The following is a 224034-nucleotide window of genomic DNA, read 5'->3' as shown; positions in this document are numbered from 1 at the left end:
GCGGAATTCCCGGATATGCACATCTCTATAAATGGTGGCATTGCTGATCTGGAACAGGCGCGCGGGCATCTGGATGCAGGGCTGGATGGTGTCATGATCGGGCGGGCTGCGTATCATCAGCCGTCAGATGTTCTGTCCACAGCGGATCCTGTGATTTTTGGGGTCGGTCAGACCGCCGACCCGTTTGCTGTTGCCCGGAAAATGGTGCCTTATATCGAATGCCATCTTGCTGGCGGAGGGCGCTTGCACCAGATTACGCGACATATGCTTGGCCTGTTCGCAGGACGGCCGGGTGCGCGGGCTTGGCGACGGACCCTGTCTGAAGGTGCGGTGCATGACGGGGCGGGCCCCGAGGTTATGTTGCAGGCACTGGATCATGTCGCGCCTCTGACCGAGGCCTGAATGGTGGCAATACGGCAAAAGGTCGGTTGGGGGGAATGATGCCCGAAGTAATGTTGCTTGCTCAGATGCTGGTTCTTCTGCTGGTGATCGGAGCGCTGGCAGGCGTTTTGGCGGGTCTGTTGGGTGTCGGTGGAGGCATCGTGCTGGTCCCTGCTTTTTTCTATGCGTTTCAGACCCTTGGGTATGGCGGCCCGCAGTTGATGCAGCTGTGCCTCGCCACCTCACTGGCAACGATTATCGTAACCTCACTGCGGTCGGTTCTGGCACATAACAAAAAGGGTGCCGTTGATTGGGATATCCTGCGCAGTTGGGGTCCGGGCATCGCCATCGGTGCGGTGTTGGGCGTGATGGTGGCATCCGCTCTTCGGACCGAGGCATTGCAAGCCCTGTTCGGTGTATTGGGTATGGTGATTGGTGCCTATCTTGGTCTGGGTAAATCCGAATGGCGACTTGGAGACGCCATGCCCAAGGGCCTGAAACGCGCGCTTCTGTCGCCCTCGGTCGGGTTCCTGTCGGTGCTTATGGGCATTGGCGGCGGCAGCTTTGGCGTACCGTTAATGAGCTTGTTCAACACGCCAATTCACCGGGCTGTGGCCACGGCTGCCGGGTTTGGCGTGATCATCGCTGTGCCCTCGGTCATGGGGTTCCTGTTTCTCGAAATTGCCCCTGAACACCGCCCGCCCTTTACCATCGGCGCCGTCAATCTGATTGCCTTTGGGATTGTGGTCGCCATGACCATGATCACTGCGCCTTGGGGCGTAAAGTTGGCCCATGCGATGGATCCAAAGCCGCTCAAGCGGATATTCGCGGTCTTCCTGACTCTGGTCGCCCTGAATATGTTACGCAAGGCGTTGGGTTTTTGAGTTCTTTCGAGGAAAAGGGCTGGGTGAAATTTCCCCACGACCGGGCTATTCTGGACTGGGTATCTTATGCGCTGCCCGCAGCACGCGCTGCTGCGACGGATCCGGAATTCGCGCATTGGCTGGACTGTGAAGGGACTTGGTTCATTGGGGTCGACGCGCTGAACAACGACACCGAGGGCAGGGTCCAGGGTTCCCCGGTTCTGACCGGGGCCGTCATGGATTTCATAGTGTCGCGTTATGGGTCGTTGCCATTGCACAAAGCCCAGGTCTCGGTCATTTTCCCCGGCTACCCGTTGCCCCGGCGCGGAGAGGGCGAGGCTGCTGCCCAGTATCGAGCAAAGCGGGATGCGGCCCATGTGGATGGTTTACGCCCGTCCGGCCCGGACAGGCGCCGAAGGGTCGAGGAACCGCATGCGTGGATACTGGGCATTCCATTGACTGATGCCAGCGAGAATGCGTCCCCGATGGTTCTTTGGGAAGGTAGCCACAAGATCATGCAGGCTGCATTTGCGGATGCACTTGAAGACAAACGCCCGGAAACTCTGGATCAGGTGGACATAACAGATGTTTATCAGGCTGCCCGTCGTGAGGTCTTTGATACTTGCCGTCGCATCGTACTGCCCGCACGTCCGGGCGAGGCCTATCTGCTGCACCGCCACTGCCTGCACGGGGTAGCGCCATGGGGCAGCGGGGCTGAGGCTGGGTCGGATGGCCGGATGATCGCCTATTTTCGGCCTGAATGCGCTGGCGGTGTGGCCGAATGGATCAAATCCTCCTAACGTTCTGTCATTATACAGATTTGGAGGATTTTTTGATGATTGCTGTCCACAAAAACTCTGACGGAGCATTGATTGAAATCGAGCTTTCCGGCGAAGTGACAGGTACGGACTATTCCACAACATTGATCCCGGCGATTGAGGCCGCACTGGCCGAACACGACACGGTGCGGTTGTTGGCGATCGTGCAGCCAGAGTTCAAAGGGTACGATCTGAATGCGGTTTGGTCGGATACAAAATTGGGCCTCAGCCACTGGCGCGGCTTTGACCGAATTGGAGTGGTGGCGGATCAGGGTTGGGTTCAGACCAGTATCCGGCTTGCGGCTCCACTTTTCCCTTGCCCTGTGCAGGTATTCGATCACGCGAATATTGAAGAAGCGCGCCGATGGTTGCGCGAATCTCTGGGCTCTATTCACGTTATGGATCTGGGCGGCCCCTGCGTGCAGGTCAGCCTGATGGGAAAACTCGACCCTGACGAATTCAAAAAGGCCGAAACCGATCTGGACTACATTTTGCGGGAGAAACAGGGGTTTCGCCTGCTGATTGATCTGTCCAAGTTTGACGGATGGCAAGGCCTTACGGCGCTTGCCTCGCATTTTCGGCTGGCCCGGGGGCATATTGGTAATCTGGATCGGGCAGCGGTTGTTGGCGACAAAGCCTGGCAACATCTGGCCCAACGGGTGGCCAGCCACATCCTTGGCACACGCACTCAGTTCTTTCCCGCCGAGGAAATTCAGAACGCCAAAACATGGCTTGCGTCTGGGTAGAAACGCAGCGGCTTGAGCCTGCTGTGACATTTACGTCAGGGCACAGAAATATCAGCGAGGATTTTTCTTGATCGATTGGTCAAAAAAGACGTACACAGATCGAACTCCTCTGCCGAGCCACTGCAGAGGATCGATTGTTGAAACGCGCCGCTGTGGGTTGCCACTCACTCACCAGCTGTCAACGAACTTGACCCCCTCGTAGTTCAGACCAGCCCGCAGCGGTGCAGATTCAGCAATCACATCCTTTTGTGGAAATCTCAGGCCTTGTTGAGCCGCCCCGCCCGGCCGCCGCGCCGTTTGGCAAGCAGCGGTTTGCGAGACGGTAGGTCTGCCATGATATCGGCGCGCTCAGAGCTGTCCATTTTCGACCAGCGAGAGATTTCGTCGATCGTGCGGTAGCAACCGGTACAAATACGCTCGGTCGGGTGCACAACGCAGATCTGGATGCACGGGCTTTCGACCTCGTTCCTTTTCCAAACCATGTTCGACATCAGCGTTTTCCGATCCTTAGAGAAAGCGCATTCTGTCCAGCGCGCCTTGCAGAATATAGCCTGCCGCGACGTGGTCGATAACCTGTCCGCGACGCTTTCGTGTCGTATCCGCCTCAAGCAGTGCCTTTTCTGCCGCAACCGTGCTGAGCCGTTCGTCCCAGAACCCGATCGGAACTTCGGTCAAACGGGACAGGTTTCGGGCAAAAGCACGGGTGGACTGGCAGCGCGGCCCTTCGCTGCCATCCATGTTTTTCGGCAGACCCAGTAGGATGCCCCCGATCTCACGGTCGGCTATGATTTCCAGCAGACGGGCAGAATCCAGAGTGAATTTCTTGCGCCTTACGGTCTCCAACGGGCTAGCAACACCGCGCATCCGGTCCGAGACTGCAACCCCGATAGTCTTTTCTCCCAGATCGAGACCGATCAACGCGCTCATAGGCGCAAGCGCGCCTGCAAATTCCTCAAAAATGTCATGGATCATTGGGTCACCCCAGCCTGAGCTGCTGCCGCACCAAGGATATCCAGTGCGTTGTCATTGTCCGAGAATACGGATTGGGCTTCGGCGTAGATCGCGGTGGCCCGGTCGATGTCGCCAACCACCCCAAGGGCACCGATCAGCCGGGCCCATTCTTCGGGGGAACCGCCTTCGGTTGCAAGCCTGTCTGACAGTTGCTCGACCATGCCAAGGATCATCTCTTGGCGCTCCTCAGCGGTCAGAGATGCAGCGGCCTCGATGTCATCCTCACCGGGGCCTGGGTTCCCTGCTGGTATAGGGGCGGCATTGAACACACCCGCACGAAAGGCCAGATCGTCCATCTGTGCGCGAATGGCCGTTGCCCAGGGGGCATTTGTCGGCGCGCTTCCAAGTGCATCCACCCAGATCCTGTAACCGATATCAGGTCGTCCGACCTGTACCATCATCTGTCCCAGGTAATACAAGGCCGGACCATGGCGTGGATCACGCTGCAATGACTGTTTCAATGCGTCTTCAGCTTCGGGCGAGATATATCCGTTGGTAGCAAGGATCATCATCTCGGCAAGATGCGAATAGACATCTGCGGGTGCAGTATTCCCGGACAGTTCGATCACACGTTGCTGCGCTTTGTAGGCGGCATGGAAGTTACCTGCGTTCGCCTCGTGCTGGGCAAGAAGGATATGTCCTTGTAGGTCATCAGGACGACCGGAAACGGTTTCGCGTAGTTGCCCGAGAAGAGAGGCATAGCTTTCGTCAAGCTGTGGCAGTGGTGCGGGTGGCGTGGCGGCTTCTGCCTCGGCCTGACTGGGGCGCTCTGTGCGCAGAGCATCGGCCATTTCTAGCCGCAATGACAGGGGCTGATCGGGGAGCCCGGCTGCACCAAGCTTCAGATACATCCAGGATCCTCCGCCTACCAGGATGACCGCGACAAATATGGATGCCGTAACCGAGATCCATTTGGAAGGCCCTTGCGGTTCAGACAAAGATTGCATCTGCGCATCAGCCGCAAGAATGCGGCGTGAAATTTCCGTGCGAACTCGCTCGGCATCTGCGTCAGCGATGACACCACGGGCCAAGTCTCGATCTACGCTGGCCAACTGTTCACGATAGACCTGCAAGTCATACGCAGTGGATGGTTCGCGCGTATCTCGCCTACGCAGTATCGAAATCCCAAGAAAAACCGCTATCAGGACGGCGGTGGCTATGATGAGGGCCCAGAAGGTCATGATAACTCCAAGATGGCTGTCCTGACTTAGACCTGTGGCGGGGCGGAAAAAAGGGACAAATGGCCGCGAGGGGGCTTCATGTCGCAATAATAAGGGCGATGTCGCAATAGTGCGATATTATGGCGTTGCACGGCAGGGGCCAAAGGCGGTTACACGGCATACCTGCGCCAATCACCGAACCGGATGGATTCGCTTATGAAACACTATTCAGCCTTTGCTGTGGCGCGCGAAGCGCTGCGCTATCATACCGGATGGGAACGCGCCTGGCGTTCGCCCGAGCCCAAGAAACGCTATGACGCCGTCATTGTGGGGGCGGGTGGCCATGGTCTGGCAACCGCCTATTACCTGGGTAAGAACTATGGCATCCAGAATGTCGCTGTGATCGAAAAAGGCTGGTTGGGCGGTGGTAATACCGGTCGGAACACAACCATCATCCGCTCGAACTATCTGCAGGATCCGTCTGCCGCGATCTATGAAAAGGCGCGCAGCCTTTATGAGGATCTGAGTCAGGACCTGAACTATAACGTCATGTTCAGCCCGCGCGGCGTGATGATGCTGGCGCAGACCCAGCATGAAATCCGCGGCTATCAGCGCACGGCTCATGCGAATGCGCTGCAGGGTGTAAAGACTGAATGGATCACACCTGAACGGGTCAAGGAACTGGTACCAATCATCAATCTCGAAGGCCCGCGCTATCCGGTTCTGGGTGCGCTGTGGCAGGAACGCGGTGGCACCGCCCGTCACGATGCGGTGGCTTGGGGCTATGCGCGCGCTTGTTCCGCCATGGGCATGGATATAATCCAGCAATGCGAAGTGACCGGGGTTCGGTCACAGGATGGTCGTGTTGTCGGTGTCGACACCACCAAAGGTGCGATCGACTGTGACAAGCTGGGCATCGTGGTTGCGGGCCATTCCGGTCAACTGGCCGAAATGGCGGGCTTCCGTCTGCCGCTGGAGGCGATTGCTCTGCAGGCGCTGGTGTCTGAGCCGATCAAACCCTGCATGGACGTGGTCGTGATGGCCAACACGGTGCATGGCTACATGTCGCAATCCGACAAGGGAGAGATGGTGATCGGTGGCGGCACCGACGGGTTCAACAACTACACCCAACGCGGCAGCTTCCACCATATCGAAGAAACTGTGCGCGCGCTGGTCGAGACCTTCCCGATGATCTCACGCCTGAAAATGCTGCGGCAATGGGGCGGGATCGTGGATATGACCGGCGACCGCTCGCCCATCCTGTCAAAAACACCGCTTGGGAACTGTTTCATCAACGGTGGCTGGGGCACCGGTGGCTTCAAGGCCATTCCAGGGTCCGGCTGGGGCATGGCACAGCTGATGGCCACGGGCCATTCACCGCTGACCGAGGCGTTCTCGTTGGATCGTTTCAAAGAAGGCCGCTTCATCGACGAAAGCGTCGCGGCCGGGGTGGCGCACTGATGCAGATTTTCCGGCGAAAAATCTCGCGCGCCCGTTACTCAGATTTCGCATGCAGCATGGTCTCGCCTGCTGCCGAGAGGATGAACATATGCTGATCCTGAATTGCCCCTATTGCGGCGTCGATGCCGAAGAAACCGAATTGGCCGCCGGTGGCGAGGCGCATCTGAAGCGTTTCGGTCCGGGCTCGTCGGATGGTGACTTCCACGATTACCTGTTCATGCGTGAAAACCCTAAAGGCGTTCATTTCGAACGCTGGCGCCATGCGAATGGATGCGGCAAGTGGTTCCACGCGGCGCGCTGCACGCAAACGCTCGAAGTTTTCGGCACCTACTCTGCCCAGGTGTTTGAGCCGCCCAAAGAAATTCGCGAGGCGATCACCGCCAAGCGCCCTGGCTGGACGTGGAGAGAATACAAATGATCCGCGCCACCACCCGTAATTCCGCCTGCGAAAGGTCCGCATCATGAGCACCCGTCTCGCAAATCAAGGCCGGCTGATTGACCGGTCGAAACAGGTCACATTCTCCTTCAACGGCACTTCGATGCAGGGCTACGAAGGCGACACGCTTGCCTCGGCCTTGCTGGCTAATGATCAGATGATGATGGGCCGGTCGTTCAAGTATCACCGCCCGCGTGGTGTTGTCGCCAGTGGTGCGGAAGAACCCAACGCTCTGGTCGGTCTGGGGCAGGGCAATCGGTTCGAGCCGAACCAGCGCGCCACCACGACCGAGCTGTTCAACGGTCTGACCTCGATTTCTCAGAACCACTGGCCGAACCTGGAATTTGATATCGGTGCGATCAATACGCACCTGTCGCGGTTCCTGCCGGCTGGCTTCTATTACAAGATGTTCATTCATCCCAAGCCGTTCTGGAAACACGTCTACGAGCCGTTCATCCGCCAATCTGCCGGTCTGGGCAAAGCCCCCGACAAGGACAGCCGTGATGCGGATACCTATGAGCATTTCTACAACTTCGTCGATGTGTTGGTGATCGGTGGCGGTGTGGCCGGTTTACAGGCTGCCAAAGTGGCTGCTCAGACCGGTGCAAAGGTCATGTTGATTGAGCAGACCGCGCATTGGGGTGGCCGTGCCCCAGTTGATGGCGGCACAATCAATGATGAGCCTGTGGATAAGTTCGTGGAACAAACTGTTTCCGAACTAGAAACAATGAACAACGTCATCTTGCGCAATCGCTGCATGGGTGCTGGGGTCTATGACCATGGCTATGTGCTGGGCTATGAACGCCTGACGGACCATAAGCCTGGCGCACAAGGCCCGCGCCATCGCCTGTGGCGTATTAGGGCGAAACAGGTCGTGACTGCTACCGGAGCGATTGAGCGTCCGTTGTCTTTTGCGGGTAATGATGTGCCGGGTGTCATGCTGGCCTCGGCCATGCGGGACTATGTCGTGAACTGGGGTGTGACACCCGGTGAAAAGGTGATTGTGGCCACCAATAATGACGACGCCTACCGGACTGCGATAACCTTGAAACAGGCCGGTGTGGATATCTTGCGTGTGGTTGACGCAAGGGCTACCTCGGGCCCTCTGGCTGAAGAGGCGCGCCAACTGGGTATCCGCGTCGATGTGGGCAAGGCTATTGCCAAAGTCAAAGGCGGCAAACGCGTCAAGAAAGTTGCCATTTGCAATCAGGACGGCATCGGTGGCGCCCGTGAAGAGGTCGAATGCGACGCTGTTGCGATGTCAGGCGGTTGGTCTCCGGTCGTGCATATGTGGTCGCATTGCGGCGGCAAGCTGATCTGGGACGATGCCAATGCGCATTTCCGGCCGGATCCTGCACGACCCCCGCTTGGGGCCGATGGCGAAGGGTTCGTCGTAGCCGCCGGGGCATCGAATGGCCCGATGGCGCTGGGCGATGTGCTGGCCGATGCCGATGCAGCTGGTAAGGCCGCAGCCAAAGCGGCTGGATTCAAAACCAAACGCACCAAAGCGCCTGTCGGGGAAACTACGTCCGAGGCACCTATGGCTGCGGTCTGGTTGATGCCTGCGAACGCGGATATTCAACTGCGGATGAAGTCCTGGCTGGACTTCCAAAACGACGTCAAAGTATCGGACGTGCAACTTGCCGCGCGTGAGGGGTATGAGAGCGTTGAACATACCAAGCGTTACACCACTCTGGGCATGGCAACGGATCAGGGTAAACTGAGTAACATCAACGGATTGGCGATCCTAGCCGATGCGTTGGACTCCGAAATCCCGAAGGTTGGAACAACAACGTTCCGCCCGCCTTACACCCCAATTTCAATGGCATCTATCGGCGGTGAGGCACGTGGTGAGGTGTTCCAGCCAATCCGCCAGACTCCGATGCATAACTGGCACGACAAGAACGGCGCCGATTGGGAGCCGGTCGGCCATTGGCGCCGGACCTATGCCTATGTTCGCCCGGGTGAATCCGTGCATGACGCCGTGAACCGTGAGGTGAAAAACACCCGCGAGAACCTCGGCTTGCTGGACGCCTCGACCCTGGGTAAGTTGATCGTCAAAGGGCCGGACGCAGGCAAGTTCCTGGACATGATGTACACCAACATGATGTCTACGCTGAAGATCGGCAAATGCCGCTATGGCCTGATGTGTTCCGAAAATGGCTTTCTGATCGACGACGGTGTTGTTGCCAGGATCGACGAAGACACATGGTTGTGCCACACCACCACCGGCGGGGCCGAACGTATCCACGGTCACATGGAAGAATGGCTGCAAACCGAATGGTGGGACTGGAAAGTCTATGTTGCCAACGTGACCGAGCAATATGCGCAGGTCGCCGTTGTTGGCCCCAACGCCCGGAAGGTGCTTGAAAAGCTCGGTGGCATGGATGTGTCGAAAGAGGCGCTGCCCTTCATGGAGTGGCGCGATGGCAAGATCGGCGACTTTGATTGCCGGGCCTATCGCATCTCGTTCTCGGGTGAGCTGTCGTACGAGATCGCCGTTCCTGCATCCCAAGGGCAGGCTTTCTGGGATGCGCTGACAGAGGCAGGCAAGGAATTCGGCGTGATGCCCTATGGCACTGAATGTCTGCACATCCTTCGGGCCGAGAAAGGCTTTATCATGATCGGCGACGAGACCGACGGCACCGTGATCCCGCAGGATCTGGGGCTGCATTGGGCGCTGTCGAAAAAGAAAGAGGATTACCTCGGCAAGCGCGCTCATTCCCGCAGCCATATGGCCGATCCCGAGCGTTGGAAACTGGTGGGTCTTGAGACTGTGGATGGTTCTGTCATCCCGGATGGGGCTTACGCAGTGGGCGAGGGTGTCAACGCCAACGGTCAGCGCAACATGATCGGTCGTGTGACCTCAACCTATTATTCGGCCAATCTGGGCAAAGGCATCGCCATGGGCTTGATCAAGCATGGTCCTGACCGCATGGGCGAGATTGTCGAGTTCCCCGGCACCGATGGCAAATCCTACAAAGCAAAGATCGTGGATCCGATCTTCTTCGACAAGGACGGGGAGAAGCAGAATGTCTGAACCCATCAGCGCACTGAACCACGCCAGCTATGAGGGCATCGCCAAGGTTGAAGAATGCGGCCTGCAGGGCATGATCACCCTGCGCGGCGACCTGTCCGACAAGGTTCTGGCCAAGGCCGTCAAAGACGCCACCGGTCAGAAAGTACCCGGCCAGCGCGAGGCATTTGTCGACGGAGACTGCGGTGTTTGCTGGATGTCCACCGACGAATTGCTTGTGCTTGTCCCATATGCCGAGGTCGAGGCCAAACTGGCCGCGATGACCAACGCGCTGAGCGGTGTGCATGCCCTGGCGGTCAACGTCTCGGATGCCCGCGCGGTGTTCAGCATCTCGGGCGCGAACGCTCGCGAAGTTCTGGGCAAACTGGCCCCGGTAGATCTGTCGGCTGACGCCTTCCAACCCGGCCAAATCCGCCGTTCGCGCTTGGCGCAGGTTGCCGGTGCGTTCTGGCTGGATGACGCCGAAACTCTCCGCGTCGTCTGCTTCCGGTCAACCGCAGACTACGTGTTCAAACTGTTGAAGGTCGCAGCGCAGCCGGGCAGTGAGGTCGGGGTTTATTAGGTTCCGAAGCTAGGAAAAAAAGCCCCGGATTTTCCGGGGCTTTTGCGGTTTAACCGAAGCTTAACCATCGATCACTTTGCATTTGCCTTGCCCTGAAGGCTTGTTGACAAAGTTGGCATTCACCCAGTTGCCTCTCAGTTTCACGGTGTTGTCAGAAGGGTCAATGCGGGCCGTGTAATTTACCCGGACTTTTTGGCCGCCAAACTCTGTCAACTCAACGCGCCAATCCAGCTTGTAACGCTTCTTTCTATCAATTTTCAGCTTAGCGGACTGCATTTCGTTGTGCCCGCTGGCTGTTTGCGCACTAACGCCGTCCTTATCAATAACAAAGATATAGCGGGGCGCGACCCACCCGGTTCCGTCGCGGTCGCGAACGGCACAATCGTAAGTAATTGTTTCAGCCGCCGCTGCCTGTGCAAAAACGGTAAAAATGGATGCTAAGAAAAGATATTTCATGGTTCCTCGTTTACTCGGTCTATCCAGAAGGGAAGACACCAAACAACGCGAGAGTTTCAAGCGCATATGCAACTAATGCACGAAAAAAATACTGCACCTTCTATTCATGCAACACAACGGCGCGATACCGCTTCAACTCTTGAGGTTGCAGCAATTCTTCGACCTTTAGCGGGTGCCCGTTTTCGTCTTGAATTTCGGTGTAGAATGAAAGGCTTTCAAGGAGTTGAGATGTCCGTGTAAGCCGGTCTTCCTCGGCCAGAAGGGGCGAGTGGAGCGAAAGATAGAGGGCCGGGCGATGCTTTTTCAGAAAGGGCAGAAGGCTCGGCAGAACCGCAAATTCTGCCCCTTCGATATCCATCTTGACCAAGGAGACACGGGACAGGTCATTTACGGCCTCGAACTGATCCCACTCGATGGTCAATGCATCTGTCCCATGCACCCCGTCATGCAACAGTGAACTGGTGGAATCCCCGGGTTCACCGCGAACGGATGCCATACGGGCCACGCCGAATTGATCCGACAATGCGACGCCAAATGCCGAAACATTGCGAATGTCGTTCAGGTCCAGATTCCACGCCAGATGCCGAAACGCGGTGGGGTCTGGTTCGAAACACCAGACGTGGCGGGCTTTGCGGGCACCGTACAACACCGTTGGGCCGATCCATGCCCCGATGTCCAGATAGTCGCTGTCCGGCGTTAGATATCTATCCAGCACGGCAAAAGTCTCGGGCTCCCACGCGCCGGCCGAGGCCTTGCGCCAGAACTTTGAGTGGTAGGGATCCAGCCGGAAAGGCTCGCCATTCAGGCTGCCCGCATAGTATCCGCGGGCGCGGTAAAACATCTTGCGCGCCTGAGTTAGCATCGCGGACCTCCGGGTTTTATGATCTCTGCCCTTGACCTGCGGCACTTGCCAAAGCATTTAACCTTTGGAAACCGCAACATTCATTTTCAACAGGGGGCCGAGATGGCTTTTGAACTTCCTGATCTTCCTTATGCACACGACGCGCTGGCAGCCAAGGGCATGTCCGCCGAAACATTGGAGTTTCACCACGACCTGCACCACAAGGCCTATGTCGACAACGGCAACAAGTTGATCGCCGGTACCGAGTGGGACGGCAAGTCGCTGGAAGAGATCATCACCGGCACCTACGACGCAAATGCCGTGGCGCAAAACGGCATCTTCAACAACATCAGTCAGCTTTGGAACCACAACCAGTTCTGGGAGATGATGGGCCCCGGCGACAACGCCATGCCTGGCGAGCTGGAAAAGGCGCTGGTCGAATGCTTTGGCTCGGTTGACGAGTTCAAGTCGCAGTTCAGCGCAGCTGGTGCCGGTCAGTTCGGCTCGGGCTGGGCGTGGCTGGTCAAGAATGCGGACGGTTCGTTGGCAGTGACCAAGACCGAAAACGGCGTGAACCCGCTGTGCTTTGGTCAGACTGCTCTGTTGGGTTGCGACGTGTGGGAGCATTCCTATTACATCGACTTCCGCAACAAGCGTCCGGTGTACCTGTCGAACTTCCTCGACAATCTGGTGAACTGGGAAAACGTCGCTTCGCGGATGTGATCCAGTGACCCGTAGAGGGTTCATAAAGGGCCTGCTGGCAGTGATGCTGGCAGGCCTTTTTGCTGCCACGTATGGTTTCTTCATCGAACCCGCGCTGCGCCTCCGTGTTCGTAAGTGGCGGATCCGGCGCGCGGACTGGACCGCACCGCCGCTGCGGATCGCGGTTCTTGCTGATCTGCATGTGGGTGAGCCCTATGTGGGGCTGAAAAGAATCCAGCAGATCGTCCGGCGCACCAATGCCTTGTCTCCCGATCTTATCCTGTTGTTGGGTGACTACGCCGCCGGGCATAGGATAAATCTAAAACCTGTGAAAATTGCCGATCTGGCGCCAGTGTTGTCCGGATTGCAGGCAAAGCATGGTGTCTATGCGGTTCTGGGAAATCACGACTGGTGGGATGACCGGTCAGCCCAAAAGCGCAGGGGCGGGCCGAATCTGTACGGCGATGCGCTGAGGCGGAATGGTATCCGGGTGCTTTCAAACGAGGCCTTCAAACTGGATGGTGCCGGGATTTGGCTTGCAGGCCTCGAAGATCAGTTGGCGATTTATACGGGCAATGGTCGATACCAAGGGCTGGATGACCTGCCTACGACGCTTAGGCAGATCACGGATGATGCCCCGGTGGTGATGATGGCGCATGAACCGGATATCTTCCCCAAAATTCCTGATCGCGTGGCCCTGACCCTGTCAGGTCATACTCATGGAGGGCAGGTACGGCTGTTTGGCTGGTCGCCGGTGGTGCCCTCGAAATTCGGCAATCGCTATGCCTATGGTCACGTGCGCGAAGGCAATCGCGATCTGGTCGTGTCCGGGGGTATCGGATGTTCGATCCTGCCCGTGCGTTTTGGTGTAACGCCCGAAATTACGGTCATCGAACTGTCCTCCTAACCGGTGAAAACTCGCCTATAACCGCAGTTTCGCGGTCCGGCCGGATTGTAAGACGGCGCGCAGTGCTTACTTTAAGTGTGGCGGAGGAGAGAGCCGCAAATCACTTTAAAAAAATTCCAGGCGGCGCGGCGAAAAACAAAGCTGCGTAAACGGTTAGCCGTGCCTGAAACCCGAGGGATGGTCTCAGAAAAACCAAAACAGGAGATCACAATGGTCGCACTATCGCAGGGAACATGGATTGTCATTGCCGACGGGGAAAAGGCGCTGTTCATGGAGAATATCACGGATGCCGAAGACCCCAATCTGGTGGTTGTCTCGGTCGAAGAAAGCGACGGCTCAGGCGTCAGGCCTTCGGATCGGGCAGGGCGACGCTCTGACAACGGGCCCAATCAGAAATCAGCCGTTGAGGAACCCAAGTGGAAATCGCAGGCCAAGTCTCTGTTCGTGCAGGATGTGGCAAATCTGTTGAATCGCAAAGGCCTGAAGGGGGCATATAAGCGCCTGGTACTGGTCGCCAGCCCTCATGTTCTGGGGCTTCTGCGCCGCCGCCTGCACAGCGAAGTCCTAAGGAAAGTGGTGGCCGAGGTTGATAAGACCCTGACCAACCACCCGCTGAACAAAGTGGAACAGGTTCTGATCAGCCGTCTAAAACCCGCCACCTAGGTCTGCGGCAATCTGCGGGCGGGTCACACCGCCCGACTAGCCCTTATGCGGGACCAACATCGCTCTCAGGGTCGACATCGCCGTTTCCGGGCTGTCGACCCACGCTATGAAATCGGCCAGAGATGTGTCCGCAAATCCCTGGCCGATGACCTGCTGCACAAGATCATGGAGGGCATCCCAATATCCATCAACATTCATGACCAGAATGGGCTTGTCGTGCAGACCCAACTGTCGCCATGTCAGGGCTTCGAACAATTCGTCCAGTGAACCCGGACCACCCGGCAGGACAACCACCGCATCGGCATTCATGATCATGACCTTTTTGCGTTCGTGCATCGTTTCGGTGATCACGAACCGGGTCAAGTCTGTCTTGCCAACCTCGCGCTTTAGCAGGTGAACGGGAATCACGCCGAACGTGTCCCCTCCGGCGGCTTGGGCCGCACGCGCGACCTCGCCCATCAGACCCACATCGCCCGCGCCATAGACCAGTCGCCAGCCCTCCTGCGCCAGAAGCTGACCAAAGGAGCGGGCTGCGTCGGAATAGCTGGTTTGGGCGCCATTGCGTGACCCGCAATACACACAGACGGATTTCTGAGACATCGAGAGGCTTCTCCGGGGTTGTATCTGGGGTTTTGACCCGTGATAGCGGTATTGATAGATTGGCTCAACCGTCAGGCAGAATGCGTTGTAGATAAGGCATTTGCGCTGCGGAGTGAAAGGAAGAGTATGGATTCCAATTCGGGAAGCGAGAGCCCCAGATCTTTCACCTGGGGGGTGATCGCCGGTTTGCTGGTTCTGTTGGGCGTCGGCGGTGCATATTTTTCCGGCGCGTTTAACGGCACGTCTCTCGACCCAACAGCGCAGGAAGATGTGGCTGAGGATGCGTCTGAGAACGCGTCCGTTGCCTCGGACACAGAAGAAACCCCGCAGGCCGATGCGACGACTGATACGGATACGGCAGCAGCCGAGGCTCCGACCGAAGAGGCTGACGAGACCGCTGAATCGGCTGAGGAGGTTGCTGAACCGGCTGAGGAAGTTGCCGAAGTTACGCCTCCGGCCTTGGATCAGATCTTTGTTGAGCCTGACGGGAATGCTGTTCTGTCCGGAAATGCAGAACCCGGCGCCAAGGTGCGGGTATTGCTGGACGGTGAGGCAGTTCACAGCTTTACCGTTGATGACAGCGGGCAGTTTGCCGAATTCGTGTCGATCCCGTTTTCCACGGCCGCACGCGGTCTGACACTGGAAACCGATGGGGTCGATCAACCGGTCCGCTCTGATGACTATCTGATTGCGGCTTTGCCCGAACCCGAACCAGAGGTCGCATCGGTTGATACGGCGGAAACCACCCTCGCCGACGAATCCGCAGGCGGCGATGAAACCGAGGCGGGGCAGGTCGCTCAAACCGGCGACACATCTTCTGAAGAAACGGCAGATTCCACGCAAGGACAACAGGTTGCGATCCTGCGATCGGGGGAAGACGGGGTCGAGCTTGTCCAACCTGCGACGCCTCAGAGCACCGAACCTGATCAGGTCGCGTTGGATACGATCGGGTATTCAGACACGGGTGAGGTCGAGCTGACCGGCCGCGTGGCTGATGGTTCCGCGGTACGCGTGTACCTGGACAACCAACTGGTCGCTGATATGCAGCCCACGGATGATGGAAAATGGCGCAGCGAGATCGAAGGCATTGATCCCGGTGTGTATACGCTGCGTGTGGATGAGGTTGCCTCGGACGGCACGGTTAAAAGCCGTCTGGAAACCCCGTTCAAGCGTGAGCCTCTAGAAGTTCTGAGCGTGGCCGAAGTGGACGATGGGCCTGCACCCTCTCAGGAAACACCGGCCATCCGTTCGGTTACAGTACAAAAGGGTGATACGCTTTGGGCTATCTCTCGGGAACGATTTGGCGATGGTGTCTTGTATGTCAAACTGTTCGAGGCCAACCGAGGCGCGATCCGCGACCCGGATCTGATCTATCCGGGGCAGGTATTCACCATTCCGGAATAATCCTGTACCTCTGACCTTCCGGGGTCAGGGGCACTCTCTGACCGCAGTTCCGGTACGTGAAGAGACGAGTAGCCCCGATGAATTCCGACAATATCCCAAAATTGGACGCGCGCAGCTCTGGCTGGCGTACAATCCGGAAAGTTGCGCCTTATCTCTGGCCCGAGGATGAACCCTGGGTTAAGCGCCGCGTTCTGATTGCAATGGGCATGTTGGTTCTGGCCAAGTTGATCGCGGTCTACACCCCGATTTTGTACAAAGGCGCGGTTGATAGCCTGGCGGGCGAGGGCGTTCCCCCCGTAGCGCTGGGTGCTGTTGGGTTGACGGTGGCATATGGTGTCGCGCGCATGATGACTGTTGGTTTGCAGCAGTTGCGGGATGCGGCCTTTGCTCCTGTCGGGCAGCGAGCATTGCGCGCACTGGCATTGGAGACTTTCCAGCATATCCACCAGTTGTCGATGCGCTATCACGTGACGCGGCGCACGGGCGGTCTGAGCCGTATTATCGAGCGCGGCGTAAAGGGGGTCGAATTCCTCTTGCGTTTCCTCCTGTTTTCCATCGGGCCTTTGATCCTTGAACTGCTGCTTGTTGCGATCATTCTGATGTGGCTGTTTGATGTCTGGTATCTGGTGGTCGTCGCGGCAACGATCGCACTGTATATCTGGTTCACATTTGCAGTGACCGAGTGGCGCGTGAAACTGCGCCGCGAGATGAATGATCAGGATACCGAGGCGAACCAGCGTGCCATCGACAGCCTGCTGAATTTTGAAACCGTCAAGTATTTCAATGCCGAAACGCGTGAAGCTGAACGGTATGATGTGTCAATGAAAGCCTACGCGGGGGCGGCTCTCAAGACTGCGTATTCTCTGGCGTTTCTAAATTTTGGGCAGTCCTTTCTGATCACCTGCGGATTGATCGGTGTGATGGTCTTGGCAGCCATTGGGGTACAGGCCGGGACGCTGACCGTGGGCGATTTCGTTATGGTCAACGCCTATATGATACAGATTACCGTACCGCTGAATTTTTTGGGTACGGTGTATCGGGAAATCCGCCAATCTCTGGTCGATATGGGCCAGATGTTTGACCTGTTGGAACAACCCTCCGAAGTGGTCGACAAGACCGATGCACCGGATCTGGATGTAACAGGGGGTGAGGTTACCTTGCATGATGTACAATTCGGATATGATGCTGAGCGGGAAATTCTCAAAGGTGTTTCCCTTACCATTCCTGCGGGCCAAACCGTAGCGATTGTGGGTGCGACGGGGTCGGGTAAATCCACCATCGGTCGGTTGCTGTTCCGGTTCTACGATGTCACCGGGGGCGCGCTGAAAATTGATGGGCAGGATGTGCGCGACGTCACGCAGACCAGCCTGCACGCGGCAATCGGAGTGGTGCCACAGGATACCGTGCTGTTTAACGATACCATTCGCTATAACATTGCCTATGGACGCGACGGAGCCACGCAGGAAGATGTCGAAGCCGCCGCCCGGGCTGCCCAGATCCACGATTTCATAGTTACGTTGCCCGAAGGCTATGACACGACAGTCGGTGAGCGCGGGCTAAAGCTGTCGGGTGGGGAAAAGCAGCGGGTCGGTATTGCCAGAACGCTGCTGAAAAACCCGCCAATCCTTTTGCTGGACGAGGCGACATCGGCGCTGGACACAGATACAGAACAAGACATCAAGGATGCTTTGGCCCATGCGGGCGAGGGGCGTACGGTTCTGACGATTGCCCATCGCCTGAGCACAATCGCCGAGGCAGACAGTATTGTAGTGCTAGAGCGTGGCAAAATCCTGGAGCAAGGCACGCATGATGAATTGCTGAAACGTGAGGGGCGTTATGCCCAGCTTTGGAATCGCCAGCAATCGGATATGCAGGCGGCCTGATAGGCGGCCCAAACTATGTTACACTACAGATCACTCATCTGAGGTTTTGTTATGCATAAATATTTCCGCAAGTTCATTGTGCCAGCCATAGCGGCAGTTGCCACACTTACACCGGTCTATGCGCTTGGAGACCCCATCATCGGAATTTGGAAGACCGAGCCGGATCGGAAGAACCTCGTCTCTGACATCAAAATTACAGCCTGCGGTGACAAGTTCTGTGGTCAGATTTTATCTGCATATGACGCCAGCGGAAAAGCAGTACAGACGCCGAATATCGGAAAGAAACTGTTTTGGGATGTCGGCAGCCAAGGCGGTGGTAAATATGGCGGGGGTGAATTCTGGGTGCCGTTAGTGAATGTTGATGCAGTTCCGCAAATGACGCTGAAGGGTGACACTCTGATGGTCAAAGGGTGTGAACACCACATTTGTGCGCATCAAACCTGGACGCGCGAGTAAAACAGGGCTGGATTGCCCAGCCCTGTTGCTTTTTATTCGGCTGCTTTCAGCGGTGAACCGGTCGGTTCTTTCCCAGAACTGTCAGCGCTCGGATCGTCGGCACGCAGCTCATCATCCCAGACCATTTCGGTTGCCTGAGCATTCATCGCGGCTTTACCGATAGCCATATCCAGCGCCACCTGGCTGGATTTTCCCGCTGTAGCACGGGCCAAAATCTTACCCAACCAGATGGCATAGGTTGTCACCCAGACCCGCATAGCCAAAAGCGAAGGCGTCACGATCAGCGTCAGTACCGTCGCGATACCAAGGCCAAAGACAACTGCGGTTGCCAGCTGTTTCCACCAGAGCGCTGTGGGGCTGTTGATCGAATACCCGCCGTTGATAAAGTCCAGCGACAGCCCGAACATCATCGGGGTAAGGCCAGCCATCGTGGTGAGTGTGGTCAACAGAACCGGACGAATGCGTGCCTCGGCGGTGCGTATGATCGCCTCGATCCTTGGCATGTACTGGCTATATTCCTGATAGGTGTCGATCAGAACAATGTTGTTGTTCACCACGATCCCCGCCAGAGCCACAATACCCGTCCCTGTCATGATGATCGAGAAGGGCTGTTGCATCACCATCATACCGATCAGAACACCTGTTGTGGACAGTACCACGGCCAGCAGAACCAGGATCGAATTGTAGAACGAGTTGAACTGCGCGAGCAGAATAACGAACATCAGCCCCAAGGCGCCCATAAAGGCATTCACAAGAAACGCCCCGGATTCGGCCTGATCCTCCTGATCACCTGTCCATGTCCAGCTGACGGAACTGCCAAAAGGATCGGTTTCCAGCCATTCAGTCAACACAACAATCCGTTCGTTCGGGTTAATCAGACTGGTGCGCGCGTCACCGGATTCGATCAGCGTGCGCAAAGCATCGGTGCTTTCTGCCTCGGTCAGCATGATCAGTTCGAACTGAGTGCCATCGGGAAAAGCCAATGCGCTAGCTGTGGGGCTTTCATCCTCTGCGAGTTCACGCACCACTGCCAATCTTTGATCGGCCCCATCCGGTCCTGTGACCACAACATTGCTCAGGCCGGGCTCAACATCCGCCTTCACGTCAAAATAACGTTCCTGATCGACACGGTTGATTTCGGCCAGTTTGGCGACTGGTTTGCGCGAGACAAAGTTGGACAGTGGCACCAAACCATCGACCGTGCGGACCTTGAGCGTGTCAAGCGTTGACAAGACTCGATCCTGATCAGGCAGGCGAACACGGATTTCGATTTCATCATCCACGTTGTCCGGGCGCATTTCGCCCAGCAAAAGGCCACGCGTAACAAGCTGTACCATCGCACCGACGGTGGCTACGTCTGCGCCAAACCGGCCTGCTTTGGCGACATCAACGTCAATCTGCCAATCGATACCGGGCAGGGGCAGCGTGTCCTCGATCTTAATAAGGCCCGGGGTGGCGTCGAATGCCTCACGTGCGGCCAAAGTGGCTGATGTCAGCTCTTGCCAGCCATCGGCCTTGATCCGCAGATGGACGGGTTTGGAAGAGCCCGGCCCTTGCTCAAGCGGCAAGGTCTCAACGATGATCCCCGGTAGCTGCGCAAGCTCCCTGTTCAACTCTTCCAGAACATAATCGCCGTCATAGTCTGGCGCCACTGTGTGCCGGTCCAACAATCCTCCGAAAATCGGTTCCGAGACGTTCGGTCTGTCTTCCCAAGGGATGATTTCGAACTGAACCTGACCAACTGTATCCGCCGGGGATTGGCCACCGGGTCCACCGGTGTCCAAACCACCTTCACCAGCGAATGCAAAGACGTTGATAACAGCCGGGTGCGCACTGATAATCTCTTCTGCGGCGAGTACCATCTGGTCCTTTTCGGCCAAAGAGATATTGCCGCGTGCACGGACATAGGCCGTGGCCTGCTCTGGTTCGCTTTCAACGAAGAATTCAACTCCGCGGTTGTTTTCCCCGAATGCCGTCATGACCAGATACACGGCGAAGCCAATCACAAGGATTGACACAAGCGGCATGACCGGGTTGCCCACAAGGAACTTTACCACATGCCCAAAGCGTGTGTGTTCGCGGCTGGTCTGCACATGCTCAACCGGGGCGCGTTCGATTTTTGCCGCGCTCAGGGTGACCGACCCGGCAAACGCACCTAGCATGAACAGGATCATTCCAAGAACTGAACTACCTGAATCGACCAGGTAATTCGGGTTCAGTGTCTGCATCGCCCCCAGGAAGATCAGGTATAACGACGGGGGAACCATCGCTGCCCGAACCCACCAGGCTGTTCGCGCCCTCAGCCAGTTCGACGACCGGTCAAACACGCGGCTGAGGCGGCCGGAAACGCCGCCCATCACGGGCAGGTAGATCAGTGCAACGATTAACGACGCCGACAGAACAAATATCAGCGTAACTGGCAGCATCCCCATGAATTCGCCCGGAACGCCGGGCCAAAAGAGCATAGGCAAGAAGGCGCATAATGTCGTAGCTGTCGAGGATACGATCGGCCAGAACATCCGTTGTGCGGCTTCGACATAGGCATGCATGGGACCCACGCCCTCGTTGATCCGCTTGTCGGCATATTCAACCACCACGATGGCCCCGTCGACCAGCATTCCGACCGCAAGAATCAAACCGAACATGACGATGTTCGAAATGCTGACCCCCATCACCGCAAGGAATGCAAAGCACAGCAGGAATGAGGTTGGAATCGCAAAACCCACCAGCAGGGCGGCACGGGTCCCAAGCGAGGCCAGAATGACAATCATAACCAGCGCAATAGCGGTAAGAACCGAACCCTCAAGCTGGCTGACCATCGACCCTACGATCCGGCTCTGGTCGTTCGAGGTGCCCAGTTTGATCGCCGCCTGCATCTCGGCTGGCCATTTGGATTGGGCCGCTGCGATAGAGGCTTTGACCTCGTCGACCGTGTCGATCAGGTTATAGCCTTTGCGTTTGACGACCTGCAGTGCCACGGTGGCCTCGCCGTTGAAGCGGGCGGTGCCTTCGCGATCTTCGAAAGTATAGTTGATTTGCGCCAGCTCGCCCATGGTCACGACGCGGTCGCCATTGACCTTGACGGGTAGGTCATACACGTCCTGGGCGGTCTTGAAAGACGAAGGGATCTTGACCGAGAAGGTGCCTTGATCGGTTTCCACCTCACCAGCGGCGATCAGCTGGTTGTTGTTCTGAACAACATTGATCAGCTCGGCGGCGGTAACGTTATACGCTTCCAGCCGCAGCGGGTCGATGATCACTTCTAGCAATTCGTCTCGATTGCCGGCTATCCCAGCCTCAAGCACGGAATCCAATGCTTCCAGATCATCCTGCAAATCTTTGGCGACACGGGCCATTGTTCTTTCAGGAACAGCTCCGGTCAGATTGACAATCACAATCGGGAATTCAGAAAAGTTGATCTCGGTCAGGGTATATTGCTCAGCCCCTTCAGGAAAATCGGCCTGGGCGCTGTTCATGGCGTCGCGGACATCGGCCATGATCGCCGTCTTGTCCCATCCAAAATCGAATTCCAGCGCGACACCGGCATAGCCTTCGGCAGCCGTCGACGTCATTTCTTTGAGACCGTCCAGATCAGCCAGCTCGGTTTCCATCGGCTTGACCAGCAGGTTTTCCGAGTCTTCAGCGGAAATGCCGGGGAACTGAACCGAGACGAAAAGCGCAGGGATTTCGATATCCGGCTCACCTTCTTTCGGCAGGCCAACATAGGCGTATCCACCTACGATCAAGGAAATCGCGATAAATGCCAGAACCATTCGGGCTCGGCCAGCGGCCCAGCTTACTATTCCGGTCATTGCGCTGCATCCCGATAAGTTGGCTCAACCATCACGCCGCGAGTCACGAATTCTTGCCCGACGATGATGATGTCCGCCGTTTCCGGCAACCCGTCGACCCAGACACCTTCGGAAGTGTCGCGCAACAAAGTGACCGGCAGGAAATCCACAATGTTCCCATTTCCAACGGTCCGTACACCAACTTTGCCATCGTTATTCAGCGTCAGTGCGGACTGAGGCAACAGATGTGCCTTGGTCCCTTCAGCCGAGATTCGGATGTCCGCAGTCTGACCGTCCCGAATTGTCAGGTCGGGGTTAGGAACGGTAATCTCGACCTCAAAGGTCCGGGTGGTCTCATCGGCCGACCGGCTAAGGAAGGTGACCCGCCCAGAGACCTGAAGCCCCGAGATCAGCTGGGCCGAAGCCTCGGACCCTACGATGATCCGGTTCACATCTGCCTCGGGAACAAACCCGACCAACTTGATTGGGTCCAACTGGATCACAGTCGCACACAGCGACCCTGGTTGCATAAGACTTCCAAGCTCAGCTGTGTCACTTTCTAACAGACCCTTGAATGGAGCTTCGATCGTCTGGCGTTCGATTTCACGTTCGGCGGCCTCGACTTCGGCTGATGCCGCTTCGATACCGGCGCGTGTTGCTTCCAGCCCGGCTTCGGCGCTTTTGATACCAGCCTGGGCTGTACTCATTTCTGCCTCGCTGGAAATCCTGCGGGTTTCCGACCCAAAACCGGTCTCTGATAGCTTTCGTGCGGCTTTCAAGTTGATTTCGGCTTCGGCTACGCGTGCATGTGCCTCCAGCAGACGCGCTTCGGCTTCGGGCACCCGGCTTTTGGCTTCAAGCTTGGCGGCTGCTGCTTCGGCCAGGCTTGCCGGACGGGTGCCTGGATCCAGCTCACATAACAAATCACCGGCTTCGACAAAACTGCCCTTGCGCTTGGGTTCTGATACGACAGTTGACGTCGTTTCGGCCAGAACTTCGACCTCGCGGTTTGCTCTGGTTTGTCCACGCAGAGTCACTGCGCTGTCTACTTCGCGGGCGACAGAGCGCTGTGCAACTACACGGATTACGTGCCGATCCTCTGCGGGAATTTCAGAAGATTCTGCCTCGGACGTAGTGCCCGGGTTTGAATCATCGCGGCCGGCGAATGCTAATAATGCATCCCTTTCGAATACCAAATAGAATAAGGCAACAATCACCAAAAAGGCGTTTACGAATGAAATCAAACGCATACAGGGTCTCTCCCAGAATTCTTTGCCGACTGTCCCTCGGCGCGCATGCTTAGAAATGGGGGCGGGGCCTCATCTTTTCCACACTAAACTGAATAGTTCGGTTCACTTTTTTCTGCAAGGGTATCCGCAGGTGGGGGAATTGTATGAAATCGGACCCTTGGCTTGGCAATGGCAGCGGGGTATGACATTGCCCAATATCAAAGAACACAAGCCCGGGGAGCAGGGATGAGCGACGTCGACAGTTTCATTGATGAGGTGACCGAAGAGGTGCGCCGCGACCGTCTGTTCTTGCTTTTGCGCCGTTGGGGTTGGGTTGGCGTAGTGGCGGTTGTTCTGATCGTTGGTGGTGCCGCGTTCAACGAACTGCGCAAAGCGCGCGCAACCAGTCAGGCACAGGATCTGGGAGATGCGATTCTGGCCGCTATGGCACAGAATGAGTCCGCCGATCGTGCCGATGATCTTGCCTTGGTACCTGCACCAACACCCGGTGGAGATGCGATTGTAAAGATGCTGCTTTCTGCCTCGCAGACCGAAATCGAGTCCGGGCAGGGCGCTGTTGAGAGTCTGAACGCCATTGCGGTTCAGGGTGATCTGCCTGAAATTTACCGGGCCATCGCGACCTTCAAGGCTTTGCTGCTGCAAAGCGAGACAATGCCGGTAGCAGACCGGCGTCAGCAATTCGAAGCGCTGGCCGTGCCGGGAGCCCCATTGCGGTTGCTGGCAGAGGAGCAACTGGCACTGATCGAAGTGTCCGAAGGTCAAGTCGATGCCGCCATTTCCCGTTTGCAGGCAATGCGGCAGGACGCTGAAATCGGCGTAGATCTGCAGCAACGCGCAACACAGTTGATTGTTGCGCTGGGTGGTGAACCGGAACCGCTGGTCGCACGGCAAAGCTGAACCGGTAGAAAATAAATGACAGGCAAGTTCGGAGTATCATGGTGATTAGTCTCTTCCCCCGTATTGGGTTGCCGGTCGCGGTTGTTTCCCTGACATTGCTGGCGGCTTGTCAGGAACCCGAGGTCATCCTGCCCGGAGCTCGTGAGGACATCCGACCCACATCCGACAATGAAACGGTTGAGACCCAGGGGGCCAAGCCGATCAGCCTTCCTGCCCAGACGGCCAATGCCAACTGGTCACAAAGCCCGGGAACCGCGGCGTATCGGACGACAAATGCCTCTTTGCGTAATACTCCACAGAAACTGTGGTCAACGTCGATCGGTGATGGAGATTCGCGCAAACAGCGCATCACGGCCGAGCCGGTCGTTGCAGGTGGTTTGGTCTACACGCTGGATTCCGGAGCGACCGTTTCAGCGGTCTCACCGCAGGGGCAGGTTGCCTGGAGTACAGATCTAATCCCTGGCACCGACGGGGATTCAGATGCAACTGGCGGTGGATTGGCCTATGCCAATGGCGTTCTTTATGTGTCTTCTGGTTTTGGTCGCCTGACCGCTCTGGATGGCAAAACCGGTGCCATTCGTTGGCAAAAGCGCCTGAATGCTACGGGCAGCGGCTCACCTCTGATCAATGATGGCCTGCTGTATCTTGTCGCCGGAGATGAAATCGGATGGACGATTGATACAAAAGATGGGCGCATCCTCTGGCAGGTTCAGGGCACCCCAAGCGTTGGCAATGTGTTGGGCGCGCCTGCGCCGGTGATTGCCTCGGATTTCTCGGTGTTTGCATTTGGCTCGGGCGATATAGCTGCAACGTTCCGCAGAGGTGGTATTCGCCGCTGGAACGCGTCGGTTGCTGGTGGGCGTCGCGGGCGCGCCGCAGCGCAGATCGTCGACGTAACAGGCGGCCCGATGGTGGTCGGCGATACCATCTATATCGGCAACCATTCGGGCCGCACCGTGGCATTCGATTCCACTTCGGGTGAGCGGAGATGGACCGCGGATGAAGGTGCCGTTGATACGGTTTGGCCGGCTGGAAACAGCATCTTCCTGATTAGTGATCGCAGTCAGTTGGTGCGTTTGGATGCCTCGGATGGCTCGATTGTGTGGGCGCAGGACTTGCCTGGATTCGTCAAGGACAAGCCTGGTCGGCGTGGCGCAATCTATGCGCATTACGGGCCGATCATGGCCGGTGGGCGTATCGTTGTTGCATCGAACGATGGTTATCTAAGGTTCTATAACCCGCTCGACGGCACGCTGGTTCACCGCGTCGAGGTTCCCGGCGGTGCCACTACGGCGCCAGTTGTTGCCGGGCAAACCTTGTACGTCGTTTCGACCAAAGGTGAACTGCACGCTTTCCGTTGACGACAAGATGCGCTAAAGGGCGCGTCTGAGTCTTGAAAGTTGAGTAACATGTCCCTGACCCTCGCTATCGTGGGGCGCCCCAATGTGGGCAAATCCACTTTGTTCAACCGCCTCGTCGGCAAACGACTGGCATTGGTCGACGACCAGCCAGGTGTTACGCGCGATTTGCGCGAAGGCGAAGCGCGTCTGGGCGATCTGCGCTTTACCGTTATTGATACGGCGGGTCTTGAGGATGCGACAGACGACAGCCTTGAAGGCCGGATGCGACGCCTGACCGAGCGCGCCGTGGACATGGCTGATGTGTGCCTGTTCATGATCGACGCGCGTGTGGGGTTGACGCCCACAGATGAGATGTTTGCCGAGATTCTGCGCAAACGATCGAAACACGTGATCCTTGCGGCCAACAAAGCCGAAGGTTCGGCGGCTGATGCCGGTGTGCTCGAAGCTTATAATCTGGGTTTGGGCGAGCCGGTCCGCCTGTCGGGTGAACATGGCGAGGGGATGACCGATCTTTACGCACATCTGATGCCTCTGGCGGATGCTGCTGCAGAAAAAGCGATCGAAGAAGCGCCCGTAACTGATATCGAGCTTGATGAAGACGGCGAAGCCGTAACCCCGTTGATCACCGACGCCAAGCCGTTGCAAGTTGCCGTTGTTGGTCGCCCGAATGCCGGAAAATCCACCCTGATCAACAAGATCGTTGGCGAAGATCGCTTGTTGACCGGACCCGAGGCCGGGATCACACGCGATGCAATCAGCCTGCGGATCGACTGGGCCGACCCCGAGGGTGAAAGCACGCCGATGCGGATCTTCGATACTGCGGGGATGCGCAAAAAAGCCAAGGTACAGGAAAAACTTGAGAAGCTTTCTGTTTCGGATGGTTTGCGTGCAGTAAAATTTGCCGAGGTTGTGGTGGTGTTGCTGGATGCGGCGATTCCGTTTGAACAGCAGGATCTGCGCATCGCGGATTTGGCCGAACGCGAGGGCCGAGCCGTCGTTGTTGCCATTAACAAATGGGATATCGAAGAGGACAAGCAGGAAAAACTGCGCGATCTGAAAGAATCGTTCGAACGTCTTCTGCCGCAGTTGCGCGGCGCGCCACTGGTCACGGTTTCCGCCAAAACAGGGCGGGGGCTTGAGCGCCTGCGAGCTGCTATCCTACGCGCCCATGATATCTGGAACCGCCGTGTGCCGACTGCTGCTTTGAACCGTTGGTTGATCGCAATGCTGGAACAGCACCCGCCGCCAGCGCCGCAGGGTCGCCGGATCAAGCTGCGGTATATGACTCAGGCCAAAACCCGCCCCCCTGGATTCGTGGTTATGTGTTCGCACCCCGACAAGATGCCTGAAAGCTATAACCGTTATCTGGTCAACGGCCTGCGTGAGAGTTTCGATATGCCCGGGACCCCCATCCGACTGACCTTGCGCGGACAGGGAGACAAGAACCCTTATAAGGGACGGCGTAAGAAAAACGCAGGTGCCTTGGCCAAACATTTGAAGGGACGCGCGTAACTGCGCCAATCTGTTGCATTTTTCATCTCGGGGCGTGACAGCCCTTTGATGGCGCGCTAGCATTCGTTGGCGCGCTTTTGTTTCCAAGCGTGTTGCTTGTTTGCGGGAAGACCGCACCCATTTTTAGAATCACATTGCAACGGGCCATTGTGGGGAGCCGACGGAATGGATTTGAGAGAATACACACGTCAATACGCGGTTCAGGATAATGGATTGGCCGCGATCAGCTACTTTGGGACTTTCGCGGTTTATTTCTCATCGTTGGCATTAGCCATCATCTATGTGGACCGCTGGTACGTCATGATGCCTGCCGGGGTGGTTTTCGCGTTTTCCGCTGTTCGCCTTTACGTGCTGCAGCACGATTGCGGGCATCATTCGCTATTTGAAACGCGTGCACAGAATGAATGGGCAGGGCATGGGCTTTCCCCGTTCACTTTCGCTCCATTCGAAGTGATGAAGCAAAACCACAACCTGCATCATTCCGGCATCGGCAATCTGGAACATCGTGAGACCGGCGAAATTCATACTATGACCGTGCGGGAATGGAATGTGGCGAACTGGTGGTCGCGGCTGTATTATCGCCTATACCGCAACCCGTTTGTGCTGGTACCGGTCGGAGCACTGTTTACTTATTTCATTCGCTACCGCTGGCCCAAGAATACGGTGCGGTTCGGCGTCAAAGGCGTGCTGCTGCACAACCTGTCGATCCTGATTTTCCTGGGCCTGCTGTATCTGATCGCCGGTGCGACCGGTATATTGGTTTGGGTGGCCTTTTCCTTCCTTGGCGGGATGCTGGGAGTTTTCCTAGTCTATCTTCAGCATAATTTCGAAGACACATACTGGGACCGTCGCCCAGATCTGGATCCGAAATTGGCCGCGCTGCAGGGGTCGTCGGCGCTGGATTTCGGCTGGTGGTTTGATAATGCGGTGGCCTGCATCACATTGCACGACATACACCACTTCAACGCGCGCATCCCGTCTTACCGGCTGCGGGAATGCCACTATAACCTGCCGTCCGAGTATACGCCGCGTCGGATCAAATTCCCCGAGGCGGTAGCGGCTTTGAATCTGAAACTTTGGGATGAGGACACTAAACGGCTTGTGCCTTTCCCGCCCAAAGATCAATCCCGGGGGCTGGCCCATAGCAGCTAGCCGATACCCGCACTGATGTGAGAAGGAAGGGAACTTTGATGACTGCAGTGACCGATGTTAAGGGGGTAGGCGAGGTGCTTGGGCAAGCGTTGATTGCCAATGGCTTCAAGACCGCAGAAGACCTTGCGAGCGCGAAACCCGCAGAGCTCGTCAAAGTTCCCCGCATTGGTGTGGCACGGGCACCGGTTCTTATAGCGGCGGCGAAAGCAGCTGTTTCAGCCAAAACCACGACTGCGCGCGCGGCAACCAAGCGCCCAGCTGCTCGGAAGGGCGTTACTGCCGCCGCCCGGAAGCGGGCTGAGGAAACCGCCCAGAAGGCTGCTGAAGAGAAAGCCGCTGCTGAAGCCAAAGCGCGAAAAAAGGCCAAGGCAAAAGCCAAGGCTGAGAAAGCTGCCAAAAAGCTTCTGGAAATGGAGGCCGCATTCTCAAAGGCAAAGGACAAGGTGAAAGCCAAAGCCAAAAAGGATAAAAAGTCCAAAAAGGACGACAAGAAAAAAGATCAAAAGAAACAGGACGCCAAAGAGAAAGTCGGCAAGAAGAAGAGTAAGAAAAAAGATAAGAAAAAGGCGAAGAAATAGACCTCCTCCACCTTTTGATTTTCTCAGGACCGGCGCAGTTGGTTCGCGCCGGTTTTCTTATGCCAGCGTGCCGTCCCGCTGTAAGGTCAGTTTGCCGCCAAGATAGGGGGACAGAACCTTGGGCAAGGTCACGGTGCCATCGCGGTTCTGACCATTTTCCAGTACGGTGATCAGACAACGACCGACAGCCAGGCCGGAGCCGTTCAGTGTATGGACGTATTCCGGTTTGCCACCCGCTTCGGGGCGGAACCGCGCGTTCATGCGGCGGGCCTGAAAATCACCACAAGTCGAGACCGAGCTGATCTCGCGATAGGTATCCTGTCCGGGCAACCATGCCTCGATGTCATAGGTACGGCGCGCGCCAAAGCCCATGTCGCCCGTACACAGGATCACGGTGCGATAGGGTATGCCCAATTTTTCTAGAATACCTTCGGCGCAGCGTAACATGCGCTTTTGTTCCTTATCCGATTTGTCCGGATGGGTGATTGAGACCATCTCGACCTTTTCGAACTGGTGCTGGCGCAGCATCCCACGGGTGTCTCTACCAGCGCTGCCAGCCTCGGACCGGAAGCACAGGGAATGCGCGGTATAGCGGCGAGGCAGATAGCTTTCGTCGATCAGCGTTTCATTGACGATATTGGTCAGCGACACTTCGGAGGTCGGGATCAGCCACCAGCCTTCACGGGTCTGATAGCTGTCCTCGCCAAACTTCGGCAGTTGCCCGGTGCCCTGCATCATTTCGGACAGAACCAGAACCGGGCCGTTGACCTCGGTTAGTTCGTTTTCGTTGATATGTGTGTCCAGCATGAACTGCGCCAATGCGCGGTGAATGCGGGCTACGCCACCGGACAGCAGCACAAAACGCGAGCCGGACAGTTTCGCGGCAGTCTCAAAATCCATACCGGTCTGGACGGCTTCGATCTCAAAATGCTCTTTGGGCGCAAAATCCAGCGTGGGCGGAGTGCCCCAGCGGTTGACTTCGACATTGTCGTTTTCATCCGCGCCTTCGGGCACATCTTCGGCGGGCAGGTTGGCGATGCGGATCAGTTGATCGGTCAGAAGGGCGTCCAGATCCTTGGCCTCGGTCTGCATCTGGGCAATCTCGGCCTTTTTCTCGGCGACCAGCGCGCGCAGGCGCTCGAACTCGACCTCATCGCCGCGCCCCTTGGCCGCGCCCACCTCTTTGGAGGCTTTGTTCTGCTCGGCCTGAGCGGTTTCGGCGGCCAGAATCTTGGCACGGCGGCTTTCGTCCAGGCGCAACAGGTCCGACGACACCGGCGCGTCCCCACGGCGCGCAAGGGCGGCGTCGAAAGCGGCTGGGTTTTCGCGTATGGCGCGGATGTCGTGCATGGTTCAGGTCCTTAAATGCGTGAATCACTGAACCTGCTTATGCACCATATGAAAGGCAGGGTGTAGCACCGGTTACGACTTATCCGTTCCCTCGTGTGCTTCATGTGCCAGATGGCCATCCCAGCCTTCAGAGGGGATTTTCGGCTCGGGTGGATCGGCGATGTAAGACGGGGTCATAATCTGCACATTGTTCTCATTGAACACAGCCACAATATTGCGATGCAGGTCTGACCGAATTTTCGGGATGATGCTGCCCCGCGTAGTATAGCCGTTGATCTGATAATTGATCGCATAGTCGGCCAGAGCGGTCCACAAAACGAATGGTTCTGGCTTTGCCTTGATTGCCTTTGTCCGGCGCGCGGCTTCGATCAGCATCGCTTCGACCTTCTCCGTAGGCTCCTCATAGCCGATACCAACAGTCGTATGCAGCAACAGCCCGCTACCATCTGTTTTCTTTGAAAAATTGATCACATCCGAATTCATCAACTGCGCATTTGGGATCGAGATCAACTCGTTCTTGATAGACTTCAGGTGGGTCTCCATCAGCTTGATCCGTACAACGTCGCCGATGTGGTCGCCAATCTGGATGCGATCGCCGATCGAGGTTGAGCGGCGGTAGATCACAAACAGCCCAGCCAGCATGTTGGAGACCACCGAATTCGCGCCAAGCGATAGCATCGCACCCACCAGAATAGTCAGCCCCTGAAACGCTGCGGAATCCGAGCCTGGGATATAGGGTACTGCAAACACCAATGCGATCAGGATGACCAAAACGCGGGCAATGTTGAATGTCGGGTTTACCCAATGGCTTTCAAAATCGCCCAGTTCGAATGTGCCGGCCTCGACCGCGTCAAAGAACACGCGCATCCCTTTGATGATATACATCGCCAACCAGGCGATCAGCGCCAGCATGATAAGGTTGGGGATATAGCTGACCACTCCTTTGAAGATCAGCAGAACCGGTTCGGTCAGATAGGTCAGCAACAGCTGAGCGAAATACCGGGTTTCGGCAAAGGAAAGCAGAACAAAAGACAGGTAGTAGTAAAAGCCCAGAAAGAAGACGACCAGCAATATGAAGTTCAGACCGTAACTGACGAGGGCTGCAATGGCTTCGGCTTGAACGCTTTTGGCTGTTGCCGTTTCCACGTCCTTCAGATGGCGCGATACGAATTTCAGGGTACGACGTCTGATGCGCCGGTGCAGCCACAGAATAATGGCGATGAATACGGCAAACCCCAGCGTCCAGCCCAAAGCCTCAAGCGCGCCGGATACACGCGCCTGTTCGGTTCGGTTTGCGCGGTAAGCGACAATCGCATCATGGATGGCCGAGCCATGGAGATAGGTGATGACGTCCAGCTCCATCTGGTCCATTTCGGCATCGGCGACGGTGACCGTCGATACCGGCACGCCATCAACCAGAATACGCGTGCCCAGTTCCGTATCCTCATAAGTGACAGTAACTTCGGGATTTTCCGAGGACAGGGCCACTTGGATAATGTTGTTCTGAACGGTCTCGGCCCGTTCGGGCGCGGGCAGGGCGCTGGATCCGCGCAGGAAAAACAGGCTTTCGCCGTCGATGATGACCGGCGCTTTGAAATTCTCTGATTGTTCAGAGGTTTCAGGCGTTTCGATTGGCGCATCCTGTGCTAGCGCCATCGCTGTGCTGAACATAATCCAGACAAGCGTGAACCAGATGCGCGAAAGCGTGCCAAGCGTTTGGATTAATTGAATCATCGGTCCTCCTGCCGGCCAACTATATCCCAGCCGAGCCCGGATCAAAGGACCGATCTGCGACCCCGGTGTATTTCTTTGATCATTATGAGCCAATCATTGTAAAAACCTGTGCTGCCATTCCTTGCAAACAGGTGGTTCAGAGAATAGGTTCTCGCAAAATTTGCGGAGCATTTTCGCAGTACCAAACCAAAAGGAAAATCCCATGGAAGCTGGCGCGCTTGCCCAGAACATTCTCCCGCTGATCCTGATTTTTGCGATCATGTATTTCCTGCTGATCCGTCCTCAGCAGAAGAAAATGAAGGAACATCAAGCCATGGTCGAGGCCGTGCGCCGGGGCGATCAGGTCGTTACCCAGGGTGGGCTGATTGGTAAAGTGGCCAAGGTCAAGGAAGGCGACAACGAGATCGAAGTCGAAATCGCCGAGGGTGTCAAAGTCCGCGTGGTTAAATCGACCATTGCGCAGGTTCTGAACAAGACTGAACCGGCGAAGTAACTTCGCGATACAATCCCTTGAAAAGGCAGGGTAATGCTGCAAATTGATACCTGGAAGCGGGTTCTGATCTGGCTGGTCTGTGTGACCGGCCTGCTGATGGCCCTGCCGAATGCGTTTTATACGCGCGTTGAACAATCCAATGACGCCAAAACTGCCATCGTGCTTGGCGTCGACACCCCCGAAATGCAGGCCGAGGCGGCGCAATGGCCGAACTGGCTGCCGTCGTCGCTGGTCAATCTAGGGCTGGATCTGCGTGGTGGCGCGCATCTTTTGGCCGAAGTTCGGGTTGGTGACGTCTACGAATCCCGCATGGATGCGATGTGGCCGGAAATCCGGGATGCGCTGCGGGATGAACGTGCCACTGTGGGCACCATCCGTCGCCAGGACGCGGCGCCTGATGAGATTCGCCTTCGCATCAGTCAGCCCGAGGGCATGTCCCGCGCGCTGGAGGTTGTCCGCGGTCTGGCCCGTCAGGTGCAGACCCTCAGCGGTGTAGGGGCCACGGATATCGAGGCTCGCGCCGAAGGTGATACGATCATTGTGCAACTTTCTGAGGCCGAGAAGCTGGCCTCAGACGACCGCACCGTGCGTCAATCGCTGGAAATCATTCGCCGCCGGATTGACGAGGTGGGCACCCGCGAGCCGACCATCCAAAGGCAAGGCACCGACCGTATCCTGATCCAGGTGCCAGGTATCGGCAGCGCAGGAGAGTTGAAAGAGATCATCGGCACGACTGCGCAACTAACCTTTAACCCCGTCGTTGGGCGCGGAACCGACCCCGATGCGATAGCGGGCGTTGGCGAAGAGGTGGTGCCGTCGATTGACGAAAATGGCGTCTATTACACGTTGGATGCCGCGCCTGTTGTAACGGGCGAGGAACTGGTCGATGCGCAGCCCGCGTTTGACCAGAATGGCCGCCCGGCGGTGAGTTTCCGATTTAACACCTCAGGCGCGCGCAAATTTGGTGATTACACGCTGGAAAACATCGGGGCACCCTTTGCCATCGTTCTGGATGACGAAGTGATCTCAGCCCCGGTGATCCAAAGTCATATCCCCGGTGGGTCTGGTATCATCACCGGTAATTTCACCGTTGAGGAAAGTACAAATCTGGCTGTCCTGTTGCGCGCAGGGGCACTGCCCGCCGGGCTGGAGTTTCTGGAAGAAAGAACCATCGGTCCCGAGCTGGGCCAGGACAGTATCGACGCGGGTAAGGTGGCAACCATCGTGGCCTTTGTCGCGGTGCTGACATTCATGGCGCTCAGCTATGGCCTGTTTGGTATCTTCGCCAATATTGCGCTGATCATCAACGTTGGCCTGTTGTTCGGTCTGCTTTCCCTGATTGGGGCGACGTTGACCCTGCCTGGGATCGCGGGGATTGTTCTGACGGTAGGTATGGCGGTGGATGCCAACGTACTGATCTTCGAGCGTATCCGAGAGGAACTGAAATCTGCCAAAGGTCCTGCCCGCGCGATTGAGCTGGGTTATGAAAAAGCGCTGTCGGCCATTCTGGACGCCAACGTGACCACCTTCATTACCGCTGTAATCCTGTTTGCTATGGGCAGCGGGCCAGTGCGCGGGTTCGCAATCACTTTGGGTCTGGGTATTCTGACCTCGGTCTTCACCGCGATCTTCGTGACGCGCCTGATGATCGTGATTTGGTTCGAACGCCGCCGTCCGAAAACGATCGAGGTTTGACATGAGACTGAAACTCGTACCCCAGAATACCTCGTTCGATTTCTTCAGTCGCTGGAAGATCTGGCTGGGTATCTCGGCCTTGATGATGATTGTCGCGTTTACGTCCTTCATGCTGCAGGGCCTGAACTTCGGCATTGATTTCCGTGGAGGGACCACCATTCGGACCCAAAGCGCGCAGGAAATCGATGTCGGCACATATCGTGACGCTATTGCGCCGCTTGGACTTGGCGACGTGACGATCACCGAGATTTTCGATCCGAGCTTCGGGCCAGATCAACATGTCGCGATGATCCGCATTCAGGCGCAGGATGATGCTGAGGCTGTCAATGCGGCCACGATTAAACAAATTGGTGAAGCTCTTGCCGCAGCGGACCCTGGGTTGAAACTGCCCTTCGAAAGCGTCGAATCTGTTGGACCCAAAGTCTCGGGAGAGCTTATCCAGACCGCCGTGATCGCGGTGGTGCTCGCCATTGGGGCGGTGCTTATCTACATCTGGCTGCGGTTTGAATGGCAGTTTGCGCTGGGGGCTGTCGCTGCGCTGGTGCATGACGTCATCCTGACTATCGGCATCTTTTCCGAACTGCAGATCCGCTTTGATTTGGCGATCATCGCTGCGCTGCTGACCATCGTGGGCTATTCGTTGAATGATACGGTGGTCGTGTTCGACCGGGTGCGCGAGAACTTGCGGAAATACAAGAAAAAGGACCTGAAAGAGGTTCTGAACCTTTCGATCAACGAAACGCTCAGCCGGACAGTCATGACCTCTGTCACCACCTTGCTGGCGTTGATTTCGCTCTATGTTCTGGGCGGGGATGTGATCCGCGGGTTTGTCTTTGCTATGATCTGGGGTGTGATCGTAGGTACCTATTCGTCCGTCTTTGTGGCCTCAACCATCCTTTTGTGGCTGGGCGTCAAGCGCGACTGGTCCAAGCCATCAAACACCTCTGGCAACCAGTTTGCCAACATCGATGCCTGAGTATTTTGGCCAGTCCCCCACAGGGCTGGCCATCATAGTATTTGCTGCCTTTCTTGGCGGTGTTGTGCGCGGCTTTTCCGGATTTGGGACCGCCCTGATTTTCCTGCCTATCGCAACCCCATTCCTTGATCCTTTCAAGGCGCTGACCTGCCTGACAATCATGGATATTCTGGGCCCGCTGCCCAACCTTCGCCGGGCCTGGCGCGAGGTCGACAGGGGTGATCTGGTCCGTCTGGTGGGAGGGTGCGCACTCGCTCTGCCATTGGGGCTGTGGTTGCTGACCACGGTCGATCCACATGTATTTCGCTATACCGTTAGCCTGTTGGCGTTTCTTATGCTGGCTATTCTGGTGTTCGGTCTGCGCTATCACGGTCATGTCAGCCGCAAAATGGTTTTGGGAATAGGAGGCGCTGGTGGGTTTTTGGGCGGTGTCGCGGGCCTGCCGGGACCGGCCGTTATCTTGTTCTATATGTCTCGACCTCTGCCCGTGGCCGTGATCCGTGCGACGATTCTGTTATACCTTTTCGCCTTTGATTTTCTGCTGCTCGGTTACCTGACTGGCATGGACCGTATCACGCTGCCTGCTGTGATATTGGGTCTGGCTCTGGCGGTCCCCAATCTGGCTGGTAATTGGCTGGGTGGTTGGATGTTCCGGCCCGAGCGGGAAAAGCTGTATCGTGCCGCTGCGTATCTGGCGATAGCGCTTGCAGCCTTGTCGGGCCTACCGCTTTGGGGCTAGATGCCTCCTATGCGTATGAATGAAATCTCTTATGACAATGCGGCCCCTGTTGACGGATATGGTCCTGGGTTTTTCCGCATCGGTGGTCAGGTCTATGACGGGTCGGTGCTGACCGGCCCTGCAGGATCAGCGAAATGGGGCGGGTACGACGACAGGGATGGTCTGTTGAAATTGGCGGGTCAGGTCGATGTGCTGTTTATCGGAACCGGCGCTGAGCTGGCCCATATTCCTTCTGATCTGCGCGCCGCCTTGGAAGATTCGGGGATCGGGGTTGAGATCATGAACTCTCCGTCCGCGTGCCGCACATACAATATCCTGTTATCCGAAGGGCGCCGTATTGCGCTGGCGCTGCTACCGGTCTGATCGGATTCTTTTCCTCTGGCCTTGCGCTAAGATGCCACCCAAATACGTTGCTGTGGGTATGCTGCGGCAAATCCCGCCTTTTGCCTCTGACGGCAATAGGATAAGCGGGATTCATGACATTGACCGTGACCGACCTGTCGATCGCCCGAGGGGGCGTACCTGTGCTGGAAAATCTCAGCTTTTCGCTGGAGCCCGGAAAGGCGCTTATCCTGCGCGGGCCGAACGGGATCGGTAAAACAACGCTGCTGCGAACGCTGGCAGGCCTGCAGCCTCCGCTTGAGGGGCAGATCGACGGGGCTGAGGACCGGATCGCCTATGCCTCACATTCCGACGGACTCAAGCCGACTCTGACCGTGGTGGAAAACCTGTCGTTCTGGGCGCAGGTCTTCGGCAGTCACAGCATTCAACCGGCCCTGGACGCGTTTGCTTTGACTGAGCTGTCGGATCGCCATGCAGGCAATCTGTCGGCAGGCCAGAAACGTCGATTGGGGTTGGCGCGGATGTTGGTCACCGAACGACCGATCTGGATGTTGGATGAACCCACTGTGTCGCTGGATAAGAATGCAGTGCAGATGTTTGCTGACGCGGTGCGCGCGCATCTGGGGCAGGGTGGGTCTGCCCTGATTGCCACCCATATCGACCTTGGTCTGGACGGAGAGGTCCTGGATGTGGGGCCCTACAAGGCTAAACCGAAACCTGTCGATGATCTCGACGGAGGTTTCCTGTGATCGCCCTGCTTTTACGTGATTTGAAACTGGCCTTCCGTGCGGGCGGTGGGTTTGGCCTTGGCCTGGCGTTTTTTCTTATCGTCACCGTGCTGGTGCCTTTTTCAGTTGGCCCGCAATCCGCGTTGTTGTCCACGATTGCACCTGGCGTGCTGTGGCTGGGGGCGCTTTTGGCCTGCCTTCTGTCACTTGACCGGCTGCTTGCGCTGGATTGGGAGGACGGCTCGCTCGACCTATTGGCGACGGCGCCCCTGCCGTTAGAAGCGGTCGTAACGATCAAGTCTTTGGCGCATTGGCTGACCACGGGCTTACCACTGGTTCTGGCCGCGCCCTTCCTGGGCGTTCTGCTTAATTTGCCTTTGCCCGGCTTTTTCTGGCTTGTCGTCTCACTTTTGATTGGCACGCCCGCGATGAGCGTCATCGGAACCTTTGGTGCCGCTCTTACGGTCGGCTTGAAACGCGGCGGATTGCTGCTGTCGCTTCTTGTGCTGCCTCTTTATGTACCGACATTGATCTTCGGGGCCGAGGTCGCGCGCCGCGGCGCAACAGGAATGGAAACGCAGACACCCTTGTTGATGCTGGCTGGGATCACTGCGGCGACGATTGCCCTGTTACCTTTTGCCAGCGCCGCCGTGTTGCGCATTAACCTACGGTGACACAGTGTAACTTTGACGGATGTCAATTGAGAATGAACCCGACTCGGACTAGATAAGGCCCATGTCTATCGCAGCCAAAGCCAATACCCTCTGGGAATATGCCAATCCGCGCAAGTTTCTTGCCACCAGTGAACGGGTGATGCCGTTCTTCTGGGGCGCGGCTTTGGTTTGCATCGTCATTGGTCTGGTGTGGGGATTTTTCTTCACACCCGATGATTACAAGCAGGGATCGACCGTCAAGATCATTTACCTGCATGTGCCCGCCGCGCTGATGGCGATTAACTGCTGGCTTATGATGCTGGCGACCTCTCTGGTTTGGCTGGTTCGCCGTCATCATGTCAGTGCGCTGGCTGCGCGCGCGGCCGCACCTGTGGGCATCGTGATGACATTGATTGCGTTGGCAACCGGGGCGATTTGGGGGCAGCCCATGTGGGGCACCTGGTGGGCCTGGGATCCACGTCTGACCTCATTCCTGATCCTGTTCCTCTTCTATTTGGGCTATGTCGCCTTGTGGGAGGCGATCGAAGACCCTGATACGGCTGCCGATCTGACCTCGATCCTGTGTCTGGTGGGGTCGGTCTTTGCTATCCTCAGCCGTTATGCGGTGAATTTCTGGAATCAGGGGCTGCATCAGGGCGCTTCTGTCCTGCGGGCTGGTGCTGTGACTGGAGCGGATACTGAAGAGAAGGTCAGCAATATCTATTTCTATCCTCTGCTGCTTTGCATTGTCGGGTTCGTGTTGTTGTTCATCGCCTTGGTACTTTACCGCACGGGTACTGAAATTCGCACGCGTCGGACCAAGACTCTGCTGGCGCGGGAAAGGGCAAACGGATGATCCCTGATCTTGGAAAATATGCCGATACGGTGCTCTGGTCCTATGTGGTTTCCATCGGGCTTTTGCTGGCGCTGGTTCTGGTCAGCGTGATGCGGGGCCGCAAGAGCCAGGCTGAACTGGAAAAAGTTGAACAGAGGATAAAGCGCAATGGCTAAGATCTCGCCCCTGATGATTGCGCCTCCGTTGATATTTGGTGCCTTTGCTGTACTTGCTGGTATTGGCATGTTCCGTGATGACCCAAACGCTTTGCCCTCGGCCCGTGAGGGCCAAACCGCGCCACCGGTTGTATTAACAGATTTTGCAGGCAAGCCACAATTTGACGACGCAACGCTGCGCGATGGACAGATCAAGCTTGTGAATTACTGGGCCAGTTGGTGCGCGCCCTGCCGGGTAGAGCACCCGAACCTGCAGGCCCTGTCGGATGAAGGCATTCCTGTCTACGGTATCAATTATAAGGACAAGCTGGAAAATGCCGAGGCATTCCTGAACGAACTTGGTGATCCCTATACGGGTATCGGCCGGGATGAACAGGGACGCATGGCGCTGGACTGGGGCGTTTACGGCGTACCGGAAACCTATGTGGTCGACGGCGACGGAACCATTATCCTGCGCTTTGCTGGGCCGATTACCCAGCGCGTCATCGAAGGAACTATTCGGCCCGCTTTGGAAAAGGCTAAGGCCGATTAACGCGGCAGGGTGAGGGAAGAAACACCAGTCTTCTGAATGATCTGGTCACAATCATCCATCTTGGTGCTGTCACCGTAGCCCCTCTGGTTGGGCAGAACCAAGTGGGAGGTCGGTGAAAAAGCCAGGCACAGCATCCTGGCGCAAATGGAACGTAAAAAGGGCGCCCGACCGGGCGCCCTTTTTAGTTTGCTCAGAGATCTTAGTCGGCCTTGGCCAGGTTCCGCAGCACGTAATGCAGCACGCCACCGTTTTCGATATATTCGATTTCGGGCGCGGTATCGATGCGGCACTTAAGGGTTATGGTTTTCTCAGAACCGTCACCGTAGGTGATGGTGCAGGGCACCTCTTGCAGCGGCTGGATCGTATCCAGACCGTGGATCGAGACGGTTTCATCACCCTTCAAGCCCAGCGTTTTGCGCGAGTCGCCACCGGTGAATTCGAACGGTACAACGCCCATGCCAACCAGGTTCGAGCGGTGGATACGCTCAAAGCTTTCGGCGATCACCGCTTTGACACCCAGCAGAGCCGTGCCTTTGGCCGCCCAGTCGCGCGACGATCCGGCGCCGTATTGCTCGCCACCGAATACAACCAGCGGCGTGCCCTGTTCCTGATAGGCCATCGACGCGTCATAGATTGAAGTCTGCTCGCCATCGGGGCCTTTGGTGTAACCACCTTCGACGCTGTCCAGCATCTCGTTCTTGATGCGGATATTGGCAAAGGTGCCGCGCATCATGACCTCGTGGTTGCCACGGCGCGACCCGTAAGAGTTGAACTCGCGCGGTTGCACCTGACGGTCGGTCAGATACTTGCCAGCCGGTGTTGTCGTGGCAAACGAGCCTGCAGGCGAGATGTGGTCAGTGGTGACCATATCGCCCAGAATGGCCAGAACCTTGGCGTCTTCGATGTTCGAAATTGTGCCCGGCTCGGTCCCCATGCCCTGGAAGTAGGGCGGGTTCTGGATATAGGTCGAGGTCGGTGGCCAGTCATAGGTTTCGGCATCGGTGGTATCGACCGCTTGCCATTTCTCGTCGCCTTTGAAGACGTCTGCATATTTCGACAGGAACGCCTCACGGGTGACCGTCTGTTCGACCAATTCCGCCACTTCTTGCTGGGTCGGCCAGATGTCTTTCATGAAGACATCATTGCCGTCCTTGTCCTGACCGATCGGTTCTGAGGTCAGGTCGATATCCATCGTACCGGCCAGCGCATAGACCACGACCAGCGGCGGTGAGGCCAGATAGTTGGCGCGGACGTCCGGGCTGATACGGCCTTCGAAGTTGCGGTTGCCCGACAGGACAGACGTGGCGACCAGATCGCCTTCGGCAATCGCCTCAGACAGCTCTTTCTGGATCGGACCCGAGTTGCCGATACAGGTCGTGCAGCCATACCCAACAAGGTTAAACCCGATCTTATCCAGATCTTCCTGCAGGCCCGCGGCCTCAAGATAGGCAGATACAACCTGCGATCCCGGTGCCAGCGAGGTCTTGACCCAGGGCTGACGGTTCAGGCCCAAGGCCGCGGCTTTGCGGGCCACCAGACCAGCGCCGATCATCACATATGGGTTCGAGGTGTTGGTGCAGGAGGTGATCGATGCGATCACAACTTTACCGGATTCTAGGGTATAGTCTTCGCCTTTGACGGCGACTTCCTTGCCCATGGGTCGCTTGAACGTCTCGGCCATTTCCCTGGTGAACGCCGCCTTGGCACCGGTCAGAGCAACATAATCCTGGGGGCGCTTCGGGCCCGAGATCGCGGGAACGATGGTGCGCATGTCCAGCGACAGGGTGTCGGTGTAGATCGGCGCGTAATCTGCGTCGCGCCAGAAGCCGTTTTCCTTGGCATAGGCTTCGACCAGCGCGATGCGATCTTCGTCACGGCCGGTGTTACGCAGATAGCGCAGCGTTTCACCGTCAATCGGGAAGAAACCACATGTCGCGCCATATTCCGGGGCCATGTTGGCGATGGTTGCCCGGTCGGCCAGCGGCAGACGGTCCAGACCTTCGCCGAAAAATTCGACGAATTTGCCCACAACACCCTTTGCGCGCAGCATTTCGACGACCTTCAGAACCAGATCGGTGCCGGTGGTGCCTTCAACCAGATCTCCGGTCAGCTCAAAGCCGACAACCTCGGGGATCAGCATCGAGATCGGCTGACCCAGCATAGCGGCTTCGGCCTCGATCCCGCCGACGCCCCAGCCCAGAACGGCCATACCGTTGACCATGGTGGTGTGACTGTCGGTGCCGACCAGCGTGTCGGGATAGGCAACCTCGTTGCCATCCTGATCCGTGTCGGTCCAAACGGTCTGCGCCAGATATTCCAGGTTCACCTGGTGACAGATCCCGGTTCCGGGGGGCACAACGCGGAAGTTGTTGAAGGCACCCTGACCCCATTTCAGGAACTGATACCGTTCCATGTTGCGTTCGTATTCGCGGTCAACGTTCATCTGGAACGCGCGCGGGTTGCCGAATTCGTCAATCATGACCGAGTGGTCGATGACCAGATCAACGGGGTTCAACGGGTTGATCTTCTGCGCGTCGCCGCCCAGAGCCTTGATACCATCGCGCATGGCGGCCAGATCGACCACTGCCGGAACGCCGGTGAAATCCTGCATCAACACGCGGGCAGGGCGATAGGCGATCTCGCGGGGGTTCTTGCCACCTTTGGCGCCCCATTCGGCAAACGCCTTGATGTCGTCGACCGAGACGGAAAATCCGTCATCTTCGAACCGCAACATGTTTTCCAACACCACCTTCAGGGCGGCGGGCAGTTTCGAGAAATCACCCAGGCCGGCCTCTTGCGCGGCGGGGATCGAGTAATACGAGATGGACTTGCCATTCACGCTCAGGCTGCGGCGTGTCTTGGCGGTATCCTGTCCGACTTTGATGGGCATCTGTGGCCTCCCTCTCAAATGACGTGGAATATGGGATTCGCTGAGGGCTATCTGCATCACCCAAGCGCGCGGTTCAAGGTCCAACAGACCAGGTGCGGCAATTTTTGTATACCATTGCACACATTTTTGCGAAAACCTTGTGTCACCGGTCTCAAGAAACCTTGATTGGTGCTTGATCAGCGTTCCGTCTAAACCAGTAATGCACCCCATGAAACCCGAGAGCAAACATGTTCAAATCTGCAACCGCAACCGCGTTGGCGTCCCTGTTCCTGGCTACTTCGGCCATTGCAGAAAGCGGACCCGTAGTGGTGGAGCTGTTCACCTCGCAAGGATGTTCGTCCTGCCCCCCGGCTGACCGGATCATGCACGATCTGGCCAATCGGGATGACGTCATCGGGTTGGCGCTGCATGTGGATTATTGGGACTATATCGGATGGGAGGATGAATATGCCGACCCCACCCATACTGAGCGTCAGCGCAGCTATGCCGGAAATTCCGGGCGTACGGTGATCTATACGCCTCAGATGGTAGTGAATGGTCAGCAGGATATTGTAGGGGCAGATACGGCAAAGCTGGATTACCTGATAGGCGACCATTCCAAGGCCGCTCCGCTGGCGTCGGTTTCGGCCTCACGTACAGGAGATAACGTAACTGTCGACGTTTCCTCGATCAGTTTGCCACCGGATCAGGTCTATGACATCCGGGTGGTGCAATACACGCCAATGCGCCATGCTTCGATCCGGCGCGGAGAGTTGGCCGGACAAGAACTGGATTATGCCAATGTGGTCGAGGCCTGGACAGTAGCCGGGCAATGGGACGGGACAGCGCCTAAGACCTATAAGGTATCTTTGACGTCAGGTTTACCGGCCGTTGTGTTGGTGCAAGGGGTTGGCCATGGGCCGATTATTGCGGCAGCACGCGTTCGCTGATCAAGGCATGTCTTTGGCTTGGACGCCTAGCCCGTTCCAGGTTTTCCAGCGACGATGAATCCAGAACCACTGACCCATATGCTGTCGGACAACTGCCTCGAGGTCATCATTGGTGAACTGGGTCATCGTCTTTGGATCCGTATGTGGGACCGGTTCGTGCAGGATGATTTCGAAATCAACCCCATTGGGCTGACGCACTGCATAGCACGGAATCAGGACGGCTTTGTATTTCATGGCCAGTTCCGCATTCAAAACCGACGTCACAGCCGGTTTGCCGAAAAAAGTCAGCTCTTCCCCGCCATGTGCGTGCAGGTCTGACACAATAGCGATGATCCCGCCTTTTTTGAGTGTCCGCACCATTTCGACCATCCCGCGACGGCCTTGTTCGAACATCGGGGCGCCGGTTTTGTAGAACGCATCGACATACATGTCGTTGAAGTAGGGGTTCGCCATTCGACGGTAGAGGCAGCCAATAGGCTGACCGCTGCGTTCTTGAAGGGCGATACGCGCGGCCAGGTAATGGCCGAAATGCGCAGTGATCATCATCACAGGGCGCCCCTCTGCCAAGGCGAAATCAAAGGCGGCAAGACCCGTACCCGTGACTTTGGCAAAGCGTTGGCGTTCTGTGAAATCCTCGGGCGAGAAGTGTTCCATGATCGCGCGCCCGGCGTTGTCAGGAACGGCCTTGCAGATGCGTTTCACTTCGGATTCAGTCAGGTCCGGGCAGGTGAGTTTCAGATTGCTGCGTACTCTTTTCGAGAACCCGACCAACGGCGCAAGGTTTCTCGCTATGGCGCCCATTGTGGCAATGCGTGTCTCATAGGGCAGCAACCGTAACGCCTTGATAACGCCTTTCAGGAACATGCCGGATACATAGTATTTGCCAAGCTCGGACCTGCTTAGTTCAGACTTTTCAACGGGCATTAGAAGGTCTCGGCGTCTGTTGTGAATTGCCGGGTCAGACATACAAGCCGATCGCGGTAACCACAAGCTTTCTGCTCGGCCAGAGATTTAGGCGCGCTTACTCTCTTTATTCGTCGCCGTCATCATCCCGGAGCGTGATGGTTCCCTCATCGACAAGTATCCGGATGGCGCCAATGATCTGGGTCATCGCCTCCTCTGCATCGGGTTGTTTGATTTTTCCGACCTCATCCATTTCTTCGCGCAGGTTTTCCGCCATACGCGACGACATGTTGGACAACAGGTAGTCAACCGATGCCCTGTCTCCTTCCGTTTCTGCACCGGCGAGCGCTGTAACCAGGACGGGTTGTTCCACACCGCGTAGAATGGTCGGTACATCGCGGGGCAGAATGCGAGAAGGAATATGGGCGAAGGTAAAAATGGATTGGCGAACTATGGTGGCAAAATCGGCGTCTTCTTCTTCTAATGCGCTCAGCAGGCCGTCCCGGGTCGAGGCAGCGGACTGATTCAGTATCGCGCCAACGCGGGCACCCGGTCCGTCGGCAAACGCTGTGGCAGGGCGCTGATCCATCTGAGCCGCCAGCGACCATCCGATCCGCTCGACGGCCTCTGGGCTGACATTTGCTGTTTTCGAAACCGCATAGGTAATACGCCGAGCAACTGGGCCGGGAAGGTGCCCTAGCAGTTGCGCAGCTTTGGCGGTTTCAAGTTTCGATAGCATCACGGCCGCAATCTCAGTGCTTTCGGCCTGCGCCATTTCGGCCAGATCTTCTGTAGGGATCTCTCGCAATCGCTGCCAAGGATCGCCGATCTGGCGTATGCCGGCCACTTTACGCAAACGCGCCGCAGTTGCCGGGGCGATTTTGCCGTTCACCACATCCAAAGCGCCCGCCAGACCATGTGGAAAGGACAGGCCAACACTGTCCAGCGCATCTGCAAATTCACCGGCAACTGCGTCCAAGGTAACCCGGTCGACAAGGCTCATTTTGCCCAGTTGGTGGGTTAGCTTTTCCTGTAAATCGTCGGGAAGCTCTTCCAGCGGAATGTCCGCCCCATCATTCAGCAAGAGACGCACAACTACCGCCGCCTTTTGTCGGCTGCTGAGGTTGCGGGCCACCAAGCGAAGGTCGTCATCGTTTTCTTTGGCCAGCTGGGCAGAAGCCCCCGGGGCCACCTGTACCAATGTGTTTGTGTTCTGCATCTGCCTGCGGTGCCAAAGTTCCTGTTCCACAGGCAGATTACAGAGAGTCGGGTAAAGAAAGGCTGAAGCTTAGTAGTTGTAGGTCAGTCCGGTGCGGATCGCCTCGCGCAGGGAAACCTCTGCCCAGGTTCCTTCGCCGCCGCGCGCCTTGATTTCACGCCACTGGGCAATCGCCAGATCGGTTTTGCCCTCGGCAACAAAGCCTTGCGCCATATAGGAACGTGCCAGGATATTGTCGGGATTTGCGTTAATTGCACCTTCATAGAACAGGTTCGCCAGTTCCAGCTTGCCCATCTTCCGATAGGTAAAGCCCCAATAGGTCATGACGCGATCGTCATTTTGGTCCATCACGCGCAGCACGCCTTGGGCGTTTTTGAACTGCCCGTCATAGGCCAGTTCACGCACGGCGTGGTACAGCTGATCCTGAGTGAAATTGGTGTTGCTGGGCTTTACGCATTTGCCCGCGGCCTCATCATAGACCCGTCCGAACAGACATTTCTTGGTGGTGTTTGTTGTTTTTGGCGGCGTCGATCCCCCGCCGCCACCTGCGGCATGAACCATGGGGGCAAATGTAAGGGCCTGAATTGCAATAACCGAAGCTAGGATGAGGCGCATAATTGGTCTCCGTTCGTAGGGCTGCTCAGAATGAGCATAGCGCGTTCTATACAAAAGCTAACAACTGATCGCGCGAATTTATTCACAAGTTAGAAAGCTCGACCAATCTTGACGTAACCAGACAAAGAAAAACCCGCACAAGATCATTGTGCGGGTCTGTATTGCGTGAGCTTGACGAAATTTTACTCGCCAAACACCCGGGCAAAGATCGTATCGACATGTTTGGTGTGATAGCCGAGATCGAATTTCTCTTCGATCTCCTCCTTGCTCAACGCGGCGGTCACGTCAGTATCCGCCAGAAGTTCTTCTTTGAAGTCTGTGCGGTGTTCCCAGACCTTCAACGCGTTGCGTTGAACCATAGCATAAGCCTCTTCCCGGCTGACCCCTGCCTGCGTCAGCGCCAGCAGAACCCGCTGGCTCATCACTAGACCGGGGAACTTGTTCATGTTCTCCATCATGTTCTCGGGGAAGATCAGCATTTTGTCGATCACGCCCGTCAGTCGAGCCAGAGCAAAATCCAGTGTGATCGTGGCGTCCGGCCCAATCATGCGTTCCACCGAGGAGTGTGAGATGTCGCGTTCGTGCCAGAGCGCCACATTCTCCATCGCCGGGATCACCGCCGCGCGCACCATGCGCGCCAGCCCGGTCAGGTTCTCGGTCAGTACAGGGTTCTTCTTGTGCGGCATCGCCGACGACCCTTTCTGCCCCATCGAGAAGAACTCGGCCCCCTCAAGAACCTCGGTCCGCTGCATGTGACGGATTTCAATGGCAACGTTTTCGATGCTGCTGGCGATCACGCCCAACGTGGCAAAGAACGCGGCATGGCGGTCGCGGGGGATGACCTGCGTGCTGATCGGTTCGGGCACCAGTCCCAGCTTGTCGCAGACATGCTCTTCGACCTGAGGGTCGATATTGGCAAAGGTGCCGACCGCGCCGCTGATTGCACCTGTTGCAATCTCGGCCCGTGCGTCGCGCATGCGGGATAGGTTGCGATCCATCTCGGCATAGAAGCGCGCGAATGTCAGGCCCATTGTGGTGGGCTCGGCGTGGATGCCGTGGCTGCGGCCGATGCGGACAGTGTCCTTATGTTCGATCGCGCGGCGTTTCAGAGCGGCCAGCAAACTTTCGAGGTCGGCGATCAGGATGTCGGCAGCGCGGGTCAGCTGAACGTTGAAACAGGTATCCAGCACGTCCGAGCTGGTCATGCCCTGATGCACGAAACGCGCCTCATCACTTCCGACATGCTCGGCCAAGTGGGTCAGAAAAGCTATGACATCGTGTTTGGTGACGGCCTCAATCTCATCAATGCGGGCCACATCGAATTCCACATCCTTGGCCTTCCACACGGCCTCGGCGTTTTCACGCGGGATTACGCCCAGATCTGCCATGGCGTCACAGGCATGGGCCTCGATCTCGTACCAGATGCGGAACTTCGTCTCGGGCGACCAGATGGCGACCATGTCGGGGCGGGAATAACGTGGAATCATTGGCAGCGGCACCTTTTTATGATTTGGCAGAGGTCGTTGCGGCGCGGTTTAAACCCAGCCGCCCTACGGAACAAGGCGCGAGTGCGGTGATGAGACGGTTTGCCCTGATTTTATCCCTTTGGCCTGGTGTTGCGGCAGCGACAGAGTTCTGGCCGCTGACGGGTGATGAAATTGCCGAAGCCTTGTCGGGCAAAAAGCTAACTTATGGCGACGGCATCTGGCAAACATTCGACCAAAGCGGGGTGACCCATTATTTTTCGGGTCGTTCCAGCACCGGAAAGTGGGCCGTGCAGGGCGATCAGTATTGCTCGGTTTGGCCGCCTTCGGATATCTGGGCGTGTTATGATGTTCTGCAAAGCGGTGTCATCATTCGATTTATTGACGACGCAGGCGAGATCACAGACGGGTATTATCCCGAATGACCTTTCCAAACGAACTGACCGACTTCGAAGGAGGCTGGAGTCTGTCACGCACCATTCGGGATGCGCGGGCCGGGCAGGTGGTTTTGGCCGATGGCTCTGCGCAATTCACCAGGTCCAAAGACGGTCTGATCTATGACGAGACGGTAACTCTGCGCATTCCGGGCCAGCCCGAGATGATGGGAACGCGCCGATACCTGTGGCACGACAAGGGCGAAAGCGTTGCGGTGCATTTTGATGACGGGCGTTATTTCCACGCTCTCAAGCTGGGCCAGGCGCAGGCTGCGGATCACCATAATTGCCCGCCGGACAGCTATGACGCAGTCTATGATTTCTCGGGCTGGCCCTGCTGGAGGGTCCGTTGGACCGTGTCCGGCCCCCGGAAATCATACGAAATGAATACGGAATACATGCTGCGGTAGCGTAATCATCTTGCAGATGCGGCGCTGACAGGGCATTCCTGTTGCAGAATCTCGGTCCGTTTAGGGAGAAACAACATGAATGCGAACGTATTGGCCAATGCATTTGGCCCACGTGAAGGGACGGCGCTGCGCGTCAAACAGGTGGTTTTGGTTGCTTTGGGCATCGTTGCCTTGGCAGTCGCCGCCAAGATTAAAGTGCCGATGTGGCCAGTTCCAATCACCATGGGTACATTTGCGGTTCTGACCATCGGCACCGCCTATGGCGCAAGGCTGGGTCTGGTAACCATGATGGGCTATCTGCTGATCGGCGCGCTGGGCTTTGACGTGTTCGCGGGCTCTTCAGCTGAAAAATTCGGCCTGACTTACATGATGGGTGGCACTGGCGGCTATCTGGTCGGATATGTGCTGGCTACCCTGATGCTGGGTACGCTGGCCGCGCGCGGCTGGGACCGTTCGGTCGTGAAAATGGCGCTGGCGCTGGTACTGGCCAACGTTCTGATCTACGTCCCCGGCCTGCTGTGGCTGGGCCAGCTCTATGGCTGGGACCAGCCGATCCTGGCATGGGGCCTGACACCATTCCTGGTGGGTGATGCGATCAAGCTCGCGCTGGCCGCGCTGCTGATCCCCGGCCTGTGGAAGCTGGTGGGCGACGCCCGCACCTAAACCACAGTCAACCTGGTTGACATGAACCGCGCCCGGAGCGATCCCGGCGCGGTTTTTTGTTGCGCCAACAAGAGGCTGGACAAAACCGGCCGACACAGTTCAAGCTGTAGCAATAGAAACAACAGGTTATTCAGATATGCCTAATCTATTGAGGGCTGTAACCCTTTCCTGCGCGGTTGTTTGCGCCGGGGCAGGGAGTGCAAAAGCCGAAACACCGATCACCTATACTGATGAAGGGCGCGCCTTGTTCAGCTTTGCGGTACCAGATTTTTGGTCGCTTCGTACTGGCGGCCCGCGTGAGGTCGATGACACCGAGCTGAACGATCCCCGCGCGGTTGCCCGAGTCATGGGGATCAAACCGGTAACGGATGACAACGTATGGATTGGATTTGTCTCGCCATCTGGTGTGTCATCCATCGACGGTGGCCTGCGATACCTTCAGGATATCGACAAGTTTCTAGTCAAAGATCCGATCGTTTCGGAAACAGTCGCAACCCGGATCGGAGGTCTGCCGGCGCGGGTTATCCGCGGTACCGGCACCCGTGATCGGCGGGGGATAAATTTCACGGCCACAGTGATTGACTTGCCGCGTGATCGCGTGGCTGTCGCAGTGGCCGTATTAAGAGACGGCGCCGATCCTGGCTATGTGGACGACCTGAATGCCGTATTCGCGTCATTCCGGTCGCTTCAGTGAGGAGGTTTGGATGACTCGTAAGCTGATGAAACGGTCGATCGCCGCGCTGGTATTCGGTTTGACCAGTATCACCTTGTCTGCCTGCGACGGCGTGACGGTTGGTGTGGGATACGGATATGATCCGTTCTATGACTCGATGCTTTGGAACGACTACTATCACGACGTTGATGTGGACATTGATGTAAATCGTCCACCGCAGGGTAAGCCTCCGGTCAAACCCAAACCTCCGGTCACCAAGCCCCCGGCGCGCCCACGCCCCCCTGTCGCCAAGCCCCCGGCACGTCCACCGGTTGCCCGGCCACCAGTTGCCCGGCCGCCTATTCACCGCCCGTCACCGCGGCGGCGCTGATGCGGATCACGACAGCAATTCCGTCGTGATTTTCGCTGTTCCTTCAAGTGTCCTGTGAACAGGGCACTTGTCGGCGATTTCAAGCAGACGTGCGCGCTGATCCTGATCCAAGGGGCCCTCGAGCCGAATTTTGCGGCGGAACAGATCGACCTTGTTGTCAGTGATCAGACCCGCATCCTGTGCGTGGACCTTGTTATGGCAAACATCGACAGTGATGCCTGTTAGTGGCCAGCCCTTGCGCCGCGCATACATCCGGATTGTCATCGAAGTACAGGCTCCCAGACCCGATGACACAAAGCCATAGGGCGACATACCGCGGTCGGTGCCTCCATATGAGGCCGGTTCGTCTGCTACAACATGATGCTTGGGGCCGGACTGAATGTCTTGCTGGAATCCGTTGGGATCGGCCTCAGTCACCCGCACTACGCCTTCGGGCGCACCCGGTGGTGGGGCAGGCGGGCGCAGCACCACATAGCGCGTAACCCAAGCCGCTATTACATCTGCAGCATATTCCGCATCCGCCGCGCGTGTAATCAGGTGATCAGCGTCGTCCAGCGTCACGAAGCTTTTGGGATGTTTGGCTGCCAGAAAGATCGCGCTTGCATTGTCGATACTAACCGTTTCGTCGCGTGGCGCATGAAGTATCAGCAGCGCGGCCTTCAAATCCGCAATCGCAGGGGTTAGCGCGGATTGGGCGATATCTTCGACGAACGCTTTGCCAATACGGAACGGGCGACCACCCAAAGTTACCTCGGCCGATCCCTCTTGTTGGATTTCCGACAGTGCGGCGTCGAAATGGTGCGAGACATGCCCTGGATCGGCAGGCGCGCCCAGCGTCACAACGGCCTTAACACTCGAAATACCAGCTCGGGCGCGCAGAACCGCTGCCCCTCCGAGAGAATGCCCGATCAGCAGAGACGGGGACATGTTCCGTCCAGCCAGATACCGTGAGGCGGCGATCAGATCCTCAACATTCGAGGTGAAGGTGGTGTTTGCAAATTCGCCGTCTGAATGACCCAAGCCTGTGAAATCAAACCGTAACACCGCGATACCCATCGCTGCCAGACGGGCTGCGATCCTGCGCGCGGCCGGGATATCTTTTGAACAGGTAAAGCAATGGGCAAACAATGCCGTAGCAAGGACAGGCCCGTCTGGCAGGTCGAGGCGCGCAGCCAGTTGGTGGCCGTCGTGACCGGCAAAGGTGATGCGTTCGGTGGGCATGGCAGTTCCTTACGTCATGAGGTGCCTCAATATTGTGGCCGCCAGCGAGGGGTCTCAACCCCTATGTAAGAAGCGTCACGGGAAGGTGAGACTGGGTCAGGGGCCGGCGGAGTTCTGGTGCGATAGATTGCATCAACTTTTGTGATGCATTCCCAATCAAACATTCACTTTAATAAAGCGAACGCCACCCTCATCTTGAGCCTGTCGAACACAACCAGCCACGGAGGCAACAATGGTACATCTCACTTCTCAGCCACATGGCACAAATCTTCGAGTAGATTTACTGATCGCTATCGCCGTAACTGCGGTCGTCAGTTTTGCCGCGGGTCAGAACTGGACACAGCCGACATCTTTTGCCAGCACCGAAATCGAGGACTGGCATGGGAACGTCAAACGGTCAAACTGGCCGAACTGAGGGGTCAGGCCAGCCCCATAAGCTGTGGGTCAAAGGGATAGGTGGACAGGTTTTCATACCCATCCTCAGTGATCAGAACCTGATCTTCGAGTTTGATTGAGAAATCTGCACCTATCTCGCCAACCGCGGCTTCGACGCACAGAACCATGCCCGGTTCCAGTTGGTAATCGTAGGCACCTGCAACGGCCTTGTCCGGATAGGCGACCAGAGGCCACTCGTCACACAGGCCAACGCCGTGCATCAGGCAGCCGTATTTCTGGTCCTGAAACTTGCTATCCAACCTATGGCTGTTGGCGGTCAGTTCAGGGATCATAACGCCAGGTTTCAGCATCTCCATATTTGTCATGATATGCTCATGTGCGTGCTGCATGGCATAGATCATATCCGGGCGGGGTTTTTCGTCCCCGATCCACCAGGTGCGCGAGATATCGATGCAGATGCCGTAAGACCCGATCAGATCGGTATCGAAGGCGATGATTTCATTCTTTTGCGTGATCCGGGGACCGCATTCCTGAAACCAAGGGTTGGTGCGCGGGCCTGAGGCCAGCAGGCGGGTTTCGATCCATTCCCCGCCGCGCCGGATGTTTTCGGCATGCAGAATGGCCCAGATGTCGTCTTCCGAGGTTCTTCCGTCTCCGACATTAGCGCGGGCAAATGCCTCCATCTCGGCCACCGCGGTCTCGCAGGCGTGGTTGGCACATCGCATCGCCAGAATTTCGTCCGGGCCTTTCACGGCGCGGGACTTTTCAGTGACTTCCTCGCCTTCCATGATCTCGAACCCCTGGGCCTCAAGGGCGCGCAAACCGTGCAGCATGATCTTGTCCACAGCCAGCCGCTTGTTACCGCCGCCATGCGCATCAATCAGCGCCCGCACTTCGTTCGAGAGTACATCCGCGGCAACATCGACCTTGTCGCCGCGATCGAAATAGAACAGGTCGGCGCCCGACCGCTGTTCCTTCACTAATGGGTTGAATTGGCTTAGAAAAGGTGAGTTTTTATAGTCCCAGATCACCATATACCCGTCGGCACATAACAGCACTGCGCGGAAGGGGTTATGCGTGTTCCAGAGCTGCATGTTGGTGCTGTCTGTGGCGTATCGAATGTTCAGAGGATCAAACATCAACAAGCCACCATAGCCACGATCAACGATGGCCTTGGTCAGACGTTTCCACCTATACTCACGCATCCTCTCAAGGTTCGGCAAGGACAGGCCGGCGGCTTCCCATTCGGCGAAGGCCAGCTGTGTGGGGCCGATCTCGATCCGGTCCAAATCATTGGGAGTGCCGTCCCCAAGCGCTGTGCCTTTGGTGGGGTCGATCTTGCGGATATCTCTATGGTGACGGTTCATAGTAGCCCTCCCTGCCTGTCTATCGAGCGTGAAGAAGCATTCTTTCAGCGTCTTGATAATTTGCGACCGCCATCCGTCGCTTTTTGACCGACAAGTCGAAGTGCCGATGTTAGGTCGGGCTCATGACGACCATTTTGCAGACCTCTACTCCCTATGATCCTTTGAAACCCCGCCCGCTGCCGGGTATTCAGCCCGCCAGTATGGAAACTTGGTTGCATCAGGACGAAGCGTTCGCGGCCCAGATGCAATATCGGGAAGCGTTGCTGAAAGAGCGTCACGCTGATGTTCTTGCGCTGGCGCCCGAAGCCGAACCAGCCGCACAAGAAGTCTTGGACCTGGTGTTGCAATATGCGTACCCCGGATGCTCAGACCTCGTCACGAGAGCCGATGGGCAGAAGGTCCAGATTGATCGGCAGGCCCCAATGGAAACCCTTTGCAGACTGGTGCAGGAGGATATCTGTATCTTGCAAAAGCAAGGGGACGAACATGTTTTGACTGGCGCGGTTTTGTGTTTTCCAGCCAGTTGGCGACTGTCAGAAAAATTCATGCGTCCCCTGATCGACATCCATGTACCGGTCAACAGCTACGACGAAAGCATCGCGCGCCGTGTCCAGCGGTTGTTTGATGGAATTCAGCCCGATAAGCCGCTCTGGCGGTTTAATGCGCTGTGGTATGAGGATGCCGATCTGCATCAGCCTCGAAGCGCAACAGAACCGCGCCAGGTCAGTTCACCCGGAGCCGCACGCTATTTACGCAGCGAGAGGCAAACATTGTTGCGGCTGCCGAAAACGCGGGCTGTGGTTTTTTCGATCCACACCTATGTTCTTGAGGCTGGAAGCCTTCGCCAAAAAGAAAACCCCACCTGACGGCGGGGCTTCTTAGGAGGGTCTTATTGGAATTAGTCTACATGCCTAAAGCAGTTGCCACACCGGCAAAGGCACCGCTGGTGCTGAGCGCTGATATTGCAACCGAATAGGCAAGTACCTGAGTATTCAGGCGGAAATCTTCACCTCGGATCAGGTTGACGGCAGCCATCGAGGCCGCGATCGGGACCGACACGCTGGCCACGGCACCCGTAAGTCCCCAACTGGTAAGTCGCAGGATATCATTGGGTTTCTCGTGGTCGAGGGGGGGAGTGTCGGTCCGATCATCCGGTTTCTGCTCGATCGGTTCTGTCCGAAAAGCAATGCTAAGCAACTGCTCGTCTGACAGCTGGATTGGCCGCGCATGTGAGGTCTGCGTTTTGTTTCTTGGCTCATCCAGATCTTCTGTCTCCGTTAATTCAAGACCTGCAAACGGCCCGGAAACGGATTCGAAAATTTGTTTTCTGTCCCGCTGTTTAACGGGCGCCAGAGTGTCAAAAGCACTCATGAATTGTTCCATGGTCAGGACCGTATTCGGAGACAGCCATTCCACGCGCTGAGTCGCACAGATATCGACCATGCGATACAGGATCACAACAAGCATAAGCTCCGAGATCTCGCTGTCGTCCAGCAAGGCGGAAACAGGGGTAATTGTGACCGTCAACCGGTTTTCGGGCAGGGTCACCCGGGGTTTCGAGACGGTCCTCAGACCGGCCGCACGGTCCCGCCGTTCAAACCGGTCTTCTGTTTCAGCCAGTTGGGTATCCAGCGTAAGGCGCACAAGGTACTGACTTGAGACGATGCTCGCCTCGGTCGTGTTCAAGATCGTTTTGCGCTCAACAAGATGGCCGTAATCTTCCAGGGTCGCCGCCACGATGGCACCAAACCGCTCGATCGCGCCATTGGTCTTGCCTGTGAACTGCAGGCCGCCGTGATAGCTGTGCTTCGGAGTCACTGCGCATTCCTTTGTGCATTCCGTCAGATGACTCAAATTATCAACAGATAAGGGAAAGAATTGGGCGGAAATGGAAAAAAATGAGAAATCGGCAAGATTGATTACGCATTGGAAACCTAGGCATTTTAAGGGCTATTTAGCGTCTGTGGCGACAATGTGTCTGAATTGCGGTCGCCCTACATGACTGACCGACACAATCATCCGTCGATTCGAGCAGCCATGATTGCGATGGATTCTTGGTACACCGTCGCGGCATTCCACTGTTGAATGACCGCAAAATTCGGTTGGCCCGGTTGATATCCGCGTCCGGGCTTCCAGCCCTTTTTACGCAGGAAATTAGCGGTCGAGGCCAGCGCATCGGTCATGTTGTAGAAATCGACCTGACCGTCACCAGTGGCATCAACACCGTATTCCAAGGCATTGCCCGGCAGAAACTGTGTATGTCCCAGTTCACCGTGTTTGGCACCAACGGTGTTGGTCGTAATGCTGCCTTGATCAACCAGTTTCAGTGCTCCAATGGCGTGAGGGACAAAGAACTCGGATCGGCGACAATCATAGGCCAAAGTGGTTATTGCTGACACAACCTGGCTGTCACCCATGAAATTTCCAAATCCTGTTTCCATTCCGTGAATAGCGATCAGAACGCCCGCTGGCACCCCATACTGGCGCTCGAGCGTTGCATAGAACTGAGGGTTCCTGGCTTTGCGCTTACGGCCCTGCGCTACGATGGTATCCGCGCCGCGGATCTGCATGAATTTGTCCAGCGAGTATTTAAAACTCTTCTGGTTTCGGTCCGCGGCAATGGTTCGGGTGGCGTATTGGCTTTGGCTCAGCGCCTGCAATCCCTTCTTTTTTACTCCCGCGCGCTGGGCCTGCTTCGCGAAATCCCGCTTCCAGGTCTCAAATCCATTTCCGGTGTTGCCACAGGGGGCCGCTGCCGCAAAGCCAGGTAGAGAAATTGCCAAAATAAGAGCAAGCCGAAGCATCTTGTAATCCGATCCAATGAAATGACAGGGGCAGCCTAGGCAGGGAAGCCGCACACGAAAAGGGGTTAATAAAGGTCGAGTTCCCCGGTGCCCTTCAGGCTATCAAACCATTCATCCGGCGTTTTGTCGATTTTGGCGTGCTTGACCATCATGACGTTCATATTGGGAAGCCCTGATGAATCTGGCCAGTTTTCAGGTTGCCACAGATCCGACCGGATGACGCATTTAGGGCAATGTGCAAAAGCGGTCTCGATATGAATCATAAGGGCTAGCTTAGGCGCGCGATTATTCACTGCCATACTGTTCAGCAAGTCCGGGTCAATACATATGCGCGCGGTTCCTCGGATGCGCAAAGTCTCCAGCTTGCCAGGCACTAGGAAGATCACACTGACACGCGGGTCCTGTATTATATTGTGAAACGTGTCAGTCCGCTTGTTGCCTGGGCGGTCGGGAATGGCGATCAGAGTGTCTGAGATCAGCCGAACAAACCCTTCGGGATCCCCACGAGGAGAAATATCCAGATAACCACCCGGATTGGCCGAAGCGATCAGGCAGAAGGTCGACTTGGCGATAAAGTCGCGGCACATGCCGTCCAGCGCGGCTTGTTCCTTGGCGATGATCTGGGGAAGGGGCGCGCCGGTGATGCGCTCCAGTCCCTCTTTCGAAGTGACGAAATCCGAGAACGGGGCGAATGCGGTTTCGGCTGACATGCGATCTCTCCTAACCGGGGTAATGGCAAGTGTGAAAGATCGGGCCAAACGAAACAAGGGGCGCCCGATGGACGCCCCTATAGAGTTATCGTCGAAAATGCTGGATTAGCAGCTGTAATACATGCCGTATTCAACCGGATGCGGCGTGTGTTCGTAGGTTTCGACTTCGTCCATCTTCAGTGCGATGTAGCCGTCGATCTGGTCTTTAGTGAACACGTCGCCCTGCAGCAGGAAGTCGTGATCCGATGCCAGGGCTTCCAGAGCTTCACGCAGTGAACCGCAAACCGTCGGGATGTCGGCCAGCTCTTCGGCCGGCAGATCGTACAGGTTCTTGTCCATGGCTTCGCCCGGATCGATCTTGTTCTTGATGCCGTCCAGACCAGCCATCAGCAGCGCGGCAAACGCCAGGTAGGGGTTTGCGGCCGGATCAGGGAAGCGGGCTTCGACGCGCTTGGCTTTCGGGCTTTCGGTCCATGGAATACGGACACAACCCGAACGGTTACGAGCCGAGTAAGCACGCAGGACGGGGGCTTCAAATCCGGGGATCAGACGCTTGTAGCTGTTGGTCGCCGGGTTGGTGAAGGCATTCAGTGTCTTGGCGTGCTTCAGGATACCACCGATGAAGAACAGTGCCTCGTCCGACAGATCAGCATACTTGTCGCCAGCAAACAGAGGCTTGCCGTCCTTCCAGATCGACATGTTCACATGCATGCCGGTACCGTTGTCGCCTGCGATTGGCTTCGGCATGAAGGTCGCCGATTTGCCGTATGCATGCGCCACGTTGTGGATGATGTATTTGAACTTCTGCAGCTCATCTGCCTGTTTGGTCAGGCTGTCAAAGATCAGGCCAAGCTCGTGCTGGCACGACGCAACCTCGTGGTGATGCTTGTCGACCTTCATGCCCAGACGCTTCATGGTCGACAGCATTTCCGAACGCAGATCCTGGGCTTCGTCGATCGGGTTGACCGGGAAGTAACCGCCCTTAACCCCCGGGCGGTGGCCCATGTTGCCCATTTCGTATTCGGTGTCGGTGTTCCAGGATGCATCAGTTGCATCAACTTCGTAGGATACTTTGTTGATGCTGTTGGAAAAACGAACGTCGTCGAACAAGAAGAACTCGGCTTCAGGACCCATATAGGCCACGTCGCCGATACCGGTTGCCTTCAAGTAGGCTTCGGCTTTCTGGGCGGTGCCGCGCGGGTCACGCTCATAAGCTTCACCGGTGTCGGGCTCGACAACTGAGCAATGCACGCAGATGGTTTTCTCTGCGTAGAACGGATCGACATAGGCGCTGTTGGTATCGACCATCAGTTTCATGTCCGAGGCTTCGATGGACTTCCAGCCAGCGATGGAAGAGCCATCGAACATGAAGCCTTCTTCAAGGAAGTCTTCATCTACCTGATCGGCCACCAGGGTGACGTGCTGCAGTTTGCCGCGCGGGTCAGTGAAGCGGACGTCGACATATTCGGCACCTTCGTCCTTGATTAGCTGAAGAACTGCGTCCTTGCTCATTCTCTTGATTCCTCTGAATTGAAGATTTGGTCTTGTTACAGTGCGTCCGAACCGGTTTCGCCGGTACGGATGCGAATTGCTTGTTCGACGGGTGAGACAAAGATCTTGCCGTCGCCGATCTTGTCGGTTTTGGCGGCGGAAACGATGGCTTCGATGGCGGCATCGACCAGATCGTCGTCCAGCACAACCTCGACCTTCACCTTGGGCAGAAAGTCGACCACATATTCCGCGCCGCGGTAAAGTTCAGTGTGACCTTTCTGACGGCCAAACCCCTTGACCTCGATCACGCTGAGGCCCTGGACTCCGACGTCCTGCAGCGCCTCTTTCACTTCGTCCAGTTTGAACGGCTTGATGATCGCTTCGATCTTCTTCATACCGGGCTCCCTTTAACTCTTGTCAGGATGGCACTGACCACGTCTAAGATCGGGCGGCAATGTGAATGAGAAAATGGCGATGCCGGGTTGCATGGAAATTGGATGGCCGGTGAAATTTTGAACAGTTTGCACAAAAAATAGTCGAAATTGAATCGCGCGAGGGTTCAGCATGACAGACTTACTGACTGCAGCACAGATGCGGGCGATCGAACAAGCGGCCATTGAGTCCGGTGAGGTGACCGGTCTTGAGCTGATGGAACGGGCTGGGCAGGGTGTTGTCGAGGCGATTTTCGAGGAGTGGCCAGAGTTGGACAAGCGAGGGGCCAGCCCCTCGCGTTCCCTGACGTATCCGCGGCCAGATGAAGAGGATCCGTTGCGGGCAGTTGTCTTGTGTGGGCCAGGAAACAACGGTGGGGACGGGTTCGTCGTGGCCAGGCTTTTGCGGGAGCAAGGGTGGGAGGTCGCGGTGTTTCTGTATGGTGACCTAGAGAAGCTGCCGCCGGATGCGCGGGTGAATTATGAGCGGTGGCTGGAGCTGGGTGAAGTTTCTAAGCTTACCCTGCCGACACCAACCAAACGTGAAGTTACCAAGTTGGAGAAACACGCAGCCCGACCGTCAAGTTCGCAGGGCTCTGATTTGATATTGGATGCTTTGTTTGGAACAGGGCTAAAACGTCCGATTGGTGGATTGAAACCTGCTCTTGCCAAGCTTCAGATAGGTTCAGAGGCGGATGCCGATCCGTGGTGGCCGCGCGTCGTTTCGGTCGACATTCCGTCTGGTCTTTGCGCTGATAGCGGTAGGATTCTGGGGGACGAAGGTGTAATTGTTGGCGCCCACCTAACAGTGACGTTTCATGGCAAAAAGCGTGGACATCTTCTGGACGTAGGGGCCCAGTTCTGTGGAAAGACCGTCATAGTTGACATTGGGCTGTCTTCACCAAGCGATCTCGGTTCGATCTCGCGCATGTCTTTGGCTGATCTGCATAGCGAGCGACGTTTGAGGAGAGTGCTGTCTCGATTGGTAGATGAAAGTGGATTGCCACAGAATCTCAGCAAGGCTTCGTTTGAGCACAAATACTCGCACGGCCACGCCTTGATCATGACCGGAGGCCCCGGCAAAACCGGTGCTGCGAGGCTGGCAGCGCGGGGGGCGCTGCGGATTGGGGCGGGGCTGGTGACTCTGGGCGTGCCTCCTGCGGCTCAGATGGAGGTTTCGGCGCAAGTGATTGCGGTCATGTTGCAGCGGGTCGAGAGCGTGGATGGTCTGTCGAAAATCCTAGAGGATGAGCGGCTGAATGCTCTGTGTCTCGGCCCCGGTCTAGGGCTGGACCGTGCGCGCGATCTGGTGCCGGTTGCGTTGGCTGCGGAGCGCGCAACGGTTCTGGATGCTGACGCACTGTCGGCTTTCGCGGATGATCCTGCAGCCCTGTTTGGGATGCTGCATGAAAACTGTGTTCTCACCCCGCATGGCGGCGAGTTCGCGCGGCTGTTCCCGGATATCTCGGAAAAACTGAAAGCGGTTCCCATCAAGGGTCCGGCCTATTCCAAAGTGGACGCCACCCGAGAGGCTGCCAGGCGGGCAGGGTGCGTGGTTTTGTTCAAGGGACCCGATACCGTGATTGCGGAGCCGAACGGGCAATGCTCAGTGAATTCGGCCGTTTATGAACGTGCGGCGCCCTGGTTGGCGACAGCCGGGGCCGGGGACGTGTTGGCGGGGTTTATCACCGGGTTGCTGGCGCGGCGGTTCTCGTCCTTGCAGGCCGCGGAAACTGCGGCATGGCTGCATGTGGAATGTGCGCGATCCTTCGGGCCGGGGTTGATCGCCGAAGATTTGCCCGAACAGTTGCCACGGGTTTTGCGGGAAGCGGGTTCTTAATCGCCTCGGCGAAAATCCGCCGCTGCAGTATTCGATGTCCCAAAATGAGCGTATGATGAAATTCAGGTCAGGCGTTAGTATTGCGGCAAGCGGTCTGGGTGACTTGGATGACATATATTCTATCGTTTTGAAGTAGATCAAATTAACACCCTTCAGCTGCGGTTATATTCGCACAAGATGCGTGAGCTGAATGGGCCCGAGACAGGGGATCATAGAGAAATCGCGCACAAGCGAGCAGTGCCCGTAAATGGATCCATTATGGTGAATGACTATGACCCAGAAAGTATCGATAAGCACGATTGCGACTTGTCTGACCGCTGCATCGGCCATCCCAGCAGCGGCGGAGCTTAGATATAACAACAACAGCGGCGGTTATGTTGAGCTGTATGGCCAGTTTAACCCCGTAATTGTCTCAGTTGACGACGGGGATGAGACGGAAACCCGTTTGCTGGACAATGATCTGTCCAACAGCCGGGTAGGGCTGTTTTTGATGCAACCCTACGGTAGCAATGAGTTTACCTTCCGTTTCGAATCCGGTCTGGGCCTGCCGAGCACGGGGAGCGCCAACCAGGATGGGACAAATGCCGATGGTTGGAACCGTGAAGATATTCGGCACGTCGATTTTGCGTTGAAGGGCGGCTATGGTAAGTTTTCTGCCGGGCAGGGCAGCATGGCCTCGGATGGAGCGGCCGAATCCGATCTATCCTATGTTGGCACGGCGCTCTATTCGTTCACCAATGATGAGAATGGCGCCTTCTTTTATCGTGAGTCTGATGGAATGCTAAGCGGCATTACCGTTGGTGACACATCTGATAACTTCGATGGTTCAAGGCGCGGGCGCATTCGCTATGACACGCCAGATTTCAACGGGTTTTCGGCAGCGATAGCCTATGGTCAGAACATCCTGTCCAGCAGCGATGACGATGATTACTACGATGTGTCGGTGTCCTATGGAAATACCATATCCAACGGGGTGGAGATTGCTGCATCCCTCGCCTACGCCGTGCGCGATTACGATAGCGGATCCGGGGAGAGAAAAGACACAATCGGGTCCGCCTCGGTTCTGCTGCCCAGTGGTTTCAGCGTAACCGCAGCTTTGGGTACAAGAGATGACACTTCCAGCGGTGCCAGTGACCCGAATTATTGGTATGCGAAGCTTGCGTATGAAGACGATTGGGTGTCATGGGGTAAGACTGGTATCGGCATAGACTATTTCGACGGATCTGATTTCTCGATCGACGGCTCAAGTACGAAGGCCTGGGGTATTGCTGTCGTACAACGCATCGACAGTATCAATACCGATGCCTACTTGAAATACCGTAACCATGATTTCGATGACACCACGAGTTTCGATGATAACGAGGCCTGGGTGCTGGGTGCGCGCTGGAAGTTCTGACACGACGATCAATTCCTCAAGAACGCTCCGGCCAGGTCCGGGGCGTTTTTTTGGTCAAATCGGCGGCAAAACAAGGCTGATCCGGGCTTTGCCCCTTGCACGCGGGCGGCTGGGCAAATAGAAGGCCTCAAATTTGCCCGGCGCGCCGTTTTGCGCGCCCCGAATCCTATGGGGACTACCATAATGCAGGTTACCGAGACGCTGAACGAAGGTCTGAAACGCGGCTATAACATTGTCGTATCCGCAGCTGAGCTGGACGACAAAGTTAACGAGAAACTGGTCGAAGCACAGCCTGAAGTCGAGATGAAGGGCTTCCGCAAAGGCAAGGTACCGATGGCACTTTTGAAAAAGCAGTTCGGTCAGCGTCTGCTTGGCGAGGCGATGCAAGAAAGCATCGACGGTGCAATGAACCAGCATTTCGAAGACAGCGGTGAGCGTCCGGCACTTCAGCCTCAGGTGAAGATGACCAATGAGGATTGGAAAGAAGGCGACGACGTACATGTCGAGATGTCTTATGAGGCCCTGCCTGCCATCCCTGAGGTCGACCTGAAATCGGTTGAATTGGAAAAGCTGGTTGTCAAAGCCGATGACGCGGCCGTTGAAGAAGCGCTGGGCAACCTGGCCGAAACTGCGCAGGATTTCAAATCCCGCCGCAAAGGCTCGAAAGCCAAGGACGGCGACCAGATTGTGTTTGATTTTGTTGGCAAGGTTGATGGCGAAGAGTTCGAGGGCGGATCCGCTGAAGACTATCCGTTGGTTCTGGGTTCCAACAGCTTCATCCCCGGTTTCGAAGAGCAGCTGGTTGGCGTAAAGGCCGAGGAAGAAAAAGACGTGAACGTCACCTTCCCCGAAGAGTACGGTGCCGAGCATCTGGCCGGCAAAGACGCTGTGTTTACCTGCACCGTCAAGGATGTGAAAGAACCCGTCGCCGCCGAGATCAACGACGAGCTGGCCACCAAATTTGGTGCAGAAGACTTGGAAGCGCTGAAAGGCCAGATTTCAGAACGTCTGGAAGCGGAATATAGCGGTGCTTCGCGGGCGGTGATGAAGCGTGCTCTGTTGGACGCATTGGACGTGAAGGTTTCGTTTGATCTGCCACCGTCGCTGGTAGATGCCGAGGCCAAGCAGATCGCACACCAGCTGTGGCACGAAGAAAACCCGGAAGTGGAAGGCCACGACCACGATGAGATCGAGCCGACCGACGAGCACAACAAGCTGGCCGAACGCCGCGTGCGTCTTGGCCTGTTGCTGGCCGAGCTGGGCCAGAAGGCCGAAGTTGAAGTCACCGATGCCGAGATGACCCAAGCGATCATGAACCAGGCGCGCCAATACCCTGGTCAGGAACGCCAGTTCTTTGAGTTCGTGCAGCAGAACGCTCAGATGCAGCAGCAACTGCGCGCGCCGATCTTCGAAGACAAAGTCATCGACTATATCGTCGAGCTGGCCCAGGTTGCGGATAAAGAAGTCAGCAAAGACGACCTGCAGAAAGCCGTAGAGGCATTGGAAGAGGAGTAATCCTCTTCTGCCCATAGAATTCTTATGGGCACAAAAAACGGAGCCGTCTGAAAAAGACGGCTCCGTGTGGGTGGCTTTATGCTTATGAGGTGAGGGGGTCAGGCCTCATGAGCAAAAGCACGGGGGGTCCTTAGCAGAGCAGTTTTCTGCTCTGGGGTGAACCGATCCGAAACTGCTTCGATCAGGTTCAATACAGCTTCGACTTCGGCTTTTGTGGTTGCCGAATTCATCTGTTCGACAAAGTATTTTTCCATCTGGCTTAGTGGTTGGTGGTCGTAATTCGCCACACCTGTATCTGCCGGTGTTTTGTTTCTGGTATACAGATCTATTGCCTGCTCGTCCGTCAGGAATACATCGTGAGCGATGTTCGCATATTCCCGAATTCCGGAAATTCTCTCATCTGAGCAGTCCATCAAAGCGGCCATGGCTACGACTTTACCCATGGGCTTAGCACTGCCGAGGTAGTCATAAGGCGCGTTACCGGACCTTTGCAGAACGCGGTTCATAACTGGATCAATCACCGCGATCGAGTCAAGAACGCCAGCCGCTTTGGCATATTCGAAAGAGCCAATCATAACTTCGCTGGTCACATAGGATACAGAATTTTCACCGCGCCCTCGGCCCAGTTTTTTAGTATCGACACAGAACCGGGTGGCTTCCCAGACTTGCGCGCTCCGAATTGGAGGTTCTCCATCCAGGATCGAATGGAAAACATCGGACAGCATATGCGGTCCTTTGGTTTGCAGTAGTCTCATGCACCCGACAACGTCCCCCTCGTCGTCGATGCTGACTACATGTGCTGGATGCAGATCATCGAAGTGGTCGCGCTCGCGCCCATCCTCAATATTGACCTCCCAACCAAGGCGATCGCCGAAAACACGAGCGCGCAGTTTGAACATGTCATCCAAGACATCTTTGAACTTATGTTGATTAATACCATCAATAACGATGATCATTTCCATCCCCCTACAGTCTGGTTACCGTAGGGTTTAGGTTAACCAAGAAATAAGCGCAGACTATTAGGGATTTCCCGTAGAAGTGCTTTTTTTTTGATTAACCAGGGGCAATTAGGCCCAGGCCGATCGCACGACCAATAGCCTGTGAGGTGGTCAGCGCGCCCAACTTTTCACGCCCGGACCGCATATGAACTTCGACGGTACGGTGTGAAATAGACAAAATATCACCGATATCTTGTTGCGACTTTCCGTCAGCTACCCATTGGAGGATTTCCTGTTCGCGTGTGGACAGCGTGGGCAGGTAAAGAGCTTTGGCCAGCAAGCCGGATTGCATAACAGTATCGTGGGCTTGAACGGCAGCAAGTTGCAGATCACCCATGACATGTTTCTTTAGCTTATCCCATTCGGAATCCGAACAGTCCCGGGTAACGTTTAACAGTCCGCATTCACCATAAGGTCCACGAACAGGAACTGTTAACCCCCTGGAACTAATGCCAAAATCATGGGCGTCACGGAATACCGCGTTGAACTTCTCGTCCTGATCAAAGCGTCCCCAATCAACGGGTGCAATGCTTAGGACAGATTGATAAAGTGTCGGATCGAAGTGATGAAAGCCCTGGCTGCCATAGTGGATTTTCCACTCATCTGGATAGTTTGCATAGCCCTGCACATCACCTTTCACAGGGTTAAAGGTGGCATAAGACGCATAGTCGAAGCCAAGCTCTTCGCAGACGGCGTTTATAACGTCAGCGGCCGACTTCTCTGTGTGGTCGACCGCGGCCAAATCTATAAGTTTCACCTGTCCAACCCTTGTGGCGGCATATCTCTCCCCCAAGACATGCCAGACTTGTCCTTAGGGGTATACGTTGCGTCAACCACAGGGCATTGTGCAAGCAAATTGTTCGCCTTGTGTAGTCATATTGCGATGTAATGGCAACAGAATGGTCCGAAACAGCATGTCTCAGATGATTCGTTTTGGGGTAAATCCGGTTATTCCGGACGTAGCCCTGTTTCGACCAGCATCCCACGTGCCTTTGCTTCGGGATAGAACCCTTTTGCGTAAAGGAAAATGGCGCGTTGCTGGTCGCCGTCGGACAATAGCCAAGCGCCTCGCAGATATTTCCCGGCAAATTCGAGATTTGTGTCTGCATCCAAAAGGCCTTTGGCGTTTCCAGTATATCCCATTGAACGAGCTGTGGCCGGCAGGATTTGCAGCAAGCCATAATAGGGCCGATTCACAGCCCAAGGTCGGTGGGTGCTTTCGCGAATTGCTAGCTTGTGCACCAATTCGCGCGGCACTTCGTAGTGGTCGGCCCATTTGTTTATGGAGGCCCGCAGTTCCGGTGTTTCGTTGGGATAGAGCGGAGGATCAAACGTGTTCTGGGTTGGGGTATCGGGCCCTCCGCACGCCGCAAAGGGTGCAATTATCAATAATGCCAATACACTGCGGCGCAGAAGAAATGTCATTGATCGTCTCCGAATAGTTATTATGCGATGATAGGAAACCTATTGATGACCGCAAGCAAAGGCCGGGGCCCAAGCTGGATTTCGCCGGGAGGAGGCATAAAAAAGGCCGCACAGATCGTGCGGCCTTTCTTGTTCAATTCGAAACCCGAGGATCAGGCTTTGGCTTCGTCTTCTCCGGCCGAAGCATCCTGAGCAACCAGATCGTCGTCGTCGGAAGCGGCGGAACCGATATCGTCGAACAGCTCGGCGATTTCGAATTCTGCGGCGGCTTCTTCTTCGGCGGCCAGTTCCTGAATCGATTTGCCCGATGCCTGTAGTTCGGCTTCTTCTTGCGAACGGGCAACGTTCATTTCGATTTTCACTTCAACCTCGGGGTGCAGTTTAACTGCGACTGTGTGCAGACCCAGGTCCTTGATCGGTGCAATCAAGGCAATCTGCTTCTTGTCGACAGTGAAACCTGCTTCGGTAGCGGCGTCTGCGGCGTCACGCGGGGTGACCGATCCGTACAGTGCGCCGGCATCCGAGGCCGAGCGAATCACGATGAATTGCTGTCCGTCCAGCTTTTCAGCCAGCGCTTCAGATTCTTTCTTGGATTCCAGGTTGCGGGCTTCAAGCTGCGCTTTCTGGGCTTCGAACGACGCGATGTTGGCGTCCGATGCGCTCAGCGCTTTGCCCTGAGGCAACAGGAAGTTGCGGGCATACCCGGACTTGACGTCAACGACGTCGCCCATCTGACCCAGTTTCGCAACGCGTTCCAGCAGGATAACTTGCATGTCAGTATCTCCTTACTTAACGGCGTAGGGCAGCAGGGCGAGGAAGCGGGCGCGCTTGATAGCACGGGCCAGTTCACGCTGCTTTTTCGCCGAAACGGCGGTGATGCGCGAAGGTACAATCTTGCCACGCTCAGAGATGTAACGCTGCAGCAGACGAGTGTCTTTATAGTCGATCTTCGGCGCGTTCTCACCCGAGAACGGGCAGACCTTGCGGCGGCGGAAAAATGGTTTTGCGGCCATGGTTTAGTGTCCTTTCTTCAGGCGTTAATCAACGGCGCTCGCGGCGGCCTTCGCGCTCGTCGCGCTTCTGCATCTGGACCGAAGGGCCCTCGTTGTGCTCGTCGACCTTGATGGTCAGAACGCGCATAACGTCGTCATGCAGGCGCATCAGGCGTTCCATTTCCTGAACGGCGCCAGCGGGAGCGTCGGTCTTGAGGAAGGAATAGTGACCCTTGCGGTTCTTGTTGATCTTGTAGGCCATCGTTTTGACACCCCAGTACTCGCTGTCGATGACGTTGCCGCCATTGTCAGCCAGAACGGTGCCGAAATGTTCGACGAGGCTTTCTGCCTGCGCGTTGGACAAATCCTGACGCGCGATCATTACATGCTCATATAGTGGCATGTGCACTCCTGTTTCTATCAAGGCGCATTTCATAGGCGGGGCCGTTTCGTCCTTCGCGACCCTGCCACGAGAGGCTGCGCGATTCATGTCGTTTGCGAAGGATGGCCCGATATACACGTTTGTACGCTGGGGGCAAGGCCTGCCACAGATGCCTTTGTGAAGTCGCGCTATTTCCTCTGCGCTGCCCAATTCCTGACGCTTTTCGGCTCAAAGTTGTTTTGTATACCGGAAATTAACCGGACTGACAAAAGTTGGAACGGCAACCTGAGAAACAGGGTACTGAAAATGACCGCGATTAACACAAATACCTTCGAGAAATCCGCCACAGGCGTAAGTTTTGAAAAGTCAGTGCCGGTGCTCATTAGCTTTGCACCAAATTGGAAAGCTCGGATGGTTCTGGCCCGTCTGGCCGGTGCGCTACTGATAGTTTCTGCCTTTTCCATGTGGTTGATGCCCAGCACGGCAATGGCCGCCGAAGTCTGGCCGATCAAATTGGCGGCCTCTCTGATGTTCCTTCTGGTAGGTGTCAGCCTTCTGACCATCGAAGTTCTGGACGCGCGTCCTGATGCGTATTTTGACCCGATCCGCCGCGAGGTCCGGGTATTGCAAAAGAATGAAAATGGCCGCCCGCAGACAGTTTTGCGCCGGAGCTATGACAGCCTGGGTGGTGCCCGTTTCATTGAAGACCAGATCGAGTTGTTCGATGTGGACGGCAGCTTGTTGATGAAATTGCCGCTTGAATCGGCGGATGTCAGCCGAGCGCTCAAAGGTCAACTTAGCGGAAGTGTAACAATTTTCGCCTGAGTTTTATTCTGTTCAATTAAGAACAGATATTGTGAAATAATATTACTTGTGTGCTGCCCTAGGGCAGCACATTTTCGTTGTCGAGCAACCCAAGAGGTTTGCATCTACAAAATTGCGGAGATTATCATGAAATCCACCCTTCTTGCAGCAGCGCTCGCGGTTTCGGCCACAACGGCATTTGCCGGCGCCGAAAAATACGTTCTGGACTCCAGCCACAGCCAGGTTCTTTTCAGCTATAACCACCTTGGCTTCTCGACCACCCATGGCATGTTCTCGGGGTTTGAAGGCGAGATCATGTTCGATCAGGAAAACCCGGCTGCATCCAGTGTTACAGTTTCCATGCCAGTGGTCGAGATGATTACCGGTTGGAAGCCACGTGAAGACCACTTTATGTCCGAGGATTTCTTTGGTGTGACCGAAGGAGAAATGGTGACCTTTACCTCTACTGGTATCGAAGTCACGGGCGAAAACACTGCCAACATCACTGGCGATCTGACTATGAACGGTGTGACCAAATCGGTTGTTCTGGATGCCAAGCTGAACCAGGTGGGTGAACATCCTATGGCAGGAAAGCCCTGGGCCGGTTTCGACGCAACCACCACTTTGGTGCGTAGTGAGTTCGACCTTGGTCAGTTTGCGCCATTCGTAAGCGACGAAGTTGAACTTCAGATTTCAGTCGAAGCCCAGAAGGCCGACTAATACCATTACAACGAGTTGAAACGAGGCCGCCGGAGTAACCCTTCGGCGGCCCATTTTCTTAGTTGCCACGTTTTGCTGTAAGATCAACTGATACTATAACAGCAAAACCCAGCGAATCCTCGGTCGACTGCGAAGTGCCGATGTCGAAATCCAGCCGGTTCAGTTCAAGCTGTCCTGAAATAGCTGCGCTGTCACCCTGAAGGTCGAGGGTAAAAGGCAACACTACGTCCACACTCTTTTCGCGAATGGTCAACGCGCCGCGCGCTTCGTACCCGTCCTCAGTTTTGAAGAGATCAGCTTTGAATTGAGCGGTTGGAAATTGCGCACTGTCGAAGAAATCAGCACCCATTGCCTGATCTGTGACTGTCCCGAGTTTGAGCGACGTTATCGCGATTGTGACATCTGCTGATCCTGCTAGGCCCGGCCTGGGCGGATCTTCGAAAGCGATTGCAGCGGTCCAATCGGAAAAGCTGCCGGTTACCGGGCTGCCCAACTGGGTGATGGTAATGCTTAGATTGCCTTCCTGGACGTTCCAGTCGGACTGTACCTGGGTCAGTTCTGCGACCTCTGTGCCAGCTGTAGATTGGTGGTCAAACGCGCCGATTGACCATCCTCCGACCAGAACGGCACCCCAAATGGCCAAAGAGGCCAATGCGGGGGTCATTGAATGGCTTTGCTCTGGCGGTTCCGGTGCATCCGAGGCGCCCGGCATCATTCGGCGCAGCGTGCTGTCTTTATCGATAATGTGGTGTTTTAGCGCCCCGGCGACGTGCAGCGCGACTGAACCGGCCAGTGTCCAGACGAACAGCCAATGCAGGCTTCCGGTCAGCTCTGCCAGATACTCGGATTTTGGTACAAGGGGTAGGCCCTGTCCGAAGGGCCACAAAATCGGAGCGAAACCTTCGGCGGCAGCGTGATGGGTCCACCCAGTCAATGGGGCCAGAACCAAAGATGCATAAAGCAGCCAATGCACGGTTTCGGCTGCAAAGGCCTCGGGCTTGTTCTCGGCGTTCAATAGGCCGGGTTTGGTCTGCGTTATCGCCCACAAGATACGCGCGAGCGCGACGAAGAAAACAGTGACCCCGACGGTTTTATGGAGAGAAAAGAGGCTGGCGGCGCGTGCAATGTCATCTTCGGTTGTGGCTATAGCAGGATCATAAATCGCATGAGCCAATCCGTTGGCGACCCACCCCAGAGGGAATGCGGTGAAGATAAGTAACGCGGTCAGCCAGTGAAAAGTCTTGGTTACGCTTCCATAGCTTGAGAAGGTGTTTGACGAAGGCATCTGAGGCTCCGGAAGGTGGATCGTATGCAACAACCTACCGCTACAAGCCTAGGACACAATAGCAAGGGATGCACAGAGCCGGTGCCAAAGTGCAGAGATCAGGCAAAGCTTGTGCCGCGCGGTCTGTCGGTTTACACCCCGCGGCAACCTAACGTCATCCAAGAGGTTGCAATGACACGCGCATTTGTTTTCCCGGGGCAAGGTGCCCAGACTATCGGTATGGGCAAGGCTCTGGCCGAGGCCTATCCGGCTGCACAGGCTGTATTCGACGAGGTGGACGAGGCGCTCGGGGAAAAGCTGAGCGATCTGATCTGGGAAGGTGATATTGCGGACCTGACCCTGACCCAGAACGCGCAGCCAGCACTAATGGCGACCTCGATGGCTGCGATGCGGGCCCTGGAGGCCAATGGGATTTCGATTGCGGATGCTGGTTTTGTCGCTGGGCATTCGTTGGGGGAATACTCCGCGCTCGCTGCGGCAGGGGCATTGTCGGTCGCTGATACGGCGCGCCTTTTGCGCACCCGCGGGCAAGCGATGCAGAGTGCGGTTCCCGTTGGAGAGGGCGCAATGGCCGCTATTCTTGGATTGGATCTTGATGCTGTGCGCGCTGTTGCAGACCAAGCTGCGCAGGGTCAAGTTTGTCAGGCTGCCAATGACAATGATCCCACACAAGTCGTGGTATCAGGCGCAAAGGCTGCCGTGGAACGCGCCGCCGAAATCGCCAAAGAAAAAGGCGCCAAGCGCGCGGTCATGTTGCCCGTCAGCGCACCTTTCCACTGTGCATTGATGCAACCTGCCGCTGATGTCATGGCCGAAGCCCTGGCAAATGTCGAAATCAAAGCTCCTGCCGTGCCATTGATTGCCAATGTGCGGGCCGAGGCTGTCACAGATCCCGATCTGATCCGTGGGTTGCTGATCGAGCAGGTCACAGGTTCGGTTCGCTGGCGCGAAAGCGTATTGTACATGGTTGCGCAAGGCGTGAGTGAAACTTGGGAAATCGGGGCGGGCAAAGCTCTGTCCGGTATGATTCGCAAAATTGACCGTGCGATTGTTGGTAAAGCTGTCGGTACGCCTGATGACGTGCAGAATGTGACACAGGCCGAATCGTAAGACACCGAGCATCAAGAGGAAAACCGAATGTTTGATTTGACAGGTAAGAATGCACTGATCACCGGTGCATCGGGCGGGATCGGTGGCAAAATTGCGCGAAGTTTGCATGCGGCCGGTGCAACTGTGGCTTTGTCTGGAACGCGAGTTGAGCCGCTACAGGCTCTGGCCGACGAATTGGGTGAACGCGCCCATGTTCTGCCCTGCAACCTGAGTGATGCCGAGGCGGTGACAGCCCTTCCGAAGCAGGCTGCTGAGGCAATGGGATCGGTTGATATTCTGGTGAATAATGCAGGGATCACGCGAGACAATCTGTTCATGCGCATGTCCGATGAAGAATGGCAGAGCGTGATCGACGTCAACCTGACATCTACTGCCCGTCTGTGCAAAGGCGTTTTGAGGGGCATGATGAAAGCGCGCTGGGGCCGGATCATTAATATCTCATCGGTGGTGGGTGCGACAGGGAACCCGGGACAGGCCAACTATGCTGCATCCAAAGCAGGCATGGTGGGCATGACCAAATCGTTGGCCTATGAGGTTGCCAGCCGTGGAATCACCGCCAATGCGGTGGCACCCGGTTTCATTACGACTGCGATGACCGACAAACTGACCGAGGATCAGAAATCTGGGATTTTGACGCAGGTTCCTGCCGGTCGTATGGGTGACCCCTCGGAAATTGCTGCGGCTGTGCTGTATCTTGCAAGTGCCGAAGCCGGATATGTTACCGGAACCACCTTGCATGTGAACGGCGGTATGGCCATGTTGTGAGCGCGGATCGAGGTGGGCGCGAAAGCGTTTGCCTCGGGCGTTGTCTGTGTTATAGGCGGCGCACATATGCAGGGGCTGGCCGGATGGTCAACCTTCTACTTACCCGGTAATCGGGGACCTAAACCGCCCAGAACGGGCACATCAAGGCCAGCCTGAGCGGGCAAGGGCAGAACCGGGCACTATGCCCTGAAATGAAATGAGGAATAGACATGAGCGACGTCGCAGATCGCGTTAAAAAGATCGTTGTTGAGCACTTGGGTGTTGAAGAAGATAAAGTGACCGAAAACGCGTCCTTCATCGACGATCTGGGTGCAGACAGCCTGGACACTGTTGAGCTGGTTATGGCCTTCGAAGAAGAGTTCGGCATCGAGATTCCTGATGACGCAGCCGAAACCATCCAAACTTTTGGCGACGCCGTCAAATTCATCTCTGAAGCGTCTTAAGACCTTCTTTATCCGCTAAAACGGCGCTTCCGGGCAACGGAGGCGCCGTTTTTTTTGCCCAGCCGGAATTCGCGCTTGCCAGATAGCTATTGACCCGCAACCATTTACGCGAGGCAGGAAATTCTGAGCGGGCAGGGCATGCTACGATCCACCCCGATGATAAATACGGCACGTCTGATGCTTTGCGCTATGCGTCCCGACGACTTTAGTCGTTACGCTGAGATTTGGCGGAACCCTTGTGTTGTGCGCCATCTTGGCCGGGAACCGCTATCGCGGGGCGAAGCGTGGGAATCCTTTCTGAGGAATGCCGGCCACTGGCAGATGGCCGGTTTTGGCCAATGGGCCGTCTTTCGACAGTCGAATCGTCAGATGATAGGTCAAGCTGGCTTTTTCTATCGTAACCGAGGGTTAGGCGACGACTTCGACAGCTTTCCCGAGGCCGGATGGCTATTGGCACCAGAAGCCCAGGGGCAGGGATTTGGTTTTGAAGCGGCACAGGCCGCACATGACTGGTTTGACAGAATAATGCCTGGACCACTGGTTTCCCTGATTGATGCTGAAAACCACGCGTCGCAGAATCTGGCGGCAAAGCTGGGTTATGAGCTCATGGCCGAGCGCGACTATATGGGAAGTCAGGTGAACCTGCTGAAAAGAAACGGGCCGCCCAAACTGGCTTAACCTTTCTCTTTGATCGTGCCGCAAATTGCCTTTGGTTTGCCGAAACTGGAAATTCTCACCGATAGGGTTGAGGGTATGGTATCCTCTATTGACGTTGCGATTGAGCGGAGGAGCAAGCTCATGAGGATTTACCCTACGATGGAACTGCAGAACGGCCGCTGTGTCACACTGGACAAGGGTCGTCTGGATGAGGCCATGATTTGGCACGTGAATCCCGCAGAAACGGCACGCAGTTGGGCCGATGCTGGAGCCGAGTGGATGCACTTGACCGATTTTGACGCGATTGAAGGGCGCGATACCAATTCGGAGATGGTTGAAGAGATCATCCGTTCTGCCGAAATCCCTGTGCAGTTGGCAGGTGGTATGAGAACGCGCGAGCAAGTCGAGCACTGGATCGACAAGGGCGCAGGCCGGATTGTTATCGGCACTATGGCTGCGTGGGATCCAAATCTTGTGAAAGAATTGGCCAAACTCTATCCGGACCAAATCGTTCTGGCCGTAGACGTTTGGCAAGGCTTAGTGATGACCGACGGTTGGCGTAGTCAAAGTGCGTTTACACCAGAGGCCTTTATCGAAGCGTTTTCAGAGACGCCGTTTGCGGCAATTCTGGTCACTGATATCGATAGCGACATGGAAGACGTTGAGGCACAGCTGGGCCTGATCTCGGGGCTGGCAGAGACATCTCGCACACCGATCATCGCAAGCGGTGTGGTCCGCACGACAGATGATATCTCGCGGTTGGCTTATATCCCGAATATTTCGGGCGCCTTGGTTGGCCGCGCGCTGTTCAGAAAGACGCTCGAGCTTTCAGATGCGCTGAATGTTGCCAGCACAGCGCACGAACCGGTTGCGGCGTTTCAGTAAGATTTCTTCCAAAACAACAGGTTCCGCCCTTTCATGTCCAGTGAAAGGGCGGGCTTTCATCTGGCCAGGAGCCGCATTGCAAGAGTGTATACTGTAGGTGTTCCGCTCAATCTGCTTGTGTGATGATTGCGCCTTGCTCTTGCCCCCGCACCCCGGCCCGGGGTAAGAGCGTTTCTCAAACAGGAAGCAGGCAAGAGGCATTTTATGCGCAGAGTCGTTGTAACCGGTCTTGGGTTGGTCACTCCATTGGCCAGCGGGGTCGAGGAAACATGGTCGCGGTTGCTGGATGGGGAATCCGGTGCAGGCCCGATCACGCAATTTGATGCTGAGGCAAGTGGGGTCACCACAACGTATGCCTGCGAAGTTCCGCGAGGCGACGGCACCGACGGGACATTCAATCCTGACGACTGGATGCCGCCGAAAGAGCAGCGCAAGATCGAAGACTTCATTCTGTACTCGATTGCAGCTGCTGAAATGGCCTGCAAGGATTCCGACTGGCTGCCCGAGGATGAAGAGGCGCGCTTGCGCACTGGCGTTCTTATCGGTTCAGGTATCGGTGGGCTGGGTTCCATCGCGGCAACGGCTAACCTGATCCGCGACAAGGGCCCTCGACGGGTGTCGCCTTTCTTTATTCCAGGCGCGCTGATTAACCTGGCCTCGGGTCAGGTGTCGATCCGCCATGGATTCAAAGGCCCGAACCATTCGGTTGTGACTGCATGTTCGACCGGTGCTCACGCTATTGGTGACGCAAGCCGCATTATCCGTGCCGGTGACGCTGACGTAATGGTTGCCGGTGGTGGCGAAGGGTGCATTTGCGAAATCGGTATCGCTGGATTCAACGCTTGCAAGGCGCTGTCGACCAAATACGCGGATAACCCCAAAGCAGCCAGCCGCCCCTATGACGTCGACCGAGACGGTTTTGTCATGGGTGAAGGTTCGGGCATCGTTGTTCTGGAAGAGTACGAGCACGCAAAGGCGCGTGGTGCGAAAATCTATGCCGAAGTTCTGGGCTATGGCATGTCCGGTGATGCCTATCATATCACCGCACCCAGTGAGGACGGCGATGGCGCTGAGCGTTCTATGAACGCAGCGCTACGCAGCGCGGGGCTGGAGCCGAAAGACCTAGATTATATCAACGCGCATGGCACATCGACCATGGCCGATACCATTGAATTGGGTGCGGTCGAGCGTCTCCTGGGCGAGCATTCGGCGAATGTAACGATGAGTTCGACCAAATCGGCCACGGGCCACCTTTTGGGCGCAGCAGGCGCGATCGAAGCCATTTTCTCGATCCTCGCAATCCGCGATCAGGTTGCGCCACCGACGATCAATTTGGACAACCCAGCGGTCGAGACGCAGATTGATCTGGCTCCGAATGCTAAGCGTGAGCGCAAGATTGATGTGGCGCTGTCAAACTCGTTTGGATTTGGCGGCACCAATGCAAGTGTGATCTTCGGAAAGGCCAGCTAAATGTGGCGCGCTTTGGCCTCCAACATGCTGACCATCCTGGTGGTCGGCCTGTTTCTTGCCGGTGGACTGATTTTATGGGGGCAGGCGCGATACAAGAATGCGGGCCCTCTGGAAACTGCGATGTGTTTGCAGGTCGAACGTGGCTCAAACATGACGCAGGTCAGCCGACAGCTGGAGGATCAGGGCGCGATCAGCAGCGCTACTATATTCCGTATGGCGGCGGATTATACCGACAAGGCACCTCAGCTGAAGGCAGGCAGCTTTCTGGTCCGCGAGGGTGCTTCGATGGAGCAGATCATTGATGAGATTACGCGGAGCGGGGCCAGTACCTGCGGATCCGAGATTGAGTACCGGATCGGTGTAACCCGCATACAAACCCGTGTACGCGAATTGAACCCCGCAACATTGGACTTCGATGAAATCGCATCGTTCGATGTGACGGAAGAAGAAGTGCCCGCGGCTTATACCCAAAAGCGCGAAGACTCGGACACACGGTACCGGGTCTCGATTGCTGAGGGTGTTACATCCTGGCAGGTGGTTGAGGGTCTTAAGCAGATCGACGCGTTGACGGGAGATATCCCTGAAATACCGGCCGAAGGGGCGCTGGCACCGGACAGCTATGACATTGTGCGAGGTGCCGATCGGGCGGCAATCCTGCAGTCGATGCAGGATAAGCAGCAACTGCGCATTAACGCCGCCTGGGAAGGGCGGCAGGATGATTTGCCAATCAAAACCCCCGAAGAGATGCTGATTTTGGCGTCAATCATCGAAAAGGAAACTGGTGTTCCGCATGAGCGTGGACAGGTTGCTAGCGTATTTGTAAACCGGCTTGAGCGAGGCATGAAGCTGCAGACGGACCCGACTGTAATCTATGGTGTCACCAAGGGGCAGGGCACGTTGGGCCGAGGCCTGCGCCGCAGCGAACTGCGCCGTGCAACGCCTTGGAACACTTATGTGATTGATGGGCTCCCGCCAACACCTATCGCAAATCCTGGTCTTGCAAGTCTTGAAGCCGCAGTTTCGCCCGAAGCGACTGATTTTGTTTTCTTTGTTGCAGATGGCACCGGCGGACATGCTTTTGCCGAGACACTGGATGAGCATAATCGAAACGTCGCCAAATGGCGTGAGATTGAGGCCGAGCGCCAAAGCACCGGAAACTAAAAAAGGCGCCGCGAATAGCGGCGCCTTTTAGATTTAGGCGGCGGAGGATCGACGCGGTCGCCGACGTTTTGGGCCTCCGGGATTGCCCGACTTGTTAGCTGCTTGCGGCTTTGGACCACGGCGACGGAACCCTCCGCCTTTCCGCGATTTTGCGGGTTCGGCGAACTCGGGCATTGTGCCGCTGGCGACCGGAATCTCAATTTTCATCAGTTTCTGAATCTGCTTCAGTTGATCCAGTTCATCCGGTGCACAGAAAGCGATCGCCTCGCCTTCGCGGCCGGCACGGGCGGTTCGGCCAATGCGGTGGACGTAGTTATCCGGCACTTCGGGTAGGTCGTAGTTGATGACATAGGCAACGCCCGGGATGTCGATGCCACGAGCGGCCACGTCTGTTGCCACCAAGACATTTATTTCGCCTGCGCGGAAAGCTTTGATCGCCCGGTCACGCTGTCCCTGGCTTTTGTTGCCGTGGATCGAGGCGGCGTTGAAGCCGTCGGCCACGAGGCCCTTCATCAGCTTCTCGGCACCGTGCTTTGTGCGCGAGAACACCAGCGTCAGAGCTTCTTTGTCCGCTGACAGAATCTCGCGCAGTTTACCCGGTTTTTCCGGGCGGCTCAGGAAATGGACCGATTGGGTGATCTTGTCTGCGGCTTTGCCCGGAGGGGACACCTGAATGCGTTGCGGGTTGGTCAGGTAGGCTTGGCTGAGTTCTTCCATCTGCTTGGGCATGGTGGCCGAAAACAGCATGGTCTGACGCGGCGTGCCCAACTGCGGTGCAATCCGGCGCAGAGCATGAATAAAGCCCATGTCCAGCATCTGATCGGCTTCGTCCAGTACCAGATGACGTACCGAGCCGAGGTCGACCGCTCTGCGTTCCATCAGGTCGATCAAACGACCAGGGGTGGCAACCAGAATGTCTGTGCCGCGTGCCAGAAACGAAATCTGCCTACTGATGGACTGACCGCCAACAACTGTCGCCACACGCAGCTTCGTATTCGTGGTCAAATTGCGCAGGCTATCTGCGATTTGGTTGACCAGTTCACGGGTCGGGGCAAGGATCAGAGCCTTGGCGGTTTTCGGCGCAGGCTTGCCGGTCTGAGCCAGCAGGTGGTCGATCAGAGGTAGGCCAAAAGCCAGCGTCTTGCCGGTGCCGGTCTGGGCAAGGCCCAGAATATCGTGCCCCTGCAATGCCATGGGGATTGCCTGGTTCTGAATCGGAGTGGGTTGTGAAAAATTGGCGCGTTTCAAAGCGTCGTTCAGGGCCGGGGCAAGACCCAGCATATCAAAGTCGAACAAATATCATTCCTTTTTTGCCCCTGGTGACTGGATCACCACGGACGACATAAATCAGCAGCGCAATATGCGATGCCAACAGGGTTACGCTAAGACTCTGGATGCACAGGCGTTTCCTGCGGCATCCGGCCGTCGCATTCAGAACCCTGCGTGAAGGGGAACTATGGGGTGAATCGAGCGCTGTGGAGCAGGTCGGACCTGCCAATGCTCACGCGTCAGCGCTTTGTTAAGGCGCTCATGCAGGTTGCGGGGCGGAATGTCAAGCTGTGCGTTATAGATCACATCCGGCGAAAAGGATCGTTGTGGGCTGTCTGCAACCTTTAAGCAGTGAGATTGACCGCTTGGTTGATCGCAAAACCTGTTCTTACAGCTCGATATGTAGGGAAGGGCATCCGCGCGGCAGTTTCAATGTCCCGCCGGATCCAGTCGAGCGCCTCTAGCTGTTGAAGGGACGACGACAGCGCCCGATCCGTGATCGATACCAAATTCGATTTGATGGCGGAAAAGCGGTGCGGAGTGCCGGTGAGTGCCAGGATCGGGACGGTCCAGGATTTACGGACGAGCTTGAACTTGGTGTCATCCGGAACGGCGTTTACGATTGCGCTGGCCATACTGGCGGTTTCGATCCCCGGCAGGGTTAATCGGAATTCAGGGCGCAATGGGTGCCCGTGGCCCGGATTCCTTTCGATCAGGTCAAGGCGTATGAGATGGTCCAGGCTTGCCGCGAAGGCAGTTCTTCCTGCGCTGGTGGCAGCAAGCAGAGCGGCCTGCCTGCCAGGAGTGCCGGAATGCATGAGTGCCAGAATATTCAGCGACCAAGCTCGGGAGGTCAGCTTGACAAGCAAATTAATGTCCATAAAGTATAGTTAATATAATTTAGCTCAAAAGGAAAGATTGATGCCCCTTGTTTCTTTGAAAAACACGATCACGCTTGCGATTTCAGTTCGGGACCGCCATGCAAGCGCCGAATGGTTCAGCGACAAATTGGGGTTTGAAATTGCCCATCACATAGATGAAGCGGGTTGGAGTGAGATGCGCACCAATGTGGACGGTGTCACATTGGGGTTAGGAGAGCAGGCCAAGCCTTCGCCGGGGAATTGCGTTCCAGTGTTTGAGGTCGCCGATATCACCACCGCCCGCAGCGCGTTAGAGGCTGCAGGGGTGGCCTTCGATGGTGCGACGGAAACGATCGAAGGGATGGTCAGCACGGCCACGTTTTATGATCCGGATATGAATGCGCTGATGCTGGCGCAGGATTTGACTGGCAGCGGCTAAAGACTCCGGCAGGGAAGAAAATATTAACCTGCACCGCACGTTCCCTGTTGCGTGGGTGTTGCGCAAGTCATTGACTTTTCGGACTTAATTTGGTACGAACTGTGTCATGCTAGAAGAAGTGGGCAACGGCCCCGGGGTAACACCCGGCGGCCGTTTTTCGTTTCTCTCGTGCGGAGAAAACTCACGCATGAGGTCAATACGCAAACATGACTTTAATTACCCCGGAAGAGCGGATTTCCCAGACGGCTGACTTGTTGCAGTCACTTGAGACATCCATTCGCGATCTGCGCAAAGCAGCGGAAGAACTGCGCAGGCAGATCGGTGCCGGGGAGGATGCAGATCTTGCTGGTGCAGGCAAGCAACTGGGACAGCTTGAGGGGCTGATCCGAAGTTGCCAAAAAGTGGAGACAAGCTTTGTCGAACAACATCACAGACAAGCCGGAATTGCCCAAGGGGGCTACGCGCTCGACCTTGATCGGGCACGATCTGAGATCGGGTGCAGGCTGGCTCGCCTCCGCGCCTGCTGCGGTGCAGGACAGATTTCTGAGTGAGATCGGGGAGGGGGGGCTGTGTGCCCTCCCTTTCCTGTTTGAGTTCTGGGCTCTGCCGCATCAGTTGCCGCCCGAGGGCGATTGGCGGTCATGGGTGATCATTGGGGGGCGTGGCGCTGGTAAGACGCGGGCCGGGGCCGAGTGGGTTCGGTCGATGGTTGAGGGGTCTTTGCCGTTGGACACGGGCAAGGCGCGCCGGGTGGCTCTGCTTGGCGAGACGTTTGATCAGGTGCGCGACGTGATGATCTTTGGCGATAGTGGGATATTGCAGTGCTCACCACCGGATCGTCGACCTATTTGGAAGGCGTCAGAGCGAAAACTAGTCTGGCCAAATGGGGCCGAGGCGCAGGCGTTTTCGGCGCACGACCCTGAGGGGTTGCGCGGCCCTCAGTTCGATGCGGCCTGGGTGGATGAGCTGGCTAAGTGGAAAAAGGCGGGCGAGACCTGGGACATGTTGCAATTTGCGCTGCGGCTGGGGGATCAGCCTCGGGTCTGCGTGACGACCACCCCGCGCAATGTGAAAGTGCTAAAGGATTTGCTGGCGTCGCCCTCCACCGTGCAGACCCATGCGCCTACCGAGGCGAACCGGGCCAATCTGGCGGGGTCGTTTTTGGAGGAAGTGCGCGCGCGTTATGCGGGCACACGGTTGGGGCGGCAGGAGTTGGACGGTGTGCTACTGTCGGATGCTGAAGGGGCGCTGTGGACCGGATCGATGCTGGAGGCGGCGCGCTGTGCACAGGTGGCCGAGCTGGACCGCATCGTGGTGGCGCTGGACCCGGCGGTGACGGCGGGGGCGGATGCGGATGCTTGCGGGATCGTCATCGTTGGAGCGTGTTTGCAAGGGCCGCCCGAAGAGTGGCGCGCCTTTGTGCTGGCCGACCGGACGGTGCAGGGCGTCGGCCCGGCGGGCTGGGCGCAGGCGGCGATTGATGCGATGGATGAATTTGGGGCCGAACGGCTGGTGGCTGAGGTCAATCAGGGTGGCCAGCTGGTGGAAGAGGTCGTGCGGCAGGTGGACCCTCTGGTCCCGTACCGCGCGGTGCGGGCGTCACGCGGTAAGGTCGCGCGGGCCGAGCCTGTGGCGGCTTTGTACGAACAGGGGCGGGTGGCCCATGTGGCCGGGTTGGACGCGCTGGAGGAGCAGATGTGCCAGATGACCGCGCGGGGGTTCGAGGGTCAGGGCTCACCCGACCGGGTCGACGCACTGGTCTGGGCGTTGCATGAGTTGGTTGTGGGGCCTGCGGGGGCGTATCGGCGGCCGAGGGTGCGGGCGTTGTGAGAGTAAGGGCATGAAATCCACACTTTTGAGGTGGCTTGAGGACTGTTAGGCTACCTTCATCTACAAGGTGTTTGTTTCGACACGTAAACAGATTTTGATTTAACTGGGTTTGGCAATCTTGAGTTTTGATCTTAAAAATCAAATTGAAACAAGATCTTATAGTTCCTTCTCGTAAGTCCACTGAGGCGTCCATGAAGAAAAAATTGTATTTGTTGGCAATTAGTGCGGGCATACTTTTCTTTTTTCTCGCCCTCTATTTCCTCGGCCACGCGATGTGGGACTACCACGATGACGTCAATAATTCTGGTCTAGCCTACAAGTTCTTCGCGGCAAAAGTTTGCGCATTTATTGCCTTGTTGCTCATGACATCAGCCTTGTTCAGCTTTACTGAAAAGATTGTTTTTGCACCGCTTATAATCTTAATAGTCGGGGCAATGGTGCTGCTAGTCGGCTATCATGTGGTCAAAGACGAACCTTGGCGGTTCCAGCATATTGGCAGCGAAGGATACAGAGTCCCTCGGGCATATGCCGCCGGCTTGGACTATGGGCCGCCGGGGGGTGGGTTGCAGGCAGTATATTGCGCCAATACCTTTAGCGGGGCCCGGAGACCGGGTGGCAAAAGATGCGAGCGTCAGTTTTTTCATGTCGCGCATGCGAGTTCTCCCTTTTATCGAGAGCTCAGCCAGCAACGTGAAGTTTCGTGTACAACATACAGCGATGGGGAAAGGTGTCGCGTCAGAACCGACACCGAGCTTGGCCAGCTCAACTACGCAATCAAATCCCAATTTATCACCCTCGAGGACGCCGAAGAACTTGAACGCCGTTTGCTAAATCTATTGCGCGACTGGCGGATCGAAGGTGAAGTTAGCAATACACAAAATTGATGCTCGCGATCCGTTGCCCAACCCCCGTACGCCCCATTCCCAAGGCTTAAACTTCTTTCCGTCATAACTCTTTTCAACAAGCCGGGCAGAGCGGCGGCAGAAAGGAGCACAGATGGTATTCGATTTCTTGCGTCGTGGATCGGCTGATGAGGCGCCCGAGGCGAAGGCGAGCGCGGCGGGGCCTGTGGTGGCGTGGCAGACGGGTGGGCGCGTGGCGTGGAGCCCGCGGGATGCGGTGTCACTGACGCGGACGGGGTTTTCGGGGAACCCGGTGGGGTTTCGCTCGGTCAAACTGATTGCCGAGGCGGCGGCGGCGTTGCCGTTGGTGCTGCAGGATCAGGCGCAGCGCTTTGATGTGCATCCGATCCTGTCGTTGATGCGGCGTCCGAATGCAGCGCAGGGGCGGGCAGAGTTGATGGAGGCCTTGTTCGGGCAGTTGTTGCTGTCGGGCAATGCCTATGTCGAGGCGGTGCAGGCCGAAGATGGTTTGCCGGTTGAACTGCACGTCTTGCGCTCGGATCGGATGAGCGTTGTGCCGGGGGCGGATGGGTGGCCCAAGGCGTATGATTATGCGGTCGGTGGCAAGAAGCACCGGTTTGCGGCGGAAAATATATGTCATATCAAATCGTTCCATCCGCAAGATGATCACTACGGGTTCTCGCCGATGCAGGCTGCGGCGATGGCGATTGATGTGCACAACAGCGCGTCTCGGTGGTCAAAATCGCTGCTCGACAATGCAGCGCGACCTTCGGGGGCGCTGGTTTGGAAGGGCGGTGATGGCCAAGGGGTGATGGCCGAGGATCAGTTCCGGCGTCTTTCCGATGAGATCGAGCAGAACTATCGCGGGGCGCGCAATGCTGGTCGTCCGATGGTTCTGGAGGGGGGCCTGGATTGGAAGCCGATGGGCTTTTCGCCCTCGGACATGGAGTTTCAGAAAACTAAAGAAGCCGCCGCCCGCGAGATCGCGCTGGCCTTTGGGGTCCCGCCGATGTTGCTGGGGATCCAGGGCGATGCGACCTATTCGAACTATCAGGAGGCCAACCGGGCGTTTTACCGCCTGACCGTGCTGCCCCTGGTGACGCGGGTGGCGGCGGCGGTGTCGGCGTGGTTGGCCGGCTTTACCGGCGAAGAGCTTATGCTGAAGCCCGATCTGGATCAGGTTCCAGCGTTGTCCGCCGAGCGGGATGCGCTTTGGTCGCGGGTCAATGGGGCTGAGTTCCTGACTGACGCAGAAAAGCGTGCTTTGCTGGGGCTGCCGGAGCGTGCGGATGGCTGAAGGATATCCGCCATTCGATTGCGCGCCAGGCTTGCGGCTGGCCGCGCATGAGCGGGTGGCCGAGATTCAGCATGCGCATTTGTGCCAGCGGCTGGATCAGATCGAAGAGATGATGGAGCGGCTGGAGAGGCGGTTGTGGTTGACGGTGTATGGCGTGGCAACGGTGATCCTAGCGCAGGCGTTTCAGTCATTCCTTTCAGTAACGCCATGAATTCAGCAAGTTACATGGAGAAGTTTATGGAATTGGAGCATAAGTTCGCACGGTTCGGAGAGGGTCTTTCGGTGACCGAGGACGCGGTGATCGAAGGTTATGCCAGCCTGTTTGGCCAGATAGATCAGGGCAGTGACGTGGTGCAGAAAGGTGCGTATCGCGGTTCCCTTGAGGGGCTGGCTACAGCGGGCCAAAGGGTCAAGATGCTGTGGCAGCACGATCCGGCGCAACCCATCGGGGTTTGGGACGAGGTGCGCGAGGACGACCGGGGCCTGTGGGTCAAGGGACGTCTGCTGGAAAGCACTCAGAAAGGTCGCGAGGCGGCCGAGTTGATCCGGGCGGGCGCAATGGATGGCCTGTCGATTGGCTATCGTACCAAGCGCGCCGTGAAGAATGACAAGGGCCAGCGGGTCCTGACCGAACTGGAGCTGTGGGAGGTGTCGCTGGTGACGTTCCCGATGCTGCCCAGTGCGCGGGTGGCGGCAAAGGGGGTGGACCCCGAGGCCGAGAACACCTGGCGCAGTATTGCCGAGGTGTTTGATCACGCCCGGCAGGAGCTGGCGCGAACCTAGCGCGCCGAAACCTCACCCCCAAAAAGGAAGTGCTGATGAGCAAGACCGAAACCCCGGCCTTGACCGGAGAGGGTGTGCCCCTGGTTCAGGAGGTGAAGCAGGCGATGACTGGCTTCGTGAACGAATTCAAGGGCCTGAAGGCTGAAGTTAAAACCAAATTGCAACAGACAGAAGAGCGACTGACCATGCTGGATCGTAAATCAACCATCGCGGCACGCCCGCATCTTGCGGCCTCAATCGAGGACGGCGCACCGCATCAGAAGGCCTTTGATGCCTATGTGCGCTCGGGTGAGGATGACGGCCTGCGTGGGCTTGAGATGGAGGTGAAATCGCTCTCGAGCGCTGTGAACAGTGACGGTGGGTACCTGATTGACCCGCAAACCGCCGAGATCATCAAATCGGTGCTGAAATCTACGGCCTCTATCCGCTCGATTGCTTCGATCGTAAATGTCGAGGCGAACTCGTTCGATGTTTTGATCGACCACACGGATGTCGGTGCGGGCTGGGCGGATGAAAATGCTGCGGCGAGCGAAACCAGCACCCCGTCGATTGACCGGATCTCGATCCCGCTGCACGAGCTGAGCGCACTGCCCAAAGCCTCGCAGCGACTGCTGGATGACAGCGCGTTCGATGTCGAGGGTTGGCTGGCCGGTCGTATCGCGGACAAGTTTGCACGCGCTGAGGCCTCGGCCTTTATCAACGGCGACGGTGCGGACAAACCCAAGGGTATTCTGAACCACGCCAAGGTCGACAACGATGTCTGGGATTGGGGTAACATTGGTTATATCCCCACCGGCATCGATGGCGGTGTCGAGGCGGATGCCATTGTGGACGTGGTTTATGCGCTGGGTGCGCAGTACCGGGTCAACGGGACCTTCGTGATGAACTCGAAAACTGCTGGTCTGATCCGCAAGCTGAAAGACAGCGATGGCCGCTTCTTGTGGTCGGACGGTCTGGCTGCTGGTGAACCGGCGCGGCTGATGGGGTATCCGGTGCTGATCGCCGAAGATATGCCGGATGCGGGAACCGACAGCTTTTCGATTGCTTTCGGTGACTTCCAGGCGGGCTATACCATCGCCGAGCGTCCGGACCTGCGCGTATTGCGCGATCCCTTCAGCGCCAAACCGCATGTTCTGTTCTATGCGACCAAGCGCGTCGGCGGCGATGTCAGCGACTTTGCTGCGATCAAACTCGTGAAATTCGGCACCGCCTAAAGCGGGCTGAATCCCGGGGGGCCTTCGCCCCTCGGGGCGGCGGGCGCGGGTCGGGGCGAGACCCCTGCGTTGTCTAGCTGCTCCCCTCCGTCCGAGCAACGTGGGGCGGCGCGTGCCCGTCAATTCCTGAAGTTACGGCCCCGGAGGGGTCCGAGATTGCGGAGTGAATGGATGATGTTGATCGAAGAAACCGCCATCGCGGATGCGGCGCTGCCGGTGGATCAGTTCAAGGCGCATTTGAGGCTGGGAACAGGCTTTACTGGTGCCAGCGTGCAGGATGAAGTGCTCAAGGGCTTCTTAAGGGCGGCGATTGCTGCGATTGAGGCGCGTACCGGGAAGGTACTTATCAGGCGTGAGTTTTCCTGGAGCCTTAACAGTTGGCGTGACCCTGCGGGCGAAGTGCTGCCTGTGACGCCGATCTCGACCATCAATACGGTCAGTTTGACGGATGCAGCGGGTACTGAAACCGCCGTTTCGTCTGACAGATACAGATTGGATCGCGATAGCCAGCGCCCGCGGATACGCCCTGCCGGGGCTGTCTTGCCCGCTATTTCGACCGGCGGATCCGTGAAGATCGCGTTTATCGCCGGTATTGCCGGGGAATGGCCAAGCTTGCCAGCAGATCTTGGGCAAGCGGTTCTGCTGTTGGCCGCGCATTACTATGAATACCGGGATGAGAACACGTTGGGTGCCGGCTGTATGCCCTTTGGCGTGACCAGCCTGATCCAACGCTATCGTGTGGTTCGTTTTGGTGCAGGGGTGGCCCAATGAAGGCGCCCCGGTTGAACAGAAAACTGGTGCTTGAAGCCTCTATGCGCACCGCTGATGGCGCGGGTGGGTACCTAGAGACATGGGTCGCTTTGGGCTCGGTTTGGGCCGAAGTCACCGCACGCAGCGGGTCAGAGCGCAGTGTTGCAGGTTTGCCGGTTTCGCGTGTTGGCTACCGGATTGTGGTTCGTGGCGCGCCCGAAGGGTCGACCATGCGCCCCTCGCCGGATCAGCGGTTTGCGGAAGGCACACGCCGTTTCGTTATCCGCGCCGTCGCCGAGCGGGACCTGCGCGGCCAGTACTTGATCTGCTTTGCGGATGAGGAGGTGGCGGTATGAGCTATGGCGTTTCAGCCGCGTTGCAGGCGGCAATTTACCAGAAATTGTCGGAAGACACACAGATCAGCACTCTTTCAGGTGGAGCGATCTATGACGCCGTTCCAGCGGGTTCAGTTCCGCAAACCTATGTGACGCTGGGCCCGGAAGAGGTGCGCGATGCCTCGGACCGATCGGGGACCGGTGCCGTCCATCGTTTCACGGTGTCCGTCGTGTCCGAAGCTGCCGGGTTCGGTGCAGCAAAAACGCTGGCGGGGGCAGTTTGTGACGCCCTGGACAGAGCGGGGCTGACCCTGGATCGAGGCCGATTGGTCGGGCTGTGGTTCGAACGTGCCTCGGCCCGTCGGACCGGAACGGGCGGCGCGATCCGCCAGATCGACCTGAAATTCCGCGCCCGCGTGGAAGACGATTAAGTAATCAACGGAGAGAGCAAATGGCTGCCCAGAACGGAAAAGACCTGTTGGTCAAAGTAGATATGAACGGCTCAGGCCTGTTCGAGACCATTGCGGGGCTGCGTGCCACGCGGGTCAGTTTCAACGCGGAAAGTGTCGATGTGACCAGCCTGGAAAGCCAGGGTGGTTGGCGCGAGCTTTTGTCGGGCGCGGGGGTCAAGTCGGCCTCGATCTCGGGCTCGGGCGTATTCAAGGACGCGGGAACGGATGAGCGCGCGCGCCAGCTGTTCTTTGACGGTGAGACGCCTGGTTTTCAGATCATCATCCCGGATTTCGGGATTGTTGCGGGTGCGTTCCAGGTGACCGGCATCGAATATGCGGGCTCTCACAATGGTGAAGCGACCTATGAAATGAGCATGGCAAGCGCCGGTGCTCTGACCTTTACGGTGCTGTAACGATGGCCAATCCGTGGACGGGAGAGGTGGCACTGACCATCGATGGAGAGCAACGGGTGCTGAAGCTGACTTTGGGTGCTTTGGCGGAACTGGAACAGGAACTGGGCACCGGGACATTGGTTGAACTGGTGCAACGGTTCGAAGGTGGCGCCTATTCCAGCGGTGATGTTCTGGCGCTTATCGTCGCCGGGCTGCGGGGGGGCGGGGCCAATGTCACCCGCGCCGACCTGCTGAGTGCCGAGATCGAGGGCGGGCCAATGCACGGTGCTCGTGCCGCGGCCGAACTGTTGGCAAGGGCCTTCATGGTGCCGGGGCAGGCATGAGCGGGTTCGACTGGCCCGCATTGATGCGGGCCGGGTTCCTTAGCCTGCGCCTGACACCGGACCAATTCTGGAGCCTGACCCCGGCCGAGTTGCGGCTGATGCTGGGGCAGGGCGCGGGCATGCCTTCGATGAACAGGATGGGTTTGGATGCGTTGCTGGCGGCCTATCCGGACAAGACAAAAGGAGAGCGTGATGACGGATCGTAACGGGTTGGAAGACCTGCAGGAGCGGGGCGAGGCGCTTGGCGACTCGTTGGGTGATGCGGCATCGATGGCTGCGGCATTTGATGGGCAGATGAAGCGCATCAAAGCAGCCTTTGAGGAAACGGGCAAGGATGTTGCAACGCTGGAGCGTGGCATGTCCGGTGGCCTGCGACGGGCGTTCGATGGCGTCGTGATGGACGGAATGAACCTGTCCGATGCGCTGGACGTGTTGAAGAACTCGATGATCCGCACCGCTTATTCTGCTGCGATCAAACCGGTCACGGATCATTTCGGCGGCCTTCTAGCCAATGGGATCGGAGGTTTTGTGAAGGGCATTCTTCCTTTTGCTGACGGCGGCAGCTTCAGCCAAGGACGGGTGATGCCCTTTGCCAACGGTGGAGTGATCAGCGGTCCAACCACGTTTCCAATGCGTGGCGGCACCGGGGTGATGGGCGAGGCTGGCCCCGAGGCCATTATGCCGCTGGCCCGCAGTACCGATGGGAAGTTGGGCGTGCGCATGTCTGGCGGCGGCTCTGCGGTGAACGTGGTGATGAACATCACGACCCCGGACGTGCAGGGTTTCCGTCGAAGCCAAAGCCAGATCGCGGCCCAGATGAGCCGCGCGCTGGGTCGTGGCAATCGCAATAGGTAGATCAGGGAGCAGACCATGAATTTCCACGAGGTGAGATTTCCGGCCAGCCTGAGTTTTGGTTCGGTCGGTGGGCCCGAGAGGCGCACGGATATTGTGACGCTGGCGAACGGGTTCGAAGAGCGCAATACCCCCTGGGCGCATTCGCGGCGTCGCTATGATGCCGGTCTGGGTATGCGATCCTTGGATGACATCGAAACGTTGATCTCGTTCTTCGAGGCGAGGCAGGGGCAGATGTTTGGATTTCGCTGGAAAGACTGGTCCGATTTCAAATCTGGTGCGGCTACGGGCGAAGTTGCCCAAGGCGACCAGATCATTGCGCAAGGTGATGGCGTAGCGACAGAATTCCAGCTGGTAAAGACCTATTCCTCGGGTGGATTCACTTATGTAAGGCCGGTCGTCAAACCCGTATTGGGAACCGTCCGCGTGGGCGTCGAGCAGGATGAGATGCGTGAAGGTGTCGACTTCGAGGTGGATCTGAACTCGGGGTTGGTCACGTTCTATTCGCCTCCGCCTGAACGGGTTGATATCACCGCCGGTTTTGAATTCGATGTGCCAGTGAGGTTTGACACCGACAAGATCCAGACAAGTGTCGCGAGTTTTCAGGCAGGGGACGTTCCGAACGTGCCAGTGGTCGAGGTGCGTGTCTGATGGCGGGTGACAAACAGGCACTGCAGGCCCATCTGCAGAGTGGTCTGACAACGACCTGTCGGTGTTGGGCGATTACGCGCACAGACGGTGTTCAGTTTGGCTTTACCGACCATGACCTGAAGCTGAGCTTTGAAGGCCTGGACTTCAATGCAAGTTCGGGTCTGACGGCGGCCGCGATCGAGCAGGCAACGGGGCTGTCCATTGATAACTCGGAAGCAATGGGGGCGTTATCGGATGTCGCGGTAACCGAAGAGGATATCGAATCCGGTCGTTTCGACGGGGCCGAGGTGCGGGCATGGCTTGTGAACTGGGCCGATCCATCGCAGCGAATGTTGCAGTTCCGCGGATCAATTGGTGAATTGCGACGGGTAGGTGGGGCTTTTCACGCCGAACTGCGGGGTCTGACAGATAAGTTGAACCGACCTTTGGGCCGGATTTACCAAAAGCCCTGCACAGCCGTGCTGGGCGACAAGGCGTGCGGGTTCAACACCGATACCCCGGGATATTCTGACGAAGCCGAAATCGTCGGTTTGACGGGTGGCAGTATTTTGCAGCTGCGAGGGGCGGAAACTCACCTTGAGACATGGTTCGAACGTGGTCGGCTTGATGTGCTGACAGGCCGTGCGGCTGGGCTGTGGGGGGCGGTCAAGAAGGACCAAAAGACCGACACAGGTCGATCGGTCGTTCTGTGGTCTGCAATCAGCGGAGGATTGGCCGAGGGCGACAGGGTGAGGCTGACCGCAGGTTGCGACAAGCGCATGACGACTTGCCGCTTGAAGTTCAATAATATCACGAATTTTCAGGGCTTTCCTGACCCGCCTTCCGAAGATTGGGTGATGGCGGTTCCCAAGAAAAACGGGGCAAACAGGGGGGGCAGCAGACGATGATCCCGACAAAGCAAAGCATTGTTGATGAGGCCAGAAGCTGGCTAGGCACCCCCTATGTCCATCAGGCGTCTGTAAGAGGCACCGGAACGGACTGTCTGGGACTACTGCGTGGCGTATGGCGCGCTGTGCTCGGGCACGAACCTGAGGCCGTCCCAATCTATAGCATGGATTGGTCTGAACCACAGGGCGAAGAGCGTATGTGGGCCGCAGCACGCCGCCATCTCATCGAGAAAGATCCGGCATGGTTTTCGGTCGGAGACGTGTTGCTGTTTCGTATGCGGGAAAGTGGCGTTGCCAAGCATTTGGGAATTGTCAGCACCTGTCGAGACATCCCTCGGTTCATTCACGCTTATTCCGGACATGGCGTTGTAGAAAGCGCCCTAAGCGACCCGTGGCGACGGCGGGTTGTTTCTTGTTTTGAGTTCCCCACGGAGGATATCTAGATGGCGACGATATTACTGTCTGCGGCGGGTGCCGCTGTTGGCGGGGCCATTGGCGGGACGGTTGCGGGGCTGTCCACGGCAGTTATCGGCCGTGCCATTGGTGCCACTCTTGGGCGTGTCATCGACCAGCGTTTGATGAGCCAGTCGGTCATGGGCAGCGGCAGCGAAGTTGTAGAAACGGGCCGATTGGACCGTTTTCGCCTTACTCAGACGGGCGAGGGCGCCGCTGTCGCCAACATCTTTGGTCGGATGCGTGTCGGGGGGCAGGTTATCTGGGCTTCGGATTTTCTGGAAACCCGCAGCACCAGCTCTACCACGCAATCGGTTGGGGGTGGCAAGGGATCCCCCAAGCAGCCCGAGGTTACAACGACCACCAACAGCTACAGCTATTCAGTTTCATTAGCGGTCGCGTTGGGCGCGGGGCAAATATCTGACGTGCCGCGTGTCTGGGCGGATGGCGAAGAGATTGAGCGCAGCAGTTTGAATATGCGCGTCTATCCTGGCACCGACGATCAGCTGCCCGATCCGTTGATCGAAGCAATCGAAGGTACTGGAAATGTCCCGGCCTATCGTGGCACCGCCTATATTGTGATCGAAGATTTGAAGCTGGGCGCTTTTGGAAACCGCGTCCCGCAGTTCTCGTTCGAGGTCGTGCGGCAAGAGCAGCCTGGTTTGCCTGATACCGAAAATTCCCTGTCACGTATTGTACGAGGCGTGGCGCTAATGCCTGGGACCGGTGAATATGCATTGGCGTCCCAGCAGGTGAATTACACAAAAGGCCGCGGCCGCAGTTGGGCGGCCAATGTGAATTCGACCTCTGGTTTGCCTGATCTCGTGACGTCCACACAAGCCTTGAAAAGTGAACTTCCGGGCTGTGAAGCCGCCTCTTTGGTTGTGTCCTGGTTCGGAAGTGATCTGCGATGCGGTCAATGCAAGATACAACCAAAGGTTCTGCAAAATGGTATCGAGGGCAAAAATATGCCCTGGGGTGTCGCGGGGCTGACAAGGGCAACCGCCCAGATCGTTCGTCAGGAAAATAACGAGCCCGTCTATGGCGCGACACCAGCGGACGCGTCGGTCATTCAAGCGATCCAACACCTTAAGCAAGAGGGGAAGCGGGTCATGTTCTACCCGTTTATCCTGATGGATCAGATCGGTGGAAACGGATTGCCCGACCCGTGGTCTGATGCCAGCGATCAGCCGCACCTTCCCTGGCGCGGTCGCATCACTCTGAGTGTTGCGCCTGGGCGGGACGGGTCTCCGGACCAGATGGCTGAGGCCAATGTTCAGGTGTCCGATTTCTTTGGTCAGGCGCGAGCGGATGATTTTGTCATCGGAAACGGCACGGTTTCCTATTCTGGCCCGCAGGAATGGGGGTTGTGCCGATTTATTCTTCACTACGCTGCCTTGTGTAAGGCGGCAGGTGGGGTGGACTCCTTCTGTATCAGTTCGGAAATGCGTGGTCTTACCCAGATTCGTGGCCTAAACGGATTTCCGGCCGTTGAGCAGCTGCGCGTTTTGGCAGGGCAAGTGCGTAGTATTCTGGGGCCAGACACAAAGATCGGTTATGCGGCGGATTGGAGCGAGTATTTCGGCTACCAGCCAAATGATGGCAGTGGGGATCGCTACTTCCACCTCGATCCGCTTTGGGCGGATGACAACATAGATTTCGTCGGTATCGACAATTACATGCCTCTGTCCGACTGGCGGGACGGTGAAGATCACGTGGATGCGGATGCCGGCGCAAAATCCATCTACGATCTTTCCTATCTGCGTGGGAACATCGAAGGTGGCGAAGGCTATGACTGGTATTATGCCTCGCCCGAAGAAGAGGCGGCACAAATCCGTACGCCGATCGAAGATGGTTCACATAACGAGCCGTGGATCTGGCGATATAAGGACGTTCGCAACTGGTGGTCACAACCGCATCACGAGCGAATCAATGGTGTGCGTAGCGACAACCCGACTGACTGGTTGCCAGAGTCCAAGCCCATCTGGTTCACTGAGCTCGGTTGTGCGGCAGTAGACAAAGGCACCAACCAGCCCAACAAGTTTCTAGACCCTAAATCTTCAGAATCCGGGTTGCCGAAATATTCAAACGGGCTTCGGGACGACTTTCTGCAGACGCAATACCTCAGGGCGGTTCTTGGCTATTGGTCGGACGCAGATATCAATCCAGTTTCATCCAGCTATGGCGGCCCGATGGTGGACGTGTCCAATGCCTATGTCTGGGCGTGGGATGCGCGGCCCTATCCGACCTTTCCAAACCTGCGCAGCCAGTGGAGCGATGGGGCCAACTATGCCCGCGGCCATTGGCTTAATGGGCGTTCCGGCTCACGAACGCTGGCCTCTGTTGTAACCGAGCTTTGCCATGCTGCCGGTGTTACCGAGATTGATGTCTCGGGCCTTTACGGTTCCGTTCAGGGCTATGCGGTTGAACAGGTTTCGGATGCCCGTTCGGCATTGCAACCGCTCATGCTGCGGTATGGTTTCGATGCGCTTGAACGCGAAGGAAAGCTGATCTTTCAGATGCGGGATGGCGCACGTGCCCTGACCCTGAATGAAGAGCAGTTGGCCATCACTTCGGACATTGACGGACACGTGGAATATCGTCGCGAGGCTGAGGCGGAAATCTCTGGCCGTGTCAGGCTGCGCTTTGTTCAGTCTGATGCTGACCATGAAATAGTCTCGGAAGAGGCTGTGTTGCCTGATGATGAAACCCATTCGGTATCGGTAAATGAGATGCCGTTGTCCATGACGCGGGCCGAGGGGCGTCAAACGGTGGAACGTTGGCTGAGTGAGGCGCGTGTCTCGCGTGAAACGGCTAGGTTTGCATTACCGCCTTCGCTTTTGAATGTCGGGGCAGGGGATGTTGTGCGGCTTGTCAGTGGTGGGCAGGAAGCGCGCTATCGCATTGACAGGCTTGAACAGGCCGAAATGCAACTGGCCGAGGCTGTCAGGATCGAGCCCGGCGTTTACACACCGCCAGATGCCCCCGCTGATGAAGTTACAGCGAAGCCATTTGTCGCTCCGGTGCCGGTGCTGCCGGTATTCTTGGACCTGCCTCTGATCACCGGTTCCGAAGTGCCGCATGCGCCATATCTTGCGGCTGCAGCAGACCCTTGGCCAGGAAGCGTTGCGGTGTATGCCGCATTAAGCGATGAGGATTACGCGTTGCAACAGGTGATAACAGGGCAGGCCATAATAGGCTTCACCGCAAGCCCGATGCGAAGGGCCAGTACCGGACTTTGGGATGAAGGCGATGCCTTACGTGTCAATCTTGTAGATGGCGTCCTGGAGTCCCGTCCACGGTCTGCCTTGTTAAACGGCGCAAATCTTGCAGCGATTGGCGACGGAACGCCCGGCAATTGGGAGGTGTTCCAGTTCGCGGATGCTGCTCTGCAAGAGGAAGGTGTCTATACCCTATCTGGCCGGTTGCGCGGCCAGCTGGGGACAGATGCAATCATGCCCGATCTCTGGCCCGAAGGATCAATGTTCGTGTTGTTGGACGAACGTGTCTTCCAGACAGGGTTGTTGCGGTCGGAACGTGGCCTGACCAAACATTACCGTATCGGCCCTGCAACCAGAGGGTACGAAGATCCCTCTTACGAGCATCTGGTCGAGGCCTTTGAAGGCAATGGTTTGCGGCCCTATGCCCCTTCTCATCTTCGCGTGCAGCAATCCAGCTCGAGGGACGTGTTCTCATGGGTGCGGCGGACACGTCTGGATGGCGATGACTGGTCCGGGCTGGATGTGCCGTTGAATGAAGAAACCGAAGCCTACCTTGTTCAGGTCCGGCAGAACGGTAGCCTGATTCGGGAACAGGTCGTTGCCCAGCCGGATTGGAATTACACGTCGTCCATGAAGGCCGGTGACGCTGCAACTGGGTCTTATGAGGTGTCGGTTTCGCAGATATCTGCGGCTTACGGACCTGGATTGCCTGTCAGGCTGCAGGTCGGATAGGCGCGGTGCGGCCCGTATTGCACGGAGATGTCAGCACGGCGGCGCGTGTTTTGTTGAACGCGCCGCCCGATCAGCGTGACCGTTTATGCCGACGTATGATTGCCGAAGCTGAAACGGCTGATGGCCATGTAAGTAAAACAGGGCGGCTACACCCGTTGTTCGGCAACGGTTCGTTAATGGCTGCGGCCCGAAACCGGCGCCTTGCCGCCGAACCCTCATTCGATGATCTGCAGTATTGCCGGTGTTTTGAGACGGTGCTGCGTCATTTGATCCGGTTCCGCATCAACCAGAAGCACAGCTGACACATCTGGTTGCGGCGAGGTCCAATTCCAGTCGGCCATTTGGAATCGGCTCGCCGCAATCTTCGCAGAATCCGTATTCTCGACTTTCAATCCGCTTCAGCGCGGCCAAAAGGCGTCGGTATTCCAGGTCCCGATTGACTTGGTGCGCCTTGGCCATGGCCTGGTTCTGTAGCGCATCCATCCGGCTCAGACGACCGATAGATTGTTGATCCAGTTCAACAACAGATTGCGCATCTTTCCCGGCCTGCGACTGGCGCGCCAATTCGTCCAGCCTGACAAGGATTTTCTCGTTGATTTGCTTCAGGTCAGCCTCATTCATTTTCGTTGCTTTGCCGATCACGGGTTTGCGTTTGGCGTTTTAGCCACTAAATGGCATTCTAGGCGCAGCAAAGGATCAAAAGCCATGTTGGAAAAGCGCAGTCATGTCACACCTGTAGATCCCGTTTGGGATCGCATCACGACCGAGGCTCAGGCCGCGGTCGAGAATGAACCACTGATGGGTGGATTGGTGCACGCCTGTATTCTGCATCATCGCAGCCTGACCAGAGCATTGTCCTATCGCGTTTCCGCAAAACTATGTTCGAACGAAATGTCGATGATGGTTCTGCGCGAGATCGTGGACGAAGCTTATGCTGACGATCCCCATTTGATTGAGGCCGCCCGCGCAGATCTGATGGCGGTCTACGAGAGGGACCCGGCCTGCCACCGTCTTCTGCAACCGATTCTGTATTTCAAGGGTTATCAAGCGATGCAGGCCTACCGCGTCGCCCATTGGCTATGGCTCAAAGGGCGATATGATCTGGCCTATTTCTTCCAGATGCGGTCCTCCGAAATCTTCGGTATCGACATTCACCCGGCTGCCAAAATCGGCAAGGGGATCATGATCGACCATGCTCATTCCATTGTGATCGGTGAAACGGCCATCGTTGGCGACAATGTTTCGATGTTGCATTCGGTCACGCTGGGCGGGACCGGAAAAGAAGAGGAGCAACGTCACCCCAAGATTGGTGATGGCGTTTTGATCGGCGCCGGCGCCAAAGTCTTGGGCAATATCGAAGTGGGCCATTGTAGCCGGATTGCCGCCGGTTCGGTGGTGCTGCAAGAGGTGCCACCTTGCAAAACCGTTGCCGGTATTCCGGCCAAGATTGTCGGTGAAGCAGGATGTGACCAGCCCTCGATCTCGATGGATCATATGCTGGGCAAAGATCACTAGATCTGAAGGTTCTTAAAGAAAAAGGCCGCCCAGAAGAGGGCGGCCATTTTTTAGTCAGATATCAGGCCAGCATGACCATCGGGTTTTCCAGATTGTCGACGATCGCCTGCAGCAGCTGCGCACCGAGGGCACCGTCGATGACCCGGTGATCGACCGACATCGTAACCGACATGACCGTTGCAACCGTCAGTTCGCCATCGTCACCAACAACAGGTTTCTTTGCGCCAGTGCCGACGGCCAGAATGCCCGCATGCGGTGGGTTCACGATAGCGTCGAAATTGTCGATGCCGAACATGCCCAGGTTCGAGACCGCAAATGTGCCGCCCTGATACTCATGCGGGGCCAGCTTGCGTTCGCGGGCACGGGCAGCCAGGTCCTTCATCTCGGTTGAAAGCGCTGATAGCGACTTGGTGTCGGCGTCTTGCAGGACCGGCGTGAACAGGCCACCTTCGATCGCGACGGCAACGGCCACGTCCGAGGGTTTCAGCTGCAGAACCCGATCTCCCGCCCAGACGGCGTTGCATTCGGGCACCTGTTGCAGCGCATTGGCCAGGGCCTTGATGATGAAGTCATTGACGCTGAGTTTGACGCCACGGGCCTCAAGTTGCTTATTCAACTGACCGCGGAATTTCAGCAGTGCATCCAGCTTGATATCCCGGCGTAGATAGAAATGCGGGATGGTTTGTTTGGCCTCTGTCAAGCGCGCGGCGATGGTTTTGCGCATCCCGTCCAGCTTAACCTCTTCATAATCGCGGGATTCGTACATCCGCATGACCATATCCGTCGAGGGGCCGGTTGGCGCGGCTGTGGAGGCTGGTGCTGATGCGGCCTGTACAGGGGCAGCCGCCACAGCAGGGGCTGCGGTTGCGCTTTCGACATCCGCCTTGACGATACGCCCATGTGGGCCGGATCCACTGATTTGCGCTAGGTCGAGACCTTTTTGCGCAGCGATGCGACGAGCCAGGGGCGAGGCGAAGATACGACCGCCATCTGCCTTGACCGGCGCTGCCGGGGCGGGGACGGGCGCTTCGGACGCCGCTGGAGCGGAGGCCTCGTTGCCCGTGGCGGCTGGCGCCGCCGCCGGAGCCGCTGCAGGCGTTGCACTGATATCATCAGCGCTTTCGCCTTCTTCCAGCAAAACCGCGATGGCGGTGTTGACTTTGACCCCTTCGGTTCCTTCAGGGATCAGGATTTTGCCGATTGTGCCTTCGTCAACGGCCTCGAACTCCATCGTGGCCTTGTCGGTTTCGATTTCGGCGAGCAGATCTCCAGAGGAGACGGTGTCGCCCTCTTTGACTAGCCATTTGGCAAGCGTGCCTTCCTCCATGGTCGGCGACAGGGCGGGCATCAGAATTTCGGTGGGCATCTGTCTGTTGCTCCCTTACCGGTAGGTCACTTGTTTGACGGCTGCGATCACCTCGTCGGTGGTCACCAGCGCCAGTTTTTCGAGGTTCGCTGCGTAGGGCATCGGAACATCCTTGCCGGTGCAGTTGATGACAGGCGCGTCGAGGTAATCAAACGCTTCCTGCATCACCACCGATGAAATGTAGCTGCCGACCGATCCTTGTGGCCAGCCTTCTTCGACGGTCACAAGCCGGTTGGTCTTCATCACCGAATTGATGATTGCACCAGTGTCCATCGGGCGGATGGTACGCAAGTCGATCACTTCGGCACTGATACCGTCCTCGGCGAGCTTGTCTGCAGCTTCCAGTGCGAACTGCATGCCAATGCCAAAGCTGACGATGGTCACGTCTGTGCCCTCGCGCCAGATGCGGGCCTTGCCCAACGGAATGCTCAGGTCATCCACCTGCGGTACTTCGAATGAGCGGCCATAGAGGATTTCGTTTTCCAGGAAGATCACCGGGTTCGGGTCACGGATCGCGGATTTCAGCAAGCCTTTGGCGTCGGCCGCTGAATAGGGCATGACGACCTTGAGGCCGGGGATCTGCATATACCAGGCCGCATAGTCCTGACTGTGCTGCGCGGCCACGCGGGCGGCGGCACCGTTCGGACCCCGGAACACGATGGGACAGCCCATCTGACCGCCGGACATATAGAGCGTCTTCGCGGCCGAGTTGATGATCTGGTCAATCGCCTGCATGGCGAAGTTGAAGGTCATGAACTCGACAATCGGCTTCAACCCGCCAAAGGCCGAACCAACTGCGATCCCGGCAAAACCATGTTCGGTGATCGGGGTGTCGATTACGCGCTTGGCGCCAAACTCATCCAGCAAACCTTGCGAGATTTTATAAGCGCCCTGATACTCCGCGACTTCTTCACCCATGAGGTAGACGTCACCGTCATTGCGCATTTCTTCGGCCATGGCGTCGCGCAGGGCTTCACGCACGGTTTCGGACTTCATCTCGGCATCAGCTGGCCAATCTGGGGACAGATCTACCTTAGGTGCGGCTGGGGCAGAGACAGGAGCAGGGGCCTCAACCGCAGCAGGGGCGGCTTCGGTCGTCGCTGCGGCGGCGGGTGCAGCCGCAGGCAGGGCGGAGGCGTCTTCGCCTTCTTCGACGAGGATGGCGATAGGGGTATTTACTTTGACCCCTTCGGTGCCTTCAGCGATCAGGATCTTGCCCATGATCCCTTCATCAACGGCTTCAAACTCCATCGTGGCCTTATCTGTTTCGATTTCGGCCATGATATCGCCGCTTGATACGGTGTCGCCTTCCTTGACCAGCCATTTGGCCAGCGTGCCCTCTTCCATCGTGGGGGAAAGGGCGGGCATGAGAATTTCGGTTGCCATGTCTTAATCGTCCTCTCAGGCGTAGATATCTGTCCAAAGCTCGTCCAGCGACGGCTCGGGGCTTTCTTTCGAGAATTCAGCGGCTTGATTGACGATCTCTTTGATCTCTTTGTCGATCGCCTTCAGGTCATCCTCGGTCGCGTGTTTGCCGGAAAGCAGCAGCTCGCGGACATGTTCGATCGGGTCGCTTTGTTCGCGCACCTTCTGAACCTCTTCGCGGGTGCGGTACTTGGCCGGGTCGGACATCGAGTGTCCGCGATAGCGATAGGTTTTGATTTCCAGAATGTACGGACCTTTGCCCGCTCGGCAATGGGCGACGGCCTTTTCGCTGGCCTCTTTGACCGCTAGCACATCCATGCCGTTGACGATCTCGCCAGGGATGCCGAACGCCTCGCCCCGGTGATAGATGTCCTTGGTTGAGGTCGAGCGCGCCTGGGACGTCCCCATGGCGTATTGGTTGTTCTCGATCACAAAGATCACCGGCAGTTCCCAGATCGCGGCCATGTTGAAGGTCTCATAGACCTGCCCCTGGTTTGCGGCGCCGTCCCCAAAATAGGTGAAGGTGACGCGGCCGTTTTCCTGATACTTGTCGGCAAAGGCCAAACCGGCACCCAGAGGAACCTGCGCCCCGACGATGCCGTGACCGCCATAGAAATGCTTCTCTTTCGAGAACATATGCATCGAACCGCCTTTGCCCTTGGACAATCCGCCCTCGCGCCCGGTCAGTTCTGCCATTACGCCGCCCGGATCCATGCCGCAGGCCAGCATGTGCCCATGATCGCGATAAGAGGTGATCCGCTTGTCACCTTCTTCGGCGGCTGCTTCCAGTCCCACAACAACTGCCTCTTGACCGATATACAGGTGGCAGAAACCACCGATCAGACCCATGCCGTATAGCTGGCCAGCCTTTTCTTCGAATCGGCGGATCAGCAACATTTCACGGTAATAGGTCTTGAGTTCTTCCGCAGAAACGTTTGGTTTCTTTGTGGTTTTTCGCGCAGCCATTGTGGCGATCTCCCCCTCTCGGCAAGATAGTTTAGCGTTAAACTATCTAATAGAACATTTGAGGCTTTCTGGCGAGTGGAAATATTGCGCTGTTGTTTGACACGCGGAAAACCGTTCAGGTAGGGACGTACGCGTTACCACAGCAGGGATTTCCGACGAAGAATTTTGGTCCCGCTCAGCGGATGACAATCTCATCCGAGCGGATCATACCAAGGATCGAGCGCGCCTGCTGATCCAGTAAATCGAGGTCAAGATAGGTGTCTGAAAGCCTGCGGGTCAGATTTTCCATTTCGGCGATTTCGGTGCTCAACGCTGCAAGGTCGCGCGACAGAGCATCCCGTTCCGCTGCAATCTCGACCCGTCGAAACAGGCCATAGTCACCCTGGACGGCAGCAAAGGTGAAATACACACCCAGCATGAAAGCCACCGAGAAAAAAGCAACTGAGCCCAAACCGGGCCGATGGGAACGGGACACTCTGTTTACCGCCGTATGAAGTCTGCCTCAATGTCGTGCCATTATGCTTGGCATCTGACTGCACTATGTCACAGGTGATTCGGCTTGTGAATCCCCCGATTCGCAAAATTACCCGTGCAGCTGAATTTATTGTTCCAGCGCGGCGACGCCGGGCAGGGTTTTTCCTTCCATCCATTCCAGGAATGCGCCGCCTGCTGTCGAGATATAGGTGAAATCCCGCGCCGCGCCGGACGCGTTCAGGGCGGCTACGGTATCACCACCGCCTGCGACCGAGACCAACTGGCCCGAACGGCTGAGCGCGGCAGCTTTCAGTGCGGCCGCATTCGTTGCGGCATCGAACGGTTCCAGTTCAAAGGCGCCCAAAGGGCCGTTCCAGATCAGGGTTCGGCTTTGGCTGATGACTTCAGTGATAGCGGCGACACTCTCGGGGCCTGCATCCAGGATCATGCCGTCTTCGGGGCATTGGTCTGCGGGCAAAACCTGATGCGGCGCATTGGCCTGGAAGGTTTTTGCAACAACCACGTCACACGGCAGAACGATCTGGCAACCGGAGTTTTCCGCCTTGGCAAGAATCTCTGCGGCAGTGTCTTTCATCGCGGTTTCCGCCAGCGATTTGCCGACACTGATACCTTGTGCCACTAGGAAGGTGTTGGCCATGCCACCGCCGATGATCAGGTGATCCACCTTGTCGATCAGGTTGCCCAGCAGCTCCAGCTTGGTCGATACCTTGGCCCCGCCGACCACCGCTGTCACCGGACGCTCGGGCGCGCCAAGGGCGCTTTCAAGTGCCTGCAGCTCGGCCTGCATCAGCCGACCAGCGCAGGCAGGCAGCAGGCGAGCGATGGCTTCGGTTGAGCTGTGGGCGCGGTGCGCAGCGGAAAAGGCGTCGTTGCAGTAGACCTCGCCCAGTTTGGCCATGCCGGCGGCCAGATCAGGATCATTCTTGGTTTCAGCAGCATGAAAACGGGTGTTTTCCAACAGCAATACTTGCCCGGCTTGCAGGGTGTCTGCGACAAGCTCGGCCTCGGTTCCGACGCAATCGGCTGCGAACAGAACCTGCGCACCAAAGGCGCTTTCCATTGTGGGGATAAGTTGTTTCAGCGACAGGCTTTCGCGCCGCTCTCCGCCCGGGCGTCCGAAATGGGCCAAAAGGATAGGCTTGCCACCTGCAGCGAGAATATCGCTTACTGTGGGTACGATGCGCTGAATCCGGGTAGCGTCGGTCACGACCCTATCCACCACGGGCACATTGATATCCACGCGCACCAGCACGCGCTTACCGTTCAGGTCCATATCGTCCAGTGTTTTCCAGCCCATCGCGCGATCCTCGTGTTTGGCAACCGATCTAGGCGGTTCTTTTCCTGCATTTTGCCCTCAGGTCAATGCGTCACTTGGCTTTCGCGTGCGTGGCGCATAGGTATTTGCGCAAGATAAACGACAGGAGGGCCACATGGCCGAGATCAAGGATCCCGAAAACACAATCATCATCGAGCTGAAGGGCGGCAATGTCGTCATCGAGCTGCTGCCAGATGTGGCCCCGCAGCATAGCGCTCGGATGAAGGAACTGGCGCGCAGCGGTGAATATGACAACGTGGCATTTCACCGTGTGATCGACGGTTTCATGGCGCAAACCGGTGACGTGCAGCACGGCGATATGGAAGACGGATTCAACCTGCGCAGTGCAGGCACAGGCGGGTCATCGCTGCCGAATGTTCCGGCAGAGTTTTCGAAACTGCCGCATGATCGCGGCACGTTAGGCGCGGCTCGGTCGCAGAATCCGGACTCGGCCAATTCGCAGTTTTTCATCAACTTTAGCGACAACCATTTCCTGAACGGCCAATACACGGTCTATGGCCGTGTTATCGACGGGATGGAGCATGTGGACGCCATCGTTCGGGGCGAGCCGCCCGCAAGCCCGGATCGTATGATCAGCGTCAAGGTGGCTGCCGATGTATAAGCTGGCCGCCGCATTTGTCCTGCTGGCCGGTCCTGCACTGGCCACGGGCCTTGAGATCGAGATTGAGGGTGAAGGGGCCAATGGCACCGTAACCGTTGATCTGTTTGACGATATTGCCCCCAAGCATGTTGAACAAATTAGCGCCCTTGCCGCTGCTGGTCAGTATGATGGCGTGGTGTTTCACCGCGTGATCGACGGCTTCATGGCTCAGACCGGTGACGTTGAACACGGTCGGGTCGGCGGCGATATGCGTCGTGCCGGTACTGGTGGTTCGGATCGGCCGGATCTGCCAGCAGAGTTCTCGGACTATAACTTTGATCGTGGTGTTATTGGCATGGCCCGGGCGCAGGATCCCGACAGTGCCAACTCGCAATTCTTCATAATGTTTGAACCTGGGCCGTTCCTGAACGGTCAGTATACGGTTGTCGGTCAGGTCACTGACGGTATGGACGTTGTTGATGCGATCAAGCGGGGCGAAGGCCCGAACGGAGCCGTAATCGGCCAGCCGGATGCGATGAAAAAGGTCACCGTGACCGAATAGATAAAAGGACCCCGGTGCCTGGTCAGGTGCCGGGGTCTTTTTGTAAGCGTGCGCTTGGATCAGTCGTCAGATATGGCCTTCCAGATCAGCGCACCAATCGCGCCGCCTATCAGCGGGGCAACCCAGAACAACCATAGCTGAGTCAACGCCGGCCCATCGGCAAACAGGGCAACACCGGTTGACCGTGCCGGGTTGACAGATGTGTTGGTCACCGGGATCGAGATCAGGTGGATCAGCGTCAGCGCCAGACCGATGGCAATCGGCGCGAACCCTGCCGGAGCACCGCTTGAGGTCGCGCCCAGAATGATCAGGATGAAAAATGCCGTCAGTACGATCTCGATCACCAAGGCGGACATCATCGAATAGCCCATGGGTGAAGCCTCGCCATAGCCATTGGACGCAAAGCCTCCAACCCCGGCGAAATCTGGTGCGCCGCTGACGATCAGATACAGAACAGCCGCTGCTGCAATGGCTCCGATGACCTGAGCAATCCAATAGGGCAGCAGATCCTTAGCCGGGAACCGTCCGCCGATCATTAAACCCAGACTGACTGCCGGATTGAAATGCCCGCCTGAAATGTGGCCAACGGCAAATGCCATAGTCAGCACTGTTAGGCCAAAGGCGAAAGATACGCCCAACCAGCCGATACCGACATCCGCGACGCCAGCCGCTAAAACAGCGCTACCGCAACCGCCAAGCACCAACCAGAATGTACCGAAAAATTCAGCCATGAGTTTTGTTGACATGAAAAGTCCTCCGAAAACCAATGGGCTGTAGTGTAATCCAAAACGCAGAAATATCGAAGCTACTCATCACACATAGAAATTCGGCGGAGAATGAAGGGGTATTTGGGCGCGCTTGCCACGTCAAAAGTGGGCAGATAGACCTATGGGTGTGGCATGGAAATATGGGTTCAGTCTACGATGACGTCAAAGACGAATAAGCCGGTTAAGGCCAAGTTATTGCCGGATGATCCGTTCTTCCCGCTTATTCAGGATGCTTATCGCGTTTTTAAACGTCCAAAGCCAAGCAGCATCGAGGTCTGCGAAGGGTGCTGCATGGAACCGGATATCGAGGCTGATTTCTTTCACCCGCCCATTCAGGAACTGCCGTTGCACTATCTTCAGGACTGGTATTTTGCAGCGAGTGATCCGGGAGGGATTGCCAAGAATACCTGGGCCTATCTTTTGCCGCGTGTGCTAGAGGTCTTGGCCTGTGGCGAAGAGGTAAGCTCTGTCGGGATCGAAGTCAGCCTGAGCCGGTATCCGACGGGACAGGCCCGGAACTGGTCGTCGGAGGAGTGGCGTGTCCTGGACGATTTCCAGAAACGCTTTCTTCTGAAGGCGATCGAAGGGGGCTCAGAAGAATGTCTGGACGATACGCTCTGCATGTTTCGCCTCGGGGGTTGGCCAATGGATAGCCTTTTGGCGCAAGTAGCCGCAGTTAAAACGGCGACTTTGGCAGAACGGTTCTGGCAGGACTGGTGTTACGGGTATGCGCCCTCGGTTTGGATCACGGCCTTCTGGGAAAGCCTCGACGGCACGGCTGCATTCGATTTTTACACGTCTGAAGTCATGTATCGAAGAATGCAGCAGCTTGCCTTTGATGATGGCACGCCACCAGAATTGTCCGAAAAGGCGCTGATGGTCGCAGAAGTGATCGAGGCCAATGCGACCTGGAACCAACCTGATCAGTGAAAGCACTTCGGTCAGAATTGCAAAAGAAAACGCCGCAGGCTGTCCCGCGGCGTTTGTTTCCTGTCAGTCTGTCAGGATTACTGTTTGACGTCAGCAGCCGGGTTAGCGCCCGGTTTTCCGCTGCGGCCAGGGTTCAGAGGATCGTCCTGACGCTGAACGGAGCCTTCGAAATGCGCGCCGCTTTCGATGGCGATTGTCTTGTGAATGATGTCGCCTTCGACCCGTGCGGTCGAGGTCAGGCGCACTTTCAGGCCACGCACGCGGCCAACGATACGGCCGTTGATGACAACGTCATCTGCAGTGACTTCGCCCTTGATGGTCGCCGTTTCACCGATGGTCAGCAGATGCGCACGAATGTCACCTTCCACCGTACCTTCGACCTGAATGTCACCCGAGGTTTTCAGGTTGCCGGTGATGTGCAGATCCGAAGACAGGACCGATGCAGGTGGCTTGGGTTTGGGCGCGGTGCTGGCCTTGGTTTCCGTCGGTGCAGGGGTTGCCGGAGTGGCCGGAGCGGCAGGCTTGGCGGCCTCTGGGGCATTGGTTCCGGGCTCGTTGATTTTGCTCTTAGAAAACATTTCTTGCAGCCTTGATGTAAGTCATTGGGTTAACAGGTTTTCCGTTTACGCGGACCTCATAGTGCAGGTGCGTTCCGGTCGACCGTCCGGTGTTACCCATATCAGCAATATGATCCCCGCGCGAGACCCTTTGGCCAACCTTAACCCGTAACTTGGTGTTATGAGCGTAAAGTGTCTCAATTCCGAAGGCGTGCCGGATTTTGACCAGACGCCCGAAACCCGATTGCCAGCCCGCATGGGTGACTACGCCGTCGGCGGTCGCAAAGATATCAGTTCCATGTGCACCGGCGAAATCGGAACCGTTATGCATGCGGCGACCGCCCGTTTTAGGGTCACGGCGCGTGCCGAAGCCACTGGTAAAGCGGACAGCCGCTTTTACCGGGCTGGCAAAAGGGGCCTTTTCTGCTGCGATACGATAGAGGTTCAGCTGGTCCATCTGTTGCAACAGAGTGTTCGCGCGGATCTCGTCGGGGGTCAGGTCCTCACCGCGCGTGCTGAAGGAAATTGGGGTGAGGGGGCCACCCATGCCGCTATAGCCACGCCGTACTTCTTCAATGATACGGTCAGTTGGCATACCTGCCTGTCGGAACATCTTGTCGAGCGGTTCAACCGAGATGATCATTGCTTCTTCTAGCTGACGGAAAATCTCGTCGCTGCGTTCCTGCATCAGCCGGATCTCAAGCTCGAGATCGTCCCGCTGATCCAGTGCGTTCCGGGCGTCGGCTGCGATCTGATCACGCTCTTGCGCGGTGCGGGTCAGAGCAACGGTCATAAATTCCATCTGTTCGGGGCTGGCAGTGTTTGCCAACACGAGCCCATCATCAGAATCTGATTGTTGCAGCGCCGCAAGCTCCTGACGGGCAGATTCCCGTTGTTTCATGGTGGTGCGCAGGGTGGACTGGATAACCTCGATCCCCGTTTCCAATTCACGGCGGCGGTTTTCGGACGCCAGCAGCTCGGATTGCATCGCAGAGATCTGTTCAAGCGCGGCGTTGAACCGGTCCTGAGCCATCAGAGCCTCATGAGCGCGCACGTCACGCTCTGCTGACAGGATATTCAGCCGCTCCTGATATGTCGCCTGATCGCGCTTGGCCTGTTCCCGGAAGTTGCCTGATCCGATGCTGTCCATCAACAGGATTGCCGTAGTGACCGCAGTCCAGCCAACAAACAGGGCAACACCAGCAACTGCAAAGATTTGTGTTTCTGAGCTGAGCCGGATGAACCGTGTGTCATTGTCAGATTTCAGAAAGACCCGGCGTTCCGGGAAGTGCTGCTCAAGCAGCGAATGTAGTTTGATTGCCAGACGTGTTCGCACGCGCCTTACCTCTCGATCCCCAAATTCGGGATCGGTTGTGAGTGGTCTCCGTCCCTTGGGGCAACTGCATAGAGGGGACGTCCGATTTGGGCAAGTTTGTTAACTAGTTCACACAACAAACAGGGTTAATCCCGCCAATTCTCGGCGAGAAATTGCCGATTACATCAACTGGAGGATGTTTCAAAGACCGCTATGACCGTGCATGCCGACCTAGCAGGCAGAGCCGGGCGGCGGCAGGCCTTCGGTCAGCGGCCAATAGAAATCCGGCGGTAATCCGGCTTCGGCCCGCTTTTCTTCGTTGAAGGGCGGTTTAAGAACGCCATGAAAATAGCGCCGGACCAGATCGTGAAAGATACCCTTTGGGTCAGCGTTCTCGCGTCCGCAAAGGAAATGGAACCACTTGGACCCGTAAGCAACATGCCCGACTTCTTCGGCGTAGATCACCTCGAGCGCTGCAATGGCCTGTTCAGCCTTGGCCTTGCGGAAAATGTCAATCATGCCGGGGGTTACATCCAGACCCCGCGCCTCAAGCACCATCGGCACTACGGCCAAACGGCCCATCAAATCTTCGGCTGTATCTTCGGCAGCGCGCCACATACCCGCATGGGCGGGCAGGGCGCCGTAATGACTGCCCATCTGTTCCAGGCAATCGCAGACCATTTCGAAGTGGCGCGATTCCTCTTCGGCGCATTTGACCCAGTCGTCGTAGAAACCGATAGGCATAGGGACATGGCCAAATCGGGCGATTATATCCCAATGCAGATCAACCGCGTTCAGTTCGATATGGGCGACCGCGTGTAGCAGGGCGATGCGTCCAGCCTCGGAGCCGGGGCGGCGCCTTGGGACATCCCGGGGGGACAGCAAATCTGGTTTGTCCGGTCGGGCGGGATTCAACGGCGGTGTTGCGGTGCCCACTTCAATCGCAGGAGCGTCCCCTGATCGCGCCGCAAACCAAGCTGCGGCATGGCGCTTGGACAGGGCGGTCTTTTCGCGCCCGTCTGCTGTGGTCAGAACTTCGGTCGCCATTTGGGTCAGTGTTTTCGACACCGGGATATCTCCGCTTTCAAGATTTGTGCGGGTCATAATCCGGATGACGACCGCGGTGAAGAGGGTTACATCGCGCGCACGGCTTCCAGTACCTCTTCCACATGGCCGGGCACTTTGACCTTTCGCCAGATGCGAGCGATCTTACCGTCGGCGTCAATCAGAAAGGTTGAACGCTCGATCCCCATCGACTTGCGCCCGTACATGTTCTTCTCGACCCACACACCGTAATCCTCGCAAACGGTCGAGCCTTCGTCGGACAAAAGTGGCGTCGTAAGACCGTGTTTGGCGACGAATTTGTCATGCTTAGCCACCGTGTCGCGCGAGATGCCGAAAACCTGGGCGCCGGCATCAGCAAAGGCTTGAAGTTGTTCCGAGAAACCGATGGATTCCTTGGTGCAGCCCGGCGTATCATCACGGGGATAGAAAAACAAAACGACGGCGCTGCCTTGCAGGTCTGACAGCGTAACCTCACCACCGCCGTCGCGGGGCAAAGTGAAACCGGGGGCGATGTCTGTAACGTCGGGCATTGGAAACTCCGCTAAAGGTTTTTAAGTGCTGCCTGACATCATGGTGCGGTGCAAGCAGGTAATAGGGCGTGGGTCGGAAATTGGCGCGGCAAGAAGATACACAAGAAGGCCCGGACGGGAAACCCCGCCGCCGTCGGTCACGCCGCCGCATCGCTGCGTGGGGGATCGTCGGAACCTTCCTGTTGCTTTGCCTGCTGGCCTTTGGCGGCTGGTTCTTTCTGATTGGCAAACAGCTGCACGCACCCGACTGGATGCGGGCCCAGGCCGAAAAACGGCTGGATCAAAGCCTTGGGGGGATCAAGATCCGCTTTGGCGATGCTAGCTTTATCGTCAACGAAAACTGGTTGCCACGTTTGCGACTGACGGATGTGACCATAAGCGACGCGGCGGGACAACAGATCGCGCAAGTGGCGGATATGCGCACACGGTTGTCGATGCGGTGGCTGCTACGGGGGAAAATCCGGCCGCGCACGATTACCCTGCGCGATGCCCAAATCGCATTGACCCGCGGATTGGACGGGGCGCTTTCGTTGACAGTCGGTTCTGGCAGTGCACCGGTTCAGCGGGCGCGGACATTGATCGAGTTGATCGAGGAATCTGACGATGTCTTTTTGTCACCGCTGCTGTCGGGCCTGCGGTCGGTCGAGCTTGAGTCGTTGACGCTGGACTATCAGGATTTGCGCCTGTCGCGCGCCTGGGTTTTCGACGGCGGACATATTTCGATCATCCGTACCGGTGACGAAATGCGCATGTCCACCGGGTTCTCTGTTCTGACAGGGCGCGATTATGCCAGTTCGATTGAGGTAAATTATACCAGCGTACTTGGAACGCCCCAGGCAAGCTTTGGCTTTGCCATAACCGACCTGCCTGCCGAGGATATTGCAAGTCAAAGCCTTGCCTTGTCATGGTTACAGGTCCTTGACGCTCCGATCTCGGGCGCGGTGCGCGGCAGTGTTGATGGCAACGCGGCGCTGGGGCCGTTATTTGCGACCCTGAACCTTGCGGCAGGCGCGGTGCAAGCCAACCAAGAGACAAAACCGATCCCGTTTGAATCCGCCAGGGCTTATTTCAGCTATGACCCAAGGCGGCAGGAGCTGGATTTCGACGAGGTTTCTGTAGTCTCCGCCTGGGGGTCCGTTCAGGCCGAGGGAAGGGCCTTTTTGAGAGGTATCGAGAATGGACTGCTGGAAAGCCTGACCTCTCAACTCCGCCTCAGCAGCATCGACATCAACCCGGCTGGGCTGTTTCCGGAACCCCTCAAGTTGGCGCGTGCCGACCTTGATCTGAAGATGAAGCTGGCCCCGTTCGAGTTGCGCCTCGGACAGATGACGGTTGAAGACGAAAACCTAACGCTGCGTGCTAGGGGTAATCTGAATGGTGAAGCCGAAGGTTGGTCGGGGTACCTCGAGGCTCATCTGGACGAGTTGGAGTCAGGCCAGTTGCTGAGATACTGGCCCCAATTACTTGCCGAAAAGCCGCGTAAATGGGTGTCCGACAATTTATATGAAGGCCGGCTCTCGGATGTCGATTTTGCATTGCGGTTGAAGCCGGACACCAAGCCGGACATTTACTTGGACTTCGGGTTCGACGACGCCAAAGTCCGCTTTGCCAAAACTTTACCTCCGGTCCAGGACGCTCAGGGGCAGGCCAGCCTGATCAACCAACGGTTTACCGTGACAGCCGAGAAAGCGGTTGTCATTGCCGATCAGGGCGGCCCGATAGACGGGTCAGGAACATCCTTCATTATTCCGGATACGTCGATCAAAAAGCTTTCGCCGGCGATTGTGCGCGTCAAGGCCAAGGGCTCGGCAACGGCCGCCTTGTCTTTGATGGATCGTCCCCCTCTGCAGCTGATGACAAAGGCAAATTTGCCCGTGGATGTGGCCTCTGGCGATGTGGAACTGTCAGGCACCTTATCTCTGCCGATGAAGAAGGGGCTGCAGTTCGATGAAACCCAGTTTCACTTTACTGGTAAGATCGGTGATGTGCACAGTGATCGCTTGGTCAAAGGTTTTGTCGTCAGCGCGCCTCAGTTGACTATCTCAGGTGACCAATCCGCTGTCGAAGTCGGCGGCGACGGATATTTCGGCGACGTGCCCCTGCAGGCAACCTGGCGCCAGCCTATTGGGGGTCGAGAACCGAAACCCAGTGAACTGAAAGGGCAGATCGAGATTTCGCCCCGGTTGGTGACCGAGCTGCGTGCCGGGTTACCAAAGGGTATGCTGACTGGAAAAGGCGTTGCCGAAATAACCTTGGGCATCGGTGCTGGCCGCCCCCCGAAACTGACGGCGACATCGGATCTGGAAGGCGTTGTGCTATCCATCCCCGAGCTCGGCTGGCGCAAAGGCGCTGGTACCAAGGGGTCGATGGATGTCGAGGCAACGCTGGGCGATCAGATGCGCGTGGATACACTTCGGCTGGATGCGGCGGGGTTGAGAAGCCTGGCCTCCATTAATTTCAAAAATGGTGCTTTCGATCGTGTTGAGTTCAGCTCATTCGAACTGGGGAACTGGCTTGCGGTTCCGGCGGAGCTGATATCACGGGGGTCAGCCTTGCCCGACATCAGGGTTTTAGGGGGCGTGATGAATCTGGGGGGCGCGACCTTTGGATCCTCCGAAGGTGGTGGCGGTGGTTCCGGGCAGGGGCCCGAGCTGGATGTAGTGTTGGATCGCCTCCAGATTACAGAGACGATCGCCCTGACCGGGTTCAAGGGAAAATTTGCGACAACTGGCGGTGTCAGCGGCGCGTTCACGGCGAATGTAAACGGCGGTGCTGCTGTGCGCGGACAGGTGACCCCGCGCGGAGGGCGCAGTGCCGTCAATCTGACCTCTGGTGATGCAGGCGACGTTCTGAGATCGGCCAAAATGATAACCCAGGCGCGCGGAGGCAAACTGGACCTGCAACTGGAACCGGTCGGCGGGGCCGGGAACTTCGATGTCATCATGAAGATCGTGAACACCCGAATTCATGACGCCCCGGCCATGGCTGCCTTGCTGAACGCAATCAGCCTCGTTGGGCTTGTGGATGAAATGGCTGGGCAAGGCATCTTTTTCTCGAGCATCGAAAGCCGAATGCGGATTACGCCGACCGAGATCAAGGTTCTCAGCGGCAGCGCCGTCGGTCCCTCGATGGGATTGTCCTTCGACGGGACAATCGACACGGTTAGCGAAATGCTGAACTTGCGTGGCGCGATTTCCCCAATCTATCTGGTGAATGCGATTGGAAGTGTCTTCACCAAAAAAGGTGAAGGTGTGATCGCGTTCAATTATACTCTGACCGGCCCTTTGAAATCACCCTCTGTCTCGGTCAACCCTCTGTCAGGGCTTGCGCCATTGTTCTTGCGCAACCTTCTAAGGGAGCCCGCGCCGAAGGTTCAGGATGGGCCAAATGCACAGAAAGCCAAGCCGGATGAGCCCAAGCGCACCTTTGGATCGCCGCCAAAAGACAACTGAACAGGGATATAGCCGAATCTGATACGACCCTGTAAGGCGCGCCCATGAAACTCAGCGATTTCGATTTCCACCTGCCCGAAAATTTGATTGCCACCCGGCCTGCCAACCCGCGGTCTTCGGCGCGTTTGCTTGTGGCCGAGGGCGATGCAATCTCGGATGCGCACGTCTTTGACCTGCCAGACTGGCTGCGACCCGGTGACCGGCTGGTGTTGAATGATACGCGGGTCATCCCGGCACGCCTCACCGGGCGGCGTCATCGCGACAGTGCGCAAGGGCCGGTGTCTGCGTCGATCGAAGCGACGTTGCTTGATCCGCAGGCAGACGGCACCTGGGCGGCGTTGATTAAGCCTCTCAAGAAGGTCAAGACAGGTGAGGTGATCCGGTTTTCGGATCAACTGAGCGCTGAGTTGGATAGGGTGGCGGACGGGCAGGCCTTTCTGCGGTTTAACCTTACGGGGCAGGATTTCGATGCTGCGCTGGAACAGGCCGGCACCATGCCGCTGCCGCCCTATATTGCCGCCAAGCGCCCTGCCGATGCGCAGGACAAGACGGATTACCAGACGATCTGGGCGCGCAACTCCGGGGCAGTGGCCGCGCCCACCGCGTCGCTGCATTTTGACGAAGCGCTGATGCAAGCGCTTACCGCGCGCGGCGTTTCTGTTTCCTACGTTACGCTTCATGTCGGTGCCGGAACGTTTCTGCCAGTCAAGGTCGAGGATGTGACGACCCATAAAATGCATGCAGAATGGGGCAGGGTCAGTGCAGAAGCCGTCAGTGAAATTCGTGAAACCAAAGCCATAGGTGGCCGTGTCATTCCGGTGGGCACAACCGCGCTGCGATTGATCGAAAGCGCCGCCCGCAGTGGGCAGATCGTACCTTGGGAAGGCGATACCGACATCTTCATCTATCCGGGCTTTCAGTTTTACGTCACGGATGCGCTGATCACCAATTTCCATCTGCCGAAATCCACGCTGCTGATGTTGGTTTCAGCTTTGATGGGGCAGGATCGGATGCAAGAGGTTTATGAGCACGCGATTGCGCAGAACTATCGGTTCTTTTCATATGGGGATGGGTCGCTTTTGATCCCTTGAGCGGCGTGTTGTCGGGATCGTTGCGTTTCGATGTCGTAGACAAGCTGGTTCAAAGCCGTTTTTGATATAAAAACGAATCTCTAGTTCAGGTTAGCAATCTCGGAGGCCTCTATGCTTCAGGTCATTACCAGCGCGTGGTCACTTCTTCTTGGCATGGGCCTGCTTATGATTGGCAATGGCCTACAGGGCACAATCCTGGGCGTTCGAGGCGAGATCGAAGGGTTTTCGACCCTTCAGATGTCTGTTGTGATGTCAGCTTATTTCGTAGGTTTCCTCGGAGGTTCTCGCCTTGCACCGGAGATGATACGGCGGGTTGGACATGTGCGGGTCTTTGCTGCGCTCGCTTCTTTTATTTCGGCCGTGATGATCATGTATCCGATGTTGACCGAGCCAGTCGCGTGGGCTTTGGGGCGTGTCGTGATCGGGTTTTGTTTCTCGGGAGTGTATGTCACCGCCGAAAGCTGGCTGAACAACGCGGCCAATAACGAGAACCGGGGCCAGGCGCTTTCGCTTTATATGATCGTACAGATGACTGGGATCATCACCGCTCAGGGGCTTATGCTGGTTGGCGATCCTGCTGGTTACGAAACCTTTGTGATCGCATCCATTCTGGTTTCGGTATCCTTTGCTCCGATTCTGCTGTCGATTTCACCGACACCGGCATTTGACACGACCAAGCCTATGACATTGCGTGAACTGATGGGGAAGTCGCCGTTGGGCTGCGTGGGCATGTTCCTGCTGGGCGGAGTGTTCTCGGCCCAGTTTGGTATGGCGGCGGTCTATGGCGCGCGCGCTGGGCTGACACTGGTTGAGATTTCGACCTTCGTGGCCGCCTTCTATATCGGAGCAATTCTGCTGCAATATCCGCTGGGTTGGTTCTCGGACCGGATGGATCGCCGGTTCCTGATCATGCTGGCGGGCATCATTGGTGCTTGCGGGGCGGCCACTGCGATGATGTTCGGGTCGACCTCATTTCCGTTCCTTCTGGCCTCGGCCTTTGTGATCGGAGGCATGTCTAACCCACTGTATTCGCTTCTGATTGCGCATACGAATGACTTTCTGGAGCATGAGGACATGGCGGCGGCCTCTGGCGGTCTGGTCTTCATCAATGGACTGGGCGCCATTGCCGGCCCGCTGATTACCGGGTGGTTGATGGGCGATGACGTGTTCGGACCGTCGGGCTTTTTCCTGATCATCTTTGCACTGCTTGCAGCCACTGCTGTCTATGCGATGTATCGCATGACACAGCGTGCGGCGATTCCTGTGGACGAGACGGGCACCATGTCTCCGCTTTACCCAACGGCCTCGCCGGTGGCGTTCGAATTGGCGCAAGAGGTGGCTATCGAAGCCGCCGAAGCCGATCAGGAAACGCAAGATGTAGCCTAGGACACGAAATTATGTCGCAAGTGTTGCAAATTTTTACTGTCACAAATCTGTAAATCAGCCTTAAATGACGTTACGTCCCTGGGGAGGGCAAAACGACGGAGCAAGGCAATGGTAGGGCCTGAAGAAGTATTGAGTTTTTGGCTGGATCAAGTGGGTCCAGATGGTTGGTATATTGAGGATGAAGCGCTAGACGCAGAGATCCGCGAAAAATTTCTTTCCACATGGGAAATTGCTAATGAGGGAAAGTTCTCTCTCTGGCTGACATACCCCAGCGGGGCACTGGCCTATATCATTCTGATGGACCAGTTTCCTAGAAATATGTTCCGCGGCAGTGGTAAGGCGTTCGCCACTGACAAGGCGGCCTTGTCGGCAGCGAAATGCGCCATCGACAAGGGCTGGGATCTGAAGATTGACGAACCCGCGCGGCAGTTCTTTTATCTTCCACTGATGCACTCGGAAAATCTGTGTGACCAAGAGCGTTGTGTACGCCTGATGTGCCAGAATATCGACGAATCCAAGTCAACCAACCTGCTGCATGCAAGGGCGCATAGGGAGGTGATCCGAAAGTTCGGCCGTTTCCCCTATCGTAACGAAGCATTGTCGCGCCCCATGACCGAACATGAGGCCGCCTATGTAAACATGGGCGGGTACGGATCCACCGTCCGAGAGCTTCAGGCCGCAGGTTAGCCTTCGACCGAACATCCTTTGATTGTGATAATACGGTCGGCCACAGTGTCGGCCGTTTTTTCTATTGCGGTGCCGATGAAGGCGTCAGGCGTTTCGGCAACCGCAACGATACGAGACTGCGCCGCCTGCAGCGTATCTTCGATTTGGCTCAGACGGTCGAGCGTTTGCGAGACCCGTTGGGCGGTGGCGGTGTCGGCAAGCGCGCCATTGACTTGTATTGTCGCGAGTTCAGTGCGAAGTGCTGCCAATTCACTGCGCACCCCTTGAACCTCTTCGCGCAAAGGGGCGACGATCTGAACCTTCTGTGAAAAATCAGACATCAGGGACTGCGCTGTTGTGGCCAGCTTCCAGCCCAAAAACAAACACAAGGCCACCAGGATAAGCGTGGCGTTGATTAGGGCGAGGACCAGATCTTTCAGCGTTTTAGCCATGTTATGCCTTTCGCGTAGATGGATTTAGAATGGAGCAACTGGGATACTTAGCTATCTTCTAGCGTTTCGAACGGGTGCGGTATAGGCTCGAACCTCTGCAATCCGTATGGGTTTACCTAGCGTAGCTTTTGTCGCGGGGACTAAGTGTTGAAGGGTGACTGGTATTAGTTTAATGGTAAACTAATTTGGAAATGACCTGCTCCGAGAGGGAAACATGGCAGCACAATCTTTTGATCTGATCGTAATCGGCGCTGGTCCTGGCGGGTATGTCGCAGCCATTCGCGCAGCACAGCTTGGTTTGAAAACCGCCGTGGTCGAGCGCGAACATCTCGGGGGGATATGTCTTAACTGGGGCTGCATCCCAACCAAAGCGCTGCTGCGGTCTTCAGAAGTGTTTCACCTGATGGAGCGCGCAAAGGATTTTGGGCTGAAGGCCGAGAAGATCGGATATGATCTGGATGCTGTGGTCAAGCGATCGCGCGGTGTCGCCGGGCAACTTTCGGGCGGTATCGGTCACCTGCTGAAAAAGAACAAAGTGACGGTTGTCATGGGCGAGGCGACGATTCCGGCCAAGGGCAAGGTCTCCGTCAAGACCGACAAGGGCAGCGAAGAGTTGACAGCCAAGAATATCGTTCTGGCAACCGGCGCGCGCGCCCGCGAGCTTCCCGGGCTCGAAGCGGATGGTGATCTGGTTTGGACTTACAAACACGCCCTGCAGCCGCCGCGGATGCCAAAGAAATTGCTGGTCATCGGGTCGGGTGCAATCGGGATCGAGTTCGCTAGCTTCTACAATACGCTCGGTGCAGATACGACGGTGGTTGAAGTCATGGACCGCGTTCTGCCCGTCGAGGATGCCGAGATCAGCGCCTTCGCCAAGAAAGCCTTTATCAAACAGGGCATGAAGATCATGGAAAAGGCGATGGTCAAGCAGTTGGACCGCGCTAAGGGTAAAGTCACTGCGCATATCGAGGTGAAGGGAAAGGTCGAAAAGCACGACTTTGACACCGTGATTTCTGCCGTGGGCATCGTCGGCAATATCGAAAATCTGGGGCTTGAGGCTTTGGGTGTCAAAATCGACCGGACCCATGTTGTGACTGACGAATTCTGTCGCACCGGTGTCGATGGCCTGTATGCCATCGGTGACATTGCCGGAGCGCCATGGCTGGCGCATAAAGCAAGCCATGAGGGTGTCATGGTGGCCGATCTGATCGCCGGTAAACATGCCCATCCGGTCAAGCCCGAAAGCATCGCGGGCTGCACCTATTGCCATCCGCAGGTAGCGTCGGTCGGCTATTCCGAGGCAAAGGCGAAAGAGCTTGGCTATGACATCAAGGTCGGCCGTTTTCCCTTCATCGGCAACGGCAAGGCAATCGCGCTTGGAGAGCCGGAAGGGCTGGTCAAAACAGTCTTCGACGCCAAAACCGGAGAGCTGTTGGGCGCCCACATGATTGGCGCGGAAGTCACTGAGTTAATTCAGGGGTATGTGGTCGGGCGCCAGCTTGAAACCACCGAAGAGGATCTGATGAACACAGTGTTCCCGCATCCGACTTTGTCCGAGATGATGCATGAAAGCGTTTTGGACGCTTACGGGCGCGTGATCCATATGTAACTCAGGGCAGGGGGTACCTCTGCCGATCTGCGGCACATTACCAAAAGTATCTTTGGCCAGATGAAGCAGCGAGCCAAGCTTCATCTGGCCTTTTGATTCCCGGATTTGGTTATCGGGTCAAAGCGTCGAGAATGCGCGCCCAGGACCGGATGCCTTTGTGAAAGCTCTTGACGTCATATTTCTCATTCGGTGAGTGAATTGCGTCATCATCATTGGCAAAGCCCACAAGCATTGAATCCATGCCAAGTTCCGTGTCGAAGTAGCCAACGACAGGGATTGACCCGCCCATTCCGGTAAAGACGGCTTCGCGCCCCCATTCATCGGATAATGCGCCTCGGGCGGCTTCGAATTCGGGGCGGTTGATATTCATGACGGATGCGGGCGCGCCTTCAAGATCGTTGTCCCACTGTACTTTCGCGTCGGGTGACAGGCGGTCTTCTACATGCTTGCGAATCTGGTCACGCAAGGCGTCAGGGTTCATGTCACCCACCAGACGACAGGTGATCTTGCAATGCGCCTGTGAGGGAATGACCGTCTTCGAACCGGCGCCGTTATAACCGCCCCAAAGCCCGTTTACCTCAAGCGTCGGGCGCGCCCATTGTTGCTGCAATGTCGAATATCCTTTTTCGCCGTGTGGCTGAGAATACCCCACCGAGTTCAGATAATCCGCCTCATCGAACCCGCAGTTTTCCCATTGGCGCAACTGTTCGGCCGGGACCTCATGAACCCCGTCATAAAAGCCTTCGACAGCGACGCGACCGGTTTCGTCGTCATAGAACGAGGCGACGATCTTGGAGAGCTCTCGCAGCGGGTTTAGCCCCGGTCCGCCGTAATGGCCCGAGTGCAGGTCGATCCGCGGACCGATGATGGTGAATTCGTCCTTGAGCATCCCGCGCAGCTGTGACGCGATTGATGGCACCCCACGCGACACCATCGAAGTGTCGCATACCAATGCCAGATCCGCTTTCAACTCGGCCACGTTTTCACGCAGGAACGGGACCAGCGACGGCGAACCGGATTCTTCTTCGCCTTCGAAGAAGAAGGTGATGCGGCAGGGCAGGGTGCCATGGACGGCCTTCCATGCGCGGCACGCTTCGACGAAGGTCATCAACTGTCCCTTATCGTCCGAAGAGCCTCGACCCCGGATAACTGGCCCATTTTCGGTTTCTTCAATGGCCGGATCGAACGGATCCCGGTTCCACTGGTTCAACGGGTCAACGGGTTGAACGTCATAATGGCCGTAGAACAGAACATGGGGCGCGCTGTTGTCCTCGCCTATGTGGCCCACCACCATGGGATGTCCGGTGGTTTCACGTTTTTCAGCCTGAATTCCTATGCTTTTCAGGTCAGATACCAGCCAGTCAGCTGCCTGGTTGACCTGTTGGTCAAAGGCCGGATCGGTTGAAATTGACGGAATGCGGAGCAGTTCCATCAGGCGGTCGATTGAGGTTGGCAAATCGGTGTCGATGCGGTTCAGAACAGCGTCCAGCGACATGAGAGGGCTCCTGCTTGATTTGGGTTTTCCGGAACCCTATCAGCGCCACTTTTGCCGTCTAGCCCGCAAGGACAGGAATCTGGTACAATATCGGAAACCCGGATGAGATAATGTGCTGTGCCTGCGTCGTTTCCTCGCGTCCAGGGGGCGTAACTTTACTTGTCGGTCAGGGTCAGAGCGGATATTTGATGCAAATCAAATGAGCTTTCACTGTGCTTGCGGTATCAAGCAGGCAGCGGGAAATGCTCTGGTGCAGATTCGTATCCTGCGCAGAAGAAGACGTTCGGTCGCCGTAATTTCGGTCGGGCAACTAAGGAGAAACCGGTGGATTATACTGCTCAGCTCGATTCAGCGATCGCAAGGCTGCATGACGAAGGACGGTACCGGACCTTCATTGATATCGAACGTCGCAATGGTCATTTCCCGCATGCGGTGCGCACGCGCCTCGATGGATCGCAGCAAGATATCACCGTCTGGTGCGGCAACGACTATCTTGGCATGGGGCAACACCCTGTGGTGCTGGAGGCGATGCACGAGGCCGTGGATGCCGCAGGCGCCGGATCAGGTGGAACCCGCAACATTTCGGGCACCACGGTTTACCACAAACGGCTTGAGGCCGAGCTGGCCGATCTGCACGGCAAAGAAGCTGCGTTGCTGTTCACCAGCGCCTATATTGCAAATGACGCGACACTCAGCACTTTGCCGAAACTGTTTCCTGGTCTGATCATTTATTCTGACGCATTGAACCATGCTTCGATGATCGAAGGGGTGCGCCGCAACGGCGGGTCCAAGCGCATCTTCCGCCACAATGACGTCGCCCATCTGCGCGAACTGCTTGAAGCGGATGATCCCGCAACGCCCAAACTGATCGCTTTTGAGTCGGTGTATTCGATGGACGGCGATTTTGGCCCGATTGAAGAGATATGTGATCTGGCCGATGAATTTGGTGCGCTGACCTATATTGATGAGGTCCACGCCGTTGGCATGTACGGACCGCGCGGCGGTGGCGTGACCGAGCGTGATCGTCTTGCCCATCGGATCGACATCATCAACGGCACATTGGCCAAAGCCTATGGCGTCATGGGGGGCTATATCGCGGCCAGCACTAAAATGTGTGACGCTGTGCGGTCTTATGCTCCGGGCTTCATCTTTACGACGTCCCTGCCACCTGCCGTTGCTGCGGGTGCCGCAGCTTCGGTTGCCTACCTCAAAACTGCGTCCGAATTGCGAGAGCAGCATCAGACGCAAGCAAAGATCCTCAAGCTTCGGCTCAAGGGGATGGGCCTGCCACTGATTGATCACGGCAGCCACATTGTGCCCGTGATTGTCGGCAACCCCGTGCACACGAAGAAACTCAGCGATATGCTGCTGGATGACTATGGAATCTACGTCCAGCCCATCAATTTCCCCACTGTTCCGCGTGGAACAGAACGCCTGCGTTTCACACCGTCCCCGGTTCATGGACCTGACGAAATGAACCGTTTGATCCAGGCGATGGACGAACTTTGGTCACATTGTGCGCTAAATCGCGCCGAACTTGCCGGTTAACCTAACGCTAAAGTGTGCAATTCGTATGCCGCGTGCTAAAATTACGCTAACAAAACTACGGCGCGAATCATTCTTTTAATGATTCGACCACGGCGTGAAACACGCACAGGCAGAATGGGGCAGCAGGGATGATTGGGCGCAGATCACAGCGCGGATCCGAAGGCGACACTGACGTCAGGCCCAAGGGCTTTGACGACTATGAGGTGCGGCTGGGCGACATGATGCGTGGTGAACGCGCAACAATGGGCAAATCCTTACTGGATGTGCAGCGCGAACTGCGGATCAAAGCCAACTACATTGCAGCCATAGAAGATGCCGACCCGGACGCCTTCGATACGCCCGGATTTATCGCTGGGTATGTGCGCTCTTATGCCCGCTATCTAGGGATGAACCCCGACGAAACTTTCTTTGCGTTTTGTAAGGAAAGCGGGTTTGAGGTCGCACATGGCATGTCGGCCGAGGCGTCGGTGGTTCGAAAGACCTCGGGCAGCTTGCCGGCTCGCGGTCCGATGGGGCGCGATCCGTTTATCTCGCCAAACACTCCCTATATTCCCGGACGGGAATCGTTGGTCAGCCAGATAGAGCCGCGTGCCATCGGGTCGTCTCTGGTTCTGTTGGCTGTGATCGGCGGTATTGGATATGGCGGATGGTCCGTCCTGAACCGGATTCAGCAAGTGCAGGTAAGCCCGGTTGAACAGGCTCCGGTTGTCTTGTCTGATTTGGACCCGCTTGAGGCGGCGCGTAGCACCACCGAAGATCAAGTCGCGCTGATCGACACCCCCTCGGCTGAGGCTCTGGATAGGCTGTATCGCCCACAGGCCCTGGATTTGCCGGTGCTCGTTGCCCGTGATGCACCAATTTCTACACTGGACCCGCGTACCGTTGGCACCTTCCAGCCGCCTGAGCCGCCCAAGGTTGAGGTTGCCGAAGTCCATACGGTTCTTCGCCCGGCATTGCCGCAGGTGGTTGAACAGATTGATACGACCCTGAAAATCGTCGCCGTTGATCCGGCGTGGATGCGGGTCACCGCTGCGGATGGAAGTATCATCTTCGAGGGTACGCTTGGAACCGTCGAACAGGGCAGTACATTCGAGGTACCGCTGACAGAAGAACCGCCTAACCTACGTGCAGGTGCCGCCGGATCTGTCTATTTCTCGATGAATGGTGACCATTTCGGCCCGGTCGGAGCACCAGGAACTGTCGCCAAAGGTGTCGTTCTGTCCAAGGATGCGGTTTCCGAACGCTATACGGTAGCTGATCTTGAGGCCGAGCAAAACGTCGCCCTCAAGCAACTGGTGGCGGAACTTCAGGCGCAAAGCTCTGCCGCACCGACAGAATGATCTGACCATTGCAGTGGCCAGTTAGGCTGACTATTTAAAGATCAACTCAGACAGTCTTGGACCCGTCCACATGTCCCTTAATCACGTGCGCCCATGGCGCAATATCTACCGCCGCAAATCTCGTCAGATCATGGTTGGAAACGTCCCCGTCGGAGGTGACGCTCCGATTGCGGTGCAGACTATGACCAATACGCTGACGACGGATGTTGCGGCGACTGTGGCTCAGGTGCAGGCCGCCGCAGAGGCGGGTGCGGATATCGTGCGCGTTTCGGTCCCGGATGAGGCCTCGTCCAAGGCGCTGAAAGAGATCGTGCGCGAAAGTCCGGTACCTATCGTGGCGGATATCCACTTTCACTATCGCCGTGGGATCGAGGCCGCCGAGGCAGGCGCAGCATGCTTGCGGATCAACCCTGGCAACATTGGCAATGAAAGTCGGGTGAAAGAGGTCATTCAGGCCGCGCGTGACCATAATTGCTCGATCCGGATCGGGGTGAATGCGGGAAGCCTGGAAAAGCACCTGCTTGAGAAGTACGGCGAGCCTTGCCCCGAAGCGATGGTTGAAAGCGGGCTAGAGCATATCCGGATTCTTCAGGACAACGATTTCCACGAATTCAAGATCAGCGTGAAAGCCAGCGATGTCTTCCTGTCGGCAGCTGCCTATCAGGGCATCGCCGAGGCCACGGACGCCCCCATCCATCTGGGTATTACCGAGGCCGGAGGACTGGTTTCGGGCACCATCAAATCGGCGATTGGTCTGGGCAATCTGCTGTGGATGGGCATTGGCGACACGATCCGCGTCAGCCTGTCTGCGGATCCTGTCGAAGAGGTCAAGGTGGGGTTCGAGATCCTGAAATCTCTGGGCTTGCGCCATCGCGGGGTTAATATCATCTCATGCCCCTCTTGTGCACGGCAGGGGTTCGATGTGATCAAAACAGTCGAGGCGTTGGAACAGCGTCTTGAACATATCAAAACACCAATGAGCCTATCGATCATCGGCTGTGTCGTGAACGGCCCGGGCGAAGCGCTGATGACCGATGTCGGCTTTACCGGCGGCGGTGCCGGATCGGGTATGGTGTATCTGGCGGGCAAGGCCAGCCACAAGATGTCCAACGAACAGATGGTCGACCACATTGTTGAAGAGGTCGAGAAGAAGGCCGCTGAACTGGACGCTGCGCAGGAAGCCGCTGAGTAATTTTCCAGCTTGATTGGCCGTTGAATGACCAGTTCGGCAGGCATGCAGGGTCAATTCATAGGGCCTGCACTTTATTGGCCGCGTGTATCTGGTGGACCCCAATCCCAGACACCTCATTGAAAACGCGACGCTGTTGGTCCACATTATTGTTAGGAATGAGATTTTCATTCCCGCTTAGATTTGTTGTTTTTGTTTCAAGGGTTTCTTAGTCGTATGCCAGTAAGTGATCGTTTGAAGAATAGATTGTCTCCTGCCTCTTCGGCCCTCGGTCTTTGCGGTCCGAACTCTTACAGGGGGCTTATGCAATGCGCCGTAACTTGAAAGCCTTCGGCTTGGGTGTAGTTATCGCCGGGTGTTCGGGTTTCATGGTGGCAGATAGCGTAGTGGCCGATCAGCCCGCATTTCCCGGTGCGGTGGGATATGGGCAGAACGCTACGGGTTGGCGTGGCGGCGAAGTGTTTCATATCACAACCCTGGACGATACCGGCCCGGGCAGCCTGCGTGAGTGCGTCGAAAATGACGGCTCCGGACGGGTTTGCGTTTTCGATATTTCAGGGACGATCACTGTAGACACCCAGATGAAAGTGGCTTCGAACACCTATATCGCCGGACAGACCGCGCCGGGACAGGGGGTGCAGATCAAACTTGGCAAGGTTCTGGATTCACCCCTGATGATTTTTGAGGCGCAGGACGTTTTGCTGCGGAACCTCAAGTTTCGGCCCGGACCCAGTTACAAGCCCTCGTCGAACGTGGACGGGCTTTCCATAGAGAGCAGTTCGAATATCTACGTTGACCGTGTCTCGATCCAATTTGCCACGGATGAGAATCTGGGCGTTGGAACGGAAAACCTGCCAAGCGAAGATATCACGATTGCCCGCAGCATCTCAGCCCTGGCTCTGGATAAATCCACCCATACAAAGGGAAAGCATTCAAAAGGGGCTCTGCTGTGTTCCGATGATGGAACGGCAAGGCAATGTGGGCGGGTTACCCTGTATCAAAACCTGTTTGCCCATAACCGCGACAGAAATCCAGACATTCAGTCGTCACCATCTGGGCAAGTCGACATTATTAACAACGTGTTCTACGACGCGACCTCGCAATTCGGTGAGTTCTGGAACCATTACGGCGACACCTGGATCGCCTATGTGGGAAACGTGGTCCTGCCGGGCCCCAGTACACGGAACAGGCCGCCCCCCGCCGCATTCGAGGTGTTCCCTTATGGCGCGGACAAAGGGTTCAGCATCTCGGTTTTCGAACAAGATAACCTGCATCTGGACAGCCGTATTGAGCTGCTATGCGACAGATCAGTGAAGGGCAAGATTGCGGATGATGCGGCGGTCGAATTTCTAGTGGCTGAACCTCACCAGCCGCTGTCGGTTGAACCTGCCGAGGTGAGCGCGACATACGAAACCGTTCTTGGAACCGTGGGGGCCCGGCACGGGGATGACCAAGCTTTGGACAGTCTGGATGCGATGGTGATCGAAAACGTCCGCGGCTGTGATGGACATCGGATAAACGATCCGGGCGAGGTGGGCGGTTGGCCGGATTTGCCCATTGTTCACGCGGCAGTTGATACTGACCGGGACGGAATGTCTGATACTTGGGAAACAGGGCGGACTGGCCTGGACCCGAATGATCCCTCTGATGTCTGGGCGGACCGGGACGGCGATGGCTGGTCTAATCTAGAGGAATATCTAAGCCACCTTGCTAGCGACCCGATGCCCTGACGGAAAGGCCGGCTCCTGTTGCGGAACCGGCCTGCCAAATCAGCCTTGCTCGGCGCGAACGGCGTTCGCAATTTGCTGCATCTGATCTGCTTTCAGGTACCCGCGCAGCATTTCGGTGCCCAGCACAAACGAAGGCGTGCCCGAAATCTGCATCCGCTGCGCCAATTCACGGGTCTTTTGGATTTCCTCGGTGACCTGTTCGCTGTCCATTGCCGCCAGAATCGCGTCACTGTCCAAACCCAGCCCGTCCGAGATTCGGCGCAAAGTAACCGGCGACGGTTCCCCGGTGAATTCGAGCAGGGCATCGTGAACCTGCTTATAGGCATCGTCCCCGGCAACATGTTTGGCGGCAACAGCAAAGCGGGATGAGATCATCGACGCGTCTCCGAGGATCGGAAACTCTTTGATCACAAGCCGAATATTGCCATCCTCGGCCAGCAGGCTGGCCACTTCGGGAACCGCACGGCGGCAATATCCGCAGCGATAGTCCATGAACTCGACCAGAGTAATATCTCCGTCCGGATTGCCGCCCACCCAGCTGTACCCGTCGTTGAAAAGCTCATCAGCATTGCTGGCGACAAGCTCTTTATCCGCCTGCGCTTCTTCAACGGCGTTGCGTTGTTCCAGAATGTTGATCGCTTCGATGATGACTTCGGGGTTTTCCAGAAGGTATTCGCGTACCTGCTCTCCGAATTGTTGTTTTTCGGCGTCGGTCAGGTGGCTCAGGTCCAGGGCCTGCGCCGATCCTGCGATCAGGGAAAGCCCCAGAAGGGCTGGTGCAGCGTGTCTGAGGATCATTTCCGTTTCCTTTTCGAATTACTCTTGTTTGCTTGTTCAAACGCAATCAACACATCTTGGGCCCGTTGCCAACCCGGTGATCCGACCGGCAACTGCGCAACCGCTCGTTTCGCGTGAATACCGGCGTCATCCAAACGGCCCTGCAGGGCATATCTTTCGGCTGTAACCGCCGATGCCATGCCAGTATTGCCTGTTTTGGCATAAGCTGCACCCAGGTCTTGCATCAATCTTGCGTTACGAAAATCTCTGGCCCGTGCTTTTTCAAGAATGGCCAAGGCTTCCACTGTCTTACCTTGAACCAACAGGGACCGCCCGTATCCGGCCAGGATAAGTGGGTTATTCGGCGCCAATTCAACGGCTTTGCCATATGCTGCTACCGCATCGGCCACTTGACGGTTTTCAAGCATGATCTGGCCTTTGAGGTCATAGTAATAGGGGTCATTGGGCCGGATTGCCAAAGCACCATCAATCGCAGCGCGCGCTTTGGTCAGATCACGGTTTTGATGGTGGGCTGCTGCCTCGCGCATCAGTCGTATGTCCTGGGCGGTTTCTTCTTTGGCGCGCCGCATCGTCCATGTGGGCGAGCGGATGAAGGCCGATAGTTTACCTTTCGCCCTTGCGAACCAGTAATCGGCATTCTGGCTGGGTTTGGCTTTGTCGCCGAACTCTTCCAGAAACGCCTCGGCGGCGCGCAGTCTCTCGCGGCTGGTGGGGTGTGATCGCATGTATGGGTCCTGGTTGACCGTGTTTAACAGCTCTTGCCCCGCGAATTTACGGTGCAGAGACACCATGCCACTGGGCGAGATACCGGCCCAACGTAAATAGCTTGCTGCGCTGCGATCCGCCGAGGATTCTTCAGCGCGGGTGTGGCCAAGAAAGCTGCGCAGGGCTGCCGAATTAGTACCGGCTGCAATTCCGAATGCGGCCTCGCCGCCGCCAGCAGCTGCAGCAATCAGAGCCAAAGCCGTCCCAAGCCCGGCTTTTTGCCGTGCAGCATTCAGGTTTTCGTAACGGCGCGATAAATGCCCGTTGGCGATATGGGCCGCCTCATGTGCGATAACCGCCTGCAACATCTCGGGGCTTTCGACTGAAAGGATTAGCCCATAGTTCAGATAGATCGCATTGTAATCCAAAACGAAGGCGTTGAACGTGCTGTCATTGACCACCAGTATCTGGACCCGGTTGGTATTTAGACCGGCGGCGCGCAGAACGGGAAAGGCCAGCTCTCGCAGACCGTGTTCAACATCTGGATCACGGATCAGGCTTTGGGCCTGAACAGCGCCTACGAGCCAAGTCACTGCAAACAGCAACAGGGCCGGGATTGACGCCAGCCTGGATACGCGTTCAAAAGCCATGATTGCAACATGGGAGATGGCCATGCGAAACTCAACCCGGTCCGGGGTCGATCCGTTCATCGTGATGGACGTGATGGAGGCTGCCCGCAAAGCCGAAGAAGCTGGCCGCCACATCATCCACATGGAGGTCGGCCAGCCTGGAACCGGCGCACCCAAAGGGGCGACCGAGGCATTGGCTAAGGCAATGGAGCAAGGCCCGCTGGGATATACCGTTGCATTGGGTCTGCCAGCACTGCGCCGCCGGATCGCGCAGATGTATGGCGAGTGGTATAATGTCGATCTCAATCCCGAACGGGTGGTGATAACCCCCGGTTCGTCAGGCGGATTTCTGTTGGCGTTCACCGCGCTGTTCGACAGCGGGGATCGCGTGGGTATTGGGGCCCCCGGCTATCCGTCATATCGGCAGATATTGCGGGCCCTGGGGCTGGTCGCGGTTGATCTGCCCACCGCTCCGGAACACCGCCTGCAGCCGGTGCCAGCCGATTTCGCCGGGCTAAATTTGCAGGGGCTGATGGTGGCCTCGCCCGCCAACCCGACAGGAACCATGCTGAACCATGCCGCAATGGGTGCGCTGATCGACGCCGCACACAGCCAGGGCGCGTCTTTCATCAGTGACGAGATTTATCATGGTCTGGAATACGAAGCCAAAGCCGTCACCGCGCTGGAGCTGACAGATGAGTGCTATGTGATCAACTCATTCTCTAAGTATTTCTCTATGACAGGTTGGCGTGTGGGCTGGATGGTTGTACCCGAGGATCAGGTGCGCGTCGTCGAACGGATCGCGCAGAACATGTTTATCTGCGCGCCCCATGCCAGCCAGGTGGCGGCGCTGGCTGCGATGGATTGTGATGAAGAATTGCAGGCAAATTTGGATGTCTATCGGCGGAACCGCGCGCTGATGTTGGACGGTCTGCCCAAAGCCGGTTTCACCAATATCGCGCCACCTGATGGGGCATTCTATGTTTACGCCGATGTGTCTGACCTGACCGACGACAGCCGTGCCTTTGCGGCTGAGATTTTGGATAAGGTCGGCGTGGCGGTCACTCCGGGGCTGGATTTCGATCCTCAGCGCGGGCATGGCACTATCCGTTTTTCCTATGCACGTTCGACCGGGGATATCGAAGAGGGGCTTCGGCGACTTCAGCGTTTCACGGCTGATCGGGGCTTGATTTCTGCCCAAGCCTAAAGCGTTCACATCCAAGTGCGGGTCGGGTAGGCTGCGCTTCAATCGATCTCGGGAAAACTTGAGGCCATGAGCAGAATTATCTACGCCATCGCGCTGATCTGGGCGCTAGGCAGTACCGCAGTTGCGCAGGATTTCAGCGCACTCGCCCGTGTTTTGCCAGACCAAAGTTCGATTGTTGATGACGGGCGGTCCGGTGTAAGCATCCAGCTTGGGCTTAGCCAGGGGGTGCCTTATCGCGTTTTTACCCTGCGCGACCCGTATCGGATGATCCTGGATTTCCAGGAGGTAGACTGGACCGGTCTTGATCGTGACCGCTTTCTACAGACTGGCCGTATCAGCGGTGTGCAGTTCGGCTCTTATGTACCGGGCTGGTCCCGCATGGTACTCGAACTGGGCGCGCCTCTGGCGGTTGAGACGGCGGATATGCGAGTGGACTCTGCGACTGGGGCCGCGCATTTGACGCTTGGGCTGCAAGGGACAGATTTCGACAGTTTCGCAGCCAGCGCCGGAACGCCCCGGCAAACCGGCTGGGATTTGCCCGAACCAGCAGAGACATCGGTCGCTCCGGTGGGGCAGGGCAACGGAACTTTGCGTGTCATGTTGGACCCCGGGCATGGAGGAATTGATCCCGGCGCCGAAGTTGACGGTGATGATGAGAAAACGCTGATGCTGACCTTTGCCCGAGAGCTGCGCGAGATGCTATTGCGCACGGGCGGATACGAGGTTGAGATGACGCGGACCGATGATCAGTTCGTTTCTCTTGAACGTCGTATTGCATTGGCACACCGTGCAGGTGCAGATGTGTTCATCTCTTTACATGCCGACATTCTGACAGAAGGGCGGGCTCATGGCGCGGCCGTTTACACGCTGTCGCAAGATGCCTCGGATGTGGCAAGCCACAAACTGGCCGAGCGGCACGACCGCAGTGATTTGATTTCGGGCGTCGATCTGAGCGGTGCGGATGATCAGGTTGCAGATGTTCTGCTGGACCTTGCGCGTCAGGAAACCAGGCCGCGTACGGATGCGTTGGCACAAATGCTGGCGAATGGAATGACGCAACAGGGCGGTCCGATGAACAACAAGCCAATTCGCACCGCCTCATTTTCGGTTCTGAAGGCAGCGGATATTCCTTCCGTTCTGATTGAGCTTGGCTTCCTTTCCAGCCCTAGAGATTTGAAAAACATACGAAATCAGGAATGGCGCATGGGAATGGCGCGCGGTATTCGGGATGGGCTAGAGAAATGGCGCCAGGACGATATGGTAAAACGATCCCTGATTGGACAGTGACCCCGTGGCGCAAACCGGCTATTATTGGCCATGGTGTTTTGACCCTGCACAGGTGCGACACTATATAGGCGGCACCGCGAGCAAAAGGCAGTAACGTGATCCGTTTCATTCTTTCGATTTTCGGGGCGATATTCAGCCTCGTGACCCTGGGTATTTTTATGGCTGCGCTGGTTATCGGCGCGGTGTTCTGGATGTATGGGCGCGACCTGCCCAGTCACGAATCCCTGGCGCAGTACAAACCGCCCACGATCAGCCGGATTTATTCTGGCGAGGGTCAGCTGATCGACGAATTTGCGCAGGAACGCCGTCTGTTCACCCCGTCAGAAGAAATCCCCGAACTGGTTAAGCAGGCCTTTATTTCGGCCGAAGACAAGAATTTCTATAACCATAAGGGCTATGATCCGCGCGGGATTATTGCCGCTGGTGTCGAGGCAGTGAAATCCAAAGGCGAGAATGTACGGGGTGCATCGACGATCACACAGCAGGTAATGAAGAACTTCCTGTTGTCGGGGGACCGTCGGGCCGAGCGCAAGATCAAAGAGATCATCCTGGCCACACGGCTTGAGAATACGCTGGATAAGGAACAGATCCTAGAACTGTACATGAACGAGATTTTTCTGGGCCAGAACTCGTATGGTGTAACCGCAGCAGCGCAAACCTATTTCAACAAGACCCTTCAGGAATTGGCTCCGCATGAGGCCGCCACTTTGGCAGCTATGCCCAAGGCGCCGTCGGATTATCACCCGGTTCGGCAGAAAGAACGCCTTGTGAACCGGCGCAATTATGTGCTGCGCGAGATGAACCAAAACGGTTATATCGACACGGCGACCTATGAGGCCGAGGTTGAGATGCCTTTGCGGTCTGTCCAGAATGGTGATTTCGAAAGTTTCCGCACCGCCTTACCGCCGCGGGATTACTTCACCGACGAAATCCGCCGCCAGCTGAGCGAAGATTTCGGCGAGGGCGAGTTCTTCACAGGTGGTTTTACTGTCCGCGCCTCTGTGGACGAGGAAATGCAAGTCAAAGCCGCGCACGCCCTGCGCGAGGCGCTGCAGAAATACGACCGGTCTCGTGGAAAATGGCACGGGACCGACGAAGTGATCGCCGAAGAAATACTGGCGGATGAGGTGCAGTGGCGTGAGGCCTTGGCGATTTTGGAAATCCCCCGTGATGTGGTTCTGCCAACGCAGTGGTATCCCGCAGTAGTACTGGATGTCGGTGAGCAGGCCCTGACCGTCGGCATTGAAAATGGTCCGGCTGACGGCATCATCCCGCGCTCGGACATCAAGTGGATGCAGGGCAGCTTCTTCGACAACTTCAAACGCGGTGACGTCATTCTGGTGATGGCCGGGGAAGAAGGCCAATGGTCCGCCCGTCAGGTCCCCGAGGTTCAGGGCGGCTTTGTTGCGATGGATGTGAACTCGGGCCGGGTTTTGGCGATGCAGGGCGGATTCTCGTATCAGGATTCGGTTTTTAACCGCGCCACACAGGCACAGCGCCAGCCTGGATCAAGCTTTAAGCCTTTCGTCTATGCCGCTGCGTTGGACAGCGGGTATAGCCCTGCGACCATTGTGGTCGACGCTCCGATCGAAGTGAACACACCGCAGGGCCTGTGGCGACCCAAGAATTCGACCAACAAATTCTACGGGCCGACGCCATTGCGTACCGGGATTGAACAGTCGCGGAACCTGATGACCATCCGTCTGGCGCAAGAAGTCACGATGCCGGTGGTTGCCGGATACGCGGAACGCTTTGGCGTTTATGACCGGATGGGTGCTTTCCTGGCCAACTCGCTGGGGTCCGAAGAGACGACGTTGTACAAGATGGTTGCGGCCTATGCGATGTTCGCAAATGGCGGCGAGCGGGTTGAACCCACTCTGGTTGACCGTATTCAGGATCGGTTCGGCAAGACAATCTATCGGCACGATGACCGCCAGTGCCTGGATTGTAATTCGGCCTGGCTGGAACCTGATGAATCCCCCACGATCGAGACAAACCGCAGTCAGGTCATGGATGCGATCACCGCTTATCAGCTGACGTCGATGATGAAAGGTGTCGTGGATCGTGGCACGGCATCCCGTGTTGTCAATCTGCCGGTGCCCACCGCTGGGAAAACCGGGACAACCAATGAATCCAAAGACGCCTGGTTCATCGGCTTTACTTCGAACATCGTTGCTGGCTGCTATATCGGCTACGACCGTCCGCGCCCGATGGGCCGGGGCGCTTATGGCGGCACTTTGTGCGGTCCCGTGTTCCAAAGCTTCATGGAGACAGCTGTCGAGAAATACGGCGGAGGTCCGTTCGAGGTGCCACCGGGTGGTCACTTTATCAAAATTGACCGATTCAGCGGTGCACGCTTGCCCTCTGATGCGTCCGGAGACTTTGTCGTGGCCGAGTATTTCCGCGATGGCGCCGACGGCTTTATCGACCGCATCTATGACGGTGGTTTTGCGATGGGTTCCGACCTGCCGCTGTTTGAAGAGGTCAACAGCTCGGGTCGTCAGGTGACCACGTCGACCGGCGACACCATCACCGTTGGCCCAAATGCCAGCCAGGGCGATTTGCAGGGCGGCGGGCTTTACTGATCCGCCGCGCGCAACAACAGATTCAAGAGCGTTGCCTCGGGCGCAGCTGAAACTATCCCATGGCCGCGCCACATGATGGATAGCGCACCTTTTGCAGCGGCCCATTGGGCAAGACGTTTCCGCGACACACCTAACGCTCCGGAGTAAAGCTGGAGGCAACGTTCGATCTGGTCGCGGCTGCGAACCAGATCGGGCATGCCTTTGGGGTGCCGCAATGCGTTTGCAAGTTCAAAAGCAGGATCGCCCAGATACCCCTTTGCATCAATTACCCGTGCCCCTGAAGGCGTTTGAATTACGTTATCGGTGTGAAGGTCACCATGCAGCGGCACCACCTGCGGTTGGCTCGTCAGAAGGTTTGATGCCAGTTCCGTTGCGCGGATCACATCGCGTTGTAGCGCGTCGGGGCAATCGCGGGCAAACGTGCAGTCAAACAGTGGATTGAATACCTCGTGCAATGGTCGCAGCTCGTCGAACGCAACCGTGGGCTTTTGGTGAAGGCGGTGGGCCATCTCCGAGAAAACCTGCAGCGCGCTTTCAGCGTTTCCGTCACGCGCGATGTCACCCAGTGTCGGACCCTCCAACCACTCCATCAATACGGCTTTGCCCGCTTCGGCATAAATGGCAACCGCGCCACGATCCCGCCAGAGCGACAAAAGCCCGGTCGAAGCAGCTTCGTTCCCGCGATCTGCGCGGTGGTATAGCTTTAGCGCGGCCGGCCCATAATCCCGCGCGTGAACTTTCCAGACTAACGCATGCTGGGCTTCGGCGATCAGTGTGGCACGGCATAATCCCCAGCAATCCATGATATCACCCGGAACAATATGCATTCAGGTCTCCGCTGTCTTGTGGTGGCCCCACGCTCTTGCTATCACGCAGGCCTGATTGAGCAAGTTGGGACGTAACCATGCGCGCCGAAACCCAGAATACCGTGGCGGAAATTGAAAAGTCGCTAGAGCTGCTGGCGCAGCGCATGGACTATGAAACCGCACCCCATCGCCTTGAGGAATTCAATGCCCGGGTTGAGGATCCCAACCTGTGGGACAACCCCGAGAATGCGCAAAAACTGATGCGCGAGCGGCAGATGCTGGTCGATGCTATTGAAATCTATGAATCCATCAAAACCGACCTCAGCGATAATATGGAATTGATCGAACTGGGCGAGATGGAAGAGGACGAAGAGGTCGTCACCGACGCGGAAGAGGCGATCAGAAAGCTAAAAGCCAAAGCCGCCAAGAAAGAGCTTGAGGCGCTGCTGGACGGAGAGGCCGACGGCAACGACACCTTCCTCGAGATCAATTCGGGCGCAGGCGGCACCGAAAGCTGCGACTGGGCTTCGATGCTGGCGCGGATGTATGTCCGCTGGGCCGAGAAAAAGGGCTATACGGTCGAGCTGCAATCCGAGACCTCGGGCGAAGAGGCGGGTATTAAATCTGCGGCGTACAAAATTTCTGGCCACAACGCCTATGGCTGGCTGAAATCCGAAAGCGGCGTGCATCGGCTGGTGCGAATTTCACCTTATGACTCGGCGGCCAAACGGCATACATCGTTCAGTTCGGTCTGGGTTTACCCGGTGGTGGACGACAATATCGAGATCGAGGTCAACCCGTCCGAGATTCGCATCGACACCTACCGGTCCTCGGGGGCAGGAGGCCAGCACGTGAACACGACAGACTCGGCCGTGCGGATCACGCATATCCCGACCGGGATCGTTGTTACATCATCCGTGAAATCCCAGCACCAGAACCGTGATATTGCGATGAAAGCGCTGAAATCCCGCCTGTACCAGCAAGAGCTGGACCGCCGCAATGCTGACATCAACGCAGCCCACGAGGCCAAGGGCGATGCGGGTTGGGGCAACCAGATCCGGTCGTATGTTCTGCAGCCCTACCAGATGGTCAAGGACCTGAGGACCAACCATGAAACCTCGGATACCAAGGGGGTTTTGGATGGGGATCTTGACGGGTTCATGGCCGCCACACTGGCCTTGAACGTGGCCGGAAAAAGCCGCTCCGAAGCACAGGGCGAGGGCTGATAGCAGCGCGTTCGATGCCCATGATGAAGCTGATCAAAGGACATTGGCAACTGATTGCGCTTGTCGCTTTGGTGTTTGTGTTCTGGTCTACGCCGGTTGTGGTGCCTCTGAAGCTACTCATCGTTTTCCTGCACGAGCTGTCGCACGCGATAACCGTCGTCCTAACCGGTGGTTCGGTCGAGAGCTTCTCGATCTCACCGCAGCAGGGTGGTCTTGTCACAGCGCGTGGTGGGCAAAGGTTCTTCAGCCTGTCCGCCGGTTATCTCGGGTCGCTGGCGCTAGGGATGGGGTTGTTGCTGATTGCATTGCGCACGCATTGGGACCGGGCGGTGCTGGGTGGATTTGGCGGAGTGATGCTGTTGGTAACAGCGCTTTATGTCCGCGATCCCTTTGCCATGGCGTTTTGTGCAGGTGTTGGGGCGGTAATGATCGGCATGGCGTTCTATCTAAGTCGGCCGATCTGTGATCTGGCTTTACGCGTGATCGGGCTGACCAGCGTGATCTATGTGCCTTATGATATCTTTGATGACACGATCCGGCGCTCGGGTGTCCGCTCGGATGCCTACATGCTGGCCCAAGAATTCGGCGGCACAACCATGATGTGGGGCGGGATCTGGCTTGTGTTAAGCGTCCTTTCCATCCTATTGTGCGTAAAACACTTTCTTGGGCACGACAGCAATTTGCATTTTGAGTCTCGATCCAAGTGACCTCGGGTGGTCTTTGCTAAAAAGATGCATTCAAACTGAGGGTTTAAATGAGGATACGCTCCGGCTAGGCTGACCAAAAAGGTGGAGCCCAGGGATGGATCTAGGCCAAATAACAGCAGCCGAATTGTTGAGTGCATTGTCCTCTGGGCGTTTATCGGCGGCTGAGCTGATGCAACTGACGCTAGAGCGGATCGGCGCAGTGAACGAGCGCCTGAATGCAATCGTGGCGATGCGTGATCCTGATGATTTGATGGCCGAGGCCCGTGCTGTTGATTCCGGACCAAACCGTGGTCCGCTGCATGGTCTGCCGATTGCCGTCAAAGACTTGGTGAATGTTGCGGGCGTCGTTTCGTCCCAAGGATCACCAATCCTGAATGGGTTCATTCCGGAAACAGACGATCTGTTAGCCCAGCGGATGAAAGAGGCCGGGGCAATCCTGATCGGTAAAACCAATACTCCGGAATTCGGATTGGGCTCACATACGTTCAATCCAGTATATGGCGTCACATGCAACCCATATGACCCCGAGCGTACCTGCGGCGGTTCATCCGGTGGAGCAGCAGTCGCGCTGGCGTCTGGCATGGTGGCGCTGGCCGATGGGTCTGACATGATGGGCAGCCTGCGCAACCCTGCGGCATGGAACAACGTCTATGGCTTCAGGCCCAGTTGGGGGCGGGTGCCAAACGAACCCGACGGTGACGGGTACTTGCACCAGATTTCTACATTGGGCCCGATGGCGCGGAGCCCCGAAGATATTGGTCTATTGCTTGATGTGATCAGCGGCACTCATCCGTCCCAACCTTTGGGCCATCCGGGGGAAAGCGTGTCTCCGGTCCAACCCGCAGACCTGACCGGAATGCGTATCGGGTGGTTGGATGACTGGGGCGGAGCCTTTCCATTCGAACCTGGTATCCGCGAGGTATGCTGTGACGCGCTCGAGGTGTTCACTCAACTCGGGGCCAAGGTCGAACCCCTCACACCACCCTTTGACGCAGACCAGATGTGGAATAGCTGGATTACATTGCGTTCGTGGAGCGTGGCCGCCGGTCTTGCGTCTCTGACAGAACACCGCGCGTCACTGAAGGATACTGCGCAATGGGAACTGGACCGTGGTCTGGCGCTGACAGCGATGCAGGTCCATCGTGCCAGTGTTGTGCGAACCGAGTGGTTCCGACGTGCGACCGAAGTTTTCCAGGACTATGATGCGCTTATCCTGCCGTCGGCCCAGGTCTGGCCATTCGACTTGCAGCTTGCATTTCCCACCGAAATCAACGGCACCCGGATGGATACCTATCACCGTTGGATGCAGGTCGTGGTGCCGGTCAGCCTGATCGGACTGCCTTGCCTCTCGGTTCCTGTTGGATTTGGATCCGAAGGCTTGCCGATGGGGATGCAGATCTTTGGTCCGCGCGGAGCGGATTCTCGTATTTTGGCCATCGGATCTGCATATCATACTGTCACCAGTTGGCCGCAAAAACGACCCGCGTGAAAATCGACCGGATACGAAGGATAAAAGCCGTGGACAAACAGTTTGGTGTTCCGAACATGGGGCGGGTAGATGTCGAAATGCTGCACGAGGCCCTAAGGCGAGGCTGGAGCGATTTTCGCCGCGCTCCGCTCTTTGGGCTGCTCTTTTCCGGGTTCTATGTATTGATGGGCTGGCTGATGGTTTGGGTCACTCTCACGACCGGAACGACCTATTGGCTGATTTTGGCCGCAATCGGTTTCCCGATGCTGGGCCCCTTTGCCATGGTGGGGCTGTATGAGGTATCGCGGCGCATTCAAGAGGGTGAAGGTTTGGATTCTCGGGCCATATTTGGCGTAATCCTGGGTCAAAGCCGCCGTCAGTTACCTTCGATCTGCGCCATCATCGTTGTGATGTTTCTGTTCTGGTTCTTTCTTGGCCACATGATCTTTGCCCTTTTTATGGGGCTATCGACCATGACCAATGTGTCTTCGTCCCTTGAGGTGTTCCTTACATCAAACGGGTTGACGATGTTGGCGGTTGGAACAGCTGTTGGCGCGATTTTTGTGACCATCCTCTACATGATCACGGTGCTTTCAATTCCGATGCTTTTGGACCGAGAGCTGGATTTTGTGACCGCAATGATTGCCAGCTATAGCTATGTGGCCGCAAACCGCAGATTGATGCTGGGGTGGGGCGCGCTGATTGCGGTTCTGACGTTTGCCGCAATGATTCCCTGGTTTTTCGGCTTGTTGATCGTACTGCCGCTATTGGGGCACGCCAGTTGGCACCTTTACTGGCTGATCTCTCAGGGCGGGGAAAGTGCGGGTTAACACGGCAGGATCGTCGTCAAGCGCGGGCCATGGCTTCTGGTCGGCGTGCAATGCGCGCGGCGGCCAGGACTGTCGAGGTGTCGTCCCCTAGATGTCTGAGCAATATCCGCCGTGTCGTCGTTGCGGTAGCTGTAGTTTTTGACAGGCAAATTGCGACACCGCGCCAACAGTTTGTTTGATTTTCAATTCCACGTGTCACCAGATAGATCCTGCTTTTCTGAGACGCACGACAGGACATGAGCATATAAATCTGCCGCCCGGCACAGGCCACGATACCCTGGACTTCGCGCTCTGCGACTGATGCTCCGGGTGTCTCGGAAATTGGTTCAAACCCTCTAACCAAAGTACATTGCGGTAACCTCCGGGCGTGAAAAAGCCTGTGTCTCAGGGGTTTTGTGCCATCAAGCTCTGTCTCGGTCGCATAATAGAATCCGCCGGGAAACAGTATTTCAGTCAGGGTGGCTGGGGTGGACCCCAGAAACTCGGTCAGGGCGACCGCAGCCGGGTGCTTGGACGGTTGGTCAATCTGATCCAAGGGATGGAGCAAAATCCGAGCATCAACATCAAAAAAGCGGCATATTCGGTCAAGGACATCGGGTCGGGGAAAGCTTTCGCCGCCAAGATAGCGATTGAACTGAGTTCGGTTCACTCCAAGCTGGCGGCACAGTTCGGAAACTGAATTATATTGTCCAGCAAGAGTTCGCAGATTGGCGCCGAACATCCTGCGTAGGTCGTCGGGGCTGCGGCTGTCGTTCGTCATTTTCGTCCCGGTACTTGTGTGTATTCCGAATAACCGCGACACAACTGGCCAACAAACCAGGCGCTGTCTGAAATCGTACAGATGACCCAGCGGACGCATCCCAACGCCGCGCTACCCTTGAAGGCTAACGCGATGATGCACAGACGCAATAGGTTAATTCTGATTTAGCTTAAACTTTTTAGGCAAATGTGACGTTGATGTTCACGTTTGGCGTATTGTGATCTTGCAAATTGGGTATTGCCGATACCCCGCCGCCAACTGGATGCGCCGGCGGGGCAGTTTTGGTCAATCGCCGCGCAACAGGGCTGCAACGCCGGTTCGGGCGATTTCGATCAGACCCAGCGGGCGCATCAGATCGGCAAAGGCGTCGATCTTGTCAGGTGCGCCAGTGATCTCAAAAATGAACGAATTCAACGTGCTGTCCACGACATTGGCGCGAAAAATATCGGCCAGACGCAGCGCCTCGACCCGCTTGTCGCCGTCGCCGACCACCTTGATGATGGCCAATTCCCGCTCGACCGACGCGCCTTCGACCGTCAGATCATGCACGTCGCGCACCGATACGATCCGGCCCAGCTGTGCCTTGATCTGTTCGATCACCTGCGGGGTGCCGGTGGTGACGATGGTGATGCGGCTGAGGTGGCCGGTATGGTCCACCTCGGCGACGGTCAGGCTTTCGATGTTATAACCACGGCCCGAGAACAGGCCGATGACGCGGGCTAGAACCCCCGGTTCATTCTCGACCAGAACTGCGATGGTATGGCGTTCCTGTACGTCGGAAAACGTGGGTCGTAGGTTATAGGCCGAATGGCGGGTGGAGCCTTTTTTGATATGTAGGGCAGACATGCTGAGCTAGTCCTCTTCGTAGCGAAGGTTCGATACACCTTCGGCATTCTCCAGAATTTTCCAAATTGCGCCACGCAATGCATCCACCTTGGGGGCTGCGTGGTATTTCTTGAACATCTTTCTCACATGCTCGGTCTTTGGTGAGAACTGAACCAGATGGCCATCACCATAGTTTGAGCAGCCGAAAACCAGGGCAAACGGCTCGTCGTGATCAATTTCGTGATACCATCCCCAGTCCTCGGCACAGGCGAAGGAAACCTCAAACCCGGATGCGGCAAGCTCTTCACTCAGAAAGATGCTGAGTTCCTTGCCAAACACATCAGGATTAATGAAATCATCAGCTTCTTCGTTCAACTCGTCCGGCGTAGGCTGGAAGCGCGTTGCGTCAAAACTGATCATCTGCGCTGTCATACCAGAACCGAACCTTTGCTATCGATCACGCCCTGCGTCTCGGCCTCGCCCAGCAGCATCTCGTTATGGGCCTTGCCCGACGGGATCATGGGGAAGCAGTTCTCGTGCTTTTCGACCAGACAGTCGAAGATCACGGGGCCGTCATAGTTGATCATCTCCATGATCGCATCGTCCAGATCGGCGGGGTCAGAACACAAGATACCCTTGGCGCCAAACGCCTCGGCGAGCTTGACGAAATCAGGCAGCGCTTCGGACCAGGAATGCGAATACCGTTCGCCATGCAGCAGTTCCTGCCACTGGCGCACCATGCCCAAGCGTTCGTTGTTCAGGATGAACTGCTTCACCGGCAGGCGATACTGCGTAGCGGTGCCCATTTCCTGCATGTTCATCAGCCACGAGGCCTCACCGGCCACGTTGATCACCAGCGCGTCGGGATGTGCCATCTGAACACCGATCGAGGCCGGGAATCCGTAACCCATTGTGCCCAGACCACCTGAGGTCATCCAGCGGTTGGGATCTTCGAAGCCAAGGTATTGAGCGGCCCACATCTGGTGTTGGCCAACCTCGGTCGTGATGTAACGGTCATGTTTTTTGGTCAGTTCTTCAAGGCGTTGCAGCGCGTATTGCGGTTTGATGGTCTTTTCGCTGTTGGTATAGGCAAGGCAGTTCACCTTGCGCCATTCGCCGATCTGTTCCTGCCATTTCGCAATAGCTGCGGTGTTGGTCTTGCGACCGCGCGATTTCCAGACCTTGAGGATGTCCTCAAGCACGTGGGCCACATCGCCAACAATCGGGATATCAACGCGGATCACCTTGTTGATCGAAGACGGGTCGATGTCGATATGCGCTTTTTTGGAATCGGGCGAGAACGCGTCGATCCGTCCAGTGATGCGGTCATCAAAACGAGCGCCGATATTGATCATCAGATCGCAATCATGCATCGCCAGATTGGCCTCATACAACCCGTGCATGCCCAGCATGCCCAGCCAATTCCTGCCAGACGCCGGATAGGCGCCCAGACCCATCAAGGTCGAAGTGATCGGGAAATCTGTTGCGTCTACCAGTTCCCGCAGCAACTGGCTGGCTGCCGGGCCCGAATTGATGACGCCGCCACCAGTGTAAAACACTGGCTTTTTCGCGGTTTCAATCGCAGCAACCAACTCGGTGATCTCTTCCAGATCGCCTTTCAGAACAGGTTGATAGTGTGAGGTAGATGGTTTCGGTGCGCTGTATTCTCCGGACGCAAACTGAACGTCCTTGGGAATGTCGATCAGGACCGGGCCAGGACGGCCCGAGGTGGCGACATGGAACGCCTCGTGCAGGGTATCGGACAGCGAATTCGTGTCCTTTACCAGCCAGTTATGTTTGGTGCAGGGGCGGGTGATGCCAATGGTATCAGCCTCCTGAAAGGCGTCCGAGCCGATCATGAAGGTCGGAACCTGTCCGGTCAGAACAACAATCGGGATCGAGTCCAGAAGCGCATCGGTCAGCCCGGTCACCGCATTGGTAGCGCCGGGGCCCGAGGTCACAAGCGCAACGCCGGGCTTGCCGGTCGAGCGGGCATAGCCTTCGGCGGCGTGAACCGCACCCTGTTCGTGACGCACCAGAATGTGGCGAATGTCGTTTTGCAGAAAGATCTCGTCATAGATCGGTAGCACGGCGCCGCCGGGGTATCCGAATACCGTGTCCACGCCCTGATCCTTGAGGGCCTGAACTACCATCTTTGCGCCGGTCATCTCACGTGTCATCTGCTTTGCTCCATTGGCGACATGTGTCTTGCGTTTCGCATAAAAAAAGCCCCCGAGATTTTCGGAGGCGCATGGGTTCGATTATGGTTTACCGTTACCGGCCCATGCGCGTGGTTCCTACGATTACGACTAGCGTTCTCATCGCCAGAGGCTCCTTTTTGCGTGGGTTGGACATTATGGGCGGTGGAAAGGGGCGTCAACAGGCAATTGCACCAATTTTCTAACTTCTGGGTGGTATTTTGCGACATTTTATTGCGCATTTTGACGCATGTTCGGAACTTTCGGGATTTTCACCCCTTTGCAATGCTTGGCGAGTGGCACGGAAGTGTCGAAATGCGTCATGCCGATGTCCGAAACGGGCATGATCGTGATTTTAGGCTGAGTCACGCTGGACTTAATTGCAGTGGCGAGGGAGGCCGAACATGTTGCAGGATCTGGTTGATCTCGGGCGATACCCGATAGACCGCCCCGGTTCATGGGCATATGAGCAGCTGATAGGTGATCTGAGGCGCGAGCTGGATCGGGACGGCTGTGCTGTTCTTCCAGGTTTCGTACACGAGGATGGCGTGGCGCGTTTGCTGAAAGAAGCCGATAAGACTGCCGTAGGTGCACATAGGTCATTTAGCCGAACGAATGCGTATTTCACCAAAGACGACCCGGCATTGGCGCCAAGCCATCCGGTGCGTCGATTTTATGATCGGTCGAATGCCTTTGTGCCAGCGGACAGTTTTTCCAAATCCGGACCGCTGCGACGTATTTATGAGTTCGCTGGTTTTTTACCTTTCATTCGAACGGCATTGAACGAGTCCGAAGACCGGTTCTTTCGCTACGATGATCCTTTGGCTGATGTCATCATCAACGTGGTCGAAGAAGGGCAGGGGTTTCCCTGGCATTTTGACACCAACAACTACACCGTGACGCTAGCCATTCAGAATGGAGAATTCGGTGGTGAATTCGAATATGCCCCCAACCTGCGAAGCGCCGAGGATGAGAATTTCGCGGCTGTTTCTGCAGTACTGGACGGTGATCGGAAACGGGTGCACCAGTTGGTGTTGAACCCAGGGGATCTGCAGATTTTCAAAGGGCGCTATTCCTTGCACCGGGTCGCTCCCGTGAAAGGAGAGCGCAGACGATATGTCGGGATCTTTTCTTTTGTCGAAACCGAAGGCATGTGCGGTGGGGTGGAACGGACCCGTCAGTTATATGGGCGTGTTCTTCAGCATCACCATGACAAGGAAGGAGTCCGGCGTGACGCCCTTCTGGATTGACGGTAACTAAGAGTGCTCTCGCCCGTTGCCCGCCTGCCTGCGGAGGCTAGGCCGAGCAGCGCGTGCCGCGCTACGGGATCAGAACCCTGGGCTGGTGCCCTGTAGAACGCCGTGCTCCAGCGCATAGCGGGTCAGGCCGGCAGTTGAGGATATGCCCAATTTTCGTTTGATGTTCTTGCGATGGGTCTCGACCGTTCGCACTGAGATATCAAGCGTATGGGCGACTTCCTTGTTCGATTTCCCTTGTGCCAGCTCCAGCAAGATCGTCTGCTCGCGCCCGGTCAAAGCCTCGCGCGTTGTGTCGCCTTTGGGTTTGAGGGAACCGCTTGCGCCCGTGCACAAATATTGTTCACCCCGCATGACGGCGTCGATGGCCTTTTTGATTTCATCCGTTGGGACGTCCTTGAGCACGTACCCTTTTGCACCGTGGCTGAGAGCAGTCGAAATATATTCGGGGCTGTCATGCATGGACAGGATCAAAATGCAGGTGTCCGGTATGCGTTCAAGGATGATCTCAGTTGCGCTCAGACCGCTTAGCCCGGGCATGTTTAGGTCCATCAGGATGACGTCAGGCTTCAGATCCGCAACCTGATCAACCGCTTTCTTTCCGCTGCTGAGTGTCCCGACCACGGTGATGTCGTCATAGCTTTCGAGGATCGACTGGATCCCCTCGGCCACCATTGGATGATCGTCGACAATCAGGACCCGGATCGTCTGGTCGCTCATGTACCGGCCTTTCGGTTCGGAGTTGCATCTTCCTGTGGCGGCAACAGGTGGCTGAGTGGCAAGCTGACCTCGATCACTGTGCCGCTGCGGTGGCCGCGTGATGACAGAATACGCAGCGATCCGTCAAGTTGCTCGATCCGTTCCTGCATATTGCGCAACCCAATCCCGGTACTGCCCCGACCCGGAGAGTTGCGCAAACCGCGGCCATTGTCGGTTATTCGCATGGTTGCGCCTTTCTTGTGCCCGCGCAGATCGATGGTGACATGGGTGGCTCCGGAATGGCGTTCGATATTGGTCAGGGCCTCTTGGGCGATGCGGTAGAGGGCGATCTTGCTATCCTGATCCAGCCGGTTGCGGAAAACAACGGTCGAGAAATCGGTCTCGATCCCGGTTCTCTCGCGGAAATCATCTGTCAGAGCCTCAAGCGCGGGGCCGAGGCCCAAATCGTCCAGCACGCCGGGGCGCAAGTCGCGACTGATGCGGCGGACCTCGCTGATGGCCGTTCCCAGATGCTCGATCCCCTTGTCCAGTGGATCATGCGCGCCCACATCATCGCCGCGCGACAGGCGACGGCGGGCGTTGTCCAACGCAAAGCGCACGCCCACAAGGATCTGACTGATCCCGTCATGAAGCTCGCGTGCCACACGGCCGCGCTCTTCCTCTTGCGCGTCGAATACCCGCTGGGTCAGCTGTTTCAGCTTGGCATCGGCCAGACGTCTTTCGCGGATGTTGAGCAACATGCCTGAGGCAAAGACAATCAGAACAGCGGCCAGAACAATGGCACCGATATACATAAAGGTACGCTGCACGCGCGCTTCAACCTCGGCCCGGGCGCTGGCAACGGCGGCAACGATGTCGTCGATGAACACGCCGGTGCCCACAACCCAGCGCCAATCCTGAAGGCCGACGACATAGGCGATCATCTGCGCTTCTTCCCCGGTCGAGGGCTTTTGCCACATAAAGCTGTGCCAACCCGCACCCTGACGAGCAAGGCGAATGAACTCATTCACCACCGGTGTGCCGTCGCTGTCGGTCAGACCCTCCCAATTTCGGTTGATGAACTCAGTCTGACGGGGGCTGACCAGATTGGTGCCGTCATAGTCATAGACGAAAAAGAACCCGTCCTGCCCATAGATCATGGCCGACAGGATTTGCGCGACCTGAGTTTTGGCGGCGGTGTCATCCGGAGCCGCGCGCCCGTAGATATAGGCAAACCCATTGCGCGCCTGAGTCACATAGTTGCGCAGCTCTTCCTTCTTGGCCTGAATCAAAGAGCGTTCCAGTGCTTCAATTTCGCGCTCGGCAGTGGCGCGCGCCTCATAGGCAACCATCACCGCAATCGCGGCCACCGCCACGACCAGCGGGATCGCCGCCACCAGCGACAGCTTTTGAGCATAGGTCAACGAGACCAGTTGTCGAAGTCTTTGCATGGACGAATCGATACGCAAGCCACAGCAAAATTGCAAAAAGATTGGGCGTCTGGCGGGAAAACGGCACCAAAAATCCCTGTTTTGCTATGATTGGACCGTTATTGCCTGTGCAATTCGCGCAGAAAGCCGCGTTTCTACGCAGTAGTAGGTATTCCCTTTCACTTCCTTGTGACTAGTCTTGCCGCTGTTGAATACGACAGGCCCGGACAATCCGGGTCATGATTATGAAGGGGAGGATCACTCATATGGACCGTCGTTCATTTCTGAAAACATCCGCACTGGGCGGCTCGGCTGCTGCAGCGACCACGCTGGCGGCACCGGCCTATGCACAGGGCAAGCGCACGCTGACCATGGTCACATCCTGGGGCCGTGGCCTTGCAGGTGTGTTCGACAGCGCGCAGCGTTGCGCCGACAGCATCACCACCATGTCGGACGGCAACCTGAACGTTGAGATCAAAGCAGCCGGTGAGCTGGTTGGCGCGTTCGAAGTGTTTGACGCGGTATCATCCGGTCAGGCCGATATGTACCACGCGGCAGACTATTATTTTGTGGGTCAGCATCCGGGCTATGCATTCTTTACCGCTGTTCCGTTTGGTATGACCGCCCAGGAACTGGTGAACTGGTACTACCATGCCGGTGGTATGGAACTACATGACGAGCTGGGCGAAATCTTTGGCCTGAAATCCTTCCTGGCTGGTAACACCGGTGCGCAGGCGGGTGGCTGGTACTCGAAAGAGATCAACAGCCCCGAAGATTTCAACGGCCTGAAGTTCCGCATGCCGGGGCTGGGCGGTAAAGCTCTGGGTAAACTGGGCGCATCCGTACAGAACATTCCGGGCTCCGAAGTGTATCAGGCGCTGTCATCCGGCGCGATCGACGGAACCGAGTGGATCGGTCCGTGGGCTGACGAAAAAGCCGGTTTCCAGGAAATCACCAAGACATACTACACCGCGGGCTTCCATGAGCCGGGTGCGGGTCTTTCGCTGGCAACCAACCGCGAGGTCTATGACAGCCTGTCTGCCTCGCAGCAGAAGATCATCGAGATCGCCGCAGGTGAATGCCATCAGTGGAACCTGGCGCAATTCCTGGCCAACAACGGCGCGGCGCTGCAGCGTCTGCAGGCAGGTGGCGTCAAGGTCATGGAGTTCCCGGACAGCGTTTGGGACGCGTTTGGTGCCGCAAGCCAGGAAGTCCTGGACGAAAACATGGGCGACGAGCTGTTCAAGCGCATCCACGACAGCGCGATGGAATCCATGGCCGCGTCTTCGGCCTGGAACAATCTGTCGTCAGGTGTCTACACCTCGCAGCGCGACCGCGTTCGCGGCTAAGTCACTTCGATCTTTGAAATCGGTTCCCCCGCATGTCGGGGGAGCCTTTCCCGTTGCGCATCTGACGGTCGGACAAACTGTAACTCTCAAATGTGCAACTGACGCGACCTGGGGACAACATGCAGGACGAAAACGGTATCTCGTTCTTCGGCGCCCTGTGGAATGGACTGATATGGTTCATTCAGAGCATTGCCGAAGCCTTCATTAATTTCGGATACGCCATCACGCATCCGCAACTCTGGCTGGACTGGTCGGACAAAGAAGCAGTCATGCGCTTTGTCTATTACGGCGGGTCGGTCGAGTTCTTCTTTGTGGTTTTCACGCTGTTTCTGGTGTTGACGGCCATTGGTCTGTACTACCGCAACTTCATGTGGGCGATGGTGCGCGGGCTTGAAGGCTTTGCCAACACGACGGGGCGTTTCTTCGCCTGGGCAGGCCTCTTGATGGTGGTTCAGCAGATCATCATCGTGTTCATGCAGCGGGTCTTTACCCGCCCGGATATGTCCTTTGGGCTGGGTATCCCGTTTCAGATGGATATCAGCTGGTTCGCGGAAGAGCTGAAACTGTATAACGCCATGGTCGTGTGCCTGTGCTGCACCTACACCTTTGTACAGGGCGGCCATGTCCGCGTTGACCTGATCTATGCCGGCATCAGCCACCGCGCCAAACGTGTGGTCGACATGTGTGGTGCTGTACTGTTCATGATGCCGATGGCGGTGCTGACCTGGATGTATGGCTGGTACTTCATGTGGCGGCATCTGATCGTGCCGAAGCCCTCGGCCAGTGATACTTTGGACCGGCTGGTGGCCAAGTCCCGCGCGCTGCGCTGGAACGTGGAAACCATCGGGTTCAGCCCCAACGGATTCAACGGCTATTTCCTGTTCAAGATCCTACTAATCGCCTTCGCAGCGATGGTGTTCCTACACGCGATTGCATTCCTGTACCGCTCGTATCTGGAATATGTGGAAGGCCCGGAAAGTGTTGGAAAATACCTCGACAAGGACAGCCTTGGCGAGGGTGAAGAAGCCTACGAAGGCGCGCATTAGGGACGGAGAACCAGACAATGCTATTCGGACTTGATGGCGTCGAGATAGGCCTCATTATCGTATTTTTCTGCCTCTTCGGAGGTATTCTATCCGGTTTTCCGGTGGCCTTCGCCATCGGCGGAGCAGGGGTGATTTCATTCGGCATCATTGCCGCATTGGACAGCGCAGGGCTGCTGATCCATCAGGCGATCGACACCGGCTCTGCGGCGTATCGGGATCTGGTCAGCACCGGGGTTAAACCCGATACCATATCAGTGTTCCGCTTCCCGGACTTACCAAGGATTGCCGAGCCTGTTTTTGTCTCGGGCTGGGAAACCGCGCTGGACCGCAACGTGTCGTTCATCGTGAACCGCATGAACGAGCGTGTTCTGGCCGGTCAGTCCATAGAAACCCTTCTGGCGGTTTTGATGTTCGTGCTGATGGGCATCACGCTTGAACGGTCGAAGATCGCCAATGATCTGCTGACCACAATGGCGCGCGTCTTTGGACCGTTGCCGGGTGGTCTGGCCGTCTCGATTGTGGTTGTGGGGGCGTTTCTTGCGGCCTCAACCGGGATCGTGGGCGCGACTGTGGTGACCATGGGCTTGCTGGCGCTGCCAACCATGCTGCGCAACAACTATTCGCCTGAATTGGCGACAGGTGTCATCGCGGCTTCGGGAACGCTGGGGCAGATCATTCCGCCCTCGATCGTGATTGTTTTGCTGGGAACTCTGGCCGGTGACTTGTATTCGACGGCTCAAGAGACCCGCGCGGTTGACGCAGGATGCACGGACGCACTGACCTATCTGGGTGAGCCTGCGGTTGTCTCGGTCGGTACTTTGTTCCAGGCCGCCTTGCTGCCAGGGATCATGTTGGCGCTGCTATATGCGCTTTATGCCTTTGGCTATGCGCTGCTCAACCCGCATAAGGCGCCTGCGGTGCCCATGACCGGCGGCAGCGGAGAGCCCATTACCCGTTCAGAAGGTTTCACCTGGTTGCTGGGTGCGCCTGTCGCGCTGATCGTGGGGACAGTTCTGCTGGGCAATCTGGGGGTTATCGGCAGCCAGAACGTCTCGGTCTCGGCCTTCTCCGATATCGGGCAGGGCGCATCGCTGCGGACCAACGTTTCCGAAACCTGCAAAGCCTCGATGATCGAGCTGCATGGTCAATCCGCTTGGGATCAGGCCGTGGCCGAGCAAACAGCCATTGATGACGCAGGTGGTGCCGCAGAATCAACTCGTCTGACCGAGGAAGAGCTTGCCACCGCGCAGCAGGAGAAGATTGCCAACGCCGCTCCGATTGGAACGGGTGTTGCGGTGATGGTTCTGTTGCTGGGTCTGACCATTGTGATGGGTCGGGGCATCGCGCCGTCTCGGTCGCCGCAGCCGCTGATCCTTGGGGCCATTGGTCTGATCCTGATGTTGCTTGTCGATATTCTGTTCGTGTCGCCAACAACGTCGTCAGGTTTGACCTTTGTGATGCTGGCGTTGCCCTTTGCCTTGGCCATCTATGGCTGCAAAGAGGCTGCGGCGCGCTGTGCCACCAATGATCTGATCCGGGTGGTCTTTCCTCCGCTGGTTCTGATCATCGCGGTGCTGGGGTCGATCCTGGGCGGGGTGACCAACCCAACACCGGCGGCGGCATTGGGCGCGGGTGGTGCGATCATGCTGGCGGCCTATCGCAAGCTGCAAGATCAGGAGCGGTCCGGCAAGGTCATCATCTGGGCCACCTTCGCCGTGGTCATTGCCCTGTTGATGGGGGTCAATTTTGATCTGCGCATCAATCAGAGCAGCGCCTCGGCCGAAACCTGGATTGCCTTCATCATAGCCTATGCGGCCTATCTGTATGCCCTGTTCGGTTTGCTGTTCGGCTGCTGGGTTCTGTATTCCAGCGGCGTGCTGACCCCGGTGGTGCGGGAAACCGCCAAGGTGACCTCAATGGTGTTCACCATTTTGATCGGGTCTCAATTGCTGAACCTTGTGGTGATCTCGTTTGGCGGTGAGCACTATATCCAGCAGTTCCTCAAGAGTTTTGACAATGAATTCACGGTCTTCCTGATCGTGATGCTGGTGCTGTTCTTCCTTGGGTTCGTGCTGGATTTCCTGGAAATCATCTACATCGTGATCCCGATTGTGGGCCCGGTAATCTATGGCGGGTCTTTTGATCCGAAATGGGTGACGATCATGGTGGCGGTGAACCTGCAGACCTCGTTCCTGACACCACCTTTTGGATTTGCGCTGTTCTATCTGCGCGGGGTCGCGCCGAAAGAAGTGACCACCGGCCACATCTATCGTGGGATTGTACCGTTTGTGCTGATCCAGGTGGTAGGTATCGGAATCCTTTGGTTCTTCCCTGCGATTGTGACCATCGTGCCGGATCTGATCCCGAACTGATTAAAGATCAGGTGTTCAAATGAAAAGGGGGCCAGCGGGCCCCCTTTGCTTTGTTTGTCGGTAGAAGGGGCCAGCCCCTTCTTGGCCTGCGGTCAATTCAACCCCGAGGTATTTTTGGCCAGATGAAGATGCGGATCAGGTGAATTGGATCAGATCCCATCTGTTCCCGAACGGGTCCTGCCAGACTGCTACGGTTCCATAGGGTTCATGGCGCGGGGCTTCTTCGAAATGAACGCCTTTGGCCAGCATGGCCTTATAGTCGCGGTCGAAATTGTCTGTTTCCAGAAAGAAGCCGACCCGACCACCTGTCTGGTTGCCGATTGCGGTTCTCTGATCTGCATCGACGGCCCTGGCGAGTAGAAGTGAGCCCCCGGTGGATCCGGGTGGGCTTACGCGGACCCATCTTTTTCCAGCGCCCAAGTCGATGTCCTGCGTCAGGGAAAAGCTGAGTGTATGCGTGAAAAAGGCGATGGCATCATCGTAATCCGGCACGACAAGCGTAACGGCGTGGAGGCTTTGTTGCATCAGGTTTCAGCCTTTGGTCGGGTGACGATCAGGCAGTTGGATGCTGGCAACCTGTTCGGCGATGGGGGCGGTGGACAGCGGGTGGTGGCCGTCATGTGCAATGTCACAGGGATCCTTGACCCGTTTCCATTCGCCCTGACTGTACACTTCCAGCCCTGCAAAGCGGGATTTGTATCCCATTTTCGGGCTGCCAGGCACCCAGTAGCCAAGATAGATATAGGGCAGACCCGCCTCGCGAGCGATGTCGATGTGATCCAGGATCATGTACGTGCCCAATGAATTCTGAGGCTGTTCCGGGCTATAGAATGAATAGACCATGCTCAGCCCGTCATCCAAGACATCGGTCAAACTGACAGCGATCAGATTACCGGATTCGGGGTCTGAGTATTCGACCACTCGACTGCGTATGGGGGTCTCTTCGATCATGGCTGCAAATTCGAAGACGTCCATATCCGCCATGCCGCCATCCGCATGTCGGGTGTCAAGATAGGTGCGGAACAGGTCATACTGTTCGTCGGTTGCCCATGGGGAATTCGCCCGGCGTCGCAGATCTGAGTTCCGCCTGACCGCGCGTTTTTGGCTTTTGCTGGGTTGAAAGGCCGAAACGTCGATCCGCGCGGACAAACACGCGGCGCAATCGGTGCAGGAAGGGCGGTATAGGACGTTTTGAGACCGTCGAAACCCTTGCTGGGAAAGGGAGTCATTCAGTTGATTCGCGCCTTCGCCTTGCAGGGCTGTGAACAGCTTACGCTCCATCTTGCCCTCAAGATAAGGGCAAGGCTGAGGGGCCGTAACGTAGAATTGCGGCGCGATTGGCAGCGTGTGTCGCATGAATGTCCTATGTTTCCTGAAACGGGATGATAACAACCGTTCCCGGAGCCGCCAAGTGATTCACGCGACAGTCTTTTAAGCGCGACGGTTAATCATAACCGTGCCGAGAAGGGTGTCGGTCAGGCCCTGGCCGCGCGCGCCGGTCAGCATCATGATGACTGAAATGATTTGCAGCACCGGAAATGCCATGCTGACAAAATAACCGGCTGTGTGTGCGACCGCTTTACCTGTGTCCATTCGTTCACCAAAAGCGTCGCGCAGTTCGACCCCCATGAAACGCATACCTAGAGTGGCCGAGCCGTTGGCGATTGTGACGACGCGATAGACAAAACTGACCACCGCATAAATCAGGGCGAGTATCAGTACGCCGAGCCCGAGGGTCAGGACGATGGCGACGGTACAAAGCAGTGAAATAAAGGCGATATCGAACAGCCAGGCCAGGAACCGTTTGGTCGTGACGGACTGGTAAAACTCGGGCTGTCGGTTCGGGTCTGGCAAGGAGTGCATACGGGTCATTCCGGTAGATGTTTCAAATACCCTGTCCCGATTGTCGGAACAGGGCAAGGTCGATCAGGCGTTATCGCCGGTTTCATCGCTTTCGCGGTTCTCGCGGACGCGTTCATCCATGAACTGGTCGAATTCGGCCTTGTCTTTCGCTTCGCGCAGGCGATGCAGGAACGCTTCGAATTCCTGTTGCTCACGTTCCAGCCGAGCCAGAGTGTCGGACTTGTAGGCGTCGAATGCGCTGTTGCCCGAGGGTTTCATTGCGCTCATGTGGCTGTGCCAGGATTTGCGACGGCTGCAGGATTTGTTGAACATACGTTTGCTCCAGATCATGTAGGCCAGAAGGGCCAGGCCGACGGGCCAGAAAAAGATAAAGCCAAGGACCATGGCAGCGATCCAGGCCCCTTTGCCTTTATCGTCAAGCCAGGCCTCTGCGCGGCTGAGCCATCCCGGGTTTTCAGGGACGGCGTGTTCTGTCAATGCGGTCATTGGTGCTCTCCGGGTTAGATGTAAATTGTTTTCACATTGAATAGATGGGGGCACCAAACCCAGTTACAAGAGGTCAATGTGAAAATGATTTACATTTCTGAATTTCGGATGGTTGACCTGACATCTGAACAAGCGCAATTTCAGTCTAACGCAGCACGGTTTCTTTAAAACATTGGCTGGGTTGTCTGCTGCGGCGCTGTTTTGAGTTAAGCGCCAAATTGTTGCAATGTCGGGTTAGAAATTTGGCCACAGAAATACTAAAACCACGTCATCGGAGATGAAATGACAGGACTTCTTGCCGTCAACCGTGTACCGCGCGCCTTTGATCCTTCACTTGGTTCCGAAGCGCGCGAAGCAGTGGGTGGCATTACACCTGAGCAGGGGGAACTGATCGCGGGGGCTGCGGGCTCCAGCCCCTATCTCAAAGGCCTGATTGATCTGGAAGCCGACTGGCTACCGCAAGCTTTGGCGCAACCGGACGCGATGCTTGCATCCATTATGGAAACAGCAAGGACCTTGCCTGCGGATCAACTCAGGCCGGGGCTGAGGCAGGCCAAGAGGCGTTTGGCGCTGTTGACCGCCCTGGCGGATCTGGCAGGGGCGTGGCCGTTGGAAAAAGTTACAGGGGCACTAACCGATTTCGGGGCCATGGTAGCGGATGTTGCCGCCAAGGCCGAGATTGCAACCTTGATCCGGCGAGGTAAATTGCCTGGGATGACCGAAGATGATGTCGCCTCTGCCGCGGGGATGATCATATTGGCCATGGGCAAGATGGGTGCGCATGAGTTGAACTACAGCTCTGATATCGACCTGATCGTTTTGTTTGACGAAACGCGCTATGATCCGGACGATTTCTATGAAGCGCGGCAAGGGATGGTCCGGGCGACACGGAATTTCTGCGCCACACTCAGTGACAAGACAGCGGATGGATATGTATTTCGCACGGATCTAAGGCTGCGGCCTGACCCTGCGGTGACGCCAGTTTGTCTGGCTGCGGAAGCTGCCGAACGGTACTATGAAAGTCTGGGCCGCACTTGGGAGCGCGCCGCATATATCAAAGCGCGTCCCTGCGCTGGCGATATCGCTGCGGGGCAGCGTTTCCTGGATACGCTCCGCCCCTTCATCTGGCGAAGGCATCTGGACTTCGCGGCTATTCAGGATGCCCATGACATGCGCTTGCGTATCCGCGAAAACAAAGGGACAGGCGGTGCGCTGACCATTCCGGGTCATGATATGAAACTAGGGCAAGGCGGGATACGCGAGATTGAATTCTTCACTCAGACCCGACAGTTGATTGCCGGAGGTCGCGATACGGACCTGCGCGTGCGTGGCACTGTACCGGGTTTGGCGGCTTTGGCCGGCAAAGGGTGGGTGCCCGAGGACGTGGCTGAAAAGCTTACCGATCACTACCGCGCGCATCGCGAAGTCGAACACCGCATTCAGATGATCCATGATGCGCAGACCCATAAGATTCCGCAATCCTCGGACGGGATTGAGCGGATTGCATGCCTGATGGGGATTGATAGCGCCGATCTGACTGCGGATCTGAAACGGCGACTGACCGAGGTTCATGAGTTGACCGAAGGTTTTTTCGCCCCCGGCCCGACAGCCCGTGCACCTTTGCCAGAAGTTGAATTTGACGAAAGCATATTGGCGCGCTGGACGACCTACCCATCACTGCGTTCTCAGCGCGGGGCGCGGATTTTCGAACGGCTGAAACCAGAGCTGCTGACGCGTCTTGCCAAAACCGCCCAACCGGATGAGGCGCTGCTGGCACTGGACGGGTTCCTTCGCGGGTTGCCTGCGGGCGTGCAGCTGTTTTCTCTGTTCGAGGCCAACCCGCAGCTTATCGACCTGCTTGTCGATATAGTAGGCACGTCGCATGCATTGGCCGCGCATTTGTCGCACAACGCCTCGGTCTTTGATGCGGTGATTGGCGGCAGCTTCTTTGACGACTGGCCGGGTCGGACGGTGCTGCAGGGCGAATTGGAGCGAGAACTCTCGCAGGAGCAGGACTACGAAAGCCAGCTTGATCTGGCGCGGCGCTGGTGCAAGGAATGGCATTTTCGTATTGGGGTACACCATCTGCGCGGGTTGATCGAAGGCGTGCAGGCGGGGCAGCAATATGCCGAACTTGCAAGCGCGGTGATCGCTGCGATCCTGCCATGTGTTGTGGACCAGTTCACCAGCAAACACGGGCCCGCACCTGGTCGCGGTGCCGCTGTGCTGGGCATGGGATCCCTGGGGGCAGGGCGGATCAACTCGCAATCTGACCTGGATATGATCGTGATCTACGACCCGCTGGATCAGGACATGTCCGAGGGCCCACGGCCTCTTGCCACGCGGACCTACTATGCCCGGTTCACGCAGGCACTGATCACGGCGCTGTCGGCCCCTATGTCGCAGGGGCGACTTTATGAGGTCGACATGCGGCTGCGCCCCTCGGGCAATCAGGGGCCGGTGGCGACCAGTTGGGCCAGCTTCACGAACTATCAGCAGAATGAGGCCTGGGTGTGGGAACACCTTGCCCTGACACGCGCAAACCCCGTCGCCGGTGAGCCCTCACTGGCCGACGATATCGAGAGCTTTCGAACAGAGCTTGTTTCGCGCTCCCGCGATCAGGCGCAGGTTTTGCGCGAAGTTGCCGAAATGCGCGCGCGTCTGGCAGCCGCGAAAACCCCCGCCGGTATTTGGGATGCCAAGAATGGGGCCGGACGCATGATGGACATAGAGCTGATGGCCGAAACAGGCGCTTTACTGTCCGGTGTTGCAAAGCGCGATGTACATGCCGGGTTGGACGGTGCAGTCGCAGCCGCGCTTTTGGATGTCGCTCAGGCGCAAACGTTGAAGGATTGCTACGATCTATGCTGGTCTGTGCAATGCGCAGCTCGGCTGTTGTCAGGTAAGGTTATCGAGGCCGATAAAATCGGAGAGGGCGGTTCCGCCTTCCTGTGTCGGGCCACCGGGTATGAGCAGGTAGAACAGTTGCAGGCCGCGTTGCAGGAAAGCTACGATATCGCCGCCGAAATTATCGGCCGCGTGATTCAGGAGGATAAAGATGCCGCGCAATGACGATCCGAACGATCACAAAGGCCTGATCCGCGAGGCCTATCGCATCGATGGCATCACATTGCCCGAATGTCGCAGTATCTTTCTGGACTGGGCGTTAAGCCTTCCGGAGGGGCGTGATCAGAGGCAAGCCCTGTCTGACCTGCACGCCATCTATGCCAAAGATGAGGCCGATCACCCAATGACACAGGTGCTGACCGAAGGGTTGCAATCTGCTCAGGCGCCGAAACGGCGCGGTGGTTGGCGGTCTCGCAACCGCTAGGGCTTTCCCCTCGGCGCGTTCGCGACTATGAGGTCGCCATGACCCAAACTGCAGTCCGTCCCCGTATCCGCCTGAAACCCAAAGCCAATGCGCGCGGCCTGCGCCATGGCTTCCCGTGGGTCTATGCCAATGACATTGTCACCGACCGTCGCACGCGCAAAATCCCTGCTGGCGCGCTGGCCGTGCTCGAGGATGAAAATCGCGCGCCGATCGCGTTGGTGGCGGTCAATCCTGAATCGAAAATCATGTGCCGTGTGCTGGACCGCGATCCTGACGCCGAGCTGACGGCTGATTGGTTCGAAACCCGTCTGCGCCGCGCGCTTGATATGCGCGAACGCCTGTTTGACTCGCCCTTTTACCGCCTGATCCATGCCGAGGCCGATGGCTTTCCGGGTGTCATCATCGACCGGTTCGGTGAGGCCTGTGTGATCCAGCCCAATGCTGCCTGGGCCGAGGCGCATCTGGATATGTTGACCGATGCACTGACCGCCGTGACCGGCGTGACGATCGTGCTGAAAAACGCCTCGGGCCGGACACGCGGTCTGGAAGGCTTGGATGATGTCAACCTGACCTTGCGCGGCACTGTCCCGGATGCGCCTTTGCCCGTATTGATGAACGGTGCAACCTATATGGCGGATTTGGCGGGCGGTCAGAAAACAGGCCTGTTCTATGACCAACGCCCCAATCACGCCTTTGCTGCGCAGCTGGTTCAACCCAAGGCACAGGTACTGGATGTATTCAGCCATGTCGGAGGGTTCGGGTTGGCGATGCTGGCGGGTGGCGCCGGACAGGCGCTGTCGGTCGATGGGTCGGCTGCGGCATTGGAGTTGGCCGCAAAAGGGGCCGAGGCTTCTGGCTTTGCCGATCAATTCGACACGCGCCAAGGCGATGCCTTTGATGTGTTGGCTCAGTTGAACGACGAAGGCGCTAAATTCGACGTCGTTATCTGTGATCCTCCCGCATTTGCACCATCAAGGCAGGCGCTGGATGCAGGGCTGCGGGCTTATGAACGCATTGCGCGATTGGCCGCCACACTGGTCAAGCCGGGCGGATATCTGGGCTTATGCTCTTGCTCGCACGCTGCTGATCTGGGCCGCTTCCGCGACGCCTCATCCCGTGGCATCGGGCGCGCCGGGCGCTCAGCCCAACTGATCCATACGGGCTTTGCCGGGCCTGATCACCCGCAATTGCCGCAGCTGGCTGAAAGCGGTTACCTCAAGGCCGTGTTCTACCGGTTATGAAGGCTGTACTCGATACCTGCGTCATCTATCCAACGGTGATGCGTGAGATGCTGTTGGGCACCGCCCGACTAGGTCATTTCACCCCTATATGGTCGGCGCGCATCCTCGAGGAATGGGCCCGCGCCGCACGCAAGCTGGGCCCCGAGGGCGAGGCGCAGGCCCGTGCCGAGATTGCCCTGACGCAGGTCAAATGGCCCAAGGCAGAACGCCCAGCCAATGATGGTCTGCAGGCTCGGCTCTGGCTGCCGGACGCAGCAGATATCCACGTTTTGGCCACTGCAGTAGCCGCGTCAGCGGATATCATCGTCACGGTCAACGCCAAGGATTTCCCCAGAAATATTCTTGCAGAAGAAGGGCTTGAGCGGCGTGACCCTGACAGTCTGCTGTATGGTTTCTGGTATAGCGACCCGCAAGGGCTGGACCAGCTTGCACAGCAGGTACTGGCCGAAGCAAACCGCCTGTCAGGCGATACATGGACTTTGCGTGGATTGATGAAAAAAGCCCGCCTGCCGCGTCTGGGCAAAGCGCTCGCCAGCTAAGTGGGATCCCTGCTTCATCTGGCTAAAATTACCTCGGAGAGCGCGAGTGGCTGGCCTCTCGCCGCCGAGCCTCAGCCACGCGCCCATCGCTGCTCAAGCACTTCCAGCGCCGCAATCCGCTCATCCGTTTTGGGATGGCTCATCAACCAGGCGGGTACAACGCCCGCGCGTTGCTGCGTCAAATCCTCAAGCTTGTGAAACAGAGACTTTTGCGGGCCGATGCCGATTCCGGCTTTGGTTAGCAGGGCGGCGGCATATTCATCTGCTTCATATTCATCCCCACGTGACAGGCGCGACGCCAAAAGCGCAGTCAGCGCATTTGCAATCATCGCACCGATGAATGGGATGAACCGGCTCAGAAGCAGCATCAAGGCTGTCCGCAACGCATTCTGCCCAGAAAAATCAATCATCCGCCGCCGAGCATGACCCAAGGCCACATGCCCCAGTTCATGTGCGATGACGCTCGCCATCTCTTCGGCGGAAACCTCGCCATTGAGGAACTTGCGATAAAACCCGCGTGTGATGAATATTCGTCCATCCGGCGCCGCAAGCCCGTTCACCGGGTCGATTTCATATATATAGACCGGAACCCTCTCGATCCCCAGCGCCGCCGCCAGCCGGTCAGTCATACGCTTGAGGGCGGGATCGGCCAGTTCGGTCGATTTCAGGTCAAGCTCGCGATGGGTGCGCCAGACCGAGATCCGGTACATCACCACGGCATACAGAACCGCCAGAAGAATCGGAGTAATTCGGAGCATGGTTCTGATATGGGGATAAGCAGACACAAGGGCAAGGCATCAGCGTTTCCGTGGGCCTGAAAGGTCTCCTAGCTGCCATGACGCAGTGGAAACTGGGTTCTTTCGGATTCTAACTGTTGAAAAACGCCGCCTGCCGCCTTATCCGCACGGGAACTCGTCGGAGAATACACAATGTCCAACAATGACCACGAAGCCCGTCACCTGGAAACGCTTGACCGCGACCTTAGACGCTTTTCTCGGCTAGAAGTGGCAACCTCCCAGGTGGGTCGCCCATTTGTCGGGTCTGGCATCGCGCTTTCTTTTATCGTTGTCGCAGGTCTTGTGGCAGCCTTCCTGTTCGGACAAGGCAACAACACGCTGATCGTAGTGCTTGCGGCAATGTTTGGGGCTTATATGGCGCTGAATATCGGGGCCAATGATGTTGCCAACAATATGGGACCGGCGGTCGGGGCCAATGCACTGACCATGGGAGGCGCCATCGCGATTGCTGCCATATTCGAAAGTGCCGGCGCGCTGATCGCTGGAGGCGACGTTGTTTCCACGATCGCGAAGGGCATTATCGCTCCTGAAAGCATGGGAACGCAGACTGTATTCATCTGGGCAATGATGGCGGCTTTGTTGTCTTCGGCGCTTTGGGTCAACCTGGCGACCTGGGTCGGAGCGCCTGTGTCCACGACCCACTCGGTTGTCGGAGGCGTCATGGGGGCGGGGATCGCCGCAGCCGGTTTTGGCGCAGTAAGCTGGGGGACGATGAGCAAGATCGCGGCCAGCTGGGTTATCTCGCCGATGCTTGGCGGTCTGGTCGCCGCAGGATTTCTCTGGTTCATCAAGTCGCGGATTATCTATCAGGACGACAAGATCGCCGCGGCCCGGAAATGGGTGCCGATGCTGGTTGGTATCATGGCAGCGGCTTTTGCCAGCTATCTGGCGCTGAAGGGGCTCAAGAAGATCGTCAAGATCGACCTCGGCACGGCTTTGTTGATCGGAGCCGCCTGTGGTGGGCTGGTCTGGGCCGTGATGATTCCGGTTATTCGGCGTCAATCCGAAGGTCTGGAGAACCGCAATAAATCCCTCAAAGTATTGTTCGGCATCCCTCTGATCGTATCCGCCGCATTGCTGAGCTTTGCACATGGGGCCAATGATGTGGCCAATGCCGTTGGGCCTTTGGCAGCCATCGTGCAAGCCTCTGCCTCGGGTGATTTCACCCAGGCGATTAGTATTCCCTATTGGGTCATGATCATCGGCGCCTTTGGCATTTCGTTTGGCCTGTTCCTGTTTGGGCCAAAACTGATCCGAATGGTTGGCAGCCAAATAACCAAACTTAACCCGATGCGTGCCTATTGCGTTGCGCTGTCCGCAGCCATCACCGTTATCGTGGCCAGTTGGCTGGGTCTTCCCGTAAGCTCGACCCATATTGCAGTGGGTGCCGTCTTTGGTGTCGGCTTCTTCCGTGAATGGGATGCTGAAAGACGGCTGCGTAAAGCCCGCATTACAGTGCCTGAGCGGACGGTTCTGGCACCGGAAGAACGCCGCCGGCGCAAGCTGGTGCGCCGCTCGCACTTTATGACGATCATAGCAGCCTGGATTATTACCGTGCCCGCGGCGGCTGTGTTGTCGGGTGTTCTGTTTCTGGGCATTCAGGCCATCGCCGGGTAATCCCGGCCTTGGCAAAACCTGATCCGCGGGCTGGCGTTATCGCGTCAGCTCGCGCATTCCTTTTTCCAGCCCGGCCAGAGTCATCGGCACCATCCGATCCTGAAAAATCTCGCGGATCATTCCGATTGAGTGGGTATATTCCCAATACTTCTCAGGCACTGGGTTAATCCACAGGTTCGATGCCCATTGGTCGCGTGCCCGCTGCAGCCAGATCTGGCCAGCCTCCTGGTTCCAATGTTCATTGGCACCGCCGGGATAGGCGACCTCATAAGGGCTCATCGAGGCGTCACCGACGAAGATGCATTTGTAATCGGGACCATAGGTGCGCAACACCTCATGGGTCGGCGTCTGCTGGTCCCAGCGGCGGATGTTGTCACGCCAGACACCTTCGTACAGGCAGTTGTGGAAGTAGTAATATTCCAGATGCTTGAATTCGGTTCTTGCGGCCGAGAACAGCTCTTCCACCACTTTGATATGTGGGTCCATTGAGCCTCCGACGTCCAGAAACAACAGAACCTTGACGGCATTGTGCCGTTCGGGCCGGGTTTTGACGTCTAGATATCCATGCTCGGCTGTTGCGCGGATGGTGCCGTCCAGATCAAGCTCTTCCGCCGCACCCTCGCGGGCCCAGCGGCGCAGGCGTTTCAGCGCGACCTTGATGTTGCGCGTGCCCAGTTCGACCGTGTCGTCGAGGTTCTTGAACTCACGCTTGTCCCAGACCTTGACCGCGCGCTGATGGCGGCTTTCCTTCTGACCGATCCGCACGCCTTCGGGATTGTACCCATAGGCCCCGAAGGGCGAGGTTCCGGCGGTGCCGATCCATTTGTTGCCACCCTGATGGCGGCCTTGCTGATCCTTGAGCCGCTCTTTCAGCGTCTCCATCAGCTTGTCGAATCCGCCAAGGGCCTCGATCTCGGCTTTTTCCTCTTCGCTGAGGTGCTTTTCCGCCATCTTCGCCAGCCATTCGGCAGGGATGTCGACGGCTTCGAGGACCTGTTCGAACCCGATCTGTTCCAGCCCTTCAAAGCTGGCGGCAAAAGCGCGGTCGAACTTGTCGATATTGCGTTCGTCCTTCACCATCGACACGCGGGCGAGGTAATAGAACGCCTCGACATCATAGGTTGCCAGCCCCTTTTTCATACCCTCCAGAAAGGTCAGATATTCCCGCAGGGATACGGGGATACCGGCTTTGCGAAGGTTTTCGAAAAAGGGAACAAACATGGGCTACACCACAAAGCGAACCAGAACCAAGGACAGGATAAGCCCGACCAGCGCAAAGGCGATTCCATATCCGGCTGCATATTGCGCGATATCAGCGCCGCTGCCGTTGCGTTTGCGCGCGGTCAGCGCCCCAAGGAGCGCACCCAGCACCGCCAGTCCCAGAACCACTATCATGCGTTAATCGCCCCCGTTAATTGACTGGTCCTTCTGCGACGTCCTGCATAAGCGACCGGGCCACTACATCCGAGCCAAAGCCGTATCGTGCCCATCTCAGACTGTCCAGCCTGACGGAACGTGCCTCTGCGGAACGGCCTATTTCATTCAGGACCTCGGCTTTCAGCAACAACAACGTTGCAAGCTGCGAGGCGTTCTCAGCCCGTGTCATCACGTTAATAGCGTCGTCGATTTCGGGCAGGAACTCTGGCCCATTGCCTTGCGAAAGCGCAAAGGCGCCCAGTTGGGTCGTGATGTAGGATTGATGCAATTCCGTGCCCGGTGTAGCGCGCAGAAACTGCAGGGCAATATCATATTGGCGCAACGCCTCTTGCGGATCATCGAACTGTTCCATGCGGCCCATCAGGTAATGAGGGTAAGCGCGCCGGTGATCGGTCCAACCTTGTTCCTTGCCAATTCGGGCTGCCTTGCGGGCCTGCCTCATGCGCGATTGCTGGCTGCGACTGGATTGCAAGGATTTCTGAATTGCTGAAATCCAGGCTCGTGGAGTTTCCGACATGGGCTGTACCGGCACCGTATCACCGCGCGGATTCAGACGCGAGAGAATTTCGGGTATGGCCGTTTCGACCTGTTCACGTGTCATACCGCTGTGCAGTTGGGATGAATATGCGGCCTTCAGGATCAACATGTCGAACCCGGTCAGGACCGTGTGGATATTGTCATCGTTGAATACCGAGTCCGGAAGGCGATACAGGTCATTCAGCGGGCCAAGCGCCTGTGCGATCTCTTCGTGCAGGCAGTCACGTTTTTCCTGCGGACTTGCATCGGCGGGAATGAAGATGCCCAGTCGCTGACGGCTGCTCAGTTTGGTCCAGCTGCTTTTCTGTTTGAACCGATCCCGGCGGTACTCCGCAAGGCTTGAGGCATTGGGTACCACGAAACATGCAGCCTGAGGCAGGATGGCCTGAATCTCTTTTTGACTGACCGCCGCGATCGTGATGTTGGCCTGACCGTCCTTGATCTGTTTGATGTCTATCCCGGCTTCAGTGCGCAGACGGGTCAGCAGGCGGCCCAGATCCTTTTGAAGCGAGGGCGTCGCAGCCCCGGTCAACCGCACCGTGATCGGGGTTTCGAACCGCGTAAAAACAGGCAGTGCCGTACCCCCTTCCAGTGCGAAATGCAGAGAGATGAAATCCGCTGCCATGTTTTCATTCGACCGCGCCGGAGGCGAGGGGTATGCACGCGTAAAGGACTTGGCAGGGGGCAGGGGTGGTTCGACGTCCACAATCTCGGATGGGCTTTCGGCAGGCTCAATCGTGGCGCATGCGGTCAGGACAAAGCTGATCAAGATTGCGAGCCATCGCGTCATGGGCGCTGATACTTGATGAAAGGTGTCTGTTTGCCAATCCTGTCATAGAGCTTTCGCGCGGTATGGTTGAAATCCTGCGTCAGCCAATAGACAGACGGTGCACCTTGCCGATCCGCTTCGTCGTAAACGGCCTGAATCAAAGCGCGACCGACCCCCAAGCCGCGCGCCTCGGGGCGGGCGAATAGGTCCTGCAAGTAGCACACGCTTTCTTCCTTCCAGGCATGGCGGTGGAACAGAAAGTGGGTCAAACCCACAAGCCCTCCGTCGGCCTGCGCGACGAAACACGAAAAATCGTTCGGATCATCCCCCAGCAATCGCGAGAAAGTGCTGTCATAGACGGAATCCGGAACCGTGGTTTCATAAAACGCCAGATAATCCCGCCACATATCCGCCCAGTCCTCGCGATCAGTCGGATGCAAGGCTCGAATTGTTACTGTTTCTGGCATTGCTGAGTCCCGTTGGGTCTGATGGTAAATTGCCCGGACATGCCGGGCAACCTGAGACCAATGCTTGCATCCGAGACTTGCTAAGGCAAGCGGCGATCACCGAGGGTTTACCGGCTCAGCGTTTGTTGCGGGCCATGAATGCCAGGCGTTCGAACAGGTGCACGTCTTGTTCATTCTTAAGCAGCGCACCGTGCAGTTTGGGCAGGGCATTGGCGCCATCGCGCTTGAGGTCTTCGGCGGTCAGGTCCTCGGCCAGCAGCAGCTTGAGCCAGTCCAGCACCTCTGAGGTTGATGGCTTTTTCTTCAGGCCCTGAGTTTCGCGAATCTCATAGAACTGGGTCAGAGCCGTTGTCAAAAGTGCATCTTTGATGCCCGGATGATGGACCTCGACGATGCGGCGCATCGTGGCCTCATCAGGGAACCGGATATAGTGAAAGAAACACCGGCGCAGGAAGGCGTCGGGCAGTTCCTTTTCATTGTTCGATGTGATGATGACGATCGGACGGTTCTTGGCGCGGATCGTTTCGCTGGTCTCGTAGACGTGGAACTCCATCTTATCGAGCTCTTGCAGCAGATCGTTCGGAAACTCGATATCGGCCTTGTCGATCTCGTCGATCAACAACACAACCTTTTCATTGGTTTCAAAGGCCTGCCACAATTTACCCTTGCGGATATAGTTCGACACGTCGTGCACGCGCTCTTCACCCAACTGGCTGTCGCGCAGACGACTGACGGCATCGTATTCATACAGTCCCTGCTGCGCGCGGGTGGTGGATTTCACGTTCCACTCTATCATCCGCAGCCCCAACGCTCCGGCCACCTGCTTGGCCAACTCGGTCTTGCCAGTTCCCGGCTCACCTTTGACCAGCAAGGGACGTTCCAGCGTCACCGCGGCATTTACCGCAATGGTCAGATCGTCTGTGGCGACGTATTCGGCTGTTCCTTGGAAACGTGCGGTCATTGGCCCCTCATCAAGTGTCGCGCGAAATGCGCCCTTGGGGTTACCGCGCAGCAGAAATTTTGACAAGCCAGGTCGCTGCGTCGCATGAAGGGAAATTGCCGAGTAACTACAATGCTTTTGGTTGATTCGTGCGCTAACATCCGGTGCCGTCTTTTTGGAGTTGCCCTGAAATGGTCAGTTAATTTTCACAGAAAAACAAGGTTTTGTTGTTTGGTTGGACGTATTTAGATCACGCGCAATGGCGCGGCGCCGGGGCGACGTTTGCATAGTGACAATTACTGCGCTGTCAGATAAACGCTCCGCAGAAGGGGATTGCCGCATGTCAGGTAATGAGAGAGTGACCGGCGTTGCAGGCCACACCGAGGGAGCAAAAATGAAGCAGGAAGTTTTTCTGCCTGAAGATTACCGTCCAGCTGAAGACGAACCATTTATGAATGACAGGCAGCTAGAGTATTTTCGTCGCAAGCTGCTGGATTGGAAAAACGAACTAATGGCTGGCAGCCGCGATACGATCGAAGGGCTGCAGGACAATACCCGTAACATTCCGGATGTCGCTGACCGCGCAAGCGAAGAAACCGATCGCGCGCTGGAACTGCGCACCCGCGATCGTCAGCGCAAGCTGGTTGCCAAGATCGATTCTGCCATGCGCCGGATTGATGAAGGCGAGTACGGCTATTGCGAGATGACCGGTGATCCGATTTCGCTGAAACGTTTGGATGCGCGCCCAATCGCGACCATGACGCTTGAGGCGCAGGAACGGCATGAGCGTCGCGAAAAGGTCCACCGCGACGATTGATCGCTGGGAAAATCTGATAACATAGACGCCGGGGCCTTTTGCTCCGGCGTTTTTGCGTTAAGCCGGTGACATGAACATCAGCGGATCGAAATTCGGCATAGTCGGAGGTGGCATTGGCGGCCTCGCGGCTGCTTTGACCTTGCGACAGCGCGGCGCCGTGGTGACCGTGTTTGAGCAGGCACCAGAATTGACCGAGGTTGGCGCGGGCCTTCAGATCAGCGCCAACGGGATGGCTGTGCTGCGTGCGCTGAAGGTTGTTGCGGACACGCCCGAGGCTGGGCTTTTGTCCCATGGAACGGTCCTTCGTGATTACCGGGCAGGGCGGCTGGTCTGCAAAATCGTGCCACCCTCTGCCGGGCCTACCTATTATTACCATCGCGCTGACCTGCTTGATCTTCTCTACAAAGCGGCGGTTCAAAAAGGGGTAGAGTTTCACCTTGGTGCGCGTGTGGAACGGGTGCGAAAGCACCCGTCCGAGGCCGAAATTATCCTCGATACGGGGGCGAGATTTCGGGTTGATTGTGCAGTCGCCGCGGACGGCGGCCAAAGTGCAATTCGTGCTGACCTGACTAGCAGGGAAACACCGAAATTCACACATCAGGTTGCCTGGCGCGCGACGATTCCATGGGACCGACGCAACAAGAACCCTTGCGCTGTGCTAACCATGGGGCCGGGACGGCATGTAGTGACGTATCCTTTGCGCGATCAGACCCTGATGAACATCGTGGCAATCGAAGAGAGGTCTGACTGGCAGGAAGAAGGCTGGCGTCTGCGCGGTGATCCCGAAGAGCTGAAGGCGCGATTTGCAGGTTTTGGCGGCTTGGTCAAAGAGATTTTGCAAGAGGTTCAGGACCCGAATATCTGGGCATTGTTCCTGCGCCCTGTTGCTGAATGCTGGCAGAATGGGCGTGTGGCGCTTTTGGGCGACGCAGCTCATCCGACGCTGCCTTTCATGGCCCAAGGTGCTTGCCTTGCACTAGAAGATGCCTGGACTCTGGGGCGGTCTTTCGAAGAACAATCCGGCGTTTCGCAAGCACTGGCCGCCTATGAAGCGACCCGTCGCCAGCGGGCAACTCGGGTGGTCGCTGCCGCTGGAGCCAACGCGCGCAACTTCCATCTACGTGGCCCTATGCGTGTCGGGGCGCAACTGGCGTTGATGGCAGTTGGATCGCGGTTGGGCCGAAAATATGATTGGATCTATGAGTTCGATGCCACGGCTTAGCCGATTACAGATCTAGATCTATCCAAACCGGAACATGATCTGACGGTTTTTCGTGCCCCCGAATTTCGGAATCGATTTTGCAATCGCGCAACAGGTCAGCGGCCTGAGGGGTCAGAAGGAAATGATCAATACGAATCCCGTCATTTCGGTTCCACGCACCCGCTTGATAATCCCAGAATGAATAATGTTCCGGACCTTGCGTGCCAGCGCGAAAGGCCTCGGTGAAGCCGAGATTCAGAATTTTCCGAAATGCGGCCCGGCTTTCAGGGCGAAACAATGCATCCTCGCGCCAGGCATCGGGACGCGCTGCGTCTTCGGCCTGGGGAATGATGTTGTAATCACCTGCCATCAGCGCGGGCTCTTCACCGTTCATCAGATCGCGGGCGCGATGATAGAGCCGTTCCATCCAGGCGAGTTTATACTCATATTTCGGCCCTGGGGCGGGGTTGCCGTTCGGCAGATAAAGCCCGCAGATACGCAGCGCCTGTTTGCCGACGACCGTGGCCTCGATCCAGCGGGCCTGTTCATCCTCATCATCACCGGGCAAACCCCGCGAGACGTCCTCGAGCGGTAGCTTCGACAGAATGGCAACGCCGTTAAAGCTTTTCTGACCGTGCGTTTCCACGTTGTACCCGCGCGCCTCAAAGATCTCTCTGGGGAAGTTATCGTCGACAGACTTGATCTCTTGCAGCAGCACAACATCGGGCTGGGCATCATCCAGCCAACGCGGCAATGCTTCGGCCCGCGCCTTGATTCCGTTGATGTTGAATGTGGCGATTTTCATGCGCGACCCTCCGACAGTCCTTGGCAACCTATCGCCCAGAACGGGCCCAACGGCAAGGCGGAGAACAGGTTTGCGAGGCGCTGCCTCGCGCTCCGAGGTATTTTTGGCCAGATGAAGAAACGGACCGTTAACCAGAATCTCCGAAAATCAGCTGGCGGTACAGGCGGAGGCGCCGATGACCGCGCCAGGTGAAGCTCTCCGGTCTAGAAATCGGAGAGCGGATCCCTGCTTCATCTGGCTAGAAATACCTTGGGGGTGTGGGGGTGAAACCCCCACGGGTGATCACATTGAAAACGAAGTGCCGCAGCCGCAGGAGGAGGTGGCGTTTGGGTTTTCGATAACAAAGCGTGCGCCGATCAGTTCTTGCGTGAAATCAATCACCGCATTTTCAAGAAACGGCAGTGAGATTGCGTCGACAATGACTTTCTGCCCCTTACCCTCAAGAACCAAATCGTCGTCTTTGGGTTTGTCCAATGCAATTTCGTACTGAAAGCCCGAACACCCGCCGCCTTCGACAGCGACACGCAGGGCTTGACCCTGATCGGCCGCGCCGATCTCGGCAAGGCGGTCAAAGGCGCGTTCTGTAACTGTCGGGGGCAGATTCATGCCAAACTCCAAAGGTTTATTTCTTAACCACTCTACCATATAGAAAGCCCAAGGACAGGCGACAAGGACAAGACCGTTGGACAGAGCAGGTTTTGCCTCGGATCCCGACCGCGCAAGAGGGCGGTTGGTGCCAGAGGAAGAGAGCAGTTTCCGGTCATGCTTTCAGCGCGACCGGGACCGGATCATTCATGCCAGCGCCTTTCGGCGGCTCAAGCACAAGACCCAAGTTTTTGTTGAGCACGAAGGGGATAGCTATCGGACCCGTTTGACCCATTCGATCGAGGTGGCGCAAGTGGCGCGGACGATTGCCGGGGCCTTGGGTTTGAATCCAGAACTGACTGAAGCGGTTGCCCTGGCCCATGATCTTGGCCACACGCCGTTCGGACATACTGGCGAGGATGCTTTGCATGAGATCATGCAGCCGTATGGTGGGTTCGATCATAACGCGCAGGCCATCCGGATCGTGACCCGGCTTGAGCGTCATTATGCCGAGTTCGATGGGTGCAACCTTACGTGGGAAACCCTGGAAGGCATTGCAAAACATAACGGACCGGTGGAAGGGGAACTGCCTTGGGCGCTGGCGGAGTGCAATGCGGCGTTTGATCTTGAACTGTACACGCACGCAAGCGCAGAGGCGCAGGTGGCGGCCTTGTCTGACGACATCGCCTATAACAATCATGACCTGTTGGACGGGCTGAGGGCGGAGTTGTTCAGCGACGAGGACATTCAGCAACTGCCGATCGTGGGCGACTGTTATGCGGAGGTGGATCGCAAGTACCCGGGCCTCGACCCCTATCGCCGTCGGCATGAGGCGTTGCGGCGGGTGTTTGGGGTTATGGTGTCGGACGTGATCGACACGTCTCGGGCTCTGATCGCAGGGTCCGGTGCCCAGAGCGTCGAAGAGATCCGGCATCTTGGCTATCCGGTCATTCAGTTCTCAACAGGCCTTTGGGCGCAACTGAAGGAAATTCGCGCTTTCCTGTTTTCGCGGATGTACAGGGCGCCGTCGGTGATGACGGTGCGCGCCGAGGTCAGCAAAGTGGTCGAGGATTTGTTTCCAATCTACCTTGGCGATCCGAAGCAGATGCCCGCGCGCTGGCACGCGGACATTGAAGAGGCTGAGGATGAGACTGCCTTAGCCCGGATCGTATCGGACTATATTGCCGGGATGACCGACAGGTTTGCGCTACAGGATCATGCCAGACTGACTGGCCACCCGATACCGGCGGATCACTCGACCCCGATATAGGCCAAAGCCCAGACTTGTTGGCCCGTCTGATCCTGCGCCGCCTCAGCGTCGTCGGTGGGTGGGAAGACGATCATCGTTGGGCCATACCCTCCGATCCCCATGGGGGCGCCGTCGGCGTGGGTCGCAAGGATGGGCTGATAGGTCGAAATGCTTTGCCAGGGAATTTCTGCCTGGTACCCGTCCATTGCCATTGGTTTGGCCGTTTTACCTTCGGCACCGGCCATGACCATCACATCAGACAGAAGCGGGCCGCTAAAGGTAATGTCGCGTTGGTTGGCCTCTGTGCCGTAGGGAATTGTGATCTCGACCTGATCCAAACTATCCAGCAATGCCGCGTCAAAGCCAGCTGCCCCGTCATGGGTGACCTCCAGATATCCCAGCAAGCCGCCGTCATTCTCGCCGCGCGCGGGCAGGTTGGTTTCCCCAACCGCGCCGCCAAGGGTGACCAGCACATGGCCTTGCGGGGCAGGCATTTCAGCAAAAGCCGGAAGGGCGGTCGACAAAATCAGACCAAGGGGCAGGGCAAAACGCATGGGATTCTCCGTTTAGGTGTATCTGACAGACCTTAGCGGGGAGGGGTCTTTATCCAAGCGCAAATTGAATGCCTCCATTGACCTTGCGGTGTTGCGTGGTAAACCGCCGGGCAAGCAAAAGGACATTCGAAATGAACCTGTTTTCCGAGATCCGCAGCCTTGTGCTGGACGCGTTGGCACAGATGCAGTCCGAAGGCGTGCTGCCCGAAGGGTTGAGCTTTGACAACGTGGCGGTCGAGCCTCCACGTGATGCGGCGCATGGCGATATGGCAACGAATGCGGCGATGGTGCTGGCAAAGCCCGCCAAGATGAAGCCGCGCGACATTGCCGATGCGCTGGCTGGAAAGCTGGCAGAGGATGATCGGATCACAAGTGCAGAGGTTGCCGGGCCGGGGTTCTTGAACCTGCGGTTGGCGCCATCGGTCTGGCAGAGTGTACTGGCTGCGGTGCTGCAACAGGGCACGGATTATGGCCGCTCGACCATGGGGCATGGGCAGAAGGTGAACGTGGAATACGTCTCGGCCAACCCGACCGGCCCCTTGCATGTGGGTCATACGCGGGGCGCGGTGTTTGGCGATGCGCTGGCAAGCTTGCTGGCCTATTCCGGCCATATCGTGACCCGTGAATACTATATCAACGATGGCGGTGCGCAGGTCGATGTGCTGGCGCGCTCGGCCTATGAACGGTACCGCGAGGCCAACGGGCTGAGCCCCGAGATCGCCGAGGGCCTGTATCCTGGCGACTATCTGATCCCGATTGGCGAGGCGTTGAAAGAGAAATACGGTGACAGCCTGATCGACAAGCCGGAAAGCGACTGGCTGGAGGATCTGCGCGAGTTTTCGACAGAAGCGATGATGGACCTGATCCGTGCCGACCTGAAGGCGCTGGGCGTTGAGATGGATGTGTTCTTCTCGGAAAAGTCGCTCTATGGCACGGGTCGGATTGAAGCTGCGTTGCAATCCCTGACCGACAAGGGCCTGATCTATGAGGGCGTGCTGGAACCGCCCAAGGGCAAAAAGCCCGAAGATTGGGAACCACGTGAGCAGACCCTGTTCAAATCGACCGAGCATGGCGACGACGTGGATCGCCCGGTCAAGAAATCGGACGGGAGCTGGACCTATTTTGCCCCGGATATCGCCTATCACTATGACAAAGTGACCCGTGGGTTTGACGCGTTGATCGATGTGTTCGGCGCTGACCACGGTGGCTATGTCAAACGGATGAAGGCCGCAGTATCCGCTCTGTCCGATGGCAAGGTACCGCTGGATATCAAGCTAACCCAGTTGGTGAAACTGTGGAAGAACGGCGAGCCGTTCAAGATGTCCAAGCGGGCAGGGAACTTCGTCACATTGCGTGATGTGGTCGATCAGGTTGGCCCGGATGTGACCCGCTTCGTGATGCTGACCCGCAAGAATGACGCTGCCCTGGATTTTGACTTTGACAAGGTGTTGGAACAAAGCCGCGAGAACCCCGTTTTCTACGTCCAATATGCCCATGCCCGCGTGATGAGTGTTCTGCGCCGTGCAGCTGAGGCCGGGATCGACGCGCAGGACCCAGCGCTTAAAAGCGCCGATCTGGGTAAGATCGACCATGCCTCTGAGCTGACTGTTGCCAAGAAGCTGGCCGAATGGCCGCGTCTGGTTGAGATCGCCGCGCGTACCAATGAACCCCACCGCGTTGCCTTCTATCTGTATGAACTTGCAGGGGATTTCCACGCGCTTTGGAACAAGGGCAACGATGAAACCCAGCTGCGGTTTATTCAGGATGGCGATGTTGCCACAAGCCAGTCAAAAATCGCACTGGCCCGGTCCGTTTCTGTTGTGATTTCAGCAGGCTTGGGTATTCTTGGCGTTACTCCGGCGCAGGAGATGCGGTGAACAACACCGTCCGAACCGCCGGTACGAGGTAGGCAAGAAATGACCCGCGCGCCTTATTTTCGGCGCTAAACGGGCGGTGAGGCGGACATGGCAAGTTACGATTACCCGGGGCAAATGCGCCCCGAGCAGATGCATTATACGAATCAAGCTCATCCTCAGGATGGGTATGACCTCCCTAATGACTTGCACGGATATGACGAAACGCCCCATCCCGCAGGTTTGGGTCGTATTGTTAGTGCTCTGGGTGCCGTTGCATCATTGGCGCTGGTCGCTGGCATCGGTGTTTGGGGTTACAATTTGGTAATGCGCGATGTGAGTGGCGTGCCGGTTGTTCGGGCCTTAGATGGACCAATGCGTATTCAGCCGGATAGCCCGGGTGGCACCCCTGCGGATCATCAGGGTTTGGCCGTGAACACGGTTGCGGCAGTGGGCACAGCAGCGCCGCCTGCTGATCGGCTGATCCTTGCGCCGCGCCCGGTTTCCCTGACAGATGAAGATACTCCGGTGGCACCGTTGCAACCGACACCTGCCGTACATGTGGTCGATGAAAACGTCTCTAACCGGACGGCCACACAGATGCGCCAGGGCGCGGTTGATACACTGGTTGCTGAACTGGCGGGAGAGGCGGAAAATTCCGATCAGGTTGGCGAGCAAAGTTTTCAGTTGGCCTCTTTGACCATCCCCGAGGAAGAGCCTGCTATTGATCCGGCTGATCTGGCTGCATCGCAACCGGACCCAGAACTGGCAGCTTTGCCAGGTGTGCGCCGGTCGCTGCGCCCGGTCCTGCGCCCCGCTGGTGGTGTGCGCAGCGCGATTACGTCAAACAGCACTACCGAAGACGCGATCAACGCGGCGGTCAAAGCTGCGGTCGGCTTGGATGTGGATCCTGAAACTCTGACCAAGGGCACCCGTATGGCCCAGCTTGGCGCCTATGAAAATTCGGACGTCGCGCGCTCGGAATGGGATCGCATGAATGGACGATTCGGGGATTATATGGATGGAAAACAGCGTGTTATACAGAAAACCTCAAGCGGTGGGCGAACCTTCTATCGTCTTCGGGTTCTGGGGTTTGACGATCTGAGCGACTCGCGCCAATTCTGTGCCGCTTTGCAGGCCGAAGGCGCTGATTGCATTCCGGTTGCCGCGCGGTGAGTTTCGGCGCAGTCATTACCGACGCTGAAGGTCTGCGCCTGACGTCTGACGAGAAAAAACTGTTCCGAGAGATGAACCCATTCGGGTTCATTCTGTTCGCCCGTAATATCGAGTCTGCGGATCAGGTGCGCGCCCTATGCGACGATTTCCGCGAGGCTGTGGGGCGTAACTGCCCGATCACTGTTGATCAAGAGGGTGGACGTGTGCAACGACTGCGCACACCGCTGGCACGGGAATGGATGCCGCCGTTGGATCACGTGGCCCAGAGCGGAGAGCAGGCCGAACGTGCTATGTATCTGCGCTATCGCCTGATTGCGAATGAACTGTTCGAGCTTGGGATCGACAGCAACTGCGCCCCCATGGTGGATCTGGCCCGGAACGAGACGCATCCGTTCCTTAAAAACCGCTGCTATGGATCTGATCCCAAAATGGTTTCTCGGATCGGTCGTGCGGCTGCCGAGGGGCATTTGGATGGCGGTGTATTGCCGGTGCTCAAACACATGCCGGGTCATGGTTTGTCCACGCTGGACAGCCATCATGACCTGCCCCATGTCGATCTGACGCAAGAGGAGCTGACCGAAGCAGATTTCGGCCCGTTTCGGGATTTGAACGATCTGCCCATGGGGATGACGGCGCATCTGGTCTATGACCGGATTGACCCTCAACCTGCTACGATTTCTCGGACCATGATCAGCCTGATCCGCAAAACGATCGGGTTTGGCGGGCTGATCATGACGGACGATATCTCGATGAAGGCCCTGAGCGGAAATCCAGAAGAGATTGCCAATCAGGCGCTAACTGCAGGGTGCGATGTGGTTTTGTACTGCAATGGCTCTTTTGATGCCCGTGCTAAGGTGCTGAGCACCGCCGGAAAGATGTCCGAACAGGCACAGAAACGCGCTGAACGGGCGTTGGCGATGCGCAAAGCCCCGCAGGAACTTGACATCCAAGCCGCCGAAGCCGAACTTTCTCGCCTAATGGGCGGGCAGGTGTATGTCGGATAATCTTTTTAGCGAAGACCCCGTCTCGGTCGCGGATCGCCTTGCGGCAGAGGCATTGATCGTAGACGTCGACGGGTTCGAAGGCCCGCTCGATGTGCTGCTGATGCTGTCCCGCACACAAAAGGTTGATCTGCGCAAAATATCGGTTCTGGCGCTGGCGCAGCAATACTTGTCCTTTGTTGAAAAGGCACGGGCGCTGCGGATCGAACTGGCCGCCGACTATCTGGTGATGGCGGCATGGCTGGCCTTTCTGAAATCGCGCTTGCTGCTGCCTCCGGATCCGAATGACGAAGGCCCCTCGGGCGAAGAACTGGCTGCGCATCTGGCGTTTCAGCTAGAGCGGCTTCAGGCCATGCGCGATGCTGCCGCCCGATTGATGGGGCGCGATCAGCTAGGGCGCGATTTCTTCAAACGCGGGCAGGGCGAGGATGTCACGCGCATCCGCACCGTGACCTATTCCGCCACGCTGCTGGACCTGATGCAGGGCTATGCCCGCATTCGCACCCGTGATGAATTCCGCCCCTTTGTCATGGACCGTGACGCCGTATTCACGATGGAACAGGCGCTGGAACGTATGCGCCCGCTGATCGGCTTTGCCGGGGCCTGGACGGATATGGAGACCTATCTGCCCGAGGGCTGGGATGCCGACCCGGTGCGCAGGCGGTCCGCGACGGCGGCTACTTTTGCGGCCTCACTTGAGTTGGTGAAAGAAGGGCATATGGAAATACAGCAGAGCGAAACTTTTGCTCCAATACAACTACGCAAGAGGACCCAATCCCGTGACTGACGCGCCTCAGGAAGAAGGTACCGGCACCCTGTTCGAAGCTCCGCCTATGGCCGAGCAAGAACGCATGGTCGAGGCCGTGTTATTCGCCAGCGCCGAGCCGGTGACGATTGCCGATCTAGAAGTGCGGATGCCCCATGGCAGCGACGCGTCACAGGCGGTGGAAATGCTAAAGAAACGCTATGAAGGGCGTGGTGTTCGTGTGGTTCAGGTTGGTGAATCCTGGGCCATTCGCACTGCCCCAGACTTAGGTTTTCTGATGCAAAAAGAAACGGTTGAGACCCGCAAGCTCAGCCGGGCCGCGATCGAAACGCTGGCGATTGTGGCATATCACCAACCCTGTACACGTGCCGAGATCGAAGAAATTCGCGGCGTATCGGTCTCGCGCGGGACCATCGACCAACTGTTGGAGATGGAGTGGATCAGACTGGGTCGTCGTCGGATGACGCCGGGCCGTCCGGTGACTTTCGTGGTGACTCCGCAGTTTCTGGATCACTTTGGGCTGGAGAACGCCCGAGATTTGCCGGGGTTGAAAGAATTGCGCGCTGCCGGTTTGCTGGAGAACAGACCACCTCCGGGAACGATCCCACTGGGAGAGGGGCAGGAAGACGAAGATCAAACCGAACTGTTCGAGGAAGAGTGATCACGTGGCCCTTTTGTTGCCGCACAAATCGACTATTTAGAAGCCTGGAAATCGGAGTTGAGCAATGAATGCCAATCGTATCATTGACATGATCGTGCGACAGGTCATGCGGCGGCTTGTCACCAAAGGGGTGGATAAGGGGTTCGACATGGCCAGCCGCGTGGGCCAGAAGCCGGGGCAAGAGCAGCAACCGGATAAGAGCTCTGATGCGTCTGGCCAGTTGCAGGCGGGTGGAAACCGCCAGCGTCAAAATATGCGTCAAGCCCAGCGAGTGGCCAATCAGATGCGCCGGTTTATCCGGTTCTGATCAGGTTACCGTTTTGAAATGCTTGGACAGTTTCAATCCTTGTCCCTGATAGTTCGAGGCGATGCCCGCACCATAAAGCTGCGTGGGCATTTCTGACATCCGCTCGTACACCAGCCGCCCGACGACTTGGCCGTGCTCCAACACAAATGGGGCCTCGTGACAGCGGACTTCCAACACTCCGCGTGATCCTTCGCCACCTGCGGCGGCATGGCCAAAACCGGGATCGAAGAAACCGGCATAATGCACCCGGAATTCCCCGACCATCGCCAGATAGGGGGCCATTTCAGCCGCATACATCGGCGGGATATGCACCGCCTCGCGGCTGACCAGAATGTAAAACGCACCGGGGTCGAGGATGATGCGTCCATCGGTGGTGCGCACCTCTTCCCAATATTCCTGCGGGTCGTATTCGCCGATCCGGTCCAGATCGATCACACCGGTATGAGGTTTGGCGCGGTAGCCCACCAAATTGGTGTCGGGCAGCCGCAGGTCCACCGAGAACCCGAGCCCGTCTTGAATGACAGCGGGGCCATCGACCAGCGGGGATTCGGCGTGCAGGGCGCTTAGATCGGTATCGCTCAGCACGGCCTGACCCTCCCGGAACCTGATCTGGTTCAGCCGCATTCCCGGACGCACCAGAACCGAGAATGAGCGGGGGCAGATCTCGGCATACAAGGGGCCGGTATAGCCTGCAGGCACCCGGTCAAACTCGGTCCCGCCATCGGTGATCGTGCGCGTCAGAAGGTCCAGCCGCCCGGTCGAGCTTTTTGCATTGGCGGCCGCGCTCAGCCCCTGGGGCAGGGCCAGCGATTCCATCAACGGCACTAGATAGACACAGCCCTTTTCCAGCACAGCACCTTCAGAGATATCGATGCGGTGCATCTCAAATTCCGACAAACGTTCGGCTACGGTGCGACTTTCGCCTGCCAGAAACGAGGCACGTACCCGGTAAGCAACTGTACCTAAACGCAAATCAAGGCTGGCGGGTTGAATCTGGGCGGGGATGACCTCTGGGCTTGCGGTAATCTCACTGCGAGCGATCATCGCCTCTATCTGCTGGTTCGGGCATACGCCGGTCATTCCGATCCCCCCTGATGCCAGAGCGGGATCTGGCCTGTGTGCCATAAACGTCGGTGTGATTTGGTCGGGCTAGCAGGACTCGAACCTGCGACCTTCCGTCCCCCAGACGGACGCGCTACCAGGCTGCGCCATAGCCCGACGTTGAGGTGTTCATAAAGACTTTCCCGGCGGGGGCAAGAGGAAATCATCGCCTTTTTTCTTATCCCGCTGATCGGTTTTCTATTCGGTTCAACACGCTGCGCAGCTCTTGCGCGATGGGCGCTATCTGGCTGAGCAACTGGTCATCGAATGCGTCTCGGGTCCAGGCCAGTGTCGCGATCCCACCCAACAAGGGCGAGGCGTCGGGATAGGACGGCTGGGCTTGGGCCGCAGGCTCAGCTTTTGGCGGAGCGGGGGCAGGGGTCGGTTCGGGTTTTTGAGCGTCGCCTAGATCCAGATGTATCTGCTCTTGCGGGGGGGCTGGCTTGGCCGTGAATGGCACAACGACATTTGCATCGGGTGTGGGTTCAAGATTCGCCATTTCATCCAGGCCCTGGGACACCGAAGAAACATGCGCCACGCCCTGTTCACGCAAGATGCGCTGTACGCCTTTGATGGTGATCCCATCCTCATGCAAAAGCTTCTTGATGCCGCCCAGCAGGCGCATGTCGTTGGGGCGGTAATATCTGCGCCCGCCCGCCCGTTTTACCGGTTTCACCTGATTGAAGCGGCTTTCCCAGAATCGCAGAACATGCGGCTGCACACCCAACCAGTCCGCAACTTCACTGATGGTGCGAAAGGCGTCTGGGGACTTGCTCATATTCGTGCCGTCCTGATCTTATTTGCGGTTCCCTGCGGCGACGCGATCTTTCATCAGATGCGACGGGCGGAAGGTGAGAACACGGCGAGGCTGAATTGGAACCTCTTCGCCTGTCTTGGGATTGCGGCCGATACGAGCTGTCTTGTCCCGAACACTGAAAGTTCCAAAAGACGAGATCTTCACCTGTTCACCGCGCACCAATGCGTCGGACATATGGTTCAGAACGCTCTCGACCAGTTGCGCGCTTTCATTGCGTGAAAGGCCAACTTCACGAAATACGGCCTCGCTCAGATCCATTCGGGTCAGTGTTTTGTCGCTCATGCCAATTCCCCTGTTGCTATCAGAGCATAGGGTCGGGGCAAATTCGCTGTCAATATCAATGAATTGCGGGCGAGTGTGTAAGCTGAATTGCGCTTGTTACCACCGCAAGAGGACTGAGCCCCAGGCCAATCCACCTCCGATTGCCTCTGTGACCAGCAGATCACCCTGTTTGAACTGCCCACGCTGTTTCGCAACAGACATTGCCAGGGGAATCGATGCAGCCGAGGTATTTCCGTGGTCTTGCAGGGTAACGACAACGTGTTCCATAGGAACGCCCAATTTCTTGGCTGTGCCCTGGATGATTCTAATGTTTGCCTGATGCGGTACGATCCAATCCACATCTTTGTGACTTAGCCCAGCCTTCTCTAGGCAGGTTTCTGCGGTAGAGGTCAGACGTTCAACTGCCTGCCGAAACAGCTGGTTTCCTTTCATCCGCAGATAGCCTGTGGACTGGGTCGAGACGCCTCCATCCACATAGAGCAGGTCCTTATAGCGCCCGTCCGAGTTCAGGTCGGTTGCCAGTATGCCCCGATCGTCCGAGGTTCCCGCGCCCTCATGCTGTTCAAGGATTATCGCTCCGGCGCCGTCGCCGAACAAAACGCAGGTCGACCGGTCGGTCCAGTCCATGATACGAGAGAACGTCTCGGCGCCGATGACCAGTACGCGTTTGGCCTGGCCTGATACGATCAGCGCATTGGCATTGGTCATGGCATAGACAAATCCGGCGCAAACCGCCTGTACGTCAAAGGCGAAGCCTTTGGTCATGCCAAGCTGCGATTGAACCATTGTTGCGGCAGAGGGAAACGTCAGGTCAGCGGTCGATGTTGCAAGAATAATCGCATCAATATCATCTGCCTCCAGACCCGCATCGGCCAGTGCGGCACTGGCAGCCTTTGTGGCCATAATCGAAGTGGTTTCGTCTTCCGCTGCAAAATGCCGGCGTTCGATCCCGGAACGTGTCCGTATCCACTCATCAGACGTATCGAGCGTTTCTTCGAACTCGGAATTCGGGACGATGCGCTCTGGCAAATAGTGCCCGACACCAACTATAATTGAACGGCCTGCCATGCTGGGGTACTGCCTTTTTTGTTATTCACCGGCCTTCGACGGCGTGTCTGCGGCATCTTGTGCAAGCTCGGCTGTCGATGCAACCCGTGCTGCCAATTTTTCGGCGAAGCCGGACTCGGCCAGGGTAAAGGCCAGCTTTACAGCGGCTGACACGCCGGTCGAGTCTGCACCACCATGTGATTTGACGACGGTTCCGTTCAGGCCAAGGAAAACCCCACCATTCACGCGCCGAGGATCAATTCGTTTCTTCAAACGCTGCAAAGACGTGATTGCAAGGATCGAGGCTAGTCGTGAGAGCGGAGAATATTTGAACGCCTCGCGCAGAAGATCTCCGATCAGGCTGGCTGTGCCTTCTCCGGTCTTGATGGCGACGTTGCCTGTAAACCCGTCTGTTATAATGACATCGGCTTTGTCTCCCGGGATGTCGCTGCCTTCGACAAAACCCACAAAGTCAAAGCTGGCCTGATCCGCAAAATCCGAGATCATGCCATGCGCTTCTTTTAGCTCGGCGCGCCCTTTATGTTCCTCGGTGCCCACATTCAAAAGGCCGATCCGGGGACGTTCCAACGCCATGCCGTTTCGGGCATAAGAGGCACCCATCAAAGCATATTGCAGCAGGTCCTTGGCGTCCGCGCGCACATCGGCGCCTACGTCCAGCATTACATTGAAACCCTGCGGATTGCGCGAGGGCCACAAAATAGCGATTGCCGGGCGGTTTACCCCCGGCAGCTTACGTAGACGCATCATCGACAGGGCCATCAATGCGCCGGTATTGCCACAGGAGACCGCGCCATGGGCTTCACCCTGACGTACCGACTCCAGTGTGGACCACATCGAGGTTTGCTTGCCGTGTCGGACGACCTGGCTGGGCTTGTCCTCCATCGTGACCACATCGGGACAATCACGAAAAACGACGCGCCCGTTCAGGACACGCCGTTTTGCGACAAGTTTGCGCAACATGGCCTCAGGCCCGTGCAAGATGAACGCGATATCGGGGTTCTTATCCGCCGATTTGGCGATCCCCGCCACAACAGCAGCGGGCCCCGAATCTCCGCCCATTGCGTCAACCGAGATGGTAATCCGTCCGGCGTGCGTGGGCTGTTCTGTCATGCTTGGCCTGCGCTTTTAGGGCTTAGGCCGCGTCTTCGTCCAGGTCGATTTCGTCGGCCTGAGCGACGACTTCGCGGTCATCATAGTGGCCGCAGGACGCGCAGACGTGGTGCGGGCGCTTCAGCTCACCACAGTTGGCGCATTCGTTCGGGTTTGCAGCAACCAGAGCGTCGTGCGCGCGGCGGTTGTTGCGACGCGACTTGGAAACTTTGTTCTGTTGGACAGCCATGGTCTCAACCTTTGTCTACTAAGGGCCGGCAGATTCGCTGCGGGCCAGGTTTCATTCTTCGTTTTTCTCGTGGTTTGACGCGCGTTTAGGGGACGGGCCCCGCGATGTCCAACCCAAATTCCGATGAGCGCGCGAAAATACTGCGATTCTCAGCATGTTCAAGCGATTTTTCTGAGCGCCTGCTATGACAGGATTTCAGGCCCGTGTCACTCGTCTTTTTTCAGTGCATCGCGCAGCCCGGCCAAGCCCGCAAAGGGTTTGACATCTTCATCCGTTATTGCCTGTTTGCCGGGTTCGGTAAAGCCCGCCTGTTCCAATTCGGCACCTTCTTTCCGGGGATACTGGGGCAGGGCAAGCGCCAGCGCTTCGGACATGACCTCGGTCAGAACGATTTCGGTCCCTAGCGGCTCAGATTCGTCACCCTCCGGGATTTCGAACTCTTCCTCGTCAGGGTTTGTCCAATCTGACAGAAACATTCGGGTCACCGGAATGTCGATCCGCGTGGTAACCGGCGTCAGCGTCACGACACAGGGTTGAATCACGGTTGCCCCCAGTTTTCCTGAAAGCGCCCAATCACGCTTTCCATGCGCACGCACCTCGCCGACAAAACTCAGCTTACGCAGCCCAAGCAGGCTCAACTCGTTCTTTAAGAGATCCAACTCCTGCGCGTCAGGGCGAATTTCAAAGGGCGTCGGTGCGTTCTGAGGCAGGTCGGCGACCCGTAAAGATGTCTGGTTGCTCATACGTGGCCCTTTCGTGTGTTGAACCGGGGTGGCGGTTTGATGTAATCGGATAGGGGCCGCACGGTCCCAAGGCAAGAGGGTGTGAATGTTGAAAGTTATGAGCAGGTTGAAACCAGCGTCCAGAACGCTCGTATTTGCGGCCTGTCTGACCGCTGCTGGTGCGTGTGCTCCGGTCTTCAAGAAACACGGATATGTCCCCACAGCGGAGGACCTGGCCGAAATTCAGGTGGGTGTCGATACACGTGAAAGCGTACTCGAATCCGTTGGCGCGCCCAGTACTTCAGGTGTCGTTCGCGATTCCGGCTTTTATTATGTGACATCACGCGTTCGTCATTATGGTCCGAAACGACCGAAAATCGTCTCGCGCGAGCTTGTGGCGATCAGCTTCGATAACCGGGGTGTTGTGCGCAATATTGAACGCTTTGGCCTTGAGGATGGAAACGTCGTGACGTTGGATCGTCGTATTACCGAATCCTCAGTTCAGAACCGTGGGTTCCTGCGGCAGCTGCTTGGCAATATCGGCAACTTCAACCCGGCAAACATTCCTGGCGCGACCAACTAATTCATAGTCACGTCTTGTCAACTTCACAGGGCGGTCACAAATCCTGTGTTATTGACCCTGCAAGACGAAACAGGTCAGCAACCCAGGAGGATGCGACCATGGCACTATTGCTCGGCAAGGGCCGGTACCGTGCGCGTCAGGCGCAAACACCGCAGGATGTTGCGGCGGCGCAGTGTCTTCGAACACTGGCTTTCGGGACTGATCAGCCTGATCAGGATGAGTTCGATAGCCGTTGTACGCATATTCTGGTCGAGGATATGCGTGCCAACGGTAAACTCGTGTGCTGCTTTCGCATGTTGATGATGGAGCGCGGGGCCGAGATTGGCCGAAGCTATTCCGCCCAGTTCTATGACCTCTCGGCACTTGAAGGGTTTAAGGGGCGTATGGTCGAGATGGGGCGCTTTTGCGTGCATCCTGGTCGAAACGACCCAGACATTCTGCGTGTTGCCTGGGGGGCGATGACTGCATTTGTCGATCAGAATAATGTTGAGATGCTGTTTGGCTGCTCATCGTTTGCGGGTACAGAAACGGCGGAATATCTTGATGCTTTTGCGATGTTGAAACATCGCCATCTGGCCCCGAAACGCTGGTTGCCACGGGTCAAGGCCCCAGATGTTTTCCGGTTCGCCGCGAGATTGCGTCGGCGCCCGGATGCCAAAAAAGCCATGATGCGCATGCCCCCTTTGCTGCGTACTTACCTGATGATGGGCGGTTGGGTCAGTGACCACGCAGTCGTTGACCGTCACATGAACACTTTGCATGTCTTTACCGGCCTCGAAATCTGCGCGATTCCGCCCGCACGTAAACGTTTGCTGCGGGCCGTTGCCGGGTAATCGCCGTTGACGGCTCGACGCTGCGGGGGTAGCTGGCGGGCATGGCAAGAATTCCTTTATTGCAGATGTCCGGCATTTCCCTGACTTTCGGGGGCGATCCGGTTTTTTCAGACCTTGATCTGGTGGTTCAACCAGGCGACCGCGTCGCTCTGGTTGGGCGGAACGGATCCGGCAAGTCAACCTTGATGAAGGTGATGGCCGGTTTGGTGGAAGCGGACAAGGGCGAGATTGTAATTCCCCCGGGTAAGTCAGTCGGTTACATGGAGCAAGACCCCGGAATGGAAGGGTTTGCTACGCTCGGCGACTATGCCTCCAGCGGGTTAGAGCCGGGTGAGCTTTACAAAGTCGAACGCGCAGGCGAAGGGCTGAAATTCGACCCGGCACGAGCTGTTGATACGGCTTCGGGTGGTGAACGCCGCCGTGCCGCGCTGGCAAAGCTGATGGCCGAAGCCCCTGATTTGATGCTTCTGGACGAGCCGACCAACCATCTTGATATCGAAGCCATCGCCTGGCTCGAGCGTGAGCTGGGATCGACACGGACGGCCTATGTGCTGATCTCACACGACCGTGCCTTTCTGCGCGCCTTGACCCGCGCGACGCTATGGATCGATCGTGGGGCGGTCCGACGGCAGGAGCAGGGGTTTACGGCATTCGAGGCTTGGCGCGACAAGATCTGGGAGGAAGAGGACCAGCAACGTCATAAGCTGAACCGTCTGATCAAGTCCGAGGCGCGATGGGCCGTCGAGGGCATCAGCGCCCGTCGCAAGCGCAACCAGGGTCGGGTCCGCGCCTTGCAGGACCTTCGATCTGAAAAAGCCGCACAGATAAAACGTCAGGGTTCGGCCGCGATGACCCTTGAGGCTGGACCAAAATCAGGGCGAAAAGTGTTTGAAGCCAAAGGCCTATCCAAGTCTTTTGGTGATCATCAGATCGTGCGCAACTTTGACCTGTTGGTACAGCGGGGCGACCGCGTGGCCTTTGTTGGCCCAAACGGCGTCGGCAAGACAACATTGCTGAAAATGCTGTTGGGACAAGAGAACCCGGATGAGGGTTCGGTCACGCAGGGCACCAATCTTGAGATTGCAGTATTCGACCAGGCCCGCGCGCAGCTCGACCCCGAAATGAGCCTTTGGGACAGCCTGACTGGCGACCCCGAGATGCGTGTTTCCGGCAAGGCTGATCAGGTGATGGTGGGTGGACAACCCAAGCATGTGGTCGGCTACCTCAAGGAGTTTCTGTTTGACGAGGGGCAGGCCAGAGCAGCCGTTAAGTCACTGTCAGGTGGGGAAAAAGCCCGTTTGCTGCTGGCAAAGCTGATGGCCAAACAGTCGAACCTGCTGGTATTGGACGAACCGACCAACGATCTGGATGTGGAAACACTGGATCTGTTGCAGGAACTTCTGGACGATTATGACGGTACCGTTTTGCTGGTCAGCCACGACCGCGATTTCTTGGACCGTGTGGCCGCAACGACCATCGCGATGGAGGGTAACGGCCGTGCAACCGTCTATGCCGGGGGGTGGTCGGACTACCTCGCTCAGCGCGGCGAGGTGTCTGATAAGAAAGAAGTAAAAACAAAAACTTCCAAGCCAAAGGTAAAGCAAGAAGCGCAGCCGAAACTGGGGCTATCATTTTCAGAGAAACACCGTCTTGAGAAATTGCCTGCCGAGATTGAGCGGCTTGAGGCGGAAATCGGAAAGCTTGAAGAGCTGATGTCCGATCCTGAGCTTTTCAGCCGTGAACCTGTTAAGTTTCAGAAAGCGACCGAGGCTTTGGTCGAGCGGCAAGAAAAGCTGGCCGCAGCCGAGGAAGAGTGGCTGATCCTCGAGGAAAAGGCCGAGGGCGCCTAGATCAGCTTTCGCGCTGTGGCCGGCTATCCGACCACAGTTCATTTGAGTGAGCCGTTTTCATCGGTAGGTGATCAGCCACGCTCAGCGCATTCGCAGCGCGCCGTCGATACGGATGACCTCGCCGTTCAGATAACCCATTTCGACGATGAACCCGGCCAGTCGCCCGTATTCGCGGGGGTCGCCAAGGCGCACAGGGTTGGGAACGTCAGAGGCCAGTTGTTGCTGCACCTCTTCGGGCAGACCGGCCAGCATCGGAGTCATAAAGATTCCGGGTGCGATGGTCATCACGCGGATTCCGGACGAGGCCAGATCCCGTGCCATGGGCAGGGTCATACCTACCACACCACCTTTCGAAGCCGCATAGGCAGCCTGACCCTTTTGCCCATCAAAGGCCGCGATTGAGGCTGTATTGATGATGACACCGCGCGCGCCATCCGGTTCTGGGTCGTTCTTTGCCATTTCCGCGGCTGCAAGGCGTGAAACGTTGAATGTACCCACAAGGTTGATGTCGATCGTGCGCTGAAATGCATCAAGCGGGTGCGGGCCATCCCTGCCTACGGTTTTCATGCCAACCGCGATCCCGGCGCAATTCACTGCCGCGTTGATTGCTCCCATCTTCTTGCGGGCATGGGCGATGGCCGCGGCCACGGATGTTTCATCGGTTACATCCGTCTGGGCGAAATGCCCGCCAATTTCTGTTGCGACCTGGCTGCCTCGGTCTGCATCCCGGTCCAGAATGGTTACCTGTGCATTGTTTTCTGCAAAAAAGCGGGCCGTTGCCTCACCCAGCCCCGAGGCGCCTCCGGTGACAATGGCTGCGGTGGTCGACAGGTGCATCTGGATCTCCTTCCAAAAGATATGAACATACGTTCATTTAATATCAGCCAAGGGACAGTGTCCATAGGGGGGCGTCGGGCAGGCGGCCTTTCCTCAAGGCTTTCTCAGGTCAGCTTCAGGCGTTCTTAATGTTGAAATCTCAAATCGACACTGAACGCAATTGAGCGTCTGGGTGGCGCATTTGAGGAGGACAAACTATGCGAATTGGAACCAAATCAGGGCTTTCCGCTTTGGTTGCCGCTCCGTTTCTGGGGATTATGGCGGCTGGAAGTGCGGCCGCTGCACCAGAGGTCTGCAACTGGAAAACGGCGCGGGATGCTGCAAACAGCGGCGATTATGCGACCATGTGTGAGTGCACGCAGGTAACCCCCAGCTTTCTGGAGCGCTTGCAGAAACGAGCGGATTTCGAAACCACATTGCGAAACACATCCGCGCAATGCCCGGGGTTGGCCGCCTTGTTGACCGACTTTCCGACAGCATCAATCGTAAGCGCGGCAAATGCGGGCGAAGACCGCAGTTCGGACCCAAGCAGTCCGGTCACGCCGGTTGGCGGCGGTGGAACAGGGTCCGGCGGGTCGGGCGGTAACGGTCCCGGCAACGGCGGCGGCGATGATCCGGGTGGCGATAACCCGGGCGATGATCCGGGTAACGGTGGTGGGGATGATCCCGGTGACGACAACCCAGGTGATGATCCCGGCAATGGTGGTGGCGATGGCCCCGGCAAACCCGGAAATGGCAATGGTCCCGGCAAAGGGGGTAATGGTCCGGGTAAAGGCGGTAACGGCCCCGGAAATGGCAATGGAAACGCTGGGAACCCCGGCAATGGCGGGGGCAATAATGGCGGCTCTGGCCCCGGCACCGGAAACGGTGGAGGTAACAACGGCCACGGCGGAGGCCACGGCAATGGCGGCGGCGGCCATGGAAACGGCGGAGGCAAAGGGGGCAAGCGATAAGCCTGCAAGTGACGGATTTGCTCATGCCGAAACAGAAACGGCCACCCAATTAGGTGGCCGTTTTTCTTTGAGAGGTCTTAGTTATCCCAACTGAACCAGCGCGTGCCTCTTCTTGCCCGCACTCAGTTTGATGGGCGAGGACAAGGCGCCTGCGTCGATCATCAGACCCGCGTCTGTTAATGAAGCGTCGTCCAGTTTGGCGCCGTTTTCTGCAATCAGGCGCTTGGCCTCTTTGCCAGATTTCGCCAGGCCAGACTGTACGATCAGTTGCACGATGGATATCGGCAAGTCTGCTTCGCCGACCGTTAGGGTCGGCAGATCGTCCCCGACGCCACCTTTTTCGAACACTTCGCGAGCGGTGGCCTCGGCATTTGCCGCAGCCTCGGTCCCGTGCAGCAAGGAGGTGACCTCGTTTGCCAGGCGAATCTTGGCCTCGTTGATCTCGGACCCCTGCAATGCGCCAAGGCGGTCACACTCATCCACAGGCAGTTCGGTGTACAGCTTAAGGAACCGCCCAACATCCGCGTCGGTGGTGTTGCGCCAGAACTGCCAGAACTCATAGGGTGAGCGCATCTCGGCATTCAGCCAGACTGCACCGTCTTGCGATTTGCCCATCTTCTTGCCATCGCTGGTGGTCAGCAAGGGTGAGGTCAGGCCATAAATCTCGTTATCCAACACGCGACGGGTCAGGTCGATACCGTTGACGATATTGCCCCACTGATCGCTACCGCCAAGCTGTAGGACACAGCCATAGCGACGGTTCAGTTCAAGGAAGTCATAGGCCTGCAGGATCATGTAATTGAATTCGAGGAAGGACAGCGATTGCTCGCGGTCCAGCCGGGATTTCACCGATTCAAAGGCCAACATCCGGTTGACCGAGAAATGCCGGCCGATGTCGCGCAGGAAGTCGAGGTAATTTAGGTCGTCCAGCCACTCTTCGTTGTTCAGCATCAGTGCTGCGTTTTCTGCGCCGCTATCATAGTCGATATAGGCGGCAAACACCTTTCTGATGCCTGCGATATTGGCGTTGATCTGGTCCGGGCCCAGCAGGGGACGCTCATCTGACCGGAAGGACGGATCGCCCACCTTCGTGGTGCCGCCGCCCATCAGGGTGATCGGCTTATGACCTGTTTTCTGGAACCAGCGAAGCATCATGATCTGGATCAGGCTGCCCACATGTAGGGACTTTGCTGTTGCATCAAACCCGATATACGCCGACTGACACCCGCTGATCAGCGCCTCGTCAAGGCCCTGATAATCGGTGCAGTCAGCCAGAAAGCCGCGCTCGATCATCGTGGCGATGAAATCCGATTTGGGGTGGTAGGTCATATCGTGCCCTTTGGGTTAATGTTGCGGGGCAGTGTATAGGCGGTGGGGATGACAAGGAAAAGGCACCTTATCCAAGAAAAACACGCGGCTTATGTGATCTGGCTTGCCTTGGGTTTGCGTTAACGTGCAGGTTGTGGGCAACGCGACGACAGAACGGGCGCGAACAGGCGAAAGAGGGCTGGCGTGGGTCGGGCAATTAGCAAATCAGGCGTATTGACTGCATTGGGTGCAATGTCGGGGACCTCGCTGGATGGCGTGGACGCGGCGGTGATCAAAACGGACGGTTACAGAATTCTTGGCTTTGGGCCCACCGGATACCGCGCCTATTCAGATGCGGAGCGGAAAACGCTTCGTGCTGCATTGGGGCAGTGGCATGGCCATGATGTGGATACCGCGGCGGAATTGGTCACGCTTGCCCATGCCGAAATACTGGCCGACTTCGATGAGATTGACCTGATCGGATTTCACGGTCAGACCCTAGCGCATGAACCAAGCGGGCGCGGTACGTTGCAGGTGGGTGACGGCGATTGCCTGACGCAGGCCTTGGGTGTCCCCGTCGTTTGGGATTTCCGCAGCGATGATGTGGCGATGGGGGGCGAGGGCGCTCCGCTTGCGCCCTTTTACCACTTTGCCTGTGCCAAGTGGATTGAGGCCAACCAACCGCTTTGTTTTCTGAACCTGGGCGGGGTCGGGAACCTGACCTATGTAGATCCCAGGTTTGATGGCCCTGAAATACCAGGTGCGCTCTTGGCTTTTGACACCGGTCCGGCCAACGCACCGGTTGATGATCTGATGCAGGAACGTCTGGGTTTGCCCATGGATCGCGACGGCGCGATTGCGCGCGGCGGCAGGGTCGAGGCCGGAGCACTTGAGTTGTTTCTTGCAGAGCCCTTCTTTAACAGGATGCCGCCAAAATCACTGGACCGGAACGACTTTGCCGAGATGATCCGCCTGGTGCAGGAACTCTCTGACGCTGATGCGGTTGCCACCCTGACCGGCATGTGCGCCGCCGGAGTTGCGCAAGGGATCGAGCATTGCCCGGAACCGCCGTCGCGTGTGTTGGTGACAGGAGGGGGACGGCATAACCCGGTCCTGATGGAGATGCTGCGCGTTTCGCTGGATTGTCCGGTGGAGCCGGTCGAAGCGGTTGGTCTGGATGGGGATATGCTGGAAGCACAAGCCTTTGCCTATCTTGCTGTCCGTGTCGCGCGCGGGCTGCCGACCTCTTGTCCCGGCACCACAGGGGTCAAGGCGCTAGTCGGGGGCGGGATGGTCAGCGTTCCATCGAGCGAACGTAGTCTGACGTAAATTCTGAATACCCCTCAGAAGTCGATTTCAGATGTGCTTTGGTCCAGTCATGCAGCGTTGGCAGCTGGTGAAACGGAACGTTTGGAAAGGCGTGGTGTTCTGCGTGATAGGGCATGTTCCAGGCCAGAAATCGGACCAATCGGTTGGTGAACGTAGTGCGCGAGTTTTCAAGCATATTCGCCACCGGCGGGCAGAGGCCGTGTTCCGCAAGCAGGTACAGCCGAAGAACGGGCTGTGCCACCAAGACCGGCAACAGCCATAAGCTGACCACCAAAGGTGACACCAGCAGGCTTGCCCCTGCAAGCGCGTAAACGGCCAGCAGGACACTGGCCTCAATCCGCATGGCCTTATGTTGGCGATGCGGCAAATAGGGCGCCTCGATCCGGCCCATTGCGTTACTGATCAGAACGCTCATCATCCCAGACCAATAAGGCCAACCACTCAGATAGATCAGCAGGCTCGGCCAGCTGTCGGGCCGCGGTTTGCCCCCCAGTTCGGGGTCTTTGTCCGGGTGGTTGGTCCATTTGTGATGCGCGAGGTGAAAGTATCGAAACCAGGTAAAGGGCAGGGCGATTGGGATTGAGACCAGATGCCCGACCGCATCATTCATCCAGCCAGTCCGAAACGGCGTTTTATGGGTGCATTCATGGCTGAGGGTGAACAGAAACACCAGCAGCACGCCTTGCGGCAGGATCAGCAGCGGCCAGAGCGGGATTTGCAGTGCTATGCCTGTACTCGTTGAGCTCAGCACCAATAGATACAGCACCAAGTGCCTCAGACCCGCCGCGTCAGACCGCATCTGCAGCCGGTCTTTGGCCTCGGCCGGGAGTGATGCGATGAGGGCGCGGTGATCCATCGGTCAGCCTCGGGGGATGTCGAACCCTGGAGCGGCGAGCTCGAACCCGTCAAACTCAAACCCCGGGGACACGATGCAAGAGACCAGCGTGTAGGCCCCCGTGCTGCGCGCGGCCTGCCAGTGATCCTTGGGCACGATCAGTTGTGGTGCGCCTTGCGACAGGTCCGGGGTCAGCATGTGGTCGGTCGCCGGGCCAGTTTCGGTTGCGCTGAGCGACAGCACCAAGGGCGCCCCCGCGTGATACAGCCAGATCTCGGTCGCATCGACGCGGTGCCAATGGCTGGCCTCGCCCTGGGCCAGCAGAAAATAGATACAGGTCCCGGTGGCGCGGCCGTGGTTATCAGCGCGCCAGGTTTCACGGAACCAGCCGCCTTCGGGGTGGCGTTGCAGATTCAGATGTTGAATGATCTCTTGTGCGGTCATGGGGCCTCGGTCGTTTCAGGGCGATTATGCACGGGATTGGACGATCCGCTATGGTATTCGTCCCGATCAGGAATATGTTTGGGCAATGACCCTGATGATCCCCTTCGACAACAGTTACGCCCGTTTGCCAAACAGCTTTTATGCGCGGCAAGCGCCGGTGCCGGTTCGTGCGCCTCGCTTGATTGCTTTCAACTCCGATCTTGCGCAGATTCTGAGAATCACGCCCGGCGAGGTGCATGAAATGGCCGAGGCCTTTTCCGGCAACGCCCTGCCAGAGGGAGCAGAACCGATTGCACAGCTCTATTCAGGGCATCAGTTCGGAAATTATAACCCCCAGCTTGGGGACGGGCGCGCGGTTTTGCTGGGCGAGACAGTTGGGACGGATGGCGTTCGACGGGATATCCAGTTGAAGGGATCAGGCCCGACGCCGTTTTCCCGACAGGGTGACGGACGTGCATGGCTGGGTCCGGTGCTGCGCGAGTATGTGGTGTCCGAGGCGATGCACGCGCTTGGCATCCCGACTACAAGGGCGCTGGCCGCCGTTGAGACTGGCGAGGCCATTTTTCGAGAAGGTCCAATGCCTGGTGCGATCCTGACCCGCGTAGCACAAAGCCACCTGCGCGTAGGTAGCTTTCAGATCTTCGCCGCGCGTGGACAGTTGGACAGTCTGCGTCGACTGACAGATTATGCCATCCAGCGCCATTACCCGCAGGCCGACGGCCCGATGGGTCTTTTGCGCGCTGTTGTCGACGCACAATCGCAGTTGATTGCCGCATGGATGAGTGTGGGATTCATCCATGGGGTGATGAATACTGACAACTGCTCGATCTCAGGTGAAACCATTGATTACGGTCCTTGCGCCTTCATGGATAACTATCATCCCAATACCGTCTACAGCTCGATCGACCGCATGGGTCGCTATGCCTATTCCAACCAGCCCGAAATCGCCGTTTGGAATGCAGCGCAGCTGGCGACCGCGCTGATCCAGCAGTTCGAGGATAAAGAGGCCGCCGTTGCTGAGGCTACCGAGATCGTCCATGCGATGCCCGACCTGATACAGCAGCACTGGCTTACAAAGTTCCGTGCCAAGATCGGTCTTGTGACGCAGGAAGACGGCGATCTTGAGATGATCTCGGACTTGCTGAATTGCATGGCGCAGAACCAGGCGGATTTCACCAATACCTTCCGGGCGCTGGGCGGCGATCAGGCGCGGGATCAATTCACCGATCCGCAGGCCTTTGACCAATGGGCTAGGGGTTGGCGGTCGCGGCTGTCTCGTGAAAAAAAACCTGCTGAGGTGATTAACAAGGCCAATCCGGCCTTTATCCCGCGCAACCACCGGGTCGAACAGATGATCCAGGCGGCGGTGCAGGGGGATTTTGACCCATTCCACCGGCTGAACAATGTGCTGTCCCGGCCCTATGAGGATCAACCCGGCGCTTTGGATCTGACACGGCCACCGGCACAGGATGAGGTTGTTCAGGCGACCTTCTGCGGTACATGAGTTCCTCACACCTGTTTTCGCAGTCAGCTACGTCGGTGTTTCGCCATGCGCTTGCTTTGGTGAAGCCGGCTTGCAATCAACGATGAGCAGCGCAATCCTGCGATCTCAAACGGACTTTCAGGAACCCATGTCTCAGACCGCAATCCTGCGCATCGCCAGCTATAATATTCAGAAATGTGTCGGACTGGATCTGCGTCGACAGCCCCAGAGGATTCTTCAGGTCATCGAAAGCCTGCAGGCCGATATTGTCGTCTTGCAAGAGGCCGACAAACGATTGCCTCCGCGCCCTGCGGCCCTGCCGCATTTCATGCTGGATGAAGCGGGATGGCAGATCGTTGATTTGGGTGGGGCTGGCAGCTTGGGGTGGCATGGGAATGCAGTGATCTGGCGGGGTGATGCGATCCGTGTCCGGCAGACCGGGCATCACGAATTGCCGGGGCTGGAACCGCGTGGAGCTGTCAGGGTCGAGTTTGACACACCAATCGGTCCGCTTCGGGTGATGGGCATGCATCTGGGGCTCTTGCCCGCCTCACGCCGTCAGCAAATCACCCACCTCAGACGGTGCGATGCGAATCTTGAGGATTTGCCAACTGTCTGGGCGGGGGATTTCAATGAATGGTCCCGACAGCCGGTTCTGGATCACCTGGCCCCGGATATGCACTTTCTTCCACCATTCCCTAGCTTTCCAGCGGCACAGCCGCTGGGCGCGCTGGATCGGATCGCGCTCGGCGCGGGGCTTGAGGCTGTTTTGCATGGCGTGCATTCGGTGCGACCCGCGCACATCGCCTCGGATCACTTGCCAATCTGGGCCGATCTACGGCTTGTAGCTTAGCCGGTAAATCCCCTGTAGCGCCGATCACGCATACGGTTTAATACAGAGAACCGAATATATGCCGAGGGTTCCTATGTCCGACACGATCATCGCCCGTTGCGAAGCCAAAGGCCTGCGTATGACAGGACAGCGCCGCACGATTGCACAGGTGCTGCAACAAAGCGATGATCATCCCGATGTCGAAGAGCTCTATTCGCGCGCCTCGCAGGTTGATTCTGGTATTTCCATTGCCACCGTCTATCGGACCGTCAAACTGTTCGAAGAGGCCGGGATTCTGGAACGTCTGGAGTTCGGCGACGGGCGTGCCCGGTACGAGGATGCCGAACGGGATCACCATGATCACCTGATCGACATGCAGTCGGGCGAGGTCATCGAATTTGTCGACCCCGAGATCGAAGCGCTGCAGGAAAAGATCGCCGCCAAGCTGGGCTATAAGCTGAAAGGCCACCGGCTAGAGCTGTACGGCGTGCCGCTGGATCACGACTGACCCATCACAAAAAACGAACGGCCAGCGCACGGGATTTCATATTTCCCAGGCGGATAAGGCTTGCCTGACAGCCCGGCTTCGGTTTTTGGTTGGATAGGGTCGGTTGAATGTGCCGCACTACTCTACGGACAAAACTATGAACAACGTGAACGGCATTTTGCTGGTCGTCGGCGCAATGGCGGCTTTTGCTCTTGAGGATATGTTCATCAAGCACCTGTCGGTCACCGTGCCGACGGGGCAGATCATGGTCATTCTGGGCCTTGCCTGTGGTTTGGTTTTCGCAGCGATGGCCCTGTTCACCCGCAAACGCATCTTTGATGCCGCCGCGTGGCAGAGCTTGCCCCTGATCCGCGCGCTCTGCGAAGGGCTGGGGGCCGTGGCGTTTGTGACCGCGCTGTCTCTGGTCGATTTGTCGACGGTTGCGGCGGTGTTTCAGGCCATGCCCTTGGTCGTGACCATGGGGGCCGCGCTGTTTCTAGGTGAGCAGGTTGGCTGGCGACGGTGGAGCGCCATCGGCGTCGGCTTCATCGGTGTCCTTATGATCATCCGTCCCGGGCTGGACGGGTTCCAGCCGGAAACCCTGTTCGTGGTGGCCAGCGTTGTGGCCATTGCCGCCCGCGATCTGATCACACGCAGACTGGACGCACGCGTGGCCTCAGCCGTGGTGGCGATGCAGGCTTACGGAGCGGTGACGCTTGCTGGTCTGGTGCTGATCTCAATGGCTGGCCAGCCGGTCGTTGCCATGAGCCAGTCGGAATTCGGGCCGTTCCTGGGCGCGATTGGATTTGGTGTTCTGGGGTATTACGGGATTGTCAGTGCAATGCGGATTGGCGATGCCTCGGCCCTGACCCCGTTCCGATACACCCGGCTGGTGTTTTCTATCGCGGCCGGAATGCTGATGTTCGGGGAACGCCCGGATATGATGACGGTTGCCGGTGCATCGCTGATCCTGGGGTCGGGGCTCTATACCTTCCTGCGCGAACGACGCCTGGCGCGGTCACTGGCTCTTGCGGCCTGACGGATCGTCGCAGGTTTGCGCAAACAGGCTCTCAGATTAGTGTTAGCGATAACATGAGTGGTTTACTTTTTGCCCTATACTGATATGAGGCTGGCAACTGATTGCAGCCACAGGGACGGGCCTCATGAGCACCATCATCGACATCCATGCACGCGAAATTCTGGACAGCCGGGGCAACCCGACCGTCGAAGTGGACGTGATCCTGGAAGACGGCACCATGGGCCGTGCCGCCGTCCCGTCGGGTGCCTCGACCGGCGCCTATGAGGCGGTCGAAAAGCGTGATGGTGACAAATCGCGCTATATGGGCAAGGGCGTGCTCGAAGCGGTTGCCGCCGTAAATGGTGAGATCGCCGAAGAACTGGTTGGGTTCGACGCGACCGAGCAGGTGGCGATCGACCAGACTATGATCGAACTGGACGGCACCGAGAACAAAGGCCGTCTGGGCGCAAACGCCATCCTGGGCGTTTCGCTGGCAACGGCCAAGGCGGCAGCGGATTTCACCACACAGCCGCTGTTTCGTTATGTCGGCGGCACCTCGGCCCGTATCCTGCCCGTGCCGATGATGAATATCATCAACGGTGGCGAACATGCCGACAACCCGATCGACATTCAGGAATTTATGATCATGCCGACCTCGGCCGCGAATATCCGCGACGCGGTGCGCATGGGGTCCGAGGTGTTCCATACTCTGAAGAAAGAGCTGTCGTCGGCAGGTCTTGCCACAGGTGTCGGCGACGAGGGCGGCTTTGCCCCCAACATCGCCAGCACGCGCGAGGCACTGGATTTCATTCTGAAATCCATCGAAAAGGCGGGCTACAAGCCGGGTGAGGAAATCCATCTGGCTTTGGATTGCGCCGCGACCGAGTATTACAAAGACGGCAAATACGTCCTGTCCGGTGAGGGCAAGAGCCTGACCTCGGAAGAAAATGCCGACTATCTGGCCGCTCTGGTCAAAGACTATCCGATCATCTCAATCGAAGACGGTATGTCTGAGGATGACTGGGACGGCTGGAAAGCCCTGACGGACGCCATCGGCGACAAGGTGCAACTGGTGGGCGACGATCTGTTCGTCACCAACCCCACGCGACTGGCGGAAGGGATTGAACGCGGCTGTGCCAACTCGATGCTGGTCAAGGTGAACCAGATCGGATCGCTGACCGAGACGCTGCGCGCCGTCGATATGGCCCATCGCGCACGCTATACCAATGTGATGTCGCACCGCTCGGGCGAGACCGAAGATGCCACGATTGCCGATCTGGCAGTGGCCACGAATTGCGGTCAGATCAAAACCGGATCACTGGCGCGGTCAGATCGGTTAGCCAAGTATAATCAACTGATCCGTATCGAAGAATCTCTGGGTGAGATTGCCGAATACGCAGGGGCCTCAATCCTCAAGCGCTGAAACCTGTAAGCCTGAATTTTGATTGCCTGGCCTGTGGAAATGGGCCGGGCTTTATTGTGTTGGATTGCAGGTTTTGCCCATGTCTAAATCTCAAATCGGCACTTTAGCATGATTGGGTCAGAAGAAACTTGGGAGGTTATGAATAGTATTATCTAGATATATTAATGACTTATATACGGGTTCTGCGCTGGCGATCCTTATGTGTGAACTTTTTCCTTTTTGTTCTGTAGTGCGCATTCGTATCATATTGAAATAACAGATAAGGGGAACACTATGAATGGTTCGAAACTTCTTCTGGTAGCGTCTGCACTCAGCACTGTATTTCTGGTTGCTTGCTCAGAGCCTGGAACATATCCGATCACCGGTACGGCAGTGTCCCCTGACGATCCGGTGGCAAACCTTGAAGCTCCGGTTTACATCCGTCGCGGTGAGGCCCGGTAGGGCCTGTCAATCTTTCGCGGGTGGCCTTGTTGTTCAGCCACACAGAAATGGATCAAAGGGTTTTGCTCATCAGCATATAGCGGTCACGAGGCTTGAAACCTGTGCGTAGATACAGTTTCTGTGCCGTCTCGTTTGTACGATCGACTTCAAGATGCAAGGCTGTGAGCCCCGCGCTCGCCAACGCCTTGGGCAAATCCAGCAAGACTTCAGACGCAATTCCGCGCCCTCGCACGGCAGGACGAATATAGATCTCATCCACGAATCCATCCATGCCGCCGAATTCAACAGACCACCCAAAGGTCAGGATGACATAGCCCAAGGGTGCGCGACCGGGCCCAATCAGGTAGATGCACCCAAAAGGTATTCCCTCGAGAAGAGGGGCAAGCGCATTGCGCGTCTGATCGGCATCCTGGGTAATGCCTTCTTCGGCGTGAAAGGCGGCGACCAGACCAACCAGACGTTCCAGATCCTCGGGGCGGGCAAGGCGAAGTGCGGCGCTCATAGTCGGGCCAGCCGATCCGTGAGCAGATCAAAAAACCCGCCAGCGTCAATTTCTCCGATAAACAGGGCGTTGGGTTTTCTGTCGGTAACACCCCACCAATCGGCAACTGTCATGCCCAAGGTCAGCTTTGATTGGGTCTCTACCTCGACATTCACCAGCCGCCCGGTAAACAGTTCGGGTTTGATAAGATAGGCTGTCACGCAAGGGTCGTGTAGCGGAGCACCTTCCGAGCCGTATTTGTTCTTGTCGAACCTTTCAAAGAAATCGGTCATCTCGGCCACCGCGACACCGGCCTTGTTTCCAATTCTACGGAAGGCATCGTTGCGCGTCTTGGTCACCAGAGCTTTATGCGTGACATCAAGCGACATCACCACAATGGGACGTCCAGATTTGAACACAATATCAGCGGCTTCTGGATCGACGTAAATGTTAAATTCGGCGGTTGGGGTGATGTTTCCAACTTCGAAATATGCCCCTCCCATCAAAACGATCTCTTGAACCCGGTCCACGATGTCAGGCGCTTTGCGGAACGCTGTGGCGATGTTGGTCAATGGCCCAAGGGGACAGAGCGTAACGGAGCCTGGTTCATGCGCGCGCAACGTGTCGATGATGAAATCGACGGCATGTCCTTCGGACAGCGGCATCTGCGGATCCGGCAGAACCGGCCCATCCAAGCCAGTTTTGCCATGCACATGCTCTGCTGTGATCAGGGGGCGCTCTAACGGGCGGTCGCATCCGGCATAGACGGGGGTCTGGGTATGGCCAGCCAGTTCGCAGACAATACGCGCGTTTTTGGCTGTCAGCTCTAAGGGTACGTTGCCAGCGACTGCGGTAATGCCCAAAACCTCAATTTCGTCGGGGCTGGCAAGCGCCAGCAGAATGGCGACGGCATCGTCCTGTCCCGGATCGGTGTCTATTATGATTTTGCGAGCGGGCATGATCGTCTCCGGAGGTCGTGAAGGTGGGACACTCGCAAGTGTCCGAGAGCTTGTCTAGCGGTTTTACGTTCCGGCCTCGGCCTTTGCCGGCGGGAGTTTGCCATTGGCCCGATGTTCCTCGATCTTTACCTCGTCCCAAAGCGCGTCCATCTCTTCCAGCGTGCTTTCTGTTGGGGTTTTTCCCCGTGCAGCCAGGCGCGACTCGACCTGCTCGAACCGGCGGGTGAACTTGGCGTTGGTCCGACGCAGGGCGGTCTCGGGCTCGACCCCAAGATGGCGGCCCAGATTGACCATAACGAATAGCAGATCGCCGAACTCATCCTCTAACGCATCCGCATCCATGCGGTCGCGTGCCTCTTCCAGCTCGGCAGCCTCTTCGGTTATCTTGGCCAGCACATGGCTGGCATCGGGCCAGTCGAATCCAACACGGGCGGCACGTTTCTGCAATTTGAGAGCACGCAGCAGGGCGGGCAGGTTGGCGGCGACACCGTCCAACGCGCCTTGTTGTTCTTTACCAGCACGCTCGGCTGCTTTGATGGCTTCCCAGTCCAGTGTTTGCTGCTCTGCCGATTTGTCGCGGGATTCGTCGCCAAAGACATGCGGGTGCCGGGCGACCATCTTGTCCGACATGGTGCGCACCACGTCCTGAAAGGTGAAATGCCCGGCTTCTTCGGCCATTTGTGCATGAAAGACAGACTGGAACAGCAGATCCCCAAGTTCGCCCTTCAGCTCATCATAAGCCTCACGTTCGATGGCATCAGCGACCTCATAAGCCTCTTCGATTGTGTAAGGAGCGACCGTGCCGAAATCCTGCTCGATATCCCATGGGCAGCCGGTTTGAGGGTCGCGCAGTCGGCGCATGATCTCTAACAAGCGTTCGATGCCAGCATCGCTGTCATGGATCAGAGGATTTTCGGCCATTGCGAACCCTTTCGTTCCGGTGTCAGATGCATCCATTCCGCAGTCACGATCAGGAGTCCACCCCAGATGCCCGTCGTCAACCGAATTGCCGATTTCTCTGCCGATATGGCCGCATGGCGCCAGCATCTGCATACGATCCCCGAGCTTGCATTCGAATGCCACGAAACCGCGGCCTTTGTCGCTGATCGACTCCGTGAGTTCGATGTGGATGAGGTGCACCAAGGGATCGCCACCACTGGGATCGTTGCGATCATCAATGGCCAGGGTGAGGGGCCGACGATCGGTCTGCGCGCTGATATGGACGCTCTGCCTATCCCCGAGGAAACAGGGGTCGCGTACCAATCAACCAAGCCCGGAAACATGCATGCCTGCGGTCATGACGGGCACACCACGATGCTGTTGGGCGCGGCGCGCTATCTGGCGGAAACCCGAAATTTCCGTGGACGCGTGGCGCTGATCTTTCAACCGGCCGAAGAAGAGGGTGGTGGCGCGGGCGTCATGGTCGAAGAGGGGATTATGGACCGGTTCGACATTTCCCAAATCTATGCATTGCACAATGCGCCTGGAATTCCCGAAGGATCCTTTCAGACAACCCCCGGGCCGATCATGGCAGCTGTTGATACGTTCGAAGTTCACATTCAGGGCCTTGGTGGCCATGGTGCCATGCCGCATGAAACCCGGGATCCGGTGATGGCGGCCTGCGGTATCGCCCAGGCGATTCAGACCATCGTCAGTCGTAACAACTATGCTTTGGACAGTCTGGTGATCTCGGTCACGCAAATCCATACCGGCACCGTGAACAACGTGATCCCCGATACCGCCTTTATCAACGGCACTGTGCGCACTTTTGATCCGACTGTGCAGAAAATGGTGATGGAGCGGATGGAACAGATCGTACAAGGACAAGCCCAATCCTATGGTGTCGAAGCGCGGCTGGACTATGAGGTCAACTATCCTGCAACAATCAATGACGCCGACAAGACTGGTTTTGCCGCAGAAATCGCGCGTGATGTTGCCGGTGCAGATCGCGTGATGACCAATGTTGACGCGATGATGGGGGCCGAGGATTTTTCATACATGCTGCAGTCGCGCCCCGGCGCTTATCTGTTTCTGGGGCAAGGCGAGGGGGCCGGATTGCATCATCCGAAATACAACTTCAACGACGACATCGCGCCGGTTGGGGCGTCTTTCTTTGCGCGGATCGTCGAAAAGGCCCAGCCTTTGGGCTGACAGGAGAAAGACATGGCACTGGAAGATTCAAAGAATTTCGTCGACGAGGCGTTTACCAATCCTGAACTGAAAGGCGTCTCGTACGAGAATACTTTCGGGGGGGCGATGTCATTTTTGCGCCGCTTGTATACCAAGGATCTGACCGGGATTGATATCGCCGTAACCGGCGTGCCATTTGATCAGGCGGTGACGAACCGTCCCGGTACGCGTCTTGGGCCACGCGCCATCCGCGAGGCCAGCACGTTGCAATCCCCGGATGAGCCTTATGGCTGGCCGTTTGATGCGCTAAGCGAATTGGCAATCGTGGATTATGGGGACATGGCTTATGACTACGCCAATATACCTGCCTTTCCGGACACATTGACGGACCACATTCGCACAATTCTCAACGCTGACGTGGCCTCGGTGACGCTTGGTGGGGACCACTATATCAGCTTTCCGATCCTGAAGGCCTATGCCGAGAAATACGGGCCGATGTCCTTGCTGCAATTTGATGCGCATACGGATACATGGGCTGACGACGACATGTCCCGCGTGGATCATGGGACCATGTTCTACAAGGCGGTCAAATCAGGGATAGTGGACCCTAAGCGTTCCGTTCAAGTGGGTATTCGTACGACGAACGAAGATACTTTGGGGGTCAACATCATTGACGCTCGGGAGGTGTATGAGTCCGGTCCCGCCGCCGTGGCGCAAAAGATCAAAGGCATTCTTGGTGACAACCCTGTTTACCTGAGCTTCGATATCGACGGTCTGGACCCGGCCTTTGCGCCTGGCACGGGAACGCCGGTCTGGGGTGGACTGAGTTCGATTCAGGCCCAGATCATCCTGCGCGACATTGCTGGGATCAACATCAAAGGCGGGGACGTGGTCGAGGTTTCGCCGCCCTATGACACCTCAGGTGCGACAGCGATTGCAGGCGCACATGTGGCGACGCAAATCATTTGCCTGCTGGGATGGAACAAGCTGAAGCCTTAACCTTTGGTTAGCCATCTTTCCGGTATCAGGTTAGCAGCAGGGCAGGACGGAAGACATAACGGCATGACACAATTCAACCAACCAATCAGCGGTAACGATCTGGCGCGTTTTTCCGGCCCAAACACGTTTATGCGCCTGCCGCAGGCGGATACGTTGGCCGGATTGGATGTGGCCGTAATAGGCATACCGATGGACATTGGCACCTCTTGGCGGTCGGGGACACGGTTCGGACCGAAACAGATCCGCAGCGAAAGTGCGATGCTGCGGCCTTACAATATGGCCACCTTTGCGGCCCCCTTCGACAGCCTGCAAATCGCCGACATCGGCGATCTGGCAATCAACACCTTTTCGCTGTCCGACAGTCTGAGGATCATCAAGGAAAGCTATGACGCGATTCTGGCGCAGGGTGTGACACCTGTGGCGATGGGGGGTGATCATTCGATCACCTTGCCGATACTTCGGGCGATAGCCGCGAAACACGGGCCTGTGGCGCTGGTCCATGTGGATGCCCACGCGGATGTAAATGATGAGATGTTTGGCGAAAAGGAAACCCACGGCACCGTTTTCCGGCGTGCCTATGAAGAAGGGCTGATCGTGCCGGAAAAAACCTTTCAGATCGGCATCCGAGGCTCTGGCTATGCGGCATCGGACTTTACCGAGGCCAAAGGGTGGGGCTTTCGCCAATACCCCGCATGGGAGCTTTGGCAGCAGAATCTGACGGTCATGGGCGCGCAGATACGCAATGAGATCGGGGATCATCCGGTCTATATCACCTATGACATTGACAGTCTGGACCCGTCTTTCGCCCCCGGAACCGGCACGCCCGAGATCGCCGGGTTAACCACACCGCAGGCGCTGCAACTGATCCATGCCCTGGGCGGGACAAATGTGGTTGGGTGTGATCTGGTCGAGGTTTCTCCGCCGTATGATCCCTCTGGCAATACGGCGCTGACCGCTGCCAATCTGCTGTTTGAACTGCTGTGCATATTGCCAGGCGTGACGTCACGGTAGGGATCACGGCAGTCTCTTGTTTGCTATGCGGAACTGCATATGGTTCCGCAATCTAACAGAGTGGAAAAGATGAAAATGACGCTGTGGCTGATTGCGGGTCTGATTGTCCTTGTGGGGGCGTATATACGGCTTGCGCCGTCTGATCCCGCCATCTGGCACAATGCCCCCGTCGGCGACGCGAACAGGGACCTCCGTGGTGGCGTCGCGCGAGTACTTGAAACGGGGCCGGACGGGTTGGCGCAGTTGAACGAAATCGCAATGGCCTCACCACGTACAAAGGTTCTGGCCGGGTCAGTTGATGACGGGATGGTCACCTATATCACCCGTACCAAAGTGATAGGTTTTCCGGACTACACAACCGCCCAGCAGAACGGCGATACACTGCGCATCTATGGCAGGTTGCGCTTTGGACGCTCAGATTTTGGGGTAAACCGAAACCGCGTTGATGGCTGGCTCGCGCGGATGCAGCCCTGAGGACAGGCATCCTTCCTGTACCTCGCGCCACATCGGAACGTTCAGTGACATCTGACATTGTGCAGTGAAAATGCGACCGTCGACCTGCAGGCAGATCATCTCGCCCAATTCAACGCGTGACCCGGATTTGTCAGTGCAATAGCAGTCCTGTACCTTGCCGCCGGGACCGACGACATCGGCCATCACGGGCGTCGCAAAAAGCGATAGAACCAGAACTAACCGTCTCATGCGGGGCAGCTTAGCATACGGACAGCCCTTGACCATAGCCCCGGATTAAGAGACACCGCCCGGATGATCCCCGAAGAACGCCTTGAACAGATAACTCAGCGATTCCAATACCTCGAAGCAGCCATGGCGGATGGTGCTTTGGGCGGCGATATTGCTGTGCTGGCCAAGGAATATTCGGACCTCAAGCCGGTGGTCGATCAGATCATGGCATGGCGCCAGCTGGTCACTGACCTTGCCGAGGCCGAGGCGATGTTGGCCGATCCCGATATGAGGGAGCTGGCCGAAGAGGAAATCCCCAACCTGCAGGCCCAAATCCCCGGTGCCGAAAACGCCCTCCAACTGGCCTTGTTGCCTAGGGATGCCGCTGATGCGCGTCCGGCCATGTTGGAAATCCGCCCTGGAACCGGCGGTGATGAGGCTGCGCTTTTTGCGGGCGATCTGCTGCGCATGTATCAGCGGTATTCCGAAGCGCGCGGCTGGAAATTCGAGATCCTCGAAGAGCAGGCGTCGGATCTGGGCGGCATCAAAGAGGTGGTTGCCCATATTAAGGGCGACAACGTCTTTGCCCGTTTGAAATACGAATCCGGTGTTCACCGGGTGCAGCGGGTGCCAGAAACCGAAAGTGGCGGGCGCATTCATACATCGGCAGCGACCGTGGCGGTTCTGCCCGAGGCCGAGGATGTCGATATTCAGATCGACGCCAATGATATCCGTATCGACACGATGCGCAGCTCAGGTGCGGGTGGGCAGCACGTGAACACCACCGATTCGGCCGTGCGGATTACACACTTGCCCACCGGGCTTGTGGTGACCAGCTCCGAGAAATCTCAACACCGCAATCGCGAGATCGCGATGCAGGTTCTGAAGACTCGACTCTATGATCAGGAGCGTCAGCGGATTGACAGCGAACGCTCGGCAGATCGGGCGAACCAGGTCGGGTCTGGCGACCGGTCGGAACGGATCAGGACCTATAATTTTCCGCAAGGCCGCATGACGGACCACAGGATCAATCTGACGCTGTACAAGTTGGATCAGGTGATGCAGGGCGATCTGGATGAGGTAATCGACGCATTGACCGCGGATGATCAGGCGCGTCTCCTGGCCGAGATGGCGCAATGACTGGCGGCCAGACAGCGGCTCAGGCCATGGTGGCCGCTACGGCAAGATTGCGTGCGGCTGGTGTGGCTGATCCGGCGCGGGATGCGCGGGTTCTACTCGCCCACGCCGCCCGGATCGAAGCAAGTCGCGTGACACTGATTACACCCGAAGAGCTTTTACCGGATATTGCTGAGCGATACGAGCAACTGATCTCGCTTCGGGCCATTCGTGTGCCCGTTTCTCATCTGTTGGGGGAACGTGAGTTTTACGGCCGTCGGTTCAAAGTTAGCCGGGACGTGCTGGATCCACGCCCGGAAACAGAGGTTCTGATCGAGGCCGCGCTGAGCGAACCCTTTGACTATGTCCTCGATCTGGGGGTTGGATCGGGGTGTATCCTGATCACATTGCTGGCCGAACGCACCAGTGCATCGGGTATTGGTGTGGATCTGAGTGAGGCGGCCTGCCTACAGGCCAGTGCAAATGCCGTGCAACACGATGTTCAGAACCGGATCGAAATTAAGCAATCCGATTGGTTTGGAGACATTGAAGCTAAATTTGACCTGATTGTTTCAAACCCGCCCTATATTTCCCTTCCGGAAATGGACACCCTGGCACCTGAAGTGCGGGACCATGAGCCGCGGATGGCATTGACAGACGAAGGTGACGGCTTGGGGGCCTACCGCAGGATTGCTGCCGCCGCCCCGGATTTTCTATTGCCCCATGGTCGGTTACTTGTCGAAATCGGACCCGAGCAAGGGCAAAGCGTCGCATCTTTGTTCGACGCAGCAGGATTGACAGACGTACGGATCATTCCCGATCTGGATGGTCGCGACCGCGTCGTTTTCGCCAGAATGCCTTCATGACGGAACGTTCTGAGGCCGAAATGCGCCGATTGATATAAAAAAGGTACAAAAATTGGGACAAACCTCTTGTCTGCACGCTCTGGACGTGTTTACTCAGGTGTAGTCAGAGAGGTTGACGCTGTTACAGCGGGCCCCTGACGCCAAGCCCAAAAAAGCCGACATCGTGTCATAGCTAAGCCCTTGAGCAGTGCAAGACGCGAACTGATCGGCAGCGAACGACAAGGCTGACTAAAGTAGATGAGATCTTCCAAATCCCGCTCTCGGGCAAAGAATAACCGCAATCGTCCTTCTGGCGGCAACGTCGTAAACCGAGTTTTCGACAGTTCGGGCCCAGAGGGCAAAGTGCGTGGCACGCCGCAACAGATTATTGATAAATATAATCAGCTTGCACGCGATGCTCAGTTGTCTAACGACCGTGTAGCTGCCGAAAACTTTCAGCAGCACGCCGAACATTACCTGCGTTTGCTTAGCGAAGCTCAGCGTGAAATGGATGCACGCCGTGAGGAGCAAGAGCGTCAGAATCGCGAACGCCAGGCTGAACGAGATCGTGAGCGTGCCGAGCGTCAGGAACGCGAAACCGTCCGCCAGTCGGATCCCGCTGAGGCACCTCAACCTGATGTGATGGGGTTTGCCGCTGACGCAGCTGCTCCGGAATCCGGGCTTGTAGAAACGCCTGAAAGCAAAAGCCCTGAAGAGGCCGAGAAAAAAGAAAAACCGGCCCGTCGGCCTCGGGCGCGCAAGCCCAAAGCCGCACCTGCTGCGACTGAGGACGCGCCCTCCGGCAACGGTGATACGCCTGAAGCGGCAGAGTAAATCAGCCAGTAGATTTATAATAGAAAACCCCGGTACTGCGCCGGGGTTTTTTGATGTGTTGCCCCGACCTTCAAACAAAAAGTGTTTTGTTCGGATCTTTGGAGTGTCAGTCACCTTACCGTTCTGCATATGCCTTTCGGTCTTGGTGCGTTAGGTACATTCGATCTTATGTTCGCGGTCGCAGAATTGGTGTCAACAAATGCGGTATACCGAATGGTCTTTTGGACATTTTGGGGCATACCTTTTCTGGTTCCATATCTTCTCGATAACACAACAGGCAGCGTAAGATTCCACTTAAGCCTATACTCGTCAGAGCCCAGGGATTTATAGGGAACCCGTATTGGGCCCTTTTTTACGTGGCGTATGAATTGGTCATCCACAATGGCCGTTTCGGAGCCGGTATCGATTGTGAAGCGAGTCTGTTGCGCAAACCACCCATCACGGTCGCCGAGAAAGGTGCACAACAGCGTGACTTCTGAGGCATTTGAGGAGTGGGGCTGTATAAAGCATAAGATGGTTAGTGCGGAAATTCCAACAACCAGCTTCTTTTTCAGTTCCGACGCCAGTGGATTTGAGTTCACTGTTTGTCTCCGTGAGTTGACAGCAGAAATATTAGGATTGAGTGGAAGACACTTCGCGGGCCAATGCGCAGAACGCTTCTAAAGGCACTTGTTCCGCACGTTCGGTGGGTTTGATTCCGGCGGCGATCAGGCGGTCTTCGATATCCGGGGCCACGCCCTTTAGCGAGGCTCGCAGCATTTTGCGGCGCTGATTAAAAGCGGCAGCGACCACGCGGGACAGTGTGGCAGGATCAGCCGGATAGCGCGGTTGCGACAGGGCGATCAGGTGGACCACAGCGCTTGATACCTTGGGGGGCGGGGTGAACGCGCCGGGTGGCAGTGACATGGCGATGCGCGCGTCGGCCCGCCATTGGGCAAGGATGGCTAAGCGACCATAGGCTTTTCCGCCGGGTTGGGCGACGATCCGTTCAGCCACTTCGCGCTGAAACATCAGGGTCAGGCTTTGCCAGAACGGAGGCCATTGCGGCGGGGTCAGCCAGCGGACCAGCAACTCGGTGCCGACATTGTAGGGCAGGTTCGCCGCCACACGGATCGGAGAGGTCAGATGCGTAAGCGGATCAATCTCAAGCGCGTCACCGTTGATGACCTCAAGCTTGCCGGGATAGGCGGCGGCAATGTCATTCAGGGCAGCGATACAGCGGGTGTCTTTTTCAACTGCAACAACCTTGCGCGCACCTTCTGAAAGTAGCCCACGGGTCAGCCCGCCGGGGCCGGGGCCGATTTCCAGAACATCGCATTCCGCAAGATCTCCGGCCTGCCGCGCGATCTTGGCGGTCAGGTTCAGATCCAGCAAAAAGTTCTGGCCCAGCGACTTGCGAGCCGAGAGTTGATGCGAGGCGATAACCTCGCGCAGAGGAGGAAGGTTGTCGATAGTGCTCATGATCCGATCACCGTGGCGCGGTTTGATAGGAGAGTGCCAGAGAATTTTTACCTCTGGCCGGGATATTTTCAGCCTGCTGAAGGATCAAGAGCTTTGTGCCATCTGCTGGGCAAGTTTCAGCGCTTCGATCAGGCTGGTGGGGTTTGCAAGGCCTTGCCCCGCAATGTCCAGTGCAGTCCCGTGATCGGGTGAGGTTCGGATAAATGGAAGGCCTAGGGTAACGTTCACACCGCGATCGAAATCCAGCGTCTTGATCGGAATCAGAGCCTGATCGTGATACATGGCGATGGCGGCGTCATAGCGCGCGCGCGCTGCGGCGTGGAACAATGTATCCGCGGGGTGCGGGCCGGTTACGGTATACTCTTTGCGGGGCAGCTCCGCGATCAGCGGTGCAATCCAGTCCAGTTCTTCTTGTCCCATCTTGCCGCCTTCACCGGCATGCGGGTTGAGGCCCGCGACGGCTATCCGCGGGGTGGCAATACCGAACTGTGATTGTAATCCCTGAGCTGTGATTTCGATGGTTTCCCGCAAAAGCTCGGGCGTAAGCTCGCAAGGAACGCGTGAGAGCGGGATGTGGATGGTTGCTGGTACAACGCGCAGTTGGTCACTGGCCAGCATCATCACAACACGTTGGGACCCAGCCAAGGCGCCCAGAAATTCCGTATGGCCGGGGAATGAGAAACCTGCTCCGTCGATAAGTGCTTTCTTGTGGATCGGCGCGGTACATAGCGCCGATGCAGAACCGGACTGAACCAGCGCTACGCCGGTTTCAATGGCAGTGACAACTGATCTGGCGTTGGCTGGATTAGGGTGCCCAGGCCGGTTGGGGGCTGGAAAGTCCATTTGCAGTACGGGCAGGGCAGAGCCACAGATCTCGACCGCCTGAGAGGCGTCGCTGATCTGTACCGACGGTGTCTCGGGCGGCAAATGCGCGGCATCGCCAATATAGAAGAAAGGGCAGGTGGTTCTAAGGCTGGTCCAGGCTTTTGCGGCGATCTCGGGCCCAATTCCGGCCGGATCGCCGCAGCTGAGCGCGATTGGCTTCATTGTTCAACAATAGTTGCGTCGGCACGCATTTGCCCCAACAGGCTTTCTGCAAGTGTTTGCAGCCTTTGCTGGGTCAGAGCATTGGCGACATCTGCACGCGTTGTCTCTTCGCCAAGGTTGCGGGTACGTGTGCACAACATCACAAAAGCCAGTGTTTGGCCGTTGTTGCGGGTCAGCGTGGTTGAAACTTCGTTCAGGTCCAGTTTGGCCAGTTCCAACGCGATATCGCGCGGGATTTCCGACGGTTTGCTGACATTCCGCTCTAAGACTTCGGCTGGCTTGTTTTGCACGATACCGTACAGATCATCGCAAGTGTCTATTTCTTCTTTCAGCTTTTCGGCTGCGGCCAGTGTTTCCGCACTACGACCACCGGGCATGTAATAGACAGCATAGTCGATCTCGGAATAGGTGGGCGTACTCGCAGCGGTCTCACGCAAACCGCGCATCTGAAACAGTGCCACGGCATTGGGCAGCGGAATGGGCTGGGTGACGTCACCATTTTTGAGCCCGATGATGACCGGCTGCAGCGCCGGGGGCAGATCGGTCAAGTTCAACCAGTCAAGGCGCCCCCCATTGGTGCGAGTTCCGGCCGCCGAGTACTGTGTTGCGGCGGTTGAAAAGGAATCATAGCCCTCGATCAAGGCGATCTCTTCGGCCAGCAGTTGAACCTGTGGCAGGTTTTGTTGGTTCACAGGAATAATGATTTCCGAAAGAAGGACTTGCAGGCCGCCACTTCCAGATTGTCCAAGTGCGCGATTGATCTCGTCTTCCGATGGTCTCGCCTGCGACAGAAAACGCGCGCTGACGAATTCACGCCAGGAAATCTGATCCTTGATGAAATCCCGAACCGTCTCACGGTCAACACCGGCATCCGCCAGAAGCTGCAGGAATTCGTCGCTCGAAAGCTGACCGCGGGCTGCAAATTGGTCAATTCCAACCTGAACGTCTTCAGGGGCGACCACGATTCCAGCGTCGCGCATCGCCTGTTTGCGCAGGCGGTCGTCTATCAGAGCTTTGCGCACGTCTTCCTCGGTTGCGCCGGGAACACCCAGAATCGAGAGGAATTGCAGGCGCTGTTCCAGCTCATACCAGGTCACGATGTCTTGATTGACCTTTATGGCAGGCGAGAACAGGTTCTGTGCCACTGCCTTTACAGGTGCTATGGCAATCGAAACTGCAACCAGTGCCGGAGCAACCAGCCCGATATGGCTGGAACGAAAGAAACGTGAAAAACCTGTTATCAACTGCATCTTCTCTTGTACTGTTTGCCGCCACCTTCGACAGAATATCCTGTCAGAGCTACGGTAAAGCCGAATTCGGTCGAAGGCTCAATACTTGATGACGAGGTATAGCGCCTGCTGACCGACATGTTAACCTGAACACACTCGTTCCGGTACGTGATACCCAACCCATATCTGATCGGTTCAGATTCGCTCAGGTCATACCGCGCCTGAGCACGGGTTTGCCAGTTCTGATCGATGTCGTACCGCCCGCGCAACCAGATCTCGGAAATCTCATCGTCGACATTTTCTGCGGGATCGGGTTCTTGCCAGACATAGCTTCCGCTGAGGGCCGTTGTTTCCTTTTGCCATGCAGCACGCAGCTCGGCCTTGGCAAAGCTGAAATCTCCGTTCACCAAACCTCGCCCGGCCAGAGACCACCCGTTGGGCGTTTCAAGTTGACCGGCGATCAACACATCGGACGAAGTGCCCTGAAGGCCCGATGTAAGGTTAAAGTCGGGATCAGCATCCGCACGAAAGACCTGACCGATCGTGGCACGCGCTTGCCAGCCCCTGGAGCCATAACGCGCCCAATTCACCCCAACAACGCCGCTGACCCCATCTTCGCGCCTGTCCTCGGCAGGGAATCGGGACAGGGATAACAGGTTACCCTGGTCAAACTCCTGAAACGTACTTTCGTCGATAGGAACATCATTGTCGGAGACATGCGTCCACCCGATCTGCGCGATGGGTTCCAGCAACTGGGTTGCGCCCGACGCCTCGCGGCGGGTCATTGGCAGGCGCAGCGTCAGTGCGGCGCGCGGGGTCGTGCGGGTCACCTGATCGGGATAGGCGCTGTCGTGGCGGATATTGAACGTGTCGATTGACGCGCCTACTTGGGCATCTGCACGCAGCCCCCAGCCCAGTATCCAGCTGCGCAGCCATTCGGTATCGAAGGTCGCTCGGGCAACATCGCGCCCGATAACGTCCTCATTGCTCGTTCTTTCATGGGCATGGCCGATGAAAGCCATCCGCACCTCTCCTCCGACAGCTGCCGGGAAGAAGCGTTTGCGATAGTTCAGGTCGAAGATGCGAGAAGGAATCTGATCCTGATCCTCGCTATCTCGCAAGGTTTTATAGTGGTTTAGGCTGGTCCGGAAAGCGGTATCGCGCTTGATCCTTTCCAGGGCAATTTCGCTGCGCAGACGGTCAAAGTCGGGCAGGCCGTAATCAGCCAGATAGGAATCGTCGGACGTGGTTCGGATGTTGAAGGTCAGGCGATAGTCGTCCGGCAGATCAAACCAGCCGTTGGTAAAGAAATATCCGCGCGCCTCGTCCCGTTGAAGGTCATCGCGAGTATGCGCGCCTTCGATTGTGAGCCGTCCGTTCTTAAAGGCCTGACGATAGCGATAGCCCAGAGTTCTGGTCTTACCGGAAAGGTAAGGTGTCAACGTGAGGTCCTTGTGATCTCCAAGCTTGAAGAAATAGGGAACCTTTATGCCTGTGCCCAACTGCGAGGTGGTGCGGACCGATGGGACCAGAAAACCAGTCGCCCGGTCCAGCGTTGGATCGGGGAGACGCAGGTAAGGGAAATAGAAGACCGGCACATCCAGCACCCGGAATTGCGCACCTTCGAAATAGAGCTGTCGTTCCAACTGATCATGGGTCACCTTGCGGGCACGGATTTGCCAGAGCGGTGGCCGCCCATCCGTGCAGACATGGCAAGACGTCGCCGAGACTTTGCTGAACTGGGTGTATCTGCCGCCAGCACGTGTCGCCTGCACCGAGGCAATTTGCACCTGTTGGTCGAACACCATTCGGGCGCCGATCAAAAGGCCGTTGAGCAAACCCCGGTCGAGTTCTGCGGAATCCGCCAAAACTGTAGTTCGATTGCCCTGATCAATCCGGATCGGTCCTTCCAGTGTAAGCTCACCGCTTTCGCGGTCGTACAAAATCCGGCTGGCCGTCATTTTGACGTCACCCTGAAACGCTTCGACATTGCCCTCTGCGATCAGCACACGCTCTGGGGTAATGAAAATCTTGTCGGCGACAAGTAAGGCTGGTGGCTCTTGCTGGGACGCGTTCGTCGTTTGATCCTGTTCCGGCAAAGTCTGGGCCAGGACATCCAAAGGCAAAGACAATGCAACCGCACCCGAGAGCAATAGCAGAGCGAATTTGCGCATTAGCCATCCTCCGCATGCAACAGCAGGCCAAGAGAAAGAAGGATGGCCGCAAATGGCGGGGCCCAGGCTGCAACGAAGATAGGCAACTGACCGTTTTCTCCCAATATTTGCGCGAAATTACGGACGAAATAGATGGCGAAGCCCAGCAACACGGCCGTCAGCACCGCTATTCCGGTGCCGCCGAACCGGACATGCCGCATGGTAAAGGCCGCGCCAATCAAGACCATTGCGACCAGAAACAGAGGTCTTGCCAGTTGGACCTGAAACCAGACCTCGTATTGCTTGGTCGAAAAGCCCGCCTCGCGCAGGTCTCGGATCAACTGGGGCAAATCGTAGACAGACATCGAATCCTGGTTGGCCAGCCTGTCCAGAATGCGCTGACGTGTCAGGGTGGTCGGAATCTCCAGACGATCATGCTCTTTCGAGCCAGCTTCGGGATTGATGCCGTTCATAAGCGGCCAGATCTTGGCATCCTGTAAAACCCAAAAACCGTCTTCCAACTTGGCCTGTTTGGCAGAGATTTGGCGTGTCGGCTGACCAATCGCGTCGAATGTTATTATGGTGACGTCCTTCAACAGCAGGGTGTTACCGTTTGACGTTCGGCGCGCGTGGACAACCGATTGGCCCTCTTCTGTAGCTTGCCGTAACCACAAACCCTCACTGCTGATCGAAAGAGCTGAGCTGGTGCGGTTACGGTAGGAATCGGAAAGCCGTTGGAATTCTTCGGAAGTTGCGGCAGCAAACGGATTAAGCACCGCAACTGCCAAGGCTCCGATCAACAGGGCCAGAGTTACAGGTGCAAGCAGGACGCGAATTCCAGACCGCCCGATCGAGCGCGTCACCACCAATTCCGAGCTGCGCGCCAATCCGATGAACAACGCAATCGTGGACAGGATGATCAGCAGGGGCAGCATTTCACCGATGGCGGCGGGCGTATTCAATAGGGTCAGATACAAAAGCCGGCCAAATGACAGATCGACCTCATCAAAGCGCCGTACCTGTTCAATCAGATCGATCAGAATCATCAGCGTCAAAAAGATACAGCCAATGACCAGAAAGCTCTGGGTGAACCGGCGGGCAAAATATCGATCCAGGATCACCGATGCGCCCTCGGCATCACTGCGTTGCCTGCAGCGGGGGCCTTGAAGTTAAGAGAATCAGCGGTACATGCGCCAGCGCGCAACGGCCTATGCCTGCCCCGATTTGCCAATTCGCCCTCCCGCTCTCCGACCCTGCCGGAACTTTTTCCGCGACTGTAATGCAAATGCCCGGCGGGGAAAACTGCTATCTGGTCAATGCGGTCGCCGCGGGCTAGGTCTTGGGAAACAGATTTTCAGGAGTTCCCAATGAGCAGTCTTGTTCCAATTCAGTTTAAGGCTTTTGACGTGGACGTGATGGCGCAGACCAAAGGGCGCGTCGTGATTATTGTCTCGGATGAAGGCAAGATGAACCCAGCCGCACGCCGCGCCAACCGTCTGACCCGGGGCGCAGTCGCCCGACTTGTCGAAAGCGACCGGTTCGAAAAGGTGAAATCCGGCGATGTAGTCTCTCTTGCCTGGCCAGGCGGAATGGCCGCTGAAGCGCTTGATATTCTCGTGCTGTCGCGCCGTGCCGATGCTGCAGAGGCACGCAAGGCCGGGGCGAAGCTGGCCAAATTGTCTGATCACCAGCCCTTGTTGGTCATGGCCGGAAATCAAGCCCGGACCGAAGAACTGGCATTGGGGATCGTTTTGCGCAGCTATGATTTCGATGCCCATAAAACCCGAGATTCGGATGAAGCCGGACCAGTAACAATCAGTCATCAAAAACATGATGAGGTCGAAGCCGCATTCGCACCGCTGTATGCGATTGCCGATGGTGTCCGGATGACTCGGGATCTGACCAATGAACCCGCCAATGTGCTGACGACGACCGAATTCGCAGATCGTTTGTCCGAAATGAAGGCGCTTGGCCTGGACGTCGAAGTGCTCGACGAAGACAAACTGGCCGAATTGGGTATGCGCACCTTGTTAAGCGTCGGGCAGGGCTCGGTCAGCCCGTCGAAGGTTGTGGTGATGCAGTGGAGTGGGGGCGACAAGGATGATGCGCCGCTGGCGCTGGTGGGTAAGGGCGTCGTGTTCGACACCGGCGGCATTTCCTTGAAACCCGCTGCAGGCATGGAAGACATGACCATGGACATGGGCGGTGCAGGTGTGGTCGCAGGCACCATGCGGGCGCTGGCCAAGCGCAAGGCCAAAGCCAATGTCGTGGGCCTTGTCGGGCTGGTAGAGAATATGCCTTCGGGCAATGCCACGCGTCCCGGCGATGTCGTCAAGTCGATGAAGGGCGACACGGTCGAGGTCATCAATACCGACGCCGAGGGCCGTTTGGTCCTGTGCGATGTGATGTGGTACGCGCAAGAGCGGTTTGCCCCCGTGGGCATGATCGACCTGGCAACATTGACCGGCGCGATCATCATTGGGCTTGGGCATGAGAATGCCGGTGTCTTTTCGAACAATGACACGTTCTGCAACGCCTTCCTAAAGGCTGCTGGGGCCGAGGATGAGGGCGCATGGCGGATGCCCCTGGGCAAAGCCTATGACGAGCAGTTGAAATCGCGCATCGCCGATATGAAGAATGTCGGTGGACGACCTGCCGGGTCCATCACTGCCGCGCAGTTCCTGCAGCGGTTCGTGAAGGACGAAACCCCCTGGATCCATCTGGACATCGCTGGGGTGGCTTCGATTGCAACCGAGACATCCTATGCGCCCAAAGGGGCCACCGGTTGGGGTGTCCGCGCACTGAGCCGGTTCGTGCAGGACAATTTCGAATAATCCAATGGGCGCCGTTTATTTCTATCACCTGACCCGCCAACCGCTGGAAAACACCTTGCCCGTGTTGCTGGACAAGGCGCGGCAGGCCGGGTGGAAGATAGCCGTGCGGGGAACTGATCCCGCACGGATGGATTGGTTGGACGAAAAGCTGTGGCAGGAGGGCCCCGAGGAAGGGTTCCTGCCACATGGCCGCACTGGGGGGCCGCATGACAGGGACCAGCCCATATTGCTGACGACAGGGGCCGAGGCCGCAAATGATCCGGCTTGCGTGATGGCTGTCGATGGCGCGACGGTTGAACCCGAGGAAGTGAACGCGCTGGAACGCGTGTGCATCCTGTTCGATGGGAATGATGATCACGCTCTCCAACATGCCCGCGCGCAGTGGAAGAACCTGACCGGGGCGGGCTGTTCGGCGCAATATTGGTCCGAGGAATCGGGCCGGTGGGAAAAAAAGGCCGAGGCGTAGGGCCTCCGCAGATTTCAGGAGAATGAGCGATGGAAATGAAGCCCCTGGGCCGTACTGGAATCATGGTGACAGACCTGTGTCTGGGTACGATGACATTTGGTACGCAGACATCCGAGGCCGACGCGCATACTCAGATGGACATGGCACTTGATGGGGGCATTAATTTTGTCGATGCCGCCGAGATGTATCCGGTGAATCCCATCTCGAAAGAGACGGTGGGCCGGACCGAAGAAATTCTGGGCAACTGGAACGCCGCCAACCCGTCACGGCGTGGTGAATATGTTCTGGCAACCAAGCATTCTGGGGCAGGGTTCGCACATGCGCGCGATGGCGCACCGATTTCACCGCAGACAATCCCCGAGGCGGTCGAAGGCTCCTTGCGCCGCCTGCAAACGGATTGCATCGACCTTTATCAGTTTCACTGGCCGAACCGCGGAAGCTATATGTTCCGGCAAAACTGGACCTATGCGCCTTCGGGGAACAATACCGATGAGGTTCTGGACAATATGCACGAGTGCCTTGTTGCCCTGAAGGAACAGGTCAACAAAGGAAATATCCGAGCGTTTGGCCTTTCGAACGAAAGCGCCTGGGGCACCGCTCAGTGGTTGCGGATCGCCGAAGCCACCGGCACGCCCCGCGTGGCATCGGTTCAGAACGAGTATTCTTTGATGTGCCGGCATTTCGACACCGATATGGCCGAGCTGAGCGCGCATGAGGATGTGGGGCTGATGGCCTTTTCACCGCTTGCCGCCGGATTTTTGACCGGGAAATACCAAAACGGCATGGTGCCCGAGGGTTCGCGGATGTCATTGGTGCCTGAGGTGGGAGGACGCCATCGCAGACGGGCATTTGAGGCGGTTGCGGCCTATCTAGAGATTGCGGACCGCCACGATCTCGACCCGGTCCATATGGCGCTGGCCTGGTGCCGGACGCGGCCCTTCATGATGTCGGCCATTTTCGGCGCGACAACGGTGGCGCAGCTTGGGCATATTCTCGACGGTAAGGAACTTCGCCTTTCCGGGGAAATTCTGACTGAAATCACCGACGCGCATCGCGCGCATCCGATGCCGTTCTAGGGGGCGCTGCCCTCGTCTCCGCAGGCGGAGCCTCCTCCGCGGTATTTTCAATCAGATAAAGCGGATCCGCTTAGTGATGTGTGGGTTGTGTCCTGTCTTGCCGTAGGTCCCGGGCCGAAAGGCCGTGCGCTGTGCGAAAGGCGCGGGCAAAGCTGGATTGCGAGGCGAAACCCGTCGCCAGGGCCACATCCATCAGTGACATATCGGTGTCCGTCACCAATCTGCGTGCCTCGGCCAGTCGGAGCTGCAGGTAATGGTCCTGTGGCGTGGTGTTCAGGCGCAGTCGGAACTGCTGTTGCAGGGTGCGTGAACTGGTGCCCAGGGTTTCGGCGATATCTGCCAATGGCATAGGGTCGTCCAGTGCGGATTGCATCAGCGTATTGGCTTTGGCGGTCAAAGCTGTGTGGCGATGCGGCGCCCCGGTGCGGCTTTGTGGTTTTGTGGGATTAGGCGCACCGTCATAGAGGAACAGACCCGAGACGCGGGCGGCAAATCCGGCGCCATGGCGGGCGGCGATGATATGCAGCATCATCTCGACCGCTGGGATTGCCCCGCCCGAGGTCAGGCGGCCTTCAGAAACGGTAAACCGGTCAGGGCGCACGTCCACTTCGGGGAAGCGGGCAGAGAAGTTCTCCAAATCTTCCCAATGGGTGGTGGCGGCGTGGCCGTTCAGCAGGCCTGCCTCGGCCAGCAGCCAGGGACCGCCATCAATTCCTGCCATTGTGGCGCCGGTCTTGGCGATGCGGCGTAGGCCGGCCAGCAGGCTGGGCGTGGCATGGCGGGCCAGTTGGAACCCGGCAACGACAATCATCAGATCGCAGGATTGCAGCCGGGCCAAAGGTACACCCGGAACCGAAAGCGCACTGGTCAGCATGGCGGGTTCAGCGGTGGCTGTCACATAATCCCAATCAAAGGCCGGACGATCCGCCAACCGATTGGCGGCACGCATTGGATCAACGGCCGACGCAAAGCTGAGCGTGTTGCATTCGTCCAGCACCAGCACAGCCGTTTTTAGGGCACGATGTTCGGGCTGCAATATGTTTTTTGCGGATTTCATCAAGTTCGATTCGCATTCTGACAAGTGTTTGACCAAAGCTGCGCCAAACTCGGGGGCGAAAGCAAATCGGAATCCGTGGAGAAGCCTGGGGAAAACTCAGGGTTAACCGGGTATAAGCTGGGGAGAACGCCATGCCTTTGGAAATGAACCGCGAAGTCTTCATTACTTGCGCCGTCACAGGCTCGGGTGGGACGCAGGATCGCAGCCCGCATGTGCCGCGTTCGCCAAAGCAGATCGCCGACAGCGCGATAGCTGCAGCCAAGGCAGGGGCGGCGGTAGTGCATTGCCATGTGCGCGACCCTGAGACCGGAGCGCCTTCGCGTGATCCGGCACTGTATCGTGAGGTCACAGATCGCATTCGCGATGCCGAGGTCGACGCCGTGCTGAACCTAACTGCTGGCATGGGCGGCGACATGGTGTTTGGCGGTATCGAAAACCCGCTGCCGCTGGCCGAGGCGGGAACTGATTTGGTTGGCGCGACCGAGCGTGTGGCCCATGTGGCCGAATGTCTGCCGGAAATCTGCACCCTCGACTGCGGCACCATGAATTTTGCCGAGGCCGATTATGTGATGACCAACACGCCGGGTGCGTTGCGCGCGATGGGCCAGATGATGACCGATCTGGGGGTAAAGCCCGAGATCGAGGCCTTTGATACCGGTCATCTGTGGTTCGCCAAGCAGTTGGTGAAAGAGGGCGTTCTGGAATCGAACGCTCTGGTTCAGCTGTGCATGGGCGTTCCATGGGGTGCGCCGGATGATCTGAACACCTTCATGGCGATGGTGAACAACGTGCCGGATGACTGGACCTTCAGCGCGTTCTCATTGGGCCGGAATGAGATGGCCTATGTGGCCGCTGCGGTTCTGGCGGGCGGCAACGTGCGCGTCGGGCTGGAGGACAACCTGTGGCTGGACAAAGGCGTGCTGGCCGAGAATTGGCAACTGGTAGAACGCGCGGGTAGCATCATCGAGAATATGGGTGCACGGGTGATCGGGCCGCAGGAGGTCCGCGAGAAGCTTGGGTTGGTGAAGCGGGCGCCGAAAAGCTAGGCGGGCCATGTTCCGCCGAGTTATTTCATGGGTAGTCGGATGTTTGCTCGTTGGATTGGTTCCAGCGTGTGGCTTGGTCGGAAATGAAGGCTTTCGAGCGCGTCAATTTGCTATTCAACCTGTCGAAGCGGTGAATTGGTCGATCTTTGACGAGCCGTATTTCGAAGTGGCTGCGTTCAGACGCAAAAGCAAGAACACGCAACGGCTTTTTGTGAGGCTTGAGGGACAGCCATACCCTAGCTATCAATTGCGTGACCCAGACCGGACCGAATGTTTTGGGTACATCGCAGGAGCAAGTGATTGCTTTGAAAACCACCTGAGCGTGCCTACCCGGCGATCCGAGTCTGCACTTGAATATGACATCACTGCCGCAAGCCCCACAAAGTTTCACATCATCTACGTGGGTGACGGGGAGCAGATGGTTGTATTGGCCCGCCCAGATAGGTCGTTTGCAGTTGTACTGAGCAGAGATTTAACGATCACACAAAATCAACTGACGATTGCGCGTGACGTACTGAGCGAAAATGGGTTTGACCCTCAAGAGTTGAAAGTAGTGAAGTGATGACAAAAACAGCAGCAATCATTGGCGGCGGAGTTATCGGCGGCGGATGGGCCGCGCGGTTCCTGCTGAACGGTTGGAACGTTCGGGTATTCGACCCGGACCCGGAAGCCGAGCGTAAGATCGGAGAAGTTTTGGACAATGCGCGCCGCTCGCTACCGGGGCTGAGCGACGTCCCGTTGCCGCCTGAAGGTGCGTTGTCATTCCATGATGATATAGTCGATGTGGTACAGGGTGCCGAGTGGATTCAGGAAAGTGTGCCGGAACGGCTGGACCTGAAGCTGAAAGTTTACAAGGGCTTGCAAGAGGCTTGTGATCCGGGTGCGATCATCGGCTCCTCGACTAGTGGGTTCAAGCCGTCTGAATTGCAGGACGGCGCGCTGCGCCCCGAACAGATCGTGGTGACGCATCCGTTCAACCCGGTATACCTTCTGCCGCTGATCGAATTGGTGCCAACTGGCGCGAATCCGCCCGAGATGATCGAACGGGCGCAAGACCTCCTGAAATCGGTCGGATTCTTCCCGCTGCACGTGAAGAAAGAGATCGACGCGCATATCGCCGATCGGTTCCTTGAGGCCGTCTGGCGCGAGGCGCTGTGGCTGGTCAAGGACGGCGTCGCCACGACCGAGGAAATCGACGAGGCGATCCGTATGGGGTTTGGCATCCGCTGGGGGCAGATGGGTCTGTTCGAAACCTATCGTGTCGCCGGCGGCGAGGCCGGGATGCGGCACTTCATGGCGCAGTTCGGCCCGGCACTGAAATGGCCCTGGACCAAGCTGATGGATGTGCCCGAATTCACTGACGAGCTTGTCGATCTGATTGCGGATCAGTCAGATGCGCAATCCGGCATGCATTCGATCCGCGAGCTGGAGCGTATCCGCGACAACAACCTCGTGGGGATGATGCGCGCACTCAAGGCGCAGAACTGGGGCGCGGGGGCGGTGCTGAACCAGCATGACGCGCTGCTGAAACCGGGTGCGCTGCCATCGCTGGAACAAGCGGATCTGAGCCAACCGATCCTGACTCTGTCCCGTGCCGTGCCTTTGGATTGGACCGATTACAACGGCCATATGAACGAAGCAAAGTATCTTGAGGCTTTTGCCGCCGCCACCGACCGGTTCATGGAGATCATCGGCTGCGATATGGAATATATCTCGTCCGGGGGCAGCTATTTCACCGCGGAAAACCACATTCGTTACATGAATGAGGTCCATGCGGGCGCAAAGATTGAGGTGCGCACCCAGATGCTGTTGGGGCAGGGCAAGAAACTGCACGTGTTCCACAGCATGTATAGCGGTGAGACGCTGCTGGCGACCGGGGAGAGCTTTTTGCTGCATGTCAGCCTGGAAACACGCCGCCCCAGCCCGCCATCGCCCAGCATTGAGGCCGCTATGGCCCGCATCGCCGAAGCGCAGGCCGGATTGCCTTATCCCGAAGGGGCCGGGGTTGCGATCCGGAAACCCTCATGACCTGCCGGGTGTTGGTGACGGCTGGCGCTTCGGGTGTTGGTCGGGCTATGGCAGAGGCGTTTGATGCGGCCGGGTATGTTGTCTGGATCACAGATATTGATCGGGTGGCGCTAGATGGCGTGCCGGATCATTGGACAGCCCACCATGCTGACGTGTCGGATGAGGGTGATATGCGCGCCGTGTTCGCCGCGATTTCTGATGCGGGTGGTCTGGATTCGCTCTGCGCCAATGCGGGAATTGCCGGGCCGACCAGCGCAATCGAGGATATCGACCTGAAGGATTGGCGTAGCTGCGTAGCGGTCAATCTGGAGGGGGCGTTTCTGGCGGCCAAATACGCCGCGCCGCTGATGAAATCCGCCCGGGCGGGCAGCATCATCCTGACCTCATCCACTGCGGGGCAATATGGCTATCCCTTTCGTGCGCCCTATGCCGCGGCCAAATGGGCGGTGATCGGATTGATGAAAACACTGGCGATGGAGCTTGGCCCTCACGGCGTCCGCGCCAATGCGATTTGTCCCGGCGCGGTGGAGGGCCCAAGGATGGAAGGCGTTCTGGCACGCGAGGCGGCGACCAAAGGCATGAGCCGGGACGAGGTCTATCAGGGCTATGCCTCGGGCACGTCCATGGGTCGTTTCGTCGAAGCGCAGGACATCGCCAATATGGCTGTCTTTCTGGCCTCTGGCGCGGCGCGGTTGGTGTCGGGTCAGGTGATCGCGGTGGATGGTCACACGGTTAATCCTGACCCGAAACTGTAACCTAGCCCTGGTTGGGGCCTCGGATCTGGCGGATGGTCTGACGAACGGCTTGCCAATCGCGGGCTTGCTGAGCGTTTCCGGCAGCCTCGCATTCGCGCATTTTCATTGCGGCTTCTGCCTCGGCCTGGTCACCGTGCGCCGTGTATAAAGCCCGTGCATATTGGGCTGTTTTCAGTGCGTCCATTCCTGTGGTCCTCCGTCTGTGGTCGGAATGCCCGAAAGTTCGCGCCCGGCGACGATACCACAGGTTGTACGGGGATGCATCATATGTCGCGGGAAATCGCTGCTCTGAGCTGTTGCAGGTGCTCTGGAAAGTCCCGCGCGGTCACGACCGCCTCGCGAACCAGAGTGTCGAAATGGCGGCTGAAAATTTCAATCCGGTCGCGATCGCGAAAGGCCATGTAATGGCTTCCTGCGTAAAACACGCAAAGAAGGGGACCGAAAATCGTTACGGGAGCCGAATACAGCCGTTTGGCATCGAACAGATAGATACGCAGCCGTGGGTAGAGCTGTTCACACAACTCCAAAAGGTGGTCAATCTGATCCAGCCGCTTGCGAAGGCTAAGGCCTTGATAATAGCCGGTTGCATGCGAAAAGCTGTCGATTTCGTACATTGGCATTGCGATCTCATAATCGGACTGGGCGCTGCGCATCCAGGTCAGCCGATCTTCGGACGCACCTATGGCCTGATCTGCCGTGCGCCCCAGATGCGGTGCGTATTCCCATTCCAGAACGGTGCGGGTCTTGAGCATGTCAGGCAAGGTCGCAGGAACATATCTGATTTTGTAACCCGCTGCCTCTTGGTGCCACTCGAATATGCGCTCATCTACCAGGGCGCGGGGGGCCTCAGTCATGCTCAGCGACAAAGCCAGCAACTCGGCCGCGCTTTCCGGCCGGTCAGACAGGCTCAGCAACCAGTCCGCCGAAACACCCAATGCCGTCGCGCAGCTTCCGACAACATGGGCATTCGGCAACCGTGCCCCGTGATCAGTCAACAGTTGCGATACGGTTGAGCGGTCAACACCGATCTGGCGCGCGAGGGCGCTTCGGCTGATTTGGCGTTCTTCCATTGCGCGGGCAAGGCGCAAACGGAATTGAGCCGCACGGTCGCGTTTGTCTATTTTATCCTGCATGTGGTGATAAATATCACGTTTGATGAGTTTTGTTAATCATATTCGGAATTTTCAACCTAAGCGGCGGGCCGTATTTCTTAAGCCATAACAATATTATGGGTGACGGAATGGAAACACGACGCAGATCGGTCGTGAAGGCGGTTTTGTGGAACGTGATGGGCCTGATCATCATGTCGGTGGTTGGGCTGGTTGCGACAGGGTCCGCCGCGATTGGCGGAACTCTGGCCGTAGTAAACACGGCGATCGGGCTGACACTCTATGTGGTTTATGAGAGGGTCTGGGCGGGTATTTCGTGGGGGCGCAATGTCTGAGCGCCCGGGTCCGGAATGGGGCACTTTCACGCTGATGCTGGCCTGTTATGCTGCCTGGTTGACCGTGATCTTCTTCCTGCCCATCTGGTTGGCGGTTCCAGTGATGGGCGCGGTGGCCGCGTTACATTCATCATTGACGCATGAAGCACTGCACGGGCATCCTTTTCGCGCCAGATGGCTGAACGAGGCGCTGATGGCGCTGCCCTTGACCTTATTCATCCCATATCAGCGGTTTCGGGACCTGCATTTGGCGCATCATCGGGATGCAACGCTGACCGATCCCTATGATGATCCTGAATCAAACTATCTGGACCCAAAAGTTTGGTCGGGGCTAGGTCACTGGCACAGGCGGTTGTTATCGGTGAACAATACTCTGTTGGGGCGGATCGTTTTGGGCCCTGCAATCGGACAGGTTGCCTTTGTCAGGGACGAGTTGCGAGGGGCCGCGCGTGGCGAATGGGACATATTGCGCGCATGGGCTTTGCATATGGCAGGCGTGGTTGCGGTTATCTGGATCGTGACCTTGTCGCCCATGCCGGTCTGGGCCTATGTCCTGTCCGCGTATTTGGGGCTTGGCCTTGTCAAAATACGCACTTTTCTGGAACACCGTGCGCATGAAGATGTGGGGGCAAGAACCGTTATCATCGAAGATCGCGGGATACTGTCTTTTCTGTTTTTGAACAACAATTTACATGTAGTTCATCATCTGAACCCGCGTACCCCCTGGTATCAACTTCCGAAGATCTACCAGCAGGGTAAAGAGGGCTATCTGGCCACGAATAAGGCCTATGTATACCCTTCATATGCCGATGTTTTCCGGGCGTATTTCTGGAAGGTAAAAGACCCGGTGGCGCATCCGCTCTGGCCAAAGGGTTGATTTGCGGCCACAAAAGGCGGCATGAGCCTCTGGATACCTGTCACTATAGCCGCCGCAACGTTTCAGACGGTGCGGTTCATGCTGCAAAAATCGCTGAGCAGTGTAAAGCTGACGGCCGCCGGGGCGACATTCGCCCGGTTTGCCTATTCAATCCCGCTGGTTCTAATCGCTCTGATCGCGGCGCTGCAGTTGACGGGGTATTCCTTGCCGCCGCTGACCGCCCGGTTCTGGGTGTTTGCCACCATTGGAGGAACGGCTCAGATCCTTGCCACGATCTGTGTCGTCGCCTTGTTCAAACAGCGCAATTTTGCTGTCGGCATAACTTTTAAGAAAACCGAAGTGATCCAGACCGCCATCGTTGGTTTTCTGGTCCTGGGCGATCAGGTCTCGTCCTGGGCGCTTGGGGCGATCTTTCTGGGGCTGACGGCTGTGTTGCTGCTGTCAAAAAGTCCCGGAGGAGACGGGGCGTGGTGGCGACACCTGACGAACCGGGCCTCGCGGCTTGGCCTGGGATCAGGTGTGCTGTTTGCGTTTTCCTCGGTCAGTTATCGGGGTGCCTCGCTTGAATTGGGCGAGATTGATGCGTGGTTTCGGGCACTTGTGACGCTGGCAGTCGTTGTCTCGCTCCAGTTCGTCAGCATGGGCCTGTGGCTGTTGTGGCGAGACAGGGCCGAGCTGCGCGCCGTGTGGCAGACACGCCGAACGGGCGTATTTGTCGGACTGACCAGCCTGTGCGGATCGTTCTGCTGGTTCTTGGCATTCACCTTGCAAAACGCCGCCTACGTCAAGGCTCTGGGGCAGGTCGAGCTGATCCTCAGCCTGTTCGCGTCGATCTTGTTTTTCCGCGAAACCATCACCCGGCGCGAGATCGCCGGGATGACGTTATTGGGCGCATCAATTCTGGCACTGGTTTTGTCTATTTAACCCGTGCGGCGTTCGTCGAAGCTGAGCGCGATAAAGCTGGGCAGGTGATCGCCCATTCCCACGACTGAAGGACCGTTGTCAGCGCGCCGTCCACGGCCTCTGACTTCTTTATCCTTCTTGCGATCTTCTCTTTTATCGTCGCGTTTGGGGGCCTCTGTTGGTCGGACCTCAGTTGGCCGGGCCTTTTTCTCGGGTTTTGGCCTCTCGGGTTTCGGCTCTTCCTTTACCGGATTGTCCAAGCGAGGAATTTCTTTTTGAATCAGCTTCTCGATCGCGGCCAGCGCTTTTTCATCGCGACCCGAACAGATAGTGATCGCTTTGCCTTCGCGTCCGGCGCGACCTGTACGACCGATCCGGTGCACATAATCCTCGGGGTGGCCGGGGACGTCGAAATTGATTACATGACTGACCGAGGGCACATCCAATCCGCGCGCGGCAACGTCCGAGGCGACAAGCAGACGTAGTGTTCCGTCACGGAAACCGTCCAGTGTTTTCGTCCGTTGTGACTGATCGAGATCGCCATGGATCGCGGCAGCATCATAGCCGTATTTCTTCAGCGATTTCGCACAGATGTCCACATCGGTCTTACGATTGCAGAAGATGATCGCGTTGGTGCATTTTTCGCCCTCGGAGTCGATCAGCGAACGCAGGACCTGACGCTTGGCGCTGGCCTCGCGGTCACGGCGACCACCTTTGAACATGACCACACTTTGCTCGATGGTTTCCGAGGCCGTCGCCTGACGGGCAACTTCGATACGGGTTGGGGCCGACAGGAATGTATCGGTGATCCGCTCAATCTCGGGCGCCATGGTGGCTGAGAAGAACAGCGTTTGGCGTGTGAACGGCGTCAGCGAAAAAATGCGTTCGATATCGGGGATAAAGCCCATATCCAGCATTCGGTCGGCCTCATCCACCACCATGATCTGGACGCCGGTCAACAATAGTTTGCCGCGTTCGAAATGATCCAGCAGGCGACCTGGTGTGGCGATCAGAACGTCGACGCCACGGTCGATCAGCGCATCTTGTTCCTTAAAGCTGACGCCGCCGATCAACAGCGCTTTGGTCAGCTTTACATTTTTGGCATAGGTGTCGAAATTCTCGGCCACCTGCGCGGCCAGTTCCCGTGTCGGGCACAGCACCAGCGACCGCGGCATGCGCGCACGTGCGCGGCCACGGGCCAGCAACGTGATCATCGGTAGCGTGAAGCTGGCGGTTTTGCCTGTACCGGTCTGGGCGATACCCAGAACGTCCTTGCCCTCAAGCGCGGGTGGGATTGCGCCTTCCTGGATCGGTGTTGGCGTTTCGTATCCGGCTTCCTCAATGGCTTTGAGGACCTTCGGGTTCAGGTTCAGTTCGTTAAACTTTGTCATGTATGTCCGGTTGTTGCGGACACTAAAACCTGGCCCGCGCGTAAAGAATGTGCCGGGCCCGGATGGCCATGCGATGTTTTGTGCATTTCGGCTTGGCGGGACATAACAAAATCACGGGGCAGGGTCAAATGAAGTCACTTTTATGCTGCGACACCGGCTGACCACGCGGATTTATCGCAACAATTCAGGTACTTCCGGGGAAATGTTTCGCGACTTTTCCATCCAAATCCAGCGGACGGTGCTTAATCAGCCCAAACTTTTCGAGGCGGGTGCGAACTTCTTGGTCGGCGCCACTGATTTCATTATAGAAAGCACGCAGGCCGTGAGCCCCATCTTCTTTTTCGATCCAGTTCAGTAATTCATTCATGTTCATCCCGCCTTGTTCGCGCGGAACATTGGGTGACATGCCTGGCTGATACGAGCCCTTTTCGAACCGGAACCGATAATGGGCTAGCCAATGATCCCAGTCAGGTGCATGACGGTGGCATAGATCAACCTGGGGCAGCTCGACCTTGGTCGGGAGGATTTCGCCATCCTGAAACAGATTGTGAATCCGGAAATTGATCTTAGGTAAGCCTTTGCGAACAAACAGTTTACCCTGAACATGGCTGAGGAATCCAGCAAGAACAAATCCGCCAAAATTCGGATATAGTGCCTGAACGATCCCATCACGGCCCTGACCAGCGGGGATATAGGCTTTGTACAGGTCTTCGGTTCCGCCTACGGGCTCGATCGGACGAACGCGCACCGCTGGGATATGTTGCGGAATCTCCGCTAATATCGCGCCAAGGTCGGATTGCGGCCAGAGGAACTCGTCCAGATCAATATGGGCGAGCCAGTCGACCTCAGCCTTTCTGTAAGTAAAGCTGGCATTTGCGGTTTGCCGGACCTGATGTTTGTCGGGCCTCTCGCGCTTTCGGTTCGCCCAGTACCCTTCGTCGCAGTTGCGTATTTCGATCCGTGGGTGGCGGTTCAGGGCGTTGAACGCAGCCGGGCAGGGCTCGTCCAGATACAGATACATGCGGTCGGCCCCGAGATCGAGGTGATAGGCCGCAAACCGAAGTATGTCCGGGGCCGAGCCCCGGATCGTTGATACAATGCCCCAGCTTGGGACATTATCCGGCATATGAAGCTCGTGACCCTGTCACGCCATCATCTCTTTGGTGGCGGTCAGGTTCAGGTCGGGATAGTCCCGCACGACCCGGTCGATGTCCCACTGCAGGCGAGTCAAATAGACGATGTCGCCGTCATGATCATGAGCGATGTGCTGCTTGTTGGCATTGACGAATTTCTCGACCTCAACCTTTTCACCACTGACCCAGCGGGCGGAGGTGAATTGAGACGCCTCGAACCGTACCGGCAGGCCGTATTCCATCTCAATCCGGCTGGCCAGAACCTCGAATTGCAGCGCGCCAACGACGCCGACGATAAAGCCCGATCCGATGGACGGTTTGAACACCTTGGCCGCGCCTTCTTCGGCGAATTGCATCAGCGCCTTTTCCAGGTGCTTGGCTTTCATCGGGTCGCCCGGTCGCACGGTTTGCAACAGTTCCGGCGCAAAGGAAGGGATGCCGGTTACCCGGATCGCTTCGCCCTCGGTCAGCGTGTCGCCGATGCGCAGCTGGCCGTGGTTTGGGATGCCGATGATGTCTCCGGCCCAGGCCTCTTCGGCCAGTTCCCGGTCGGATGCCAGAAACAGCACAGGGTTCGAGATTGCCATCGGCTTTTTCGATCGAACATGGGTCAGCTTCATGCCGCGTTTGAAATGGCCCGAGGCCATGCGCACAAATGCCACCCGGTCGCGGTGCTTGGGGTCCATGTTTGCCTGAACCTTGAAGACAAATCCGGACACTTTCTTTTCTTCCGGTGCGATCTGGCGGGGTTCCGCGGACTGTACCTGCGGCTGTGGACCATAGGCGCCGATGCCTTCCATCAGTTCCTTGACGCCGAACGAATTGATCGCCGAGCCGAACCAGATCGGGGTCATGTGGCCTTCCAATACCGCTTGGGGGTCAAGCGCAGGCAGCAATTCGCGTGCCATCTCAACCTCTTCCAGCAGCTTCTCAAGCAGGTGCTCGGGCACATGTTCGGCCAGCTTGGGGTCGTCCAACCCGTTGATCTGGATGCTTTCGGCCACTTTGTTACGGTCAGCGCGGTCCATCAGCTCCAGCCGGTCGCGCAGCATGTCGTAACAGCCGATAAAGTCGCGGCCTACTCCAATCGGCCAGGCAGCGGGCGTGACGTCGATGGCCAGCATTTCCTGAATTTCGTCGATGATCTCGAACGTATCGCGGCTTTCGCGGTCCATCTTGTTACAGAAGGTCAGGATCGGCAGGTCGCGCAGGCGGCAGACCTCAAACAGTTTCTGGGTCTGGCTTTCCACACCTTTCGCGCCGTCGATCACCATCACGGCCGCGTCCACTGCGGTCAGAGTGCGATAGGTATCTTCCGAGAAATCGCTGTGGCCGGGCGTGTCCACCAGATTGAACCGGAAGTTTCCATAGTCGAACGACATGGCCGAGGCCGAGACCGAGATCCCGCGATCCTTCTCCATCTGCATGAAATCCGAACGTGTCCGCCGTGCCTCACCCTTGGCGCGTACCTGACCGGCCATCTGGATGGCGCCGCCATACAGCAGGAACTTTTCCGTCAGGGTCGTCTTGCCCGCATCCGGGTGCGAGATGATGGCAAATGTCCGGCGCCGGGCGATCTCGGGCGGCAAGGTGGGTTGGTTCGTGGCGGTATCAAGCATAGTCGCGCGTATAGGCGGGGAATTCTGCCGAAGCAAGACAAAGAGGCTGGTTCGAATCGTCTGCCTGTGGCAATAAGAACATATAGTGAACAAATAATGGAGAGGATCAATGAATTTGAAAGAAATCGCCGATGAGCTGGTGGCGGGATGCCGGGAAAACCGGGCCAAGGCCAATCTGGATAAGCTGTATGCGGCAGATGCCGTTTCGGTTGAGGCCGTCGATGCATCCGGTATGGGACGCGAGGCGCATGGGCGCGACGCG

General features: G+C 57.1%; 227 protein-coding genes and 1 tRNA gene (2 of these 228 running past the window's edge). 135 read left to right on the top strand and 93 right to left on the bottom strand.

The features are described from left to right. The 4 genes in view from dusA to AC2FH6_RS04505 are tightly spaced (at most 38 nt apart) and all read left to right on the top strand, a layout consistent with a single transcriptional unit that may run on beyond the window. On the top strand, positions 1-402 hold the 3' portion of the coding sequence (gene dusA, locus AC2FH6_RS04520; protein WP_496701375.1) for a tRNA dihydrouridine(20/20a) synthase DusA. The gene continues 594 nt to the left of window position 1, outside the view; the window shows 402 of its 996 coding nt (coding positions 595-996); its start codon lies beyond the left edge, outside the window; it ends in the stop codon at positions 400-402. A 38-nt stretch (positions 403-440) separates the two neighbouring features. Next, a complete protein-coding gene (locus AC2FH6_RS04515; protein WP_281971883.1) occupies positions 441-1265 on the top strand; it encodes a sulfite exporter TauE/SafE family protein in 825 nt (274 codons plus the stop codon). 23 nt (positions 1266-1288) lie between these two features. After that, positions 1289-2044, top strand: coding sequence for a hypothetical protein (locus AC2FH6_RS04510; RefSeq protein ID WP_496701373.1), 756 nt, complete (start codon positions 1289-1291; stop codon positions 2042-2044). A 35-nt stretch (positions 2045-2079) separates the two neighbouring features. Continuing rightward, complete coding sequence (locus AC2FH6_RS04505) at positions 2080-2808, top strand: SpoIIAA family protein (protein WP_496701371.1); 729 nt, start codon at positions 2080-2082, stop codon at positions 2806-2808. Between the two features lie 257 nt (positions 2809-3065). Here AC2FH6_RS04505 and AC2FH6_RS04500 read toward each other — a convergent pair whose 3' ends face one another. From AC2FH6_RS04500 to ccmI, 3 genes are read right to left on the bottom strand one after another with little or no spacing between them, the layout of a single operon-like run. Beyond that, positions 3066-3299, bottom strand: a complete 234-nt coding sequence (locus AC2FH6_RS04500) for a DUF1289 domain-containing protein (RefSeq protein WP_142633031.1) — start codon at positions 3297-3299, stop codon at positions 3066-3068. Between the two features lie 16 nt (positions 3300-3315). Then, positions 3316-3780, bottom strand: coding sequence for a Holliday junction resolvase RuvX (gene ruvX / locus AC2FH6_RS04495; protein ID WP_142633033.1), 465 nt, complete (start codon positions 3778-3780; stop codon positions 3316-3318). Further along, positions 3777-5000 (bottom strand): c-type cytochrome biogenesis protein CcmI, encoded by a 1224-nt coding sequence (gene ccmI / locus AC2FH6_RS04490; protein ID WP_496701369.1) that lies wholly within the window; start codon positions 4998-5000, stop codon positions 3777-3779. The genes ruvX and ccmI overlap by 4 nt, the downstream gene beginning before the upstream one ends. Before the next feature lie 195 nt (positions 5001-5195). Between ccmI and AC2FH6_RS04485 the strand changes: the two genes are divergently transcribed. From AC2FH6_RS04485 to AC2FH6_RS04470, 4 genes are all read left to right on the top strand, one after another. Then, the gene (locus AC2FH6_RS04485; RefSeq protein WP_142633037.1) at positions 5196-6440 is read left to right on the top strand and encodes a sarcosine oxidase subunit beta family protein; all 1245 of its coding nucleotides are present in this window, start codon (positions 5196-5198) and stop codon (positions 6438-6440) included. Between the two features lie 88 nt (positions 6441-6528). Next, positions 6529-6858, top strand: a complete 330-nt coding sequence (locus AC2FH6_RS04480) for a sarcosine oxidase subunit delta (RefSeq protein WP_142633040.1) — start codon at positions 6529-6531, stop codon at positions 6856-6858. 43 nt (positions 6859-6901) lie between these two features. After that, positions 6902-9916, top strand: coding sequence for a sarcosine oxidase subunit alpha family protein (locus AC2FH6_RS04475; protein WP_496701368.1), 3015 nt, complete (start codon positions 6902-6904; stop codon positions 9914-9916). Continuing rightward, positions 9909-10475: a sarcosine oxidase subunit gamma gene (locus AC2FH6_RS04470; RefSeq protein ID WP_281994429.1), complete on the top strand. Its 567-nt coding sequence runs from the start codon at positions 9909-9911 to the stop codon at positions 10473-10475. The genes AC2FH6_RS04475 and AC2FH6_RS04470 overlap by 8 nt, the downstream gene beginning before the upstream one ends. Positions 10476-10535: 60 nt before the next feature. Here AC2FH6_RS04470 and AC2FH6_RS04465 read toward each other — a convergent pair whose 3' ends face one another. Together AC2FH6_RS04465 and AC2FH6_RS04460 are read right to left on the bottom strand one after the other, a co-directional pair. Next, entirely contained in the window at positions 10536-10931 is a 396-nt protein-coding gene (locus tag AC2FH6_RS04465) for a hypothetical protein (protein WP_142633046.1), read from the bottom strand. Positions 10932-11031: 100 nt separating this feature from the next. After that, the gene (locus AC2FH6_RS04460; RefSeq protein ID WP_496692374.1) at positions 11032-11793 is read right to left on the bottom strand and encodes an FkbM family methyltransferase; all 762 of its coding nucleotides are present in this window, start codon (positions 11791-11793) and stop codon (positions 11032-11034) included. Positions 11794-11895: 102 nt separating this feature from the next. Between AC2FH6_RS04460 and AC2FH6_RS04455 the strand changes: the two genes are divergently transcribed. The 3 genes from AC2FH6_RS04455 (at position 11896) to AC2FH6_RS04445 (ending at position 14044) form a co-directional block, all read left to right on the top strand. Beyond that, positions 11896-12495 carry a superoxide dismutase gene (locus AC2FH6_RS04455; RefSeq protein ID WP_142633050.1) on the top strand — a complete coding sequence of 200 codons (600 nt, stop codon included), beginning with the start codon at positions 11896-11898 and terminating at the stop codon, positions 12493-12495. A gap of 4 nt (positions 12496-12499) precedes the next feature. After that, positions 12500-13381 carry a metallophosphoesterase gene (locus tag AC2FH6_RS04450; protein WP_496701366.1) on the top strand — a complete coding sequence of 294 codons (882 nt, stop codon included), beginning with the start codon at positions 12500-12502 and terminating at the stop codon, positions 13379-13381. Between the two features lie 210 nt (positions 13382-13591). Further along, entirely contained in the window at positions 13592-14044 is a 453-nt protein-coding gene (locus AC2FH6_RS04445; RefSeq protein WP_496692372.1) for a host attachment family protein, read from the top strand. Between the two features lie 36 nt (positions 14045-14080). On the opposite strand, the gene AC2FH6_RS04440 is transcribed toward AC2FH6_RS04445, so the two are convergent. Next, a complete protein-coding gene (locus AC2FH6_RS04440) occupies positions 14081-14644 on the bottom strand; it encodes an LOG family protein (protein WP_496692371.1) in 564 nt (187 codons plus the stop codon). Between the two features lie 126 nt (positions 14645-14770). Between AC2FH6_RS04440 and AC2FH6_RS04435 the strand changes: the two genes are divergently transcribed. From AC2FH6_RS04435 to AC2FH6_RS04425, 3 genes are all read left to right on the top strand, one after another. Then, positions 14771-16048 (top strand): LysM peptidoglycan-binding domain-containing protein, encoded by a 1278-nt coding sequence (locus tag AC2FH6_RS04435; protein ID WP_496700559.1) that lies wholly within the window; start codon positions 14771-14773, stop codon positions 16046-16048. Positions 16049-16125: 77 nt separating this feature from the next. Beyond that, positions 16126-17931: an ABCB family ABC transporter ATP-binding protein/permease gene (locus tag AC2FH6_RS04430; protein ID WP_496700558.1), complete on the top strand. Its 1806-nt coding sequence runs from the start codon at positions 16126-16128 to the stop codon at positions 17929-17931. 51 nt (positions 17932-17982) lie between these two features. Further along, positions 17983-18387, top strand: a complete 405-nt coding sequence (locus AC2FH6_RS04425; RefSeq protein WP_496700557.1) for a DUF2147 domain-containing protein — start codon at positions 17983-17985, stop codon at positions 18385-18387. 32 nt (positions 18388-18419) lie between these two features. Here the strand turns inward: AC2FH6_RS04425 and AC2FH6_RS04420 are convergent, their stop codons facing one another. Next, the gene (locus AC2FH6_RS04420; RefSeq protein ID WP_496701363.1) at positions 18420-22199 is read right to left on the bottom strand and encodes an efflux RND transporter permease subunit; all 3780 of its coding nucleotides are present in this window, start codon (positions 22197-22199) and stop codon (positions 18420-18422) included. Further along, the gene (locus AC2FH6_RS04415; protein ID WP_496700555.1) at positions 22196-23428 is read right to left on the bottom strand and encodes an efflux RND transporter periplasmic adaptor subunit; all 1233 of its coding nucleotides are present in this window, start codon (positions 23426-23428) and stop codon (positions 22196-22198) included. The genes AC2FH6_RS04420 and AC2FH6_RS04415 overlap by 4 nt, the downstream gene beginning before the upstream one ends. Positions 23429-23653: 225 nt before the next feature. On the opposite strand from AC2FH6_RS04415, the gene AC2FH6_RS04410 reads away from it, so the two are divergent. The 5 genes from AC2FH6_RS04410 to AC2FH6_RS04390 all read left to right on the top strand — a co-directional run bounded on the left by AC2FH6_RS04410 (position 23654) and on the right by AC2FH6_RS04390 (position 28928). Further along, positions 23654-24325 (top strand): hypothetical protein, encoded by a 672-nt coding sequence (locus tag AC2FH6_RS04410; protein ID WP_142633066.1) that lies wholly within the window; start codon positions 23654-23656, stop codon positions 24323-24325. A gap of 38 nt (positions 24326-24363) precedes the next feature. Then, complete coding sequence (locus AC2FH6_RS04405) at positions 24364-25686, top strand: PQQ-like beta-propeller repeat protein (RefSeq protein ID WP_142633068.1); 1323 nt, start codon at positions 24364-24366, stop codon at positions 25684-25686. 48 nt (positions 25687-25734) lie between these two features. Then, positions 25735-27198, top strand: coding sequence for a ribosome biogenesis GTPase Der (der, locus tag AC2FH6_RS04400; RefSeq protein WP_142633070.1), 1464 nt, complete (start codon positions 25735-25737; stop codon positions 27196-27198). Positions 27199-27363: 165 nt separating this feature from the next. After that, entirely contained in the window at positions 27364-28350 is a 987-nt protein-coding gene (locus tag AC2FH6_RS04395) for a fatty acid desaturase (RefSeq protein WP_496701360.1), read from the top strand. A gap of 38 nt (positions 28351-28388) precedes the next feature. Next, the gene (locus AC2FH6_RS04390) at positions 28389-28928 is read left to right on the top strand and encodes a helix-hairpin-helix domain-containing protein (RefSeq protein ID WP_496692365.1); all 540 of its coding nucleotides are present in this window, start codon (positions 28389-28391) and stop codon (positions 28926-28928) included. A 57-nt stretch (positions 28929-28985) separates the two neighbouring features. Here AC2FH6_RS04390 and serS read toward each other — a convergent pair whose 3' ends face one another. Together serS and AC2FH6_RS04380 are read right to left on the bottom strand one after the other, a co-directional pair. Next, positions 28986-30278, bottom strand: coding sequence for a serine--tRNA ligase (serS, locus tag AC2FH6_RS04385; protein ID WP_496701358.1), 1293 nt, complete (start codon positions 30276-30278; stop codon positions 28986-28988). A 72-nt stretch (positions 30279-30350) separates the two neighbouring features. Next, the gene (locus AC2FH6_RS04380) at positions 30351-32012 is read right to left on the bottom strand and encodes a mechanosensitive ion channel family protein (RefSeq protein WP_496701356.1); all 1662 of its coding nucleotides are present in this window, start codon (positions 32010-32012) and stop codon (positions 30351-30353) included. 202 nt (positions 32013-32214) lie between these two features. Between AC2FH6_RS04380 and yajC the strand changes: the two genes are divergently transcribed. The 10 genes from yajC to AC2FH6_RS04330 all read left to right on the top strand — a co-directional run bounded on the left by yajC (position 32215) and on the right by AC2FH6_RS04330 (position 39181). Next, positions 32215-32505, top strand: a complete 291-nt coding sequence (yajC, locus tag AC2FH6_RS04375; RefSeq protein ID WP_496701354.1) for a preprotein translocase subunit YajC — start codon at positions 32215-32217, stop codon at positions 32503-32505. Between the two features lie 33 nt (positions 32506-32538). Beyond that, entirely contained in the window at positions 32539-34200 is a 1662-nt protein-coding gene (gene secD / locus AC2FH6_RS04370) for a protein translocase subunit SecD (protein WP_496701352.1), read from the top strand. Position 34201: 1 nt separating this feature from the next. Then, positions 34202-35176 carry a protein translocase subunit SecF gene (gene secF / locus AC2FH6_RS04365; protein WP_496701350.1) on the top strand — a complete coding sequence of 325 codons (975 nt, stop codon included), beginning with the start codon at positions 34202-34204 and terminating at the stop codon, positions 35174-35176. Continuing rightward, positions 35169-35915 carry a sulfite exporter TauE/SafE family protein gene (locus AC2FH6_RS04360; protein WP_496676192.1) on the top strand — a complete coding sequence of 249 codons (747 nt, stop codon included), beginning with the start codon at positions 35169-35171 and terminating at the stop codon, positions 35913-35915. Before secF ends, AC2FH6_RS04360 begins: the two co-directional genes overlap by 8 nt. Before the next feature lie 9 nt (positions 35916-35924). Beyond that, positions 35925-36278: an Mth938-like domain-containing protein gene (locus tag AC2FH6_RS04355; RefSeq protein WP_142635082.1), complete on the top strand. Its 354-nt coding sequence runs from the start codon at positions 35925-35927 to the stop codon at positions 36276-36278. Positions 36279-36391: 113 nt separating this feature from the next. Continuing rightward, the gene (gene ccmA / locus AC2FH6_RS04350; protein ID WP_142633088.1) at positions 36392-37006 is read left to right on the top strand and encodes a heme ABC exporter ATP-binding protein CcmA; all 615 of its coding nucleotides are present in this window, start codon (positions 36392-36394) and stop codon (positions 37004-37006) included. Next, positions 37003-37659, top strand: coding sequence for a heme exporter protein CcmB (gene ccmB, locus AC2FH6_RS04345; RefSeq protein WP_282021834.1), 657 nt, complete (start codon positions 37003-37005; stop codon positions 37657-37659). Before ccmA ends, ccmB begins: the two co-directional genes overlap by 4 nt. 61 nt (positions 37660-37720) lie before the next feature. Beyond that, positions 37721-38494: a heme ABC transporter permease gene (locus tag AC2FH6_RS04340; RefSeq protein WP_142633092.1), complete on the top strand. Its 774-nt coding sequence runs from the start codon at positions 37721-37723 to the stop codon at positions 38492-38494. After that, complete coding sequence (gene ccmD / locus AC2FH6_RS04335) at positions 38491-38649, top strand: heme exporter protein CcmD (RefSeq protein ID WP_185956600.1); 159 nt, start codon at positions 38491-38493, stop codon at positions 38647-38649. Before AC2FH6_RS04340 ends, ccmD begins: the two co-directional genes overlap by 4 nt. Then, positions 38642-39181: a DsbE family thiol:disulfide interchange protein gene (locus AC2FH6_RS04330; RefSeq protein ID WP_142633094.1), complete on the top strand. Its 540-nt coding sequence runs from the start codon at positions 38642-38644 to the stop codon at positions 39179-39181. Before ccmD ends, AC2FH6_RS04330 begins: the two co-directional genes overlap by 8 nt. Before the next feature lie 199 nt (positions 39182-39380). Here the strand turns inward: AC2FH6_RS04330 and acnA are convergent, their stop codons facing one another. Continuing rightward, positions 39381-42071 carry an aconitate hydratase AcnA gene (gene acnA / locus AC2FH6_RS04325; protein WP_281971900.1) on the bottom strand — a complete coding sequence of 897 codons (2691 nt, stop codon included), beginning with the start codon at positions 42069-42071 and terminating at the stop codon, positions 39381-39383. A gap of 227 nt (positions 42072-42298) precedes the next feature. On the opposite strand from acnA, the gene AC2FH6_RS04320 reads away from it, so the two are divergent. After that, positions 42299-43000 (top strand): DUF1223 domain-containing protein, encoded by a 702-nt coding sequence (locus AC2FH6_RS04320; RefSeq protein WP_281971901.1) that lies wholly within the window; start codon positions 42299-42301, stop codon positions 42998-43000. Here the strand turns inward: AC2FH6_RS04320 and AC2FH6_RS04315 are convergent, their stop codons facing one another. From AC2FH6_RS04315 to purB, 4 genes are all read right to left on the bottom strand, one after another. Beyond that, positions 43001-43924: a lysophospholipid acyltransferase family protein gene (locus AC2FH6_RS04315; protein ID WP_496701348.1), complete on the bottom strand. Its 924-nt coding sequence runs from the start codon at positions 43922-43924 to the stop codon at positions 43001-43003. It abuts the gene before it with no gap. A gap of 106 nt (positions 43925-44030) precedes the next feature. Further along, positions 44031-45122: a flagellar motor switch protein FliG gene (locus AC2FH6_RS04310; RefSeq protein WP_496701346.1), complete on the bottom strand. Its 1092-nt coding sequence runs from the start codon at positions 45120-45122 to the stop codon at positions 44031-44033. 69 nt (positions 45123-45191) lie between these two features. Further along, the gene (locus AC2FH6_RS04305) at positions 45192-45737 is read right to left on the bottom strand and encodes a tetratricopeptide repeat protein (protein WP_142633104.1); all 546 of its coding nucleotides are present in this window, start codon (positions 45735-45737) and stop codon (positions 45192-45194) included. Positions 45738-45919: 182 nt separating this feature from the next. Further along, positions 45920-47224: an adenylosuccinate lyase gene (gene purB, locus AC2FH6_RS04300; protein WP_496701344.1), complete on the bottom strand. Its 1305-nt coding sequence runs from the start codon at positions 47222-47224 to the stop codon at positions 45920-45922. A gap of 89 nt (positions 47225-47313) precedes the next feature. Between purB and AC2FH6_RS04295 the strand changes: the two genes are divergently transcribed. From AC2FH6_RS04295 to AC2FH6_RS04275, 5 genes are all read left to right on the top strand, one after another. Further along, on the top strand, positions 47314-47646 hold the full coding sequence (locus AC2FH6_RS04295; protein WP_496701342.1) for a hypothetical protein: 333 nt from the start codon (positions 47314-47316) through the stop codon (positions 47644-47646). Continuing rightward, positions 47643-48065, top strand: a complete 423-nt coding sequence (locus AC2FH6_RS04290; protein WP_496701340.1) for a DUF6314 family protein — start codon at positions 47643-47645, stop codon at positions 48063-48065. The genes AC2FH6_RS04295 and AC2FH6_RS04290 overlap by 4 nt, the downstream gene beginning before the upstream one ends. Positions 48066-48140: 75 nt before the next feature. After that, complete coding sequence (locus AC2FH6_RS04285) at positions 48141-48728, top strand: biotin transporter BioY (protein ID WP_142633110.1); 588 nt, start codon at positions 48141-48143, stop codon at positions 48726-48728. 136 nt (positions 48729-48864) lie between these two features. Continuing rightward, positions 48865-49422, top strand: a complete 558-nt coding sequence (locus AC2FH6_RS04280) for a hypothetical protein (RefSeq protein ID WP_496701338.1) — start codon at positions 48865-48867, stop codon at positions 49420-49422. Between the two features lie 10 nt (positions 49423-49432). After that, on the top strand, positions 49433-49771 hold the full coding sequence (locus AC2FH6_RS04275) for a hypothetical protein (protein ID WP_271947672.1): 339 nt from the start codon (positions 49433-49435) through the stop codon (positions 49769-49771). A 6-nt stretch (positions 49772-49777) separates the two neighbouring features. Here the strand turns inward: AC2FH6_RS04275 and AC2FH6_RS04270 are convergent, their stop codons facing one another. Then, positions 49778-50992: a bifunctional alpha/beta hydrolase/OsmC family protein gene (locus AC2FH6_RS04270; RefSeq protein ID WP_496688463.1), complete on the bottom strand. Its 1215-nt coding sequence runs from the start codon at positions 50990-50992 to the stop codon at positions 49778-49780. Positions 50993-51224: 232 nt separating this feature from the next. Between AC2FH6_RS04270 and AC2FH6_RS04265 the strand changes: the two genes are divergently transcribed. Further along, on the top strand, positions 51225-51407 hold the full coding sequence (locus AC2FH6_RS04265) for a hypothetical protein (protein WP_496692351.1): 183 nt from the start codon (positions 51225-51227) through the stop codon (positions 51405-51407). Positions 51408-51411: 4 nt separating this feature from the next. Here the strand turns inward: AC2FH6_RS04265 and dddP are convergent, their stop codons facing one another. Then, positions 51412-52755 carry a dimethylsulfonioproprionate lyase DddP gene (gene dddP / locus AC2FH6_RS04260; RefSeq protein WP_496701336.1) on the bottom strand — a complete coding sequence of 448 codons (1344 nt, stop codon included), beginning with the start codon at positions 52753-52755 and terminating at the stop codon, positions 51412-51414. A 122-nt stretch (positions 52756-52877) separates the two neighbouring features. Between dddP and AC2FH6_RS04255 the strand changes: the two genes are divergently transcribed. Next, positions 52878-53621, top strand: a complete 744-nt coding sequence (locus AC2FH6_RS04255) for a heme-dependent oxidative N-demethylase family protein (RefSeq protein WP_496701334.1) — start codon at positions 52878-52880, stop codon at positions 53619-53621. Positions 53622-53658: 37 nt separating this feature from the next. On the opposite strand, the gene AC2FH6_RS04250 is transcribed toward AC2FH6_RS04255, so the two are convergent. The 5 genes from AC2FH6_RS04250 to AC2FH6_RS04230 all read right to left on the bottom strand — a co-directional run bounded on the left by AC2FH6_RS04250 (position 53659) and on the right by AC2FH6_RS04230 (position 58155). Beyond that, positions 53659-54573 (bottom strand): hypothetical protein, encoded by a 915-nt coding sequence (locus tag AC2FH6_RS04250; protein WP_246097123.1) that lies wholly within the window; start codon positions 54571-54573, stop codon positions 53659-53661. A 197-nt stretch (positions 54574-54770) separates the two neighbouring features. Continuing rightward, on the bottom strand, positions 54771-55559 hold the full coding sequence (locus AC2FH6_RS04245) for a lytic murein transglycosylase (RefSeq protein WP_142633122.1): 789 nt from the start codon (positions 55557-55559) through the stop codon (positions 54771-54773). Positions 55560-55624: 65 nt separating this feature from the next. Then, entirely contained in the window at positions 55625-56269 is a 645-nt protein-coding gene (locus tag AC2FH6_RS04240; RefSeq protein WP_496701332.1) for an MSMEG_1061 family FMN-dependent PPOX-type flavoprotein, read from the bottom strand. A 105-nt stretch (positions 56270-56374) separates the two neighbouring features. Further along, positions 56375-57781 (bottom strand): type I glutamate--ammonia ligase, encoded by a 1407-nt coding sequence (gene glnA / locus AC2FH6_RS04235; RefSeq protein ID WP_142633127.1) that lies wholly within the window; start codon positions 57779-57781, stop codon positions 56375-56377. Positions 57782-57816: 35 nt separating this feature from the next. Beyond that, a complete protein-coding gene (locus AC2FH6_RS04230; protein ID WP_142633129.1) occupies positions 57817-58155 on the bottom strand; it encodes a P-II family nitrogen regulator in 339 nt (112 codons plus the stop codon). Between the two features lie 169 nt (positions 58156-58324). Here AC2FH6_RS04230 and AC2FH6_RS04225 point away from each other — a divergent pair, with 169 nt between their 5' ends. The 3 genes from AC2FH6_RS04225 (at position 58325) to tig (ending at position 62942) form a co-directional block, all read left to right on the top strand. Further along, positions 58325-60031, top strand: coding sequence for an NAD(P)H-hydrate dehydratase (locus AC2FH6_RS04225; RefSeq protein ID WP_496701330.1), 1707 nt, complete (start codon positions 58325-58327; stop codon positions 60029-60031). Between the two features lie 271 nt (positions 60032-60302). Then, entirely contained in the window at positions 60303-61427 is a 1125-nt protein-coding gene (locus AC2FH6_RS04220; protein WP_496701328.1) for a porin, read from the top strand. Between the two features lie 183 nt (positions 61428-61610). Further along, positions 61611-62942, top strand: a complete 1332-nt coding sequence (tig, locus tag AC2FH6_RS04215) for a trigger factor (RefSeq protein ID WP_271948081.1) — start codon at positions 61611-61613, stop codon at positions 62940-62942. Positions 62943-63040: 98 nt separating this feature from the next. Here tig and AC2FH6_RS04210 read toward each other — a convergent pair whose 3' ends face one another. The 6 genes from AC2FH6_RS04210 to rpsF form a co-directional block, all read right to left on the bottom strand. Next, positions 63041-63898 (bottom strand): acyl-homoserine-lactone synthase, encoded by an 858-nt coding sequence (locus AC2FH6_RS04210; RefSeq protein WP_496695839.1) that lies wholly within the window; start codon positions 63896-63898, stop codon positions 63041-63043. A 97-nt stretch (positions 63899-63995) separates the two neighbouring features. After that, positions 63996-64697: a helix-turn-helix transcriptional regulator gene (locus AC2FH6_RS04205; protein ID WP_185956601.1), complete on the bottom strand. Its 702-nt coding sequence runs from the start codon at positions 64695-64697 to the stop codon at positions 63996-63998. 191 nt (positions 64698-64888) lie between these two features. After that, positions 64889-65365 carry a transglycosylase SLT domain-containing protein gene (locus AC2FH6_RS04200; protein WP_281994455.1) on the bottom strand — a complete coding sequence of 159 codons (477 nt, stop codon included), beginning with the start codon at positions 65363-65365 and terminating at the stop codon, positions 64889-64891. A gap of 152 nt (positions 65366-65517) precedes the next feature. Further along, positions 65518-66138: a 50S ribosomal protein L9 gene (gene rplI / locus AC2FH6_RS04195; RefSeq protein ID WP_496701325.1), complete on the bottom strand. Its 621-nt coding sequence runs from the start codon at positions 66136-66138 to the stop codon at positions 65518-65520. A 12-nt stretch (positions 66139-66150) separates the two neighbouring features. Further along, positions 66151-66378 carry a 30S ribosomal protein S18 gene (rpsR, locus tag AC2FH6_RS04190; protein WP_005608650.1) on the bottom strand — a complete coding sequence of 76 codons (228 nt, stop codon included), beginning with the start codon at positions 66376-66378 and terminating at the stop codon, positions 66151-66153. Positions 66379-66406: 28 nt separating this feature from the next. Continuing rightward, complete coding sequence (gene rpsF / locus AC2FH6_RS04185) at positions 66407-66760, bottom strand: 30S ribosomal protein S6 (RefSeq protein ID WP_142633142.1); 354 nt, start codon at positions 66758-66760, stop codon at positions 66407-66409. A 285-nt stretch (positions 66761-67045) separates the two neighbouring features. Here rpsF and AC2FH6_RS04180 point away from each other — a divergent pair, with 285 nt between their 5' ends. Continuing rightward, positions 67046-67564 carry a hypothetical protein gene (locus AC2FH6_RS04180; protein WP_496691047.1) on the top strand — a complete coding sequence of 173 codons (519 nt, stop codon included), beginning with the start codon at positions 67046-67048 and terminating at the stop codon, positions 67562-67564. Positions 67565-67690: 126 nt separating this feature from the next. Beyond that, on the top strand, positions 67691-68263 hold the full coding sequence (locus AC2FH6_RS04175; RefSeq protein ID WP_281971916.1) for a YceI family protein: 573 nt from the start codon (positions 67691-67693) through the stop codon (positions 68261-68263). Positions 68264-68321: 58 nt separating this feature from the next. Here the strand turns inward: AC2FH6_RS04175 and AC2FH6_RS04170 are convergent, their stop codons facing one another. Continuing rightward, a complete protein-coding gene (locus AC2FH6_RS04170) occupies positions 68322-69548 on the bottom strand; it encodes a cytochrome b/b6 domain-containing protein (RefSeq protein ID WP_496701323.1) in 1227 nt (408 codons plus the stop codon). A gap of 171 nt (positions 69549-69719) precedes the next feature. Between AC2FH6_RS04170 and fabD the strand changes: the two genes are divergently transcribed. The 7 genes from fabD (at position 69720) to mltG (ending at position 76039) form a co-directional block, all read left to right on the top strand. Then, positions 69720-70658 carry an ACP S-malonyltransferase gene (gene fabD / locus AC2FH6_RS04165; RefSeq protein ID WP_496691049.1) on the top strand — a complete coding sequence of 313 codons (939 nt, stop codon included), beginning with the start codon at positions 69720-69722 and terminating at the stop codon, positions 70656-70658. A gap of 27 nt (positions 70659-70685) precedes the next feature. Further along, the gene (gene fabG / locus AC2FH6_RS04160; RefSeq protein WP_496701321.1) at positions 70686-71423 is read left to right on the top strand and encodes a 3-oxoacyl-[acyl-carrier-protein] reductase; all 738 of its coding nucleotides are present in this window, start codon (positions 70686-70688) and stop codon (positions 71421-71423) included. Positions 71424-71632: 209 nt separating this feature from the next. Next, positions 71633-71866: an acyl carrier protein gene (locus AC2FH6_RS04155; RefSeq protein WP_005982462.1), complete on the top strand. Its 234-nt coding sequence runs from the start codon at positions 71633-71635 to the stop codon at positions 71864-71866. A 138-nt stretch (positions 71867-72004) separates the two neighbouring features. Continuing rightward, a complete protein-coding gene (locus tag AC2FH6_RS04150) occupies positions 72005-72544 on the top strand; it encodes a GNAT family N-acetyltransferase (protein ID WP_496695832.1) in 540 nt (179 codons plus the stop codon). A gap of 120 nt (positions 72545-72664) precedes the next feature. Next, positions 72665-73408, top strand: coding sequence for a 1-(5-phosphoribosyl)-5-[(5-phosphoribosylamino)methylideneamino]imidazole-4-carboxamide isomerase (locus AC2FH6_RS04145; RefSeq protein ID WP_496691050.1), 744 nt, complete (start codon positions 72665-72667; stop codon positions 73406-73408). 204 nt (positions 73409-73612) lie between these two features. Next, entirely contained in the window at positions 73613-74878 is a 1266-nt protein-coding gene (gene fabF, locus AC2FH6_RS04140) for a beta-ketoacyl-ACP synthase II (RefSeq protein WP_496695829.1), read from the top strand. Next, entirely contained in the window at positions 74879-76039 is a 1161-nt protein-coding gene (mltG, locus tag AC2FH6_RS04135; RefSeq protein ID WP_496701318.1) for an endolytic transglycosylase MltG, read from the top strand. It abuts the gene before it with no gap. A gap of 33 nt (positions 76040-76072) precedes the next feature. Here mltG and AC2FH6_RS04130 read toward each other — a convergent pair whose 3' ends face one another. Beyond that, a complete protein-coding gene (locus AC2FH6_RS04130; RefSeq protein WP_496701316.1) occupies positions 76073-77335 on the bottom strand; it encodes a DEAD/DEAH box helicase in 1263 nt (420 codons plus the stop codon). A 317-nt stretch (positions 77336-77652) separates the two neighbouring features. After that, positions 77653-78177: a winged helix-turn-helix transcriptional regulator gene (locus AC2FH6_RS04125; protein WP_496701314.1), complete on the bottom strand. Its 525-nt coding sequence runs from the start codon at positions 78175-78177 to the stop codon at positions 77653-77655. A gap of 52 nt (positions 78178-78229) precedes the next feature. Here AC2FH6_RS04125 and AC2FH6_RS04120 point away from each other — a divergent pair, with 52 nt between their 5' ends. The 19 genes from AC2FH6_RS04120 to AC2FH6_RS04030 all read left to right on the top strand — a co-directional run bounded on the left by AC2FH6_RS04120 (position 78230) and on the right by AC2FH6_RS04030 (position 93965). After that, a complete protein-coding gene (locus tag AC2FH6_RS04120; RefSeq protein WP_496688437.1) occupies positions 78230-78607 on the top strand; it encodes a VOC family protein in 378 nt (125 codons plus the stop codon). 543 nt (positions 78608-79150) lie between these two features. Then, complete coding sequence (locus AC2FH6_RS04115) at positions 79151-80437, top strand: DNA-packaging protein (protein ID WP_496701516.1); 1287 nt, start codon at positions 79151-79153, stop codon at positions 80435-80437. A 191-nt stretch (positions 80438-80628) separates the two neighbouring features. After that, positions 80629-81321 (top strand): hypothetical protein, encoded by a 693-nt coding sequence (locus AC2FH6_RS04110; RefSeq protein WP_496701312.1) that lies wholly within the window; start codon positions 80629-80631, stop codon positions 81319-81321. A gap of 112 nt (positions 81322-81433) precedes the next feature. After that, positions 81434-82597, top strand: coding sequence for a phage portal protein (locus AC2FH6_RS04105; RefSeq protein WP_496701310.1), 1164 nt, complete (start codon positions 81434-81436; stop codon positions 82595-82597). Next, entirely contained in the window at positions 82590-82808 is a 219-nt protein-coding gene (locus AC2FH6_RS04100) for a GTA head formation protein, RCAP_rcc01685 family (protein ID WP_496701309.1), read from the top strand. The genes AC2FH6_RS04105 and AC2FH6_RS04100 overlap by 8 nt, the downstream gene beginning before the upstream one ends. Positions 82809-82834: 26 nt before the next feature. Continuing rightward, positions 82835-83380, top strand: coding sequence for an HK97 family phage prohead protease (locus AC2FH6_RS04095; RefSeq protein ID WP_496701307.1), 546 nt, complete (start codon positions 82835-82837; stop codon positions 83378-83380). 35 nt (positions 83381-83415) lie between these two features. Next, positions 83416-84594, top strand: a complete 1179-nt coding sequence (locus AC2FH6_RS04090) for a phage major capsid protein (protein ID WP_142633179.1) — start codon at positions 83416-83418, stop codon at positions 84592-84594. 171 nt (positions 84595-84765) lie between these two features. Then, positions 84766-85365, top strand: a complete 600-nt coding sequence (locus AC2FH6_RS04085; protein WP_496701305.1) for a head-tail connector protein — start codon at positions 84766-84768, stop codon at positions 85363-85365. Continuing rightward, a complete protein-coding gene (locus tag AC2FH6_RS04080) occupies positions 85362-85700 on the top strand; it encodes a phage head closure protein (protein ID WP_496701303.1) in 339 nt (112 codons plus the stop codon). Before AC2FH6_RS04085 ends, AC2FH6_RS04080 begins: the two co-directional genes overlap by 4 nt. Further along, positions 85697-86110, top strand: coding sequence for a DUF3168 domain-containing protein (locus AC2FH6_RS04075; protein ID WP_496701301.1), 414 nt, complete (start codon positions 85697-85699; stop codon positions 86108-86110). The genes AC2FH6_RS04080 and AC2FH6_RS04075 overlap by 4 nt, the downstream gene beginning before the upstream one ends. A 20-nt stretch (positions 86111-86130) precedes the next feature. Next, entirely contained in the window at positions 86131-86544 is a 414-nt protein-coding gene (locus AC2FH6_RS04070) for a phage major tail protein, TP901-1 family (RefSeq protein WP_496700534.1), read from the top strand. 2 nt (positions 86545-86546) lie between these two features. After that, a complete protein-coding gene (locus AC2FH6_RS04065; RefSeq protein WP_496700533.1) occupies positions 86547-86867 on the top strand; it encodes a gene transfer agent family protein in 321 nt (106 codons plus the stop codon). Next, the gene (locus tag AC2FH6_RS04060; protein ID WP_496700532.1) at positions 86864-87073 is read left to right on the top strand and encodes a rcc01693 family protein; all 210 of its coding nucleotides are present in this window, start codon (positions 86864-86866) and stop codon (positions 87071-87073) included. Before AC2FH6_RS04065 ends, AC2FH6_RS04060 begins: the two co-directional genes overlap by 4 nt. Beyond that, positions 87060-87722 (top strand): RcGTA-type gene transfer agent tail tape measure protein, encoded by a 663-nt coding sequence (locus AC2FH6_RS04055; protein ID WP_496701299.1) that lies wholly within the window; start codon positions 87060-87062, stop codon positions 87720-87722. Before AC2FH6_RS04060 ends, AC2FH6_RS04055 begins: the two co-directional genes overlap by 14 nt. Positions 87723-87737: 15 nt before the next feature. Then, positions 87738-88370, top strand: a complete 633-nt coding sequence (locus AC2FH6_RS04050; RefSeq protein WP_281971926.1) for a DUF2460 domain-containing protein — start codon at positions 87738-87740, stop codon at positions 88368-88370. Beyond that, positions 88370-89257: a phage/gene transfer agent baseplate hub protein gene (locus AC2FH6_RS04045; protein ID WP_496701296.1), complete on the top strand. Its 888-nt coding sequence runs from the start codon at positions 88370-88372 to the stop codon at positions 89255-89257. The genes AC2FH6_RS04050 and AC2FH6_RS04045 overlap by 1 nt, the downstream gene beginning before the upstream one ends. Further along, entirely contained in the window at positions 89254-89700 is a 447-nt protein-coding gene (locus AC2FH6_RS04040) for a C40 family peptidase (protein WP_496700530.1), read from the top strand. Before AC2FH6_RS04045 ends, AC2FH6_RS04040 begins: the two co-directional genes overlap by 4 nt. After that, positions 89701-93663 (top strand): baseplate multidomain protein megatron, encoded by a 3963-nt coding sequence (locus tag AC2FH6_RS04035; protein WP_496701294.1) that lies wholly within the window; start codon positions 89701-89703, stop codon positions 93661-93663. It abuts the gene before it with no gap. A 5-nt stretch (positions 93664-93668) separates the two neighbouring features. Further along, complete coding sequence (locus AC2FH6_RS04030) at positions 93669-93965, top strand: DUF7742 family protein (RefSeq protein WP_496691065.1); 297 nt, start codon at positions 93669-93671, stop codon at positions 93963-93965. Here AC2FH6_RS04030 and AC2FH6_RS04025 read toward each other — a convergent pair. After that, complete coding sequence (locus AC2FH6_RS04025) at positions 93946-94284, bottom strand: TraR/DksA family transcriptional regulator (protein WP_496701292.1); 339 nt, start codon at positions 94282-94284, stop codon at positions 93946-93948. The genes AC2FH6_RS04030 and AC2FH6_RS04025 overlap by 20 nt on opposite strands. Before the next feature lie 84 nt (positions 94285-94368). On the opposite strand from AC2FH6_RS04025, the gene cysE reads away from it, so the two are divergent. Then, positions 94369-95178, top strand: a complete 810-nt coding sequence (cysE, locus tag AC2FH6_RS04020) for a serine O-acetyltransferase (protein WP_496676121.1) — start codon at positions 94369-94371, stop codon at positions 95176-95178. A 61-nt stretch (positions 95179-95239) separates the two neighbouring features. On the opposite strand, the gene AC2FH6_RS04015 is transcribed toward cysE, so the two are convergent. The 5 genes from AC2FH6_RS04015 to AC2FH6_RS03995 form a co-directional block, all read right to left on the bottom strand. Beyond that, positions 95240-96544: a pyruvate dehydrogenase complex dihydrolipoamide acetyltransferase gene (locus AC2FH6_RS04015; RefSeq protein ID WP_496691067.1), complete on the bottom strand. Its 1305-nt coding sequence runs from the start codon at positions 96542-96544 to the stop codon at positions 95240-95242. Between the two features lie 15 nt (positions 96545-96559). After that, the gene (locus AC2FH6_RS04010; RefSeq protein WP_496688402.1) at positions 96560-97930 is read right to left on the bottom strand and encodes a pyruvate dehydrogenase complex E1 component subunit beta; all 1371 of its coding nucleotides are present in this window, start codon (positions 97928-97930) and stop codon (positions 96560-96562) included. Positions 97931-97945: 15 nt separating this feature from the next. Then, the gene (gene pdhA, locus AC2FH6_RS04005; protein ID WP_142633213.1) at positions 97946-98935 is read right to left on the bottom strand and encodes a pyruvate dehydrogenase (acetyl-transferring) E1 component subunit alpha; all 990 of its coding nucleotides are present in this window, start codon (positions 98933-98935) and stop codon (positions 97946-97948) included. Between the two features lie 175 nt (positions 98936-99110). Further along, the gene (locus AC2FH6_RS04000; protein ID WP_185956602.1) at positions 99111-99410 is read right to left on the bottom strand and encodes an FtsB family cell division protein; all 300 of its coding nucleotides are present in this window, start codon (positions 99408-99410) and stop codon (positions 99111-99113) included. 126 nt (positions 99411-99536) lie between these two features. Next, complete coding sequence (locus AC2FH6_RS03995; protein ID WP_496701290.1) at positions 99537-100727, bottom strand: phosphoglycerate kinase; 1191 nt, start codon at positions 100725-100727, stop codon at positions 99537-99539. Between the two features lie 133 nt (positions 100728-100860). Here AC2FH6_RS03995 and AC2FH6_RS03990 point away from each other — a divergent pair, with 133 nt between their 5' ends. Together AC2FH6_RS03990 and AC2FH6_RS03985 are read left to right on the top strand one after the other, a co-directional pair. Next, entirely contained in the window at positions 100861-101367 is a 507-nt protein-coding gene (locus tag AC2FH6_RS03990; RefSeq protein WP_271947577.1) for a peptidylprolyl isomerase, read from the top strand. After that, positions 101360-101908 carry a peptidylprolyl isomerase gene (locus tag AC2FH6_RS03985; protein ID WP_142633219.1) on the top strand — a complete coding sequence of 183 codons (549 nt, stop codon included), beginning with the start codon at positions 101360-101362 and terminating at the stop codon, positions 101906-101908. Before AC2FH6_RS03990 ends, AC2FH6_RS03985 begins: the two co-directional genes overlap by 8 nt. Before the next feature lie 59 nt (positions 101909-101967). Here AC2FH6_RS03985 and aqpZ read toward each other — a convergent pair whose 3' ends face one another. Beyond that, the gene (gene aqpZ, locus AC2FH6_RS03980; RefSeq protein WP_496701288.1) at positions 101968-102654 is read right to left on the bottom strand and encodes an aquaporin Z; all 687 of its coding nucleotides are present in this window, start codon (positions 102652-102654) and stop codon (positions 101968-101970) included. A 153-nt stretch (positions 102655-102807) separates the two neighbouring features. On the opposite strand from aqpZ, the gene AC2FH6_RS03975 reads away from it, so the two are divergent. Continuing rightward, complete coding sequence (locus AC2FH6_RS03975; RefSeq protein ID WP_496701286.1) at positions 102808-103605, top strand: hypothetical protein; 798 nt, start codon at positions 102808-102810, stop codon at positions 103603-103605. Positions 103606-103682: 77 nt separating this feature from the next. On the opposite strand, the gene AC2FH6_RS03970 is transcribed toward AC2FH6_RS03975, so the two are convergent. The 4 genes from AC2FH6_RS03970 to AC2FH6_RS03955 form a co-directional block, all read right to left on the bottom strand. Continuing rightward, complete coding sequence (locus AC2FH6_RS03970; RefSeq protein WP_271947570.1) at positions 103683-104183, bottom strand: bactofilin family protein; 501 nt, start codon at positions 104181-104183, stop codon at positions 103683-103685. Continuing rightward, a complete protein-coding gene (locus AC2FH6_RS03965) occupies positions 104173-105498 on the bottom strand; it encodes a DUF5930 domain-containing protein (protein ID WP_496695789.1) in 1326 nt (441 codons plus the stop codon). Before AC2FH6_RS03965 ends, AC2FH6_RS03970 begins: the two co-directional genes overlap by 11 nt. Before the next feature lie 210 nt (positions 105499-105708). Continuing rightward, positions 105709-106581, bottom strand: a complete 873-nt coding sequence (locus AC2FH6_RS03960; RefSeq protein ID WP_496700521.1) for a ferritin-like domain-containing protein — start codon at positions 106579-106581, stop codon at positions 105709-105711. A 29-nt stretch (positions 106582-106610) separates the two neighbouring features. Beyond that, entirely contained in the window at positions 106611-107072 is a 462-nt protein-coding gene (locus AC2FH6_RS03955) for a peroxiredoxin (protein ID WP_142633231.1), read from the bottom strand. A 68-nt stretch (positions 107073-107140) separates the two neighbouring features. On the opposite strand from AC2FH6_RS03955, the gene AC2FH6_RS03950 reads away from it, so the two are divergent. From AC2FH6_RS03950 to AC2FH6_RS03935, 4 genes are all read left to right on the top strand, one after another. Further along, positions 107141-110524 carry a YhdP family protein gene (locus AC2FH6_RS03950; RefSeq protein WP_496701283.1) on the top strand — a complete coding sequence of 1128 codons (3384 nt, stop codon included), beginning with the start codon at positions 107141-107143 and terminating at the stop codon, positions 110522-110524. A gap of 44 nt (positions 110525-110568) precedes the next feature. Beyond that, entirely contained in the window at positions 110569-111615 is a 1047-nt protein-coding gene (gene queA / locus AC2FH6_RS03945; protein ID WP_496701281.1) for a tRNA preQ1(34) S-adenosylmethionine ribosyltransferase-isomerase QueA, read from the top strand. A 111-nt stretch (positions 111616-111726) separates the two neighbouring features. Next, positions 111727-113001: an MFS transporter gene (locus AC2FH6_RS03940; protein ID WP_496701279.1), complete on the top strand. Its 1275-nt coding sequence runs from the start codon at positions 111727-111729 to the stop codon at positions 112999-113001. Between the two features lie 108 nt (positions 113002-113109). Next, on the top strand, positions 113110-113688 hold the full coding sequence (locus tag AC2FH6_RS03935) for a DUF924 family protein (RefSeq protein ID WP_142633241.1): 579 nt from the start codon (positions 113110-113112) through the stop codon (positions 113686-113688). Here AC2FH6_RS03935 and AC2FH6_RS03930 read toward each other — a convergent pair. Next, positions 113685-114119, bottom strand: coding sequence for a hypothetical protein (locus AC2FH6_RS03930; RefSeq protein ID WP_496701277.1), 435 nt, complete (start codon positions 114117-114119; stop codon positions 113685-113687). The two genes, AC2FH6_RS03935 and AC2FH6_RS03930, sit on opposite strands and share 4 nt — an antisense overlap. Positions 114120-114333: 214 nt before the next feature. On the opposite strand from AC2FH6_RS03930, the gene lpdA reads away from it, so the two are divergent. Continuing rightward, the gene (gene lpdA, locus AC2FH6_RS03925) at positions 114334-115728 is read left to right on the top strand and encodes a dihydrolipoyl dehydrogenase (protein WP_271947557.1); all 1395 of its coding nucleotides are present in this window, start codon (positions 114334-114336) and stop codon (positions 115726-115728) included. 109 nt (positions 115729-115837) lie between these two features. Here lpdA and AC2FH6_RS03920 read toward each other — a convergent pair whose 3' ends face one another. Next, positions 115838-117223, bottom strand: coding sequence for a M20/M25/M40 family metallo-hydrolase (locus AC2FH6_RS03920; RefSeq protein WP_496701275.1), 1386 nt, complete (start codon positions 117221-117223; stop codon positions 115838-115840). A gap of 324 nt (positions 117224-117547) precedes the next feature. Between AC2FH6_RS03920 and hemA the strand changes: the two genes are divergently transcribed. The 4 genes from hemA (at position 117548) to AC2FH6_RS03900 (ending at position 123030) form a co-directional block, all read left to right on the top strand. Further along, on the top strand, positions 117548-118771 hold the full coding sequence (hemA, locus tag AC2FH6_RS03915; protein ID WP_142633250.1) for a 5-aminolevulinate synthase: 1224 nt from the start codon (positions 117548-117550) through the stop codon (positions 118769-118771). Positions 118772-118899: 128 nt separating this feature from the next. Next, on the top strand, positions 118900-120111 hold the full coding sequence (locus AC2FH6_RS03910; RefSeq protein WP_496701273.1) for a helix-turn-helix domain-containing protein: 1212 nt from the start codon (positions 118900-118902) through the stop codon (positions 120109-120111). Between the two features lie 70 nt (positions 120112-120181). Further along, positions 120182-121303 (top strand): flavodoxin-dependent (E)-4-hydroxy-3-methylbut-2-enyl-diphosphate synthase, encoded by a 1122-nt coding sequence (ispG, locus tag AC2FH6_RS03905; protein WP_496700516.1) that lies wholly within the window; start codon positions 120182-120184, stop codon positions 121301-121303. 305 nt (positions 121304-121608) lie between these two features. After that, complete coding sequence (locus AC2FH6_RS03900; protein ID WP_496701271.1) at positions 121609-123030, top strand: pectate lyase family protein; 1422 nt, start codon at positions 121609-121611, stop codon at positions 123028-123030. A 39-nt stretch (positions 123031-123069) separates the two neighbouring features. On the opposite strand, the gene AC2FH6_RS03895 is transcribed toward AC2FH6_RS03900, so the two are convergent. Both AC2FH6_RS03895 and AC2FH6_RS03890 read right to left on the bottom strand, forming a co-directional pair. After that, positions 123070-123828 (bottom strand): DsbA family protein, encoded by a 759-nt coding sequence (locus tag AC2FH6_RS03895; protein WP_496701269.1) that lies wholly within the window; start codon positions 123826-123828, stop codon positions 123070-123072. Beyond that, positions 123825-125207: a M48 family metalloprotease gene (locus AC2FH6_RS03890; protein WP_496701267.1), complete on the bottom strand. Its 1383-nt coding sequence runs from the start codon at positions 125205-125207 to the stop codon at positions 123825-123827. The genes AC2FH6_RS03895 and AC2FH6_RS03890 overlap by 4 nt, the downstream gene beginning before the upstream one ends. On the opposite strand from AC2FH6_RS03890, the gene AC2FH6_RS03885 reads away from it, so the two are divergent. The 3 genes from AC2FH6_RS03885 (at position 125206) to AC2FH6_RS03875 (ending at position 130241) form a co-directional block, all read left to right on the top strand. After that, positions 125206-126369, top strand: a complete 1164-nt coding sequence (locus tag AC2FH6_RS03885; protein WP_496701265.1) for a pyridoxal phosphate-dependent aminotransferase — start codon at positions 125206-125208, stop codon at positions 126367-126369. The genes AC2FH6_RS03890 and AC2FH6_RS03885 overlap by 2 nt on opposite strands. Positions 126370-126435: 66 nt before the next feature. Next, positions 126436-127656: an N-acetylmuramoyl-L-alanine amidase gene (locus AC2FH6_RS03880; RefSeq protein ID WP_496676059.1), complete on the top strand. Its 1221-nt coding sequence runs from the start codon at positions 126436-126438 to the stop codon at positions 127654-127656. A gap of 95 nt (positions 127657-127751) precedes the next feature. Next, entirely contained in the window at positions 127752-130241 is a 2490-nt protein-coding gene (locus tag AC2FH6_RS03875; RefSeq protein ID WP_496701263.1) for a penicillin-binding protein 1A, read from the top strand. Here the strand turns inward: AC2FH6_RS03875 and AC2FH6_RS03870 are convergent. Continuing rightward, complete coding sequence (locus tag AC2FH6_RS03870; protein ID WP_496701261.1) at positions 130235-131068, bottom strand: aminoglycoside phosphotransferase family protein; 834 nt, start codon at positions 131066-131068, stop codon at positions 130235-130237. The two genes, AC2FH6_RS03875 and AC2FH6_RS03870, sit on opposite strands and share 7 nt — an antisense overlap. Before the next feature lie 77 nt (positions 131069-131145). On the opposite strand from AC2FH6_RS03870, the gene prfB reads away from it, so the two are divergent. The 4 genes from prfB (at position 131146) to AC2FH6_RS03850 (ending at position 135278) form a co-directional block, all read left to right on the top strand. Continuing rightward, positions 131146-132273, top strand: a complete 1128-nt coding sequence (prfB, locus tag AC2FH6_RS03865) for a peptide chain release factor 2 (protein ID WP_142633271.1) — start codon at positions 131146-131148, stop codon at positions 132271-132273. A 14-nt stretch (positions 132274-132287) separates the two neighbouring features. After that, positions 132288-132980, top strand: a complete 693-nt coding sequence (locus tag AC2FH6_RS03860) for a M50 family metallopeptidase (protein WP_496701260.1) — start codon at positions 132288-132290, stop codon at positions 132978-132980. Positions 132981-133074: 94 nt separating this feature from the next. After that, complete coding sequence (locus AC2FH6_RS03855; protein WP_496701258.1) at positions 133075-134469, top strand: amidase; 1395 nt, start codon at positions 133075-133077, stop codon at positions 134467-134469. A 29-nt stretch (positions 134470-134498) separates the two neighbouring features. Beyond that, positions 134499-135278: a DUF2189 domain-containing protein gene (locus AC2FH6_RS03850; protein ID WP_496695758.1), complete on the top strand. Its 780-nt coding sequence runs from the start codon at positions 134499-134501 to the stop codon at positions 135276-135278. Positions 135279-135294: 16 nt separating this feature from the next. Here the strand turns inward: AC2FH6_RS03850 and AC2FH6_RS03845 are convergent, their stop codons facing one another. From AC2FH6_RS03845 to AC2FH6_RS03830, 4 genes are all read right to left on the bottom strand, one after another. Further along, entirely contained in the window at positions 135295-135999 is a 705-nt protein-coding gene (locus AC2FH6_RS03845; RefSeq protein ID WP_281994994.1) for a helix-turn-helix domain-containing protein, read from the bottom strand. Positions 136000-136323: 324 nt separating this feature from the next. Further along, on the bottom strand, positions 136324-136884 hold the full coding sequence (gene ilvN / locus AC2FH6_RS03840; RefSeq protein WP_142633282.1) for an acetolactate synthase small subunit: 561 nt from the start codon (positions 136882-136884) through the stop codon (positions 136324-136326). Between the two features lie 6 nt (positions 136885-136890). Further along, the gene (locus AC2FH6_RS03835; protein WP_142633284.1) at positions 136891-137283 is read right to left on the bottom strand and encodes a hypothetical protein; all 393 of its coding nucleotides are present in this window, start codon (positions 137281-137283) and stop codon (positions 136891-136893) included. Between the two features lie 8 nt (positions 137284-137291). After that, the gene (locus AC2FH6_RS03830; protein WP_496688368.1) at positions 137292-139043 is read right to left on the bottom strand and encodes an acetolactate synthase 3 large subunit; all 1752 of its coding nucleotides are present in this window, start codon (positions 139041-139043) and stop codon (positions 137292-137294) included. Positions 139044-139465: 422 nt separating this feature from the next. Between AC2FH6_RS03830 and AC2FH6_RS03825 the strand changes: the two genes are divergently transcribed. After that, positions 139466-140311, top strand: coding sequence for a HalD/BesD family halogenase (locus AC2FH6_RS03825; protein ID WP_496701255.1), 846 nt, complete (start codon positions 139466-139468; stop codon positions 140309-140311). Between the two features lie 78 nt (positions 140312-140389). On the opposite strand, the gene AC2FH6_RS03820 is transcribed toward AC2FH6_RS03825, so the two are convergent. Both AC2FH6_RS03820 and AC2FH6_RS03815 read right to left on the bottom strand, forming a co-directional pair. Then, positions 140390-141037 carry a response regulator transcription factor gene (locus AC2FH6_RS03820; protein WP_281994485.1) on the bottom strand — a complete coding sequence of 216 codons (648 nt, stop codon included), beginning with the start codon at positions 141035-141037 and terminating at the stop codon, positions 140390-140392. Next, on the bottom strand, positions 141034-142467 hold the full coding sequence (locus AC2FH6_RS03815; protein ID WP_142633292.1) for a cache domain-containing protein: 1434 nt from the start codon (positions 142465-142467) through the stop codon (positions 141034-141036). The genes AC2FH6_RS03820 and AC2FH6_RS03815 overlap by 4 nt, the downstream gene beginning before the upstream one ends. 245 nt (positions 142468-142712) lie before the next feature. On the opposite strand from AC2FH6_RS03815, the gene AC2FH6_RS03810 reads away from it, so the two are divergent. The 3 genes from AC2FH6_RS03810 (at position 142713) to AC2FH6_RS03800 (ending at position 147213) form a co-directional block, all read left to right on the top strand. Continuing rightward, the gene (locus AC2FH6_RS03810; RefSeq protein ID WP_142633295.1) at positions 142713-143795 is read left to right on the top strand and encodes a TRAP transporter substrate-binding protein; all 1083 of its coding nucleotides are present in this window, start codon (positions 142713-142715) and stop codon (positions 143793-143795) included. Positions 143796-143914: 119 nt separating this feature from the next. Then, entirely contained in the window at positions 143915-144841 is a 927-nt protein-coding gene (locus AC2FH6_RS03805; protein WP_496691092.1) for a TRAP transporter small permease subunit, read from the top strand. A gap of 17 nt (positions 144842-144858) precedes the next feature. Further along, positions 144859-147213 (top strand): TRAP transporter large permease, encoded by a 2355-nt coding sequence (locus AC2FH6_RS03800; protein ID WP_142633299.1) that lies wholly within the window; start codon positions 144859-144861, stop codon positions 147211-147213. Positions 147214-147348: 135 nt separating this feature from the next. Here the strand turns inward: AC2FH6_RS03800 and AC2FH6_RS03795 are convergent, their stop codons facing one another. The 4 genes from AC2FH6_RS03795 to AC2FH6_RS03780 form a co-directional block, all read right to left on the bottom strand. Beyond that, positions 147349-147738, bottom strand: coding sequence for a VOC family protein (locus tag AC2FH6_RS03795; protein ID WP_496701252.1), 390 nt, complete (start codon positions 147736-147738; stop codon positions 147349-147351). 6 nt (positions 147739-147744) lie between these two features. After that, positions 147745-148569, bottom strand: coding sequence for an arginyltransferase (locus tag AC2FH6_RS03790; RefSeq protein WP_496701250.1), 825 nt, complete (start codon positions 148567-148569; stop codon positions 147745-147747). Positions 148570-148644: 75 nt separating this feature from the next. After that, positions 148645-149076: an RDD family protein gene (locus tag AC2FH6_RS03785; protein WP_142635100.1), complete on the bottom strand. Its 432-nt coding sequence runs from the start codon at positions 149074-149076 to the stop codon at positions 148645-148647. A 63-nt stretch (positions 149077-149139) separates the two neighbouring features. Further along, entirely contained in the window at positions 149140-149562 is a 423-nt protein-coding gene (locus AC2FH6_RS03780) for a DUF2852 domain-containing protein (protein WP_142633305.1), read from the bottom strand. A 282-nt stretch (positions 149563-149844) separates the two neighbouring features. Here AC2FH6_RS03780 and AC2FH6_RS03775 point away from each other — a divergent pair, with 282 nt between their 5' ends. Genes AC2FH6_RS03775 through AC2FH6_RS03760 form a run of 4 tightly spaced genes read left to right on the top strand, consistent with a single transcriptional unit; the run spans position 149845 to position 154673 of the window. Beyond that, positions 149845-152634, top strand: coding sequence for a [protein-PII] uridylyltransferase family protein (locus tag AC2FH6_RS03775; protein ID WP_496701248.1), 2790 nt, complete (start codon positions 149845-149847; stop codon positions 152632-152634). Further along, positions 152621-152893 carry a hypothetical protein gene (locus AC2FH6_RS03770; protein ID WP_281971953.1) on the top strand — a complete coding sequence of 91 codons (273 nt, stop codon included), beginning with the start codon at positions 152621-152623 and terminating at the stop codon, positions 152891-152893. Before AC2FH6_RS03775 ends, AC2FH6_RS03770 begins: the two co-directional genes overlap by 14 nt. Before the next feature lie 38 nt (positions 152894-152931). Next, positions 152932-154134, top strand: coding sequence for an RSP_2647 family RNA methyltransferase (locus tag AC2FH6_RS03765; protein WP_496701246.1), 1203 nt, complete (start codon positions 152932-152934; stop codon positions 154132-154134). Beyond that, the gene (locus AC2FH6_RS03760) at positions 154131-154673 is read left to right on the top strand and encodes an RSP_2648 family PIN domain-containing protein (RefSeq protein ID WP_496701244.1); all 543 of its coding nucleotides are present in this window, start codon (positions 154131-154133) and stop codon (positions 154671-154673) included. The genes AC2FH6_RS03765 and AC2FH6_RS03760 overlap by 4 nt, the downstream gene beginning before the upstream one ends. Positions 154674-154744: 71 nt before the next feature. Here the strand turns inward: AC2FH6_RS03760 and AC2FH6_RS03755 are convergent, their stop codons facing one another. Next, positions 154745-155431 carry a M48 family metallopeptidase gene (locus AC2FH6_RS03755; RefSeq protein WP_142633315.1) on the bottom strand — a complete coding sequence of 229 codons (687 nt, stop codon included), beginning with the start codon at positions 155429-155431 and terminating at the stop codon, positions 154745-154747. A gap of 171 nt (positions 155432-155602) precedes the next feature. Between AC2FH6_RS03755 and AC2FH6_RS03750 the strand changes: the two genes are divergently transcribed. Then, positions 155603-157087, top strand: a complete 1485-nt coding sequence (locus AC2FH6_RS03750) for an inorganic phosphate transporter (RefSeq protein WP_496691098.1) — start codon at positions 155603-155605, stop codon at positions 157085-157087. A 36-nt stretch (positions 157088-157123) separates the two neighbouring features. Here AC2FH6_RS03750 and AC2FH6_RS03745 read toward each other — a convergent pair whose 3' ends face one another. The 5 genes from AC2FH6_RS03745 to AC2FH6_RS03725 all read right to left on the bottom strand — a co-directional run bounded on the left by AC2FH6_RS03745 (position 157124) and on the right by AC2FH6_RS03725 (position 161258). After that, positions 157124-158308: a vWA domain-containing protein gene (locus AC2FH6_RS03745; protein WP_281971955.1), complete on the bottom strand. Its 1185-nt coding sequence runs from the start codon at positions 158306-158308 to the stop codon at positions 157124-157126. A gap of 3 nt (positions 158309-158311) precedes the next feature. Further along, a complete protein-coding gene (locus tag AC2FH6_RS03740; RefSeq protein WP_185956603.1) occupies positions 158312-158482 on the bottom strand; it encodes a hypothetical protein in 171 nt (56 codons plus the stop codon). 16 nt (positions 158483-158498) lie between these two features. Next, positions 158499-159851 (bottom strand): DUF2927 domain-containing protein, encoded by a 1353-nt coding sequence (locus tag AC2FH6_RS03735; protein ID WP_496701242.1) that lies wholly within the window; start codon positions 159849-159851, stop codon positions 158499-158501. Next, complete coding sequence (locus AC2FH6_RS03730) at positions 159848-160297, bottom strand: GNAT family N-acetyltransferase (RefSeq protein WP_496701240.1); 450 nt, start codon at positions 160295-160297, stop codon at positions 159848-159850. The genes AC2FH6_RS03735 and AC2FH6_RS03730 overlap by 4 nt, the downstream gene beginning before the upstream one ends. Positions 160298-160412: 115 nt before the next feature. Next, positions 160413-161258 (bottom strand): AAA family ATPase, encoded by an 846-nt coding sequence (locus AC2FH6_RS03725; RefSeq protein ID WP_142633324.1) that lies wholly within the window; start codon positions 161256-161258, stop codon positions 160413-160415. Positions 161259-161631: 373 nt separating this feature from the next. Between AC2FH6_RS03725 and dksA the strand changes: the two genes are divergently transcribed. Continuing rightward, a complete protein-coding gene (gene dksA / locus AC2FH6_RS03720; protein WP_142633326.1) occupies positions 161632-162054 on the top strand; it encodes an RNA polymerase-binding protein DksA in 423 nt (140 codons plus the stop codon). 70 nt (positions 162055-162124) lie between these two features. Further along, positions 162125-163276, top strand: coding sequence for an FAD-dependent monooxygenase (locus tag AC2FH6_RS03715; protein WP_496701237.1), 1152 nt, complete (start codon positions 162125-162127; stop codon positions 163274-163276). A gap of 4 nt (positions 163277-163280) precedes the next feature. On the opposite strand, the gene xth is transcribed toward AC2FH6_RS03715, so the two are convergent. Both xth and AC2FH6_RS03705 read right to left on the bottom strand, forming a co-directional pair. Further along, positions 163281-164060, bottom strand: a complete 780-nt coding sequence (gene xth / locus AC2FH6_RS03710) for an exodeoxyribonuclease III (RefSeq protein ID WP_496691102.1) — start codon at positions 164058-164060, stop codon at positions 163281-163283. Positions 164061-164342: 282 nt separating this feature from the next. Further along, on the bottom strand, positions 164343-164666 hold the full coding sequence (locus AC2FH6_RS03705) for a HesB/IscA family protein (RefSeq protein WP_142633331.1): 324 nt from the start codon (positions 164664-164666) through the stop codon (positions 164343-164345). A gap of 76 nt (positions 164667-164742) precedes the next feature. On the opposite strand from AC2FH6_RS03705, the gene AC2FH6_RS03700 reads away from it, so the two are divergent. Next, positions 164743-165915 (top strand): deoxyguanosinetriphosphate triphosphohydrolase, encoded by a 1173-nt coding sequence (locus tag AC2FH6_RS03700; protein WP_496701235.1) that lies wholly within the window; start codon positions 164743-164745, stop codon positions 165913-165915. On the opposite strand, the gene AC2FH6_RS03695 is transcribed toward AC2FH6_RS03700, so the two are convergent. Then, positions 165897-166448: a putative pterin-binding protein gene (locus AC2FH6_RS03695; RefSeq protein WP_496701233.1), complete on the bottom strand. Its 552-nt coding sequence runs from the start codon at positions 166446-166448 to the stop codon at positions 165897-165899. The genes AC2FH6_RS03700 and AC2FH6_RS03695 overlap by 19 nt on opposite strands. 131 nt (positions 166449-166579) lie before the next feature. Here AC2FH6_RS03695 and argS point away from each other — a divergent pair, with 131 nt between their 5' ends. From argS to AC2FH6_RS03665, 6 genes are all read left to right on the top strand, one after another. Next, positions 166580-168325 carry an arginine--tRNA ligase gene (argS, locus tag AC2FH6_RS03690; protein ID WP_496701232.1) on the top strand — a complete coding sequence of 582 codons (1746 nt, stop codon included), beginning with the start codon at positions 166580-166582 and terminating at the stop codon, positions 168323-168325. Positions 168326-168412: 87 nt separating this feature from the next. Beyond that, entirely contained in the window at positions 168413-169477 is a 1065-nt protein-coding gene (locus tag AC2FH6_RS03685; RefSeq protein WP_496701230.1) for an SPOR domain-containing protein, read from the top strand. Continuing rightward, positions 169474-170481 (top strand): beta-N-acetylhexosaminidase, encoded by a 1008-nt coding sequence (gene nagZ, locus AC2FH6_RS03680; RefSeq protein WP_496701228.1) that lies wholly within the window; start codon positions 169474-169476, stop codon positions 170479-170481. The genes AC2FH6_RS03685 and nagZ overlap by 4 nt, the downstream gene beginning before the upstream one ends. Then, entirely contained in the window at positions 170471-171265 is a 795-nt protein-coding gene (locus AC2FH6_RS03675) for a segregation and condensation protein A (protein ID WP_142633343.1), read from the top strand. Before nagZ ends, AC2FH6_RS03675 begins: the two co-directional genes overlap by 11 nt. After that, positions 171258-171905 (top strand): SMC-Scp complex subunit ScpB, encoded by a 648-nt coding sequence (scpB, locus tag AC2FH6_RS03670; RefSeq protein WP_281994496.1) that lies wholly within the window; start codon positions 171258-171260, stop codon positions 171903-171905. The genes AC2FH6_RS03675 and scpB overlap by 8 nt, the downstream gene beginning before the upstream one ends. Before the next feature lie 64 nt (positions 171906-171969). Next, a complete protein-coding gene (locus AC2FH6_RS03665) occupies positions 171970-172212 on the top strand; it encodes a hypothetical protein (RefSeq protein ID WP_496695718.1) in 243 nt (80 codons plus the stop codon). Here AC2FH6_RS03665 and AC2FH6_RS03660 read toward each other — a convergent pair whose 3' ends face one another. The 8 genes from AC2FH6_RS03660 to AC2FH6_RS03625 form a co-directional block, all read right to left on the bottom strand. Then, a complete protein-coding gene (locus AC2FH6_RS03660; RefSeq protein ID WP_496701227.1) occupies positions 172213-173292 on the bottom strand; it encodes a 2'-deoxycytidine 5'-triphosphate deaminase in 1080 nt (359 codons plus the stop codon). A gap of 61 nt (positions 173293-173353) precedes the next feature. Further along, positions 173354-173430: transfer RNA gene (locus AC2FH6_RS03655), tRNA-Pro, on the bottom strand. Positions 173431-173491: 61 nt separating this feature from the next. After that, on the bottom strand, positions 173492-174091 hold the full coding sequence (locus AC2FH6_RS03650; protein ID WP_496701226.1) for a MerR family transcriptional regulator: 600 nt from the start codon (positions 174089-174091) through the stop codon (positions 173492-173494). Between the two features lie 18 nt (positions 174092-174109). Then, positions 174110-174412 (bottom strand): integration host factor subunit alpha, encoded by a 303-nt coding sequence (ihfA, locus tag AC2FH6_RS03645; RefSeq protein WP_037316145.1) that lies wholly within the window; start codon positions 174410-174412, stop codon positions 174110-174112. A 96-nt stretch (positions 174413-174508) separates the two neighbouring features. Then, positions 174509-175480, bottom strand: coding sequence for a beta-ketoacyl-ACP synthase III (locus AC2FH6_RS03640; protein WP_271947477.1), 972 nt, complete (start codon positions 175478-175480; stop codon positions 174509-174511). 21 nt (positions 175481-175501) lie between these two features. Continuing rightward, entirely contained in the window at positions 175502-176590 is a 1089-nt protein-coding gene (plsX, locus tag AC2FH6_RS03635) for a phosphate acyltransferase PlsX (RefSeq protein WP_142633356.1), read from the bottom strand. A 22-nt stretch (positions 176591-176612) separates the two neighbouring features. Continuing rightward, positions 176613-176819, bottom strand: coding sequence for a 50S ribosomal protein L32 (rpmF, locus tag AC2FH6_RS03630; protein WP_037316137.1), 207 nt, complete (start codon positions 176817-176819; stop codon positions 176613-176615). A gap of 206 nt (positions 176820-177025) precedes the next feature. After that, positions 177026-177562, bottom strand: a complete 537-nt coding sequence (locus AC2FH6_RS03625; protein WP_142633358.1) for a YceD family protein — start codon at positions 177560-177562, stop codon at positions 177026-177028. 85 nt (positions 177563-177647) lie between these two features. Between AC2FH6_RS03625 and AC2FH6_RS03620 the strand changes: the two genes are divergently transcribed. The 3 genes from AC2FH6_RS03620 to AC2FH6_RS03610 all read left to right on the top strand — a co-directional run bounded on the left by AC2FH6_RS03620 (position 177648) and on the right by AC2FH6_RS03610 (position 180807). Next, on the top strand, positions 177648-178124 hold the full coding sequence (locus AC2FH6_RS03620) for an outer membrane protein assembly factor BamE (RefSeq protein WP_496701223.1): 477 nt from the start codon (positions 177648-177650) through the stop codon (positions 178122-178124). Positions 178125-178222: 98 nt separating this feature from the next. Further along, entirely contained in the window at positions 178223-178957 is a 735-nt protein-coding gene (locus AC2FH6_RS03615; protein WP_496701221.1) for a GNAT family N-acetyltransferase, read from the top strand. A gap of 41 nt (positions 178958-178998) precedes the next feature. After that, on the top strand, positions 178999-180807 hold the full coding sequence (locus AC2FH6_RS03610; RefSeq protein WP_496701219.1) for an ABC-F family ATP-binding cassette domain-containing protein: 1809 nt from the start codon (positions 178999-179001) through the stop codon (positions 180805-180807). An 81-nt stretch (positions 180808-180888) separates the two neighbouring features. Here the strand turns inward: AC2FH6_RS03610 and AC2FH6_RS03605 are convergent, their stop codons facing one another. Then, on the bottom strand, positions 180889-181644 hold the full coding sequence (locus AC2FH6_RS03605; RefSeq protein ID WP_271947465.1) for a 3-hydroxyacyl-CoA dehydrogenase: 756 nt from the start codon (positions 181642-181644) through the stop codon (positions 180889-180891). A gap of 197 nt (positions 181645-181841) precedes the next feature. Between AC2FH6_RS03605 and AC2FH6_RS03600 the strand changes: the two genes are divergently transcribed. Beyond that, positions 181842-182597, top strand: coding sequence for a hypothetical protein (locus tag AC2FH6_RS03600; protein ID WP_496701217.1), 756 nt, complete (start codon positions 181842-181844; stop codon positions 182595-182597). Between the two features lie 81 nt (positions 182598-182678). Here the strand turns inward: AC2FH6_RS03600 and tyrS are convergent, their stop codons facing one another. Beyond that, complete coding sequence (gene tyrS, locus AC2FH6_RS03595; protein WP_281971972.1) at positions 182679-183926, bottom strand: tyrosine--tRNA ligase; 1248 nt, start codon at positions 183924-183926, stop codon at positions 182679-182681. 183 nt (positions 183927-184109) lie between these two features. On the opposite strand from tyrS, the gene AC2FH6_RS03590 reads away from it, so the two are divergent. After that, on the top strand, positions 184110-185234 hold the full coding sequence (locus AC2FH6_RS03590) for an anhydro-N-acetylmuramic acid kinase (RefSeq protein WP_496701215.1): 1125 nt from the start codon (positions 184110-184112) through the stop codon (positions 185232-185234). Here AC2FH6_RS03590 and AC2FH6_RS03585 read toward each other — a convergent pair. Next, positions 185200-186090: a fatty acid desaturase gene (locus tag AC2FH6_RS03585; protein WP_496701213.1), complete on the bottom strand. Its 891-nt coding sequence runs from the start codon at positions 186088-186090 to the stop codon at positions 185200-185202. The genes AC2FH6_RS03590 and AC2FH6_RS03585 overlap by 35 nt on opposite strands. Positions 186091-186093: 3 nt before the next feature. Further along, positions 186094-186513 carry a cupin domain-containing protein gene (locus AC2FH6_RS03580; protein WP_281971975.1) on the bottom strand — a complete coding sequence of 140 codons (420 nt, stop codon included), beginning with the start codon at positions 186511-186513 and terminating at the stop codon, positions 186094-186096. Between the two features lie 85 nt (positions 186514-186598). On the opposite strand from AC2FH6_RS03580, the gene AC2FH6_RS03575 reads away from it, so the two are divergent. From AC2FH6_RS03575 to AC2FH6_RS03550, 6 genes are all read left to right on the top strand, one after another. Next, complete coding sequence (locus AC2FH6_RS03575; RefSeq protein ID WP_496701515.1) at positions 186599-188017, top strand: protein adenylyltransferase SelO; 1419 nt, start codon at positions 186599-186601, stop codon at positions 188015-188017. A 127-nt stretch (positions 188018-188144) separates the two neighbouring features. Then, the gene (locus AC2FH6_RS03570) at positions 188145-188849 is read left to right on the top strand and encodes an endonuclease/exonuclease/phosphatase family protein (RefSeq protein WP_142635102.1); all 705 of its coding nucleotides are present in this window, start codon (positions 188145-188147) and stop codon (positions 188847-188849) included. Between the two features lie 73 nt (positions 188850-188922). Then, positions 188923-189336 carry a Fur family transcriptional regulator gene (locus AC2FH6_RS03565; RefSeq protein ID WP_142633379.1) on the top strand — a complete coding sequence of 138 codons (414 nt, stop codon included), beginning with the start codon at positions 188923-188925 and terminating at the stop codon, positions 189334-189336. Between the two features lie 136 nt (positions 189337-189472). Further along, positions 189473-190354: a DMT family transporter gene (locus AC2FH6_RS03560; RefSeq protein ID WP_496701210.1), complete on the top strand. Its 882-nt coding sequence runs from the start codon at positions 189473-189475 to the stop codon at positions 190352-190354. A gap of 124 nt (positions 190355-190478) precedes the next feature. Beyond that, positions 190479-191756 carry a phosphopyruvate hydratase gene (gene eno, locus AC2FH6_RS03555; RefSeq protein WP_496701208.1) on the top strand — a complete coding sequence of 426 codons (1278 nt, stop codon included), beginning with the start codon at positions 190479-190481 and terminating at the stop codon, positions 191754-191756. A 273-nt stretch (positions 191757-192029) separates the two neighbouring features. Continuing rightward, positions 192030-192197, top strand: coding sequence for a hypothetical protein (locus AC2FH6_RS03550; protein WP_185956604.1), 168 nt, complete (start codon positions 192030-192032; stop codon positions 192195-192197). Between the two features lie 52 nt (positions 192198-192249). Here AC2FH6_RS03550 and AC2FH6_RS03545 read toward each other — a convergent pair whose 3' ends face one another. From AC2FH6_RS03545 to mazG, 3 genes are all read right to left on the bottom strand, one after another. Continuing rightward, positions 192250-192699 (bottom strand): GNAT family N-acetyltransferase, encoded by a 450-nt coding sequence (locus AC2FH6_RS03545; protein WP_142633385.1) that lies wholly within the window; start codon positions 192697-192699, stop codon positions 192250-192252. Continuing rightward, positions 192696-193637: a nucleoside hydrolase gene (locus AC2FH6_RS03540; RefSeq protein ID WP_281971977.1), complete on the bottom strand. Its 942-nt coding sequence runs from the start codon at positions 193635-193637 to the stop codon at positions 192696-192698. The genes AC2FH6_RS03545 and AC2FH6_RS03540 overlap by 4 nt, the downstream gene beginning before the upstream one ends. Before the next feature lie 63 nt (positions 193638-193700). After that, the gene (mazG, locus tag AC2FH6_RS03535; protein WP_142635104.1) at positions 193701-194558 is read right to left on the bottom strand and encodes a nucleoside triphosphate pyrophosphohydrolase; all 858 of its coding nucleotides are present in this window, start codon (positions 194556-194558) and stop codon (positions 193701-193703) included. Between the two features lie 66 nt (positions 194559-194624). Between mazG and AC2FH6_RS03530 the strand changes: the two genes are divergently transcribed. The 4 genes from AC2FH6_RS03530 (at position 194625) to AC2FH6_RS03515 (ending at position 198251) form a co-directional block, all read left to right on the top strand. After that, positions 194625-195788 (top strand): M20 aminoacylase family protein, encoded by a 1164-nt coding sequence (locus AC2FH6_RS03530; RefSeq protein ID WP_142633389.1) that lies wholly within the window; start codon positions 194625-194627, stop codon positions 195786-195788. Between the two features lie 12 nt (positions 195789-195800). Next, a complete protein-coding gene (gene speB, locus AC2FH6_RS03525; RefSeq protein ID WP_142633391.1) occupies positions 195801-196766 on the top strand; it encodes an agmatinase in 966 nt (321 codons plus the stop codon). A gap of 63 nt (positions 196767-196829) precedes the next feature. Beyond that, complete coding sequence (gene speB / locus AC2FH6_RS03520) at positions 196830-197777, top strand: agmatinase (RefSeq protein WP_496688319.1); 948 nt, start codon at positions 196830-196832, stop codon at positions 197775-197777. A gap of 69 nt (positions 197778-197846) precedes the next feature. Then, positions 197847-198251, top strand: coding sequence for a DUF1499 domain-containing protein (locus tag AC2FH6_RS03515; protein WP_496695686.1), 405 nt, complete (start codon positions 197847-197849; stop codon positions 198249-198251). On the opposite strand, the gene AC2FH6_RS03510 is transcribed toward AC2FH6_RS03515, so the two are convergent. After that, entirely contained in the window at positions 198192-198479 is a 288-nt protein-coding gene (locus tag AC2FH6_RS03510) for a hypothetical protein (protein ID WP_142633397.1), read from the bottom strand. The genes AC2FH6_RS03515 and AC2FH6_RS03510 overlap by 60 nt on opposite strands. A gap of 63 nt (positions 198480-198542) precedes the next feature. Between AC2FH6_RS03510 and prfA the strand changes: the two genes are divergently transcribed. The 3 genes from prfA (at position 198543) to AC2FH6_RS03495 (ending at position 201253) form a co-directional block, all read left to right on the top strand. After that, positions 198543-199598 carry a peptide chain release factor 1 gene (gene prfA / locus AC2FH6_RS03505; RefSeq protein WP_496695682.1) on the top strand — a complete coding sequence of 352 codons (1056 nt, stop codon included), beginning with the start codon at positions 198543-198545 and terminating at the stop codon, positions 199596-199598. Next, complete coding sequence (gene prmC / locus AC2FH6_RS03500) at positions 199595-200440, top strand: peptide chain release factor N(5)-glutamine methyltransferase (RefSeq protein WP_496701203.1); 846 nt, start codon at positions 199595-199597, stop codon at positions 200438-200440. The genes prfA and prmC overlap by 4 nt, the downstream gene beginning before the upstream one ends. Positions 200441-200677: 237 nt before the next feature. Further along, positions 200678-201253 (top strand): DUF4167 domain-containing protein, encoded by a 576-nt coding sequence (locus AC2FH6_RS03495; protein ID WP_496691122.1) that lies wholly within the window; start codon positions 200678-200680, stop codon positions 201251-201253. A gap of 612 nt (positions 201254-201865) precedes the next feature. On the opposite strand, the gene rsmA is transcribed toward AC2FH6_RS03495, so the two are convergent. From rsmA to lptG, 5 genes are all read right to left on the bottom strand, one after another. Next, entirely contained in the window at positions 201866-202714 is an 849-nt protein-coding gene (gene rsmA, locus AC2FH6_RS03490) for a 16S rRNA (adenine(1518)-N(6)/adenine(1519)-N(6))-dimethyltransferase RsmA (RefSeq protein WP_496700486.1), read from the bottom strand. Positions 202715-202798: 84 nt separating this feature from the next. Continuing rightward, positions 202799-203761, bottom strand: coding sequence for a 4-hydroxythreonine-4-phosphate dehydrogenase PdxA (pdxA, locus tag AC2FH6_RS03485; RefSeq protein WP_496701201.1), 963 nt, complete (start codon positions 203759-203761; stop codon positions 202799-202801). Next, positions 203758-205011 (bottom strand): peptidylprolyl isomerase, encoded by a 1254-nt coding sequence (locus tag AC2FH6_RS03480; RefSeq protein ID WP_281971985.1) that lies wholly within the window; start codon positions 205009-205011, stop codon positions 203758-203760. Before AC2FH6_RS03480 ends, pdxA begins: the two co-directional genes overlap by 4 nt. After that, positions 205002-207164, bottom strand: coding sequence for an LPS-assembly protein LptD (locus AC2FH6_RS03475; protein WP_496701199.1), 2163 nt, complete (start codon positions 207162-207164; stop codon positions 205002-205004). The genes AC2FH6_RS03480 and AC2FH6_RS03475 overlap by 10 nt, the downstream gene beginning before the upstream one ends. Continuing rightward, positions 207164-208264: an LPS export ABC transporter permease LptG gene (lptG, locus tag AC2FH6_RS03470; RefSeq protein WP_142633419.1), complete on the bottom strand. Its 1101-nt coding sequence runs from the start codon at positions 208262-208264 to the stop codon at positions 207164-207166. The genes AC2FH6_RS03475 and lptG overlap by 1 nt, the downstream gene beginning before the upstream one ends. 246 nt (positions 208265-208510) lie before the next feature. Between lptG and AC2FH6_RS03465 the strand changes: the two genes are divergently transcribed. From AC2FH6_RS03465 to AC2FH6_RS03455, 3 genes are read left to right on the top strand one after another with little or no spacing between them, the layout of a single operon-like run. Next, the gene (locus tag AC2FH6_RS03465) at positions 208511-209977 is read left to right on the top strand and encodes a leucyl aminopeptidase (RefSeq protein ID WP_496701197.1); all 1467 of its coding nucleotides are present in this window, start codon (positions 208511-208513) and stop codon (positions 209975-209977) included. Positions 209978-209981: 4 nt separating this feature from the next. Further along, the gene (locus AC2FH6_RS03460) at positions 209982-210443 is read left to right on the top strand and encodes a DNA polymerase III subunit chi (protein WP_496701196.1); all 462 of its coding nucleotides are present in this window, start codon (positions 209982-209984) and stop codon (positions 210441-210443) included. A gap of 29 nt (positions 210444-210472) precedes the next feature. After that, on the top strand, positions 210473-211519 hold the full coding sequence (locus tag AC2FH6_RS03455; protein ID WP_496701194.1) for an aldo/keto reductase: 1047 nt from the start codon (positions 210473-210475) through the stop codon (positions 211517-211519). 70 nt (positions 211520-211589) lie between these two features. Here the strand turns inward: AC2FH6_RS03455 and AC2FH6_RS03450 are convergent, their stop codons facing one another. Continuing rightward, the gene (locus AC2FH6_RS03450; protein WP_496695666.1) at positions 211590-212576 is read right to left on the bottom strand and encodes a GlxA family transcriptional regulator; all 987 of its coding nucleotides are present in this window, start codon (positions 212574-212576) and stop codon (positions 211590-211592) included. 131 nt (positions 212577-212707) lie between these two features. Here AC2FH6_RS03450 and bcoG point away from each other — a divergent pair, with 131 nt between their 5' ends. The 4 genes from bcoG to AC2FH6_RS03430 are packed head-to-tail and all read left to right on the top strand — an operon-like array spanning position 212708 to position 216405. Continuing rightward, positions 212708-213622 (top strand): 3-dehydrocarnitine:acetyl-CoA trimethylamine transferase BcoG, encoded by a 915-nt coding sequence (bcoG, locus tag AC2FH6_RS03445; protein WP_496701191.1) that lies wholly within the window; start codon positions 212708-212710, stop codon positions 213620-213622. A gap of 7 nt (positions 213623-213629) precedes the next feature. Continuing rightward, a complete protein-coding gene (locus AC2FH6_RS03440) occupies positions 213630-214184 on the top strand; it encodes a lipocalin/fatty acid-binding family protein (protein ID WP_281994519.1) in 555 nt (184 codons plus the stop codon). After that, a complete protein-coding gene (locus tag AC2FH6_RS03435) occupies positions 214184-215650 on the top strand; it encodes a carnitine 3-dehydrogenase (RefSeq protein WP_496701190.1) in 1467 nt (488 codons plus the stop codon). The genes AC2FH6_RS03440 and AC2FH6_RS03435 overlap by 1 nt, the downstream gene beginning before the upstream one ends. Next, the gene (locus AC2FH6_RS03430; RefSeq protein ID WP_496701188.1) at positions 215647-216405 is read left to right on the top strand and encodes an SDR family oxidoreductase; all 759 of its coding nucleotides are present in this window, start codon (positions 215647-215649) and stop codon (positions 216403-216405) included. The genes AC2FH6_RS03435 and AC2FH6_RS03430 overlap by 4 nt, the downstream gene beginning before the upstream one ends. A 1-nt stretch (position 216406) precedes the next feature. On the opposite strand, the gene AC2FH6_RS03425 is transcribed toward AC2FH6_RS03430, so the two are convergent. After that, positions 216407-216589, bottom strand: a complete 183-nt coding sequence (locus tag AC2FH6_RS03425) for a hypothetical protein (RefSeq protein WP_142633436.1) — start codon at positions 216587-216589, stop codon at positions 216407-216409. Positions 216590-216668: 79 nt separating this feature from the next. Next, positions 216669-217538, bottom strand: a complete 870-nt coding sequence (locus AC2FH6_RS03420) for a helix-turn-helix domain-containing protein (protein WP_496701186.1) — start codon at positions 217536-217538, stop codon at positions 216669-216671. Between the two features lie 107 nt (positions 217539-217645). Between AC2FH6_RS03420 and AC2FH6_RS03415 the strand changes: the two genes are divergently transcribed. Genes AC2FH6_RS03415 through AC2FH6_RS03405 form a run of 3 tightly spaced genes read left to right on the top strand, consistent with a single transcriptional unit; the run spans position 217646 to position 219650 of the window. Beyond that, the gene (locus AC2FH6_RS03415; protein WP_142635106.1) at positions 217646-217849 is read left to right on the top strand and encodes a DUF2061 domain-containing protein; all 204 of its coding nucleotides are present in this window, start codon (positions 217646-217648) and stop codon (positions 217847-217849) included. Then, positions 217842-218726 carry a fatty acid desaturase gene (locus tag AC2FH6_RS03410; protein WP_496701184.1) on the top strand — a complete coding sequence of 295 codons (885 nt, stop codon included), beginning with the start codon at positions 217842-217844 and terminating at the stop codon, positions 218724-218726. The genes AC2FH6_RS03415 and AC2FH6_RS03410 overlap by 8 nt, the downstream gene beginning before the upstream one ends. A 21-nt stretch (positions 218727-218747) precedes the next feature. Further along, positions 218748-219650, top strand: coding sequence for an EamA family transporter (locus AC2FH6_RS03405; RefSeq protein WP_496701182.1), 903 nt, complete (start codon positions 218748-218750; stop codon positions 219648-219650). Here AC2FH6_RS03405 and AC2FH6_RS03400 read toward each other — a convergent pair. The 3 genes from AC2FH6_RS03400 to AC2FH6_RS03390 form a co-directional block, all read right to left on the bottom strand. Further along, positions 219647-221020 (bottom strand): DEAD/DEAH box helicase, encoded by a 1374-nt coding sequence (locus AC2FH6_RS03400; RefSeq protein ID WP_496691135.1) that lies wholly within the window; start codon positions 221018-221020, stop codon positions 219647-219649. The genes AC2FH6_RS03405 and AC2FH6_RS03400 overlap by 4 nt on opposite strands. A 184-nt stretch (positions 221021-221204) precedes the next feature. Beyond that, positions 221205-222146: a glycosyltransferase family 2 protein gene (locus AC2FH6_RS03395; protein ID WP_496701180.1), complete on the bottom strand. Its 942-nt coding sequence runs from the start codon at positions 222144-222146 to the stop codon at positions 221205-221207. Positions 222147-222164: 18 nt separating this feature from the next. Continuing rightward, positions 222165-223772, bottom strand: coding sequence for a peptide chain release factor 3 (locus AC2FH6_RS03390; protein ID WP_281994525.1), 1608 nt, complete (start codon positions 223770-223772; stop codon positions 222165-222167). 109 nt (positions 223773-223881) lie between these two features. Here AC2FH6_RS03390 and AC2FH6_RS03385 point away from each other — a divergent pair, with 109 nt between their 5' ends. Next, positions 223882-224034, top strand: the beginning of a protein-coding gene (locus tag AC2FH6_RS03385; RefSeq protein ID WP_142633450.1) for a nuclear transport factor 2 family protein. 210 nt of this gene lie beyond the right edge of the window; the window shows 153 of its 363 coding nt (coding positions 1-153); it begins with the start codon at positions 223882-223884; the stop codon falls past the right edge of the window.

Source organism: Ruegeria sp. CDSC045, assembly GCF_059610725.1.
The sequence above is the reverse complement of the archived record's forward strand: the minus strand, read 5'-3'. Positions and strand labels throughout refer to the sequence as shown.

Coding starts and splice junctions, on each gene's coding strand:
- AC2FH6_RS03995 (WP_496701290.1), bottom strand. CDS start 100,727: ATGGGCTGGAAAACACTGGACGATATGGACCTGAACGGTAAGCGCGTG.
- AC2FH6_RS03480 (WP_281971985.1), bottom strand. CDS start 205,011: ATGCAGTTGATAACAGGTTTTTCACGTTTCTTTCGTTCCAGCCATATC.
- AC2FH6_RS04060 (WP_496700532.1), top strand. CDS start 86,864: ATGAGCGGGTTCGACTGGCCCGCATTGATGCGGGCCGGGTTCCTTAGC.
- AC2FH6_RS03565 (WP_142633379.1), top strand. CDS start 188,923: ATGTCCGACACGATCATCGCCCGTTGCGAAGCCAAAGGCCTGCGTATG.
- AC2FH6_RS03415 (WP_142635106.1), top strand. CDS start 217,646: ATGGAAACACGACGCAGATCGGTCGTGAAGGCGGTTTTGTGGAACGTG.
- xth (WP_496691102.1), bottom strand. CDS start 164,060: ATGAAAATCGCCACATTCAACATCAACGGAATCAAGGCGCGGGCCGAA.
- ccmI (WP_496701369.1), bottom strand. CDS start 5,000: ATGACCTTCTGGGCCCTCATCATAGCCACCGCCGTCCTGATAGCGGTT.
- AC2FH6_RS03475 (WP_496701199.1), bottom strand. CDS start 207,164: ATGCGCAAATTCGCTCTGCTATTGCTCTCGGGTGCGGTTGCATTGTCT.
- AC2FH6_RS04225 (WP_496701330.1), top strand. CDS start 58,325: ATGACAGACTTACTGACTGCAGCACAGATGCGGGCGATCGAACAAGCG.
- prfB (WP_142633271.1), top strand. CDS start 131,146: ATGCGCGCCGAAACCCAGAATACCGTGGCGGAAATTGAAAAGTCGCTA.
- AC2FH6_RS03970 (WP_271947570.1), bottom strand. CDS start 104,183: ATGTTTTCTAAGAGCAAAATCAACGAGCCCGGAACCAATGCCCCAGAG.
- yajC (WP_496701354.1), top strand. CDS start 32,215: ATGGAAGCTGGCGCGCTTGCCCAGAACATTCTCCCGCTGATCCTGATT.
- AC2FH6_RS03410 (WP_496701184.1), top strand. CDS start 217,842: ATGTCTGAGCGCCCGGGTCCGGAATGGGGCACTTTCACGCTGATGCTG.
- AC2FH6_RS03775 (WP_496701248.1), top strand. CDS start 149,845: ATGACAGGACTTCTTGCCGTCAACCGTGTACCGCGCGCCTTTGATCCT.
- AC2FH6_RS03540 (WP_281971977.1), bottom strand. CDS start 193,637: ATGCCCGCTCGCAAAATCATAATAGACACCGATCCGGGACAGGACGAT.
- AC2FH6_RS03800 (WP_142633299.1), top strand. CDS start 144,859: ATGCTATTCGGACTTGATGGCGTCGAGATAGGCCTCATTATCGTATTT.
- AC2FH6_RS03725 (WP_142633324.1), bottom strand. CDS start 161,258: ATGACCGCACGTTTCCAAGGAACAGCCGAATACGTCGCCACAGACGAT.
- ccmA (WP_142633088.1), top strand. CDS start 36,392: ATGACATTGACCGTGACCGACCTGTCGATCGCCCGAGGGGGCGTACCT.
- AC2FH6_RS04505 (WP_496701371.1), top strand. CDS start 2,080: ATGATTGCTGTCCACAAAAACTCTGACGGAGCATTGATTGAAATCGAG.
- AC2FH6_RS04270 (WP_496688463.1), bottom strand. CDS start 50,992: ATGCCCACCGAACGCATCACCTTTGCCGGTCACGACGGCCACCAACTG.
- purB (WP_496701344.1), bottom strand. CDS start 47,224: ATGATTCCACGTTATTCCCGCCCCGACATGGTCGCCATCTGGTCGCCC.
- AC2FH6_RS04065 (WP_496700533.1), top strand. CDS start 86,547: ATGGCCAATCCGTGGACGGGAGAGGTGGCACTGACCATCGATGGAGAG.
- AC2FH6_RS04485 (WP_142633037.1), top strand. CDS start 5,196: ATGAAACACTATTCAGCCTTTGCTGTGGCGCGCGAAGCGCTGCGCTAT.
- AC2FH6_RS03405 (WP_496701182.1), top strand. CDS start 218,748: ATGAGCCTCTGGATACCTGTCACTATAGCCGCCGCAACGTTTCAGACG.
- AC2FH6_RS03940 (WP_496701279.1), top strand. CDS start 111,727: ATGCTTCAGGTCATTACCAGCGCGTGGTCACTTCTTCTTGGCATGGGC.
- AC2FH6_RS04415 (WP_496700555.1), bottom strand. CDS start 23,428: ATGCGTTTGATTTCATTCGTAAACGCCTTTTTGGTGATTGTTGCCTTA.
- AC2FH6_RS03765 (WP_496701246.1), top strand. CDS start 152,932: ATGACCCAAACTGCAGTCCGTCCCCGTATCCGCCTGAAACCCAAAGCC.
- AC2FH6_RS04480 (WP_142633040.1), top strand. CDS start 6,529: ATGCTGATCCTGAATTGCCCCTATTGCGGCGTCGATGCCGAAGAAACC.
- AC2FH6_RS04295 (WP_496701342.1), top strand. CDS start 47,314: ATGAGACGGTTTGCCCTGATTTTATCCCTTTGGCCTGGTGTTGCGGCA.
- AC2FH6_RS03910 (WP_496701273.1), top strand. CDS start 118,900: ATGATTGGGCGCAGATCACAGCGCGGATCCGAAGGCGACACTGACGTC.
- AC2FH6_RS04035 (WP_496701294.1), top strand. CDS start 89,701: ATGGCGACGATATTACTGTCTGCGGCGGGTGCCGCTGTTGGCGGGGCC.
- AC2FH6_RS04220 (WP_496701328.1), top strand. CDS start 60,303: ATGACCCAGAAAGTATCGATAAGCACGATTGCGACTTGTCTGACCGCT.
- AC2FH6_RS04280 (WP_496701338.1), top strand. CDS start 48,865: ATGCCTAATCTATTGAGGGCTGTAACCCTTTCCTGCGCGGTTGTTTGC.
- AC2FH6_RS03460 (WP_496701196.1), top strand. CDS start 209,982: ATGGGCGCCGTTTATTTCTATCACCTGACCCGCCAACCGCTGGAAAAC.
- AC2FH6_RS04110 (WP_496701312.1), top strand. CDS start 80,629: ATGAAGAAAAAATTGTATTTGTTGGCAATTAGTGCGGGCATACTTTTC.
- mazG (WP_142635104.1), bottom strand. CDS start 194,558: ATGGCCGAAAATCCTCTGATCCATGACAGCGATGCTGGCATCGAACGC.
- AC2FH6_RS04045 (WP_496701296.1), top strand. CDS start 88,370: ATGGCGGGTGACAAACAGGCACTGCAGGCCCATCTGCAGAGTGGTCTG.
- AC2FH6_RS03600 (WP_496701217.1), top strand. CDS start 181,842: ATGCGAATTGGAACCAAATCAGGGCTTTCCGCTTTGGTTGCCGCTCCG.
- AC2FH6_RS04360 (WP_496676192.1), top strand. CDS start 35,169: ATGCCTGAGTATTTTGGCCAGTCCCCCACAGGGCTGGCCATCATAGTA.
- AC2FH6_RS04010 (WP_496688402.1), bottom strand. CDS start 97,930: ATGGCAACCGAAATTCTCATGCCCGCCCTTTCCCCCACGATGGAAGAG.
- AC2FH6_RS03900 (WP_496701271.1), top strand. CDS start 121,609: ATGCGCCGTAACTTGAAAGCCTTCGGCTTGGGTGTAGTTATCGCCGGG.
- AC2FH6_RS03790 (WP_496701250.1), bottom strand. CDS start 148,569: ATGCGACACACGCTGCCAATCGCGCCGCAATTCTACGTTACGGCCCCT.
- AC2FH6_RS04075 (WP_496701301.1), top strand. CDS start 85,697: ATGAGCTATGGCGTTTCAGCCGCGTTGCAGGCGGCAATTTACCAGAAA.
- AC2FH6_RS03510 (WP_142633397.1), bottom strand. CDS start 198,479: ATGAGACGGTTAGTTCTGGTTCTATCGCTTTTTGCGACGCCCGTGATG.
- AC2FH6_RS03620 (WP_496701223.1), top strand. CDS start 177,648: ATGTTGAAAGTTATGAGCAGGTTGAAACCAGCGTCCAGAACGCTCGTA.
- AC2FH6_RS04055 (WP_496701299.1), top strand. CDS start 87,060: ATGACGGATCGTAACGGGTTGGAAGACCTGCAGGAGCGGGGCGAGGCG.
- AC2FH6_RS04470 (WP_281994429.1), top strand. CDS start 9,909: ATGTCTGAACCCATCAGCGCACTGAACCACGCCAGCTATGAGGGCATC.
- AC2FH6_RS04440 (WP_496692371.1), bottom strand. CDS start 14,644: ATGTCTCAGAAATCCGTCTGTGTGTATTGCGGGTCACGCAATGGCGCC.
- AC2FH6_RS04180 (WP_496691047.1), top strand. CDS start 67,046: ATGACCGCGATTAACACAAATACCTTCGAGAAATCCGCCACAGGCGTA.
- AC2FH6_RS03735 (WP_496701242.1), bottom strand. CDS start 159,851: ATGACGCGATGGCTCGCAATCTTGATCAGCTTTGTCCTGACCGCATGC.
- mltG (WP_496701318.1), top strand. CDS start 74,879: ATGTGGCGCGCTTTGGCCTCCAACATGCTGACCATCCTGGTGGTCGGC.
- pdhA (WP_142633213.1), bottom strand. CDS start 98,935: ATGGCTGCGCGAAAAACCACAAAGAAACCAAACGTTTCTGCGGAAGAA.
- AC2FH6_RS04285 (WP_142633110.1), top strand. CDS start 48,141: ATGAATGCGAACGTATTGGCCAATGCATTTGGCCCACGTGAAGGGACG.
- dddP (WP_496701336.1), bottom strand. CDS start 52,755: ATGAACCGTCACCATAGAGATATCCGCAAGATCGACCCCACCAAAGGC.
- AC2FH6_RS03785 (WP_142635100.1), bottom strand. CDS start 149,076: ATGCACTCCTTGCCAGACCCGAACCGACAGCCCGAGTTTTACCAGTCC.
- speB (WP_142633391.1), top strand. CDS start 195,801: ATGGCACTGGAAGATTCAAAGAATTTCGTCGACGAGGCGTTTACCAAT.
- AC2FH6_RS04090 (WP_142633179.1), top strand. CDS start 83,416: ATGAGCAAGACCGAAACCCCGGCCTTGACCGGAGAGGGTGTGCCCCTG.
- AC2FH6_RS04085 (WP_496701305.1), top strand. CDS start 84,766: ATGATGTTGATCGAAGAAACCGCCATCGCGGATGCGGCGCTGCCGGTG.
- tig (WP_271948081.1), top strand. CDS start 61,611: ATGCAGGTTACCGAGACGCTGAACGAAGGTCTGAAACGCGGCTATAAC.
- AC2FH6_RS04380 (WP_496701356.1), bottom strand. CDS start 32,012: ATGATTCAATTAATCCAAACGCTTGGCACGCTTTCGCGCATCTGGTTC.
- AC2FH6_RS04455 (WP_142633050.1), top strand. CDS start 11,896: ATGGCTTTTGAACTTCCTGATCTTCCTTATGCACACGACGCGCTGGCA.
- lpdA (WP_271947557.1), top strand. CDS start 114,334: ATGGCAGCACAATCTTTTGATCTGATCGTAATCGGCGCTGGTCCTGGC.
- AC2FH6_RS03820 (WP_281994485.1), bottom strand. CDS start 141,037: ATGAGCGACCAGACGATCCGGGTCCTGATTGTCGACGATCATCCAATG.
- AC2FH6_RS03955 (WP_142633231.1), bottom strand. CDS start 107,072: ATGCCCGACGTTACAGACATCGCCCCCGGTTTCACTTTGCCCCGCGAC.
- AC2FH6_RS04460 (WP_496692374.1), bottom strand. CDS start 11,793: ATGCTAACTCAGGCGCGCAAGATGTTTTACCGCGCCCGCGGATACTAT.
- AC2FH6_RS04310 (WP_496701346.1), bottom strand. CDS start 45,122: ATGCAGAACACAAACACATTGGTACAGGTGGCCCCGGGGGCTTCTGCC.
- AC2FH6_RS03745 (WP_281971955.1), bottom strand. CDS start 158,308: ATGTTTGTTCCCTTTTTCGAAAACCTTCGCAAAGCCGGTATCCCCGTA.
- AC2FH6_RS04290 (WP_496701340.1), top strand. CDS start 47,643: ATGACCTTTCCAAACGAACTGACCGACTTCGAAGGAGGCTGGAGTCTG.
- AC2FH6_RS04445 (WP_496692372.1), top strand. CDS start 13,592: ATGGTCGCACTATCGCAGGGAACATGGATTGTCATTGCCGACGGGGAA.
- AC2FH6_RS04305 (WP_142633104.1), bottom strand. CDS start 45,737: ATGCGCCTCATCCTAGCTTCGGTTATTGCAATTCAGGCCCTTACATTT.
- bcoG (WP_496701191.1), top strand. CDS start 212,708: ATGCCTTTGGAAATGAACCGCGAAGTCTTCATTACTTGCGCCGTCACA.
- pdxA (WP_496701201.1), bottom strand. CDS start 203,761: ATGAAGCCAATCGCGCTCAGCTGCGGCGATCCGGCCGGAATTGGGCCC.
- AC2FH6_RS03990 (WP_271947577.1), top strand. CDS start 100,861: ATGGCCGAGATCAAGGATCCCGAAAACACAATCATCATCGAGCTGAAG.
- AC2FH6_RS03695 (WP_496701233.1), bottom strand. CDS start 166,448: ATGCGTTTTGCCCTGCCCCTTGGTCTGATTTTGTCGACCGCCCTTCCG.
- AC2FH6_RS03760 (WP_496701244.1), top strand. CDS start 154,131: ATGAAGGCTGTACTCGATACCTGCGTCATCTATCCAACGGTGATGCGT.
- AC2FH6_RS03845 (WP_281994994.1), bottom strand. CDS start 135,999: ATGTTCGGCGCCAATCTGCGAACTCTTGCTGGACAATATAATTCAGTT.
- AC2FH6_RS03420 (WP_496701186.1), bottom strand. CDS start 217,538: ATGCAGGATAAAATAGACAAACGCGACCGTGCGGCTCAATTCCGTTTG.
- AC2FH6_RS03580 (WP_281971975.1), bottom strand. CDS start 186,513: ATGACCGCACAAGAGATCATTCAACATCTGAATCTGCAACGCCACCCC.
- AC2FH6_RS04425 (WP_496700557.1), top strand. CDS start 17,983: ATGCATAAATATTTCCGCAAGTTCATTGTGCCAGCCATAGCGGCAGTT.
- AC2FH6_RS03660 (WP_496701227.1), bottom strand. CDS start 173,292: ATGACCGGCGTATGCCCGAACCAGCAGATAGAGGCGATGATCGCTCGC.
- AC2FH6_RS03495 (WP_496691122.1), top strand. CDS start 200,678: ATGAGATCTTCCAAATCCCGCTCTCGGGCAAAGAATAACCGCAATCGT.
- AC2FH6_RS03550 (WP_185956604.1), top strand. CDS start 192,030: ATGAATGGTTCGAAACTTCTTCTGGTAGCGTCTGCACTCAGCACTGTA.
- AC2FH6_RS04420 (WP_496701363.1), bottom strand. CDS start 22,199: ATGACCGGAATAGTAAGCTGGGCCGCTGGCCGAGCCCGAATGGTTCTG.
- AC2FH6_RS04320 (WP_281971901.1), top strand. CDS start 42,299: ATGTTCAAATCTGCAACCGCAACCGCGTTGGCGTCCCTGTTCCTGGCT.
- AC2FH6_RS03815 (WP_142633292.1), bottom strand. CDS start 142,467: ATGCAAAGACTTCGACAACTGGTCTCGTTGACCTATGCTCAAAAGCTG.
- cysE (WP_496676121.1), top strand. CDS start 94,369: ATGTTGGAAAAGCGCAGTCATGTCACACCTGTAGATCCCGTTTGGGAT.
- rpsF (WP_142633142.1), bottom strand. CDS start 66,760: ATGCCACTATATGAGCATGTAATGATCGCGCGTCAGGATTTGTCCAAC.
- AC2FH6_RS03795 (WP_496701252.1), bottom strand. CDS start 147,738: ATGCAACAAAGCCTCCACGCCGTTACGCTTGTCGTGCCGGATTACGAT.
- ihfA (WP_037316145.1), bottom strand. CDS start 174,412: ATGAGCGACAAAACACTGACCCGAATGGATCTGAGCGAGGCCGTATTT.
- AC2FH6_RS04275 (WP_271947672.1), top strand. CDS start 49,433: ATGACTCGTAAGCTGATGAAACGGTCGATCGCCGCGCTGGTATTCGGT.
- AC2FH6_RS03400 (WP_496691135.1), bottom strand. CDS start 221,020: ATGACAAAGTTTAACGAACTGAACCTGAACCCGAAGGTCCTCAAAGCC.
- rplI (WP_496701325.1), bottom strand. CDS start 66,138: ATGCAAGTTATCCTGCTGGAACGCGTTGCGAAACTGGGTCAGATGGGC.
- AC2FH6_RS03640 (WP_271947477.1), bottom strand. CDS start 175,480: ATGGCAGGCCGTTCAATTATAGTTGGTGTCGGGCACTATTTGCCAGAG.
- AC2FH6_RS03855 (WP_496701258.1), top strand. CDS start 133,075: ATGGATCTAGGCCAAATAACAGCAGCCGAATTGTTGAGTGCATTGTCC.
- AC2FH6_RS03395 (WP_496701180.1), bottom strand. CDS start 222,146: ATGCCGGATAATGTCCCAAGCTGGGGCATTGTATCAACGATCCGGGGC.
- AC2FH6_RS03560 (WP_496701210.1), top strand. CDS start 189,473: ATGAACAACGTGAACGGCATTTTGCTGGTCGTCGGCGCAATGGCGGCT.
- serS (WP_496701358.1), bottom strand. CDS start 30,278: ATGCACGACATCCGCGCCATACGCGAAAACCCAGCCGCTTTCGACGCC.
- AC2FH6_RS04040 (WP_496700530.1), top strand. CDS start 89,254: ATGATCCCGACAAAGCAAAGCATTGTTGATGAGGCCAGAAGCTGGCTA.
- AC2FH6_RS03675 (WP_142633343.1), top strand. CDS start 170,471: ATGTCGGATAATCTTTTTAGCGAAGACCCCGTCTCGGTCGCGGATCGC.
- AC2FH6_RS04170 (WP_496701323.1), bottom strand. CDS start 69,548: ATGCCTTCGTCAAACACCTTCTCAAGCTATGGAAGCGTAACCAAGACT.
- AC2FH6_RS04330 (WP_142633094.1), top strand. CDS start 38,642: ATGGCTAAGATCTCGCCCCTGATGATTGCGCCTCCGTTGATATTTGGT.
- AC2FH6_RS03605 (WP_271947465.1), bottom strand. CDS start 181,644: ATGCACCTGTCGACCACCGCAGCCATTGTCACCGGAGGCGCCTCGGGG.
- plsX (WP_142633356.1), bottom strand. CDS start 176,590: ATGACAGAACAGCCCACGCACGCCGGACGGATTACCATCTCGGTTGAC.
- AC2FH6_RS03715 (WP_496701237.1), top strand. CDS start 162,125: ATGAACATCAGCGGATCGAAATTCGGCATAGTCGGAGGTGGCATTGGC.
- rpsR (WP_005608650.1), bottom strand. CDS start 66,378: ATGGCCGCAAAACCATTTTTCCGCCGCCGCAAGGTCTGCCCGTTCTCG.
- AC2FH6_RS03705 (WP_142633331.1), bottom strand. CDS start 164,666: ATGAATCTGCCCCCGACAGTTACAGAACGCGCCTTTGACCGCCTTGCC.
- AC2FH6_RS03805 (WP_496691092.1), top strand. CDS start 143,915: ATGCAGGACGAAAACGGTATCTCGTTCTTCGGCGCCCTGTGGAATGGA.
- AC2FH6_RS03430 (WP_496701188.1), top strand. CDS start 215,647: ATGACCTGCCGGGTGTTGGTGACGGCTGGCGCTTCGGGTGTTGGTCGG.
- AC2FH6_RS04430 (WP_496700558.1), top strand. CDS start 16,126: ATGAATTCCGACAATATCCCAAAATTGGACGCGCGCAGCTCTGGCTGG.
- AC2FH6_RS03650 (WP_496701226.1), bottom strand. CDS start 174,091: ATGAGCAAGTCCCCAGACGCCTTTCGCACCATCAGTGAAGTTGCGGAC.
- AC2FH6_RS04245 (WP_142633122.1), bottom strand. CDS start 55,559: ATGCTTCGGCTTGCTCTTATTTTGGCAATTTCTCTACCTGGCTTTGCG.
- AC2FH6_RS03750 (WP_496691098.1), top strand. CDS start 155,603: ATGTCCAACAATGACCACGAAGCCCGTCACCTGGAAACGCTTGACCGC.
- AC2FH6_RS03570 (WP_142635102.1), top strand. CDS start 188,145: ATGTCTCAGACCGCAATCCTGCGCATCGCCAGCTATAATATTCAGAAA.
- fabG (WP_496701321.1), top strand. CDS start 70,686: ATGTTTGATTTGACAGGTAAGAATGCACTGATCACCGGTGCATCGGGC.
- speB (WP_496688319.1), top strand. CDS start 196,830: ATGACACAATTCAACCAACCAATCAGCGGTAACGATCTGGCGCGTTTT.
- AC2FH6_RS03860 (WP_496701260.1), top strand. CDS start 132,288: ATGCCCATGATGAAGCTGATCAAAGGACATTGGCAACTGATTGCGCTT.
- AC2FH6_RS03730 (WP_496701240.1), bottom strand. CDS start 160,297: ATGCCAGAAACAGTAACAATTCGAGCCTTGCATCCGACTGATCGCGAG.
- AC2FH6_RS03895 (WP_496701269.1), bottom strand. CDS start 123,828: ATGATCCTCAGACACGCTGCACCAGCCCTTCTGGGGCTTTCCCTGATC.
- AC2FH6_RS03880 (WP_496676059.1), top strand. CDS start 126,436: ATGAGCAGAATTATCTACGCCATCGCGCTGATCTGGGCGCTAGGCAGT.
- prfA (WP_496695682.1), top strand. CDS start 198,543: ATGATCCCCGAAGAACGCCTTGAACAGATAACTCAGCGATTCCAATAC.
- AC2FH6_RS04515 (WP_281971883.1), top strand. CDS start 441: ATGCCCGAAGTAATGTTGCTTGCTCAGATGCTGGTTCTTCTGCTGGTG.
- AC2FH6_RS03835 (WP_142633284.1), bottom strand. CDS start 137,283: ATGATCAGTTTTGACGCAACGCGCTTCCAGCCTACGCCGGACGAGTTG.
- tyrS (WP_281971972.1), bottom strand. CDS start 183,926: ATGACCTACCACCCCAAATCGGATTTCATCGCCACGATGATCGAGCGC.
- fabD (WP_496691049.1), top strand. CDS start 69,720: ATGACACGCGCATTTGTTTTCCCGGGGCAAGGTGCCCAGACTATCGGT.
- prmC (WP_496701203.1), top strand. CDS start 199,595: ATGACTGGCGGCCAGACAGCGGCTCAGGCCATGGTGGCCGCTACGGCA.
- AC2FH6_RS03530 (WP_142633389.1), top strand. CDS start 194,625: ATGCCCGTCGTCAACCGAATTGCCGATTTCTCTGCCGATATGGCCGCA.
- glnA (WP_142633127.1), bottom strand. CDS start 57,781: ATGAGCAAGGACGCAGTTCTTCAGCTAATCAAGGACGAAGGTGCCGAA.
- AC2FH6_RS03810 (WP_142633295.1), top strand. CDS start 142,713: ATGGACCGTCGTTCATTTCTGAAAACATCCGCACTGGGCGGCTCGGCT.
- AC2FH6_RS04150 (WP_496695832.1), top strand. CDS start 72,005: ATGCTACGATCCACCCCGATGATAAATACGGCACGTCTGATGCTTTGC.
- AC2FH6_RS03425 (WP_142633436.1), bottom strand. CDS start 216,589: ATGGACGCACTGAAAACAGCCCAATATGCACGGGCTTTATACACGGCG.
- rpmF (WP_037316137.1), bottom strand. CDS start 176,819: ATGGCTGTCCAACAGAACAAAGTTTCCAAGTCGCGTCGCAACAACCGC.
- AC2FH6_RS03615 (WP_496701221.1), top strand. CDS start 178,223: ATGGCACTATTGCTCGGCAAGGGCCGGTACCGTGCGCGTCAGGCGCAA.
- AC2FH6_RS03930 (WP_496701277.1), bottom strand. CDS start 114,119: ATGGCTAAAACGCTGAAAGATCTGGTCCTCGCCCTAATCAACGCCACG.
- AC2FH6_RS03920 (WP_496701275.1), bottom strand. CDS start 117,223: ATGTCGCTGGACGCTGTTCTGAACCGCATCGACACCGATTTGCCAACC.
- AC2FH6_RS04240 (WP_496701332.1), bottom strand. CDS start 56,269: ATGTCAGCCGAAACCGCATTCGCCCCGTTCTCGGATTTCGTCACTTCG.
- AC2FH6_RS04175 (WP_281971916.1), top strand. CDS start 67,691: ATGAAATCCACCCTTCTTGCAGCAGCGCTCGCGGTTTCGGCCACAACG.
- AC2FH6_RS03435 (WP_496701190.1), top strand. CDS start 214,184: ATGACAAAAACAGCAGCAATCATTGGCGGCGGAGTTATCGGCGGCGGA.
- eno (WP_496701208.1), top strand. CDS start 190,479: ATGAGCACCATCATCGACATCCATGCACGCGAAATTCTGGACAGCCGG.
- AC2FH6_RS03770 (WP_281971953.1), top strand. CDS start 152,621: ATGCCGCGCAATGACGATCCGAACGATCACAAAGGCCTGATCCGCGAG.
- AC2FH6_RS04465 (WP_142633046.1), bottom strand. CDS start 10,931: ATGAAATATCTTTTCTTAGCATCCATTTTTACCGTTTTTGCACAGGCA.
- AC2FH6_RS03890 (WP_496701267.1), bottom strand. CDS start 125,207: ATGGCCATCTCCCATGTTGCAATCATGGCTTTTGAACGCGTATCCAGG.
- AC2FH6_RS04500 (WP_142633031.1), bottom strand. CDS start 3,299: ATGTCGAACATGGTTTGGAAAAGGAACGAGGTCGAAAGCCCGTGCATC.
- fabF (WP_496695829.1), top strand. CDS start 73,613: ATGCGCAGAGTCGTTGTAACCGGTCTTGGGTTGGTCACTCCATTGGCC.
- AC2FH6_RS03665 (WP_496695718.1), top strand. CDS start 171,970: ATGAATGCCAATCGTATCATTGACATGATCGTGCGACAGGTCATGCGG.
- AC2FH6_RS04355 (WP_142635082.1), top strand. CDS start 35,925: ATGCGTATGAATGAAATCTCTTATGACAATGCGGCCCCTGTTGACGGA.
- argS (WP_496701232.1), top strand. CDS start 166,580: ATGAACCTGTTTTCCGAGATCCGCAGCCTTGTGCTGGACGCGTTGGCA.
- secF (WP_496701350.1), top strand. CDS start 34,202: ATGAGACTGAAACTCGTACCCCAGAATACCTCGTTCGATTTCTTCAGT.
- AC2FH6_RS04435 (WP_496700559.1), top strand. CDS start 14,771: ATGGATTCCAATTCGGGAAGCGAGAGCCCCAGATCTTTCACCTGGGGG.
- ccmD (WP_185956600.1), top strand. CDS start 38,491: ATGATCCCTGATCTTGGAAAATATGCCGATACGGTGCTCTGGTCCTAT.
- ispG (WP_496700516.1), top strand. CDS start 120,182: ATGTCCCTTAATCACGTGCGCCCATGGCGCAATATCTACCGCCGCAAA.
- AC2FH6_RS03685 (WP_496701230.1), top strand. CDS start 168,413: ATGGCAAGTTACGATTACCCGGGGCAAATGCGCCCCGAGCAGATGCAT.
- AC2FH6_RS04230 (WP_142633129.1), bottom strand. CDS start 58,155: ATGAAGAAGATCGAAGCGATCATCAAGCCGTTCAAACTGGACGAAGTG.
- AC2FH6_RS04340 (WP_142633092.1), top strand. CDS start 37,721: ATGTCTATCGCAGCCAAAGCCAATACCCTCTGGGAATATGCCAATCCG.
- AC2FH6_RS03390 (WP_281994525.1), bottom strand. CDS start 223,772: ATGCTTGATACCGCCACGAACCAACCCACCTTGCCGCCCGAGATCGCC.
- AC2FH6_RS03515 (WP_496695686.1), top strand. CDS start 197,847: ATGAAAATGACGCTGTGGCTGATTGCGGGTCTGATTGTCCTTGTGGGG.
- AC2FH6_RS03755 (WP_142633315.1), bottom strand. CDS start 155,431: ATGCTCCGAATTACTCCGATTCTTCTGGCGGTTCTGTATGCCGTGGTG.
- AC2FH6_RS03975 (WP_496701286.1), top strand. CDS start 102,808: ATGGAAATATGGGTTCAGTCTACGATGACGTCAAAGACGAATAAGCCG.
- AC2FH6_RS03740 (WP_185956603.1), bottom strand. CDS start 158,482: ATGATAGTGGTTCTGGGACTGGCGGTGCTGGGTGCGCTCCTTGGGGCG.
- AC2FH6_RS03870 (WP_496701261.1), bottom strand. CDS start 131,068: ATGCATATTGTTCCGGGTGATATCATGGATTGCTGGGGATTATGCCGT.
- secD (WP_496701352.1), top strand. CDS start 32,539: ATGCTGCAAATTGATACCTGGAAGCGGGTTCTGATCTGGCTGGTCTGT.
- AC2FH6_RS04025 (WP_496701292.1), bottom strand. CDS start 94,284: ATGAATGAGGCTGACCTGAAGCAAATCAACGAGAAAATCCTTGTCAGG.
- AC2FH6_RS03780 (WP_142633305.1), bottom strand. CDS start 149,562: ATGACCGCATTGACAGAACACGCCGTCCCTGAAAACCCGGGATGGCTC.
- AC2FH6_RS04080 (WP_496701303.1), top strand. CDS start 85,362: ATGAAGGCGCCCCGGTTGAACAGAAAACTGGTGCTTGAAGCCTCTATG.
- AC2FH6_RS04050 (WP_281971926.1), top strand. CDS start 87,738: ATGAATTTCCACGAGGTGAGATTTCCGGCCAGCCTGAGTTTTGGTTCG.
- AC2FH6_RS04210 (WP_496695839.1), bottom strand. CDS start 63,898: ATGATCATCGTTATTGATGGTATTAATCAACATAAGTTCAAAGATGTC.
- dksA (WP_142633326.1), top strand. CDS start 161,632: ATGAAGCAGGAAGTTTTTCTGCCTGAAGATTACCGTCCAGCTGAAGAC.
- AC2FH6_RS03465 (WP_496701197.1), top strand. CDS start 208,511: ATGAGCAGTCTTGTTCCAATTCAGTTTAAGGCTTTTGACGTGGACGTG.
- AC2FH6_RS03960 (WP_496700521.1), bottom strand. CDS start 106,581: ATGACCCGCACAAATCTTGAAAGCGGAGATATCCCGGTGTCGAAAACA.
- AC2FH6_RS03935 (WP_142633241.1), top strand. CDS start 113,110: ATGGTAGGGCCTGAAGAAGTATTGAGTTTTTGGCTGGATCAAGTGGGT.
- AC2FH6_RS04265 (WP_496692351.1), top strand. CDS start 51,225: ATGGTACATCTCACTTCTCAGCCACATGGCACAAATCTTCGAGTAGAT.
- AC2FH6_RS03985 (WP_142633219.1), top strand. CDS start 101,360: ATGTATAAGCTGGCCGCCGCATTTGTCCTGCTGGCCGGTCCTGCACTG.
- AC2FH6_RS03830 (WP_496688368.1), bottom strand. CDS start 139,043: ATGACACGTGAGATGACCGGCGCAAAGATGGTAGTTCAGGCCCTCAAG.
- AC2FH6_RS03825 (WP_496701255.1), top strand. CDS start 139,466: ATGTTGCAGGATCTGGTTGATCTCGGGCGATACCCGATAGACCGCCCC.
- AC2FH6_RS03625 (WP_142633358.1), bottom strand. CDS start 177,562: ATGAGCAACCAGACATCTTTACGGGTCGCCGACCTGCCTCAGAACGCA.
- AC2FH6_RS04405 (WP_142633068.1), top strand. CDS start 24,364: ATGGTGATTAGTCTCTTCCCCCGTATTGGGTTGCCGGTCGCGGTTGTT.
- AC2FH6_RS04145 (WP_496691050.1), top strand. CDS start 72,665: ATGAGGATTTACCCTACGATGGAACTGCAGAACGGCCGCTGTGTCACA.
- AC2FH6_RS03545 (WP_142633385.1), bottom strand. CDS start 192,699: ATGAGCGCCGCACTTCGCCTTGCCCGCCCCGAGGATCTGGAACGTCTG.
- AC2FH6_RS03610 (WP_496701219.1), top strand. CDS start 178,999: ATGGCAAGAATTCCTTTATTGCAGATGTCCGGCATTTCCCTGACTTTC.
- rsmA (WP_496700486.1), bottom strand. CDS start 202,714: ATGAGCACTATCGACAACCTTCCTCCTCTGCGCGAGGTTATCGCCTCG.
- AC2FH6_RS04120 (WP_496688437.1), top strand. CDS start 78,230: ATGCCCCTTGTTTCTTTGAAAAACACGATCACGCTTGCGATTTCAGTT.
- AC2FH6_RS03585 (WP_496701213.1), bottom strand. CDS start 186,090: ATGGATCACCGCGCCCTCATCGCATCACTCCCGGCCGAGGCCAAAGAC.
- AC2FH6_RS04475 (WP_496701368.1), top strand. CDS start 6,902: ATGAGCACCCGTCTCGCAAATCAAGGCCGGCTGATTGACCGGTCGAAA.
- der (WP_142633070.1), top strand. CDS start 25,735: ATGTCCCTGACCCTCGCTATCGTGGGGCGCCCCAATGTGGGCAAATCC.
- AC2FH6_RS04105 (WP_496701310.1), top strand. CDS start 81,434: ATGGTATTCGATTTCTTGCGTCGTGGATCGGCTGATGAGGCGCCCGAG.
- ruvX (WP_142633033.1), bottom strand. CDS start 3,780: ATGATCCATGACATTTTTGAGGAATTTGCAGGCGCGCTTGCGCCTATG.
- AC2FH6_RS04015 (WP_496691067.1), bottom strand. CDS start 96,544: ATGCCCACCGAAATTCTGATGCCCGCCCTGTCGCCGACCATGGAGGAA.
- queA (WP_496701281.1), top strand. CDS start 110,569: ATGAAACTCAGCGATTTCGATTTCCACCTGCCCGAAAATTTGATTGCC.
- AC2FH6_RS04315 (WP_496701348.1), bottom strand. CDS start 43,924: ATGCCCGTTGAAAAGTCTGAACTAAGCAGGTCCGAGCTTGGCAAATAC.
- AC2FH6_RS04390 (WP_496692365.1), top strand. CDS start 28,389: ATGACTGCAGTGACCGATGTTAAGGGGGTAGGCGAGGTGCTTGGGCAA.
- AC2FH6_RS04155 (WP_005982462.1), top strand. CDS start 71,633: ATGAGCGACGTCGCAGATCGCGTTAAAAAGATCGTTGTTGAGCACTTG.
- AC2FH6_RS04100 (WP_496701309.1), top strand. CDS start 82,590: ATGGCTGAAGGATATCCGCCATTCGATTGCGCGCCAGGCTTGCGGCTG.
- AC2FH6_RS04255 (WP_496701334.1), top strand. CDS start 52,878: ATGACGACCATTTTGCAGACCTCTACTCCCTATGATCCTTTGAAACCC.
- AC2FH6_RS03440 (WP_281994519.1), top strand. CDS start 213,630: ATGTTCCGCCGAGTTATTTCATGGGTAGTCGGATGTTTGCTCGTTGGA.
- AC2FH6_RS04095 (WP_496701307.1), top strand. CDS start 82,835: ATGGAATTGGAGCATAAGTTCGCACGGTTCGGAGAGGGTCTTTCGGTG.
- AC2FH6_RS03575 (WP_496701515.1), top strand. CDS start 186,599: ATGACCCTGATGATCCCCTTCGACAACAGTTACGCCCGTTTGCCAAAC.
- AC2FH6_RS04070 (WP_496700534.1), top strand. CDS start 86,131: ATGGCTGCCCAGAACGGAAAAGACCTGTTGGTCAAAGTAGATATGAAC.
- AC2FH6_RS04410 (WP_142633066.1), top strand. CDS start 23,654: ATGAGCGACGTCGACAGTTTCATTGATGAGGTGACCGAAGAGGTGCGC.
- AC2FH6_RS03885 (WP_496701265.1), top strand. CDS start 125,206: ATGCGAAACTCAACCCGGTCCGGGGTCGATCCGTTCATCGTGATGGAC.
- AC2FH6_RS04395 (WP_496701360.1), top strand. CDS start 27,364: ATGGATTTGAGAGAATACACACGTCAATACGCGGTTCAGGATAATGGA.
- AC2FH6_RS03455 (WP_496701194.1), top strand. CDS start 210,473: ATGGAAATGAAGCCCCTGGGCCGTACTGGAATCATGGTGACAGACCTG.
- AC2FH6_RS03450 (WP_496695666.1), bottom strand. CDS start 212,576: ATGAAATCCGCAAAAAACATATTGCAGCCCGAACATCGTGCCCTAAAA.
- ilvN (WP_142633282.1), bottom strand. CDS start 136,884: ATGTCTGCCCTACATATCAAAAAAGGCTCCACCCGCCATTCGGCCTAT.
- AC2FH6_RS04200 (WP_281994455.1), bottom strand. CDS start 65,365: ATGACATTTCTTCTGCGCCGCAGTGTATTGGCATTATTGATAATTGCA.
- acnA (WP_281971900.1), bottom strand. CDS start 42,071: ATGCCCATCAAAGTCGGACAGGATACCGCCAAGACACGCCGCAGCCTG.
- aqpZ (WP_496701288.1), bottom strand. CDS start 102,654: ATGTCAACAAAACTCATGGCTGAATTTTTCGGTACATTCTGGTTGGTG.